We start from the raw sequence: 201,736 nt of genomic DNA, 5'->3' as shown, positions 1-201,736 counted from the left end.
AAGGGCTCACGGTGGGGTCGTTGGCGACCCAGAAGCGCCAGGGGTGGACGCCTCCGTCGCCGGCCACTCCGGTGCGCGGACCGCTGCGTACCTGGTCGGAGTGGATGGGGGTGCCCGTCAGCAGTGTCAGCGCGGAGCCCTCGGGGGCGCAGGCGTCGGTGCCGTCGAGGGCCCTGTCCACGCCGAGTGCCGTGGCCAGGCGCGCGGGCCCTTTGGCCAGTTCCTTGTCATTTCGGGCTGAGAGTCGACGTTTGCGAGCGAGTTCGGCGCCCTCGGTGATCTCTCCGGCACGGAGGAGGACCCCGCTCGGGTTGCCCTCCGGACCACACACCAGGTTCATGCAGAACCACATGCCGTAGGTGAAGTAGACGTATACATGCCCGGGCGGACCGAACATCACGCCGTTGCGGGCCGTACGGCCGCGATAGGCATGGGAGCCGGGGTCGTTCGGGCCGTCGTACGCCTCCACCTCCGTGAGACGCAGCACGATCGGACCGTCCGGTGTCGTGCGGACGAGGGTGCGCCCCAGCAGGTCGGGGGCGACCTCCAGTACGGGGCGGTCGAAGAAGTCCCGGGTGATGGGCGTACGGTCAGGGGCCGCAATCATGGCTTATGAGCGTAGTCCAGTCGCCCGGACGGATGTGGCCGGGTGAGGGACCGTGCGCATGGGCATGCACGCGTGCGTGTCCGCGGGTGGTCAGGGAGCGTCCTCCTTGTAAGGGTGGGGGCGCGGAACCGGCCGCGGCCGAATCGCGTTTGTAGGGATCAAGGATCCAGACGGATGTACGACGGAGCACAGGCGTTGCCTGGGGAGGAAGAAACATGGGGTTCAAGCGGCTGCTTGCGAGCCTGGGAGCCGGTGGGGCTTCGGTCGAGACGGTGCTGACCGAGGTCAACGTCGTCCCGGGCGGTGTCGTGCAGGGTGAGGTGCGGATCCAGGGCGGGTCCGTGAACCAGGCCATCGAGGGGCTGTCGGTCGGGCTCCAGGCCAAGGTCGAGGTCGAGGGGCACGACGACCAGGAGTACAAGCAGGACATCGAGTTCACCAAGCTGCGGCTCGGTGGGGCCTTCGAGCTGCAGGCCGGTTCCGTGCACGCCGTTCCCTTCGGGCTCGAGATTCCGTGGGAGACGCCGATCACCACGATCGACGGGCAGCCGCTGCGGGGCATGCACATCGGTGTGACCACCGAGCTGGCGATCGCGCGTGCCGTGGACTCCGGTGACCTGGACCCGATCAACGTGCACCCGCTGCCGGCGCAGCAGGCGATCCTGAACGCCTTCATCCAGCTGGGCTTCCGCTTCAAGAACGCGGACATGGAGCGCGGTCACATCCGGGGCACCCGGCAGAAGCTGCCGTTCTACCAGGAGATCGAGTTCTTCCCGCCGTCGCAGTACCGCGGGCTGAACCAGGTCGAACTGAGCTTCGTCGCGGACGACCACGAGATGGACGTCATCCTGGAGATGGACAAGAAGCCGGGCCTCTTCAGTGAGGGCAGCGACTCGTACCGCTCCTTCCGGGTGGGGCTGCACGACTACCAGGGCACGGACTGGGCCGCGTACCTGAACCAGTGGCTGTCCGAGGTCGGCAGCAAGCGCAGCTGGTTCTACCTCATGTATTCAGCTATGAAAGTGATCTGACGTCCCGGCAGAAGAAGGGTGCCTCCCACCTGCGATGATCTGACTGCTGAGATCAAGAACGTCGCGGAGAAGAGGCACCCAACAGGTGCAGGTTACCGAATGGGATCACCGGCTTGCCGTGCGGGCCGACGGCAAGAACCTGATCGGCCACGCGGGCGTGGTGCTGCTGCGGAAGGTCGCCGACCGCGTCGGCCTGGCCGCCGCGCTGAGTGCGGCGTTGCCGAAGGGCACCGGGCCGGGCTGGCGGGACCGGGGCATGGCGCTGGTCCAGCTGGCCTGTGCGATCGTGCTCGGCGCGACGAACGTCCTGGAGGCCGAGCAACTCCAGTACCACTGGCGTGCGGTGTTCCCGCGCCCGGTTTCGGACAGCACCCTGCGCCGCGCCCTGGCCGCGATCGACGCCCCGGTCGCGGCCAGGGTGGAACGCGCCCGTGCCGCGATACGCCGCGTGGTGTGGACGCTGCTCGCCCTGCGGCCCGGCGGTTTCCCCTGGATCTCGGTGTGCGGCCGGGAGCTGACCGGCTGGTACGTCCTGGACCTGGATGCGACCATCGTGACCTGCACCAGCCGCAAGGAAGGCGCGGCGGGCACCTTCAAGGGGACCTTCGGTCACATGCCGCTGGGGGCGTGGGTGGCCAACACCCGTGAGTGCGTCGCCATGCTGCTGCGGCCCGGCAACGCGCCACCGAACGATGTCGCCGACCACAAGAGCGTCCTGGCCTCGGCGTTTCGGCAGCTCCCGCTCCCGCTGTGGTCGAAGCTGCTGGTGCGGATCGACGGCGCGGCCTTCAGCCACGAGGTCCTGGACCATCTCCAGAGTCTGACCACCAGCCGGCGCCGGGTGCGCTGGGTGACCGGCTGGGCCATCAACGCCACGGACGAGCGGGCCATCGCGCTGCTGCCCGAGAACGTGTGGACGGCCGCACTGCGGCAGGACGGCCAACTCCACGAGATCAAGGGACCCGATGGGGAATGGGTGTCCTACCAGGTCGCCGAGCTGACCGGGGTCCGTGACCTGACCGGCTGGCCGGCCGGGATGCGGCTGATCGTGCGCCGGGTCAAGCCCTCGCGGCGGGATACGAAGAAGCTGACCGCGTTCGAGAAGCGCACCGGCTGGCGCTACCAGATCGTCGCCACGAACATCCCCGCCCGCCAAGGGCTCTCCGGGGCCCCGGGCTCCGGGCAGGTGTGGTTCGTCGACGCCCTCTACCGTGATCACGCCGAGGTCGAGGACCGTGTCAAAGCGATCAAGCGGGTCGGCCTCGGGCTGCTGCCCTCGAAGTCCTGGCAGCTCAACATGGCCTGGGTGCTGGCCGCCACGCTCGCCGCCGACCTCGACGCCTGGACCCGGCTCCTCCTCCTGCACGACGAGCCCGCACTCGCCGCCGCCGAACCGGAGACGATCCGCAGGAAGCTGTACCACCTGCCCGCCCGGCTCACCTCCCACGCCCGCCGGCGCACCCTGCACCTCGACCGCACCTGGCCCTGGGGGGCAGCGTTCGCCACCGCCTGGCAGCGCGCTCACCAGCTTCCGGCCCTCACCTGACGGCCGGCCACCACCCGACAACAACGAGAGGACCGCACCACCCTCGGGCCCGTGGAACCCGACGCCCCGCAGCGTCACGCGACGGCCAGTCCCGACACGGCACGGGACATATCAGGCAGTCAGCCGCTCACACTGCCGCCGCCAGCCCTCGGAAGAATCGAGGTCTAGGCCCTGTCGTCAAATTCCCGTCTGCCCCGCGGCGCCATGCACGTACTCTCGCCGCACCGGGCACAGACCCGAGTACATCCAGTACGAGGGCCTGCGCCCGGCACACCGAGAGCACGCACCTGACGCCGCAAGGCCCGCCCTTCGGGCGGACGACGGGAATCTGACGACAGGACCTAGGCTCGGGTCGAAAGATTCCGCCGTTCAGGAGGTTCTGACGTGACCGAGCCCAAGAGGCCGCCGCTTCCCCATGACTTCCATCCGCCCGTTCCGGCTTTCACGGTCACCAGTGAGGACGTCGAGTCGGGTGCGGTACTGAAGGACGCTCAGGTCTACGCGGCCGGGAACACCTCGCCGCAGCTGAGCTGGGAGGGGTTCCCGCCGGAGACCAAGAGCTTCGCCGTGACCTGCTTCGACCCGGACGCCCCGACGGGGAGTGGGTTCTGGCACTGGGTGGTGTTCGACATTCCCGCTTCGGTGACGGAATTGCCGACGGGTGCGGGCAGCGGCAAGTTCGAGGGGCTGCCGGAGGGTGCCGTCCAGGTGCGCAACGACTATGGCTCCAAGGACTTCGGTGGCGCCGCGCCGCCGGCCGGGGATCCTGCGCACCGGTATGTGTTCACGGTGTACGCCGTGGATCAGGAGAAGCTCGGTCCCGACGCGGAGGTGTCGCCGGCCGTCGTGGGATTCAATCTGCGGTTCCACACGCTGGCGCGCGCCCAGCTGATGGGGGAGTACGCGTCTCCCGCGTAAAGCGGTGAAGACACACGTTCACTGAACGTTTGCCCGCCTCTGGTCTTGGAAGTGATCAGAGGCGGGCATTTTTATTGCGTTGTCCATCTCGGCGTGCCCGGCCAGAGTTGATCCAAGCCCGCCAGGGGGTGGGCCGGTGCGCACGGGAGGTGGGCTGGATGCGGGACACGCTGGTTCTGAACGCAAGCTTTGAGCCGCTGTCGACGGTGACGTTGAACCGAGCCGTCGTTCTGGTGCTGCAGGACAAGGCTGTCGTCGAGCAGGCCCACCCCGAACTCCGTATGCGCGGCGCCGCGCTGGACATACCCGTGCCCCGAGTCATCAGGCTGTGCAGGTATGTGAGGGTGCCTTTCCGAAGACAAGCGCCGTGGTCGAGGCGCGGTGTGCTCGTACGTGACCGGCACAGGTGCGCGTACTGCGGAAGGCGGGCGACGACGGTCGACCACGTGGTGCCGCGTGCGCAGGGCGGTCAGGACTCCTGGCTGAACACGGTGGCGTCCTGCGCGGAGGACAATCACCGCAAGGCGGCCCGGACTCCGGAGCAGGCGGGTATGCCGCTGCTGCGGCAGCCGTTCGAGCCGACGCCCGCGGACGCGATGCTGCTGGCGCTGGGCCGGGACGACCTCGACGCCCTCCCGGAGTGGCTGGCCCAGCCCGCGGCCTAGGCCCGGCAGTTCCTACGACGATGGGGCCCACCTCCGCCGAAAGGCAGGAAGTGGGCCCCATCGTCGTAGGGACCAGCGCGTCAGTCGGTGACGGACGGCTTCTCGCGGCGCTCGCCGCCTCCGCTCGAACCACCGCCCATGGGGCCGAAGTTGCCCATGGCGCCGCTCAGGCCCTTGAGGGCGTCGCCGATCTCGCTGGGCACGATCCAGAGCTTGTTGGCGTCGCCCTCGGCGATCTTGGGGAGCATCTGGAGGTACTGGTAGGCGAGGAGCTTCTGGTCGGCATCGCCGGCGTGGATGGACTCGAAGACCGTACGGATGGCCTGCGCCTCGCCCTCCGCGCGCAGGGCGGCGGCCTTGGCCTCACCTTCGGCGCGCAGGATCGCGGACTGCTTCTCACCCTCGGCGGTGAGGATCTGCGACTGGCGGATACCTTCGGCGGTGAGGATCGCCGCGCGCTTGTCACGGTCGGCGCGCATCTGCTTCTCCATCGAGTCCTGGATGGAGGTGGGCGGCTCGATCGCCTTGAGCTCGACGCGGTTGACGCGGATGCCCCACTTGCCGGTGGCCTCGTCGAGGACGCCGCGCAGGGCCGCGTTGATCTCCTCGCGGGAGGTGAGGGTCCGCTCCAGGTCCATGCCACCGATGATGTTGCGCAGGGTGGTGACGGTGAGCTGCTCGATCGCCTGGATGTAGCTGGCGACCTCGTAGGTGGCGGCGCGCGCGTCGGTGACCTGGTAGTAGATGACCGTGTCGATGTTGACCACCAGGTTGTCCTGGGTGATCACCGGCTGCGGCGGGAACGGCACGACCTGTTCACGCAGGTCGATGCGGTTGCGGATCGAGTCGATGAACGGGACCACGATGTTCAGGCCCGCGTTCAGGGTCCGCGTGTAGCGGCCGAAACGCTCGACGATGGCCGCGCTGGCCTGTGGGATGACCTGGATGGTCTTGATCAGGGCAATGAAGACCAACACCACCAGAATGATCAGGACGATGATGATTGGTGCCATCGATGCTCCCCGTACCCTTCTCCGCCTCGGTAATTCCGAAAGATCTTATGGTTGTTGAAGATCTTGCTCGACGAGTCTGACAGACCGTCGTCTGCCACGTGGGGCGTTCGGTTCACTTGCGTCGCACGAGGTCACATCACAATCGCCGTGGCTCCTTCGATGTCCACGACGTCCACCTCCTGGCCCACCTCGTAGGCCTGCCCGATGTCGAGGGCGCGCGCCGACCAGATCTCTCCGCCGAGTTTGATCCGACCACCGCCCGAACCGTCCACCCGCTCCAGGACGATGGCCTGTTTTCCCTTCAACGCCTCGACTCCAGTGGCGAGTTGGGGACGCTGGGCGCGGTGTCGGGCCGCGACGGGACGTACGACGGCGATGAGCGCGAACGAGACGACGGCGAAGACGACCACCTGAAGGACGACATCGCCGCCGAGGCCCGCTGTCGCCGCCGCCGCTGCGGCGCCGAGGGCGAGCATGCCCAACTCCGGCATCGCGGTCAGCACGAGCGGAATGCCCAGCGCGGCCGCGCCGACGAGCCACCACTCCCATGCGTTGATGTCGTTCACGTGGTCATGGTAGGTCCGCGGGCCGGGCGCGGACAGGGCGCAGATCGGTTGAGAAGGGGCTCGTACCGGGTGTTTCGTGCCGCATCTCGCGTACGGGGCGCCTTGGTTCGGGGTCGCCGGTGCCGGGTTGTCGGTGCCGGGTGCTCCTGTCGGTCAGGACAGCGGCAGGCCCTGCGCGGTCCAGCGGTCGCCAACCTGCTCGACGACGAGCGGGAGTCCGAAGCAGAGGGAGAGGTTGCGCGAGGTGAGTTCGAGCTCGAGCGGGCCCGCGGCGAGTACCTTGCCCTGACGGATCATCAGGACGTGGGTGAAGCCGGGAGCGATCTCCTCGACATGGTGCGTGACCATGATCATGGAGGGGGCGATCGGGTCGCGGGCGAGGCGGCCGAGACGGCGGACCAGGTCCTCGCGGCCGCCGAGATCGAGGCCCGCGGCGGGCTCGTCGAGCAGGAGCAGCTCGGGGTCGGTCATCAGGGCGCGGGCGATCAGCGTGCGCTTGCGCTCGCCCTCGGAGAGCGTGCCGAACCGGCGGTCCAGGTAGTCGCTCATGCCGAGGCGGTCGAGGAAGGCGCGGGCGCGCTGTTCGTCGATGTCCTCGTAGTCCTCGTGCCAGCCCGCTGTCATGCCGTAGGCGGCCGTCAGCACGGTCTGCAGGACGGTCTGGCGCTTGGGGAGCTTCTCGGCCATGGCGATGCCCGCCACGCCGATGCGCGGGCGCAGCTCGAAGACGTCGACCTTGCCGAGGGTCTCGCCGAGGATGGTGGCGGTGCCCTCGCTGGGGAAGAGATAGCTGGAGGCGAGATTCAGGAGGGTCGTCTTTCCGGCGCCGTTCGGGCCGAGGATGACCCAGCGCTCCCCCTCCTTGACCGACCAGGAGACCTGGTCCACCAGAGCCCGGCCCTCTCGGACCACGGATACGTCCTCCAGCTCCAGTACATCGCTCATGAGCGCGTTGTCTCCCATTGCAGTCTCGGCCGTCGCTTACGTCTGTGGACGCAGCCCCCAGGGAAAACCTACGCCACCGGTCGGTCGCTCCCATCCATCGGTCGGTCCTTAGGGTGGACGCATGCTCTCGGAACCACGCTCAGGACGCTTGGCCGCATGGGGAAATGCCCTTTTGGCCGGATTCGTTTCGCCGGATGACGCGGTGCTCGCCATCGTCGGTGAGGACGCGGTACACCGGGTCGAGGGGCTGCCGGGTGAGTCCGGCCCCGTCGGGCTCACGCTCGCCCTCGGCCGGCTGCGCGCGCTCGGGGTGACCGGGCTGCGGGTCGCGCTGCCCGCGCCGGGGCATCCGCTCGGGCTGAGCGGCCCGCCGGACTTCAATGCGCGGGCCCTCGAGGCGGAGGAGGCGGTGGTCTGCCACGGGGCGGCGCTCGGGCTCGTCCCCGAGGTGTACGAGGCCGGTCCCGACGGTGATGTCCATGTCGAGGTGGTGTGGCACTGCCTCACCGTGCGGGAGGCATCGCCCGCGGATGTGCCCTCGCTCGGGGAGGCCGAGCGGGAGCTCGCGGAGGCACTGCGGGAGGCCACGGAGGTGTTGTCGCGACTCGACGTGGCGGGGTCGGGGCCGGTTGCCGAGGCGGCGGTCGATGCGTATCGGGCTCGGGCCGAGCGGGGGCGGGAGGTGTTGGCGCCCGGGTATCCGCCGCGTGCGGTGCGGGTGCTGGAGCTGGCCCAGCGGGTGGGGTTGCTGATCTCCGTCGCGTACGAGAACGGGCATGGCGGGGCAGTGAGTGCGTCGGAGATGTCCGCGCGGGCGGTGGCGCTGCGGCCGGTCGAGCGGACGGCTCGGCGGGCGCAGGTCGCGGCGTACAACGCGTTCGTGGAGGAGCGGGAGCGGGGGGTGCGCTGAGGGTTGTTTCCGCCCCCGCCGCCCTTACCCGACCCATCCCGAACCTGAGGGCTCCGCCCCCAGACCACCGGGTGGGTTCGTTGACCGCGGGTGGGTGGGGGCTGGGCGCGCAGTTCCCCGCGCCCCTGGGGGGCGGGGCTGGGCACCAGCCCCCCCCTGCCCCCGGAGGGACACGGCAGTCGGCCTCCCAGGAGAATCCTGGGAGGCCGGTGGGGGTGGTGGGGTGTGGGGCTCAGTGGTTGAGACCCAGGTTGCCGAAGGCCGGGTTCAGGACACCGATGACGTTCACGCTGTTGCCGACCGCGTTCACGGGGATGTGGATAGGGGCCTGGATGACGTTGCCCGAGACGACGCCCGGGGAGCCCTGGGCGCTGCCGCCCGCCCACGAGCCGTCCGTCGCGGAGGCCATACCGGCACCGGCGGCGACCAGCCCGCCGGCCACCATCGCGACAGCCGTGGCCTTCTTCAGGTTCTTCACTTCTGAGCCCTCCCTAGCGATCACCGCGGCAGTCGCCGCGGCACGCACTGGAGAACGGCCGAGATCCCCGGAGGATGCGCCAACCGGGTGACATACACACGACGGTATGAATCTCAGCCCGGAGCGGAACCCTCCGAGTTGCCGCCGACACGCGGCTGATCAGCCCGCCGCCCCATGGCGTACCGCCCAGAGCGCGGCCTGCGTGCGGTCGGCGAGGTCGAGCTTCATCAGGATGTTCGAGACATGCGTCTTGACGGTCTTCTCGGAGAGGACGAGCGCGCGTGCGATTTCCCGGTTGGAGCGGCCGTCCGCGATCAGGCCGAGCACTTCGCGCTCCCGTTCGGTGAGTGAACCGCCTCTCCCCTGGCCAGAGTTGGCCTCCTCCTGGGACAGCAGTGCACCCGCCACCTCGGGCTGCAGCAGGATGTGCCCGGCGTGCACGGAGCGGATGGCCCCGGCGAGGGCGTCGGGGTCCACGTCCTTGTAGACATAGCCGGCGGCGCCCGCGCGCAGGGCCGGGACGACCGTGCGCTGTTCGGTGAAGCTGGTGACGATCAGCACGCGCGCGGGGTTGGCGAGCTCGCGGAGCTTGCGCAGCGCGTCGATGCCGTCCATTCCCGGCATCTTGACATCCATGAGGACGACGTCGGGCTTCAGCTCCTCGGCGCGGGCGACCCCTTCGGCGCCGTCGGACGCCTCACCCACGACCTCGATGTCGTCCTGCACTTCGAGGAAGGTGCGCAGGCCCCGGCGGACCACTTGGTGGTCGTCGACGAGCAGCACCTTGATTGCCTCAGCCACCAGGAACCTCCATCTCGATCGTGGTGCCCTTTCCGGGCGCCGATTCCACACTGAGGGTGCCGCCGACCCCGCTCGACCGGTCGCGCATGGAGACCAGGCCCAGGTGGCGTCCCGCGGTGCGTGTCGCCGTGGGCTCGAAGCCGCTGCCGTCGTCACTGACGCGCAGGACGGTGCTGGGGCCGCGCTTCTCCAGGGTGACGTCGACCCGGCCGGCTCCAGAATGCCGCAGTGCGTTGTGCAGGGCCTCCTGGGCGACGCGCAGCACCGCCTCCTCCTGGGCCGCGGGCAGCGCCCGCACCCCATGGCCGGCGAAGGTCACGCGCGCGGAGTGGGCGCGGTCGAGGACCTGTATCTGGGTGCGCAGGGTGGCGACCAGGCCGTCCTCGTCGAGGGCGGCGGGGCGCAGCTCGATGACGGCGGCGCGCAGTTCCTCCGTGGCCTCCGCGGCGAGCATGGCCACCTGGTGCAGTTCGCCCTTGGCGCGGGCGGGGTCGCGGTCCACGAGGGCGGCCGCGGCCTGCGCGGTCAGGCGCAGGGAGAAGAGCTTCTGGCTGACGGCGTCATGGAGCTCATGGGCGAGCCGGGAGCGCTCCTCGGCGATGGTGAGCTCGCGGCTGCGCTCGTAGAGGCGGGCGTTGGTCAGGGCGATCGCCGCGTGCTGGGCGAGGATCGTCAGGAGTTCCTGGTCGTCCCCGGTGAAGCCGCAGCCGCCGGCCGGCGAGGAGCAGTCCTTCTTGTTCTTGTTCGCCAGGAACAGGGCGCCGATGACCTCGTCGCCGTCGCGGATCGGCAGGCCCAGGAAGTCGGACATGTCAGGGTGGGCGGCGGGCCAGCCCTCGAAGCGGGGGTCCGCGCGCACGTCGGCGAGGCGCTCGGGGCGGGCCTCGTGCAGCATCGCGGCGAGGATGCCGTGCTGGCGCGGAAGCGGGCCGATGGCCTTCCACTGGGCGTCACTGACGCCGTCGACCACGAACTGGGCGAAGCCTCCGTGGTCGTCGGGTACACCGAGCGCCGCGTACTGCGCGTCGAGCAGTTCGCGGGCCGAGGCGACGATCGTCTTGAGGACGTCGCGCACCTCGAGGTGCCTGCTCATGGCCAGCAGAGCGGTGCTCACCGCGTACAGACCGGACCGGGGGCCTTGGCTCATGTCCCCAAAGTACCGGCGGGGTGTGACAGTGCGTATCCGACCTGTGGTGGCGGCTGCCTAGGCCGCTGGGCCTAGGGCGAAGGGCCCCAGGTCATTGGGGCCCGCGCACGAGGCGGCGGGGGCGGCCCGGCTCCTACGTTGAGGGCGTCCGCCGGGAGCGGCGGCGCTGGGACGAGGGGACGGACGTCATGCCGGTAGCGATCATCACGGGGGCTTCGAAGGGGCTGGGGCGGGCGCTCGCCGCGGCCCTGGCGGAGCGCGGCTGGGACCTGGTGCTCGACGCCAGGACCGCGGGGGTGCTGGAGGAGACAGCGGAGGCGCTGTCCGTGTACGGGACCCGGGTGGAGGCGCTGCCCGGGGATGTGGGGGACGCCGGGCACCGCGCCGAGCTGGTGGCGGCGGCCCGCGGGCTGGGCGGCGTGGACCTGCTGGTGAACAACGCGAGCGCACTGGGCGCCGAGCCGCTGGTGCGCCTGGAGGACCTGCCCCTGGACGGGCTGCGCCACGCCCTGGAGGTCAACGTGGTCGCGGCGCTGGGCCTGGTCCAGGAGGCGCTGCCGCTGCTGCGGGCCGCGGAGACGGGTGCGGTCGTCGCCGTCAGCTCGGACGCGGCCACGGAGGCGTACGAGACATGGGGCGGGTACGGGGCGTCCAAGGCCGCTCTGGACCATCTGGCGGCCGTGCTCGGCGAGGAGGAGCCCGGGCTGCGGGTGTGGGCCGTGGATCCCGGGGACATGGGCACGGACCTGTACGCGGCGGCCGTACCGGACGACGACGGTCCGCGGCCGACGCCGGACAGCGTGGTTCCGGCCTTTCTGCGGCTGCTGGACGAGCGCCCCGCCAGTGGCCGGTACGGCGCTCCGGCGCTGCTGGAGGTGCGATGACGACGACCGTGCGGGTTCCGGAGGAGCGGTCGGCGCGGGTGCCGGCCGAGCAGCGCGGGCCCGGGCGGGACCGGGACTCCGTACGCCTGCTCGTGTCGTGCGGTACGGAGGTGTCGCATCACGCGTTCGTGGAGCTGCCGCGGCGGCTGAGGGCGGGCGATCTGCTGATCGTCAACACGTCCCCCACGCTGGCCGCCGCCGTGGACGGGCGGATCGGGCACGCGCGTGTGGTGGTGCATTTCTCCACGCGGGGCGATGACGGACGGTGGGCCGTCGAGCTGAGGGATCCCGATGGAAAGGGCACCACACGTGCGCGCGCGGGCGGACCCGTGGATACGGAGGTGCGCCTCGCCGGGGACGTACGCCTCGTACTGGAGGAGCCGCTGACGCCGTGCGGCTCGCGGTTGTGGTGGGGGCGGGTGTCGGATCCGGACGTGCTCGGGCTGCTGCGGCGGCACGGGCGGCCCATTCGCTACTCCTATACGTGGCGGGACCAGCCGCTGTCCGTCTATCAGACGGTGTTCGCGCTGCCGTCGGCCGACGGCAGCGGCAGTGCGGAGATGCCGAGCGCGGCGCGGCCCTTCACCGCGCGCCTGGTGGCGGAGCTGGTGAGCCGGGGCGTGCAGTTCGCGCCGATCACGCTGCACACCGGTGTCGCGTCGGCGGAGGCGCACGAGCCCCCGTATCCGGAGCGGTACGAGGTGCCCGAGGCGTCGGCCCGGCTGATCAACGCCGCGCGAGCGGGAGGGGGGCGGATCCTCGCGGTCGGTACGACGGCCGTACGCGCCGTCGAGTCGGCCGTCGACGACGACGGGGTGGTCCGGGCCCGGAAGGGCTGGACGGACCTCGTGGTGACCCCGGAGCGGGGGGTGCGGGTGGTGGACGGGTTGCTGACCGGACTGCATGAGCCGGAGGCCTCGCATCTGCTGATGCTGGAGGCGATCGCGGGACGGGCGGCGATCGAGCGCGGCTACGCCGCGGCGTTGAGCGGGCTCTACCTCTGGCACGAGTTCGGGGACGTGCACCTCGTCCTTCCGGAGGAAGGCCCCTCACGCTGAGCGTTGCTCCAGCAACTGCCGGTGACAATTCCGCAGGGTCGATGTGACCCCGCACATAGGGCGCGCATCACGTACGAAGGTGCATAGGAGGTGAAGCCGCCCATAGTGAGCGGGGAAGACGTGACAGTCTGCCCCGATTTGCCCTTACTGCCCCTACTACCTGCCGTCGTACGTCACACCTTTGCCACAGTATTTTGCGGCCGCTAAGAATTGCCTCCGTCGCTCAGCACCGTGGGTTTCACCCCTCGGCGCCAGTTCCGGAAACACTCTGTCCCCCACCGGACCGGGAGCGACCTCCGCGCTATTCGAAGAGGTCCATCAGCCATGACCAAGAACACCCGCACTCCTGGCCATAGTCCGAAGCTGACCAAGGTCCGCAAGTTCTCGTTCGCCGGCGTAGGCGCGCTCGGCGCCGCGGCCCTCGCGTTCTCGCTGGCGCCGAGCCACACGCAAACCACCACGGACGACGCCGCCATCTCCACGGCCCCGGTCGCCTTCAGCCAGCACCCGATCAAGAACGTGCAGGCGCGCCTCACGGACCAGCTGGCCGGCGTGAGCCTGAAGACCCAGGCCATCGCGGCGAAGAAGAAGGCGGCCGCCGACGCCGTCAAGCAGAAGGCCGCGGAGGCCGCAGCGAAGAAGGCCGCCGACGAGGCCGCGGCCAAGAAGGCCGTGGCCAGGAAGGTCGCCCAGAACGTGCGCACGGTGCAGGCCGCGAGCCGCTCGGTGCAGCGCCCCGCGATCGAGACGGTCGCCCTGAAGACGGTCGCCACGAAGTCGTACGCCAACAACCTCGACGGCTGGATCCGCCAGTCGCTCGACATCATGAAGCGCAAGGGCATCCCGGGTTCGTACCACGGGCTGTACCGCAACATCATGCGCGAGTCCTCGGGCAACCCGATGGCGATCAACGACTGGGACATCAACGCCATCAACGGCATCCCGTCGAAGGGCCTGCTCCAGGTGATCCCGCCGACGTTCAAGGCCTACCACGTGCCCGGCACCTCGTGGAACATCTACGACCCGGTCGCCAACATCACGGCCGCCGCCAACTACGCGGCCGACAAGTACGGCTCGATGGACAACGTCAACAGCGCGTACTGAGGCCTGCGCGGACCTCTGACACGTATGCCGAAGGGCGGCACCCCGGTGGGGGTGCCGCCCTTCGGCATACGTCCGCGCGGGACTACTTGCGCATGACCTCGGGCTCGTGGCGGCGCAGGAAGCGGGCCACGAAGAAGCCGCAGACGGCGGCGAGGACGAGCAGCGCGACGATGTCCATGCCGTAGGCCGACGCCGTGTGGTTCCACAGCGGGTCCGTGCTGGACGGGTCGTCCGTGTTCGGATTGATGTTGTTGAAGTCCAGCGTGGCGCCGGCGGCGCCGACCGCCCACCGCGACGGCATCAGGTACGAGAACTCGTTGACGCCGATCTTGCCGTTCAGGATGAACAGGCAGCCCGTGAACACGACCTGGATGATCGCGAACATGACCAGCAGCGGCATGGTCTTCTCGGACGTCTTCACCAGTGAGGAGATCACCAGGCCGAACATCATCGAGGTGAAGCCCAGCGCCATGATCGGAATGGAGAGTTCCAGCAGCACCGAGTTGCCGAAGACCAGGCCCTCGGTGGGCTTGGTGCGGCTGGTGAACCCGATGGCGCCGACCATGGCGCCCTGCAGCACGGTGATCACACCGAGCACGACCACCTTGGACATCAGGTACGCCGAGCGGGACAGGCCGGTGGCGCGCTCCCGCTCGTAGATCACCCGTTCCTTGATCAGCTCGCGGACGGAGTTCGCCGCGCCCGCGAAGCAGGCGCCGACCGCGAGGATCAGCAGCACGGTGGTGGCCGTGCCGTTCGGCACGTGCACGCCGGTCTTCGGGTTCACCTGCGCGTTCACCAGCAGGGTCTTGTCCGGGTCGATGAGCAGGCTCACCGCGCCGAGCACGGCCGGCAGGATCACTGTCAGCGCCAGGAAGCCCCTGTCGGACACGATCACCGACACATAGCGCCGTACCAGCGTGCTGAGCTGGGAGAACCAGCCCTGCGGCTTCGGCGGCTTCATCGCCTGCGGCGGCGTCACGTTGGCCGACTGCGGGGCGACGGCGTCGATGTCCGCGGCATACATCTGGTAGTGCTGCGAGCCCTTCCAGCGGCCCGCCCAGTCGTAGTCGCGGTAGTTCTCGAAGGCGGAGAAGACGTCGGCCCAGGTCTCGTAGCCGAAGAAGTTGAGCGCCTCCTCCGGCGGACCGAAGTACGCGACCGATCCGCCCGGCGCCATCACCAGCAGCTTGTCGCAGATCGCGAGCTCCGCCACGGAGTGCGTGACGACGAGGACCGTACGGCCGTCGTCGGCGAGGCCGCGCAGCAGCTGCATGACGTCGCGGTCCATGCCCGGGTCGAGACCGGAGGTCGGCTCGTCCAGGAAGATCAGCGACGGCTTGGTCAGCAGCTCCAGGGCCACCGAGACGCGCTTGCGCTGGCCGCCGGAGAGGGAGGTGACCTTCTTCTCCTTGTGGATGTCCAGCTTCAGCTCGCGCAGCACCTCGTCTATGCGCGCCTCGCGCTCCTCGCCCGTGGTGTCGGCGGGGAAGCGCAGCTTGGCCGCGTACTTGAGGGCCTTCTTGACGGTGAGTTCCTTGTGCAGGATGTCGTCCTGCGGGACCAGACCGATGCGCTGGCGCAGCTCGGCGAACTGCTTGTACAGGTTCCGGTTGTCGTAGAGGACGTCGCCCTGGTTGGCGGGGCGGTAGCCCGTGAGCGCCTTCAGGAGCGTCGACTTGCCGGAGCCCGAGGGGCCGATGACCGCGATGAGCGACTTCTCGGGGACGCCGAAGGAGACGTCCTTGAGGATCTGCTTGCCGCCGTCGACCGTCACCGTCAGATGGCGGGCCGAGAAGGAGACCTCACCGGTGTCGACGAACTCCTCGAGGTGGTCGCCGACCAGGCGGAACGTCGAGTGTCCGACGCCGACGATGTCATTCGGGCCGAGCAGCGCGGAGCCGCCCTTGGCGATCGGCATACCGTTGACGTACGTGCCGTTGTGCGAGCCGAGGTCGCGGATCTCGAAGCGGCCGTCGGGCGTCGCGTGGAACTCCGCGTGGTGGCGCGAGACCTGGAGGTCGGAGACGACCAGCTCGTTCTCCAGCGCACGACCGATGCGCATCACCCGGCCGAGGTCCAGCTGGTAGAAGGTGGTCGGGCTGCGGTCGCCGTAGACCGGCGGCGCCCCCGCGCCACCACCGGGTCCCTGCTGCTGCGGCACTCGCGCCGCGGGCTGCTGCGGCTGCTGGTGACTCTTCTCCGGCGTCTGCTGCTGTGGCGCCGGCTGGGCCCAGCCGGGGCTCGCGCCCTGCGCGGCGTAGGGCTGCTGCTGAGGCTGTGCGACAGCGGCCGCGGCGCCGGAGAGGTTCAGGCGCGGCCCGTCGGTCGCGTTGCCGAGGTGCAGGGCCGAACCGGGGCCGATCTCCGTCCGGTGGACCCGCTGCCCCTGTACAAAGGTGCCGTTGGTGCTGCCGTGGTCCTCGACGACCCAACTCCGGCCGTCCCAGCTGATCGTGGCGTGACGCCAGGAGACTCTGGCGTCCTCGAGCACGATGTCCCCCTGCGGATCACGTCCGAGGGTGTATGGCCTGGACGCATCGAGCGTCCAGGTCCGTCCATTCAATTCCAGTACGAGTTCCGGCACTCCATGCCCCACTGAGTTGTCCCCCGAAGTTCCCCCATCACAGGGAGTCTAGGGATGTCGAACATCGGGGGGAACTATTTCAGGAGCAGCCCCTGACCGAAAGTCGGGCCATGTGACGAGCGCGTACCGGCGGGTTGCCCGTTTCCGTTGACGGGGTTGAAACCGGACCGGAGAGTGGTAATCCCACGCGAGGGGCACATCCGCGGTGATGACGCCGCGGCGCGGATCGGGGGGTCTGACGATGAGCATCGACACCGTGGGACACGGCAGGCGACTGCCGTGGGGGGATGTGCTGTTGTCCGCGATCGCCTCGGTGAGCTGGGCGTTGATCGGGATGGCGGGCACGGCCGCGCTCGGTCTGCATCTGGTCGGAGCGGACGCGGCGGGCTCGCTCGGGCCGATGACCGCGGCGGTGGTGGCCCTTGGGGCCAATGGTGCGGTCAAACCGTCCGGCGATGTGTCGGCCTTCGGTCTGAAGGGGGCGCAGGCGCACACGGCCATACAGATCACGCCACTGGGCGTGGGACTGGTGGGCGCGCTCCTGCTCTCCTTCTTCTTCCTTCGCTCCCTGCGCGGGGCGGGAGTTGTGATCGCGCCGTCCGAACTCCTCGCGCGCGCGGGCTCGGTGGTCGTGCTGTTCGTGGCGACGCTGGGCGGGCTCGCCTGGGCCGGGCACGACGTCATCACGATCGACGGGAGCAAGCTCGGCCTCGACCGGGTGACGGGCGGCGGCGGCCTCGGGAACATCACCGACAAGCTCCCCGGCGGGCTCGGAGACCTCGGCGGACTGCTGCCCGGCAAGATCAGCGACCTGGTGAAGGCGCAGGCGGCCGTGGGCTTCACGGTCGACACGGTGCCCACGCTGCTCGGCGGTGCGGCCTGGGCGGCCGGAATCCTGGTGATCGCCCTGCTCGCCTCCCGGCGCACCCCGCTGCCGCGCGGCTGGGAGGGCGTGCACCGGGTGGTGCGCCCGGCCGCGTCCGCGCTGGTCACGGTGGTCCTGGTGGCGGTCCTGGCGGGGCTCGCGGCCGCGGCGTACGCAGCGATCGGCGATCCCCATCCCAAGCTGATCGCGGGCGCCGCGCTGCTCGGCGCGCCCAACGGGGTGTGGCTCGGCATCCCGATCGGCCTCTTCGTGCCCTGGGACGGCAAGGCCACCGGCGAACTCGCCAAGCTGCTCCCCCACCCCCTGGACCGGTTGCTGAGCGTCGACTCCGATCAGCCCGTCACCCTGGGCCGGCTCGCCGAACTCGACGGACGGGTGGGGCTGTTGGGGGTCGCGGCCGCGGTGATGATGCTGTTCGCGGGCGTCCTCGCCGCCTCGCGTACGCCTTTTGTACGGGGGCGGGGTGCGGCTTCGGTGGGAACACCGGCTGCTCCCGATGTACGAGGACGGGGTGCCCTCGGTTTCGCCGGGCGCTGCGCTCTTCGGCTCGGCATCGTGACGGCGCTGGCACTGCCGCTGCTGGCGTGGCTGACGGACGTGTCCGTGGACGCCTCGCTGTCGGTGTTCGGCATCGATGCGTTCGGCGCCGGAATCCGACTGCACGGGCAGCTGGGCATGGCGCTGCTGCTCGGCTCCGCGTGGGGTGCGGGCGCGGGGGCGGCGGGGGCGCTGCTGGCGTACGCGAGCGGGGCCGCGGGACGGCGCGCGGCGCCGCTGGCACTGGGTGAGGCCGGTCCTCCGGTCGCCGCACCCGCCCCCGACCTCCCCGACCGCCCGGGCCGCCCGGGCCGTACGACCCGAGCGCGCCGTACCGGCCGGCGAACCCCGACACCAATCCGTATCTGCGGCTGCCCGACGAGCTGCGGGAACCCGCCGACGGCCGGCCGGCCGAGCGGCCGCGCCCGCCCGCCGACGTGTACGGCGCGCCGACGGTCGTCCGGCCGATGGCGCCGCCGCCCGGTCCGCAGAAGCGGCGGCCACGGGGGCGCGATGTGCCGCCTCCGCCGCAGCCGCCGCCCGACCAGGGGCCTCCCGGGCCGCCCGGGCCCGGGCGGCAGGACTGACCGTCACTGACCGTCGTTGCCAGGCAACGTGCTCGACACCGCTGCGACACCCAGTGTTCCCCGTCCGCTGGACGGACCTCAGGGGCGGAAGGCACTGGGTGCCGGATACGGTGGAGTCACCATGAGCCCTTCGCAGACCCCCGAGGTCCCCACTCTCCTCGTCAAGATCTTCGGCAAGGACCGGCCGGGTATCACGGCCGGACTCTTCGACACCCTCGCCGCCTACTCCGTCGAGGTGGTCGACATCGAGCAGGTCGTCACCCGTGGCCGGATCGTGCTGTGCGCGCTCGTGACCGAGCCGTCGGTCGGCCTGGAGGGCGATCTGCGGGCCACCGTCCACAGCTGGGCGGAGTCGATGAAGATGCAGGCGGAGATCATCTCCGGCCTCGGCGACAACCGGCCGCGCGGTCTGGGGCGGTCCCTCGTCACCGTTCTCGGGCATCCGCTCACGGCGGAGTCGACGGCCGCGATCGCCGCCCGGATCACCAAGACCGGCGGCAACATCGACCGTATCTTCCGGCTCGCCAAGTACCCGGTGACGGCGGTCGAGTTCGCCGTGTCCGGTACGGGGACCGAGGCGCTGCGCACCGCGCTGGTGACCGAGGCCGCGGCGCTCGGAGTGGACATCGCGGTGGTGGCGGCGGGGCTGCACCGCAGGGCGCAGCGCCTGGTCGTCATGGATGTGGACTCGACGCTCATCCAGGACGAGGTGATCGAGCTCTTCGCCGCGCACGCCGGGTGCGAGGACCAGGTCGCCGAGGTGACGGCGGCCGCGATGCGCGGGGAGCTGGACTTCGAGCAGTCGCTGCACGCGCGTGTGGCGCTGCTCAAGGGGCTGGACGCGTCGGTGGTGGCCAAGGTGCGCGAGGAGGTACGGCTGACGCCGGGCGCGCGCACCCTGATCCGTACGCTGAAGCGGCTCGGCTTCCAAGTTGGTGTCGTCTCGGGCGGATTCACGCAGGTCACGGACGATCTGAAGGAGCGACTCGGGCTCGACTTCGCGCAGGCCAACACGCTGGAGATCGTCGACGGGAAGCTGACGGGCAAGGTCACCGGGGAGATCGTGGACCGCGCGGGCAAGGCGCGGCTGCTGCGCCGGTTCGCCGCCGAGGCGGGGGTGCCGCTCGCCCAGACCGTGGCGATCGGCGACGGGGCCAATGACCTCGACATGCTGAACGCGGCCGGTCTCGGCGTCGCCTTCAACGCCAAGCCCGTCGTCCGCCAGGCCGCGCACACCGCGGTGAACTTCCCCTTCCTGGACACCGTGCTGTATCTGCTGGGTGTCACCCGCGAAGAGGTCGAGGCGGCGGACATGCACCTCGGCGACCACTAGGGCCTGTCCGGCGGATCAGGCCGGAGGGAAGCGACGGTGCCTTATCGACGCTGGTGAGCGGGGCTTGGTGCGTGCAGCTGCAAGGCGGAGGAGGGCGTCGACGCGATGGGGGTCCCCCCCCCGCTCGAGCGAAGCCGAGAGTGGGGGAGTCGGCAACCGACGACAACGCCGCTGGGGGTACCCCCTCTGGGGGAGGGCGTGCCAAGCCCCGCGTCTCCGGCATGATCCGCCGGACAGGCCCTGAGGCCCGGACATACGTCGACGGGGGGCCCGGCACCGTACTGGATGCTGTTGGTTAATTCGGGCCTGTGCGTGACGTCGGCCGTCAAGACCCGGTTGTGGTCTTGACGGCCGACGTTGTCGTATGGGGTGGGTGCGGATGTCGATGCAGCCGAGCGGGTCCGGCGAGGTTCCGGCGGAGACGGTGCGGGTGGCGCGGGCCGCCTTCCCGAGGGGGAGCCTGGCGATCCGGGTCCGGGACGAGCTGGGGCCGATGTTCAGCGACAGGCAGTTCACTGGCCTGTTCCCGGCGCGGGGGAAGCCTGCCTGGTCACCGGGGCGGCTGGCGATGGTGCTGGTGCTGCAGTTCGTGGAGGCGCTGACCGACCGGCAGGCGGCGGAGGCGGTGCGGGCTCGTATCGACTGGAAATACGCACTCGGGCTGGAGCTGGCCGATGCCGGCTTCGACTTCTCAGTGCTGTCGGAGTTCCGCGACCGGCTCGTGACAGCCGACGGCGGCCGGGAGGTCCTGGACACGGTCCTGACGGCCGCCCGGCGGCAGGGACTGGTCACCGCCCGGGGCCGGGCACGGACCGACTCCACCCACGTGCTGTCGGCGGTGCGCGAGCTGAACCAGCTGGAACTGGTCGCGGAAACCCTGCGCTCGGCGCTGAACGCCGTGGCTCTGGCCGAGCCGGGCTGGCTGAGCGAGCGGGCCCGGCCGGAGTGGTTCAAGCACTATGCCACCCGGGCCGAGGACTCCCGCTTCCCCAAGGAGCGGTCTCGCCGGGACCAGACGTATCGGCGGGTTGGCGACGACGGCATGTATCTGCTGCGGAACATCTGGGCCCAGGACGCGCCGCCAGGCTTGCGAGGTCTGTCGGAAGTCGAAGTGCTGCGGCGGGTGTGGGTTCAGTACTTCCACCTGGTCGAAGGTGAGGTGGCCCGCCGGGACCCAAAAGACCGGCCACCGGGCCTGATGCGCCTGGTGACCCCCTATGACCTGGAAGTTCGCACCGGTGGAAAGCGCGACATCAACTGGGACGGATACAAGGTCCACGTCACTGAGACGTGTGAGGACGACACCCCGCATCTGGTCACGAGCGTGGTGACCACCCTGGGCAGCGTCTCCGATGACCGGATGGCCGCCCCGGTCCACGCCGAACTCTCCCGGCGGGATCTGCTGCCGGGCGAGCACTGGGTGGATACCGGCTATGCGAACGGTGGCGCCCTGGTCGCGGCCGGCCGTGACCACAGGGTCGACCTGCACGGACCGCTGAAAGCGGTGACTGTTCCGCACGCCCGCGGCGATGGCGCCTTCGGCCAGGACGCGTTCACCATCGATTGGGACAACCAGCACGTGACCTGCCCGAACGGTGTTGTCAGCACGCAATGGGCCGAGCGCCGCTCGGAGGAGGGCCTGCCGACCATTCGGGTCCGGTTCTCTCCGGCCGACTGCGGCGCTTGCCCCCAGCTGCGGGAATGCGTCAACTCCCCCAAGCCCCGGCGCCGGGAGATCAACCTCAGGCCCCGCGACGAATACGAAGTACTTCAGCAGGCACGAAAGCTCCAGGCAACCGACGAGTGGAAGGACCGCTACAAGATCCGTGCCGGTGTCGAGGGCACCATCTCCCAAGCGGTCCACGTCTGCGGCCTGCGCAGATCCCGCTACCGCGGCCTGACCAAGACCAGCCTCCAACACCAACTCACCGGCGCCGCCGTCAACCTCATCCGCATCGACGCCTGGCTCACCCACACACCCCGAGCCCGCACACGCACCAGCCCCCTGACAGCACTTCGCCCCACCGCATAGCGGTGGGGCGAAGCAACCAGGCCCGAATTAACCAACAGCATCCGTACTGGTGCCGGGCCCCCGTCCCTGTCGGGGTGGGTTACTCGGTCGGCGCCCAGTAGTCGGTCAGCGTGCACACGCCGGGCTCCAGGGATTTCCAGGAGCTCTCGAAGGACAGCACGGCGAAGGCGCCGGTGTGGAAGCCGTGGGCGGCCATGCGGGCGCGGGTGTCGCCCTCGGCCTGTCCGGCCAGAATGTCGGCGAGGCCCTGGATGCCGGGGTTGTGGCCGATCAGGACCACGCTGTGCGCGTCGTCCGGGGTCTCGTTGAGTACGGCGATCAGCTCGCCGGGCGAGGCCTCGTAGAGCCGCTCCTCATAGACGGTTTTCGGCCGGTGCGGGAGCTCGTGGACGGCGAGCTTCCAGGTGTCCCGGGTGCGGGTCGCCGTGGAGCACAGGGCCATGTCGAACGGGATGCCGGTGTCGGCCAGCTTGCGTCCGGCGACGGCTGCGTCCTTACGGCCCCGGTCAGCGAGCGGCCGCTCGTGGTCGGACACCTGTGGCCAGTCGGCTTTCGCATGCCGGAAGAGGACAATCCTGCGGGATTCTGCGACGCTCATGGGTCCCAGCTTCGCATGAAACACGCCATGCGGCGCCGAGAGTTGACCTGCTCCCCCAGGGGGTGCTCAGGGGGTCTGGTGCAGCACCGTCTGCTGGACGCGCTCGAAGATGTGAGTGATCGCGGGGTCGCCGCCCGCGGCGTGCGCGTCCGCCGGGTTCAGTATCAGGAGCAGGAGGGCGACGAAGGCGAGGGCGGGCAGGGCGAGGGCCCACCAGGGCAGCCGGATGTCCACGCTGCCCGGGGTCGCCGGGTGGGGCCGGGTGTGCGTACGGGCCGACATGCCGCCTCCGTGGGTCTTCGGGTGCTCCGTGATCCGCGTCGTCGCGGCCACAACTCGAAGTTACGGATTCCCGGGCCGTCAACCCATCCGGTGATCCACCCACTTGACCCTGACACTCACCCCCTAGGGGACAGGGGGGCTAGCACCACCATCGGCGTTCCCGGGGGTGCGGGCGGCGGTGGTCACGGCGAGGCGATCGACGCGATGATGCCGATGATCACGGTGATGGCCAGCATCGCGCCGAGCACGATCAGCAGCTTCTTCTGGCCGTTCTGGGGGTTCGGGTCGAGCGCCATACGGGCCAGTCTCGCACCCTTCGTCCGCACCTCCGCCGTCGGGGGCCTCAGGAGCGCGTCCCGCGCGCCGCCTCGTCCTCCACCATACGGTCGCGGCCGGCCACGACGCCCACCGCGATCTGCGGCACCATCAGGGCGGCCATGAGCGCGATCGGCAGCCCCCAGCCGCCGCTGTGCTGGTAGAGCACGCCCACGAGCAGGGGTCCCGGGATCGAGATCAGATACCCGGTGCTCTGCGCGAACGCCGAGAGCTGGGCGACGCCCGCGCCGGTCCTGGCCCGCATGCCGACCATGGTGAGGGCCAGGGGGAAGGCGCAGTTGGAGACGCCGAGCAGCAGGGCCCAGGCCCAGGCTCCGCCCGCCGGGGCGACGTAGAGGCCCGCGTATCCCGCGAGGCCGCAGGCGCCGAGCGCGACCACGATCGGCCCCTGGTGGGGTATGCGGGTGGCGAGGCGCGGGATGACGAAGGCCAGGGGCACGCCCATCGCCATGGTGACGGCGAGGAGCAGCCCCGCGGTGCCCGCGGAGACGCCCGCGTCGCGGAAGTTCTGCGGCATCCAGCCCATCGTGATGTACGCGGCGGTGGCCTGGAGTCCGAAGAAGACGGCGAGCGCCCAGGCGGTTCGGCTGCGGGTGATGCGCGGTCCGCCAGGTTCCCGCGCGGCAGGGGGTGTCGTATGCGGCCGCTCGCCGTCGCGGGAATCGGCGCCCCGCGCGCGTACCAGCGCGATCCACGGCAGTACGGCGGCCGCGGCCAGGCCGGCCCACACCGCGAGGCCCGACTGCCAACTGCCGCCCAGGGCGTTGGTCATGGGCACGGTCACCGCCGCCGCGGCCGAGGTGCCCAGGGCGAGCGCCATCGAGTAGAGGCCGGTCATGGAGCCGACCCGGTCCGGGAACCAGCTCTTGACGATCACCGGCATCAGGACGTTGCTGACGGCGATGCCCATCAGGGCGAGGGCGCTGGCGGCCAGGAAGCCGACCGCGCTCCCGGTGTAGGGCCGGATCGCGAGCCCCGCCGTGATGGCGGCCATTCCGGCGCAGACGACCGCTCCGGGCCCGAAGCGGCGGGCGAGGCGTGGCGCCATGACACCGAAGACGGCGAAGCACAGCGGCGGTACGGAGGTGAGCAGTCCGGCGACGCTGCCGCTCATGCCGAGCCCGTCGCGCACCTCTTCGAGGAGAGCGCCGAAGCTGGTGATCGCGGGGCGCAGGTTGAGGGCCGTGAGGACGATGCCGACCGTCACGAGCCGCGTCGTCCACGCACGCGTGGCATGCGGTTGGGGCTCCCTGCTCTCGTCCGGACTACGTATGGGCGTGGACGTCATCGTCCGGGTCTCCTCGCTCACCATGACGCCCATCATAGAATCATGGGATGATTGGCTGTCCAATCCCCTTGCGTTAATCTCCGGATTCTCCCGCCCCGCGCGAACGACCACACCGGGCCCGTACGAAGGACCGTCATGCCGCTGAGCCACCCTCGCCGTTCGGCGCTGTCCGAGCAGGTCATCGCCGAGCTGCGGAACCAGATCACCTCGGGCGAGTGGCCGGTCGGCTCCCGCATCCCCACCGAGCCGGAGCTGGTCGAGCAGCTGGGCGTCGCCCGTAACACCGTCCGCGAGGCAGTCCGCGCGCTGGCCCACAACGGTCTGCTCGACATCCGCCAGGGCTCGGGCACCTATGTCGTGGCGACCAGCGAGCTCGCGGGCGTGATGCACCGGCGCTTCGCCGACGCCGAGCCGCGGCACATCGCCGAGCTGCGCGCCACGCTGGAGTCGAGCGCGGCGAAGCTGGCCGCCGAGCGGCGCACCGAGCGCGATCTGAAGCAGCTCGACGCGCTGCTCGTACGGCGTGAGGAGGCCTGGGAGTCGGGTGACGCGGAGGCCTTCGTGGCCGCCGACGCGACCTTCCACCTGGCGGTGGTGGCCGCCTCCCACAACGACGTCATGACGGCGATGTACGCGGACCTGGGCGAGGTGCTGAGGGACTGGCTGCGCGAGGACGTCGGGGGGAAGCTGACGCCGGAGACGTACATGGACCACACGCGGCTCGTCGACGCGATCCGCGCGGGGGACACGGAGGCGGCGGGCGCGGAGGCCGGGGGCTATCCGTTCCAGTGCCGTCCGGGACGGCTCACGCCTCAGGCCTGAGACGGCTGACGAACGCCGTCACTTCTGGTGGCTGACCCACGCCGACCGGACCTCCTCCCAGCATCGGCCGGTCAGCCGGACCGTCATCGCGGGGCCCGCGTCGACCGGGTCGGTGTCGGTGTCGATGTCCCACCAGCGGTCGCACTCGATGTGCAGGGCGACCTGGTCGGTCTCCGGGTAGGGGTTGTGGCAGTACGCGGTCACGTGCGACCCCTGGACCGTGGTGCGGCAATCGGCGCCGAACGGCTGGGGGACAGGGGGTTTTCCGTGCGCCACGCGCGTGTGGGGCACGGCGTCGTACGGCAGAACCATCATGAACGCGAGAGCGGCGAACGCCGGGGCAAAACGGCGGGACAGGCGCACAAGGGGACCTCCTCGGCCGGACGGCTGCGGGGCGGTGCGTGGTTCCAGCGTGCGCGGTACGGTGCCCGGGGCGCCCGGCCGACTAGGCCGAACGGGCGACGCCCCGCTGCCCGCACGCTGCGGGAAACGGGGCGTCGGCCGGATGGGGGAATTCAGGCACCGATGGCGTGCAGACCGCCGTCCACGTGGATGATCTCGCCGGTGGTCTTCGGGAACCAGTCGCTCAGCAGGGCGACGACGCCCTTGCCGGCCGGCTCGGGGTCCTTGAGGTCCCACTCCAGGGGAGAGCGGTTGTCCCACACGGAGGCCAGCTCGCCGAAGCCCGGGATGGACTTGGCGGCCATCGAGCCGAGCGGGCCCGCGGAGATGAGGTTGCAGCGGATGTTCTGCTTGCCCAGGTCGCGGGCGAGGTAGCGGCTGGTGGCCTCCAGGGCGGCCTTGGCCGGGCCCATCCAGTCGTACTGCGGCCAGGCGAAGGACGCGTCGAAGGTGAGGCCGACGACCGAGCCGCCGTTCTGCATCAGCGGCAGACAGGCCATGGTCAGCGACTTCAGGGAGAACGCCGAGACGTGCATCGCGGTGGCGACGGACTCGAACGGCGTGTTGAGGAAGTTGCCGCCCAGCGCGTCCTGCGGCGCGAAGCCGATGGAGTGGACGACGCCGTCCAGGCCGCCCAGCTCCTCACCGACGACGTCGGCGACACGCGCCAGGTGCTCGTCGTTGGTCACGTCGAGCTCGATGACCTTGGTGGGCTTGGGAAGCTTCTTGGCGATGCGCTCGGTCAGCGTGGGCCGCGGGAACGCGGTCAGGATGATCTCCGCGCCCTGCTCCTGGGCCTGCTTGGCGGCGTGGAAGGCGATGGAGGACTCCATCAGCACACCGGAGATCAGGACGCGCTTGCCCTCGAGGATTCCGCTCATGGTGATCAGTGACCCATTCCCAGTCCGCCGTCAACCGGAATGACGGCTCCAGTGATGTACGAGGCGTCGTCCGAGGCGAGGAACCGCACCGTCGCGGCGATCTCCTCGGGCTGCGCGTACCGGCCGAGCGGCACCTGGGCGACGATGCCCGCACGCTGCTCGTCGGTGAGCACCTTGGTCATGTCGGTGTCGACGAAACCGGGCGCGACGACGTTGAAGGTGATGTTGCGCGAGCCGAGTTCGCGGGCGAGCGAGCGCGCGAAGCCGACCAGGGCGGCCTTGGAGGCGGCGTAGTTCGACTGTCCCGCGGAGCCGAGCAGCCCCACGACCGACGAAACGAGGACGACCCGCCCCTTCTTGGCACGGAGCATGCCGCGGTTGGCACGCTTGACGACCCGGAAGGTGCCGGTGAGGTTGGTGTCGAGGACGGAGGTGAAGTCCTCCTCGGACATCCGCATCAGAAGCTGGTCCTTGGTGACACCCGCGTTGGCGACCAGGATCTCGACGGGGCCGTGCTCGGCCTCGATCTCCTTGTAGGCCTGCTCCACCTGCTCGGTGTCGGTGATGTCGCACTTGACGGCGAGGCAGCCCAATGCGATGAGGGCAGCCGGCGGCTCACCCGAACGGTATGTGATCGCGACTTTGTCGCCGGCATCGGCGAACGCGCGGGCGATGGCGAGGCCGATGCCCCGGTTGCCTCCGGTGACAAGAACCGAGCGGCTCAACGGATCACCCTTTCGATAGCTGTCTGAAACCCCTGCAAGACAGGCGCCTTCCCTGGAAACCTATCGGTCCCCCACGCCTCCCGGAGAATCGGGCACCGACAGTGGCGCGGGGTGCTCACTGTCGGATCCCTACAGAAAGCCTCGCCGAGCGAACGGAAAGATGTGGCCGCCGGACCCGCCCGCGCGACATGATCGGACCCGACAGGCCACGACAGCAGGGAGACCTCCGTGCCTCATTCCATCGACGAAGCCTTCACGGCACTGCCACTGCGGGCCCTGGCCGACGCCGCGCTCGCGCGGGCGCGCGCGCTGGGGGCCGAGCACGCGGACTTCCGGTTCGAGCGGGTGCGCAGCGCGTCCTGGCGGCTGCGGGACGCGAAGCCGGCCGGATCGTCGGACACCACGGACCTGGGGTACGCGGTGCGGGTGGTGCACGGCGGGACCTGGGGGTTCGCGTCGGGTGTGGATCTGACGATGGACGCGGCCGCGAAGGTCGCGTCGCAGGCCGTGGCGATGGCGAAGCTCTCGGCACAGGTGATCAGGGCGGCCGGTTCCGACGAGCGGGTGGAGCTGGCGGACGAGCCGGTGCACGCGGATAAGACATGGATCTCGTCGTACGACATCGACCCCTTCTCCGTGCCGGACGAGGAGAAGGCCGGACTGCTCGCCGACTGGAGCGCGCGGCTGCTCGCCGCCGACGGCGTCAACCACGTCGACGCCTCGCTGATGACGGTCCACGAGAACAAGTTCTACGCCGACACCGCCGGGACCGTGACCACCCAGCAGCGCGTACGGCTGCACCCGCAGCTCACCGCCGTCGCCGTCGACGAGTCCAGCGGCGAGTTCGACTCCATGCGCACCATCGCGCCGCCGGTCGGACGCGGCTGGGAGTACCTGACGGGCACCGGCTGGGACTGGGAGTCCGAGCTCGCGCGGATCCCGGAGCTGCTCGCCGAGAAGATGCGGGCGCCGAGCGTCGAGGCGGGGCTGTACGACCTCGTCGTCGACCCCTCCAACCTGTGGCTGACGATCCACGAGTCCATCGGACACGCCACCGAGCTGGACCGCGCCCTGGGCTACGAGGCGGCGTACGCCGGCACCTCCTTCGCCACCTTCGACCAGCTCGGCAAGCTGAGGTACGGCTCCGAGCGGATGAACGTCACCGGTGACCGCACCGCCGAGCACGGCCTCGCGACCATCGGCTACGACGACGAGGGCGTCGAGGGGCAGTCCTGGGACCTCGTGAAGGACGGCACCCTCGTCGGCTACCAGCTGGACCGGCGCATCGCGAGACTGACCGGCTTCGACCGGTCCAACGGGTGCGCGTACGCCGACTCCCCCGGGCACGTGCCCGTACAGCGCATGGCCAACGTCTCACTCCAGCCGGACCCCGCGGGACACTCGACCGAGGACCTGATCGGGGGTGTGGATCGGGGGATCTACGTCGTCGGTGACCGATCCTGGTCCATCGACATGCAGAGGTACAACTTCCAGTTCACCGGTCAGCGGTTCTTCAAGATCGAGAACGGTCGGATCACCGGACAGCTGCGGGATGTCGCCTACCAGGCCACCACCACCGACTTCTGGGGTTCGATGGCCGCGGTGGGTGGTCCGGGAACGTATGTCCTGGGCGGTGCCTTCAACTGCGGCAAGGCCCAGCCGGGCCAGGTCGCGGCGGTCTCGCACGGCTGCCCGTCGGCTCTCTTCCAGGGGGTCAACATCCTCAACACGACGCAGGAGGCCGGTCGATGAGCGCCCGTACGAACAAGCCGCACGAGGTCGTCGAGCGCGCCCTCGAACTCTCCCGCGCCGACGGCTGCGTCGTGATCGCCGACGAGCACTCGACCGCCAACCTGCGCTGGGCCGGCAACGCGCTGACCACGAACGGGGTCACACGCGGGCGCACCCTGACCGTCATCGCGACCGTCGACGGCCGAGAGGGCACGTCCTCCGGAGTCGTCTCACGCGCGGCCGTGACCGCGGACGAGCTGGAGCCCCTGGTGCGGGCCGCGGAGGCGGCCGCACGCGGCGCGGGGGCCGCCGAGGACGCCCAGCCGCTGGTCACCGGCGTGCCGGAGTCCCCCGACTTCACCGACGCGCCCTCCGAGACCTCCTCCGCCGTCTTCGCCGACTTCGCCCCGGCGCTCGGCGAGTCCTTCGCCCGCGCGCGTGCGGGCGGACGCGAGCTGTACGGCTTCGCCAACCATGAGCTCGTCTCCAGCTATCTCGGTACGTCGACGGGGCTGCGCCTGCGTCACGACCAGCCCAACGGGACGCTGGAACTCAACGCCAAATCGCCCGACCGGACGCGCTCGGCGTGGGCGGGGCGGTCCACGCGGGACTTCAAGGACGTCGACCCGGCCGCCCTGGACGCCGAGCTGGCGACCCGGCTCGGATGGGCCGAGCGGCGCATCGACCTGCCCGCCGGCCGCTACGAGACGCTGCTGCCGCCGACCGCCGTCGCGGACCTGCTGATCTACCAGATGTGGTCGGCGGCGGCCCGGGACGCGGCCGAGGGCCGGACCGTGTTCAGCAAGCCCGGCGGCGGCACCCGTGTCGGCGAGAAGCTCACCGAGCTGCCGCTGACCCTGCGCAGCGACCCGAACGAGCCGGGACTGGAGTCCGCGCCCTTCGTGCTCACGCACTCCTCCGGCGACGACGCGTCCGTGTTCGACAACGGGCTGCCGCTGTCCGCGACGGACTGGGTGCGCGAGGGCACGCTGAACCGTCTGTCCACCACCCGGCACAGCGCGGGCCTCACCGGGCTGCCCGTCGCCCCGGCCATCGGCAACCTGATCCTGGACGGCGGCGAGGACCGCTCCCTGGAGGAGATGGTCGCCGCCACCGAGCGCGGTCTGCTGCTGACCTGCCTCTGGTACATCCGCGAGGTCGACCCGGCGACGCTGCTACTCACGGGACTGACCCGGGACGGCGTCTACCTCGTCGAGAACGGCCAGGTCGTCGGCGAGGTCAACAACTTCCGGTTCAACGAGTCGCCGGTGGACCTGCTGTCGCGGGCCACGGAGGCGGGGCGCACGGAAAAGACATTGCCGCGCGAATGGAGCGATTGGTTCACTCGTGCTGCGATGCCCGCGCTGAGGGTGCCCGACTTCAATATGAGCTCTGTCAGCCAGGGCGTATAACCTCGTACCTGATTCACGAGACCACCCAAGGAGATACGAGAACCGTGACGGACATCGTCGACGAGCTGAAGTGGCGGGGGCTGTTCGCCCTGTCCACTGACGAAGATGCTTTGCGCAAGGCGCTCGCGGACGGTCCCGTCACGTTCTATTGCGGCTTCGACCCGACCGCGGCCAGCCTGCACGTGGGGCACCTGGTGCAGGTCCTCACCATGCGTCGCCTCCAGCACGCGGGCCTGCGCCCGCTGGCCCTGGTCGGCGGCGCGACGGGCCAGATCGGCGACCCGCGCCCGACCGCCGAGCGCACGCTGAACGACCCGGAGACGGTCGCGAACTGGGTGACGCGCCTGCGCTCGCAGATCGAGCCGTTCCTGTCCTTCGAGGGCGAGAACGCCGCGGTCATGGTGAACAACCTCGACTGGACGGCCGGCCTGTCGGCCATCGAGTTCCTGCGGGACATCGGCAAGCACTTCCGCGTCAACAAGATGCTGACGAAGGACTCGGTGGCCCGGCGCCTGGAGTCCGAGGAAGGCATCAGCTACACGGAGTTCAGTTACCAGCTGCTGCAGGGCATGGACTTCCTGGAGCTGTACCGACGCTACGGCTGCACATTGCAGCAGGGCGGCAGCGACCAGTGGGGCAACCTCACCGCGGGTCTCGATCTGATCCATCGCCTGGAGCCGCACGCCAGCGTGCACGCGCTGGCCACGCCGCTGATGGTCAAGGCGGACGGCACCAAGTTCGGCAAGACCGAGGGCGGCGCCGTATGGCTCGACCCGGAGATGACGACGCCGTACGCGTTCTACCAGTTCTGGCTGAACGTGGACGACCGGGACATCTCGACGTACATGCGCATCCTGTCCTTCAGGTCCCGCGAGGAACTCGAAGAGCTGGAGAAGCAGACCGAAGAGCGCCCCCAGGCCCGCGCCGCCCAGCGCGCGCTCGCCGAGGAACTGACGACGCTGGTGCACGGCGCCGACCAGACGGCCGCGGTGATCGCCGCGTCCAAGGCCCTCTTCGGCCAGGGCGAACTGACCGGGCTCGACGAGCGGACGCTGGCCGCGGCGCTCTCCGAGGTGCCGCACATCCAGGTCGCCGAGCTCGGCCCGGTGGTCGACCTCTTCGCGGAGGTCGGCTTGGTGGCCAGCAAGTCGGCCGCGCGTCGCACGGTCAAGGAGGGCGGTGCCTACGTGAACAACGTCAAGGTCACCGCCGAGGACGCGGTCCCCGCCAAGGAGGATCTGCTGCACGGGCGCTGGCTGGTGCTGCGCCGGGGCAAGAAGAACCTGGCGGCGGTGGAGGTCACAGGGGCCTAGATACAAGGAAGGGGCGGTCTCCCGTTCGGGAGGCCGCCCCTTTCGTCGTACCCGCGCATCAGGCTTTCTGCTTGTTGCCCCGCAGCGCCATGTACGCCATGTCGCCGAGGAACACGATGATGATCGCGGCCACGAGCTGGAAGGCGTGGCGGCTCCAGTCGATGCCCCGCGTCTCGGCGACGCCGAGAGCCCGGGCGATCGCGTTGCCGACGATGGCTCCGAGGATGCCGAAGATGGTGGTCAGCCAGAGTGGGCTGTGCTGCTTGCCCGGAAGGATCGCCTTGGCCAGCAGGCCCAGCACGAAGCCCACGATGATCGCCCACAACCAGCCCATCTCTGCCTCCTAGTACGGCTCTACGTGAGCATTTCGCCCAGTCTCGACGTGTGCGCCATACGGCGCATGTCGGGCGCGGCCATACGCGGTACGGCGCATCATGTCCCCCCCAAGCCGGACCCGCCCCGGTCTCGAAGGCGGCGGAGCCGCGGCGTAACGTGAGAGGTGTTCGGGCCTGTTTCCCAGACCGGGTTCGGACGGGGTACGGGCCAGGGAGCGTCCGACACAGGGCAGGTGGTGGAACGTGATGCGGAAGCAGAGCAACGGCCAGGTCTTCCGGATCACCGGGGCCAGGCAGGGGCTCGACGAGGACGTGCGCGGCAGACAGCGCCGCTATGTCATCTCGATGTCTGTCCGCACGGTCTCCGTGATCCTCGGCGCGACCCTCTGGAACGTGGAGCGGCACGTCGCAATCGTCGCACTGGTGCTCGGGATAGTCCTCCCTTACGTCGCCGTCGTGATCGCCAACGCCGGACGGGAGAACGCGCCGTCGCTGCCGTCGACATTCGTCACCGTGCCCGGCCCTGCGATGATCGCGCCGCCACGCCCGAGCGCCTCCGCGGAATCCGTCCCGGAGGACGTCGTGACCAACCCCGGGACGCGTTCGGGAGGCGAGCCGCACGAGCGGGCCGAGCCCGACTCGACCCTCACCTGACCACGGAGGATCCGCCGGAAACGGAATCCAATCGCGCACCAAGCTCAAGAAAAGCTCAGATCAATCATGTTGTTCCGGTGCCGGGCGGACGGTCACCCGTGACATACTTCGTACGCGCTCCGCATCCCCCGTCGGAGCGACAGACCGACGCCGGGCAGCTCCCCCCGTGGCTGCTCGGCGTCGCCTTTTCGGGGCCGTCTAGGGTTGAGGCGTGACTTTCCCGCTCCCCGACATGTCCCCGCCCCCCGGCACTCCTCAATGCTCCGCCAAGGGCTGCCGCACCGATGCCGTGTGGGTGCTCGCCTGGAACAACCCGAAGCTGCACACGCCCGAGCGGCGCAAGACGTGGCTCGCGTGCGAGGAGCACCGCGAGCACCTGTCCAAGTTCCTGGGCGTGCGCGGGTTCTTGAAGGACGTGGTGCGGCTGGAGGACTGGGAGGAGCCGGAGGGCTGAGCGGTTCTGGAAGTGCGGGTCGTCTGTGGCTGGTCGCGCCCACGCGGCGAAGCCGCATGTGTCACAGCCCCGCGCCCCTGAAGGGGCGCTCTCAGCCGCCGATCGCGGACATCGGCCTGGCCGGCTGGAGGAACGACGGGTCGTCCAGGCCCGACCCCGCCTTCTTGCCCCACATCGCGAGGCGCCAGACACGGGCGATCTCCTCGTCGGGGGCGTCCGAGCGGAGGGCGGTGCGCAGGTCGGTCTCCTCGGTGGCGAACAGGCAGTTGCGTATCTGGCCGTCGGCCGTGAGGCGCGTACGGTCGCAGGCCGCGCAGAAGGGGCGGGTGACCGAGGCGATCACACCGACGCGGTGCGGGCCGCCGTCCACGAGCCAGCGCTCAGCAGGGGCGGAACCCCGGTCCTCGGTGCCCTCCTCGGTGAGCACGAAGCGCGTGCGCAGCGAGGCGAGAATGTCGCCCGCGGTGACCATGCCCTCGCGCTTCCAGCCGTGCTGGGCGTCGAGGGGCATCTGCTCGATGAAGCGCAGCTCGTAGTCGTGCTCCACCGCCCAGGCCAGGAGGTCGGGGGCCTCGTCGTCATTGAGGCCCGGCATCAGGACGCAGTTGACCTTGACGGGGGTCAGGCCGGCGTCGCGGGCGGCTTCGAGGCCCGCGATGACGTCCTGGTGGCGGTCGCGGCGGGTGAGCCTCTTGAAGACGTCGGGGCGCAGGGTGTCCAGCGAGACGTTCACCCGGTCGAGGCCGGCGGTCTTCAGGGCGGTGGCGGTGCGCTTGAGGCCGATGCCGTTGGTCGTCAGGGACATCTGGGGGCGGGGCTCGATCGCGGCGACCCGCTCCACGATGCCCACCAGGCCGGGGCGCAGCAGAGGCTCGCCGCCGGTGAAGCGGACCTCGGTGATGCCGAGGCGGGTGACCGCTATCTCGATGAGACGGACGATCTCGTCGTCCGTGAGCCGGTCGGGCTTGGCCAGCCACTGCAGGCCCTCTTCGGGCATGCAGTACGTGCACCGGAGATTGCACCTGTCCGTCAGTGAGACGCGCAGGTCGGTGGCTACTCGGCCATAGGTGTCGATGAGCACGTGGGCCCCCTCCCTCGTTGCGGATCACTTCCACTCGACACGACGAGCCTACGTGACACGACTGACATCAGCCCCGGCCGGATCCCACGAGACGCGGCGCGGCCGCGTCGTAGAGATCTACGACGCGGCCGTCGGCGCGGGGGATCAGTGTGCTCCGGTGCCCGTCAGGGACCGCACCTCCAACTCGGCGTACTTGCCGGCGTCCGGCTCCTCCTTGGACAGGAGCGTGCCGAGCCAGCCCAGCAGGAAGCCGACCGGGATCGAGATGAGGCCGGGGTTCTCCAGCGGGAACCAGTGGAAGTCGACGTCGGGGAACATCGAGGTGGGCTTGCCCGAGACCACCGGCGAGAACAGCACCAGGCCGACCGCCGTGATCAGACCGCCGTAGATCGACCACAGCGCGCCCTGGGTGGTGAACCGCTTCCAGAAGAGGCTGTAGAGGATCGTCGGCAGGTTGGCGGAGGCGGCGACCGCGAAGGCGAGCGCGACCAGACCGGCGACGTTCAGGTCGCGGGCGAGGGCGCCCAGCAGGATGGAGACGGCACCGATGCCCACCGTCGCGTAGCGGGCGGCGGTCATCTCCTGCTTCTCCGTGGCCTGCCCCCTCTTGATGACGTTCGCGTAGATGTCGTGCGCGAAGGAGGAGGACGAGGCCAGGGTCAGGCCGGCGACGACCGCGAGGATGGTGGCGAAGGCGACGGCGGAGATGGAGGCGAGCAGGATGGCGCCCCAGTTGGAGTCGACGCCTCCCAGGTGCAGTGCCAGGAGGGGCGCGGCGGTGTTGCCCGCCTTGTTGGAGGCGATGATCTCGTCGGGTTTGATCAGCGCGGCGGCGCCGAAGCCGAGGGCGAGGGTCATCAGGTAGAAGGCGCCGATGAGGCCGATCGCCCAGTTCACCGACTTCCGTGCGGTCTTCGCCGTGGGCACCGTGTAGAAGCGGATCAGGATGTGCGGCAGGCCCGCGGTGCCCAGGACCAGTGCCATGCCCAGGGAGATGAAGTCCAGCTTGGTGGTGGACGTGGCGCCGTACTTGAGGCCGGGTTCCAGGAAGGGCGCGCCCTTGCCGCTGTTGTCGGCCGCCTTGCCGAGCAGGTCGGAGATGTTGAAGTTGAACTTCAGCAGCACCAGGAAGGTGAGCAGCAGGGCGCCGATGATCAGCAGGACGGCCTTGACCATCTGGACCCAGGTGGTGCCCTTCATGCCGCCGATGGTGACGTACACGATCATCAGGACGCCGACGAGGGCGACGATGCCGATCTTGCCGCCGTCGCTGGTGATGCCGAGGAGCAGCGAGACGAGGACGCCCGCGCCGGCCATCTGCGCCAGCAGGTAGAAGATCGACACGACGATGGTGGAGGTGCCCGCGGCGGTACGGACCGGGCGCTGGCGCATGCGGTACGCCAGTACGTCGCCCATGGTGTAGCGGCCGGAGTTGCGCAGTGGCTCGGCGACCAGGAGGAGGGCCACCAGCCAGGCGACCAGGAAGCCGATGGAGTAGAGGAAACCGTCGTACCCGAAGAGGGCGATCGCGCCCGCGATGCCGAGGAACGAGGCCGCGGACATGTAGTCGCCTGAGACGGCCAGGCCGTTCTGGAAGGCGGTGAACTGTCGTCCGCCCGCGTAGAAGTCGGCGGCGTCCTTGGTCTGGCGGCCCGCCCAGACGGTGATGACGAGGGTCGCGGCGACGAACACCGCGAAGAGGGTGATGATCAGCGGCCGGTGCTGACTGGCCTCACCGGCGGCGAGCACGGTCGTCTGTACGGGGCTCATGCGTCGCCCTCCAGCCGGGACTTGATCGCTTCGCCCTTGGGGTCGAGCTTCGCGGCGGCGTACCGCGAGTACCACCAGGCGATGAGGAACGTGGTGAGGAACTGGGCGAGCCCGAGGACCAGGGCGACGTTGATGTTGCCGACCACCTGGGTGCCCATGAAGTCGCCCGCGTAGTTCGAGAGCAGGACGTACAGCAGGTACCAGGCGATGAAGGCGACGGTCAGCGGGAAGGCGAAGGAGCGGTGCGCGCGCCGCAGTTCGGCGAACTCGGCGCTCTCCTGCACCTCGACGAACTGCTCGGTCGAGGGCAGCCGGGGATCGGCCTTCGAAGGGGGCGGTGCGTCGGTAGCCACGAAGTCTCCTCGCGTTGCGGGTGCGGTTACGACGATGGACGGGGGCGAGTCGGGGCTCGCGGACGGGGACGGCTGGGGTGCGGACATGTGGTGCGACCTCACAGTGACCTGGATCACGTGACCGGGAGCGACGGTATTGCTTCCTTGCGTGATCCAACGGGGGGCTCGATCGTCCTCGGGCTCCCTGCTCAAGGTCACGGCGCCACGCGTGGACCGGTTCAACTCCCCCGACTTCTTTCGGAAGTCATCTCCGGAAGTCATTGCTGGCCAGTTGGGACGGGAGATAGCTTCGGCCTGCAGCACTCGTCATGCACCTGCCGAAGCGCCACCCGCACCAGCCTCAGCACCCTCACGCACCTGCCCGAGCACCACCTGTGTTCGGGCGGCTTTCGTTTCCGGATGATGTGGAGATCCCATGGCTCATCTGCGTTCCAGACGTCGCCTCGCCCTCGCGGTGCCGGTCGTCCTGTCGCTCACCGCCTCGCTCGGCTTCCTGCCGGGCGCCGCGTCGGCGGCCCCGCTGACCGCGTCCGCCACGCCGAGCGCGGACGGCCCCAACCTCGCGTACGTGGTGAACACCAGGACGGACCATCGCACGATCGCGTCGGTGGAGAAGGCGATCACCGCGGCGGGCGGCACCGTCGTCATCGCCTACGAGAAGATCGGTGTGATCGTCGTCCATTCGGCCAACCCCGACTTCGGCAAGCGGATCCGCGCCGTGCGCGGGGTGCAGTCGGCGGGCGCGACCCGGACCGCGCCGCTGACGGCCGCGGGGACGACGGACGAGGGCGCGGCGCAGATGCTGTCCGCCGCCGAGGCCGCCAAGGTCTCCAGGACCGCCGCCGCGGGCGAGGAGCCCCTGGAAGCCGACCAGTGGGACCTGCGCGCGATCGACGCCGACAAGGCCGCGAAGATCAACCCGGGCAGCAAGAGCGTGACGGTCGCCGTGATCGACGTCGGCGTCGACGACACCCACCCGGACATCGCCCCGAACTTCTCCCCCTCCCAGTCCGCGAACTGTGTGGGCGGCAAGCCGGACACCACGTACGGCTCGTGGCGCCCCGTGGACGCCGACCATTACCACGGCACCCATGTCGCGGGGGAGATCGCCGCGGCCCGCAACGGCATCGGCGTCGCGGGCGTCGCGCCCGGCGTGAAGGTCTCGGGCATCACCGTGGCCGAGCCGGACGCGAGCCAGCTCTTCTACCCGGAGAGTGTCGTCTGCGCCTTCGTCTTCGCCGCCGACCACGGCGTGGAGATCACCAACAACAGCTACTACGTGGACCCGTGGCTCTACAACTGCCTCGACGACCCCGACCAGAGGGCGATCGTCGACGCCGTCAACCGGGCCCAGCTGTACGCCCAGAAGAAGGGCACCCTCAACGTCGCCGCGGCGGGCAACTCCAACGACGACCTCGACTCGAACGCCCTTGAGGACGCCTCCAGCCCCGACGACTCGACCGCCGTGCCCCGTACGGTCGACCCGCACAAGTGCTTCGACGTACCGACCCAGCTGCCCGGCGTCGTCACGGTCGCCTCGACCGGCGTCACCGGCGCCAAGTCGTACTTCTCCAGTTACGGCAAGGGCGTCATCGACGTCGCCGCGCCGGGCGGCGACAAGTACCAGAGCCCGGACACGCCGTCGAAGAACGGCCGCATTCTGTCGACGATGCCGAACAACCAGTACGGCTTCCTGCAGGGCACGTCGATGGCGACGCCGCATGTCGCGGGCGTGGCCGCGCTGCTGAAGTCCAAGTACCCCTGGGCCTCGCCGGCCCAGCTCCAGGCGCTCCTCAAGGCCGAGGCGGACAACCCGGGTTGCCCGACCGCCCCGTACGACGGTGACGGCGACGGCGTCGTGGACGCCACCTGCGTGGGCGGCAAGCACGTGAACGGCTTCTACGGAGCCGGGATCGTCAACGCGCTGCGGGCGGTCAAGTAGGTCCGGCCGTACGCCACATGAGCTTCCGCACGGCTCGTACCGCTCGTACCGCGATTGAACTGGAGACTCCATGACCGCGCCTCGCAAGCGCTCCCGCCGCGCCATAGCCCTCCCGCTCGGGATGGCCACGGCGACGGCCCTCGCCTTCCTGCCGAACGTCAGCGCCTCGGCGGCCGACATCGACAGCGCCGCCGCTCAGACCGCCACGGCCCCGACGGCGGACGCGACCGCCCTCAGCTATGTCGTCAACGTCCGCCCCGGGCACGGCGCTTCCGCCTCCGTGAAGAAGGCCATCGCCAAGGCCGGCGGCACGATCGTGACGTCGTACGACCAGATCGGCGTGATCGTCGTGCACTCCTCGAACGCCGACTTCGCCAAGACGATCCGCGGCGTACGCGGCGTGCAGTCGGCCGGCAACACGCGCAACGCGCCACTGCCCACGCAGTCGACCACCGACATGGGCGCGCCCCAGGTGCTCACCGCCGCGCAGGAGCGGGCCGCGAGCGCCGAGGCCGCCGCCGGGCAGGACCCGCTCGAGTCCCTCCAGTGGGACCTGCCCGCGATCAAGGCGGACAAGGCGCACGAGAAGACCCTCGGTAGCAGCAAGGTGACCGTCGCCGTGATCGACACCGGTGTCGACGACACGCACCCCGACATCGCGCCGAACTTCAACCGCGACGCCTCGGTCAACTGTGTGACGGGCAAGCCGGACACCACCGACGGGGCGTGGCGGCCGACCGCCGCGGAGAGCCCGCACGGCACGCATGTCGCGGGCGAGATCGCGGGCGCCAAGAACGGCGTCGGCATCACCGGCGTCGCGCCCGGCGTGAAGGTCGCCGGCATCAAGGTGGCCACGACGGCCGGCTACTTCTACACCGAGGCCGTCGTCTGCGGTTTCGTGTGGGCCGCCGAGCACCACGTCGACGTGACCAACAACAGCTATTACACCGACCCCTGGTACTTCAACTGCAAGGACGACCCGGACCAGAAGGCCCTGGTCGACGCGATCACCCGCGCCTCGCGATACGCGGAGCGCAAGGGCACCGTCAACGTCGCCGCGGCGGGCAACGAGAACTACGACCTGGCCGCCGACTCGATCACCGACCCGGTCTCCCCGAACGACGGCACACCCTCGGACCGGGTGATCGACCCCTCCAAGTGCTACGACATCCCCACCCAGCTGCCGGGTGTGGTCACCGTGGCCGCGACGGGCGCCAAGGGCATCAAGTCGTCCTTCTCCAACCACGGCCTGGGCGTCATCGACGTCGCCGCGCCCGGCGGCGACTCGACGCGCTACCAGACCCCCGCCCCGCCCGCCACCAGCGGCCTGATCCTCGGCCCGCTGCCCGGCGGCACATGGGGCTACATGGCCGGTACGTCGATGGCGTCCCCGCACGTCGCCGGTGTCGCCGCCCTCATCAAGTCGACCCACCCGCACGCCTCCGCCGCCCTGGTGAAGGCGCTGCTGTACGCGGAGGCCGACGCCACACCGTGCACCGACCCGTACGACATCGACGGCGACGGCAAGGTCGACGCGGTGTGCGAGGGCACGAAGAACCACAACGGGTTCTACGGCTGGGGCACCGTGAACGCGTTGAAGGCGGTCACGAAGTGACCGTGTGAGCGAGGGGGGCCGGGCTGTTGCCCCGGCGGGCAGTGGCCCCGGCCCCCTTTCCCATGTTGATTCGGTACACCCGGCATAGTGCCGCCATGACTCCTACAGACTTCGCGTGGGCCGCGCTGGGCGGCGACCCCGCACTCGTCCCACAGATCTCGGCCGTCGCACGGGAGGGGGTGCTGCCCGCACGGCTGCCGGTACGGGCGATGGCCCGGGCGTGTGTCGCGGTCTGCGCCCTCGCGGGAGCCGAGCTGACCGCCGCCCGCACCGGAGGGAAGGTGCCCGAAGCGCGGGTCGACGACGGCGCTGTCGCCACCGCCTTCCACAGTGAACGGCACCTGCGCGTCGACGGCCGTGAGCCGGTCAACTTCGCCCCGCTGTCTCGGTTCTGGCGGACGGCGGACGGCTGGGTCCGCACCCACGCGAACTATCCGCACCACCGGGAGCGGCTGCTGGGCGCGCTGGGTGTGCCGGAGGGCCGGGACACCCCCGCCGAGGTGCTCGCCGAAGTGCTGGCCGAGCGATCGGCCGTCGAGGTGGAGGAGACCGTGTACGCGGCCGGCGGTCTCGCGATCGCCCTGCGCACGCCCGGCCAGTGGGCCACGCATCCACAGGGGCGGGCGATCGCCGCACACCCGCTGGTGACCCGCGAGCGACTGGACACGGCACCCGTGCGACCGCTCGTCCCGCTCGCCGGGGATCCGCTGCTGCCCGCCGCGGGCCTGCGCGTGCTGGACCTCACCCGGGTCATCGCGGGCCCGGTGGCCACCCGCACGCTCGCCCTCCTCGGCGCGGACGTCCTGCGGATCGACAGCCCGCGCCTGCCCGAGATCGACGACCAGCACGCCGACATGGACTTCGGAAAGTGTTCCACCACGCTCGACCTGTCGGCACGAGGGGATCGCTCGGCCTTCGAGGAACTGCTCGCCGAGGCCGATGTCGTCGTCACCGGGTACCGGCCCGGCGCACTGGACCGGTTCGGGCTCTGCCCGCGGGCGCTGGCCGAGCGGCGGCCCGGTCTGGTGGTGGCGCAGTTGTCGGCGTGGGGCGACTACGGGCCGTGGTCCGGGCGTCGGGGCTTCGACAGTCTGGTGCAGGTCGCCACCGGCATCGCGGAGATCGAGGGGTCCGCCGAGCGGCCGGGTGCGCTGCCCGCGCAGGCCCTGGATCACGGCACGGGGTATCTGCTGGCGGCCGCCGTACTGCGGGCCCTGACGGAACAACTGGACGACGGCGGCAGCCGGTTCGTACGGCTGGCGCTGGCGCGAACGGCCGAGTGGCTCGTGAACGGGCTCGCGTGGCAGGACGAGGAGCCCGCCGACGCCTCGTACGAACCGGCCCGTTGGCTCGCCGGGACCGACAGCGACCTGGGCCGGCTCAGGTACGCCCGGTCACCCGTCTCCTTCGCCGGCGGCCCGGCCGACTGGGCACGTCCGCCGGGCCGCCTGGGGTCGGACCCGGCCCGGTGGCCCTGAGTCGGCGGGTCACTTCGGGAGACGGCCGCGCCCGTCGGGCGTGAGCGAGGGGTCGGCCGGAAACGTATCTATGGGCGGAATGCCGAACCACCGCTTGTTTCCCTGCACTTGCCCGGTTCTGTGCCGACTGGTGAAGATCCTGGGGTGACCTTGATACGACCGACAGCCGAGACAGCGGGCGCGAGCGGTCCGGCGCGGCGCCCCGCCGCCGGACGCGCCGTCGCCCTGCTCGTCCTGGTGGCCGTCGCCGCCCTGATCCCGCTGCTCGGCCCGCGCCCCGCGCTGGACGGCACCGGCGAGGCGGCCGCCCCCGGCGTCGGCGGCATCGCCCTGCTGCGCGCGGCCTTGTTCGCGGCGCTGTGCGTCCCGGCGGGCGAACTGTTCGCGGCCCGGCTGGCCCGCCGGGTGCCGGGCGCGCCGTTGGAGCACGCGCCCCGCAGCTGGGCTCCCCACGCCGCGGCGGCCGGGTTCGTCGCCGCACTGGGGCTCGCCTCGGTGGTGGCCACCGGCAATCTGCTGCCGCACCACCTCTCCGACATGGACGTCGGCGGGCTCTACCAGACCCGGGACGGCAAGCTCGCGCTCCTGGAGGTCAACGCGTTCCTGGCCGCCGGGCTCTGCGCCCGCTCGCGCCGGCCGGCCGCCCAGGCGTGGCCGCTGGCCGCGGTGGCCCTCGCGGAGGCGCTGCGCGCCCACCCGGCGCCGGAGCACGGCCCGCTCGTCGGCTCCGGTCTGACTCTCGTGCACGTGATCTGCGCGGCGCTGTGGACGGGCGGCCTGCTGCACGTCCTGCGGATGCTGCGCGCCTGGCGCACCTCTTCGAAGGCGGCGGAGGCGGCGGATGCGGCCGGTGCGGCGCTTCTGGGCCTCTACGCGCGTGTGGCGGCCGTCCTGTTCGCGGCACTCACCGCGACGGGCGTGTGGAGCGCGCTGCGCCGGATGCCGCCGGGCACGGTCCTGCACCAGCTGACGGCGACGTCGTACGGACGCACTCTGCTCGCCAAGCTGGCGCTGGTGGCCGCCGTCGCCGTACTGGCGCTGCTCGCGCGGCTGCGGCTGCGCCGGGCCGCCGACCGGCTCGGTGCCTGTGTCCCCGCGCGCGGGGAGGTGGTGGCACTGGGCCTGGTCGTGGCGGTGTCGGGACTTCTGACGGCGCTGCCGCTGCCGATCAGGTGGTCATGAGCCGTTGGTGACGAGCACCTTGAGGGCGGTGCGCTCGTCCATCGCCTTGTAGCCCTCGGGCACGCCCTCCAGACCGACGGTCATGTCGAACACGGGCGACGGGTCGATGGTGCCGTCCAGGACGTCGGGCAGCAGCTCCGGGATGTACGCCCGCACGGGCGCCACACCGCCGCGCAGCGCGATGTTCCGGTCGAACATCACGCTCAGGTCGAGGCCGGTGCCGCTGCCGTGCGGCACCCCGACGAAGCCGATGGCGCCGCCGTCGCGGGTGATGTTCACGGCCGTCCGCATGGACTGCTCGGTGCCGACCGCCTCCACGACGGCGTGCGCGCCCTGGCCGCGGGTCAGCTCGCGGACGGCCTCGACGGCCTCCTCGCCGCGTGCGGCGACGACGTCCGTGGCGCCGAAGGCGCGCGCGATGTCCGTACGTGCCTGGTGGCGTCCGAGCGCGATGATCCGCTCGGCGCCGAGCCGCTTGGCGGCCAGCACGGCGCACAGCCCGACGGCGCCGTCCCCGACCACGGCGACGGTGGCGCCCTTGCGGGCCCCCGCGCCGAGGGCCGCGTGGTGACCGGTGCCCATGACGTCGGAGAGCGTCAGCAGGGCCGACAGCAGGTGGTCGTCGGAGGCCGCCTCCTTGGGCAGCTGTACGAGGGTGCCGTCGGCGAAGGGGACGCGCACGGCCTCGCCCTGACCGCCGTCGTAGCCGACCGCGCCCCAGAAGCCGCCGTGCTCGCAGGAGGTGGTGAGGCCCTCGCGGCAGTAGTCGCAGACACCGTCGGACCACATGAAGGGCGCGACGACCAGGTCACCGCGGCGGACGCCGGTCACCTCGGAGCCGGTCTCCTCGACGATGCCGAGGAACTCGTGCCCGATGCGCTGCCCCGGCTGACGCGCCGCCTCGCCCCGGTACGCCCACAGGTCGCTGCCGCAGATGCAGGACCGCAGGACTCGCACGACCGCGTCGGTGGGCAGTTGCACCAGGGGCTCGGGGACGTCCTCCACCCGCATGTCGAACGGGGCGTGGATGGTGGTCGCGCGCATGACGAGGATCCTTCTCGGCTGATCGGCTGGGTGAGATGCGCTCAGAGGGTGGTTGAGCGCATCTCACCGTACGCCGCCCTCGCCGCGCTCCGCGCACCGAGGGTGCCCAGCACGCCGCTGACCAGCAAGAACTGGGCGGCGGCGTACGTCAGCATGATCCAGAAGTCCGGCCTCGGGAGCTGCGGCCAGTCGGCGACGCCGGTGGCGATGAGGGTGTCGGACGCGGGAAGAGCGCCCCGCCCGCGACGGGCCCGAGCTGGATGCTTCGGGCCCACCATCGATCGCGGTCAGCAGCAGGCTTTGACGCCCTCCCCTGCCCGAGAGCAGGAGATTCCGGTCCGTACCGCTACGCGGCACCACCACGGGTTCCTGTTTCACGGGCCCTTGCCGACCGGTGAAGGTCGGTCTTACAAGGCCTCCGCAGGCCTGACTTCCCGCCCGTCCGGCGGTAGGTCCGAAAGCTCCGCTGTCGGACAACGCGATGCTAGCCCAGGCGCTGAGCCCCTCCGGACAGGATGCCCTGCACCTCCACCCCGAAGGGTGGACCCCTGGGCAAGCGTTCGGTAGCTCGCGACGGGGATCCGAAGGGCGGCGAGCAGGGGCATGAGAAGCGGCTTGGCGACCAGGTGCCCCGGGGTGAACCCGGCGGCCAGGGAGACGAGGTCCACGGCAGCGGCGACGCCGAAGGAGACGAGCAGCACGCGCGCGTGCCGTGGGCTCACGTGACGGGCTCCGTGACCGGCTCGCGCCCCGCGGACTTCGGCGTCGGCTGCCAGCCGGGCCCGCGAAAGACTCGTCCCGCCCGCTCGCGCCAGCCGGCCGCCGCCTTCAGGTCGCTGGCGATGGCGGCGTACTCGTGGATGGCCACGCGCAGGGGGTTGTACGTGGCGATGTTCTTGGTGAGCCCGTAGACGGGCCGCTCGGTCTCGAGGACGAAGGACCCGAAGAGCCGGTCCCAGACGATGAGGATCCCGCCGAAGTTGCGGTCCAGGTAGCCGCCCTGGGAGGCGTGGTGGACCCGGTGGTGGGAGGGCGTGTTGAACACGAACTCGAACCAGCGGGGCATCTTGTCGATCCGCTCCGTGTGGATCCAGAACTGGTAGACGAGGTTCGCGGACGAGCAGAACGCCAGCGCCGCGGGGTGCACGCCGAGGGCGATCAGCGGCACGTAGAAGGGCCAGACCGTCCAGGTGGTCCAGGGCTGGCGCAGCGCGGTGGTGAGGTTGAACTTCCGGCTGGAGTGGTGGACCACGTGGCAGGCCCACAGGACGCGGACGACGTGGTGTCCGCGGTGCGACCAGTAGTAGAAGAAGTCCTGCCCCAGCAGCATCAGCGGAACGGTCCACCACAGGACGGGCACCCGAAGCGGAGTCACTTCATGGATCGCCGCATAGATCGCGACGATCGGGATCTTCCACAGGAAGTCGAAGACGAGACTCCCGAGCCCCATGCCGACGCTCGTCGCGGCGTCCTTCGTCTCGTAGCCCGCGGCATCGTCGTCCGGATGGATCCTGACGCTCACCACCTCGATCACGGTGAGCAGCACAAAGGCGGGTATCGACAACAGCACGACATCGGGCAGGTTCGGCATGGGTGCACCGTAGAACCGCAGCTCGGCCACGGCTAGACGTTGTTACCCACAAGTATTACCGGGGGTACGCGCTTGCTTCTTGGTGATCTCCGCCAAGGACGCCGACAGGTCCGGACCGATGCCCGTCAGGTGTTCACTCGGTGCTCGTCACGCCCCGGCCGCCCCCAACAACGCCCCCGCCGCGTAAGTGACCCCCATCGCCAGCGCGCCCCCGCCCACGTTCCGCAGTACCGCGCGGCCCTGGTCCGCCGAGCCCAGGCGGGCGCTCAGCCAGCCCGTGAGGACGAGCGCGGCGAGGACCGAGACCACGGTGACGCCCAGCCGCCAGCCTGCCGGTGGCAGGACGATGGCGAGGAGGGGGAGGAGGGCGCCCACGGTGAAGGAGAGGAAGCTCGCCCAGGCGGCGTGCCAGGGGTTGGTGAGGTCGTCGGGGTCGATGCCGAGTTCCACGCGTGCGTGGGCCCTCAGGGCGTCGCGTTCGGTGAGCTGCTGCGCCGCCTCGTGGGCCACCTCGTGGGTCAGGCCGCGCTGCTCCAGGAGTTCGGTCAGCTCCTCGAGTTCGGCATCCGGCTGTTCGCGCAGTTCACGTCGCTCCAGCGCCAGGGCGGCCTTCTCGGAGTCCAGTTGGGTGGAGACCGAGACGTACTCGCCCGCCGCCATCGACATGGACCCGGCCAGCAGCCCCGCGAGGCCCGCCGTGAGCAGCGCGGAGCGGTCGTCGGTGGCGCCGGCCACGCCGACGACGAGGCCCGCGGTGGAGACGATGCCGTCGTTGGCGCCCAGCACCGCGGCCCGCAACCAGTTCAGGCGGGAGCCGAGGGTGCCCGCGTGGGCCTCGTCGTGCGTGGGTTGCGTCACACGGGGAGGATCGCACCCCGGGCGTCACCAGACCCGTACCGACGCTCCCCGCGCGAACACGGGGCTCGTCGCGTCCGCCGGGGGCCGCGTGAGCGGTTCGGCCAGCTCCGCCACGGTCGGTCCCACCTTCGCCGCGAGGGGATCCAGGGCGTCGAGGTCGAAGCCGTACACCCGGGCGGCGTTCCCGCCGACCATCGCGGCGACCTCCTCGCGCGGCACACCGGCGTACGCGCAGCGCAGGCCCTCCCGGGAGTAGGGGTAGGTGCCCTCGTCGTGCGGGTAGTCGCTGCCCCACATGATCTTGTCGACGCCGATCCGCGCGCGCAGCGGCACCTCGTGCGGGCGCATGAAGCTCGCGCCGACGAAGCAGTTGTCCCGCCAGACGTCCGAAGGGCCCTTGCCCATCGCCTCGGCGAGACCCGCGCCGAACTTGGACTCCGCCGTCGACCTCTTCGTCGCCGCCGCCGACAGCCTCCCGTGGTAGTAGTCCAGCATGTCGAGCACCCCGGGGATCCAGCCCGAGCCCTGCTCGGTCAGCACCAGTCTCAGGCCCGGGTGGCGGCGGAAGGCCCCGCCGAAGATGAGGTGCCAGAGCGCGCGGTGGGAGAACCAGGTCGTCTCGACCATGAAGACCGCACGGGCCGCCGGTTCGTCGCCGAGGGGAGGGGACGCCGAGCCCGCGTGGTGGTTCACGGGGACGCCCAGTTCCTCGCAGACCGCCCAGATGGGGTCGTACGTCGACGAGTACAGCTCGGGCAGTCCCGAGCCCGGTGGGGTGCCCGGGAGCAGCAGGCCGCCCGCGAGGCCCGCCCGGGAGGCCCACCTGATCTCCTTCACCGCCTCCTCCACGTCGTTCAGGAGGATCTGGAAGACGCCCGCGCGGCGGCCCGGCGCGGCCGCGCAGAAGTCCGCGAGCCAGCGGTTGTGGGCGCGCAGGCCCGCCCAGCGCCGTGCGAACTCCTCGGCGGTGGGGGCCGGCGCCATCAGGGCGGCCGAGGGGAAGAAGGGCGGGATGGTGTTGGGGAACACCACCTCCGCGACGATGCCGTCCTCCTCCAGCTCCGCCAGGCGCCGTGCGGAGTTCCAGTTCTTGTCGGCGGTGTCGGCGAGCAGGTCCTCGTACGGGTTGACGTAGCCGGCCGCCCACGCGTCGAACGCCTCGTGGTGTTCCTTCGCCAAGTAGGGCCGGTAGTCCAGCAGGTCGGCTCCGGCGTGGCAGTCCGCCGAGATCACGGTGTACCGGTCGGTCACGGGGTCGTTCGTGGGGGCGCTCACGGTGTCGTCCCCAGGACCGGGAAGTCGTGGTCGGTCAGCCAGTGGCGGCCCACCTCGCGTGAGCGTGCCCAGGACGCCTCCACGGCCCTCTGGTCGTCGCTCTGGCCGAGGTCGGCCGGGGTCGGGCCGATGCGCCGGGCGAGCGGGGTCAGCCGCTCGACGTCGAAGCCGAAGACCTCGGCGGCCGCGAGGCCGAGCATGCGGCGGGTCTCGGCAACCGGGATGTCGTGGAAGGTGCGCCGCAGCCACGCGCGTGTGTCGGGCCAGGTTCCCTCGGGGTGCGGGAAGTCGCTGCCCCAGAGGATGTTGTCGACGCCGATCTCGTAGCGCTGGGCGAGTTCGCGGCGCTTGGTGTTCGTCGCGCAGATGAAGAGCTGCCGGTCGAGGTACTCGTGCGGGGGCCGCTTCAGCTCCGCGAAGGGCGACAGCTTCTTGCCGCCGTGCGCGCCCAGGTAGAGGCGGTCCATGAACCAGAGGAGGTTCGGCAGCCACCAGCAGCCCGACTCGGCCACCCCGAACCTCAGCCCCGGGTGGCGTTCGAAGACGCCCGACCAGAGCAGGAACCACAAGGGGCGCGCGGGCCACCAGGTGACTTCGGAGACGTAGATCCCCAGGTGGTCGCCGTACTCGTGGCGCGGTGCGGCGCCCGAGTGCGTGACCACCGGCATCGCGCACTCGGCGGCGGCCGCCCACACGGGGTCGTAACGGCGGTCGTGGTACGGCTCCTTGTCGACCCACATGGCGGGGATCATCAGGGCGCCGAGTCCCGACTCCTTGGCCCGGTACACCTCGGCGACGACCGCGTCGGGGGACGCGGTGATGGGCAACAGGGCGACCCCGCAGTGCCGTTCGGGGTTCTCCCCGACGAACTCCGCCAGCCAGCGGTTGTGCGCCTGCGCGCCCGCCATGCCGAGCCGCGGGTCGTGGTCGCCGGAGAGGCCGAGGCCCACGCCGAAGGGGGCGGCCGTGCGGCTGTCCACGGCGTCGGCGTCCGGGAAGACCACCTCCCCGGCCACACCGTCGCCGTCCAGCTCCTTGAGGCGCTGCGCGGCGTCCCAGCCGCCGCGCAGCCCCTCCTCGTTGTCCTGGAACCACCGGTCCGCGAACGCCTCGTTGCGGATGCCGAGCCGGGTCATCTCCTCGCGGCGCCGGCCCTGGCCCGCGAGGAACTCGTCGAAGTCCCGGTGGAAACGGGAGTCCAGGTAGGGCCGGTACTCCTCGGTGGGGAGCCCGGCGTGGCAGTCGGAGGAGATGATCAGATAGGGGTCCCGGTCGGTCATCGCCCGCCTCCTCAGTCCAGAATGAAGTGCTCTAGGTACGACGGGTCGGCCCGGTCGAGCATCGACCGCGACCTCGCCCGGATCTGCCGGTCGCTGTGCTCGCTGGCGGGCAGCAGCCAGAAGCGGTCCTCCCTGATGCCGTCCGCCACCAGGTCGGCGACCTCCTCCACCGGCGTGAACCGCACCTCCTGCCCCGCCTCCTTCATCGCGGCCTCCCACTGGTCGAGGCTCACCAATCGAATTAGCCAACCGTAGTTACGTTGTGGCAGAGTGTGACGTGCACGCCCGGCGCCCAGGCGACGTCGGGCACCCTCCCCGGTCAGGGCCGTACGTGCCTGACCGGCCAGCGTCCGGAGGGACGTGCCACGCGGGCTGACAGCTTTGGCCGTTGGCACCAGGGCACGAAGACGATTGGCTTCACGGGGGTTTCCCCCACATCCCGATCCTGTGCAACCCAAGGGATCGCTGAGCCAATCAGAGACGCTGCGGTACGGGGTCTTCCTCGGCTTCTGCTTCGCCGGGGGAGACCACGGACGCCATGGGCAGCGGGGCGTTCTCGCCGTCGCGTACGCACACATACGGCCCTCGGCGCCGGAGCCGACCCCGGCGTTGTTGCACAGGACGTGTACGGCGCCGTACTTCTCGTACGTCTCGGCGGCGAGCGCGTCGAGCTGTTCGCGCTCCGAGACGTCCACCACACGCGCGTACACCTCTGCCCCGTCCTCCCGCAGCGCGGAGGCGGCCTTCTCCAAGGCGCCCTCCTCGACGTCCGCGAGGACCACCTTCAGACCGTCCGCCGCGAACCGGCGCGCCATCGCGAGCCCGATGCCACTCGCCGCGCCGGTGACCACGGCGACCTGCCCCGCTCCGAGCTCCATCAGGCGCTCCCTTCCGGCGGCCCGTCGAGGATCTGCCGCGGATCGTCGTAGCGCTGATGGATGTACGGCAACAGGGCCTGGGCGCTGACCCGTTCGGCGACCCTGCCCGTCTGGTCGGTGGTCTTCTCGCCGAGGGTGATCTCGACCAGCTCCCGTACGGGGAGGTCGGCGACCGGGTCGTACATCGACTCGCGCAGTACGACGTCCCCGGTGACACGCTCCAGCCTGCGCACCTTCTCGTTGCGCACGCAGTGCACGAGCACGGGGTCGGCGTCGAAGCCCGAACCGTCCACCGCGGGAAGGAACTTGAAGTAGAAGTCGGTCTTCTGGGCGGGCTCGGGCAGCGGCAGGTCACCGCTCACCGCGCCGCGCACCTCGACGAAGGCGATGCCGTGCCGGGCGAGTGCGGCCCGTACGACGAGGCCGTCGCGTTCCACGGTCACCTCGCCGAGCTTCTTGGGCTCCCCGAAGACCTCGCGGCCGCCGACGAGCGCCCGCTCGTGGGTCATCGGCATGACCAGCGGGTACCAGCCCTCGACGCCGTCGTGCGCCGCGGCGACGGCGAACGAACCCGCGCCGAGCGGATAGCCCGGCAGGTCGACCTTGCTGATGTTCACCCGGACCAGGGGCCGCCCGGTGGGTTTGAGCGGGGGCGGCAGGACCGCCGCGACCGCGTCCGGATCGCTCTCCCAGACGGCCACCACACCGGTGGACCAGATGTCGGGGAGCTTGGCGTTCGCGGTGCGCGCGGCGGCGATCTCCGCCTCGGTCCGTGCGCCGTACCTCACTCGTGCCATGTCCGTACCGCCCTTCGTAGGCGCTACCTGATGGGGCGCGGAGCACGCTTGCACCGTGCCGGTGAAAGGTCCATAGCCATGCGCCGGGGGGCTTGCGCCGGGCCGAACCAACCGGTGACCCGCGCCACAGAAAGCACCCGTGCCCCCGCCGGCCGCGTCAACTCCGGGCCCGCCGTGCCGCATTACTGTGGCCACGTGCGCGTGGCCACCGTGGGGGCGGTCAGGGGCGCTGGTTCCGGGAAGGCGGGGGCCGGACTGTCAGTCAGGGCCCGTATCCTCAATGACCATGCTCGAAGACCTGACGACCGCAGCGTCCCCAGCCCCCTGGCCGGCCGCGTATCCGCAGGGGTACGCGGTCGTCGACGTGGAGACCACCGGCCTTGCCCGCGACGACCGGATAATCTCGGCCGCCGTCTACCGGCTGGACGCACGCGGCGAGGTCGAGGACCACTGGTACACGATGGTCAACCCGGAGCGGGACCCGGGCCCGGTCTGGATCCACGGTCTGACGACCGAGCTGCTCGAAGGCGCCCCGCTCTTCCGGGACATCGCCGAGGAGTTCGCCGACCGGCTCGCCGAACGGGTACTCGTCGCGCACAACGCGGTCTTCGACTGGTCGATGATCGCGCGGGAGTACGCGCGCGCGGAGCGTGAGGCGCCGGTGCGTCAGCGGCTGTGCACCATCGCGCTCTCCAAGGAGCTGGGGCTGCCGCTGCCCAACCACAAGCTGGAGTCGCTGGCCGCGCACTTCGGCGTCGTACAGCAGCGGGCACACCACGCGCTGGACGACGCGCGCGTGCTGGCCGAGGCGTTCCGGCCGAGCCTGCGGGCCGCCGCGCGGGACGGGATCCGGCTGCCGCTGCTTGAGTGCCGGCCGCTCAAGGAGTGGTCCGAGAGCCCCGCGGCGCCGCGGAGCGGACGGCAGTCCGGTGGTTATGCGTCGGGCGGCCAGTCATCCGGTGGCTACCCGTCCGGGAGTTGGCGGCCTTCGCGCAAACGCCCTGCATGCCCTTATCCCAACCCAGGACGCTACGAAGCGGGTAAACCGCTCAAGCAGGGTATGCGGGTCGCGTTCTCCGGGGACACGTCCGTCGACCGCGAGCTGCTGGAGGACCGTGCCGTCGAGGCCGGCCTGCATGTCGCGACGAGCCTGTCCCGGCTGACCAGCCTGCTCGTCACCAACGATCCGGACTCCCATACGTCCAAGGCGGTCAAGGCCAAGCAGTTCGGGACACCGGTGATCGACGAGGCGGCGTTCGGCCAGCTGCTGCGGGATGTGACCCCGGCCTCGGAGAAGTGACCGGGGGCCGCAGAGGGGACGGGGTCGCTGACGGACGTACGGGTGATTGCCGGGCGACTCGCCCGGCGCCCGCTCGCCCGCGCCGCGTCGGCACCCCACCCGGTGGCGCATGGCGAGATGCGAAGTGTGAGGCAACGACTACGGCATGACCTTCGAGGTGCACGCGCAGGGCGCGGTGCGCCGGGAGGGGTGCCCCGGTCTCGCCGTCGGTCAGACTTCGGCGGATGAGCAGTCCGTTCCCGAACGCCGCGTTCTCACCGGGCAGGTCGGCCAGTGGGGGTTTTCGTCGTTCTCATCGGTGTGGGCACTTTTCTCGGTGTGGCTCAGTCGAAACACACTCGGATTCGGCAGCCAGGGGACACGTCGGCACCATCAACACTGAACGGGAAAGTCGCATGTGGCGATATTTCACATGTCCCATTTCCGGTCTCTTCCTAGTTTTCAGTGCGGGGATCACACCTGCTCAAGCATCTTCAATAGCATGTTCCTCCGATGCAAACTGCGCACACTTCAGATACGAAACTCGCAGCGCGGCAGAACAAGGCAGCCGCTACATGGGACGGCAAGCGGTTCGTGACACATGGCGCTTCGTGACACATGGTGCCGAGCCAGAGATAGAGACACCCGATCGAAATCGACCTACCGGAATAGAGCTACATAAACGCCCCCTTGAGGGCCCGGGAGGGACCTTCGAGGCGAAGGGAAAGCCTCTGGGAAGTTCGCAATATCATGAAATGTCCCGATACTGTGACAAGTCCCGCCGGCCGTTGACGCCATCGTGGCCGACCTCCCACGCTGGTGGGTAAGCAGCCGATCCACCCCAAGGAGATGATCATGGGGACAAGCCCCTGGTGGCGCCTCCGACACCTCGTCGGCGCGTCCTGCGCCGCTGCGCTGCTCGCCGGAACCGTGGGCGTGGCGAGCGCCGAGGCAGTGCCTCAGACAACGAAGGCCACGGCGGAGTCGTTGAGCGCGGCGCCATACGAGACCTGCACGGATTACCACTACGACGAGAGCGGCACGCTCATCTGGGACCCGCCGGGTTGCACCCCTCCGTGAGGTGAGGCAATCACCACTGCCCTCGCGTGTTCACCAGACCTGATGTTGTGACCGACCAGTAGCGTCACGCTTTCCCGAAGTGTGCTGTCCAAGGCTTGATCGCAAACCCGAGACACGCTTCTGACGCGTAAATAGATCCTGGTCAGGGTGGGTGTGGATAGGTGTCCTTGGCTCTACCGCGCCGAACGCGACGATGCCGAGCGGGCGGCAATGACGCTGGTCAGCCGAATCGGCCGGGCACAGTCCTGAGTTTCAGACGTCCTCTAGAATGTGATCACCGACAGCGAATCCGAGCTCCCGTTGGCCACGTAGACCCGGTCCTCCCGGGACACCGCCACCCCCTGCGGGCCGCGGCCGACGTCGATGGTGCGGTCCACCTCGTTCGTCGCGGTGTCGATCACCGACACCGAACCCGAATTCCCGTTGGTCACGTAGACCCGGTCCTCCTGGGACACCGCCACCCCCTGCAGGCCGCGGCCGACGGGGATGGGGTTGCCCATCGTGCGGTTCGTCGCAGTGTCGATCATCGACACCGAACCCGAGCTCCCGTTGGCCACGTAGACCCGGTCCCCAAACGTAGACACCGCCACCCCTGCCGGGCCGCGGCCGACGGGGATGGTGCGGTCCACCTTGTTCGTCGCGGTGTCGATCACCGACACCGAACCCGAGACGAAGTTGGCCACGTAGACCCGGTCCCCGTTCGGGGACGCCGCTATCCCCTGCGGGCCGCGGCCGACGGGGATGGGGTTACCCACCGTGCGATTCGTCGCGGTGTCGATCACTGATACCGAACCTGAGCCGAAGTTGGTCACGTAGACCCGGTTCTCGATCGGGGACACCGCCACCCCCTGCGGGCCGCGGCCGACGCGGATGGTGCGGTCCACCTTGTTCGTCGCGGTGTCGATCACCGACACCGAACCCGAGCCCAAGCTGGTCACGTAGACCCGGTCCCCATTCGGGGACGCCGCTATCCCCTTCGGGGAGCGGTCGACGGGGATGGGGTTGCCCACCGTGCGGTTCGTCGCGGTGTCGATCACCGACACCGAACTCGAGCTCTTGTTGGCCACGTAGGCCCGGTCCCCCTTCTGGGACACCGTCACCCCCTCCGGGGAGTCGCCGACCCGGATCAAGGCCAGTTCAGGACCCGAGGGGCCGGACTGCGCCAGGTAGATGCCGCCGCCCACCGCGGCCAGCGTCACCGCCACCACCCCTGCAATGAGCTTGGCCCGTCGGTGTCTGGGCCGCGGCGGGCGCGGCCGCGGCCGGGCCTCGTCACCTTTGTGCGGCGGCGGTTCCAGGGGCGGGCCGGTCGGCTCCTCCGGCTCGGCCGACAGTCCCGGGGGCGGGCGGGTCGGTTCCTCCGGCCTGGCCGACGGCAGGAGCTCGGTCGGCGGGGACGGCTCCCGGGAGCGCGGCGGCTTCGGACCGGTCGGTTCCTCCGGCTCGGCCGGCGTTATGACCGGGGGGTGCGATGGGGAAGGGCGGGGCTGGGCGATGGACGCGAGCCGCCGGGTGGCCTCGTCGCCGTCCATCCGCTGCGCGGGATCCTTGGCCAGCAGCCCGAGCAGGACCGGGGTCAGCGCCGTTGCCCGGCGCGGCAGGGTGGGAAACTCGAACAGCACGGCGCTCAGTGTGGTGACAGCTGAGTCGCGGTCGAAGGGTCCGGCCCCCTCGAGCGCGAAATACAGGGTGGCGCCGAGTGAGAACAGGTCGCAGGCCGGGGTGGGCACCTCGCAGTAAGCCCGTTCCGGAGCCATGAAGCCCGGGGTCCCGAGGAAATCCGCGGTGGCGGTCAGGCGGGCCTCTCCGGAGCTCGGCTCCAGCGAGATGCCGTAGTCGATCAGCAGTACCTGACCGCCCTCCGTGGAGTGAGAGGGCTGCGGACCGGGGTCGGTCAGCAGGACGTTGGCCGGTTTGACGTCCCGGTGCAGGATGCCGAGCCGGTGCCCCTCCTGCAAGGCGTCGAGGACCGCCAGCCCGATCCGGGCGACGTCGGCGGGTGGCAGCGGCCCCCGCTCGCGCACCACCGCGTCCAGGTCCATGGCACCGGGGACGAATTCCATGACGATCCACGGCAGGCCGTCGGCCTCCAGGATGTCGTACACAGTGACCACATGGGGGTGGTTGCGCAGCCGGGCAGCGTGCTGCGCTTCACCACGGGCCCTCGTGATCCGGGCGCTCACCTCTTGTTCCGGGATGTCCAGCGGCAGGACGATCTCCTTGAGCGCGACCTCGCACGCCAGGTTCTGGTCATACGCCTGCCACACCCGTCCCCTGCCGCCAGCGCCGAGCCGACGAAGGAGCCGGTAGCGCCCGGCGATCACACGCTCGGCGGCCTCGTGCACTCCCGTCATGGCGTTCCCTCTTCCAGGGCGGCCCAGCAGGGTCCCCGGCGAGCGTTACAGCCCTTCTTCAGGTATTTCATATCGCCTGAAGATCGGCAAGTTACCCAGAACGGGTGTAGCCCACGTATGTTCCGTGCGACGGTGTCCGAATCAGGAGAGGGCGCAAGCTGGATGGTTGGCCTGATGGCCCGGTGGACCCGTGGCTCCAGGTGCTCAGAGCCGGCAATAGGTCACGATGCTCGGTGACCTCAACGCCCGCAAGAACGAGCTGTTGGTGGACAGGGCAGACCACACGGTCCCGACCGGCACTCGTGCCGTCACGGAAGAGCTGTTGTCGAACGGCTGGGGGAACCTGTCGATCGAGCGTCAGCGGATCATCGCCAGGAAAGTGCTCAGAACGGTGGTCATCCAGCCGGCCCAAATCCGAAGCGGCCGGTTCGACGCTGTACGAGCAGAGCCGGTGTTCTACGCCGCCTGACAACGAATCAAAAGGGCCCCTCCCCGTGTGGGAGGGGCCCTTTTGTCATCAGTCGGAGCGGTGCGCACTTCCCACCTTGTCCACGATGCCCACCCTTCCCTCTGCGCGGGCGCAGTGCGCGCCGCAGTACCAGTGACCCTCGGCCTCGACTCCCTGGCCGATGATCTGGACCCGGCAGTGCTCACAGATGGGTGCCATGCGGTGGATCGCGCAGGCGAACGAATCGAATACGTGACGGGAACCGTCCTGGGTCTCCACGGTGAAGGCCAGGTCATAGTCATTGCCGCACACTTCGCAACGTGTCATACGCGGCATGGTCAAGGGCAGGGAAGGGGGTGGCAAGCTGACGGCGCTCTGCCGGCCGGAGGTTCTACCTGGTCGGCGTAGCGGCTCATCCTCTCTGCACTTCTGTCACTTCAGCTCCATCAGTTCCAGGATCTCGTCTGCCCGCTCCTCGGTCAGGACCGGCGCTTCAGACAGCCATTTCTCAAGCCACTCTTCACGCGTCAAAGAATCGCCCTGATCCGGGACGGCCGACTCTGCAAAGGCGCCCCACCCCGGCCCACTGGTCAGGTTCTGCATCGCAATCGAGGCAACGAGCTTGTCCCCTCTCGGCAGACTGCGGACATGTCCATCGACGTGAGCGGAACAAAGCCGGGAACGGCTGTCGTCGCCATGTGCCGCCGTGCGCCGACCGGACCGGGTCGACGGTCGGCGCGAGCGGGCGGGCGGCTCACAGGAACTGATGCGCATCGTGCGTCCGGCCGAGGACGGGCATGCCGCGCGGACCAGCTACGTGTGCCTCAACAACGCCTCCCCGAACGTGATCCGGCAGACCACCGAGATCCTCGCCACCGCCACCCTCAGTCGGTGATGCGAAGCGCAGGTACGGCGCACTGCGCCCGCGCGGAGGGCAGGGTGGGCATCATCGACAAGGTCTGAGAACACATCGGGACACGCCGAGAGCACACGCCGCCGTCAGGGCGACGCGCACCCCCGTGAACACGCCCCACGACCGAGTTGTACGGTCGTGGGGTGTACCGCTTCCTGTTGTCCCGGCAGTGGGTGATTCTCACCCTCGTGGCCCTCCTGCTCATCCCCACGATGATCAAGCTGGGCTTCTGGCAGCTGCACCGCCATGAGCACAAGGTGGCGCTGAACAAGGTGATCTCGCAGTCGCTGACGGCCAGGCCGGTGCCCGCCGAGTCGGTCACCGCGCCGGGGCAGCACATCAAGCACGCGGACCTGTACCGCCGGGTGGCCGCGAAGGGCACCTTCGACACCGCGCACGAGGTCGTCGTGCGGCGCCGCACCAACGCCGACGGCGAGGTCGGCTACCACGTCCTGACCCCCTTCGACCTGGACGACGGCCGGGTGCTGATCGTCAACCGGGGCTGGATCGACTCGGGCGGCTCGCAGACCGCGTTCCCGAAGATCCCGGCACCCGCGAAGGGCGAGATCACTGTCACCGGGCGGCTGATGCCCGACGAGACGACCGGAGACAGCGGCATCAAGAACGTCCAGGGCCTGCCCGACCGCCAGGTCATGCTGATCAACAGCGAGCAGCAGGCGAAGAGCCTCGGCAAGCAGGTCCTCGGCGGGTACATCGAGCAGACCGCGCCCGAGCCCAGGGGCGACTCCCCCGAGCTGATCCCCGACCCCGAGCACAACGACATCGGGCCGCACATGGCGTACGCGATCCAGTGGTGGCTCTTCTCCGCGGGTGTGCCGGTGGGCTGGGTGATCCTGGTCCGCCGTGAGCGCCGCGACCGGGCCGCGGCCGCCGCCTCCGCGACCACACCGGAAGCGGCCCCGGTGGCCGCCTGATCCCTGGCACGCCGCGCGGCGCGCCCGTATCTCCTCGACAAGTGTCACCCGGTCGGCCCTCGACCCGATTGGCCCCGGCCTCCGCCGGGAACTCGCCCCACGTGCACCCACGTATCGAGGACTACGCGCTCATCGGGGACGAACAGACCGCCGCGCTGGTGGGCCGGGACGGGTCCGTCGACTGGCTCTGTCTGCCACGGTTCGACTCGGCCGCCTGCTTCGCCGCGATCCTCGGCGACGAGAACCACGGCCGCTGGCGGATCTCACCCAAGGGGGCGGGCCCCTGCGCCCGGCGGGCCTACCGGCGGGACACGCTGGTGCTCGACTCCGAATGGGAGATGGAGGAGGGCGCGGTCCGCGTGACCGACTTCATGCCGCAGCGCGAGCACGCCCCCGATCTCATCCGCGTCGTCGAAGGCCTCAGCGGCCGGGTGACGGTGCACAGCACACTGCAACTGCGCTTCGACTACGGCTCCGTCGTACCGTGGGTGCGCAGGGCCGACGGCCAGCGGGTGGCGGTCGCGGGCCCGGACTCGGTGTGGCTGCGCAGCGAACCCGAGGTGCGCACCTGGGGCAAGGACTTCCGCACACACTCGGAGTTCACCGTGGAGGCGGGCGAGAAGGTCGCCTTCGTCCTGACCTGGCACCCCTCGCACCAGTCACGCCCGCCGCTCGTCGATCCGTACGAGGCGCTGCGCTCCAGCGTCGAGGACTGGCAGGCGTGGGCGGCACGCTGCCGTTACGACGGTGCGCACCGGGACGCCGTCATGCGCTCCCTGATCACGCTCAAAGCCCTCACCTTCGCCCCGACCGGCGGCATCGTCGCCGCCCCCACCACCTCGCTCCCGGAGGAACTCGGCGGCGTCCGCAACTGGGACTACCGCTACTGCTGGCTGCGCGACTCGACCCTCACCCTGGGCGCGCTCCTGTCGGCCGGGTACCACGAGGAGGCCGAGGCCTGGCGCGACTGGCTGCTGCGCGCGGTCGCGGGCGACCCCGCGGATCTGCAGATCATGTACGGCCTCTCCGGTGAACGGCGGCTGCCCGAGTTCGAGCTGGAGTGGCTGCCCGGCTTCGCGGGCTCGTACCCGGTCCGGATCGGCAACGAGGCCGTGAAGCAGCTGCAACTCGACGTGTACGGCGAGGTCATCGACTCGCTCACGCTGGCCCAGCGCTCGGGCCTGCCGTCCAAACCGCACATGTGGCGCCTGCAGTGCGCCCTGATGGAGTTCCTGCGGACCTCCTGGCGGCAACCGGACGAGGGGATCTGGGAGGTGCGCGGCCCGCGCCGGCACTTCGTGTACTCGAAGGTGATGGCGTGGGTGGCGGCCGACCGCGCCGTCCGGGCACTGGAGAGCGACCCGGCGCTCGTCGGCGACCTGGAGGGCTGGCGCACGATGCGCGATGAGGTGCACCAGGACGTGTGCGAACACGGCTTCGACATCGAACGGAACACCTTCACGCAGTCCTACGGGTCACGCGCGCTGGACGCCTCCCTGCTGCTCATCCCCCGCGTCGGTTTCCTGCCGCCCGACGATCCCAGGGTCGTCGGCACCATCGACGCGGTGCGCGCCGAACTCGAACGCGACGGCTTCCTGCTGCGCCGCTACAGCGACGAGGGCGCCGACGTCGACGGGCTGCCGGGCGGCGAGGGCACCTTCCTCGTCTGCTCGTTCTGGCTCGCGGACGCGCTGCACATGACGGGCCGCACGAAGGAGGCCCGCGAGCTGTTCGAACGGCTGATCGGCCTCGCCAACGACGTGGGGCTGCTCGCCGAGGAGTACGACCCCGTCGCGCGCCGCCAGCTCGGCAACTTCCCGCAGGCGTTCAGCCACCTCGGCCTGGTGGGGACCGCCTTCAACCTGTTCGGTGACGCGCATCCGGGAGGAAACGAGAAATCCCGATAGGGGAGGATGGGGCCATGGATCTTGGACTGAAGGACCGTGTGTACGTCGTCACGGGAGCCACCCGTGGCCTGGGCAACGCCGCCGCGCGCGAGCTCACCGCCGACGGTGCGAAGGTGATCGTCACGGGGCGCGATGAGAAGACCGCCGGCGACGCGGCGTCCGCGCTCGGCCCGAACGCGGTCGGGGTGGCCGCCGACAACTCCGCCCCGGGGACCCCGGAGCGACTGATCGCGGCGGCCCGCGAGCACTTCGGCGCTTTCGACGGCATCCTGATCAGCGTCGGCGGCCCGCCGCCCGGGTTCGTCGCGGACAACACGGACCAGCAGTGGACGGCCGCCTTCGAGTCCGTCTTCCTGGGCGCGGTCCGGCTGGCCCGCGCGGCCGCCGCGGAGCTCGGCGAGGGCGGCGTCATCGGCTTCGTGCTCTCCGGCTCGGTGCACGAGCCGATCCCGGGCCTGACCATCTCCAACGGTCTGCGCCCCGGCCTCGCGGGCTTCGCCAAGTCCCTCGCCGACGAGCTGGGCCCGCGCGGCATCCGTGTCCTGGGCCTGCTCCCGGCCCGCATCGACACGGACCGCGTGCGCGAGCTCGACGGCCTCTCCGCCGACCCGGAGGCCACCCGCGCGGCCAACGAGTCGCGGATCCCGCTGCGCCGCTACGGCGCCCCGGAGGAGTTCGGCCGCACGGCGGCGTTCCTGCTCTCACCCGCCGCGTCGTATCTGACGGGCATCATGGTGCCGGTGGACGGCGGCATGCGAAGCGGGTTCTGAGTCCGCTGCCCCCTGGGGGACTAACTCACCCTTTCGGCCCGGTGCTTGACCCCGTGGAGGCGGACCTCCGCGGGGAGCGCGGCCAGGCTCGCGGAGTCCCGGGCGTGCGCCAGCGCCTCCGTGGTCAGCAGATGCAGCGCGGCTCCGGGGTCCACATGGGGTTCCAGCAGGAGCTGGACCCGGGTCCCGGGAGCGTCCCGCCGCCCGGTCAGCTGGACCTGGGCCCGTTCGACACCGTCCAACCGCCCCGCCTCGTCGGCCAGTACGCCCTCCAGGGCCCGCCCGCGCAGCAGCGCCCCCTCGCCGTCGCCGGTGTCGACGAGCACCTCCGCGAGCCGGCGCCGTCGCAGTACGGCCGACAGCCACCACAGGCTGAGCAGGACGACGACCGTGAGAGTGGCGATGACGGTCGGCCACCACCAGCCCTGGTCCCGCCACCGGGTCCGTTCGGCGGCGCTCAGCAGCACGTCGTGCCGCCCGTCGTGGATCCACCAGGAGGGCGGCCGCGCGCCCAGTCCGACAGCGAGCACGGAGCCGCCCAGGAGCAGCAGCGCGAGCCCGACGATTCCCAGCAGGACACGGTTGACGATCCTGAGCACCGCCCTCACCCCTTCCGTCCGGGCCGCACCACATGCACCGACAGGGCCGGCGGCCGGACGAGCCCGAGCCCCCGGATACCGTCGGCGAGCGTGACGTTCAGGTCGGCCCGTACGTCGTCGAGTTCGCGGAAGTGCGAGACCACCCGCACATCGACCTTCCTGCGCCCCATCCGTACCCGGACCGACCGGACCCCGGAGACCTCCATGGCCCGGTCGCGCAGCGCCGTCGCGGCGGCGTCCCGGTGCAGCCCGGCCCGTACGTCGGGATGGGTGCGCCGCATCGGCAGGACGTCGCGCAGCCCCGGCGTCACCGCGAGGACGATCAGCCAGAGTCCGAGGGCCGCGGCGAGGCCGGCACCGACGAGCACCCAGGTGTCATCGAGGGGCCGCTCGGCGAGCTGCCGGGCGAGGGACCTGCGCCAGTGCAGGGCGGGCCGGTGGGCGCGTACGGCCGCGACGTCGTACAGCAGGACGCCCGCAGCCACCAGGACCAGCAGCGTGACGATCCCCGCGGGGACGCGGCGCGCCGACCAGAACCGCCCCCGCCCCCCGTTCGCGTCGTCGACGGCGGGCGGCGGGTCGTGGTCGGCCGTGGAGGCGGACCGGTCGAATTCACCCTCGGCCAGGGCGCCCGCGGTCGTCTTCTCCAGGACGGGCATGCGTCGGGTGGTGCTCTCGGAACCCTGGGGCTCGCTCATCGCGTCCTCCCCTGTGCCACGGCGGCTGCCGGTACCAGGTGCAGCCGCTCGACCTGGACCGCCACCTCCGGCACTTCCATCCCCGTCAACGCCTCTACCCGCTCGGCGACGTGACGACGCACCGCGTTGCAGCGGCCGCCGATGTCGGAGGGGTAGTCGAGTTCGAGGTGGACGTGGACGCGGGCGCTGTCGTGGTGCACGACGACCGTCGCGTGCGGGGATACGGCGTCCGGGGGCAGCGGGCCCAGGGCCTCGCGGACCGCCTGCGCGGCGATCTTCGCCACGACCCGGTCGGCGATCCGGGTCGCGCCGCGCTCGGCCGCCGCGACGGCCGTCAGGGGCCGTCGGGTGTCACCGAGCGGGCCGGTCACTTCCGTCACCGCCGCCGGTCGTCACGGGGACGGAAGAAGTCACCGAGGTCCAGGTCCCCTTCGAGGAACCGTCCGACGACGAACCCGACGGCACCCAGGGCGGCCACGAGCAGGAAGGCCCCGAAGCCCCCGAAGTACCCGGCGAAGCCCAGCGCCATTCCGGCGATCATGCCGATCACGGCCAAGCTCATGGTGCGCTCCTCAGCGGTTCGACGGCCGGAGTGTCGCCGGCGGTTCGGTGGCCGGGATGTCGTGGGCCGTTCGGCGGCCGGGCCGGTCACTGGAGCCGCGACTCCGGCTCCTCATCTTCTTCCTCGGGAAGCTTCACATCACTCACCGCGATGTTGACCTCGACGACCTCGAGTCCCGTCATGCGCTCCACGGCCGCGACGACGTTCTCGCGCACCGCGCGGGCGACGTCCGCGATCGACACGCCGTACTCGACGACGATCTCCAGGTCGAGCGCGGTCTGCACCTCCCCGACCTCGGCCTTGACGCCTCGCGAGACGGATTTCGACCCACCCGGCACGCGGTCGCGCACGGCCCCGAAGGTCCGGCTCAGCCCACTGCCCATCGCATGGACACCGAGTACGTCCCGGGCGGCGAGCCCGGCGATCTTCTCCACAACACCGTCGGCGATCGTGGTCCGCCCCCGGGTGGCGGGATCACCGCCGCCGCGCTTGGTGACCCCGGGCTTGCGGCTCTGGGGGGCTTCCCTCTCGCTCCCGAGGCTGTCCGCCCGGTTCTGCTCCGTCATGTCGGTCATCGCCGTACGCCCTTTCGGTCGTCCTCTTCGCCCACAGTAGGTGCGCTCGCGGGCTCGCGCGCCGGGGATGCGGCAGGCTGGAGCAATGAGCGCGGATCGATGGACGCAGGCAGTACAGCGGCAGCTCGGGCTCGGGCGCCTCCTCCCGCTCGGACATCCGCGCGACGGCGCCTGGATCGCCGAGGAGGCGGCCGACGCGTTCCTGCGGCGCGCGGCGGCCGGCGTGCCCGGTATCCGCCTCGGCGCGCTCCGGATCGCCCTCGCGGACCCGGATCTGGTGGACGACCCCGTCGTACCGCCGCCGCCCAGCGCGCTGCCGCCCGGTCCGCTGCGTGTCGTCGCGGAGTTCACGGCCGAGGCGGACCCGACGGCCCCGGGCGTCGAGCCGCTCCCCACGACCGCGGCCCGCCTGCGCGCGACCCTGGCCGAGGCGGCCGAGCCCCTCGGCCTGACGGTGACTGAGGTCGACCTGAAGGTGACGGGACTGGGGGACGTCTCCGCGCCGCCGAGCGCCGTACGTCACGTCGCCCCGCGTCCGGCGGCCGTACCGACGGCCCCCGACGAGGCCCGGGCGGCCACCGCCGCGCTGTCCGTGCCGGGGGTACTTCATCTGACGGACGTCCTGGGGCGTCCGGTGCACATCGAGCACGTCCCGGGCGAGGACCCCGCCCTCGCCCGCCGCCACGTCCGCGTCGAACTGGCGGTCGCGGCGACGGAGCGAACGGTGGACGTGGCAAGAGCCGTCAGAACAGCGGTCGCGGACGCCCTGCCGGACACCCCGTCAGTGGCAGCACTGGTGACGGCCGTCGAGTAGCCGAAGGGACGGCCTCACTCACCCAGACCGGCAAGGTCCCTCAGCCGCCGGGCCTGAGCCGCCCGCTCGGCGACCCGCTGCTCCTCGTACGTCCGCTCCTGAGCGCCCCGCAGCAACGCCTTGGTCTCGATGAGCGCGTCCCGAGGCGCGGCCAACACCGCACCGGCGAGATCCCGCACGGCGCCGTCGAGTTGGTCGGCAGGCACCGCGAGATTGGCGAGCCCCGTGCGCTCGGCCTCCTCGGCCGAGACGAAGCGACCCGTGGCGCAGATTTCCAGCGCACGGGCGTATCCCACCAGGCTCACCAGTGGATGCGTTCCCGTCAGATCGGGTACGAGCCCGAGGCTGGTCTCGCGCATGGCGAACTGCACGTCGTCCGCGACGACGCGCAGGTCACAGGCGAGCGCCAGCTGGAAACCCGCACCGATGGCGTGTCCCTGCACAGCGGCGATGGACACGACGTCGCTGCGCCGCCACCAGGTGAACGCCTCCTGGTACTCGGCGATGGTCGCGTCGAGCTCGGCGTCGGCTCCACGCGCGAGGTCGATGAACGACGGCTCGCCGTCGAACCCCTCGGGCGTGAACGCCTGCCGGTCGAGCCCGGCCGAGAACGACTGGCCCTCGGCACGCAACACCACGACACGGACAGTGCCCGGCAGCGACCGTCCGGCCTCCGTCAACGCCCGCCACAGAGCAGGACTTTGGGCGTTGCGCTTGGCTGGATTGGTCAGCGTCACCGTGGCGATCGCGTCGTCGACGGTGAGCCGTACGCCGTCCTTGTCGAGTACGGGGTCTAGATCCTTGTCGAGCGAAGCCATGGGCTGCCTCCGATGGGTGCGGTCGGATCAGACGCGTACCTCGCGAAGGACACGAGGAACACACCTAAGTGACTGCACAGTAACCACCCGGTCGATCACCCGACCGACCGGGTGGCCACCACCGAAGCCGATGGGGACGCCCGGCCTCAGGCCGAGGCGGCCTTCTTGCCCCTCGTCGCTCCGCCACGCCCTCGCAGCGTGACGCCCGACTCGCTGAGCATCCGGTGCACGAAGCCATACGAGCGACCGGTTTCTTCGGCCAGCGCTCGGATGCTCGCACCGGAGTCGTACTTCTTCTTCAGGTCTGCCGCGAGCTTGTCGCGCGCGGCGCCGGTTACCCGGCTGCCCTTCTTCAGAGTCTCGGCCACCCGTGCCTCCTCATGGGAAGTGCGCTCTGGACTTCTCATGATCACCCCTCAAGGGCTTCATGGCCACCCATTCGGCAAGGTCCGTAAGACACGGTTTTGACGACAGGAGCCCGTCCTCACAAGTGGAATCACAGAGTCCGCACTGCTCCGTCCGTACGGCCGAACGGATTCTTCCGTGAAGTGCCAGGTCAGCGACGCAAGACGGCCGAGCCCTTGAGAACAAAGGGCTCGGCCGCGAAATCGATGTAGGACACACCTCGGTACGAGGAGATCTCACACAGATGGTGGATCACGGATCGGCCGAATGATCCATACGCAGTGGATCAGTCATTCGATCACGGCGCGCTGACGGCGGCCCCGGAGCTGTCCGGGAGGCCGTACGAGGGCTCAGGCGAGGGCGACGAGGTCCGCGTAGTCGGAGCCCCACAGGTCCTCGACACCGTCCGGCAGCAGAATGATCCGCTCGGGCTGGAGCGCCTCGACGGCGCCCTCGTCGTGGGTGACGAGGACGACGGCGCCCTTGTAGGTGCGCAGCGCGCCGAGGATCTCCTCGCGGCTGGCCGGGTCGAGGTTGTTCGTCGGCTCGTCGAGGAGGAGGACGTTCGCCGAGGAGACCACGAGGGTCGCGAGCGCGAGCCGGGTCTTCTCGCCACCGGAGAGAACACCGGCCGGCTTGTCGACGTCGTCGCCGGAGAAGAGGAACGAGCCGAGCGTCTTGCGGACCTCGACCAGGTCGAGGTCGGGCGCGGCGGAACGCATGTTCTCCAGGACCGTGCGCTCGGGGTCGAGGGTCTCGTGCTCCTGCGCGTAGTACCCGAGCTTGAGGCCGTGGCCCTCGATGACCTCGCCGGTGTCGGGCTGCTCGGCGCCGCCGAGCAGCTTCAGCAGGGTCGTCTTGCCGGCGCCGTTGAGGCCCAGGATGACCACGCGTGAGCCCTTGTCGATGGCCAGGTCGACATCGGTGAAGATCTCCAGCGAGCCGTACGACTTCGACAGGCCCTCGGCCATCAGCGGGGTCTTGCCGCAGGGCGCGGGCTCCGGGAAGCGCAGCTTGGCGACCTTGTCGGAGACGCGGACCGCCTCGAGGCCGGCCAGCAGCTTGTCGGCGCGCTTGGCCATGTTCTGCGCGGCCACCGTCTTGGTGGCCTTGGCGCGCATCTTGTCCGCCTGCGAGTTCAGCGCGGCGGCCTTCTTCTCGGCGTTCTGACGCTCGCGCTTGCGGCGCTTCTCGTCGGCCTCGCGCTGCTGCTGGTAGAGCTTCCAGCCCATGTTGTAGACGTCGATCTGGGCGCGGTTGGCGTCCAGGTAGAAGACCTTGTTGACGACCGTCTCGACGAGGTCGACGTCGTGGGAGATCACGATGAAGCCGCCGCGGTAGGTCTTCAGGTAGTCGCGCAGCCAGACGATCGAGTCGGCGTCGAGGTGGTTGGTCGGCTCGTCGAGCAGGAGCGTGTCGGCGTCCGAGAACAGGATGCGGGCCAGCTCGACACGGCGGCGCTGACCGCCGGAGAGCGTGTGCAGGGGCTGGCCGAGCACGCGGTCGGGCAGGTTGAGCGCGGCGGCGATGGTGGCGGCCTCGGCCTCGGCGGAGTACCCGCCCTTGGTGAGGAACTCGGTCTCCTGGCGCTCGTACTGCCGCATGGCCTTCTCGCGGGTGGCGCCCGAGCCGTTGGCGATGCGCTGTTCGTTCTCCCGCATCTTGCGGATCAGGGTGTCCAGGCCGCGCGCGGAGAGGATGCGGTCGGTGGCGAGGACGTCGAGGTCACCGGTGCGGGGGTCCTGGGGCAGATAGCCGACCTCGCCGGAGCGGGCGACGGTGCCGGAGGCCGGGATGCCCTCGCCGGCCAGGACCTTCGTCAGGGTCGTCTTGCCCGCGCCGTTGCGGCCGACCAGGCCGATACGGTCGCCCTTGGTGATGCGGAAGGTGGCGGACTCGATGAGGATGCGGGCGCCGGCGCGCAGCTCGATACCGGAGGCGGAGATCACGGACAGACTCCAGGGCAGGGTGGTTGGCGGGGTGGACGGCTGAGGACGTTCCCGCCGTCTAATGCGCGAGGAGAATGGCCATGCGCCCAAGTCTAACGGGGCCGTGCAACCACTTTCCCTGGATGAGTGTGTCCGGCACTGTGACGCTCGCCCTGCCCCACGTTGCCCAGCGGTGTGCGGTGCGGGGTGATGCTGCCCAGGTCGTCGACGGCGACGAGCTCGGTGGTCCAGCTGTCGCCGGGGGCGCAGGGCTGCGCGATCAGGAGCGCCTCGCCGTGACGCAACGCACGTTCGGGGACGAAACGTAGGCCTCGACGGCCGCCTTCGTGGCGCGTGGCGGGGCTGCCGTGTCCCGTGCCCGTGCGCCACGCGCGTGTGGGCGATGAGGCGGTCTCCGTAGGGAGCGGGGCGCGCTTCGTGGGCGGCGGTGAGCAGCAGGGCGACGGCGACGGGGAGCAGGGCGCGGGCGGCGGGGGCCGGTCGCCCGTTCGGCCCTTCGTCCGGCGCCGGACCCCCGAAGGCGTACGAGGATGGCGCCACGGAGCGACGTACGCCGAGGTGCGAAGCCGTACGCAGAGGGTGGTGTGCCGATGCAGTTCGACGACGACGCGGACCTGGACACCTCCGACGTGCAGGATGTGCGCGGCAGCAGGATCCCCGGCGGCAGGGCGACCGTCGGCGGCGGCATCGCGGGGCTGATCGCCCTGATCCTCGGGCTGCTCTTCGGGGTCGGGCCCGATCAGCTCGGGCTGTCCTCCGGGAACGACCAACCCGCGGTGACCACGTCCTCGCTCGACCAGGTCAAGCAGACCTGCCGGAAGGGGCGGGACGCGAACGCCAAGGAGGACTGCCGGATGGTGGCGGTGGTCAACAGCGTGCAGGACTTCTGGGCGCAGGAGTTCGCACGGCGCGGCGGTAGGTACACACGCTCGCCGACGGTCTTCTTCACCGGGCGGGTGAACACCGCGTGCGGCACCGCGACCTCCGCGGTCGGGCCCTTCTACTGCCCCGGTGACCGCAAGGTCTATCTGGACCTGGGCTTCTTCGACGACCTCCGGACCAAGTTCGGCTCCAGCGGCGGGCCGTTCGCACAGGCGTACGTGGTGGCGCACGAGTACGGACATCACGTGCAGGACCTGATGGGGACGCTGGGCAAAGCCCAGAGCGGTGTCACGGGGGCGAACAGCAACTCGGTGAAGGTCGAGCTGCAGGCGGACTGCTACGCCGGGGTGTGGGCGCACCACGCGACGACGACGAAGGACCCGTCGACGGGCCGGCCGCTGATCACGAACCTCACCGCGGCCGACATCCGGGACGGACTGGACGCGGCGGCCGCCGTCGGCGATGACCGGATCCAGCAGGAGTTCCAGGGGCGGGTGACCCCGGAGACGTGGACGCACGGCTCGTCCGCGCAGCGGCAGCAGTGGTTCTACCAGGGCTATCGCACCGGCGACATGGCTCAGTGCAACACCTTCCGCTGATACCGCGGACGCGAGGCACGGCGGGCGGTTTCCGCGCGCCGCGGCGTTGTCAGTGCCCGGTGCAAGACTGGGCAGCGGGTGACATTCCGGCCCGGCAGGACGAGTTCCGGTGGGAGTGATCGGCATGGCAGGTACGGACGGCGGGCGCCCGAGCATCTGCCCGACGCTGCTGTACGCGGACGCGAAGGCGGCGATCAGGCAGCTGACGGAGGCCTTCGGCTTCTCGGAGGCCTCGGTGTACGAGAGCGAGGACGGCACGGTGATGCACGCCGAGCTGGTCCAGGGCAACGGCGCGGTGATGCTCGGCTCCAAGGGCCGCGGTGGTGTCTTCGACGGCGCGATGAAGGACGCCGGCCCCGCGGGGGTGTACGTGGTCGTGGACGACGTCGACGCACACCATCAGCACGCCGTGGACCACGGCGCGGAGATCCTCATGCCCCCGACCGACCAGGACTACGGCTCACGGGACTACCTGGCCCGGGACGCCGAGGGCAACATCTGGAGCTTCGGCACCTACGCCCCGGAGATACGGGGCTGACCCGCGGCCCGGGCCTGATCCAGAAGACGGGTCCTGACTTCCTCCAGTGTGGACGGGTCCTAGCTTCCTCCGGTGTGGACCTGGAAGGCGGCGCGGCGTACGGCCTTGGCGAGGGCGGGGTCCGGGTGGGCGGCGGCGAGCGCGACCAGGACCTGGACGGTGCGGGGGTGGCCGACGGCGCGCACCTCGTCGAGGAGCGCGGGCACGGTGGGCTGCACCGCGGACTCCAGATGCCGTACGAGGAGCGGCGCCTCACCGTGGTCGGCGACGGCGGCGGCGGTGTCGACCCAGAGCCAGGTGGACTCTTCGCGGGTGAGCACCTCGTGGGCGTCCTCCGGGTCGTGGCCGTCGTGCTCGGCGAGCCACAGCAGGGCGTAGGGGCGCAGCCAGGACTCCTCGGCCACGGCGCGTACGTCGGGCTCGGCGGGGGCGCCGACCACGCGCAGCGCCTCAAAGGCGAGGCCGCGGGTGAGGGCGTCCTCGCCGCGGGCGGCTTCGAGGAGTTCGGTGACGGCGCTGCCGACGGGGCGGGCGGCGAGCCAGGCGCGGTACTCGGCGCGGGCCGCGTTCGGGCGCAGCTGGGCGCAGCCGCGGAGCATGTCCGAGGCAGGCTGCTCGATGTTCCCGGCGGGGCTCTGCGCGGCGACGCAGATCTGCTCCAGCTTGACCCAGACCGCCCAGCTGCCGAGCGGGGTGAGCGTGGCCTGCCCTTCGGCGCAGGTGAGCGCGCCGACGGAGGCGAGCGCGTGCAGGGCCCAGTCGAGCAGGGGCGCGAGGGGGGCGTCCGCGATCTCGGTGGCCTCCGGGGCGGGCTCCGGCTGGGGGCCGTAGGGGATCTCGCAGCGCTCGGTGCGCAGTTCGATGACGCGCTGCTCGAGGAGGTCGAGGAGCTGCTCCATGGGGACGGGCCCGGCGGAGAGCTGGAGGAAGGAGAGCACCTGGGGCATCGCGGAGACGACCTCGGCGACGGCGGACGCCTCGCGGTCGGCCGGTTCCGGGTGGGCGAGCGACCAGGCGTCGAAGAGGGCGACCCAGCCGCGCAGAACCGCACTGTCGTCGCGGTTCCAGGCGCGCAGTCGCCAGCCGGGGCGGGCGATGTCGCCGTGCACCTCGACGAGGCCGGCGAGGCGTGCGGTGTCCCAGTCCGCGCGGACCTGAGCCGGGGTCAGGCCCAACTCCTCGGCAGCCCGTTCGGCGGTCGCGTCGGCGAGGGTGCCCTGGCCGTCGGGTGTCGCGCCGTCGCTCCCCGGGCCGAGCGAGGCGTCGGCCCAGCGGGCGACGCGGGCCGCGGCGGCGAGGCCTGTGCGGGCCATGCGGGCCAGTTCCGCGGGCGGCGGAGTGCCTTCGGGGGGCCGCGGTGCGGGTCGGCGCGAGCTGCGCTGGGTCACCGCTCGGGGGGCGGAAGCCAGGGTGCGCGAGCGGACGAGTCGGAGCCTGGAGTCGCGCGGGTTACGGGACGTCACGGGTGCAGTCTTCCGGTTGACGGTCCGAAAACCCAAACGGAATGTCACAGCAGGCGACAGGGGTGGCCAATGGACGGGGTTCCGAGGGGGCTCGACACGTGTGAGCGAGGCCTCACACGAGTTGACCGGATCCCAACCGGAAGCCTTGGGGGCGGCTCCGCCGAGGGGGGTTCGGGGCGGCTCCACCGGGGGTGCGGGGAATGGTCACGCGGGCGTGCGCGGGGCCTTCGCGGGGTCTGTGCCCGGAGGTCGTCGTGGAGCGGGGTGGCTACATCAGCGGGGTGAGGAAGCGGCGTAGGGCCTCTTCGTAGTTCGGGGCGGCGTTCCACATGGCGCCGTGGGAGGCGTGCGGGACCGTGTGCAGGGTGACCAGGTCCGGACGGCGCTCGGCGAGGCGGCGCGAGGGGCCCCAGGGGGCGATGGTGTCGTCCGGGCCGTGCACGATCAGGGTCGGGATCTTGAGCTGGCCGGGGTCGGCGGCCTCCCGGATCCGGTCGCCGTGCAGACCGGTGCGGCCCTGGGCGGCGCGGACCGCGAGGGGCAGCAGGACGCTGGGGGTGCGGCGGGCCGAGGCGAGGGCGCGCAGCGTGGCTCCCCAGTCGAGGACGGGCGAGTCCAGGATCAGCCCGGAGATCCGGTCACGCAGGGCGGAGTGCGCGGCGGTGCGCAGGGCCATGGTGGCGCCGATGGACCAGCCGTACAGGACGACCTCTTCGGCGCCGTAGCGCACGGCGTAGCGCACGGCGGCGTCCAGGTCGCGCCACTCGGTCTCGCCGAGGTGGCTGAGGCCGTCCGGGGAGCGTGGTGCGCCGAGATCGCCGCGGTAGGCGAGGTCGAGCACGGGGAGCCGGTTGCGGTGCAGGAGCTCCATCACGTTCATGGGGTGCTCGCGGGTGGTGCCGAGCCCGTGCACCGTGATCACCCAGGTGGTGCGGGTACCGGGCACGAACCAGGCGGGCAGCGGACCGAGCTCGCCGGGGATGTCCACGTCGGCGTGGTCGAGGCCGAGGGCGCTGCCGGGGTTGCCGATGTGCAGGTTCGGGGTGAGCCACGCCTTGTCACCGGCCTCCAGGGTGCCGTGGGTGACGCGTTCGAGGCGGCGTACGACCGTGTCGGCGGTGTGGGGTGCGGCGTCCAGGACGGGGCCGACGACCGCGTGCGAACCGTCGCCCGTGAGGCCGTACCTTCCCGGGCGCAGGGAGGCCAGGTCGCGGGTGAGCGTGATCCGGCCCGCGGCCGTGGAGTGCACGGTGAGCCGGGGCTCGGTGGGCAGCGGCCTGCCGGGCGGCGCCTTCAGCGCGGCGTCGCTGGCGAACCGGCCCGCCGCCACGGAGGCCGCGCCCGCGGCCAGGGCTACGGAGACGGCCGCGGCCGTCGCTTTGACAGTACGCACGGGTTCAGTCTCCCGGCGCGGCGCCGGGTCGGCCAGCGGGAGCGGGTGATGGACTCCCGCCACCGGGTCGCCGCACCGCGCCGGATCAGCGGGGACCGGCCCCGCCGCCCTGTCCGTAGCGCCGCAGCCGCTCCCCCGCCTCGCCCACCTGTTCCGGCGAGAGCAGCGTCGGGGAGAGGCCGGGCACGGAGGACGCCAGGAGCCAGACGCGGGACATCCATTCCAGTTGGGCGGTGCGGTCGAACGCCTGGGCCAGTGAGGCTCCGTAGGCGATGGTGCCGTGGTTCTGGAGGAGGCAGGCCGTGCGGCCGGTGAGGGCCTGGAGCATGTTCTCGGCCAACTCCGCGGTCCCGTAGGTCGCATAGGGGGCAACTCGGACCGGTCCGCCGAGCGCACCCGTCATGTAGTGGATGAGGGGGAGCTCGGTGACGAGGGTCGAGACGGCCGTCGCGTGCGCGGCGTGGGTGTGGACGACGGCCCGCGCGTCGGTGGCGCGGTGGATCGCGAGGTGCATCGGCAGTTCGCTCGTCGCGGCGAGCGAACCGAGGACCTGCCGGCCCTCGAGGTCCACGCCGACGGCGTCTTCGGGTCTCAGCCGGTCGTACGGCACTCCCGTCGGCGTGACCAGGACCATGTCGCCGACGCGGACGGAGACGTTGCCCGACGTACCGACGACCAGTCCGTCGGCCACCGTCCGGAGGGCCGTCGCGACGAGCTCGTCCCACGCGGCCGCCACCTCCCGCTGGTGCGCGCCCTGCGCGCTCTGCCCCGCGTCCCGCACTTCCCGTGCGTCCCGCCGCTGCTCAGCCATGCGGCGATCCTGCCAGGCGCGGGCGTCAACCGGCTGTCGGCGAGGGCACTTTAGGGCGGAAGCCAAACGTCCGTAAGGGCACATAGCGGGACATAGCGCCCTCCCGGGGTGATTGGCTGACGATCGATGGACTTTCAACGATCTTCCAATAACCTCTGGGGGATTTGTCACACACGTCGCCATTCCGGGGGGAAATATGGCCCGTGATCACAAACCACTCCTTCGTCGTGCCCGCGTCCTCGCGGCCGCGGCAGCCGTCGCGGCACTCACCGTCGCGGGGACCGCTCTCACCGGGGCCCCGGTCGCGGCGGCGGCCAAACCCAAGGGCCACGACGTCTCCTCGCACCAGAAGAACATCGACTGGCGGGGCGCGAAGGCGAAGGGCGCCCGGTTCGTCTATGTGAAGGCGACCGAGTCCCACACGTACCGCAATCCGTACTTCGGCCAGCAGTACAACGGGGCGCGCGACGCGGGGATCCTCCGCGGCGCCTATCACTTCGCGGTACCGGACAAGTCGTCCGGCGCCAACCAGGCCGCGTACTTCGTGCGCAACGGCGGCGCCTGGCGCGCGGACGGCTGGACGCTGCCGCCCGCGCTCGACATCGAGTACAACCCGTACGACAAGAAGCACAAGTGCTACGGCCTCAGCAAGACCGGGATCGTGAGCTGGATCCAGGCGTTCAGCGACGAACTCGAACGGGAGACCGGCCGCCGTCCGGTCATCTACACGACCACCCACTGGTGGAACACCTGCACCGGCGGCAGCAGTGCCTTCGCCGCGAACCATGCCCTGTGGCTCGCCCGCTACGACTCCGCGGACACGGGCGCGTTGCCGGCCGGCTGGTCGATGTGGACGTTCTGGCAGTACGACAACAGCGGCACGCTCCCGGGTGACCAGAATCTCTTCAACGGATCCCTGACCCAGCTCAAGCGGTTCGCCAAGGGCTAGGGACCCTCGAAGACCCCTTGACGGAACCCGAAATTCCGCCTCCGTTCGAACATCTGGTAAACCATCGGGCCGCCTCTCCCGCACACTGACCCTTACAAGCGGAGGGGCGGTCCACCGTTTGATACACCCCAACGCCCGCCCCAGTTCATCTTCCGTTCACTCAGGTTGCCTACGGTCCACCTGCCACTGACGCCAAACAGAAGCCTGGGTAAATGGAACACATCACGCTCCTCCTCGGAATCGTGATCGTCACCGCTCTCGTGTTCGATTTCACGAACGGTTTCCACGACACTGCCAACGCGATGGCGACGACCATCTCGACCGGCGCTCTGAAGCCCAAGACGGCGGTGGCCATGTCCGCCGTGCTGAACCTCGTCGGCGCGTTCCTCTCCGTGGAGGTCGCCAAAACGATTTCCGGCGGGATCATCAACGAAGAGGGCATTCGCGTCCAGGTGATCTTCGCGGCGCTCGTCGGCGCCATCCTCTGGAATCTGCTGACCTGGCTTCTGGGTCTGCCCTCCAGCTCCTCCCACGCACTGTTCGGCGGCCTGATCGGCGCCGCGGTCATGTCGGCCGGCTGGTCGTCGGTGAACGGCTCGACCGTCGTCACCAAGGTGCTGATCCCCGCGGTCGCCGCGCCCATCGTGGCCGGACTCGCCGCGATGCTGGCCACCCGGCTGACGTACCGGATCGGCAACCGCGCCGACGAGAAGGCGACCGCCAAGGGCTACCGCGCCGGCCAGATCGCCTCCGCCGGTCTGGTCTCCCTGGCACACGGCACGAACGACGCCCAGAAGACGATGGGCATCATCACCCTCGCGCTGGTCACCGGCGGCGTCATAGCCCCGGGCTCGAACCCCCCGCTGTGGGTCATCGTCTCGGCCGGTACGGCCATCGCGCTCGGTACCTACCTGGGCGGCTGGCGCATCATCCGCACCATGGGCAAGGGCCTCACGGACCTCGCGCCGCCGCAGGGCTTCGCCGCCCAGACCAGCGCCGCGACGGCCATCCTGGCCTCCTCGCACATCGGCTTCTCCCTCTCCACCACCCAGGTCTGCTCCGGTGCCGTGATGGGCTCGGGCATCGGCCGCAAGGGCGGTGTGGTCCGCTGGTCGACCGCGACCCGGATGTTCGTCGCCTGGGGCCTGACCCTGCCGGCCGCCGGCCTGGCCGGTGCCTCCGCCGAGTTCCTGACCAAGCAGGGCACGTGGGGCATCGTCCTCACCGGGGCACTGCTCGTCGCCGGCGCCGGCACCATCTGGAAGCTCTCCCGCCGCCAGCCGGTCACCGTCGACAACGTCAACGACATCGCCGCCGAGCCCGCGGGCGTCGTCACCACCGCGATCGCCGCCGTCACCCCGCCGCCCGCGGGCCCCGTCACCGGCGACCTGAAGACCACCATCCCGTCCCCGGACGCGGAGCCCACCCGCCCGGCCACGGTGTAAGGACAGAACAGCATGCACATCGACTGGGCAGCCCTCGGCTCCGTCTTCGGAGTCAGCCTCGTGACCACCGTCGGCCTCGTCGGCCTCTTCACCCTCGGCATCGTCGGCCTCTCCAAGCGCGAGTCCGCGTCCGCCCAGGGCGGCTCCGCGACCCTCGCGGTCACCGGCGCGTACGTCTGCTTCGCGGCGTGCGCCGCGGCGGTGGCGTACGGCATCTTCCTGATCGTCGGCAAGTAACCCAAAACGGGCACCACTTCGAGTGGGGTGCGGGACGGATCACCGTCCCGCACCCCACCTGTATGTGGGCCTTCGCACACTCTCCCCGCGCAGGTCAACAGCAAGTTGACGGGTCTTCCAACCCGTGGTGGACTGCCGGAGCCAAGTACGGCGACAGAAGAGGAAGCCGGTGTGAATCCGGCGCGGTCCCGCCACTGTGACCGGGGAAGTAACTCCCCGGGAGCCAGGAACTCTCCCCGCCGGTCTCGTCGAACCAGGGCGTGGACACCCTGAGTGAGGACATAACGCCATGCGCGGCTGCCCAAGTGCCCTGCGAGCGACGGTTCCACCCGACCTGACGGTCGGCTGACCCCGTGCGTGCCGATCGCGTCTTCGCGTACGGCGCCGCCGCCGGCCTTCTCGGCGATCTGCTGCTCGGCGATCCCCGCCGGGGGCATCCGGTCGCCGTGTTCGGGCGGACCGCGGGAGCCGTGGAGCGGGTGCTGTGGCGGGACCACCGTGGGTGGGGCGCCCTGCACACCGCCGTATGTGTGGGCGGTGCCGCCGGACTCGCCGCCGTCGCGTCCCGTGCCGTACGCCCCTCACGTGCCGCGTCCGTCGCGCTGACGGCCGCTGCCACCTGGGCCGTCGTCGGGGGCACCACGCTCGGGCGGGAGGCCCGGGCCATCGGTGACGCCCTCGCGGACGGGGAGATCGAGACGGCCCGGGAGCGGCTGCCGCATCTGTGCGGGCGGGATCCCCAGGCCCTGGACGCCGACGGCATCGCACGCGCCGTCGTCGAGTCCGTCGCCGAGAACACCTCCGACGCCGTCGTGGGCGCCCTGGTGTGGGGGGCCGTGGGCGGAGTCCCCGGGCTCGTGGGCTTTCGGGCCGTCAACACCCTTGACGCCATGGTCGGTCACAAGTCCCCCAGGTACCGGCGGTACGGGTGGGCCTCCGCGCGGCTCGACGATGTCGCCGGATGGCCGGGGGCACGTCTCACCGCCGTGCTCGCCGCCCTCGCGGGTGACAGCCCACGCGGGGCCGCGAGGGCCTGGCGCGTCGATGCCGTCAAGCATCCGAGCCCCAACGCCGGGCCCGTGGAGGCCTCGTTCGCGGGGGCGCTCGGGGTGCGTCTGGGCGGCACCCTCTCCTACGGCGGGCGCGTCGAGCACCGGCCCGAACTCAACGGCGCCGGGCGCGCCGTGCACGTCGACGACATCGAACGGGCCGTACGGCTGTCACGCCGCGTCGGCTGGCTCGCCCTCGGCGTGAGTGCCGGCGGGCGGCTGCTCGTACAGAGGCTTCTCAGGAAGGGACGTACGTCATGAGCGGCGGGCTGCTCGTCGCCGGAACCACCTCCGACGCCGGCAAGAGCGTCGTGACCGCCGGGATCTGCCGGTGGCTGGTGCGGCAGGGCGTCAAGGTCGCGCCCTTCAAGGCACAGAACATGTCCTTGAACTCGTTCGTGACGCGCGAGGGCGCCGAGATCGGGCGGGCGCAGGCCATGCAGGCGCAGGCCGCCCGCGTGGAGCCGACCGCGCTCATGAACCCCGTGCTGCTCAAGCCGGGAAGCGACCGGAGCAGTCAGGTCGTCCTCATGGGCAGGCCCGTGGGCGAAATGACCGCGCGTGGCTACCACGGCGGGCGGCAGGAAGCTCTTCTCACCACCGTGCTGGACTGCCTCGCCGAGTTGCGGGGCACGTATGACGCGGTGATCTGTGAGGGGGCCGGCAGTCCTGCCGAGATCAATCTTCGGCGCACCGACATCGTGAACATGGGGATCGCCCGCAACGCGCGGCTCCCCGTGCTCGTCGTCGGCGACATCGACCGCGGGGGCGTGTTCGCCTCGTTCTTCGGAACGGTCGCCCTGCTGTCGCGCGAGGACCAGGAGTTCGTCGCCGGGTTCCTCGTCAACAAGTTCAGAGGGGACGTCTCCCTGCTGGAGCCGGGGCTCGACATGCTCCACGGCCTCACCGGGCGGCGTACGTACGGCGTCCTGCCCTTCCGGCACGACCTCGGCATCGACGAGGAGGACGGGCTGCGGGTGTCGTTGCGGGGAGCGGTCCGGGAGTCCCGAGTGACCTCCCCCGTCGGCGAGGACGTGCTGCGCGTCGCCGTCTGCGCGATCCCGCTCATGTCCAACTTCACGGACGTGGACGCGTTGGCCGCCGAGCCGGGTGTCGTCGTGCGGTTCGTGGACCGGGCCGAGGAGCTGGCCGACGCCGACCTCGTCGTCGTCCCCGGAACCCGGGGGACGGTGAAGGCGCTGGAGTGGCTGCGCGAGCGCGGACTCGCGGACGCCATCGTGCGCGGAGCCGCGGAAGGCCGGCCCGTACTGGGCATCTGCGGTGGCTTTCAGATCCTCGGCGAGCACATCGAGGACGAGGTCGAATCACGCGCCGGTCATGTCGACGGGCTCGGACTCCTCCCCGTCCGCGTGCGGTTCGCACGCGAGAAGACCCTGACCCGGCCCGTCGGGAAGGCCCTCGGCGAGCACGTCGAGGGGTACGAGATCCATCACGGTGTCGCCGAAGTCATGGGCGGTGACGCGTTCATCTCCGATGACGATGGACACAGTCTGGACGGGTGTCGGGTCGGCGCCGTCTGGGGCACGCACTGGCACGGGGCGCTGGAGTCGGACGGCTTCCGGCGTGCCTTCCTGCGCGAGGTGGCGGCCGCCGCGGGCCGCCGATTCGTGCCGGCCGCCGACACGTCGTTCGCCGCGCTGCGCGAGGAGCAGCTGGACCGGCTCGGCGATCTGATCGAGGAACACGCGGACACGGACGCGCTGTGGCGGCTCATCGAGTCGGGCGCGCCGCAAGGACTGCCTTTCATTCCACCGGGAGCGCCCGCATGAGCACAGTGTTGTTGTTGTCGACCGCCGACACCGATCTGCTGGCGGCACGTGCCTCCGGCGCCCCGTACCGCATCGGCAACCCGACCCGGGTGGACGTCGAGGGCGAACTCCCCTCTCTCGTCGAAGGCGCGGACATCGCCGTCGTACGACTCCTCGGCGGCAAGCGCGCCTGGGAGGAGGGGCTGCGGAAGCTGAAGGCCTCGGGCATCCCCACCGTGCTGCTGGGCGGGGAGTCCGTGCCCGACGCCGAACTGATGGCCGAGTCGTCGGTGCCCGCCGGTGTCGTCGCCGAGGCGCTGCGCTACCTGGTCGAGGGCGGCCCGGACAACCTCACCGAACTGGCCCGGTTCCTCTCCGACACCGTGCTGCTCACGGGTGAGGGCTTCGAGGAGCCCCGGAAGATGCCGGAGTACGGCGTCCACGGTGAGCGCGCGTTCGTCGAGGGCCGCCCGACCGTCGGCGTGCTCTTCTACCGGGCCCACCAACTGTCCGGCAACACCGCGTTCGTGGACACGCTGTGCGACGCGATCGAGGGACGCGGCGCCAACGCGCTGGCCGTGTACTGCGGTTCGCTGCGCGGCGCCGACGCGGGCCTGTACGAGATCCTCGGCAAGGCCGACACGCTGGTCGCCACCGTGCTCGCGGCGGGCGGCACGCACGCCTCGGAGGCGTCCGCGGGCGGCGACGAGGAGGCCTGGGACATCGGCGCGCTCGCCGACCTGAACGTCCCCGTGCTGCAAGGACTCTGTCTGACCTCGTCCAGGAGTGCCTGGGACGCCTCGGACGCCGCCCTCTCCCCCATGGACGCGGCGATGCAGGTCGCGATCCCCGAGTTCGACGGCCGCCTGATCACCGTCCCCTTCTCCTTCAAGGAGCAGGGTCCCGACGACGTCCCGGTCTACGTCGCCGACCCCGAGCGGGCCGCGCGGGTCGCCGGAATCGCCGTACGGCACGCCCGGCTGAAGCACAAGCCGAACGCGGACAAGAAGCTCGCGCTCGTCTTCACCGCCTACCCGACCAAGCACTCCAGGGTCGGCAACGCGGTGGGCCTGGACACACCCGCCTCGGCGGTACGGGTGCTCGACGCGCTGCGGGACGCCGGGTACGTCGTCGAAGGGCACCCCGACAACGGCGACGAGTTGATCCACCGGCTCATCAACGCCGGTGGCCACGACGTCGAATGGCTCACCGAGGAGCAGCTCGCCGCCGCCCCCGCGCGTGTGCCGCTCGCCGACTACCGGGCGTGGTTCGACAAGCTCGACCCGGACCTGCGGGGCGGGATGCTGGAGGCGTGGGGCGAGCCGCCGGGCAGCCTGTACGTGGACGGCGACGACATCGTCCTGGCGTCCCTCCAGTTCGGGAACGTCGTCGTCATGATCCAGCCGCCGCGCGGCTTCGGCGAGAACCCGATCGCGATCTACCACGACCCGGACATGCCGCCGTCGCACCACTACATGGCCGCGTACCGCTGGCTCGAGAACAGCTTCGGCGCCGACGCCGTCGTGCACATGGGCAAGCACGGCACGATGGAGTGGCTGCCGGGCAAGGGCCTCGGGCTCAGCGGCGGCTGCGCGCCGGACGCCGTCCTCGGCGAGCTCCCGCTCATCTACCCCTTCATCGTCAACGACCCCGGCGAGGGCACCCAGGCCAAGCGCCGCGGCCACGCCACGGTCGTCGACCACCTCGTACCGCCGATGGCCCGCGCGGACACCTACGGCGACCTCGCGAAGCTGGAGCAGCTGCTCGACGAGTACGCGCTGGTGTCCGACCTGGACCCGACGAAGGCGCCGGCGGTCCGCGCGCAGATCTGGACGCTGGTCAAGGCGGCGGAGCTGCACCACGACCTGCATGTCGACGAGCAGCCGGACGACGGCGACTTCGACGAGTTCGTGATGCACATCGACGGCTATCTGTGCGAGATCAAGGACGTGCAGATCCGCGACGGTCTGCACATCCTCGGCGGCGGCCCGGAGGCCGAGCCGCGCGTCAACCTCGTCCTGGCCGTGCTGCGCGCCTCCCAGGTGTGGGGCGGCAACGCGAACGCGCTGCCGGGGCTGCGGGCCTGCCTCGCCGAATACTTCGGGCTGGTCGAGAAGGAGCTGCTCGCCGAGCCGGGCGCGCCGGTGAAGGTGCCGGTGGAGCTGACGGACCTCGTCGAGGGCCCGGCGCGGACCGGGGCCGACGCGATCGACCTGCTGGAGCAGCTGTGCCGCCGGATGGCGGAGGGCATGGAGGAGCGCGGCTGGGCGACGTCCGAGAGCATCGCTCTCGTGCGGGAGGTCCTGGGAGTGGAACTCCCCGACGCCGTCGCGGTGCTGGAGTTCGCCTGCCGTGAGGTCGTGCCGCGCCTGGCCCGGACGACGGACGAGATCACCCACATCCTGCGCGCCCTGGACGGCGGTTACGTCCCCGCGGGCCCGTCGGGCTCACCGACCCGCGGGCTGGTGAACGTCCTGCCGACCGGCCGCAACTTCTACTCGGTCGACCCCAAGGCCATCCCGTCCCGGCTGAGTTGGGAGGTCGGGCAGGCGCTCGCCGACTCCCTGGTGCAGCGGTATCTGCAGGACACGGGCGAGTACCCGAAGTCCGTCGGTCTGACGGTCTGGGGCACGTCCGCGATGCGTACCCAGGGCGACGACATCGCCGAGATCCTCGCGCTGCTCGGCTGCCGCCCGGTCTGGGACGACGCCTCGCGCCGCGTGACCGGTTTCGAGGTGGTGGGTCTGGAGGAGCTGGGCCGGCCGCGCATCGACGTCACGGTCCGTATCTCCGGCTTCTTCCGGGACGCGTTCCCGCACGTCGTGGGCCTGATCGACGACGCGGTGCGCGCGGTGGCCGAGCTGAACGAGCCCGCCGACCGCAACTACGTCCGCGCGCATGCCGACGAGGACACCGCCGAGCACGGCGACCGGCGCCGCGCCACCTCCCGCATCTTCGGCTCCAAGCCGGGCGCGTACGGCGCCGGTCTCCTCCCCCTGATCGACGCCCGCAACTGGCGCTCCGACGCCGACCTCGCCGAGGTGTACGCGGTGTGGGGCGGCTACGCCTACGGGCGCGGGCTCGACGGGCGGGCGGCGCGCGGGGACATGGAGATCGCGTTCCGCCGGATCGCCGTCGCCGCGAAGAACGTCGACACCCGTGAGCACGACCTCGTCGACGCCGACGACTACTTCCAGTACCACGGCGGCATGGTCGCGATGGTGCGGCACCTGACGGGCGCGAGCCCGGAGGCGTACGTCGGCGACTCGGCCGTACCGGACCAGGTGAAGACCCGCACGCTGGGCGAGGAGACGCACCGTGTCTTCCGCGCCCGGGTCGTCAACCCGCGCTGGATGGCCGCCATGCGACGACACGGCTACAAGGGCGCCTTCGAGATGGCGGCGACCGTCGACTACCTCTTCGGGTACGACGCCACGGCCGGGGTCGTGGACGACTGGATGTACGAGAAGCTCAGCGCGGAGTACGTCTTCGACGCGGAGAACCGGGACTTCATGAAGAAGTCCAACCCGTGGGCGCTGCGCGGGATTACCGAGCGGTTGCTGGAGGCCGCGGACCGGGGGCTGTGGGCCGAGCCCGACGCGGACACCCTGGAGCGGCTGCGCGCCACCTATCTGGAGCTCGAAGGCGACTTGGAGGGCGACGACCAGTGAGTACCCCGTTCCCGTTCACGGCCGTGGTCGGCCAGGACGACCTGCGGCTCGCGCTGCTGCTGAACGCCGTGTCGCCCGCCGTGGGCGGTGTGCTCGTCCGCGGTGAGAAGGGCACGGCCAAGTCCACGGCCGTACGCGCCCTCTCGGCGCTCATGCCGGGGGTGGACGTCGTCGCCGGGTGCCGGTTCTCGTGCGATCCGGCCGGGCCCGACCCGGCCTGTCCCGACGGGCCGCACGAGCCGGGCGCCTTCGAGACCCGGCCGGCCCGCATGGTCGAGCTGCCCGTCGGCGCGTCCGAGGACCGGCTCGTGGGCGCGCTCGACATCGAGCGGGCGCTCGCGGAGGGCGTGAAGGCCTTCGAGCCGGGACTGCTGGCCGACGCACACCGCGGAATCCTGTACGTCGACGAGGTCAACCTCCTCCACGACCACCTGGTCGACCTGCTGCTGGACGCCGCCGCCATGGGTGCCTCGTACGTCGAGCGCGAAGGCGTCTCCGTACGCCACGCGGCCCGTTTCCTGCTCGTCGGGACCATGAACCCCGAGGAGGGCGAGCTGCGGCCGCAGCTGCTCGACCGGTTCGGTCTGACCGTCGAGGTGGCCGCCTCGCGGGAGCCCGATCAGCGGGTGGAGGTCGTGCGGCGCAGGCTCGCCTACGACGACGACCCGACGGGCTTCGCGGCGCGCTGGGCCGACGAGGAGTCCGCCGTACGGGCCCGGATCGTGGCGGCACGGGAGCTGTTGCCGTCCGTGCGGCTCGGGGACCCGGCGCTGCGGCAGATCGCGGCGACCTGCGCCGCCTTCGAGGTGGACGGCATGCGGGCCGACATCGTCATGGCACGGACCGCGACCGCGCTCGCCGCGTGGGCGGGGCGCACCGAGGTGCTGGCGGAGGACGTACGGCAGGCGGCGCTGCTCGCGCTGCCGCACCGGCGGCGACGCAATCCCTTCGACGCACCGGGGCTCGACGAGGACAAGCTCGACGAGACGCTGGAGGAGTTCGGGGAGCAGGACGGCGGCGGCGACGACGATCCTGATCCGGACGGGCCCGGTGGGGGCGGGCAGCCACCTCAGGACGGGCCGGAGGGCGACTCCCCCGCCGGTGACGTCCCGGCGCAGGGCGAGCCCTCGGACGACGGGCGGGCGCCGGCCGCACAGGGCGCCGGCGAGCAGTCCCCCGTACGGGCCGCCGAACCCTTTCGTACCAAGGTGCTGAGCGTGCCGGGGCTCGGCGAGGGCGCGGCCGGGCGGCGTTCGCGGGCGCGCACCGAGCACGGGCGGACCACCGGGTCGCGACGGCCCCGGGGGGCGCTCACCAAGCTGCACCTGGCAGCGACCGTGCAGGCGGCGGCGCCGCATCAGCGGGCGCGGGGGCGGTCGGGGCGCGGTCTCGTCGTACGGCGGGACGATCTGCGCCAGGCCACCCGGGAGGGGCGTGAGGGCAACCTCGTGCTGTTCGTGGTGGACGCCTCCGGGTCGATGGCGGCGCGGCAGCGGATGAGCGCCGTCAAGGGCGCGGTGCTGTCGCTGCTGCTCGACGCGTACCAGCGGCGCGACAAGGTGGGGCTGGTGACCTTCCGGGGATCCTCGGCCGACGTGGCGCTGCCGCCCACCTCCTCCGTGGACGCGGCTGCCGCCCGTCTCGAGTCGCTGCCCACGGGCGGGCGGACGCCGCTCGCGGCGGGGCTGCTGCGCGCGCACGACGTGCTGCGGGTCGAACGGCTGCGCGACGCGGCGCGACGGCCGTTGGTCGTCGTGGTGACGGATGGCCGAGCCACCGGCGGCCTTGAACCCGTCGCGCTCGCCGAGCGAGCGGCGCGGCTGTTCGCGGCCGACCAGGTCGCCTCTGTGGTCGTCGACTGCGAGGCGGGGCCCGTGCGGCTCGGGCTCGCGGGGCGGCTCGCGGGTGAACTGGGCGGCACGGCGGTGACGTTGGACGAGTTGCGGGCCGACGCGATCGCCGGGCTCGTGCGCGATGTGCAGGGGACTTCGAGGAGGGCCGCGTAATGCCGCAGGGGCAGCCGAGTGTCGTACCGGAGGACGGGCTGACGACACGTCAGCGTCGCAACCGGCCGCTGGTCGTGGTGCACACGGGGATCGGGAAGGGCAAGTCCACCGCCGCCTTCGGGCTGGCGCTGCGCGCATGGAACCAGGGGTGGCCCATCGGGGTGTTCCAGTTCGTCAAGTCGGCGAAGTGGAAGGTCGGGGAGGAGAACGCGCTGCGGGTGCTGGGGGCCAGCGGCGAGGGCGGGTCCGTCGACTGGCACAAGATGGGCGAGGGATGGTCCTGGGTTCAGCGCGATGAGCAGCTGGACAACGAGGAGAAGGCCCGCGAGGGCTGGGAGCAAGTCAAGCGGGACCTCGCCGCCGAGACGTACAAGCTGTATGTGCTGGACGAGTTCGCCTACCCCATGCACTGGGGATGGGTGGACGTCGACGAGGTCGTCGCCGTGCTGCGGGACCGGCCCGGGACCCAGCATGTCGTGATCACCGGGCGCAACGCTCCCGAGAAGCTCGTCGAGTTCGCGGATCTCGTGACGGACATGTCCAAGGTCAAGCATCCGATGGACGCCGGCCAGAAGGGCCAGAGGGGCATCGAGTGGTGATTTCCGTCCCTCGGCTGGTCATCGCCGCGCCCTCGTCGGGGAGCGGCAAGACCACCGTTGCCACGGGGTTGATGGCGGCCTTCGCCTCATGGGGGCTCGCCGTGTCCCCGCACAAGGTGGGGCCCGACTACATCGACCCCGGGTATCACACGCTCGCCACCGGGCGCGTGGGGCGGAATCTCGACGCGTATCTGTGCGGTACTGAGTTGATCGCGCCGTTGTTCGCGCACGGGGCGCGCGGGTGCGATCTCGCGGTCGTCGAGGGTGTGATGGGGCTGTACGACGGGGCCGCCGGGGAGGGTGAACTCGCGTCCACGGCGCAGGTGGCGAAGCTGCTGCGGGCGCCGGTGGTGCTGGTCGTCGACGCTTCCTCGCAGTCTCGGTCCGTGGCCGCGCTGGTGCACGGGTTCGCTTCCTGGGATCCCGAGGTGCGGGTTTCCGGGGTGATTCTCAACAAGGTGGGGTCGTCGCGGCATGAAGAGATGCTGCGGGAGGCTCTGGACGCATCCGGGGTGCCGGTGCTCGGGGTGCTGCGGCGCGCCGCGCAGGTGGGGACGCCGTCGCGGCATCTTGGGCTGGTGCCCGTTGCCGAGCGGCACGCGGCAGCGGTCGAGTCGGTTGCCGCCATGGCCTCGCAGGTGTCGCAGGGGTGCGATCTCGACGGACTGCTCGCGTTGGCGCGGAGCGCGCCCGCGTTGGCGGGTGCGGCCTGGGATGCGGCTGCGGCTGTCGTTTCTTCGCCCCCGCCGCCCCTTCCCGTCCCAACCCTGGGGGCTGCGCCCCCAGACCCCCGCCATCGGCCTGAACGGCCTCGTCCTCAAACGTCGGACGGGCTGAAAGATCGCGGGACCGGGCTGCGTGCGGCACCCCGAATCGCTGTCGCCGGAGGGGCCGCCTTCACCTTCTCCTATGCCGAGCATGCCGAGCTGCTGACCGCCGCGGGAGCCGAAGTCGTCACCTTCGACCCTCTGCGGGACGAACAACTGCCGGACGGTACCGACGGGTTGGTCATCGGCGGGGGCTTCCCCGAGGTATACGCGCCCGAGCTGTCCGCCAACGAGCCGCTGCGCAAGGCCGTGGCCGAGTTGGCGTTCGGCGGGGCGCCCGTCGCCGCCGAGTGTGCCGGGCTGCTGTATCTCTCGCGTGAGCTCGACGGGCAGCCCATGTGCGGGGTGCTCGACGTCTCAGCCCGGATGAGCGAGCGGCTCACCCTGGGCTATCGGGACGCCGTGGCCGTGAGCGACAGCGTGCTCGCCGCCGCCGGGACCCGGATGCGTGGGCACGAGTTCCACCGGACCGTCGTGGAGCCGGGCGCCGGGGCGGCTCCCGCCTGGGGGGTGCGCGCCCCTCAGCGGCGCGTCGAAGGTTTCGTACAACAAGGTGTGCACGCGAGTTATCTGCACACGCACTGGGCGTCACAGCCCGGTGTGGCCCGTCGGTTCGTGGAGAGGTGCCGGACGTCATGAGCAGCAAGCTGATCGGAATCGGGGTCGGACCCGGTGACCCGGAGCTGGTGACCGTCAAGGGCGTCAACGCGCTGCGTGCCGCCGAGGTCGTGGTCGTACCGGTGATGGACACGGGAGAGCGTGGACGGGCGGAGGCCACTGTCCTGCACTACGTGCCCGAGGAGAAGGTCGTCCGCGTCGTGTTCGCGCTCAACGAGCGGACCGACCGGGGGCGGCGCGAGGCCGCCTGGGACGCCGCCGGCGCACGGGTCGCGGAGCTGCTCCGGCGGCACACGGCCGTCGCCTTCGCGACCATCGGCGATCCGAACGTGTACTCGACCTTCACCTATCTCGCGCAGACCATCGGGGAGCTGGTGCCCGGCACGGTCGTCGAGACCGTGCCCGGGATCACCGCCATGCAGGATCTGGCGGCGCGGTCCGGGGCCGTGCTCACGGAAGGGACCGAGCCGCTCACCCTCGTGCCGGTGACCGCCGGGGCCGCCGTGCTCAAGGACGCCCTGAACGGGCCCGGGACCGTCGTCGCGTACAAGTTCGGGCGGCAGGCGCACGAGGTCGCGGAGGCGCTGCGGGTGACAGGCCGGCTCGAGGACGCCGTGTGGGGGTCCGCACTCGGGCTGGAGGGTGAGTCCATCCGGCCCGCGGCCGACCTCGGCGGCGAGCCGCTGCCGTATCTCTCCACCCTCATCGCGCCCGCCCCGCGCGACGGCAAACGCGGCGGGAAGCTGTGAGCCCCGGAACATCACCCGCTTCCGGCCAGACCCACCACCAGCCAGATGAACCCCGCTCCCGCGATCGTGCACAGCAGGGTCGAGCGGGCCGGGTGCTCGTGGTGCGCCTCGGGGAGGATCTCGGCGGCGGCCAGGTACAGGAGTACGCCGCCGAAGAGGCCGAGATAGCAGCCGAGCACCTGCTCCGGGATGGTGAGGAACAGGGTCGAGGCGGCGCCGATCACCGGGGCCGCCGCGTCCGCGAACAGCATCGTGATCGCCTTGCGGCGCGCGTTCCCGTACAGGCTCGTGATCGTGTACGTGTTGAAGCCGTCCGCGAAGTCATGGGCGATCACCGCGAGCGCGACCGCCAGGCCCATGCCGCCGCCGACCTGGAAGGCGGCGCCGATCGCCACACCGTCCATGGCGCTGTGGCCGACCATCGCCGCGGCGGCCGTCAGGCCCACCTCGGGCGCTCGTCCGTCGTGCTCCTCGCCGCCGTGCGCGGCCTGCCGGGCGGCCAGCAGCCGTTCCACCAAATGGGCCAACAGGAACCCGGCGACGAACAGGAGCAGGGCGGCCGGTACGCCGAACACCTCTTCGCCCGCCGCCTTCAGCGCCTCCGGGAGCAGATCCAGGCCGACCACGCCGAGCATCAGCCCGCCCGCCAGGCCCAACACCAGGTGGCGGCGGTCGGTGACCCGCTGTGCCGTCCAGCCGCCGGCCAGCGTCATCAGGAACGCGCCGAGCGCGACGAAGACCGCCATGAGCCCTTCGTATCCGATCGCACCCCGTTCGCGCACATCCGGCGACGACCTCGCGCCCACTGACGCGCCCACCGACTTCTCGCAGCACCCGATTCATCCGTAGGAGAGGACCGATTCCCATGGCCGATGCCCCCACCGGCAAGGTGACCATCGTCGGGGCAGGGCCCGGCGCCGCCGACCTCCTGACCTTCCGCGCCGCGCGCGCCATCGCCGAGGCCGACGTCGTGATCTGGGCGGCCAGCCTGGTGCAGGCCGAGGTCCTCGAGCACGCCCGCGAGGGGGCGGAGATCCTGGACTCGGCGACGATGTCCCTGGAGGACGTCGTGGCCGTGTACGAGCGGGCGGCGGCCGACGGGCTGAAGGTGGCCCGCATCCACTCCGGCGACCCGGCCCTGTGGGGCGGTACGCAGGAGCAGCTCGACCGGTGCGCCGGCATCGGCGTCGAGACCGAGATCATTCCCGGCGTCTCCTCCTTCTCCGCCGTGGCCGCGCTCGCCCAGCGCGAACTGACGATCCCCGAGGTCGCCCAGTCCGTGATCCTCACCCGGCTCGGCGGCGGCAAGACGCCCATGCCGCCCGGCGAGGAGGTGCGGGAGTTCGCACGGCACGGGACCACCATGGCACTGTTCCTGTCGGCCGCCCGCAGCGGCCAGCTCGTACGGGAGCTGCTGGAGGGCGGTTATCCGACGTCCACGCCGGTCGTGGTCGCCTACCAGGCGACCTGGCCGGAGGAGCTGATCGTGAAGTGCACGATCGAGACGCTGGAGGAGACCGTCAAGGAGCACAAGCTCTGGAAGCACACCCTCTTCCTGGTCGGCCCCGCCCTCGACGCCACCGGCACCCGCTCGCACCTCTACCACCCCGGTCACTTCCACGGCTTCCGCAGGGCCGATCCGCAGGCGCGCGCGGCGCTGCGCGCGGCACGCAAGGGCAGTCCTTCGTGATCACCGTCTTCGGTACGGGGACGGGGGCACCGCTCTCCCAGGACGCCTCGGACGCGCTGGCCGAGGCGGGGCTCGTGGTGGGCGCCCGACGGCATCTCGCGGCCGCGCGGCTGCCCGACGCGGTGGAGCGGATCGTCCTCGGGCCGCTCGCGCCCGCGCTGGACGCGATCGAGGGATGCCTGGAAAAGGAGCGGCCCGTCGTCGTGCTCGCCTCCGGTGACCCCGGGTTCTTCGGGATCGTGCGGGCGCTGGCGGAGCGGTTCGGGGCCGAGCGGCTGGACGTGCGCCCCGGTGTCTCGTCCGTGGCGACCGCCTTCGCACGGCTCGGGCTGCCCTGGGACGACGCGGTGGTGGTGAGCGCCCACGGGCGCGCGCTGCGCACGGCCGTCCAGGTCTGCCGCTCCCACCCGAAGGTGGCGGTGCTGACGGGACCCGGTTCGGGGCCCGCCGAGCTGGGCGCCGCCCTCGCCCACCGCTCCGCCGGGCGCGTCCTCGTCGTGGCGAGCGCCCTCGGTGACCCCGCGCACGAGCGGGTCGAGCGGGTCACCCCGGCTGAGGCCGCGGCCCGCGACTGGGGTACGGCGGTGAGTGTCGTCCTGTGCCTGGACGAGTCGCGCGCCCTCGCCCCCGTGCGGACGGTCGCCGGACCGTCGGCCGGACCCGACCGGTGGGCTCTGGACGAGCGTGAGTTCACCCATCGCGACTCGATGATCAGCAAGTTCGAGGTGCGGGCGCTGGCGCTGGCCCGGCTCGGGCCGCGCCTGGGCGAACTGGTCTGGGACGTCGGCGCCGGCTCCGGATCCGTCGCCGTGGAGTGCGCGCGGTTCGGGGCCGCCGTCACCGCGATCGAGAAGACGCGGGACGGCTGCGACCGGATCCTCGCCAACGCCGAGGCGCACGGCGTCGACGTCCGCGTGGTGCACGGGGCCGCGCCCACCGTCCTCTCCGACCTGGACGATCCGGATGCCGTCTTCATCGGCGGCGGGGGCCGCGAGCTGCCCGCCATCGTGACCATCTGCGCACGGCGGGCCCGGCGGGCCGTCGTCGTCGCCATGGCCGCGCTCGACCGGGTGCCGGCGGCCCGGGAGGCGCTCACCGCCGCCGGCTTCGACTGCGACGGCGTACTGCTGCAGTCCTCCCGGCTCGCGCCGCTGCCGGGGAACGTCACCCGGCTCGCGGCCACCAACCCCGTTTTTCTGCTGTGGGGCGTCCGGCCTCCGGCGCGTACTACCGAAGGAGTGCTCCAGTGATCGGCCTGATTTCCGCCACGGCGGCGGGCGCGGCGGCCCGTGACCGGCTGGCCGCGGCCTGGCCCACCCGTACCCGGGTGTACGACGGGTCCGCCGGGTCCGCCGAGTCCGTCGGGGACGCCGTGCGGCGGGCCTTCGCGGAGTGCGACCAGCTGGTGTGCTTCCTCGCCACTGGCGCGGTGGTGCGGCTGATCGCGCCACTGCTGGGCGACAAGACGTCCGACCCGGGGGTCGTGTGCGTCGACGAGGCCGGGCGGTTCGCCGTGTCGCTCGTCGGCGGACATGGCGGCGGGGCCAATGAACTCGCCCGCGAGGTGGGCGAGTCGCTCGGCGCCGAGCCGGTGGTGACGACGGCGACGGACGCGGTCGGGGTGCCGGGGCTCGACAGGCTCGGCTTCCCCGTGGAGGGGGAGGTCGCGGCGGTCACCCGGGCGCTGCTGGACGGCGAACCCGTCGCCCTGCGGGCCGAGTTGGCGTGGCCGCTGCCACCTCTGCCGGTCGCGGAGGAGGGCGCGTACGGCATTCGTGTCACCGACCGGGCCGTGGCGCCCGGCGAGCGCGAAGTGCTGCTGCGGCCGCCCTCCCTCGTGGTGGGGGTCGGTGCGTCGAAGGGCGCTCCGGTGGCGGAGGTCCTCGGTCTCGTCGAGGACGTACTGCGTGATGCCGGTCTGTCCCCGAAGTCCGTCGCGGAGCTGGCCACCGTCGACGCCAAGGCCGAGGAGCCCGGCATCGTCGAGGCCGCCGCACGGCTCGGGGTGCCCGTGGTGACGTACACCGCCGAGGAGTTGGCGACGGTGGACGTGCCGAACCCCTCGGACGCGCCGCTCAGCGCCGTCGGCACACCGTCCGTGGCGGAGGCCGCCGCCCTCGTACGCGGGGGTGAACTGCTCGTCCCCAAGCGGAAGTCGACGCGTGCGGACGGGCAGCCGGCGATGGCCACCTGCGCCGTCGTGCGCCGCGTGGCGCGCGGGCGGCTCGCGGTGGTCGGGCTCGGGCCCGGCGCCCGTGACCTGCTCACCCCGCGGGCGAAGCAGGAGCTGCGGCGGGCGTCCGTGCTCGTCGGGCTCGACCAGTACGTCGACCAGATCCGCGATCTGCTGCGGCCCGGCACCCGGATCCTGGAGTCCGGGCTCGGCGCCGAGGAGGAGCGGGCGCGCACGGCGGTCGCCGAGGCCCGGCGCGGGCAGGCCGTCGCACTGATCGGCAGCGGCGACGCGGGCGTGTACGCGATGGCGTCACCGGCGTTGGCCGAGGCGTCCGACGACATCGACGTGGTCGGGGTGCCGGGCGTGACCGCCGCGCTCGCGGCCGGGGCGATCCTGGGCGCGCCGCTGGGCCACGACCACGTGTCGATCAGCCTCTCCGACCTGCACACACCGTGGGAGGTCATCGAGCGCCGGGTACGGGCCGCCGCGGAGGCGGACATCGTCGTGACCTTCTACAACCCGCGCAGCCGGGGCCGCGACTGGCAGCTCCCGAAGGCGCTCGCGATCCTCGCCGAGCACCGGGAGCCGACGACGCCGGTCGGGGTCGTCCGCAACGCCTCCCGGCCGGACGAGTCGAGCCGGGTGACGTCGCTGGGGTCCCTGGATCCGGCGATCGTCGACATGATGACCGTCGTGACCGTGGGCAACACGGCGACGCGTGAGATCGCCGGGCGCATGGTGACACCGCGCGGCTACCGCTGGCAGGAGGAGCCCAATTGAACCCTCCTCCTCGCGAACGAGGAGGATTCCTGGCTCACGCTGCTCGGTCGCTCAGCGAACGATCGAGTCTTCCGCGATCAACACCAGCCGGGTTGGAACCAGCCCGTTTTCCCCAAGGATTGGAGGCTGCTGTGCTGGCTTGGTTCTCACTCAGCACGCGGCGACGCTACCACCAGGAGGCCCGGTGAACCGCGTGATTCACCCGATCGAGCAGGAGTCCTTCCGGCGGCTGCGTGCCCGTCTGGACACCTCGCACTTCCCGCCGCTGACGCGGGCGGTCGTGGAGCGGGTCATCCACTCCGCGGCCGACCTCGACTACGCGGACGACCTCGTCACCGACGAGAGCGCCCTGGAGAGGGCGCACGCGGCGCTGCACGCCGGGGCGCCGGTCGTGGTCGACGTGGAGATGGTCGCGGCGGGCATCACGCGCCGCGACACCGTCTGCCGCCTCAAGGACGCCAACTCGGGCCGAGGCCTGACGCGTTCGGCGCACGCCGTCCGGCTCGCGTACGAGGACGTCGGTCCCGGCGCCCTCTGGGTGATCGGCTGCGCGCCGACCGCGCTTGAGGAGTTGCTGACCCTCGACGCCGACCCGGCGCTCGTCATCGGGCTGCCCGTCGGCTTCGTCGGCGCGGCCGAGTCCAAGGCCGCGCTGCGCGAGAGCGGGCTGCCCGCCGTCAGCAACGTGTCCGAGAAGGGCGGTTCGGCGGTCGCCGCGGCCGCGCTCAACGCCCTGCTGTACCACCCCGTGACCAAGGAGTTTTCGTGACCACCCCGCCCCCCGCCCTGCTCATCGCCGGACACGGCACCCGGGACGAGGCCGGAGCCGAGGCCTTCCGCGACTTCGTACGGGAGCTCGGCCGCCGTCACCCCGAACTGCCCGTCGCCGGAGGGTTCATCGAACTGTCGCCGCCGCCGCTGGGCGACGCCGTGACCGAACTGGTCGAGCAGGGGGTACGCCGGTTCGCCGCCGTCCCGCTGATGCTGGTGTCCGCCGGGCACGCCAAGGGGGACATCCCTGCGGCGCTGGCCCGTGAGAAGGAGCGGCACCCCGGCATCTCGTACACGTACGGACGCCCGCTGGGCCCGCACCCCTCGCTGCTGGCGGTACTCGAACGGCGACTGGATGACGCACTCGGCTCCTCGGTCCGTACGCCCGCGGACCGTGCCGACGTCACCGTGCTGCTCGTCGGGCGCGGCTCCACCGACCCGGACGCCAACGCGGAGGTGCACAAGGCGGCGCGGCTGTTGTGGGAGGGGCGCGGGTACGCGGGCGTCGAGACGGCGTTCGTGTCGCTGGCGGCGCCGGACGTCCCGTCGGGCCTGGACCGCTGTGTGAAGCTGGGCGCGCGCAGGATCGTGGTCCTTCCCTACTTCCTCTTCACGGGCATCCTCCCCGACCGGGTGCGGCAGCAGACCGAGGGCTGGGCAGCCGCGCACCCCGATGTCGAGGTACGGTCCGCCGACGTCATCGGCCCCGAACCGGAGCTGCTCGACCTGGTCATGGAGCGGTACCAGGAAGCCGTCAAGGGCGACCTGCGGATGAACTGCGACTCCTGCGTCTACCGCATCGCGCTGCCCGGCTTCGAGGACAAGGTGGGCCTCCCCCAGCAGCCGCACTTCCACCCCGACGACGACGGGCACCACCACGACGGACACCACCATGGGCACCACCACGGCGGCCACGCACATGCGCACTGAGGGCGCGCACGGGGGCGACCCGCACGAGGGCGACCCGCACGATCTGCGGCACCACGGGGACGCCGAGGTGCGGGACGACGGTTCGGCACTCACCGATCTCGCCGTGAACGTACGTGCGGACACGCCTCCGGCGTGGTTGCGCGAGCAGATCGCCGCGTCGCTGGACGGACTCGCGGCCTACCCGGACGGGCGGGCCGCGCGGGCCGCGGTGGCGGCGCGGCACGGGGTGCCGCTGGAGCGGGTGCTCCTGACGGCGGGCGCGGCCGAGGCGTTCGTACTCCTCGCGCGGGCCCTGAAGGTCCGTCAACCGGTCGTGATCCACCCGCAGTTCACCGAGCCGGAAGCGGCGCTGCGGGACGCGGGCCACACGGTCGACCGGGTGCTGCTGCGTGAGTCGGACGGCTTCCGGCTGGACCCCGCGGCCGTTCCCGAGGACGCGGACCTCGTCGTGATCGGCAACCCGACCAACCCGACGTCCGTGCTGCACCCGGCCGGCGCGATCGCCGCGCTCGCCCGGCCGGGGCGGACGCTGGTGGTCGACGAGGCGTTCATGGACGCGGTGCCGGGTGAGCGGGAGGCGTTGGCGGGGCGGACGGACGTCCCCGGGCTTGTCGTGCTGCGCAGCCTCACGAAGACGTGGGGGCTGGCGGGGCTGCGGATCGGATACGTCCTCGCCGCACCCGACACGATCCACGAGTTGTCCCGTGCGCAGCCGCTCTGGCCCGTCTCCACGCCCGCCCTCGCCGCGGCGGAGGCGTGTGTGTCGCCCCGGGCGCTCGCGGAGGCCGCCCACGCGGCTCGGCGGGTCGCCTCCGACCGGGCCCATCTCGTTGCCGGGCTAAGGGAGTTCGAGCCTGACGGGTTGCGGGTCGTGGAGCCCGCGGACGGGCCGTTCGTGCTGGTCCGGCTTCCTCGGGCGGCGGTCGTACGGCGTCAGTTGCGGGGGCTCGGGTTCGCGGTGCGGCGTGGGGACACGTTTCCGGGGCTGGGGGACGACTGGCTCCGCCTGGCCGTGCGTGACCGGGCCACCGTCAATGGGTTCCTGCAGGCATTGGATCGGGCGGTGGTGGTGGCTGGGCGATGACGGACGGGGGCGGCAAGTCTTCCTCGCCCCCGCCGCCCCTACCCGTCCCATCCCGTTCCTGGGGGCTCCGCCCCCAGCCCCCCGGGCTCGGGACCCGCAAGAATTACGCACCGAGATTGACTGCTCCCCGCCCTGAAGGGAGGGAATTCCTGGCTCAGGCCGCCCCCTGGAGCGGCGCTCCAGGAGTTCTTACGCCCTCCACACCAGCCGGGGCCAGACCAGCCCGGACGAGCATCACACGCGCGGAGTTCTTGTCCCTGGGTGACACCGCTTTCCCGCACACCCGCACCCCGCTTCCGTCGCAACCACCCCAACCAGCGAACGAGGGCACACGCATTCGCTATGACCCGGCTGCGTCGGCGGACCGTACCGGCGCTCCGCCCCGGGGACCCGGATACGGCGACACTCCGCGTCGCCGTCACAGGATGCGATTCCTCCCCCGGCGTGAACGCCGGGGCCTCCTTGCAAGAGACCAGGTGAACAGTCAGCAACCTGGCGTGACTTCACTCCAACGTGGGGTTTCCGGGATTCCATTCGAATGTCGTGGCATCCCATGGCACGAATGTTCCCCGCCACCACCTGGTCGACCGCCCTTACGCGAAACCGCCGGTTGACACTCCGGCGCACGGAGAATGGTGCTTAACGAGGCGGTCGGCCGACGCGTAACGCTCCGTCAACCAGGCGCGCGGACGCCCGACGATCTCTCCGCCCCTAGCCGACGACCCGCCCGTTCAGCACCACCCGGCGTGGAGCGGCCAGCACCCGTACGTCCGCGCGCGGATCCCCCTCGTACACCACGAGGTCGGCGGGCGCGCCCTCGTCGAGCCCCGGGCGCCCGAGCCACCGCCGGGCACCCCAGGTCGTCGCGGACAGCGCCTCGACCGGCGGGATGCCCGCGGTGACGAGTTCGGCGACCTCGCCCGCGACCAGACCGTGGGCCAGCGAACCGCCCGCGTCGGTGCCGACGTAGACCGGGACTCCGGCGTCGTAGGCGGCGCGCACCGTGTCGTAGCGGCGTTCGTGCAGCGCCCGCATGTGCTCCGACCAGCGCGGGAACTTCGCCTCTCCCCCGGCGGCGAGCTGCGGGAAGGTGGCGATGTTGACGAGCGTGGGGACGATCGCTACCCCTCGGGAGGCGAAGAGCGGGATCGTCTCCTCGGTCAGACCGGTCGCGTGCTCGACGCAGTCGATGCCCGCCTCGACCAGGTCCCTGAGCGAGTCCTCCGCGAAGCAGTGCGCGGTCACCCGTGCGCCGAGGCGGTGCGCCTCGGCGATCGCCGCCGTGACCGCCTCGCGCGGCCAGCAGGCGCCGAGGTCGCCCGTCTCGCGGTCGATCCAGTCGCCGACCAGTTTCACCCAGCCGTCGCCGCGCCGGGCCTCCTGGGCGACGTACGCGACCAGGTCCTCCGGCTCGATCTCGTGCGCGTAGTTGCGGATGTAGCGGCGGGTGCGGGCGATGTGCCGCCCCGCTCGGATGATCTTCGGGAGGTCGGCGCGGTCGTCGATCCAACGGGTGTCGGAGGGCGATCCCGCGTCCCGGATGAGGAGGGTGCCGGCCTCGCGGTCGGTGAGGGCCTGCTTCTCGGAGACGTCGTCGGGGACGGGCCCGTGCGCGTCGAGGCCGACGTGGCAGTGCGCGTCGACGAGACCGGGGAGGGCCCAGCCCTCGACGGTGCGGACATCACGGGCGCCGGCGGGACGCTCGTAGGAGATCCTCCCGCCGACGACCCACAGTTCGTCCCGGACGTCGTCGGGCCCGACGAGCACCCGCCCCTTCACGTGCAGCACCGCGCGATCGCTCATGCACCGCACCTTAATTCGTGCCGAACGGCCAGGGCCTACGGGCCCTTTTCGCCGTCTTCCTCCACGTCCGCCATCGCCGGGTCCAGCAGCCGGGACAGGAAGTGGCGGGTGCGCTCGTGGCTCGGGTCGCCGATGACCTGGGCGGGGGCGCCCTCCTCGACGATCACGCCACCGTCCATGAAGACGACCCGGTCGGCGACCTCGCGCGCGAAGCTCATCTCGTGGGTGACGACCATCATCGTCATGCCCTCCTGGGCGAGCCTGCGCATGACGGCGAGTACGTCGCCGACGAGCTCCGGGTCGAGCGCCGAGGTCGGCTCGTCGAAGAGCATCACCTCGGGGCCCATGGCGAGCGCGCGGGCGATCGCGACGCGCTGCTGCTGGCCGCCGGAGAGGGAGGAGGGGTAGGCGTCGGCCTTCTCGGACAGACCGACCCGTGCCAGGTTCTCGGCGGCGACCGCGGCCGCGGCCTCCTTGTCCCGCTTCAGCACCCGGCGCTGCGGGAGCGTGAGGTTCTCGGTCACCGACAGGTGCGGGAAGAGGTTGAACTGCTGGAAGACCATGCCGATCCGGCGGCGTACGGCGTCGATGTCGACGTCGGGGTGCGTGACCTCGGTACCGCCGACGAAGACCTGGCCCTTGGTGGGTTCCTCCAGGAGGTTCACACAGCGGAGCAGGGTGGACTTGCCGGAGCCGGAGGGTCCGATGACACAGACGACCTCGCCCTGTCCGATCTCCAGGTCGATACCGCGCAGGACGTCGTTGTCGCCGAAGGACTTGTGCAGGTCCCGGACCTGGATCTCCGGAGTACCGGTGCCGGTACTGGTGCTGGTGCTGGTCACTTGGTGGCCTCCCCGGCCTTGGCCTCCAGGCGGCGTACGACGAATCCGAGCGGCACGGTGACGAGCAGATAGCACAGGCCCGCGACCAGGATCGGTGTGGAGTTGGCGGTCTGGCTCGCCAGGTCGCGCCCGAACTTGGTGAGCTCGCGTTCCTCAAGGGTGACCCCGAGGAACAGCACCAGCGAGGAGTCCTTGAAGAGAAGGACGAGCTCGTTGGTGAGCGGCGGGATCACGATGCGGAACGCCTGCGGGATGACGATCGAGACCATGGCCCGGGCGTGCGAGAAGCCCAGCGAGCGGGCCGCCTCCATCTGTCCCTTGGGCACCGCCTGGATGCCCGCGCGGATCGTCTCGGCCATGTACGCGGCCGAGACCAGACCCAGCGCGAGCGCCACCTTGCCGTAGGTGCCGCCGGGGATCTGCGTGCCCGGGAAGGCCAGCGGTACGGCGACGCCCACGAAGACGAAGATCAGCAGGGCGGGCAGGCCCCGGAAGATCTCGATGTAGATACCGGCGAGCCAGCGGTAGGGGCCCACCGGAGACAGTCGCATCAGGGCGATGACCATGCCGAGCACGAGGCCGAACACGAAGCCGGACATCGTGTAGAGCACGGTGTTCTTCAGCGCCAGCGTGATGACGTCCGGGAACATCTGCTTGACCAGGTCCCACTGCGCGAACTGGTTCTTCAGACGCCCCCAGTCCGCCGTGACCGCGAAGGCGATCACGACGGCGACGAAGACGACGTACTGCGCGCCGCGCGAGAGGGCGCGCTTCTGGCGCCGGGTCAGGCCGGACTTGCGAGGCTGGAGCTGTGCGTCGGCACGGCTCATGAGGCGGACGGCGAGGCGGCGGCCGCGGAGTACGGGCCGATCCACTTCTCGTAGAGCTTCTTGTACGTGCCGTCGGCCTTCGCTTCCTTGATCGCCTTGTTGATGGCGGCGAGGAGCTTGGTGTTGCCCTTCTTCACCGTGAATCCGTACTGCTCACCGGTGTTGAGGTTGTCGACCACCTTGAAGGCGTCGGCGTTCGCCTTGTCCTTCAGCCAGCCCTGGACGACCGGGTAGTCGATGACGACGGCCTGGACCTGCCCGGTGCGCAGGCCGTTGAGGACCGCGTCGGAGGACTCGAAGGAGATCGGGTCGAAGCCCTGCTTCGTCGCGTACTCCTCGCCCGTGGTCTGCGCCTGGGCGCCGAGCTTCTTGCCCTTGGACTTCACGTCGGCGAGGGAGTTGATGCCGCTCTTCTTGTCGACCAGGACGGCCTGGGTCGCGTCGAAGTACGGGTCGGAGAAGTCGACGTTCTTCTTGCGCTCCTCGGTGATCGTCATGCCGGCCGCGGCGAGGTCGCACTGGCCGGAGTTGAGGAACGCGCCCGTCTTGAAGTTCTCGAAGGGCGTGTCGACGATGGTCTGCTTGACACCGAGGTCCCCCGCGACCAGGTCGATGAGCGAGACGTCGAAGCCCTGCACCTTGCCGTCGATCTCCGACTGGAACGGCGGGTACGGGAGATGGGTGCAGGTGGTGAGCTGGCCCGCCTTGACCAGGGGAACCCCCTTGGCACTGCTCTTGCCCCCTCCGTTGCCTGAGGAGCAGCCGGCCACGAGCAGCAGCCCGACCGCGGCGGTGGTGGCGGCCAGAATGCGCGTCCGGCGTCCGGGGACCGAGTTCACGAAGACCTCCTGTGGGGGGAATGGAGGATTCCGATTATAAGGAAAGGTTTGACTCACTCAAACCAATCCGATGGCTGTTGCACCCGTTCAGCCTCGGAAGTCATGCCTCGCTGGGCCATCTGGCCGTAAGAACTAGGGGTGTCCGCCCGTACGACCGAGGATCGCCGCGGCGCCACAAGGCCGCCGGATACGCTCGGGGCTGCGCATTGGAACCCGTGAGCGAAGAGAGCACCGCCGTGACCCACCCCTTCCTGGACCTCGCCCCGCTGAGCGCCGCACACTTCGCGGCGATCGAGGACCGCGTGGCGCGGCTGCTCTCCACCGAGCAGGACGTCGTGATCATGCAGGGTGAGGCGCTGCTGCCCCTGGAAGGCGCCATTCGCGCCACGGCCGGCCCCGGCACCACCGCGCTCAACGTGATCACCGGGCCGTACGGGCAGACCTTCGGGGACTGGTTGCGGGACTGCGGTGCGAGGGTGATCGACCTCACGGTGCCGTTCCACACGGCGGTCACGGCCGCGCAGGTGCGTGACGCCTTCGCCGAGCATCCGTCGATCGACTTCGTCTCGCTGGTGCACGCGGAGGCGGCGACGGGGAACACGAACCCCGTCGCGGAGATCGGCGAGGTCGTGCGTGCGCACGGCGCGCTGTTCTACCTGGACGCCGTCGCCTCGATCGGCGCGGAGCCGGTGCTGCCGGACGCGTGGGGGGTCGACCTGTGCGTGATCGGGGCACAGAAGGCGATGGGCGGGCCCGCCGGGGTGTCGGCCGTGTCCGTGAGCGAGCGGGCGTGGGCGCGGATGGCCGCCAATCCCGGGGCGCCGCGTCGGTCCTACCTCTCCCTGCTGGACTGGAAGGAGCGGTGGGTCGACGGCGGCCGCAAGGCGCTGCTGCACGCGCCGGCGCAGTTGGAGATGCTGGCGCTGGAGGCGTGTGTCGAGCGGATCGAGTCGGAGGGGCTCGACGCGGTGATGCGCCGACACGCCCTGGCGGCGGCGGCCACGCGGGCGGGGGCGGGCGCGCTCGGTGGCGGGCTGGAGCCGTATGTGTACGAGGCGGGGGACGCGGCGCCGGTCGCCACGACGCTGCGGGCGCCGGCCGGGGTCGATGCGGGGGTGTTGGTCGCGAAGGCGTTGACCGCGGATCCGGTGTTGCCGTTGGTCACGGGTGGGGGTGCGCTGGCGAAGGAGATGATCCGGGTGAACCACTACGGCCCCGACGCGACGCCGGGGGTCGTACGCTCCTGCCTCGCGGCGCTGGGGGCGGCGATGGCCGAGTCCGGCCTCACGGTGGACCTGCAAGCGGCACACCGCGCCGCGACGGAGGCGTGGGCCTAGCCCCCCAGACCCCCGGGTGGGTGTGTCGGCTGCGGGTGGGTGGGACTGGTCGCGCGGTTCCCCGCGCCCCTGAACTCACCCACCGCATCAATTCACGGGACCCTCTCCACGCTTATCCTTATATTAATTCGCAGGGTAGCTTTCCGTATTCTTCTGCCCGCTTTCTCCGCCCCTAAACGCAAAGATTTCGCGAACGCCAACCAACATAATCCGCGCACATCTCGTGGCGATTGTGTGGCTGTGACGCACTCCACAATGCGTCCATTTCCTCCGCTATTTTCCGGTCGAAAGCGGTCATTTACCGCTCATGGCGCTAGGTACTCACGGGCGCGTGATAACACAACGGCACGTCGCACGTAACCCCGGCCGACGATGCAATTTAAGATTTCCATCGGTAAATTCAATCCGCATGACCGCCGCACAAGCAGACCTGCAAGCGGAATTCCTGGAAATGCCGGAGGGCCTTCGGATCGACCGTCCGAAGGTGGCGGACGGAGCCGCACTCTGGCATATCGCCAAGGACTCCGGAACCCTCGACCTGAACTCCTCGTACAGCTATCTGCTGTGGTGCCGTGACTTCGCCGGCACATCAGCGGTGGCGCGTGACACGGACGGAGCGCCCGTCGGCTTCGTCACCGGGTACGTCCGGCCCGAGCACCCGGGCACCCTTCTCGTGTGGCAGGTGGCCGTCGACGCCGCCCACCGCGGACGCGGACTGGCCGCGGCCCTGCTCGACGGGCTGACCGCGCGGGTCGCGCGGCAACGGACGATCACCGACGTCGAGACCACGATCACGCCCGGCAACACCGCCTCCGAGCGCCTGTTCACCTCGTACGCGCGACGCCACGGCGCGACCGTCGAGCGCGAGGTGCTGTTCCAGGCGGGGCAGTTCCCCGACGGACCGCACGACCCCGAAGTGCTCTACCGGATCGGTCCGCTCCCCCGCTGACCCCGGGCCGCTGATCCCGCGCCCGTGCCCGGCCCCGGGCTGACCCGGACGTCCCCCCTGATATCCCCCTCCCTCCCCCACGCACCGAGGAGCGATTCGCCGTGACCATCATCCAGCCCGACCTGAGCGTCTTCGAGACCCTGGAGTCGGAGGTGCGCAGCTACTGCCGCAACTGGCCCACCGTCTTCGACCGGGCGCGCGGCAGCCGGATGTTCGACGAGGACGGGCACGAGTACCTCGACTTCTTCGCCGGTGCGGGGTCCCTGAACTACGGGCACAACAACCCCGTACTCAAACGGGCCCTCATCGACTACCTGGAGCGCGACGGCGTCACCCACGGTCTCGACATGTCGACGACCGCCAAGCGCGCCTTCCTCGAGGCCTTCCAGAACCTCGTCCTACGGCCGCGCGACCTGCCGTACAAAGTCATGTTCCCGGGGCCGACGGGCACCAACGCCGTCGAGTCCGCGCTGAAGCTGGCCCGGAAGGTGAAGGGGCGGGAGGCGATCGTGTCCTTCACCAACGCCTTCCACGGGATGTCCCTGGGCTCGCTCGCCGTGACCGGGAACGCCTTCAAGCGGGCCGGTGCCGGCATTCCGCTGGTCCACGGGACACCGATGCCGTTCGACAACTACTTCGACGGCCAGGTGCCGGACTTCCTCTGGTTCGAGCGGCTGCTCGAGGACCAGGGGTCGGGGCTCAACCAGCCCGCCGCGGTCATCGTCGAGACCGTGCAGGGCGAGGGCGGTATCAACGTCGCCCGGCCCGAGTGGCTGCGCGCCCTCGCCGACCTGTGTGCGCGGCGCGACATGCTGCTCATCGTCGACGACATCCAGATGGGCTGCGGGCGGACGGGGGCGTTCTTCTCCTTCGAGGAGGCGGGGATCGTGCCCGACATCGTGACCGTGTCCAAGTCCATCAGCGGGTACGGGCTGCCCATGTCGCTGTGCCTGTTCAAGCCCGAGCTGGACATCTGGGAGCCGGGCGAGCACAACGGCACCTTCCGCGGCAACAACCCCGCGTTCGTCACCGCCGCCGCGGCCCTGGAGACGTACTGGTCCGACGGGTCCGCCATGGAGAAGCAGACCCGTGCCCGCGGTGAGCAGATCGAGCAGGCGCTGATCTCCGTCACCGAGGAGAACCTCGCCGATGTGAAGGAGTACCGGGGGCGCGGGCTCGTCTGGGGCCTCGTGTTCCACGAGAAGGAGCGGGCGGGGCGCGTCGCGCGGCGCGCCTTCGAACTCGGGCTGCTCATCGAGACCTCAGGGCCGGAGAGCGAGGTCGTGAAACTCCTCCCCGCGCTCACCATCACCCCCGACGAGCTCGACGAGGGCCTGCGCACCCTCGCCCGCGCCGTACGCGAAACCGTCTGACAGACGTACGGCAGACATCTGACAGATCTGACAGAAAGGCACGGCAGCACCGTGATAGTCCGTTCGTTCAAGGACATCGAAGGCACCGACCGGCATGTGAAGGCCGCGACGGGCACCTGGGAGAGCAAGCGCATCGTCCTCGCCAAGGAGAAGGTGGGCTTCTCCCTCCACGAGACGGTCCTGTACGCGGGTACGGAGACGTCGATGTGGTATGCGAACCACATCGAGGCCGTGCTCTGCGTGGAGGGCGAGGCCGAACTGACCGACGACGAGACCGGTGAGACGCACTGGATCACGCCGGGCACGATGTACCTGCTCGACGGCCACGAGCGCCACACCATGCGCCCCAAGACCGACTTCCGGTGCGTCTGCGTCTTCAACCCTCCCGTCACCGGACGGGAGGACCACGACGAGAACGGCGTCTACCCGCTGCTGACCGAACCCGAGGAGGTCTGAAGCCCCATGACCACGACCACCACGACCAAGACGACCGGCACGACCACCGTCACCGACCTCTACCCCAGCCGCGGCGCCGGCGAGGTGTCCGTGCCCCGCCAGGACCCGGTCGTCTGGGGCGCGCCCGGCACGCCGGGGCCGTTCTCCGTGCCCGACCTCCAGGCGTACGAGCGTGACGGCTTCCTCGCGGTCGAGGAGCTGATCGGCGAGGACGACGTCGCCCTCTACCGGGCCGAGTTGGAGCGGCTGGTCACCGATCCGGCGATCCGCGCCGACGAGCGCTCGATCGTCGAACCCGCCACGCGGGAGATCCGGTCCGTCTTCGAGGTGCACCGGATCAGCGAGGTCTTCGCCGCGCTCGTACGCGACGAACGGGTCGTCGGGCGGGCCCGGCAGATCCTCGGCTCGGACGTCTACGTCCACCAGTCGCGGATCAACGTCAAGCCGGGCTTCGGGGCCAGCGGATTCTACTGGCACTCGGACTTCGAGACCTGGCACGCCGAGGACGGGCTGGCGAACATGCGGACCGTGTCCGTGTCGATCGCGCTGACCGAGAACCACGACACCAACGGCGGCCTCATGATCATGCCGGGGTCGCACAAGACGTTCCTCGGCTGTGCGGGGGCCACCCCGCGGGACAACTACAAGAAGTCGCTCCAGATGCAGGACGCGGGCACCCCGTCCGACGAGGCGCTCACCCGCTTCGCCGGCCGGCACGGCATCAAGCTGTTCACGGGCCGGGCCGGCTCGGCGACCTGGTTCGACTGCAACTGCATGCACGGCTCCGGGGACAACATCACCCCGTTCCCGCGCAGCAACGTCTTCATCGTGTTCAACAGCGTGGAGAACGCGGCGGTGGAGCCGTTCGCGGCGCCGGTGCGCAGGCCCGAGTTCATCGGTGCCCGTGATTTCACGCCCGTGAAGTAGCCGCGGGCAAGGCGTAGCCGCGAGCGTGAAGGAGCCCCCGCCGGGGTCAGCCGGACAGGACGTCCAGCAGGCGGTCGACGTCGGCGGGGGTGTTGTACAGGTGGAAGGCCGCGCGCAGGTTGCCCGCGCGGTCGGAGACCTCCACCCCGGCCTCGCTCAGCTCCGGCTGCCGCCGGCCGAGTCCGGGCACGGACACGATCGGCGAGGCGGGGGCGGGGACCGGTGCGTGGCCGAGCCGTTGGAGCCCGGCGCGGAAACGGTCGGCGAGGGCGAGGTCATGGGCGCGTACGTTCGCCACGCCCAGCTCCTCGACGAGTTCCAGCGAGTGCCGGGCGCCCGCGTACGAGAAGAGGCTGGGGCTCTCGTCGAACCGCCGCGCCGAGTGCGCGAGTTCCTCCACGGGGCCGTAGCAGCTGTCCCAGGGCGCCTCACCCGCGACCCAGCCGGCGAACACCGGAGTGAGCCCGCCGAGGTCCTCCGGGACGACCAGGAAGCCCACGCCCCGCGGGCAGACGAGCCACTTGAAGGCGACCGAGGAGACGAAGTCGTACGCGTCGGCCTCCACCGGCAGCCAGCCGGCCGCCTGGGACGCGTCGATGTAGGTACGCGCCCCGTGCTCGCGCGCGGCCCGGGCGATGCCCGCCAGATCGGCGACCCGCCCGTCCGCCGACTGCGCGGCGCTGACCGCGACGAGCGCGGTGCCCGGCCGTACGGACTCGGCGATCCGTTCCAGCGGGACGGCGCGCGTCTTGAGGTCGCCGCGGACGTGGAAGGGGTTCACGACGGAGCTGAAGTCGTCCTCCGCGGTGAGGACTTCGGCGCCCGGCGGCAGTGAGGCGGCGATCAGTCCGCTGTAGACGGCGACCGAGGCCCCGGCCGCCACCCGGCCCGCGGGGACCCCGGTCAGCCGGGCGAAGGCGGCGCGGGCGGCCTCCACGTCGTCGAACATGTCGGACGGCCGTCCGTCGGCGACGGACTCGACGGCGGCGCGCATGGCCTCGACCGTGCGCGCCGGCAGGAGTCCGCAGCTCGCGGTGTTCAGATAGGTGTTCTTCGGGGCGAACTCGGCTCGTACGAGGCTCTCGAAGGTCTCCATGGCACCACTCTGCGGCCCCGAGCACCTCTCGTCCATTACGGACTTCTACGCGGTTCCGCCAAGGACTGCTTATACGTCCGCCCCGACCTGCGCTTTCACCACCGTGCCGGACGGGCTCACGGCTGCGGTACGGCGCATCCGTCCGGGCCGCAGACCTCCGCGTCGGCGGCACCGCTCTGGATCAGCTTCACCGGCGGGCGCTCGCCCCACGCCTGGGTCAGTGCCTGCGCGAAGACCTCGGCGGGCTGGGCGCCGGAGACCCCGTACTTGCGGTCCAGGACGAAGAACGGCACGCCGTTCGCACCGAGCTCGGCGGCCTCGCGCTCGTCGGCGCGCACCTCGTCGGCGTACGCCTTCGGGTCGGCCAGCACCTCGCGGGCCGCGTCGGCGTCGAGCCCGGCGGCGACGGCCAGCTCGACGAGCCGCTCGTCGTCGTTGAAGACCGTCCGCTCCTCGGCGAAGTTCGCCTTGTACAGCAGGCCGATCAGCTCGTCCTGACGTCCCCGCTCCTTGGCGAAGTGGAGGAGGCGGTGCATGTCGAAGGTGTTGCCGTGGTCGCGGTCCCGGGTGCGGTAGTCCAGGCCTTCGGCGGCGGCCTGCGTGCCCAGGTTCTCCTCGCCGGCCTGCGCCTGCGCCTCGCTCATGCCGTACTTCTTGGTCAGCATCTTGATCACGGGCTGGATGTCGCCCTTGGCGCGACCGGGGTCCAGCTCGAAGGAGCGGTGCACGACCTCGACCTCGTCACGGTGCGGGAAGGCGTCCAGCGCCTTCTCGAAGCGGGCCTTTCCGACGTAACACCAGGGACAAGCGATATCCGACCAGATCTCGACGCGCATGTCTTCGGCTCTCTCCAGGTCGTACGGATACGGGCCCCTCCGAGGGGGCAGGAGTATGTGAACGTTCAAGCGGCCGTTTTCATTCCCCGGCGACGGCGTACCGCAGGGAGAGGTGGTGATCGCCCTCGGCGGGCGGGTTCTCCGAGTCCGGGACCCAGCCCTGACGGGCGTAGAAGGCCTGGGCGCGGGCGTTGTCGACGTGCACGTCGAGGGTGGCCGTGCGCTTGCCGTCGGCCCGCCACTGTTCGAGGCAGGCCGCGTGCAGTTCCCGGCCGATGCCCTGGCGCCATCGGTCGGGATCGACGTGGAACTGGAAGAGCCTCACGGTGTCGGTGGGCGCGTCGTCGTCCGTCCGGAAGGAGGCGATGCCCACCAGGTGTCCGTCACGTACCGCGCACAGGACGTGGGCCTCGGGACGCTCGATGCTGCCCCGCCATGCCGCGACCCAGTCGACGTCACCGAAGGGCAGACCGTCCGGGTAGTACGTGGAACGGGCGCGGACGTGCAGGTCGGTGATGGTGGCGGCCTCGCTGGGCAGCGCGCTTCTGATGACGAGGGGGCCCGCGGTGTGGGGAGTGCTGATCATGCAGCGGAAGACGTGGTGGTGGGGGCCACGGTTCCCGCCGCGCGGCCGGCCCCCCCCACCCGCGGTCAGCTGCCGTCTCTCAGGTCCTGGGGCCAGTTCGGGCGGAACTCGATGCCGTCGTACGTCACCACGCACCCCTCCCCCATCGGCGACTGTGTCATGAAACCGACGAGCGCGTCGGAGGTCTCCTTCTCGTCACCCAGGGTGAAGAGGCGGATGAAGGTCCAGCGCTTGCCGTCGCGGGAGGCGTGGAAGGCGAACGCCCGCCCCGTGCGGCTGATCCGCAGCCAGACGGAACTGCCGTCCACGGTGAAGGAGTTGGCGTCGTCGGAGTGCCCCCGGGTGACCACCGTGCAGACGGTGGGCACGTCCGGGGAGTACTCCAGGCAGAGCTTCGCCCAGGCCCGTTCCCCCACATGGACGTAGAGGACCCCCGCGTCGAAGGCCGCGCCGAAGCCGACCGTGACGCGGGCGATCAGCTGGAAGTCCCCCTCCGGCGCCCCCAGGAGGCGGGGCGCGTCGGAGGCGGGGTCCAGTGCCTCGTCGGTGGGCGGTACGAAACGGTCCTGGCGGGGGCCGGCCCAGCCGGTGAGGATCCCGTCCTCGTGCGACCAGTGCCCGTCAGGCCCGTAGGTGCGGAGGGGAAAGGGAAGTTCGGGGAGTTCGACGTCCATTCACCAATCCTCTCAGGCCCGGTCCCGCGCCCCGAAGGGGCGCGAGGCTGTGACATATGCGGCTCCGCCGCGTGGGCGCGACCAGCCACAACGGCCCGGCAGCCGGCGAACAACCACAACCCCAACGGCGCTACCCGCGGAGCGCTACCGCTCCAGACGGCCGTCGTACCGTCGCGGCAACCCCAGCGGGTTGTCGTCCCGCAGCTCCGGCGGCAGGAGCGCCTCCGGCGTGTTCTGGTACGCCACCGGCCGCAGCCAGCGCTCGATCGCCGTACCACCGACCGACGTGGAGGTCGAGGTCGTCGCGGGGTAGGGACCGCCGTGGTGCTGGGCGGGAGCGACGGCGACACCGGTGGGCCAGCCGTTGACCAGGACGCGCCCGGCGAGGGGCGTCAGCTCGGCGAGGATCTCCGCGCCGCGGCCTTCGCCCGCCGCCTCCTCCGTCGACAACTGCACGGTCGCGGTGAGGTTGCCGGGGAGACGGGAGAGGACCGCGCTGGCCTCGGACTCGTCCTCGTAGCGGGCGACGACCGTGAGCGGGCCGAAGCACTCCTCCAGGAGCAGGTCGTGCTCGCCCTCGGTGGCGAGCTTGTGCGCGGGCACGGTCAGGAAGCCGGGGCTCACCGTGTGCTCGCCGCCCGCACCGGGGGTCACCGGCGACTCCACGTCGGGGAGTTCGGCCCGCTCGGCGACACCCGCGATGAAGTTGTCGCGCATGCGGTGGTCCAGCAGGACGCCCGCGTCGGTGTCGCTGACGGCGTCGGTCAGGGACTTCAACAGGCGGTCGCCCGCCGCGCCCGCGGGGGCCAGGACCAGGCCCGGCTTCACGCAGAACTGGCCGACGCCCAGCGTCATCGAGCCCGCGAGCCCGGCGCCGATCGCCTCGCCGCGCTCGGCCGCCGCGGCCTCGGTGATCACGACGGGGTTGAGGGAGCCCAGCTCGCCGTGGAAGGGGATCGGCACGGGGCGCGCGGCCGCCGCGTCGAACAGGGCACGGCCGCCGCGGACGGAACCGGTGAACCCGGCCGCCGCGATCAGCGGGTGCTTGACCAGCTCGACGCCCGCCTCGAAGCCGTGCACGAGGCCGACGACACCGGCCGGGATGTCGTGCCGGGCGGCGGCGCGCCGCAGTACGGCCGCGACCAGCTCGGAGAGCGCCGGGTGGTCGGGGTGCGCCTTGACCACGACCGGGCAGCCGGCCGCCAGCGCGCTCGCGGTGTCGCCGCCGGCGACGGAGAACGCGAAGGGGAAGTTCGAGGCGGAGTAGACGGCGACGACGCCCAGCGGCACCTTGTAGCGGCGCAGGTCCGGGATCGGCGGGGCCGCCGTGTCGTCGGGGTGGTTGATGACGACGTCGAGGAACGCGCCCTCGTCGACGATGCCGCCGAAGGCCCGCAGCTGGTAGCAGGTGCGGGCGAGTTCGCCGGTGAGCCGGACCGGGCCGAGCGCGGTCTCCGCGTCGGCGGCCTCGACGAGCTGTTCCTTGGCCGCTTCGAGCAGGTCCGCGGCGGTCCTCAGGAAGGCGGCGCGCACGGTGCGGTCGGCGAGGGATCCCCGGGCGGCGTGCGCGGCACGGACAGCCTCGTCGACCTCCTGGGCTGTAGCCTCCACCGCAACCTGCTCGCGCTGCTTCCCGGTACGGGGGTCGACACTCCAGACTGGTGCTGCTGCCACCGCGGGTTCCTCCAGATGTAATGCCGTAGTTCTCGTGTCACTCACCAGCGGTGTTCGATATACTGAACGCTGTCTCTGATGGTGAATATGATGCGGAGACTATTTCCAGTCGAACAAGGGGGTCAAGGGCGATGTCGGCAGGCGAGACAGGCGGCGGAGCGCAGGTCAAGTCCGCGGTACGGACCGTGGAATTGCTCGAGTACTTCGCGGGCCGGCCCGGTATGCACTCCCTGGCGGCGGTCCAGGAGGCCGTCGGTTATCCGAAATCCAGCCTCTACATGCTGCTGCGCACCCTTGTGGAGCTCGGCTGGGTCGAGACGGACGCGACGGGCACGCGGTACGGCATCGGCGTACGGGCCCTGCTGGTCGGCACCTCGTACATCGACGGCGACGAGGTGGTCGCCGCGGCCCGCCCGACCCTGGACCGGCTCTCCGACGACACCACGGAGACCATCCACCTGGCGCGTCTGGACGGTACGAACGTCGTGTACCTGGCCACCCGCCAGTCGCAGCACTACCTGCGCCCCTTCACCCGGGTGGGCCGTCGGCTCCCCGCGCACTCGACCTCGCTCGGCAAGGCGCTGCTCGCCACCCACACCGACGAGCAGGTCCGCAAGATGCTGCCCGAGACGCTCCCCGCCCTGACCGAGCACACGATCACCGACCGGGAGAAGCTCATCGAGGAGCTGCACCAGGTCCGGGAACAGGGCTTCGCCGTGGACCGCGAGGAGAACACGCTGGGGCTGCGCTGCTTCGGCGTCGCGATCCCCTACCGCACCCCCGCCCGGGACGCGATCAGCTGCTCGGTCCCGGTGGCCCGGCTCACCCCCGCGCACGAGCAGATGGTCAAGGACGCCCTCTTCGACGCCCGCGACCGGCTGACGCTCGCCACCCGGAGGCTCTGAACCATGGAGATCGCGCTCCGCCCGGTCCACGACAGCGACCTGCCGGTCTTCTACCGGCAGATGAACGACCCCGAGTCCCTCCGGATGGCCGCGTTCACCCCCGAGGACCCGGCCGACCGGGACGCCTTCGACGCCCACTGGAAGCGTGTGCGCGCCTCGTCCGCCGTCCTGCGCACGATCCTCGCGGACGGCGATGTCGTGGGCAGCGCCGCGGTGTACGGGGAGCCCGGCGAGCGCGAGGTCACCTACTGGATCGACCGGGCGTACTGGGGCCGGGGCATCGCGACGGCCGCGCTGCGGGACCTGCTGGCCGTGGTGCCCGAGCGCCCCCTGTACGCACGGGCGGCGAGCGACAACGCGGGGTCGCGGCGGGTCCTGGAGAAGTGCGGGTTCCGGGTGACCGCGAACGACCGGGGGTACGCGCACGCCCGCGGCGAGGAGACGGACGAGGTCGTCCTCACCCTGGAAGGCTGAGCCGGGCTTCATGAAGGGCGTATGAGAAATACGGGCGGAAGGGAACGTTTCACTCCCGCCCGCCGTCCTTCTGGGCGGGATGAACAAGACGATCAGGCGTGCCGCCGTCTTCACTCTGCTGCTCGTGCTCTCCCTGCTGATCAGGGCGACCTGGGTGCAGTTCTACGACGGCCAGGCACTCGCGGACGACAAGCACAACCGACGGAACGCGATCGAGCAGTACGCGAACCCGCTCGGGAACATCATCGTGGCCGGCCGGGCGATCACCGGCTCCGCGCAGACGAAGGGCAGCGACCTCAAGTACAAGCGGACGTACACCGACGGCAGTCTGTACGCGGCGGTCACGGGCTACAGCTCCCAGGTGTTCGGGGCCACCCAGCTGGAGGGCGTCTACAAGAATCTGCTCGACGGTACGGACACCCAGCTGAAGAACCCCCTGGACACGATCACCGACAAGCGCGCCAGTCCTGGTGACGTGGTCACGACCATCGACCCGGACGTGCAGAAGGCGGCGTACGCGGCGCTCGGCAGCAAGAAGGGCGGGGCCGTCGCGATCGACCCGACGAACGGCAAGATCCTCGCGGTCGTCTCCACTCCGTCGTACGACCCCTCGCAGCTGAGCGCCGGTGACTCCGCCGCCTGGACGAAGCTGACGAAGGACGCGGACAAGCCGATGACCAACCGGGCGCTGCGCCAGCCGCTGCCCCCGGGGTCGACGTTCAAGCTGGTGGTCGCCGCGGCGGCGCTGGAGGACGGGCTGTACAAGGACGTGGACACCGGCACGGACAGCCCGAACCCGTACACACTGCCGAACACGAGGACCGACCTTTCGAACGAGAGCGCCTCCGCGCCCTGCAAGAACGCCTCGATCCGGGTGGCGCTGCAGTACTCGTGCAACAACGTCTTCGCGAAGATGGCCGTCGACCTCGGGCAGGACAAGGTCAAGGCGATGGCGGAGAAGTTCGGCTTCAACGACACCTCGCAGGACGTGCCGGTACGGGCGTACCCGAGCGTCTACCCCTCGGACATGGACGAGTCGTCCACGGCGCTGACCGGCATCGGCCAGTACGACGTCACGGCGACCCCGCTGCAGATGGCCATGGTGTCTGCCGCCATCTCCAACGGCGGCAAGCTGGTCTCGCCGCACATGGTGTCGCAGACCAGTGACGCGAGCGGCGATGTCGTGAAGAACTACGACGACAGCGCCCAGACCAAGGAGATCGTCAGCTCGACGACCGCCGAGCAGCTCCAGTCCGCGATGCAGACGGTCGTCACCGAGGGCACGGGCACGAACGCGAAGATCTCCGGCGCGACGGTGGGCGGCAAGACGGGTACGGCCCAGCACGGCGAGAAGAACAGCAAGACGCCGTACGCCTGGTTCACGTCGTACGCGAAGTCCGACTCGAACGGCAAGGAGGTCGCCGTGGCGGTCATCGTCGAGCAGTCCGACGCGGCGAGGTCCGAGGTCAGCGGCAACGGCCTGGCGGCGCCGGTGGCCAAGGCCATGATGCGGGCGGCGCTGAAGAACTGAGGCACCGCGCACGACGAAGGGCCGCCCCGCACCCCTGGGGGCGGCCCTTCCTTCGTAGGGTCACTTCACGGCCGTACGGTCACTTCACGCCGAACAGCTGCCTCACGGGATCGATCGCGAAGTACACCAGGAACAGCGCCGACACGGCCCACAGCAGCCAGTGGACCTCGCGGATCTTGCCGAGCACCGCCTTGATCACGACGTAGGCGACGAAGCCGGCCCCGATGCCGTTGGTGATCGAGTACGTGAACGGCATCGCCGCGATGGTCAGGAACGCGGGGATCGCGATCTCGTAGCTGTCCCATTCGATGTGCTTGACCTGCGTCATCATCAGGAAGCCGACCGCGACCAGGGCGGGGGCGGCCGCCTGGAGCGGAACGATGGTGAGCAGCGGGGTCAGGAACAGGGCGAGGGCGAACATGCCGCCGGTGATCAGGTTCGAGAAGCCGGTGCGCGAACCCTCGCCGACGCCGGCGGCGGACTCGATGTAAGCGGTGTTGGACGAGGCGGAGGCCGCGCCGCCCGCGACCGCCGCGGCGCCGTCGATGAACAGCACCCGGCCGATGCCGGGCACCTTGCCCTCCTCGTCGAGCAGTCCGGCCTCGGCGCTGATGCCGACGATCGTGCCCATGGCGTCGAAGAAGTCCGACAGGATCAGGGTGAAGATCAGCAGGACGACGGTCAGGGCGCCGGTCTCGCCGAAGCCGCCGAACAGACTGAAGTGACCGACGAGACCGAAGTCCGGGGTGGCCACCACGTCGGAGGGGATCTTCGGTGTGGTCAGGCCCCAACTCTTGATGTCCGCGGCCGAGTTGATGATCACGGCGACCACGGTCATCGTCACGATGCTGATCAGGATGGCGCCCTTGACCTTGCGTGCCATCAATCCGATGGTGAGCAGCACGCCGAGACAGAAGACCAGCACGGGCCAGCCGATCAGCGAACCGGTCGCGCCCAACTGCACCGGCACGGTGGTGTTCGCGACGTCCGGGATGCGGCTGACGAAACCGGCGTCCACGAAGCCGATGAAGGCGATGAAGAGTCCGATGCCCACACCGATGGCGTGCTTCAGCGGTTGCGGGATGGCGTTCATGACGGCTTCGCGCAGTCCGGTGAGCACCAGTACGCAGATGATCACGCCTTCGATGACCACCAGGCCCATCGCGTCGGGCCAGCTCATCAGCGGGGCGATCTGGAAGGCGACGACGGCGTTCAGGCCGAGGCCCGCCGCGATCGCGAGGGGAAGATTGCCGCCCACGCCCATGATGACGGTCATCACCGCGGCCACCAGGGCGGTGGCCGTGACGAGTTGGGCGCTGTCGAGCTGGTGGCCGAACTTGTCCTTGGCGCTCCCGAGGATGATCGGGTTCAGGACAAGGATGTAGGCCATGGTGAAGAACGTGGCGAATCCGCCACGTATCTCCCGGCCGAAGGTGGAGCCCCGTTCGGAGATTCTGAAGAACCGGTCGACGCTGTTCGCCGCTGGTGGCACGGCACTTGGCCGGTCGGCCACCTTCTGCGATTCGGACATGGCTGATACTCCTTGTGACCTGCGTGCTGGGTGTGCGGATGCTGGCTGGATTGTTCCCGCGTTGAACCGCTTTCAGGTTTTCACCGTGTTACGGAATCAAGTTCGGCCCGCCATACGCTGTTCGAAGCCCTGTACGGATCGCTGGTACGCTCACGCATCTCGCCCCACAGGGGCACCATTTCTTCACGGGTGGCGCACGGGGCCGTATACGCACGCACCCGCACGGGTCGCTCAAAAGCCGCAGCAAGGAGAGGTATCCCGTGGGCACTGTCGTCGACGACGCAGCCTCCGTGGAGTTCCACGCCTTCTTCGAGCGGCACCACGCCGAACTCGCCCGCTTCGCCCATCTGTTGACCGGCGAGGCGGACGCCGCCGACGATCTGGCGGCCGACGCGCTGCTCGCGCTGTGGCACCGCTGGGACCGGGTGCGCGCGGCCGACCACCCGGTGGCGTACGCCCGCGGTGTCGTCGCGAACCTGGCCCGCACCCGGATCCGCAGCGCGGTGCGCGAGCGCAGACGGATCACACTGTTCTGGTCGCAGCGCGAGGACAAGACCGAGAACCCCGACATAGCGGGGACGATCGATGTCCAGGAGGCGCTGCGCCGGCTGCCGTTCCGCAAGCGCGCGTGTGTCGTGCTTCGGCACGCCTTCGACCTCTCGGAGAAGGACACGGCGCTCGCCCTCGGTGTTTCCGTGGGTACGGTTAAGTCCCAGACGTCGAAGGGCATGGCCGAACTGAAGCGGCTCCTCGGCACCGACGAGGCGCCGATGCGGGTGCACGCCGGTGTGCTGCCCACGGGTGGAGCCGGAGGAAGGGACCGATGAGGAAGGCGCAGGACGTGCCCGACGAGCTGCGCGCCAGGCTGCACGAGGCGGCCGAGGCGCACGAGCCCGACCGCGCGCGCATCCTGGCCCGGGTCGAGCGCGGGATGTCCGGCGCCTCCGAGCGTCGTCCCCGGCGCGCGGCGCGTGGGCCGGTGCTCGGCTGGGCGCGGGTCGCGGGCGCCACGGCCGCGGTCGCGGGCGTCCTCGCGGTCGGCGGCTACTGGGTGGCCGCGGCGGTGCAGGAGAACAGCCCGCCGCAGCAGACGGTCGCGGTCTCGCCGACCCCGGTCGTCTCCCCGGACGCGACGAGCCGCGCGCCCGTCGTGCCGCACCCCTCGCACACCTCGGGCGCCTCGAAGCCGTCCGGCAAGGCAAGCGCCTCCCCCTCGGACACACCCTCGGCCGCGAAGTCCTCGCCCGCCGCGCCCAAGGCGCCCGCCTCGGGCGACCAGGACGGCTCGCTGTGGTCCGACGGCTCGGTCGATCCGCACAGCAACGACTTCTGGGCGCAGAGCGACGTGACCCTGAAGAACGCCGGCAAACTCACCTCGCTCACCGTCGAGTTGAAGATCAAGCAGACCGGCGGGGTCAGCGACGCGGGCTCCTGGCGCTCGGCACCCGAGAGCGACTTCACGACGACGGTCGCCGAGAAGGACGGCTTCCTCGTCTACACCTGGGTGCTCAAGGACGGTCACACCCTCGCGGCCGGCCAGTGGGTCTTCGCGGGCCAGTACAACCACACCCGCGGCGGCCGGGACGCCAAGGACGACCGCTACTCGGCGGACGCGAGGACCACCGACAGCACACTGTCGGTGGCGGGCGACTTCGCCGCCACGAGCGGCACCGACGGCGACTCGTAGAAAATCCCCTCGAAAAAACCTGCGGACGGCGGCAACCCTTTCCTCACCCGCGGCGACCAGGAGACGAACACGTCCCCTTCCCGCAAGGAATTCCGCTTCATGACTGCACGAGTTGAACAGCGCGTCCGGCACCGTCGTCGCCTCACCGGGCGGCGGACCGTGATCGGTGGCGTCACCGCCCTCGGCATCACCGGGGCCGCGCTCGTCACGACGTCGCTGCTGAGCACGGCGGGCGCGAGTTCCGTCTGGCCGACGGCCAACGGCAGCAAGGCGGTCTCGAAGACGATCTCGGTCTCGGGCACGTACGACGGCAAGCTGACGAAGTTCTTCGGCAGCGGCTCTCTCGGCACCTCCGACCAGTCGGAGAACCAGGGCCCGGTCTTCGAGCTGAAGGACGGCGCGGTCCTCAAGAACGTCATCATCGGCACCCCGGCCGCCGACGGCGTCCACTGTCTGGGCAGCTGCACGCTGCAGAACGTGTGGTGGCTGGACGTCGGCGAGGACGCGGCCACCTTCAAGGGCAAGTCGTCGTCCGCTCAGTACACCGTCATCGGCGGTGGCGCGCAGAAGGCCTCCGACAAGGTGTTCCAGTTCAACGGCGCCGGCAAGCTCAGCATCAGCGGCTTCCACGTGGAGAACTTCGGCAAGCTGGCGCGCTCCTGCGGCAACTGCAAGACGCAGTACAAGCGCACGATCGTGCTCAGCGACATCGACGCGACCGCCCCGGGCAAGGCGCTGGTCGGCATCAACTCCAACTTCGGCGACACGGCGACGCTGTCGAAGATCCGTGTCACCGGCGACACGAAGAAGAAGCTCAAGACCTGCGTGCGCTTCAAGGGCAACAGCACCGGTAAGGAGCCCACCGAGCTCGGCACCGGCGCGGACGGAACCTTCTGCAGGTTCACGTCATCTGACGTCACGTACAAGTAAGGGATCTGCTGGCCTGAGCCCCCCTCGGAGCCAGACAGAGGAACGCCCCCGCCGGTGACGACCGGCGGGGGCGTCTTCTTTCCTCGTGCCTCAGTTCATGGTCGAGCCGATGGTCGTCGAGCCCGTCGTCAGGAACGTTGTCGCGGGCAGCGAACCGCTCGACGAGCGGGCGCCGTACGCCGTGGTCGCGTCCGTCGACCTGAAGGACGGCGTCGAGGTGCCGCTGTCCCAGTTGTTGGCCGCGGAGACCGTGGCGGAGCCGAGCTTGTCCAGGCCGCCCTTGTTGCTCACCGCGAGGTTCCTGGCCAGGCGCGCCTTGCCCGTCGCGAAGAAGAAGCCCGCCTCGGTGTTGGCGTAGGCGGTGTTGCGGTTGAGGACGATGGCACCGGTGTTGGAGTTCTCGGTGAAGCCGTTGCCCGCGTTGTCCCAGGCCGCGTCGTTGTTCACGACGTGAGCGACCGAGGCCCCGCCGCCGCCGAGCTTGAAGCCGTTGCCGTTGCCCTCGAAGGCGGAGTCGTTCCAGCGGTTCTTGCCGTTGCCGTACGACCACGAGTGCTCGATGGTGATCGGCGAGGAGAACTGCCAGAGGTCGAGGCCGTCGTCCGCGTTGTTGTAGAGGCGCGCGCCGGTGACCTTGTTGCCGGTGCCGGAGCCGAACTTGATGGCGATGCCGTCGGCGTTCTGCCCGTGGTTCGCGGCGTCGTAGTTGCCGTAACTGTCCAGGTTCTGCACGAGGTTGTCGGTCGTTCCGTCGCCGCGCAGCGTGAAGCCCGAGTCGCCGTTGTTCGCGGTGACGAGGTTCTTGAAGACGCCGCCGACGGAGGAGGTGGCGACGAAGCCCTGGGCGGGCGAGTTCTGCCAGGTGAGGTTCTGGACGGTCCAGTAGTCGCCGTAGATCCCGGCCAGCCAGGAACCGGCGGCCGGCTTGGAACCGTCGATCTTCACCTTCTCGCTGCCGTACGCGGTGAGCGTGATCCGCGTGGAACCGGTGCCGTTCGCGGTCGACTTCAGCGTGGCCGTCGGGTAGTACGTGCCGCCGCGCACCTGGATGGTCGTACCCGCGGCGGCGTCGGCGACGGCCGTCTGGAGCTGCGCGGTGGTGGAGACGGTGACCGTGGTGGCGGCGGCCTGCGCCGAGCCGTTGTTCGCGAGGCCGAGGTAGACGCCACCCGCCCCCGCGGCGACGGCCACCGCGGCGGCGATCGAGAGCGTACGAGTCCTGCGGTGGCGTCCGGTGCTCACAAGCACGGGGGCGTTCCTTTCCTAGGGGGACGGGAGACGAAGCGGGCCGGAGGGGCCGCCCCGGCCCGCTTCTACTGCCTGGTCGCCGCCGTGGCGGGAAAAGTTGCCGAGGGCTCACGAAAGAGGTCGAAACTTTCGCTGGCCGTCGTGCCGCCTTCATCAATTGACGCGCTGTCCCCCACTGGCAACACTCCGAGAGCGCTTCCCCCACAGAATCCACCAGACTCCGACAGGATGTGTCATGCGACGCCGCACCGCCCGCGCGCTCCTGATCCCCGTCCTCGCGCTCCTCCTGGGCCTGCCGGCCGCCCCACCGAGCCCCGCGTCACCGTCACCTTCGGGAGCACCGCACGTGAACGAACCCAAGTACGCCGGCTATCTCTTCGCCTACTTCACCGGCGAGGGCACCGCCGACGGCGAGCAGATCCGCTACGCCCTCAGCCGCGGCAACGACCCGTTGCACTGGCGGGAGTTGAACGCGGGCCGGCCCGTCCTGACCTCCACCATCGGTGAGAAGGGTCTGCGCGACCCGTTCGTGATCCGCTCCCCCAAGGGCGACAAGTTCTTCCTCATCGCCACCGACCTGAAGATGTACCAGAACTCCAGCGGCACCTGGGACTACGTGCAGCGGCACGGCAGCAGATCCATCATGATCTGGGAGTCCACCGACCTGGTGCACTGGACCGACCAGCGCCTGGTGAAGGTCGCCCCCGACAACGCGGGCAACACCTGGGCGCCGGAGGCCTACTGGGACGACTCACTCGGTGAGTACGTCGTCTTCTGGGCGTCCAAGCTGTACGCCGACGACGACCCGGACCACACCGGATCGACGTACAACAAGATGCTGTACGCCACCACGAAGGACTTCCGCACCTTCAGCGAACCGAAGGTCTGGGACGACCCGGGCTACTCAGTGATCGACTCGACGGTCATCAAGAACAAGGGCAGTTACTACCGCTACACCAAGGACGAGCGCGATCCCAGCTCCTCCAGCCCCTGCTCGAAGTTCATCACCGGCGAGAAGTCGACCTCGCTGACCAGCACCACGTACGACTTCGTCTCGGACTGCATCGGCAGCGGCTCGATCGACCGCGGCGAGGGCCCGACGGTCTTCAAGTCCAACACCGAGAACAAGTGGTACCTGTTCATCGACGAGTACGGCAGCCGCGGTTACGTCCCCTTCGAGACGACCGACCTCGACTCGGGCAAGTGGACCATGTCGACGAACTACCAGCTGCCCGCGAGCCCCCGGCACGGCACGGTGATGCCCGTGACCCAGGCGGAGTACGACCGCCTGCTGGCCGCCTACCCGGTGACCGGCACGTCGGTCGTGGACGCGACCGCGAAGGGCCAGAACGGGTACGCGATCGTCACCGAGTCGGCCTCGAAGGTCGTCCTGCCGATGAAGCCGGACGCGGACCTCAGGCACCTGGCCCCCGCCCTCGCGGTCGGCGCGGGCGCGAAGATCAGCCCGGCCTCGGGCACACACCGGGACTTCCGCACCCCGCGCACGTACACCGTGACGGCCCCGGACGGGACGAGCCGGACCTGGACGGTGGAGGCGGTACCCACCCGCAGCCCGGTCCTGCCCGGCCTCAACGCCGACCCGGACGTCCACTACCTGGACGGCCAGTACTGGATCTATCCGACGACGGACGGCTACGCGGGCTGGAGCGGGACGAGCTTCAAGGCGTACTCGTCGAAGGACCTGGTCCACTGGAAGGACCACGGTGTGATCCTGGACCTGGGACCCGATGTGTCCTGGGCGGACAAGAACGCCTGGGCCCCGGCGATCGCCGAACGCGACGGCAAGTACTACTTCTACTTCTGTGCCGAGCAGCAGATCGGCGTGGCGGTGGCCGACTCCCCGGCCGGTCCCTTCAAGGACGCCCTGGGCAAACCCCTGGTCGCCAAGGGCCGGTTGACCGGCCAGATGATCGACCCGGCGGTGTTCACGGACGACGACGGTCAGTCGTACCTCTACTGGGGCAACGGCCACGGGTACGTGGTGCCGCTGAACGCCGACATGGTGTCGTTCGACGCCTCGAAGGTGCGGGACACCACGCAGCCCGACTTCCGTGAGGGATCCTTCGTCGTCAAGCGGCAGGGCACGTACTACTTCATGTGGTCCGAGGACGACACCCGCAGCGAGGACTACCACGTCGCCTACGCGACCGGACCGTCCCCGCTCGGTCCGTGGACCAAGCGGGGCACGATCCTGTCCAAGCGCCCGGAGTACGGCATCAAGGGCACCGGACACCACTCCGTGGTGAACGTCCCCGGCACCGACGACTGGTACATCGTCTACCACCGGTTCGCCCTGAACGGCCCCGGGAAGGCGGGCGGGGACGGCACGCACCGGGAGACCACCATCGACCGCATGGAGTTCGCGGCCGACGGATCGATCGAACCGGTAGTGCCGACCCTGGGGTCGATCCGCCCCGTGCGGACCGAGTACTGAGTACTAGCTGACGAAGTACGTCGGGTTCGGGACCTTGAACGTCTTGTCGGCGTAGCCGCCGTCGAGGTCGGAGTACTGGTCGCCGACGTTGGCGACGATGTCGTACCCGAGGGACTCGATGTGCTTACGGGTGCCGGACTTGTACTGCACGGTGGTGCAGTTCCAGGCGGCGGCCGTGGCGCAGGCGCTCAGGTAGGCCGGCGGGTTGGCCGCGTCCTTGAGGAACATGTGGGCGGCGTCGAGGTTGATGTCGGCGCCGACCTTCTTCAGGTTCGCGACCGCGTCGACGCGCTGCGACTCCTTCAGGCCCGAGTTGTAGAAGACCTCGACGCCCTTGGACTTGGCGTACGCGACGAGTTCCGGGGTGCCGAAGACGGCCGGACGGTCGGCCTGCGCCACGTACGCCGCCCAGGAGGCCGAGTTGTACGTGTAGTTGGTCTTCTTCTCGTAGTCGAGGGACAGCAGCAGCGTGTCGTCGATGTCGAAGACGACGGCGGGCTTCTGACCCCGGTGCTTCGCCTTGTGCGCCGCCTTGTCGATGTAACGCTTGGCGTCCGACTCCAGGCGCGACAGGTCCTTGGCGTACTGGCTGTCCTTGGACGCCTGGTACACGCCGTTGCTGTCGAGCGTGGTGCCGTAGTAAGTGTCGATGTCCTTGACCAGGAGCCCGATGTTGTAGGGCTCGTGAGTCGAGTTGGCCGTCGACTGGCCGGCCGTGGCGACGCCCGTGCCGTAGAGGGCGCCACCGGCGACGGCACAAGCGGCAGCGATGGCTGCCGCTCTGAGGGATTTCCGCATGGATTCTCCGGATCTGAGTGATGGGTGACCAGGTCATTCCGGACCAGGTCAGGAACTGTCTACGCGCATCACGCATGCCATGCGAGAGGCTTTATCCGATCGAGACCTCACTCACGGACGACCTCTCCCCGGATTCATTGCCCGCAGGTGGCGCCGACTTGACCTTCTCTTGAACCGGCTCTCCCAGGGTCGGAACGCACATGCGAACGATGCGTCGGACGGGGAGAGCCGCTGCGAATGGGCCGCCCTCGCCCGGGTTTTCATACCGCGGTTCGTGGAGATCGAGAGCTGCGTGCTCTGGGACCGTGTCTACGATCCGGCGAACTTCCGCATCTGGCAGGACCAGTTGCAGGGTGACGCCACATCGATCGAGGCCACGTTGAACGAATTCCGGCTGTGGGAGTACATCGACATTCCGGAAGACAGCGAGTCCGAGGCCGGCGGCCTCGCCCTGGCGGAGGAGATCGCGGTTTCCTGGCGCCGGTGCCTGAGCGAGACGTTCCCCGACCGTGCCTTCGCCGTCGTGGCCTCCGCGACGGAGGACGGCCCCGTCGTGGGTTTCGTGACGATCCGGTGAACCCGCACGGCCCCTCGCCGGTCCTCCTCGCCGTGTTCCTGCTGGGCGGCCTGGTCGCCCTCTGGTGCGGGGTGAGCTGGGCGTTCGACGTGCGGGGGATCACCACCCGGCGCTCCGAGCGGATTCGCCGTAAGAACGAGGAGAGCTGGGCGGCGATGGGGCGCCTGGGTGGGTCGCCCACGCTTTTCGCGACCCCTGGCTATCTCCGGCTCCTGGGTGCGCTGATGGCGTTCGCCGGTGGGATCCTGTGCGTGGTGGCGTACGCCCTGTGGCACTTGGGCTGAGAACGCGTCGGCGTAGGTGCGGGAAGCGGTCGGTCCTGCCGCTTCCCGCACGGAACGGTTGCCGAGAGCTAGTTCATCGTGGCGCCGATCGTCGTGCTGCCCGTCGTCAGGAACGTCGTCGCGGGCAGTGAGCCGTCGGACTTGCGGGAGTTGTACGTCGTCGACGCGTCCGTGGAGACGAAGGACGGGGTGGAGATGCCCGAGTCCCAGTTGTTGCCGGAGGACGTGACCGAGGAGCCCTTGGAGATGGCCGCGCTACCGTTGCCGACGGCCAGGTTCTTGCCGAGCTTCGCGGAGCTGGTGGCGAAGTAGTAGCCGTACTTGCCGTTGGCGTACGCGGTGGTGCGGTTGATCACGATCGAGCCGGTGTTGGAGTTCTCGGTGAAGCCGTTGCCCGCGTCGTCCCAGGCGGCGGAGTTGTTGACGACGTGCGCGACGACCTCGCCGTCGCCGCCCAGTTTGTAGCCGTTGCCGTCGCCCGCGAAGGCCGAGTCGCCCCAGCGGTTCTTCCCGTTGCCGAAGGACCAGGTGTGCTCGACGGTGACGGGCGACGAGAAGGACCAGAAGTCGATGCCGTCGTCCGAGTTGTTGTACAGGCGGGCGCCGGTGATCAGGTTGCCGGTGCCCGAGCCGAACTTCACCGCGACGCCGTCCGCGTTCTCGCCATGGGTGGCGGCGTCGTAGTTGCCGTACGAGTCGAGGTTCTTGACCGTGTTGTTGACGGTGCCGTCACCCGTGAGCGTGAAGCCGGAGTCGCCGCCGTTGATGGTCTTGATGTTGTTCCAGTTCGTGCCGGTGCAGGACTGGCAGACGACCGCGCTGTCCGGGGAGTTCTGGAAGGTGAGGTTGGAGACGTTCCAGTAGTCGGCGGTCAGCTTGAAGATCCAGTCCCCGGCGGGCAGCGACGAGCCGTCGATCTTCACCGTCTCCGAGCCGTACGCCTGGAGGGTGACGGGGCTCGACGAGGTGCCGTTGGCGGTCGACTGGAGGGTGGCCGTCGGGTGGTACGTGCCGGCGCGCACCTGGATGACGGTGCCGGCGGTGGCGTTCTTGATGGCGCTGGTGAGGTCGGCCGTGGTGCTGACGACGACGGTCGCCGCCTGGGCCTGGGTGGGCAGAACGGCTAGTCCGGCGCCGAGCGCCAGGGTGGCGCCCAGAGCGAGAGCGGTTCGACGAGACATGGAGTGCGGTCCTTTCGTCGATGCGGGTGGGTGGAGCTACCGCGGTGGTCGGTGCGGGGACATCACGGGCGCCAGTCGCCGAGATACACCGCACGCGTGTGCGACGCGGCTTCCGTGTCCGTGAGCTGGGGACGGTTCTCCGGGACGGTGATCTCCGCGCCGGGACCGGTGTCGCGGTACTCGCGAAAGCGCATGGACTGCCAGGGGTAGGCCGCGCGCATGTCGACGTAGGGCGCCACCGCGTCGATGCCGGGGCCGAGTTCCGTCTCCCGTACGACCAGGGACGGCCAGGCCGTCGTCTCGTACGACGGCACCCACGGCCGCGCGATCTTGTACGCCCCGTCCTCCGCGCCGGAGGTGACCCGGCTGCGGACCGCCAGGAAGCCGTGCGGGTTGGCGCGGGCCGTGGAGGGCGCGAAGACCATCCCCTCGGGCTTGAAAGCGACGTCCCGGTCGAGGGTGTGGAAGTGGCAGCGCTCGAAGACGGCGGTGGCCCGCCCGAAGACGAAGTCGACGTCGCCCTCGATGTAGCAGTCGCGGTAGTACTGGCGGTCGAAGGCGGTCAGGGCCGTCGTGTCCGCGAACAGGGTGTCCTGGTGTGCCACCAGACGGACGCGGGTGAAGGACGAGCGGTCCCCGGTGACGTACGCCGCCACCGCCTGCGTCCCGGTGATGTCCGGGTGGTCCGCGCGCAGCCAGTCGTTGGCGAGCGTCAGCCCGTGCACCGTGAGCCCCCGCGCCGCCGAGGTGAAGGTGGCGGAGCCCGCGGTGCCGTACGTCCCCGAGCCGTCCGGCTTCCGGGTCCCGTTGGCGCGGTCGAAGACGATGACGGCGTCGCGCGGGTCGCGGGTGGCGCCACGCAGTGTCAGGCCGACCTTGTCGGCGGGGATGTTCACGACCTCGCGGTACGTGCCCGGGTGCACGACGATCGTCCAGCCGGCGCCGGTCACCGCGTCGACGGCGGCCTGGACCGAGTCACCGGGGCAGACGTGCAGCACCCGGCGTCCGCCCGCGAAGGCGGGAGTCGCACCGAGGACCGTGAGAGCACCGGCCGTGGCGAGGAAGGCGCGTCGGCGCATCTTCAGCACCCCTTCCACGGCGTCCAGTCGCCGAGGTACGCCTCGCGGGTCGCCGACTCGGCCTCGTCGGGGCTCAGTTGGGGACGGTTCTCGGGGATCGTGATCGCGGCCCCCGGACCCGTGTTCCGGTACTCGGCGAAGCGCTGGCTCTGCCAGGGGTAGGTGTCCGCCATGTCGGTGTAGGGCGCGACCGCGTCGATCCCCGCGGCGAGGCGGGTGTCGCGGACGGTCAGCATCGGCCGGGCGGTGGTGTCCGAGCCGGGCACCCAGGGGCGGGCGAGCTTGTAGTACGCGTCGGGGGCCGCGCTGCTGACACGGCTGTCGGTGACCAGGTATCCGCGCGGGTTGGCGAGGGCGGTGGAGGGGGCGAAGACGAAGCCGTACGGGGCGGATGCCAGGTCGGTGCGGTCCAGGGTGCGGAAGTGGCAGCACTCGAAGACGGCGGTCGCCCGGCCGAAGACGAAGTCCACGTCACCCTCGACGTAACAGTCGCGGTAGTACTGGCGGGCGAAGGTGCCGAGCGCCGTCGAGTCGGCGTACAGCGTGTCCTGGTGGCCCAGGAACCGGCACCCCACGAAGGCCGAGCGGTCGCCCTGGACCTTGATGGCGACGGCCTGGGTGCCGGTGATCTCGGGGTGGTCGGCGCGCAGGAAGTCGTTGGCGAAGGTGATCGAGCGGGCGGTGAACCCGTCGGCCTGCACGGTGGTGGTGGCCGACCCGGTGGTCCCGTAGGTGCCGCCGCCGGGTTTCGGGGTGCCGTTGGCGTTGTCGTACACGACGACGACGTCACGCGGGTCCCCGGAGGCGCCGATCCAGGTCATCTCCGTACGGGCGACGCTGACGGCGACCGTCTCGCGGTACGTTCCCGGCGCGATGACCAGGTTGTATCCCGCCCCGCTCGCGGCGCTGACGGCGGCCTGGACGGTGGTGTGGTCGCCGAGGCCGCCGGGGTGGACGTACAGGGTCCGCTCGGTGAGCCGGGCGGACGGCGAACCGTGACGCCCGAAGGGGGAACTCCGCTGGGGCCGGGTCTGGGCCCGCGCGGGGGTGGCGAGGCCGAGCGCGAGAGCGGCTCCGGCGCTGGTGACAAGGAAGGTTCTACGGCTGGGGATGGCAGGACTGGAGGTGGTGGTGCCGGGGGTGTCGGTGCGGGGGGTGTCGGTGCCGGGCGTGTTGGTGCGGGAGAGCATGGCGATGCTCCTTCGCTGTGCCGCGAGGCTCAGCGGCCTCGCGGGCTCTGCGGGAGGGACGAGGGGCCGGAGCGGCGCGCCCTGGGTGACGGGCGGTGCGGAGCCGCTCCGGCCTGACCGGGAGGGCTGGAGCGGAGCCGGGCCGACCGGGTCAGCCGGTCGACCCGGTCAGCTGGTCAGCTGGTCAGCAGATCTTTCCGGCGCCCGCCCCGTGATCCACGATCCGCGGCACCGCCCTCGGAGAGTCGACCTTCGTCCGCAGGGTCGGCGTCCATCCGGCCCCGGACTGCAGTGTCTCCGCGGGGATCTCCGCGTTGTGCACGGCGATCAGGTCGGTGGCCACCCCGTTGACGTAGTTGTCCGCGGCGGTGAGCGGCGCCTCCTTCCACTTCTTCAGGACGGTCGCCGCGCTGACCCCGGCGGGCAGCGTGAACGCGTTGTGCTCGGCGACGAGTTGGGACTCCATGCCGATGCCGTAGCTGTAGGAGAAGCCGTCGTCCGCGACGAAGTGGTTGTTGTACGAGTCGACCTGGCCGAAGCGCACGCGGGGCGCGCGCTCGACGAGGTTCGAGAACAGGTTGTGGTGGAAGGTGACCTTGAGGTGGCCCCGGTCGACCGCCGCGGTGGACGCGCTGTCGCTGTTGCCGATGAGGATCGTCTTGTCGTGGTCGGTGAAGACGTTCCAGGAGGCGGTCACGTAGTCCGCGCCCTTGACGATGTCCAGCTCGCCGTCGTGCTGCTCGAAGATCCGGCCGAAGTACGTGGGCAGCGTGCTGTCGGGGTGGTCTCCGTCGGTGAAGGTGTTGTGGTCCAGCCAGATGTGCGTGGAGCCGTAGACCACCGCGCTGTCGTACTCGGAGTTCCAGTTGCCGACGGAGGTGTCGGTCGGGTCCCACTGCGGGAAGCAGTCGAGCGGGCTCTCGAAGGTGAGGTTGCGGACGATGACGTTGTCCACGGCCTTGATCTGAAGGCTGGCGCCCTTGAACCCCGCGTTCTTGCCGAGGCCGACGAGGGTGGTGTTGGCGGGGATCTCCGCCTTGATGGCGGTGTCCTGGTTGGCGGCGGAGGCGCGGCGCAGGCCTTCGGGGCTGTCGTCGGGCTCCGCGTCCAGATTGGTGCCGTATCCCCAGTTCTCCGGCGAGTACTTCCGCAGGTAGGCGTCGAAGTCGTAGCCCGGCGCGGCGAAGGAGTCGCAGCCCTCGGCGTTGGCGTCGATCGTACCCTTCACCCGGATGATCTTCGGAGCGGTACCGCCGTCCTTGAGCGCGGCCTTGAACTCGGCCCAGGTGGTGACGGTGTACACGTGAGCGGCGTCGGCCGCCGCACCGCCGGAGGTTCCCGTGCCGTCCGAGGCCCAGCCGTCACCGGCGGCAAGGGTTCCCCGCCCGAGGTCGCCCGACCGGGCCTGGGCCTGGGCGGTGGTGCCGGTGACGGCGAGGGCCAGAGCGGTGCAACCGACCAGCAGGGCCGTCGCCGCCGGCCCCGGTGTGGCATGCGCATGCCATCTTTGTGTCTTCACCGGATCCCTCCGAGGGTGCCCCGGCCTTCAGGCCGGGGAGGTATCGAACACCTGTACAGCAGGGCAGGAACAGCCGGTTCGCCTCCAGGGCGGACCGGCGTGCTGCTAGCGTGATTCGCAGACGATGCGTCGCGAGAGCCAAGCACGCGGAGTCTCCTTCAAGTTGTGTGACCTTGCAGCAAATGAGCTGCCCGGGCTGGTTTCAACCCGGCTGGTGTTGATCGTGGAAGACCTGACGGACCGCCGGTCCGAGAGGCTGCGTGAGCCAGGAATCCCCCCGCTTCAGCTGGGGGAGGATTCAAGGAGGTGAGGATTCAATGCGCGGCTCTCCTTCTGGCTGAGGGTTCTGTGGAAGGGGGTTACGCGGTGGCGTCGGGCCAGGTGATCCAGGACTCGGGGACTTCCTCGTCCAGCCGGCGCACGTCCCGGTGTGCCAGCACCCGGCGGTGCAGCAGCTCGGCCGCGACGAGCCGGGCCACGGCGATCGCACCCGGCGGGTTGAAGTGGGTGTTGTCCTGCTCGGTCGCGGTCCAGTTGAAGTACTTCTTGGTCTCCTCGACGCCGAGCCCCTGCCACAGGGCGATCGACAGGGCCTGGATGTCGAGCAGCGCCACGCACTCCTCCTCGGCGAGGGCGCGCACCGCCGCCGGGTAGTCGCCGTGGGTCGGCACGGCGTTGCCGTCCACGTCGAACTTTCTGCGCTCCACGGAGGTGGCGAGCACCGGCCGCGCGCCACGGGCCCGCGCCCCGTCGACGTACTGCCGCAGGTAGTCCTGGTACGTCGTCCAGGGTTCGGTGTAGCGCGTCGGGTCGGCGCTCTTCTCGTCGTTGTGCCCGAACTGGATGAGCAGGAAGTCGCCGGGGCGGATCGCCCCGAGGATGACGTCGAGGCGCCCCTCGTCGACGAAACTCTTCGAACTCCGCCCGTTCACTGCGTGGTTGGCGACGCCCAGGTGCTCCCGCAGGAAGAACGGAAGCGCCATACCCCACCCGGTCTCGGGCGCGGCGTCCGCGTACTTATGGGCGGCGGTGGAGTCGCCGGCGATGTAGAGGGTGCGGCGACGCTGGGCGGCCTGTGCGGTGCCGGTTGCCGCAAGGCCGACGGGAACGGCGGCAAGAGCCGCCGAGGTGACCTGTCTACGCGTAAGGGACACGAACGTGCGCCTTTCAAGCAGAGGGGGACCCGCACCCCGTCTTTTAGGGGCGCGGGGCTGCATCAATGTGCGGCTCCGCCGCGTGGGCGCGACCAGCCACACCCGGCCCGCGGTCGCCACGCAACCTCAAAGACCACGAACCGACCGCACCCGGCCCAACCAGCGGAGCTAGTGGTTCGCCTTCCAGTCCGCCTGCGCCTTGTTCAACTGGTCGGCCACCGTGTCCAGGAACTGCTTCGCGCTCATCTTCCCGAGCAGCAGCTTCTGGAAGTTCGGCTCGTTGTCGGACTTGGAGATCGTGTTCCAGTCCGGCAGGTAATACGGCAGCTGCACGATCTTGGTACCGGCCCCGTTCAGCGCCTCCGCGGCCAGCTTCGTGGGCTCGGCCTGCTGGATCCACGCGTCCTTCGCGGCGTCGGTGTTCGCCGGGACCTGCCCCGCCGACTCGTTGAACTTGGAGTTCTCCGCCGCCGAGACGGCGAACTCGATGAACTTCCAGGCGGCCGCCTTGTTCTTGCTGGACTTGAACAGGCTCATCCCGTCGACCGGGTTGGACACCTGCACGCGCGCGCCGCTGTCCAGCGTCGGGTTCGGGATACCGCGGAACTTCTCCGCGCCCAGCGCCTTCACGTGGTCCTGGTAGGAGCCGAGGTTGTGGCTGAGCATGCCGATGGTGCCGCTGTCCCACTGGGCGACCATCTTGGTGAAGTCGTTGTTGACGTCGGCGGACGGGGTGTCCTTCTTGTACAGGGCGATGTACTTCTCGAGGGCGGCGACGTTCTTCGGGTCGTTGACGGTGGTCTTGTCGCCGTTCCAGAACGAGGTGATACCGGTCTGGCCGTACACCGCGTCGAGGGCCGGCGCGATGGCCCCCTCGCCGCCCCGGATGGTGAAGCCGAACTTGTTCTTGCCCTTGTCGGTGAGCTTGTCGGCGGCGTCGTAGAACTTCGACCAGGTGGTCGGGGCGTCCAGGCCCGCCGCCTTGAACAGATCCGTCCGGTACCACAGCGTGCCGTTGTTGGCGGAGGTCGGCACCTGGTAGAGGGTGTCACCGCCGCCCGCGGACCGGCTGACGTCGAGCAGGTTCTGGCTCAGCTTGCCGTTCAGCGAGCTCCCCTTGAGCCGGCTGTCCAGCGGCTCCAGCGCTCCCTGGACGGCGGCCTCGGCGAGCATCGCGGTACCCACGCCGCCGACGTCCGGCAGGCCGCCGCCCTGGATGGCGGTGTCGTACTTCGACTGGGCGCTCGCCGCCGGGATGCCGACGTACTTGACCTTGATGTCCGGGTACTTCTTCTCGAAGTCCGCGATGATCTGCTTCCAGATGTCGGTGCGGACGCCGCCGTTGTTGTCCCAGAAGGTGATCTCGCCCTTGCCGGAGCCCTCGGTGCCCTTGTCGCCCGCCGCGCCGCTGCCGTTGTCGCCGCAGGCGGTGGCGGTGAGCGCGAGTACGGAGCCCAGGGCGACGACCGTCGCGGCACGCCCGGTTCTGTGAATGTTGATCTTCATTGATCGGCTCTCTTCTTCTGGCTTACGGGTGAGCTGGCTTCAGGAACTGGTGATGCGGAACTGCGTGAACGAGGCCGCGCCGGCGTGTCCCCCGCCGACGGGCGCGAGCGCGAAAAGTCCGAGCAGCGCGCCGACCCAGCGCCAGGGGGTGGCGGCGAAGACCTGGCCGGAGGGCTGCCGGCCGCCCCCGACGTCGTACGAGAACCGGCAGCGCGCTCCCGCCCCGCTCTCGATCCACAGCCGGACCCGTCCCTCGGGCGCCTCCCGTGGATGTGCGGCGTCGCGTTCGTGGTCGGCCACCGACTCGGCGAACCGGTGTACGAGCCGCACCGATCCGTCCGGCTCCCGCTGGAGCCCGATCCAGCTGAACGCGTCCCCGAGCACCGCGAGCCCCGCCCGCGCCCCCGGCTCCTCGCTGTCGAGCCGCAGCTCCACCTCGACGGTGGCGGGGCTGCCGGGCAGCCGCTGGGTGAGGACGTTGGGCAGTTTGCGCAGGTCGTGCGCGTCCACCGTCCGTACGCAGCTCAGCCGCAGCCCGTCCCCGGAGTGCTGGGTGGCCCAGCCGTCCTGCGGGTTGGCGGTCCACTGCCACTGCCGTCCGAACCGGCCGCCGGGGAAGTCGTCGTCGGTGGCGGGCGCGGACGGCGGCTGCGGCGGCAGTCGCGGCTTCCTGTGTACGGCGACGGGGGCGCCCTCGTCGCCGAGCACCGGCCAGCTGTCGGCGCCCCAGCGCATCGGCTGGAGGTGGACGACACGCCCGTAGGGCCCGCGCTCCTGGAAGTGCGCGAACCAGTCCTCGCCGGCCCTCGTGCGCACCCAGCCGCCCTGGTGGGGGCCGTTGACCTCGGTGTCCCCCTGCTCCAGCACCACCCGCTCCTCGTACGGGCCGAAGAAACCGCGCGAGCGGAAGGCGCCCTGCCAGCCGGTCTCCACTCCCCCGGCGGGTGCGAAGATCCAGAACCAGCCGTCGTGCCGATAGGCCTTGGGCCCTTCGAGGGTGAACCAGCCCGGGATCCGGTCCGCGTCGATGATCACCTTGCCCTCGTCGAGCAGCCCGGTGCCGTCGGGGCGCATACGGTGGCCGGTGAGCCGGTTCTTCACGCCCGCGCGGGACTTGGCCCAGGCGTGCACGAGATACGCCTCGCCGGTCTCCTCGTCCCACAGCGGGCAGGGGTCGATGAGGCCCTTGCCCTCCTTGACCAGGTGCGGCCGGGTCCAGGGGCCGCGGATCTCCGGGGCGTTGACCTGGAAGACGCCGTGGTCGGGGTCGCCCCAGAAGATCCAGAAGCGGTCGTCGTGGTGCCGCAAGGACGGGGCCCACACCCCGCAGTCGTGCCGGGGCTTCCTGAATTCCCTCGCGGGTTCCAGGAGCCCGAGCGCGTGTCCGACGAGCGTCCAGTTGACCAGGTCGCGGGAGTGGAGGAGCGGCAGGCCGGGTACGCGGCCGAAGCTGGACGCGGTGAGGTAGAAGTCGTCCCCCACGCACAGGAGGTCGGGGTCGGACCAGTCGGCGTCGAGGACGGGGTTGCGGTAGGTGCCGTCGCCGAGGTCCGCGGAGGCCGGCGCCATCAGGGGCTCACCGCCTTCCGCACCAGCGCCGCGGCCTCGCTGCCGCCGAGGACGCCGTCCGCGACGACGGTGACGACCCGGCGTACGACCGTCTCCCCGGCCGGGACCGACAGCCGTTCGGTGTGCGCGAGGCAGGATCCGACGCCCGGGTACTCGGCGGTGCGCACGAACCACGGGTCGCGGCGGGTCGCCGCGGTGGCCCCGGCGAAGACGAGGGTCCAGCCCGCGCCCACGAGGGCGAGCCAGTCGGCGCGGGCCCCGTGGACCGCCTCCTCGCCCTCGGTGTCGGCGGTGAAGACATGGGGCGCCCGCGCTTCCTTGCGGGCCCGCCAGAAGAAGCCGCCGTAGGCCGCGCCAGGCCGTCCGTTGGTGGCCGGGCTGCCGATCGAGAGGGGGCGCGTGGTCGTGTTGGTGAGCGAGAAGGTGAAGTCCAATGCCCAGGCGGAGTCGGTGAGTTCGGTGACGGCGACCGTACGGCGCTCGCGCAGCAGCTCGCCGCCCGCGGCCACCCAGCGCAGTTCCTCCACGAAGCCGTCCGGGTCACGCAGCTGGAAACCTGAGTGCCGCTGGGCGCCGTGGTTGGCCAGCTCGGTGGGGCCCTGGTCGCGGACGTAGGTGCGCCCGCCCCAGAAGTTGTGCCCCTCGACGTCGGGAACGGCGACACCGACGCCGAGGTGGTGGGTGTGGTCGGCGGGGCTGAGTTCGGTGACGGCCGTGCCAGCCAGGGTGGTCACCGGGTGGAGGTAGGGGCGCGGCGAGAACCGGGGCGCGAGTTCGGGCCGGGTGACGTACCGGCCGACCGGGCGGCCCGCGACGCGCAGGACGAGCGAGTCGGTGCTCTGTGCGTGGTTCATGGGGTGCTCACCTCGTTCGGGACCTGGTTCACGGCCGTGTTCGGGAGCTGGTTCGGAGCCTGGCTCGGGACCTGGTTCGGCCTGGCCCAGGAGGCGCCGAGCTCGGAGTAGAGGGCGAGGGTGTCGGCGGCGGCCGCCACGAGCCCGTCGATGCCGTGCACGACCCTGCGGTTCTCCTCGGGGAGCGGCTCCCAGGCGTCGGCGGGCAGCGCGAGCGGGTCGGGCGCCCGCCGGATCGCTTCCACCACTTTCATGAAGGCACCCGTCGCATCCGGCGCGACCAGCGGTTCGGCGCCCTCCGTCAGATGCGCGACCAGGTTCTCCAGCAGGTCCGTACGGCCGTACTCGATCTCCTCCGGGCCGTGCCCGGACCGCTGCACCAGCACGCGGTCCTGCTTGTACCAGAAGGTGATCCGGCCGCTGCTGCCGTGCACCACGACGTACGGTTCGCCGGGCCGCTCGGCGCAGAGCGTGGCGGCGACGGTGACCCGGCCCCGCACGGTGGTGATCCGCACGCAGGAGGTGTCGTCGGACTCGATGTCGTTGACGCGCAGCAGCTCGGTCTCGATCCCGGTGACGTCCTCGGCGCGTGTGGACCCGTTCAGCGCGAGGGCGGTGGCGACGGCGTGCGCGAGGGGGTTGGTGAGCGCCCCGTCGATCACGTCCACGCCATTGAGACGGCGTTTGCCCGCCCAGGGCGCCCGCCGGTAGTACGCCTCGTCGCGCGCCCAGGCGCCCGCCCCGCCGACCCCGGTCACCTGGCCGATCACACCCTGCGCGATCAGCTTCCGGATCGCGGGCACGGCGTGCGAGCCGAGCGACTGGAAGCCGATCTGGCAGACGACCCCGGCCGCGGCGACCCCGTCGGCCATCCGGCGGAACTCGGCGTACGACGGCGCGGGCGGCTTCTCCAGCAGCAGGTGTACGCCCTTGCCCGCGGCGATCAGCGCCAGGTCGGTGTGGGTGGGGATGGGCGTGCAGATCACGGCGATCGCGGCGCCGGTGGAGTCGAGGAGGGCGCCGAAGTCGGCCGACTGCTCGACCTCTTGCCCGTTCAGTTCCTCTTCGCTGAGCGGGGTCAGCTCGCAGATGCCCGCCAGTCGTACGAGCCCCTTGTCCTGGAGCCGACGGATGTTCTCCAGGTGCCAGCGGCCGTGACCGCGCGCACCCGCGAGCACGACGGGCAGCGGCAGTTGTCCGGTGGTCGTGCTCGACGGGAATTCCTCGGCGGGCCTCATCCCTTCACCGCCCCCGCGCTGAACCCGGTGATCAACCACTTCTGGATGAAGGCGAAGACGATGACGACGGGGACGGCGGCGATGATGCCGCCCGCGGCAAGCGCGCCCAGGTCGACGCTGTCGGAGCTCATCAGCGTGTTGAGGCCGACGGGGATGGTCTGCTTGCTCTGGTCGCTGAGGAACATCAGGGCGAACAGGAAGTGGTTCCAGGCGTGTACGAAGGCGAAGGAGCCGACGGCGATCAGCCCGGGCCGCAGCAGGGGCAGGACGACGATCCGGAAGGCGGTGAAGCGGTCGCAGCCGTCGACCCAGGCGGCCTCTTCGAGCGAGTACGGGACGTTCCTGATGAACCCGCTGATGAGGATCATCGACAGCGGCAGCTGGAAGACCGTCTCGGCGATGATGACGCTGCCCAGCGAGTTGATCATCTGGAGCTTGGCGAAGATCTGGAAGAGCGGGACCAGGAGCAGCGCGCCCGGCACGAACTGGGAGCAGAGCAGCGCGAGCATGAAGCCGCGCTTGATCCTGAAGTCGAAGCGGGCCAGGGCGTACCCGCCGGCGAGGGCGACGAGGGTCGTCATCACCAGGGTGGCGACGGCGATGAGCACGCTGTTCTGGAAGTAGGTCCCGAAGCTGCGGTCGTTCCACACCTTGTCGAAGTGGTCGAAGGTCATGGGCCACGGCACGAGCGAGGTCGAGCCGGCCGGGCGGAGCGCGAAGAGCAGGATCCAGTAGAAGGGGATCAGGGTGAAGAGGAGGTAGAGGGAGAGCGGGAGGTAGATGTGCCAGCGCGGGACCTCGTCCCAGGCACGGCGCTTCCTCCCCGGGCGCTGCCGGGGCTCCTCGGCGAGCGGGGCGGGCGCCGCGGGGGCGCTGATCGTGGCGTCCTCGGTGATCACTTGTCCCCGCCTCCGAACTTGCTCAGCCGCAGATAGACGACCGAACAGAAGAGCAGAATCACGAACGCGACCGTGGTGAGGGCGGACGCGTAGCCGAAGTTGTGGGCGTCGACGCTGGTGTTGGCGATGTAGAGCGGGAGGGTCGTCGTCTCGCCCGCGGGACCACCGCCCGTCAGCGTGTAGAGCAGGTCGACGTTGTTGAACTCCCACACCGCGCGCAGCAGCGTGGACAGGATGATGGCGTCCTTCAGGTGCGGCAGTGTGATGTGCAGGAACTGCCGGAAGCGGCTGGCGCCGTCGACCTCGGCGGCCTCGTACAGGTCCTTGGAGACGGACTGGAGATCGGCGAGGATCAGGATCGCGAAGAAGGGGACACCGCGCCACAGGTCGGCGACGACGGCCGCCGGGAAGACGGTGGAGGTGTCCGACAGCCAGCTGGTGCCGTACTGGCCGATGCCCGCGTCGGCCAGGTAACGGGTGATGCCGGTCTGGGAGTTGTAGAGCAGCACCCAGATCGCGGAGGTCAGCACACCGGAGACGGCCCAGGGCGAGAAGACCAGCGCGCGGCCGACGGCCCGTCCCACGAAGGTCTGGTTGACGATCAGCGCGAGCGCGAGCCCGAAGAGCAGTTGCAGGCCGACCTCGACGAAGACCCACTTGGCGCTGAAGGTCAGCGTGTCCCAGAACTGGGGGTCGCTGGTGAAGGCGTGGGTAAAGTTGTCGAAGCCCGCGAAGCCGTTGCGCCACGGTTTGGTGGGGTTGTAGTTCTGCAGGCTGTAGTAGAAGACGCTGATGACCGGGTAGGCGATGAAGCCCAGCATCAGCAGGCCCGCCGGGGCGATCAGCAGATACGGGAGCTTGCGAGGCGTCGCCGAGCCACGGCGCCGCCGGGGTGGCGCGGGCTGTTTCGCCACGACTGCGGCTTGGGCCATGACTGTTCTCCGTTCTGGCGGGTGCCGTGGAACGCTTGCCGTGCCGACAGGAAGCGCTTGCTACGTACACATGGGTGAAGCGCTTGCTGTTTGCCGATCACTGCTTGCTGTTCGAGATGTCGATCAGGTGAGACTCAAAGAGGGGCTGCCCCCGCGGGCGCCCTCATCCCGCGTACGGGTCCGGCACCTTCCCCGGCCGGGCCAGGAACGCGAAGTCGCATCCGGTGTCCGCCTGGGTGATCTGCTCGTTGAAGAGCGCCCCGTACCCGCGCTCGTATCGCTCGGGCGGCGCCGTCCACTGCGCCCTGCGCCGCTCCAACTCCTCGTCGTCCACGTTGAGTCGGAGCGACCGTGCCTCGACGTCGAGGGTGATCGTGTCCCCGGTGCGCACCAGGGCGAGCGGTCCGCCGATGTGCGACTCGGGCGCCACGTGCAGCACACAGGCGCCGTAACTCGTGCCGCTCATCCGGGCGTCGGAGATCCGCACCATGTCCCGTACACCCTGCTTCAGCAGATGGTCGGGGATGGGCAGCATCCCGTACTCCGGCATGCCGGGACCGCCCTTGGGCCCGGAGCCCCGCAGCACCAGCACACTGTCCGCCGTGATGCCGAGCGACGGGTCGTTGATGGTCCGCTGCATGGTCCTGTAGTCGTCGAAGACGACCGCGGGACCGGTGTGCTGGAGCAGGTGCGGCTCGGCGGCGATGTGCTTGATGACGGCGCCGTCGGGGCAGAGGTTGCCGCGCAGTACGGCGACTCCGCCCTCGGCCGCGACCGGGTTGTGCCGGGTGCGGATGACGTCGTCGTCGTGCACCTGGGCGCCGGCCAACTGCTCGCGCATGCTGTCGTACGACACCGTCGGCCGGTCCAGGTGCAGCAGGTCGGTGATCCGCGACAGGAACCCGGGCAGACCGCCGGCGAAGTGGAAGTCCTCCATGAGGTACTTCTGGCCGCCGGGCCGGACGTTGGCGAGCACCGGCACGGTCCGCGCGATCCGGTCGAAGTCGTCGAGCGTGAGGGTGACGCCCGCTCGTCCCGCCATGGCGATCAGATGGATCACGGCGTTGGTGGAGCCGCCGAGTCCGAGGACGGTCGTCACCGCGTCCTCGAACGCGTCCGCGGTGAGGATGTCGGACAGCTTCCGGTCCTGGCGGACGAGTTCGACGATCCTGAGGCCTGCCGCGGCCGCCATCCGGTCGTGCCCGGAGTCGACGGCGGGGATGCTGGACGCGCCGGGCACGGTCACCCCGAGCGCCTCGGCGGCGGCCGTCAGCGTGGACGCCGTACCCATGGTCATGCAGTGCCCGGGAGAGCGCGCGAGCCCGCTCTCCAGCTCGGTCATCTCGCAGTCGCCGATGAGTCCGGCGCGCTTGTCGTCCCAGTACTTCCACATGTCGGTGCCGGAGCCGAGGACCTCGCCTCGCCAGTGACCGGGCAGCATGGGCCCGGCGGGCACGAAGACGGCCGGCAGGTCGACGGACGCGGCGCCCATGAGCAGGGCGGGCGTGGACTTGTCGCAGCCGCCCATCAGCACCGCGCCGTCGACGGGATACGACCGCAGCAGTTCCTCGGTCTCCATCGCCAGCAGGTTGCGGTAGAGCATCGGGGTCGGCTTCTGGAAGGTCTCGCTGAGGGTGGAGACCGGGAACTCGAGCGGGAAGCCCCCGGCCTGCCACACCCCCCGCTTCACGGCCTGCGCACGGTCGCGCAGATGGACGTGACAGGGGTTGATGTCGGACCAGGTGTTCAGGATCGCGATGACCGGCTTGCCGAGGTGCTCCTCGGGAAGGTAGCCGAGCTGGCGGGTGCGGGCCCGGTGGCTGAAGGAGCGCAGCCCGTCGGTGCCGTACCACTGATGGCTCCGGAGCTCCTCGGGGCGCTTCGGCTCCCTTCTTCCCTGGCTCATATGGACCACCCCGCGGCGATGGCCGCGACTTCCGCCCGCTCGGACTCGGGCAGTTCCCTGCTCGGCGGGCGCACCTCGCGGCGGCACAGGCCGAGCGAGGCGAGGGCCTCCTTGACGACGGTGACGTTGTTGGCGGAGGTGTTCGCCGCGCGCAGCTCCTCGAAGCGGCGGATCTGCTCCCAGACCTTCATGGCGGCCGGGTAGTCGCCGGCTCGAAGGGCTTCGATCATGTTCAGGGAGACGGCCGGGGCGACGTTCACGAGACCCGAGGTGAAGCCCGTGGCACCGGCCGAGAAGTAGGACGGGGCGTACGGTTCGGCGAGGCCCGCGACCCACACGAACCGGTCGAGCCCCGCGTCCCGGGCGAAGGCGGCGAAGCGGGCCGCGTCCGGGACGGCGTACTTCACCCCGATGACGTTCGGGCAGATGTCGGCGAGGTCGGCGAGCCGGGCGCCGGGCAGCACCGGGCTGCGGATGTAGGGCACGACGCCCAGCTCCGGCACGGCCTCGGCGATGGCCCGGTGGTAGTCGACCCAGCCGCCCTCCGAGACGTAGGGATGCACGGGCTGATGGACCATCACCATCTGTGCTCCGAGCTCCCGGGCGTGCCGGGCGGAGGCGACGGCGGTCGGCACGTCGTGCCCGACCCCGACCAGGATCGTGGCGCGGTCGCCCGTCTCGTCGATCGTCAGCTCGGTGACGAGCCGCCGTTCCGCGGGGGTCAGGGCGTAGAACTCGCCGGTGTTGCCATTGGGGGTGAGGGTACGGACGCCGCCGTCGAGCAGCCGACGCAGCAGGGCCCGGTGGGTGTCGCGGTCGATCGTGCCGTCCTTGGCGAAGGGCGTCACGGGGATCGCCACGACCTCGGCGAGCGCCGCCCGCTGGGTCTCGTACGTCGCTGTCATTCCTGTCCGACCTCTTCCTGGGCCGAGGGGAAGGCCCGTCGCACGAACGACTCGATGTGGGCGTGCAGCGCGCGGGCCGCGCCGTCGGCGTCACCTTCGAGGGCGAGGCGCAGGATCTCCCGGTGCTCGCCGGCCTCGCGCTCCCAGGACGGGTCGGCGGCCCAGGCGACCGCCGACACGAGAGCGGCCTGGTCACGCACTTCGTCGAGCATCCGGCCGAGCAGCGGGTTGCCGCAGGACACATACAGGGCGCGGTGGAACTCCCGGTTGGCGAGCGAGCGTTCGGCGGTGTCGGAGGCGTCGTCGGCGCGGGTCAGCGCGTCGCGTGCGGCATCGAGCGACGCCGCGCGCCGTACGGTGCGGCGCAGCGCCTCCGGCTCCAGCAGCAGCCGCACGTCGTACACCTCGCGCGCCATGTCCGCGTCCACCATGCGCACCGTGACGCCCTTGTACTGGCTCATCACGACGAGACCGGTGCCGGCCAGGGTCTTGAGCGCCTCGCGCACGGGCGTCTTCGACACCCCGAACTGCGTGGCGAGCTCGGTCTCGACCAGAGCCTGCCCCGGGGTCAACTGCCCGGTGAGGATGCGGTGTTTGATCCCCTCCAGCACGAACTGGGTGCGGGACGGAATCGGAATGGGCACAGAGGTCATGCGCGCCTCTCGGATCTGTATCTGATCTCGTGTATCGCGTCTCATATATGACGTATGAAGTACGACGCGTTGAAGGTAGGAGCGCGGCCGTGTTTCGTCAACGCTTCCGACAAAAGAAGTTCGAGTCGATGTGCCTCCGAGGCGCCAGCCCGCCCAGATGCCCGAGCATGTTGTGCACCGCGAACCCGGGGCAGGGCGTGTGGCGGTCGAGCTGCTCGCGCGCCGTCCCCGCCGCGAGGCGGGCCACGATCAGGGCCTGCGGCCCGAGGTCGAAGGTGTCGAAAGTCCGGTCGTCCGTCATCCGCTGCTCCCCAGCTCTTCGGCTCTTCGGCTCTTCAGCTCTTCTGTGGCTTCGCTCCTGGGGTGGACCGAGACCGCGCCCGGAACTCATCGCTCCCGGGCGAGGAGATACGGCACATGCCCGATCCTCGACCGCCCCCCTTAGCACCACGATCACCTGCCATGACATGGACGGTGACGCGGGTCCTGGGTGACCGCAACGCGGGGTTGTACCTGGCCGCAGCAGTGGTCTCCGGCTTCGGCTCGTCGGCGATGTGGCTGGTGTCGGGCGTCTGGGTCAAGGACCTGACCGGCTCGAACGGTCTGGCGGCCCTGTGCGTGTTCGCCCTCTGGGCCCCGACGCTCGTCGGCCCCGCCCTGGGCGTCCTCGCGGACCGCACCCGCCGCCGGCCGCTCCTGATCGCCACGAACCTGGCCCTGGCGGCGCTCCTGCCGACGCTCTTCGCCGTGAACGCCCGGGACCGCCTGTGGATCCTCTTCACCGTGCTCCTGATCTACGGGGCGGCAGGCGTCGTCCATGAGGCGGCGGAGTCGGCGCTCGTGGCCACGGCTGTCGACAGGCACCTCCTCGGGGACTTCAACGGCCTGCGCATGACGGCGGGCGAGGGCATGAAGCTCCTGGCTCCGCTGACGGGGGCGGGCCTGTACGCGGCGTACGGCGGCGCGCGGGTGGCCGTCCTGGACGCCGTCACGTTCGCCCTCGCGGCCGGGCTGTACGCCCTGCTGCGCGTCCGCGAGACCCCGCCCGTCCCGGACCGGTCGGACCGAAGGGCCCGCACCGCCGCGGGCCTCCGCCACATCCGGCAGCACCCGGAACTGCGGGCACTGATCCTGGCTGCCGCCACGACCATGCTCTTCGCCGGCATCAACGGCGCCACGATCTACGCCGTCGCCGAGGGGCTGGGCCACTCCCCCGCGTACGTCGGCCTGCTCTACGTCGCTCAAGGCTTCGGCTCGGTGCTGATCGGCCTGGTCTCGGGGCCCCTGCTCCGCCTGCTGGGCGAGCGCCGCTTCGCCGCGTACGGCATCGCCCTCATGGCGGTCGCGGTCGCGCTCCGCGCGGTACCGTCCGACGCGGTGGCCCTGGTCTGCAGCACGGTGATCGGCCTCGGTCTTCCCTGCGTCCTGATCGCCGCGTACACCGCCGTCCAGCGCGAGACTCCGGCCCCGCTCCTCGGCCGCGCCTCCGCCACCGCGAACACCCTGATGTACGCCCCGAACGCGCTCGGGCTGGCCGTCGGCGCGGGCCTGATCGAGCTGGTCGACTACCGGCCCCTGCTCCTGACCCTCGGGCTGACCCGCCTCCTGACCCTGCTCCCACTCACCCGCACCTAGTGCCGCGGGGATCTGGGCTCAGGTCGCCCCCGTCAACACCGCCCGCACAGCGTCCAGATCCCCGTCCGAAGCCAACCCCGCGTGGTACAGCCGCAGTTCGGTCGCGCCCGCCGAAGCCGCCCGAGCCGCATCCTGCGCCAACGTGCCCGGACCACCCCCCATCCCCGCCACGACCGTGAAGTTCGCGGCCAGTACAGCCCCGTCCCGGCCCTGTTCCGCGAACGGTGCCAGCAACCCCACCCCGCCCGTGCACGGCACGACCACTCCGTCCGCCACGGACAGGATGTGCCCGGGATCGACCCCGGCGTTCGCCCCGCAGTGGTAGGAAACGGGATCGGCGTGCAGCAACACCTGGAAGTCGGCCGGCGCGGCCGCCCGCACCGCCGCGACCACCGTCTCCTGGAGCGAACGGGCCACGCCGTCACGCCACGCGCGCGTGGCGGCCGCCGTCTCCTCCCCGAGCAGCTTCTCGATCGCCGGCCGGCCGCCGTCCGACGGCACGTCCCCTCGCCACACCGGCTCCAGCGCCTCCCGGACTGCCGCCGCCAGGTCATCCGCGTCGAGCCCGTGCCCGGCGTACCCGTCCCGGCAGGCCGCGCAGAAGCAGAGCGACATCAGGTACTGCCCGGCGTCCCCGAGCCCCACCCCGCCGATCTTGTCGTGCGCGTGCAGATGAGCGAGCCCGTACCAGCCGAGCGACTCCAGCTCCGTACCCAGCGCCCCGGGCCGCACCGCCGCCTCCACCGCGAGGTCGACGAGATACGCCCGCGTGTCGGCCTGCGCGATGCACGGCGCCCACGCGTACCGGTCCCCGTAGGCGTTGACGACGGAGGTGGACGGATGTTCGGCGCCCATCCGGGAGTTGTGTGCGAGGACCACCCACGTGTGGACGTCAAGACCGGCCTCCGCGAGCGCGCCGGCGGCCTCCCCGTACACGTCCCCGGGCGCCCACTCCCCGGCGGCGTACGGCCGCAGCGCACGCCCCTCCCACCGTGCGTCGTCGACCGGGTACAGGACGGCGGCGTGCGAGGCCGTGACGATCCGGTGTCGAGGGTGGCGAGGGGTCAGCGCGCGTGTGGAATGGTACGCGGAGGCGAGCGTCACCTGTCGTACGCCGAGCCCGGCGATCCACTCGGCCGCCCCCGGATCCCCGACGACGTCCCACGGATAGACGAAAGCGGACGCCTTCACCGGCCCTCCCCCGCGGCGCCGGCCGGCTCCAGCAGCGCGTAGCCCCGCTCGATCAGCTGCGCGAGCTGCTTCACATGGTCCTCGGTCGGCTCGTGCAGCGGCGGCCGCACCTCGCCCACGTCCAGCCCCCGCAGCCGTACCCCCGCCTTGACCAGGGAGACCGCGTATCCGCGGCCCTGGGCCCGCAGGTCGACGAAGGGACGGTAGAAGCCGTCCAGCAAGCGGTTGACCACCTCGTCGTCACCGGCGCGCAGCGCCGCGTGGAACGCCAGCGCGATCTCCGGCACGAAGCAGAAGACCGCCGACGAGTACAGCGTGATCCCGATGCCCCGGTACGCGAGGCAGGTCAGTTCGGCGGTCGGCAGCCCGTTGAAGTAGAGGAAGTCACCGGGAACCTCGCTGCGCACCGCGCTCACGATCCGCTGCATCAGGTCGAGATCGCCCACCCCGTCCTTGAAGCCGATGATCCCCTCGGTGCGGGCCAGTTCGACCACGGTCTCGGGCGTGAACACGGCGTTGTCGCGCTGGTAGACCACGATGTCCAGCGAGGTGGCGGCGGCGAGTTCCCGGTAGTGCCGCAGGAGTCCCTCCTGGCTCGCCAGCACCAGGTACGGCGGCATCGCGAGCAGTCCGTCGGCCCCGGCCTCCTCGGCGAGGCGAGCGAACCGTACGGCGAGCGCGGTCCCGTACCCGGCGCCCGCGACGACCGGAACGCGCCCGGCGGTCGCCTCCACGGCCGCCCGCACACACTCCTGGAACTCCTCGGGCGCGAGCGCGTGGAACTCCCCGGTGCCGCAGCACGCGAAGACGGCCGCGGCACCGTTCTCGACGCCGCGTCGCACATGGGCACGGTAGGTGTCGAGGTCGAGGGCGCCGTCGGGGCCGTACGCCGTGACGGGGAAGAACAGCGGTCCGCTGGGGACGCTGAGCCGAGCAACAAGGGGGGCTGGCGTCACGGACTCTCCCTGGGGCAGGTGCTCACGCACACAACAGCGGGTACACGTTTCTGATCCATGTCTATATTTCTGAACGCGACCACGCTAAAGCGCGACCTCGGGGCCGGTCAAGCGCACAAACCCCAATACAGCAGCGAATTCCCCGCCTTCGCGTGACACTTGACGGAGAGGGTCGGCGCTCTTTAGCGTGTCCACGGATGTGAATGCTGTGCACACATACGGCCGCCTGCGTGGCCATGAGGAGACACCCGCATGCCCGCTCCCCGCACCGTTCTGCTCACCGGCGCCGCCGGCGGACTCGGCACCCTGATGCGAGGACTGCTGCCGGACTACGGCTATGAGCTGCGCCTCCTCGACCTGCTGCCCGTCGAGGGCGAGCCGGACGCGCTCACCGCGGACCTCGCGGACAAGGCCGCCCTGCGCGAGGCCGTACGGGGCGTCGACGCGATCATCCACCTCGCGGGCATCTCCCTGGAAGCCTCCTTCGACAAGATCCTCAAGGCGAACATCGAGGGTACGTACAACCTGTACGAGGCGGCGCGCGAGGAAGGCGTACGACGCATCGTCTTCGCCTCCTCCAACCACGCCGTCGGCTTCACCCCGCGCCCCCGGGGTGAGGCCCCCTTCGACGACAGCGCCCTGATCCCGATCGACACCCCGCGCCGCCCCGACACCTTCTACGGCCTCTCCAAGTCCTTCGGCGAGGACCTGGCGCAGTTCTACTGGGACAAGCACGGCCTGGAGACGGTCTCGGTCCGTATCGGTTCCTGCTTCGCGGAGCCCACCAGCGTGCGCATGCTCTCCGTCTGGATGAGCCCCGAGGACGGCGCCCGTCTCTTCCACGCGGCACTGACGGCCGAGGACGTGCGGCACACGGTCGTCTACGGCTCCTCCGCCAACACCCGGCTGTGGTGGGACCTCTCGACGGCCCGGGCGCTGGGCTACGAGCCGCGTGACGACTCCGAGCCGTACGCCGAGAAGCTCATCGCCGAGCAGGGCGAGCTCGACCCGGCCAACCCGGACCACGCCTGCCTCGGCGGCCCCTTCACGACGCACCCGCCGATCTGGCCGTACTGACGACCGAACGGCCAAAAGACGACCGCGGGGCAAGAGCGCAAAAGAGCGGGCGGGCACCGAACGGGCCCGCCCGCCGCCGTGTTCGGGCACGAACCCTGCCCGATCCCACCCCGTCCACCGCTCCGCCCCAGGTCCGACGCGGTCACCCGCCGCGCCAAACGGTCACAGCCGGGCACCATCGGTCACGCAACAGGCCTGGTCAGTGCCGCGCACCCGCTGTAGAACTTCCCCCAAGGCCCACACCGGGCCCGAACGGGCAGTACGCACGGAACGCAGGGAGCAGGTGTCGGCCATGACCGCGGAAGAACGTCAGCGGGAGATCGTCAGGGCCGCCCGCCGTACCGGCGCGGTCGACGTCACCGCGCTCGCCGCCGAGCTGGGCGTCGCCAAGGAGACCGTACGACGCGACCTGCGCGCCCTGGAGGACCACGGCCTGGTCCGCCGCACCCACGGCGGCGCCTACCCCGTGGAGAGCGCCGGGTTCGAGACGACGCTCGCCTTTCGCGCCACCAGCCATGTGCCCGAGAAGCGCCGGATCGCGAGCGCCGCGGCCGAACTGCTCGGGGACGCCGAGACCGTCTTCATCGACGAGGGCTTCACCCCGCAGCTCATCGCCGAGGCACTCCCCAAGGACCGGCCACTGACCGTGGTCACCGCCTCCCTGGCCACGGCGGGCGCGCTCGCCGAGGCCGACCACACCAGCGTCCTGCTGCTCGGTGGCCGGGTCCGCCCCGGCACACTCGCGACCGTGGACCACTGGACGACGAAGATGCTCGCCGGCTTCGTCATCGACCTGGCGTACATCGGCGCCAACGGCATCTCCCGAGAACACGGCCTCACCACCCCCGACCCGGCAGTCAGCGAGGTCAAGGCCCAGGCGATCAGGGCCTCCCGGCGCACGGTCTTCGCGGGCGTGCACACCAAGTTCGGGGCGGTCAGCTTCTGCCGCTTCGCGGAGATCACCGCCCTGGAAACGATCGTCACGAGCACGCTGCTTCCGGCATCGGAGGCGCACCGGTACTCCTTGCAAGGCCCCCAGGTCATCCGAGTCTGAAAACCCAACTCACTCACTCACTACAAGGGCACGCTTATACCCGAAGGCGCCCTTTATCTCCCTATACGTCCAGGAGCGATCCATGCGAACCCAGAGCCGACGGAGGTCGCGCGCACTCGCCGCGGCCGCCGCAGGGACGCTGCTCGCCCCGCTGCTCTCCGGCTGTTGGGTCGGAGCGGGCGGGTCAGGGTCAGGCGGCGACTCCATCAACGTCCTGATGGTCAACAACCCGCAGATGGTGGAGCTGCAGAAACTCACCAAGGCGCACTTCACCAAGGAGACCGGCATCAAGGTGAACTTCACCGTGCTGCCGGAGAACGACGTCCGCGACAAGATCAGCCAGGACTTCGCCAACCAGGCCGGCCAGTACGACGTCGCCACGCTCTCCAACTACGAGATTCCGATCTACGCCCGCAACGGCTGGCTGCACGAGATGGACTCCTACGTACGTCAGGACAGCGGCTACGACGAGCAGGACATCCTCGCCCCCATGCGGCAGTCCCTGACGGCCGACGACGGCAAGCTCTACGGGCAGCCGTTCTACGGCGAGTCGTCCTTCCTGATGTACCGCAAGGACGTCTTCGCCGAGAAGGGCCTGACGATGCCCGACCACCCCACCTGGGATCAGGTGGGACAGCTGGCCGCCGAGGCCGACGGCGTCCAGTCCGGCATGAAGGGCATCTGTCTGCGCGGCCTGCCCGGCTGGGGCGAGCTCATGGCACCCCTCACCACCGTCGTGAACACCTTCGGCGGCACCTGGTTCGACAAGAACTGGAAGGCCCGCCTCGACTCCCCCGAGTTCGAGAAGGCGACGAAGTTCTACGTGAACCTCGTACGCGAGCACGGCGAGTCCGGCGCGGCCCAGTCGGGCTTCGCCGAGTGCCTCAACAACATGACCCAGGGCAAGACGGCCATGTGGTACGACGCCACCTCCGCGGCGGGCTCCCTGGAGGCGTCCGACTCCCCGGTCAAGGGCAAGATCGGCTACGTACCCGCGCCCGTCGAGAAGACCAAGTCCTCCGGCTGGCTCTACACCTGGGCCTGGGGCCTGCAGAAGGCCTCCCACAACTCCGACAAGGCCTGGAAGTTCATCTCCTGGGCCTCCAGCAAGCAGTACGAGCAACTGGTCGGGAACACGATCGGCTGGTCCAACGTGCCGGCCGGCAAGCGCGCCTCCACGTACACGAACGCCGCGTACACCAAGGAGGCCGCCGCCTTCCAGGAGATGACCCGCGCGGCCATCGAGGGCGCCCGGCCGCGTGACCCGGGAGTGCAGCCGCGCCCCGCGCCCGGCATCCAGTTCGTCGGCATCCCCGAGTTCACCGACCTCGGCACCAAGGTCTCGCAGGAGATCAGCGCGGCCATCGCCGGACGCCAGTCCGTCGACTCGGCCCTGAAGAAGTCCCAGAAACTCGCCGAGAAGATCTCCAAGGAGTACGAGGGACGATGACCGCCACGACAACGGCCCCCGTGGCCGCCACTCCCGTACGCACCCTGAAAAAGCCGTCCAACCGGCTGCGCGCCTGGGCCACCCGCGCCCCGCTGCTCCCCGCCCTGATCTTCATGATCGCCGTGACCCAGCTCCCCTTCGTGGCCACGCTGGTGATCTCCTTCTTCGACTGGAACGCGCTCTACCCCAAGGCCCGCCACTTCACCGGCCTCTCCAACTACTCGGACGTCCTCACCGACCCCGACCTGCGCCACTCGGTGTGGACGACGATCCTCCTGACGGCGGCCGTGGTCATCGCCAGCCTGGTCATCGGCCTGGGCCTGGCCCTGCTCCTGGACCGCAAATTCCGCGGCCGGGGCATCGTCAGGACCCTCCTCATCGCCCCCTTCCTGGTGGTCCCGGTGGCCGCGGCCCTGCTCTGGAAGCACGTGCTCTACAACCCGGAGTACGGCCTGCTCAACGGACTGCTGCACTACGTGGGCGGCCCCCAGCCCGACTGGATCTCGGGCACCCCGCTGCTGGCGGTCGAGGCCTCCCTGGTCTGGCAGTGGACGCCCTTCATGATGCTGATCCTTCTGGCCGGCCTGCAGAGCCGCGACCACCAGCAGATCGAGGCCGCACGGGTGGACGGCGCGAGCGACTGGCAGGTCTTCCGCCACCTCACCCTCCCCCACCTGCGCCGCTACCTCGAACTGGGCGCCCTGCTGGGCTCGATCTACATCGTCCAGAACTTCGACGCGGTCTTCACCCTCACGTCCGGCGGCCTGGGAACGGCCAACCTCCCCTACACCGTCTACCAGAGCTTCTACCAGGCCCACGAGAACGGCCTCGCCTCCGCCGCGGGCGTCCTGGTCGTCATCGGTTCGATCATCATCGCGACCTTCGCGCTGCGCGTGGTCTCGTCCCTGTTCCGCGAGGAGGTGTCCCGCGCATGAGCGCCACCACGATCCGCGTACGACCCCGGCGTGCCCGGGGAACGGGCCTGGGCCTGCTGGCCTGGCTGCTCGGTGTGCTGTTCTTCCTGCCCATCGCGTGGATGGCCCTGACGTCGTTCCACTCCGAGTCGGACGCGGCGACCAACCCACCGTCCTTCGGCGCCGCCCTCACCCTCGACGGCTACCGCGACTTCTTCGGCACGGGCGGCGGCGCGAGCCCCTGGCCCGCGCTGATCAACTCGACCGTGGCCTCGGTGGTCTCCACCCTCTGCGTCCTCCTGCTGGCCCTCCCCGCGGCGTACGCACTGTCCATCCGCCCCGTGCGCAAGTGGACGGACGTCCTGTTCTTCTTCCTGTCGACGAAGATGCTGCCGGTCGTGGCCGGACTTCTCCCGATCTACCTCTTCGCGAAGAACACCGGAATGCTGGACAACATCTGGCTCCTGGTCATCCTCTACACCTCCATGAACCTGCCGATCGCGGTGTGGATGATGCAGTCGTTCCTCGCCGAGGTACCGGTGGCGGTGATCGAGGCGGCCCAGATCGACGGCGCGAGACTGCCCACCATCCTGGCCCGCGTCGTCGCCCCCATAGCCCTTCCCGGCATCGCGGCCACGGCCCTGATCTGCTTCATCTTCAGCTGGAACGAACTGCTGTTCGCCCGCGTACTGACCGGTGTGGTCGCCGAGACGGCCCCCGTCTTCCTGACCGGCTTCATCACCAGCCAGGGCCTGTTCCTGGCCAAGGTGTGCGCCGCGTCGCTCGTCGTCTCCCTGCCGGTGCTCGCCGCGGGGTTCGCCGCCCAGGACAAACTGGTCCAGGGCCTGTCCTTGGGAGCCGTCAAATGAAGGCCGCCGTCATCGAGTCCGTGGGCCGCGCCGTCGTCACCGAGGTCCCGGACCCGACGCCAGGCCCCCGTGAGGTCGTCGTCGAGGTCGCCGCCTGCGGCCTGTGCGGCACGGACCTGCACATCCTCCAGGGCGAGTTCGCGCCCAAGCTGCCGATCGTGCCGGGCCACGAGTTCGCCGGGGAGGTGGTCGGGGTCGGCTCCCAGGTCACCGAGCTCGCGGTCGGCGACCAGGTGGCGGTGGACCCGTCCCTGTACTGCTACGAGTGCCGACAGTGCCGTTCGGGCCACAACAACCTCTGCGAACGCTGGGCCGCGATCGGCGTCACCACGGCGGGCGGGGCCGCGCAGTACGCGGTGGCCCCGGTGGCGAACTGCGTCAAGCTGCCCGAGCACGTACGCACCCAGGACGCCGCACTCGTGGAGCCGCTGTCCTGCGCGGTGCGCGGCTACGACGTCCTGCGGTCCCGTCTCGGCGCCCATGTCCTGATCTACGGCTCCGGGACGATGGGCCTGATGATGCTGGAGCTGGCCAAGCGCACCGGCGCGGCGAGCGTGGACATCGTGGACCTGAACCCGGCCCGCCTGGAGACGGCCCGCACGCTCGGCGTCTCCGGGTCGGCGGCGAACGCGGACGAGCTGGACCGGCCGCAGGGCTGGGACCTCGTCGTCGACGCCACCGGCAACGCGGCGGCGATCCAGGACGGCCTGGACCGGGTGGCGAAGGCGGGCACGTTCCTCCAGTTCGGGGTCGCCGACTACGCGACCCGCGTGACGATCGACCCGTACCGCATCTACAACCAGGAGATCACCATCACCGGTTCGATGGCGGTGCTGCACAGCTTCGAGCGGGCGGCGGAACTGTTCGCGAACGGCGTGCTCGACCCGGAGATCTTCATCAGCGACCGGATCGCGCTGGAGCGGTATCCGCAGGCGTTGGAGCAGTTCGCGGCGGGCATCGGCAGGAAGATCGTGGTGGTTCCGTAGAAAATCAGAGGGATTCGGGCCGGGGTTTCGGGGTTCCACCAATTGGCCGCTTGGTAAGGGAACGGCAAAATAGTCTCGCTCGTTCACCCGACATGACAGCTATGACCCCCGGCTCGAACATCCCTCTCTCCGCCGCGCGCGTGACGGTGGACGTCGCCGCCCCGGTGCGGCTCGACGTATCGGGCCTGCTGCTCACCGCCGACGGCAAGGTGCGCTCCGACGACGACTTCATCTTCTACAACCAACCAACCGGCCCCGGCGTGACATACCGCTCGGGCGGCGGTGCGGCACCCGACGCGATCACCGTCGACACCGGCGCCATCCCCCCGGGCATCGAGAAGATCGTGGTCACCGCGAGCCCGGATGCCGCGGGCCAGACCTTCCAGGGCATCGAACCGACAGCCACGATCCGCAACGCGGACGACAACAGCGTCCTGGGCACGTTCACGCCCCCGCAACTGGGCACCGAGACGGCACTGGTGGTCGTGGAGGTCTACCTCCGCAACGGCGCGTGGAAGGCCCGCGCGGTGGGCCAGGGATACGCGAACGGCCTGGCGGGCATCGCCACGGACTTCGGCGTCTCGGTGGAGGAACCCGCACCCGCCCCGGCGGCCCAGCCCGTAACCGCACCCGCGACCCCGCCCGCACCCCCCATGCAAACCCCCGTGACCCCTCCGGCCCCTCCCACCCCGCCCGCCGCACCGCCGATCGGCGCCGGAAAGATCAACCTCGACAAGGGCCGCGTCAGCCTCCAGAAGAACCAGACGGTCTCCCTGGTCAAGGGCGGCCGCCCGCTGCTCTCCCAGGTCAAGATGGGCCTCGGCTGGGAGCCCGCGTTCCGCGGCAAGGACATCGACCTGGACGCCTCGGTCATCGCCTACGGCCCGCAGCGCAACCACATCGACAGCTGCTACTTCGGCAAGCTGTCCATCCTGAACGGCGCGATCAAGCACTCCGGCGACAACCTCACGGGCGAGGGCGGCGGTGACGACGAGGTGATCGTGGTCGACCTCGGCCGCATCCCCCCGGAGGCGACCGGCCTGGTCTTCACGGTCAACTCCTTCTCCGGCCAGAAGTTCACCGAGGTCGCCAAGGCCTACTGCCGCCTGCTGGACGCCGCCACCGGCGAGGAGCTGGTCCGCTTCGACCTCACCGGCGCCGAGGCCCAGACCGGCGTGATGATGGCCAAGATGATCAAGCAATTCTCCGGCGAGTGGGAGATGACGGCCATGGGCGACTTCGTGAAGTCGCGTACGGTCCGCGGCATGGTGAAGCCCGCGGCCCAGGCCCTCTGACCCGCGGCCGCCCACCCTCCGAAGGGGCCGTGGCGGTGCGTCGCAAGCCCGTCGCTTACGTTCGGATCGAGCAGCGGCTCCCTTGCCTGGCCCACGTCTGATCCAGCGGCCACGGGCTCGACGCACCGCTACGGCCCCGACCCACCCACCGGAGGTAGGCGCACCACCGGACAACGCACCGCCGGAGAACCCTCCGTCGCTACGCCCGCAGCCCCTCCGTCAGCAGGGACAGATACCGGCGGATCTGCTCGCCCTGCCCGTTCGCCAGCTCCGAGGCCGTGGAAATCCCGTGGGCCAGCCGCAGGATCTCGATCGGCTCGATGTCCTGACGCAGGGTTCCCTCCCGCTGCGCCGCCTCGACCAGCCGCGCCGCCGCCCCCTTCATGGACGTGGCGCAGGCCGTGACCGCGGCATTGCTGCCGTCCGTGACGGCCGAGCCCAGCAGGGCCTTCATGCCGCGCACCTGGATCGTGCCGACACACAGCTCGTAGAGCCACTGCGCCAGCGCCTCGCCCGGGGGCAGTTCCTTCGCGATCTCGTCGGCCCGCGCCCCGAGCGCCTCGATCCGGTCGACGTAGGCAGCCTCCAACAGCGCCTGCCGCGTCGGGAAGTGCCGGTACAGCGTGCCCGACCCGACGCCCGCCCGCTTGGCGATGTCATCGAGCGACGCGCCTTCCCCATGTTCGGCGAACGCCTCGGCCGCCACCTTCAGCAACCGCTCATAGTTGCGCCGAGCGTCCGCGCGCATGGGCTTGACCTGCGTCATTCAGATACTCCTTGCGAACCGGGGACCCCCTCCGTATCTTAGCGAGGGTTAAACGGAGACAGTCCCCGCTTATCTCGCGGGCAGTCCGTGCTGCCCGTGTGCACCTTCATCCGGGGACGCCAGACCGGGAGAACACCGTGTCCACCTCGTCCGCACCGTCCACCACCGCCGACGCTCTCTCCCCACCACCCCAACGCGCCAGGCTCGGCGCCGTCCTGTTCGTCATCGTCACCGCCTACCTGATGGTCGGCGTGGACTCCACCGTCGTCAACGTCGCGTTACCCGACATCCAGAAGGACCTGGACTTCAGCAGGACCGGCCTCTCCTGGGTCCTCAACGCCTACACGCTCACCTTCGGCGGCCTGCTCCTCCTCGGCGGCCGGGTCGGCGACATCGCCGGCCGCCGCCGCACCCTGACCATCGGCGTCCTGCTCTTCGCCGGATCCTCCCTGCTCGGCGGTCTCGCCACCGAAAGCGCCTGGCTGCTTACCGCCCGCGCCCTCCAGGGCGTCGGCGCCGCCCTCACCGCCCCCAGCACCCTCGCCCTGATCACCACGAACTTCCCCGACGGCCCGCGCCGCCACCACGCCCTGGGCGTCTACGCGTCGATGGCGGGCATCGGCGCCTCCATCGGCCTGGTCCTCGGCGGCATGCTCACCTCCTGGGCGTCCTGGCGCTGGGCCCTGCTGATCAACGTACCGATCGGCGTCGCGGTCGCCGTCGCCCTGCCCCGCTTCGTCACCGAGACCCCGCGCCACGCGGGCCGGTTCGACGCGGCGGGGGCGCTCGCCGGCACGGCCGGGATGACATCGCTGGTGTACGCGTTCATCCGGGTCTCGGAGGCGGGCTGGACCGACACCCAGGCGCTGCTGGGCTTCAGCTCGGCGGCGGCCCTGCTGGTGGGCTTCACCCTGATCGAGTCCCGCGCGGACCAGCCGATCATGCCGCTGCGCCTGCTCGCGAACCGCAACCGCGCGGGCGGCTACGCGGGCGTACTGCTGCTGCCCGCGGGCATGTTCGGCGCGTTCTACTTCCTCACCCTGATCTGCCAGCAGGTCCTGGGCTACAGCCCGCTCCGCGCGGGATTCGCCTTCCTGCCCATGACCCTGGCGATGTTCACGGTCGTACGCTTCGTGCCCCGGCTGCTCGCCCGGCTCGGCGCCAAGCCGGTACTGCTCACCGGGATGGCCCTGCTCGTCGTCGCGACCGCGTGGCTGTGGCGGCTGCGGCCCGACGACGGCTACCTCACCGGCCTGTTCGGCCCGCTGGTGCTGATGGGTGTGGGAGTCGGCCTGAGTTTCATGCCGCTCAACGCGACGATTCTCGCGGGTGTCGAGCCACGGGAGGCGGGCGCCGCCTCCGGCCTGCTGCAGACCCTGCAGTGGCTCGGCGGCACCCTCGGTCTCTCCATCCTGGTCACGGTCTTCGGCACGGCGACCCGGCACGCGCACGGCTCACCGTCCGACATCCTCACCGAGGGGGCGGCCCGCGCGTTCGGCATCGGCTCACTGGTCGCGCTGACCGCCCTGCTGGTGTCGGCGTTCGTGATCACAGGCACCAGGCCGAAGCCCACGGCCTGAAGAAACCCACCACCTGAAGAAGCCCACCGCTTAGAACAACGCGCTGTACGCGTTCAACGCGGGCTGCCCGCCCAGGTGGGCGTAGAGCACGGTGGACTCCCGCCCGATCTCCCCCCGCGCCACCAGATCCACCATCCCGGCCATCGACTTGCCCTCGTACACGGGGTCGGTGACCATCCCCTCGGTGCGCGCCGCGAGCCGCATCGCCTCCAGCGTGGCCTCGTCCGGAATCCCGTACGTGCCCGCGTGGTACCGCTCGTCCAGCTCGACGTCCGCCTCCGTCAACTCCTTCTGTACGCCGATGAGCCGCCCGGTGCCGTGCGCGATCCGCGCGATCTGCTCACGGGTGCGGGCGGGCGCCGCCGACGCGTCGATCCCCAGGACGCGCCGCGGCCGCCCGCCCGCCTCCTCCAGGGCCGCGAACCCGGCGACCATGCCCGCCTGGGTCGACCCGGTCACGGAGCACACCACGACGGTGTCGAAAAAAACCCCCAACTCCCGCTCCTGCTCGGCCACTTCATAAGCCCACCCGGCGAACCCGAGACCGCCCAGCGGATGGTCCGACGCCCCGGCCGGAATGGCGTACGGCTTGCCGCCGCCCTCCTCGACCTCCCGCAGCGCCTGCTCCCAGCTCTCCTTGAAGCCGATCCCGAACCCGGCCCGCACCAGCCGTACGTCGGCCCCGGCGAGGCGGCTGATGAGGATGTTGCCGACCTTGTCGTACACGGAGTCGGGCCACTCCACCCAACTCTCCTGCACCAGCACGCACTTGAGCCCGGCAAGGGCGGCGACGGCCGCGACCTGGCGGGTGTGGTTGGACTGCACTCCACCGATCGAGACGAGGGTGTCGCAGCCCTGGGCGAGCGCGTCGGCGACGAGGTACTCCAGCTTGCGGGTCTTGTTCCCGCCGTACGCGATTCCGGAGTTGCAGTCCTCCCGCTTGGCCCACAGGGAGGCACCGCCGAGGTGCTCGGTCAGGCGCTCCAGCGGATGCACGGGCGAGGGCCCGAAGAGCAGGGGGTAACGCTCGTACGAGGAAAGGGACATGGGTCCTCCCGCATCAGGGTTCGACATCGGCCAGGTCTTCGAGCGCGCCCCAGATCTCCGCGGTGACGCGGACGGCGGCGGCCACGTCCCCTTCGGCACAGGCGTCGATCAGCTCGTCGTGCAGGCCCGCCGAACGGCAGTTGCCGCCCTCACCGAAGCGGCGCCGTTCCAGACGGCGGATCAGTGGGGTGTAGCGGGCGACGGTGGCGGCGGCGGCACGATTGCCGCTCACCCGTATCAGTACGTCGTGCAACTCGTCGTCGGCCATCAGGGCGGCGTCCACGTCACCGGCGCGCACAGCGTCCGCGAAGCGCACGTTGGCCTCGCGCATCACCTCGATGTGCGGCGCTTCCAGCCGGGGGACCGCCGTGCGCGCGGCCAGCTCGTGCATGGCGCCGACCACGGCCGCCGCGTCCCGTACGTCGGCGGTCACCAGGGGGGTCACCCGCGTGTAGCTCTGCGGCTTGGACTCCAGCAGCCCCTCGTCGACCAGCCGGGAGAAGGCCTCGCGCACCGGCGCCCGCGACAGCCCGAGCAGCTCGGCGAGCTCGGCGTCGCGCACCACCGCGCCCGGTGCGAGCTCACCGGCCACGATGGCGTCCCGTATCGCTTCGTACGCGCGTTCCCTCAGCAGGGTCCGGCGCACGGGTCGTATCGCCTCCATGAACTGAAATGTTAAATATCAGTTCCCGTTCCGCACAAGAGTGCGGCCCGCACCGAGGTACGGGCCGCACACATGCACGATCGGCTATCCGGTCCACGGCCAGTCGGCGTCCCGCGCCGACTCCAGCAAGGGCACCATCCGGAAGGCCGCGTCCGAGAGGCCGCCGAAGGTGTGCCTGTTGGCCCTCCCGGAGGGGCCGTGGCCCGCCCGGTAGCCGGCCAGGTTCCAGGTGTAGACCGGCACGTGCGCCGGGACCTGCTCGGTCGGGTCGCCGTAGTGGCTGTAGGTGGCCTGCTCGTCGGTGACGATGAGCACCCGGTCGTGCTTCTTGTAGTGCGCGCGCACCGCCTCGCTCGTGTTGGTGCCGCCGAGGTCGCCGAAGCGCTCCAGCACCTTCAGCACCGACTCGCCCCTCTTGAACTTCACGCGCTTGCTGCTGGTGCCGAACTCGACGAGATCCGCGTCCGCCGCCCGCAGCGCGAGCGCCGTTCCGAAGATCGCCGCCGCGTCGGCCCGGTTGAGCTCCGAGCGCTCCGACAGCCGCGAGTAGAACATCGACCCGGACCGGTCGACGAGCACGAGGGTGCGTCCGGGCAGCGCCGGCACGTTGGCCAGCGAGTGGCCGAGCGCCTGCTCCAGCGGGTACGACCAGCGCAGCGAGGGCGCGTGCTGGTACGCGGCGAGGTAGCGGAAGGGAAACTGCCGCGAGCGCGCCACCTCCGCCGGGTCGCTGATCCTGGCGGCGACCTGAGCCGCCACCTCGTCGCTGACCCCCGCCTCGTCGAAGTTCCGCAGGTTCCGCACGAGCGCCATCGCGCCCATGGACGGAATGACGGCCTCCCAGGCCGCCTTGTCCATCGGACCCTGCAGCCAGCCGGCCAGCGCCTCCCAGGTCATCCCCGCATCCGCGAGGCGCCGTGCGCCGTGCGCACCGGTGACGACCTTGCGCCGCTTGGCGGGCCGCAGCGCCATCAGGTCACGGTGGGCCACCACGACGGGCAGCGACTTGGGCACCACCGCGGTGTCCGGGTGGTGGCGCCGGTCGAGGGCGTATTGGAACAGGTCGCCCTGCCACGGTTTCGCCGGGTCGGGCGCCGCGTGCACCAGGTTGAGGATGTCGCCGAAACGGTAGCCCTTGGCCGCGGTGTCGTACTTCAGCAGCGACTTCTCACCATAGAGACGGCGTACGGCGTCGGCGATGCCCCGCTTGACGGGCTTGGGCACGTTGCGGCCGTATCGGGAGGTCCAGTAGGCGAGCAGCTCGCCGGGCTCGTCGGGGCGGCGCAGCACGGAGGCGATGACCTGGCGGTTGGCCGGGCCGTCGGTGGCGCCCGCGTCGAGGCGTGCCTTCACGTACTCGGCGGCGCCCACGAGCGAGGCCGTCCGCAGGTTGCCCTCGCCGCGCAGCCAGCCCAGCAGGGCGGCCGTCCACGTGGGGTCGGCGACGGCGAGCTCGCGCACGAGGGCGGCGAACCGGTCGTCGCGGTCGGCACGGGTCTCGTAGAACGTGTCCGCGAGGAAGTGCGCTACCGCCAGCAGGAAGAGCTCGGAGCGCGCGTCGCGCTCCTGGCCTCGGCCGCCCTGGTGCGTGCGCAGCACGCGGCCGGTGGACGTCACGCGAGAGGTCGGCTGTGCCTTCGCCGCACGGGTGTTGAAGCGTGCCATGGTGAATTCCCCCGAATTCATGAGTATTTCGGAGGGAGGCACAGCAAATGGAGGGCGCCCGAGATCAGGAGTCGGCGACGGTTCCTATTCACCCGGCGCGTCTACCAGTTCCGCCACATCGACCCGGAGTCGATGACGGGATTCGAACCCGCAACATACCGTGTCCCGAAGTATCCGCTGCCTGCGCACCGGGCACCCACCATGAGCTGCGCCTCCCGAGATCAAGTCGGCGCGGCGTGGATTCTTTGAAAGAGAAGTAGCCGCAGCCCGCGCACCGGGAGGTGCATGAAGTTGTGATGTCCAGAGTTCAAGGCCGGCGGAACCGACGTAGGTGCTCTAACCCCTGAGCTACACCGGCGCGTTGTACCGGTGGCGGGACTCGAACCCGCGGCCGCCCCATTATCAGTGGAAGTAGGTCCTGCCTTCGCACCTGGACGTGCACCACTTTAGGAGGGCGGCCGCGGTTCGAGCCATTGAATTAACTACCCGCGCTTCTGGCGCTTCCAGGGGCCGGTGATGGCGAGCATGATGCCCGGCTCCTGGATGTTGGCGAAGAGGGTCCTGCCGTCGGGCGAGAAGGTGACGCCGGTGAACTCGCTGTAGGCCGGCTCGGCTTCGGTGCCGATGTTGAGTTCGTTGCGGGCGATCGGGTACGTACGGCCGCTGTCGGTGGCGCCGAAGAGGTGCTGGACGCCCTCGCCGTCCTCGGCGATGACGAGGCCGCCGTAGGGGGAGACGGTGATGTTGTCGGGGCCGTCGAAGGCACCGTCGACGGCCGGGGCGGGATTGACGCCGATGAGGACCTTCAGGGTCAGGGTGCGGCGCTTGGGGTCGTAGAACCAGACCTGGCCGTCGTGCTGGACGGGGCTCTCCTCGCGGGCGTACGAGGAGACGATGTACGTGCCGCCGTCGCCCCACCACATGCCTTCGAGCTTGCGGGCGCGGGTGACCTGGCCGTCGGTGAACTGCTTGCGCACGGAGGTGGTCTTGGCGTCACGGTCGGGGACGTCGACCCAGTCCACGCCGTACACCGTGCCGATCTTCGTGGCGCGGGAGAGGTCGTCGATGAACCGGCCGCCGGAGTCGAAGCACTTGAAGGCCTGGAGGGCGCCGGCGTCGTCGGCGAGGGTGGCGAGTTGTCCGTGGCCGTGCTCGAAGCCCTGCGGGGGCGTCCAGCGATAGAGGAGACCGTTGGGGCCCGAGGCGTCCTCGGTGAGGTAGAGGCGGTCGCGCTTGGGGTCGACGACGACGGCCTCGTGGGCGTATCGGCCGAGTGCCTTGATCGGCTTGGGGTTCCGGTTGCGGCGGCGGTCGAGGGGGTCGACCTCGAAGACGTAGCCGTGGTCCTTGGTCATGCCGTTCTGGCCGGCCTTGTCCTCGGTCTCCTCGCAGGTGAGCCAGGTGCCCCAAGGGGTGTTGCCGCCCGCGCAGTTGGTGGAGGTGCCGGCGACACCGACCCACTCGGCGACCTTGTCGTGGCGCACCTCGACGACCGTGCAGCCGCCGGACGCGGCCGGGTCGTAGACCAGGCCCTCGGTGAGCGGCACGGGGTACTTCCAACTGGCGCGGGGGCCCTTGAGCTCGTGGTTGTTGACGAGGAGGGTGGCGCCGCGCGGCCCGTCGAAGGTGGAGGTGCCGTCGTGGTTGGACGGCGTGAACTCACCCGAGTCCAGCTTGGTGCGGCCGCTGTAGGTGATGACGCGGTAGGAGAATCCGGCGGGCAGCGCGAGCAGGCCCTTCGGGTCCGGGACCAGCGATCCGTAGCCGACTCCGCCGTGCCGGTCCGCCGACTCGCCGTCCTCCCCCACGCTCTCGGTGTCGGTGGACGCGAGGGCGTTCGGGGCGGTGGCGAGGGCGCCGACACTGCCGGCCAGGGCGATACCGGCGCCGGTCAGCGCGGATCGGCTCGCGAAGTCCCTGCGGGTGAGCGACATGGGTGTCTCCCGTGACGGTGGAGGATGACCGTGGAGGGTGGCCGGGGCATTGCGGCCATACCGTCCCGCCCACGCCTGAACGGCGGTTGAACACGGGGCGACTTGACCGCACTCGCTTCCATGAATCCGTAAGGACTCGGCCACAGGGACCAAAAGTCCTCCGGACAGGGGAACGGGGGAACGGGGGAAGCCCTCCGGGACCGGGAACGAGCGCCCCTCCCGAGGCCGGAAGCCGAGGGAAGCCCCCCCAGGACCGGGAACGGGCGCCCCTCCCGGGGCTGGGACGAGCGCCCGCTCGGGGCTGGGGATCGGGCGCCCCCGAGGCCGAGGAACGGGCGAAGCCCCAACGGGGCCGGGGAAGCGCCCCTCCCGGGGCTGGAGTACGGGTGATCCCACCGGGGCCGAGGAATGCGCGAAGCCCTCCCGGGGCCGAGGAACGAGCGCCCCCCTCGGAGCCGGGGCAAGGGAAGCCCCCCGCGACCGGCCCCGGCCCGCTCAACCCCCTTGCTGCGAGCGCGCCTTGAACGCGGCCTTGCGGGCCTCCTTGGCGACCTTCTTGTCGGGGTGGAGGCGGCCCATCGCCTCCAGGACGTCCGGGGTGGCCGGGTGGTCGACGCGCCAGGCCGCGGCGAAGAAGCCGCCGTGCTGCTGGGCCAGGCCCTCGACCAGGCCCTGCAGCTCGGCGGAGTTGCCCTCGGCGGCGAGCTGCGCGGCGATCGTGTCGATGGTGAGCCAGAAGATCATCGCCTCGGACGGCGGGGGCACGTCGGCGGCGCCGTGTTCGGAGAGCCAGACCCGGGCGAGTCCGCCGAGTTCGGCGTCGTCGAGGACCTCGCGCAGCGCGGGCTCGGCCTCCAGCCCGACGAGCGAGAGCGCCTGCTGGCAGTGCAGCCGGCGCAGCGGCGCCCCGGCATCGCCCCCGCGCGCCGCGGCAAGCAGCTCCCGGGCCGCGGCGAGGGGTTCACGCCGGGCGAGCCACTGCTCGGTCTCGGCCTGGGCGGCGGTCGGCGGGAAGGTGGCGGTGCCGTCCAGCAGCGCGTCCGCGCCCTTGTCCGCCAGGTCGCCCACCGCGGGGACGGTGAGGCCGGACTCCAGCAGCCGCGCCCGCAACCCGTACAGGCCGAGGGGTGTCAGCCTCACCATCCCGTACCGCGTCACGTCGGTGTCGTCGGCGGCGGTCGAGGGCTCCTCGTCGGTGTCCGCCATCAGCGTCTCGTCGACCGGCTGGAAGTCGACGAGGCCTACGGGTTCGAGCAGCCGGAACTGGTCATCGAGCCGCATCATCGCGTCCGACACCTGCTCCAGTACGTCGTTGGTGGGCTCCCCCATGTCGTCGGGCACGATCATCGACGCGGCGAGGGCCGGCAGCGGTACGGGGCCTTGGCCCGCCCCGCCCTCGCTCACGGTCAGCAGGTACAGATTGCCGAGCACGCCGTCCAGGAAATCGGCCTCGGCCTCGGGGTCCCAGTCCAGCGAGGAGAGGTCGGCCTCCCCGTCGCCGTCCACCGCGTCGACGAGGCCGTCGAGGTCGGGCACGCTCGCGTCGGCCAGTACGGTCTCCAGGGCGGCAAGCCACACCCCGAGGACGTCCTGCGGCGCTCCGGAGGTGAGCAGCGCGAGGTCCGCGCCCGCGGCGACCGTGCCCTCCTCCTCATCCACGATCTCGAGGAGCCCGGTGTCCACGGCCACCCGCCAGGCCTCGCCGGCGAGGGCCGCCGCGTCGTCGCCGGTGAGGCCGAGTACGTCGGCCGCCCCGGGAAGCTGTTCCTCGACGAGTTCGCCCCCGGCGCCGACCCGCGTGTCCGGGCCGGCCCAGCGGGCCAGCCCTGCGGCGCGGGAGAGCAGCGGCGTGGCGAGCGCGTCCCGCGCCAGCTCCGCTTCGGAAGTCAGCCGCACCGGCGGCAAGGGGGAGCTCTCTGACATCGGCTGGGTTCTCCTCCGAACAATCAGGACCCGGAGAGCGGGATCGAACGGCCCGAACCAGCGGAACCGGGCGACCCGACCAGCGGGACCGACCAAGCATGACAAGCGGGAAATGCAGAACAAGCAGAACAAGCATGACGAGCGGAACAAGCGTGACGCCCACCGGGGTCCGGCAAGGCACCCACCGGGCTCCGGCGGCACACCCCCGGCTCCGGCAGGGCACCCACCCGAGTCCGGGCACGACACCCCTGGCTCCGGCGGAACGCCCACCCGGGTCCGGCGGAGCATCGCCCCGACCCGGCGGAACGCCCCCCGGGGTCCGGCAGCGCATCCACCTGCCCCGGCAGTACGTCCACCGAGCCCGGCGGCGCGTCCACCCGACCCGGCGGGACACTCACCGAGTCCGTGAGGACATCGTCCCGCGGGACATCCGGCGCGCCCCGCGGACCGGCCCGGACCCGAGGGTCCGGACGCCGCACCGGAAACCCGTGTGGACGGCTCAGCCTAGACGGATTTCCACCCATGCCGCCCGGTTCATGTCCCTGTCAGGAGTTGTACATCACTCCGTCCTTGACAACTCCCCTTCCCACACACGAGATTGACGCGCGTAGAAACTCAAAGGGCCACCCGTCCCACCAGCTTCTACGCGCGTCACCGGCCCGCACACAGGTCGCGCTACCCCCACACGCTCCACCCTCGTCCCGGCGCTCATGTATGTCCCCGGAGGGATTCCCTTGCCGAGCAAGAGAACCGCGCGCATCGGCGCGCTGACCGTAGCCGCGGTCTGTTCCACCGTCTCCGCCGTGGTGCTGACCGCACCCGCCCACGCGGACACCGTCCACATCCACGACATCCAGGGCACCACCCGGACGTCCCCCTACGCGGGCCAGAAGGTCACGGACGTGGCGGGCATCGTCACGGCCCTGCGGACCTACGGCTCGTCCCGGGGTTTCTGGATCCAGGACCCGAACCCGGACGACAACCCCGCCACCAGTGAGGGCGTCTTCGTCTTCACCAGCTCCACCCCGAAGGTCGCCGTCGGTGACTCGGTCACCGTCACCGGCACCGTCTCGGAGTACGTGCCGGGCGGCGCCTCGACCGGCAACCAGTCGCTGACGGAGATCACCAAGCCGACGATCACGGTGCTGTCGTCCGGCAACGCGGTCCCCGCGGCCACGGTCGTCAACAGCCGTTCCGTCCCGGCCGCCTACACCCCCGCCGGTGACACGGCCGCGAGCGGCTCGATCAACGCCCTCACGCTGCAGCCGAAGAAGTACGCCCTGGACTACTACGAGTCCCTCGAGGGCATGAACGTCCAGGTCGCCGACGCCCGCGTGGTCACCGCCACCGACCCGTACAGCGAGCTGTGGGTCACGGTGAAGCCGCACGAGAACACCACCCGCCGCGGCGGCACGATCTACGGCGCGTACACCTCGCAGAACACCGGCCGCCTGCAGATCCAGTCCCTCGGCTCGACCGCCGACTTCCCCGTCGCGAACGTCGGCGACCAGCTCGCCGGCACCACCGCGGGCCCGCTCGACTACAACCAGTTCGGCGGCTACACGCTCGTCGCGAGCCAGTTGGGCACCCTGGAGAAGGACGGCCTGCAGCGCGAGACGACGAAGAAGCAGTCGCGCGGCGAGCTTGCCGTGGCGACGTACAACGTCGAGAACCTGGACCCGGGCGACGGCACGTTCGCCGCCCACGCGGCCGCGATCGTGAACAACCTGCAGTCGCCCGACATCGTGTCCCTGGAGGAGATCCAGGACAACAACGGCGCGACGGACGACGGCACGGTCGCCGCCGACCAGACGGTGAACAAGCTGATCGACGCGATCGTCGCGGCGGGCGGCCCGAAGTACGACTGGCGTTCCATCGACCCGGTCAACGACAAGGACGGTGGCGAGCCCGGCGGCAACATCCGCCAGGTCTTCCTCTTCAACCCGGAGCGGGTCTCCTTCACGGACCGGGCGGGCGGCGACTCGACGACCGCCGTCGGTGTCACCAAGGTCCACGGCAAGGCCCAGCTGACGGCCTCCCCCGGCCGGATAGACCCGGCCAACACGGCCTGGACGTCCAGCCGCAAGCCGCTGGCCGGCGAGTTCGTCTTCCGTGGCAAGACGGTCTTCGTGATCGCCAACCACCTCAACTCCAAGGGCGGTGACCAGGGACTGACCGCGCAGTACCAGCCCCCGGCCCGCAGCTCGGAGACCCAGCGTCATCTGCAGGCGACGGCGGTGAACTCCTTCGTCAACGAGATCCTCAAGACGCAGAAGAACGCCGACGTGCTCGCCCTCGGTGACATGAACGACTTCGAGTTCTCGGACACCACCAAGATCCTCGAGGGTGACGGCGAGCTCTGGTCGGCGATCAAGTCGCTGCCGAAGAGCGAGCGTTACACGTACGACTACCAGGGCAACCAGCAGGTCCTCGACCAGATCCTGGTCAGCCCGTCGATTCGCCAGGGCTGCGACTTCGACTACGACAGCGTGCACATCAACTCGGAGTTCTCCGACCAGATCAGCGACCACGACCCGCAGGTGCTGCGGTTCCGGCCGTAGGCCTGCAGGGGCCGCGGTTGAGGCCGCGGCCCTGAAAAGGGGGAAGGGCCGCGGCCCCGTCGTCCGGGGGCCGTGCCCTTCCCTTGCTCAGTTGCTCGGTGTCGGCTGTCCGGGCCGGTTGCCCGGCGTCAGTTGCTCGGCCTCAGGCCGCGAACACCTCGTTCAGCCAGCCCCGCCAGGCGGTCTCGTTGTGCTTGGCGTCGGCGTCGGACGCGAAGTCGTGGACGCTCATACCGACCGGGGCGCCCCAGTGGTTGCGCCCGAAGAAGCGGATGAGGGCGTTGTCGGTGCGCAGTCCGACGAAGTACGGGTTGCGGTAGTCGACCACGGCGTCGAGGAGCCGCCCCTCGGGCCCCCGGGCCTGGACCCGCGCCCCCTCGGCCGTGTCGTCCCCGAGGCCGAGCGCACGCCCGACAGCGGCGAAGGCGTCGGACGCCGTGGACGCGCCGGGCCCGTCGAAGGTGGCGAAGGCGACCGGGCGGCCCGCGAAGTGCGTCACGTACTCGCGCAGGGTGTGCAGATAGAAGTCCGTGTGCTTGCTCGCGCCGTCGTACTGGTTGTCCCAGTCGTCGACGAAGATGCCGCTGTGCACGTACCGCACCCACGACCGGCGGCCGTCGTCACGCGGCTCGATGGTCTCGTCGATCTGGTTGAGGGTCTGCTGGGAGATGCCCTCGACGTCCTCGACCAGGCTGGTGAGGCGATGCGGCGGGTCCCAGTTGGTCAGCGTGGAGCCGAAGGGCCCACTCCCGCCCTGGCGCGGCTCGAACTCCATCGGCCACAGCCAGCCGCCGGTTCCGGTGGTGATCGCCTCCCACATCTGCTCCGGGGTGGCGTCGACCTCGAACTCGCGGGCGATCTCGAATTCCTTGGACATGGTGGTGGTTCTCCTGGGGTTCAGTCCTGGGCAGGCGGGGTCGGGGCCGCCGCGAGGACGGTCTCCGGCGTTGCGGCGGTCTCCGGCGCTGCGATCGCCGCCGGCTCGACGGTGGCTTCCGGCTCGACGGTGCCTTCCGGTTTGACGGTGCCTTCCGGTTTGACGGTGGCTTCCGGCTTGAGCGTCGGGTGGACGGCGACGACGATCCGGTGGTCGCGCCCGCCCTCCGCGTTCCCGTCGTGGTACTTGCGGATGAGCGCGCCGACCCCTTGCGTCAGCTCCTCGATGAACGCGGCGCGGTCGGCGGCGGAGGCGAAGGTCACCTCACCGTCGAGCGCGTAGGTGGCGAGCCGCTTGCGGGCCTTCGCAGCGCCGGTGATCAGCGCCCCCACGTCCCGAACCAGCCGGGCACCGACGGCGAGCAGCCACCGCGCCGAGAGCTGGTCCCGGAAGCGGTCCGGGTCGGGCTGCACGGCGGCGAGGGCGAGCGGCGAGATGACGTACGACGCCGCCGTCGCGCGCATCAGCCGCTCGGTGACATTCCCCTTGCGGCGCTCGCCCGCGAGCTCGACCAGGCCGTGCCGCTCCAGCGCCTTCAGGTGGTAGTTCACCTTCTGCCGCGGCAGCCCGACCTTTCCGGCCAGCATGGCGGCCGACGCGGGGCCGGCGGCCAGCTCGGCCAGCAGCCGGGCCCGTATGGGGTCCAGCGAGACGGCGGCCGCCTCGGCGTCCTCGATCACGGTCACATCCAACATGACCCCACCGTCTCACCGAACACTTTTTTTGTCCAGACGGATCGAGTTGTCGGCAAGGGAGCATGGACGCCCCTTGACTGCCGTGAGGACTCATCGACTGCCGCGCGTCAGCCCTGCGGACCACGCTCGTCGAGACGTGCCAGCTGGGTCTGGAACCAGTCCAGCCGGGCCTGCAACAGTGCCGCCTCGGCGACGAGTTCGGACACCCCGAGCCCGGCGGGCAGATCCCCGGCCACGACCCCGCCCCCGGCGCGGACCCGCAGCCCGTCACCGGCCAGTCGCGCGAATCCCGCCAACGACAGGGCCGTACGACCGCGTACGCAGCCCGCACAGGTCGCCGCGAGACCGCGCCAGCCGGGTCGCCCCCAGCCCGCGTCCGCGAGCGCGGCGGCCACCGCTCCGCACGCACAGGGACCGACCGTCGCGGTCCGCACCCGCTGCCGGGCGTACCGGAAGCCCTGCTCGAAGCGGATGTAGGCGCCGAGGACGGAGACCTCCAGGAGGACGGCCGCCCGGTGCTCGGCGGTGCACAGCATGGCCTCGGCCGTGGCCGGGTCGTGCACGCAGTGGAAGCCGCAGTCGCAGCGGCGGTGCGGCGCCCGGTGCCGCAGCCCGTAGACGCAACGCGCCTCGTCCAGCACTCCGTACGGCAGCGCGCCGCCAAGTGAGACACCGGTGAACCCGGCCCGGGTGCCGTCCTGGGACAGCACCGGGCGGGCGATCTTGTATCCGGTCGGCGGCTCCGTCGGGCGTTCCTCGGGGAGCCGCAGCCTCATCGGGCGACCGGGACCTCTTCAGGCACGGACGCCTCCAACTCCTCGGCCTCCTCGGGAAGTTGGAGATTGTCTTCGTCCGCGCGCGTCCGCTCTTCCGCGACTCCGGTGGCGAGTGCCTTGCCCAGCCTCATGACGCCTCCCGCGATCTGCCGTCGACTTCCGTCCTCGCCATGGTGACCCATGAGGGGCCGGGTTGGCATCAGGGCCTCGGGAAAGCGGTCACCTGGTAGTAATGCTTCGCTTTATCTCGTAGAAGAATTAAGTGGAGCTTCACAGTGCGGGTGTCGAGACTACTCGCATGAAGACCTCAGCCGCCTCCGCCTCTCTCCCCACCCCTCCCCCCGCTCCGCCCTTCGGTCGCGCGCTCTGTGCGATGGTCACGCCCTTCACCGAGGCAGGCGCGCTCGACCTCGACGGGGCGGGGCTGCTCGCCGACCGGCTGGTCCGCGCGGGCTGCGACGGTCTGGTCCTGTCCGGCACCACGGGCGAGTCCCCGACCACGACGGACGCCGAGAAGTCCGCGCTCGTACGCGCCGTGCGCGAGGCGGTCGGCGACCGGGCCGCGATCGTCGCGGGCGTCGGCACCGCCGACACACGCCACACCGTCGAACTGTCCCTGGCGGCCGAAAAGGCGGGCGCGGACGGTCTGTTGGTCGTGACGCCGTACTACAGCAGGCCTCCGCAGGACGCCGTCGAGGCCCACTTCCGGGAGATCGCCGACGCCACCGGACTGCCGCTCACGCTGTACGACATTCCCGGCCGCACCGGCACCCGCATCGAACCCGACACCCTGATCCGGCTCGCCGAGCACCCCCGGATCGTGGCCGTCAAGGACTGCGCGTACGACCTCCTCGGCACCCAGAAGGTGCTGGCCCGCACGGAGTTGGCGTACTACGCGGGCTGCGACGAGCAGGTGCTCGCGCTGCGGGCCGTCGGGGGGACCGGCTACATCAGCACGGTGGCGAACGCGGCCCCGGGCCCCTTCCGCGCGATCCTCTACGCGTTCGAGGCGGGGGACACGGCGGAGGCGGCCCGCCGGCAGCAACGCACCATCCCGCTCGTCGAGTCCATGATGTCGTCGGGACTGCCCGGCACAGTCACCGCGAAGGCCCTGCTCGGCCGGCTCGGTCTGCCCGCGGGCCCGGTCCGCGCGCCGCTGCGGCCCGCCGGCCGGGAGGTGACCGACGGACTCCTGGCGGCGTACGAGGAGTTGGCGGCCGCCTGATCAGCGCCCCGCGAAGACCGGTGCCCAGCGCCCGGAGGCGCCGTCCTTGCCGCCGCGGAAACCGCTCAGCGGCACCTCGCGAGGTTGTCCGTCCAGAGCGGACGGAAAAAGGCGAAGGCAAGGAGGTTACCTACTCCTTGCCACTCTCAACTTATAGCGCACCGGGGGGCTTGCGGCAAGGCCCCGGTCATGCCGCAGAATCTCCGGCCGAGGCCGGAATCCGCGGAAATCGGGAGTCGCTGGTGCGTGTGTTGTTGTCGACGTATGGGTCGCGCGGGGACGTCGAACCGCTGGCGGGACTCGCGGTGCGGTTGCGGGAACTCGGCGCGGAGGTGCGGGTGTGCGCGCCGCCGGACGAGGACTTCGCGCGGCGGCTGGCCGGTGTCGGCGTGCCGTTGGTGCCGATCGGCCGGTCGGCGCGCGCGCTGACGACCGCGGCGCCGTCGCCGGCCGACCTGCCCCGGCGTGCGGCCGAGTTGATCGCCGACCAGGTCGACGTGGTCACCGCGGCGGCCGAGGGATGCGATGTGCTGGTGGCGACCGGCGTGATGCCGGCCGCGGCCGGCGCGCGGTCGGTGGCCGAGAAGCTGGGCATCCGCTCCGTGTCCGTGACCTTCCAGCAGCTCACCCTGCCGTCGCCGCACCACCCGCCGCTGGCGTATCCGGGCCGGCCGTTCCCGCCGGAGGTGACCGACCCCAGGATGCTGTGGGACCTGGACGCCCGGAGCGTCGACGCGCTGTTCGGCGCGGCGCTCAACACGAGCCGCGCGTCCATCGGCCTACCACCGGTGGACAACGTCCGCGACTACGTCATCGGCGACCGACCGTGGCTGGCGACGGACCCGGTCCTGGACCCGTGGCGGGAGCCTGCGGACCTCGACGTCGTGCAGACCGGCGCGTGGATCCTGCCGGACGAACGCCCCCTCCCGGACGAGCTTGTGGCGTATCTGGAGGCCGACGCACCACCGGTGTACGTGGGCTTCGGCAGCATGCCCATGCACACCTCGACGGACGTCGCCCGGGTGGCGATCGGGGCGATCCGCGCGCAGGGCCGCCGCGCGGTCGTGGCCCGCGGCTGGGCCGACCTGGCCCTGATCGACGACCGGGACGACTGCTTCGTCGTCGGCGAGGTCAATCAGCAGGCACTGTTCGGCCGGGTGGCCGCCGTCGTGCACCACGGCGGCGCGGGCACCACGACGACGGCCGCCCGGGCCGGCGCGCCCCAGGTGGTGGTACCCCAGGCGACGGACCAGCCGTACTGGGCCGGCCGGGTGGCCGACCTGGGCGTCGGCGCGGCACACGACGGTCCGACTCCGACCTTCGAGTCCCTGTCGGCCGCGCTCAGGACGGCCCTGGCCCCCGAGACCCGCGCACGAGCGACCGACGTGGCCGCCACGGTCCGCGCCGACGGTACGACGGTGGCCGCCAAGCTGCTGCTCGACGCGGTCAGCGGGGAAAGGCCGCCCGCGTCCACGTGAACCACACGGGGCGTACGTCGCCTGTTGCGGCGCCGGCCAGGACCCCGACCACGAGAACCCGCACACGCCGGTCCGGACGCCTTGCCGCGCGCAAGGGTCACGAGCGACCTCACCTTCGGAAACATGCGGAGCCAACGACGTGAACCCCCTGACCACCAGCGCGTTCGACCTTCCCGACCGTCTCTCCCCCAAGGCCGACCCGGCGCTGATCGCCGGCGACGAGCAGCACTTCGCGGCCGTCGCGGAGTGCCTGGAGCAGTCGATCGCCGAGCTGACCGACCGCCTCGACGCCGCGCGCAGGGCGCCCGGCGGCCTCGGCCAACAAGCGATGGACCGGGACATCGAGATCCACCGGCTGACCGCTCGCCTACGCGCGCTGCGTCGCTTCGGCCTGGACCTGTGCCTGGGACGCATGGTCGGCGCGGACGGCGCGGAGCCCGTGTACGTCGGGCGACTCGGCCTCACGGACAGCACGGGACGTCGGCTGCTGCTCGACTGGCGCTCCCCCGCGGCCGAGCCGTTCTTCGGAGCCACCCACACCAACCCGATGGGGCTGGCGAGCCGCCGCAGGTATCGCTGGACCCACGGCCGGATCGGCGACTACTGGGACGAGGTGTTCACCCCGGACGGATTCGCCGGGCACGCCGCGCTCGACGACCAGTCCGCCTTCGTCGCCAGTCTGGGCAGCAACCGTTCGGGCCGGATGCGCGACGTGCTCGGCACCATCCAGGCCGACCAGGACGCCATCATCCGCGCGGGATCCCGTGGCGCGCTCGTCGTCGACGGCGGTCCGGGCACGGGCAAGACCGTCGTCGCCCTGCACCGCTCCGCCTACCTCCTCCACTCCGACCCCCGCCTCGGTCACCGTCGGGGCGGCGTGCTGTTCGTCGGTCCGCACCGGCCCTACCTGGCCTACGTCGCCGATGTCCTCCCCAGCCTCGGGGAGGAGGGCGTGCAGACCTGCACCCTGCGGGACCTCGTCGCCGAGGGAGCCGCGGCGGCGGTCGAGGCCGACCCGGAGGTGGCCCTGCTGAAGTCATCCGCGGACCTGGTGAAGGCGATCGAGTCGGCCGTCAGGTTCTACGAGGAACCGCCCAGGAAGGCGATGACGGTCACGACCCACTGGTCCGACATCCGGCTGAGCGCCGACGACTGGGCCGTGGCGTTCGAAGCGGCGGAACCCGGTATTCCGCACAACGAGGCGCGCGACCAGGTCTGGGAGGAGCTGCTCACGATCCTGATGGACAAGCACGACGGCGACGCCTCGGCCCAGGACGGCGACGTCTCGCCCGAGCTGCTTCGCAGGTCACTGCTGCAGAACAGGGAGCTGCTCACGGCCTTCAACCGCGCGTGGCCGCTGCTCGAAGCGGCCGACCTCGTCTCGGACCTCTGGTCGGTACCCGCCTACCTGCGGATGTGCGCTCCCTGGCTCGGCCCCGACGACGTGTCGCGGCTGCAGCGCGAGGACCCCCAGGCCTGGACGGTGTCCGACCTGCCGCTCCTGGACGCGGCACGGCAGCGGCTCGGCGACCCGGAGGCGGCGCGGCGCGAGCGTCGGAACAAAGCCGCCGTCGCCGTCGAACGCGCACGCAGGGCCGACGTCATCGACGGCCTGCTGCAGAACGTCGTGATCGACGAGAGCGAGGGCGCGTTGGGGATGTTGCACGGACAGGATCTGCGGGACACCCTGGTCGACGAGAGCGCGCTGTCCGGCCCCGAACCCGACCTGCTCGCCGGTCCGTTCGCGCATGTCGTCGTGGACGAGGCCCAGGAACTGACCGACGCGGAGTGGCAGATGCTGCTGCTCCGGTGTCCGTCCCGGAGCTTCACCATCGTCGGGGACCGCGCCCAGGCCAGACACGGGTTCACGGAGTCGTGGCGGGAACGGCTGGAGCGGGTCGGGCTCGACCGGATCGACCTGGCTTCCCTGAGCGTCAACTACCGCACGCCGGAGGAAGTCATGGCGGAAGCCGAGCCGGTCATCCGGGCCGTGCTCCCGGACGCCAATGTGCCGACGTCCATCCGCAGCGGCGGCGTCCCCGTCGTACACGGATCTGTCGCGGACCTGAGCTCGGTCCTCGACACCTGGCTCGCCGCGCATGCCGACGGGATCGCCTGCGTCATCGGTGATCCCACATTCCGGACGACGTCCCGCGTGCGGTCGCTAACGCCGGAACTGTCGAAGGGGCTCGAGTTCGACCTGGTCGTCCTCATCGACCCGGAGGCGTTCGGCAGCGGCGTCGAAGGAGCGGTCGACCGCTATGTCGCGATGACCCGGGCGACCCAGCGACTCGTCATCCTGACGAGCTCCTGACACCACCCCGCGCCCCTCAGAGGCGTGGGGTGGTGCGCGACCAGCCACGTGCGGCCCGCGGCCTCGACCGGCCTCGGACGAACTCCTCAGTTGTGAGCGTGCAGAACCTCGTTCAGGCCGCCCCATACCGCGTTGTTCGGCCGCGCCTCGACCGTGCCGGTGATCGAGTTGCGCCGGAAGAGGATGTTCGACGCCCCGGACAGCTCACGGGCCTTGACGATCTGCCCGTCGGGCATGGTGACGCGGGTGCCCGCGGTGACGTACAGGCCCGCCTCGACCACGCACTCGTCGCCGAGGGCGATACCTACGCCCGCCTCGGCGCCGATCAGGCAGCGCTCGCCGATGGTGATGCGGACGTTGCCGCCGCCGGACAGGGTGCCCATGGTGGAGGCGCCGCCGCCGATGTCGGAGCCGTCGCCGACCACGACGCCGGCCGAGATGCGGCCCTCGACCATCGACGTACCGAGCGTGCCCGCGTTGAAGTTCACGAAGCCCTCATGCATGACGGTGGTGCCCTCGGCGAGGTGCGCGCCGAGGCGGACGCGGTCGGCGTCGGCGATCCGGACGCCCTTGGGGGCGACGTAGTCCGTCATGCGCGGGAACTTGTCGATGGACGTCACCTGGAGGTGCAGGCCCTCGGCGCGGGCGTTGAGGCGCGCCTTCTCGACGTCGTCCACGGCGACCGGGCCGAGTGAGGTCCAGGCGACGTTGGCGAGGTGACCGAAGATGCCGTCCAGGCTCTGGCCGTGCGGCTTCACCAGGCGGTGCGAGAGCAGGTGCAGGCGCAGGTAGGTGTCGTACGCGTCGATCGGCTTGTCGTCCAGCGAGGCGATGACCGTACGGACCGCGACCACTTCGACGCCCCGGCGGGCGTCGGGCCCGATGGCTTTGGCGGCGCCGGCACCGAGCAGCTCCACGGCACGCTCGGCGGACAGCCGCTCGGTGCCGGCCGGGCCGAGGCCCTCGGCCTGCGTGGCGGACAGTTCGGGCGCGGGGAACCAGGTGTCGAGGACGGTGCCGTCGGCCGTGAGGGTGGCGAGGCCGGCGGCGACGGCGCCGGTGGTGCGAGTAGCAGTCGTGTCGGTCATGGGTGAAACCTAACGCGGCCCGGGGCGCACGAGCGAACCGGTACACGCGCCGTCTCACGTGCCGGGCGCCCCGCACGCCCCCCTGCGAGCCGCCTGGCAGGAGGCCGCCCTCCCGCCCCGCACACCCTGCTCACCGGGCACCTGCCACGGCTGCTCCTCAGCCGATCATCCGGCCCAACACCTCCCGCGCATACCCCTCGTCGTACGTCGCCCCCGTCAGCAGCACCTGCAGACAGATCCCGTCCACCAGTGCGACCAGTGCCCTCGCGGTGACGGGGTCGGTGCGGCGGGCCAGGGGCTCGGTGAGGTTCTGGACCCATTCGGCGGCGACGGGGCGCAGGACGGGGCGGCGCAGCGCCGCGAGGTAGAGCTCGTACGCCAGCTCCACCCCCGTACGGTCGCCCGCGAGCCACTCGCCCATCAGCCCGGCGAGTTCGCCGGCGAGGTCGACCCGGGGGTCCTCCAGGGCGCCGCGCGCGGCGACCACCTTGGCGAACCCCTCGTTCGCCTGGCGCAGCGCGGCGACCATGAGTTCGTCGAGGGTCTTGAAGTGGTACGTGGTGGAGCCGAGCGGCACATCGGCCTCGGCGGCGACGGTGCGATGGCTCAACCCGGCGAGTCCCCTTGCGCCCACGACCCGGATCGCCGCGTCGATGATCCGCTGTCGCCGCTCGGGGTCGTAGCGGCGCGCCGCCATCAGTGGGCCCCGCCGAGGTTCAGCACCACGACCCCGCCGATGATCAGCAGTATCCCGGCGACCTTGGTGAGGCTGAGCGCCTCGCCGAGGAACACCATGCCGATCGCGGCGATGACGGCGGTCCCGGCGCCGGCCCAGATCGCGTAGGCGGTGCCGACCTGAACCGTCTTCAGGCACTGGGCGAGCAGCACGAAGGCGATGACGTATCCCAGAACGGTCACCAGCGAGGGCCAGGGCCTGCTGAAGCCCTCGCTGTACTTCATGGCGGTCGTGGCGGCCACCTCGGAGGCGATGGCTCCGGCGAGCAGTGCGTACCCCATGTGTACGAGTGTACGCATCGATGCGTACACTCGTACACAAGGAGCCCCGCCCTACCCCGGCGACTCCGCCGCCCCGCCCCCTTCTCCTCACTCACTTCACGGCTCACCCCGCGACCGGCCGGCAGGCCAACGGTCCGGGTTCACGCACCCGCGCCAGGCGGTCGAGCATCCGCCGCTTGGTGTGGGCGGCCCGGCGCAGCATCTCCACCCGCCGGTAGCGCAACAGCTCTGCGGGGTCGGGCCGGACCGCTCCGGCGAGGTCGTAGCCGTACGAGATCAGTCGCTCTCCCAACGCGGCCTCGCGCAGGCGTATCTGATCGGTCGTCAGTCCGGCGCTCCAGGCGCCTGCCCGGGAGGTGTCCAGCGCGCCGTGGGTGCGCCGGTGCCAGGTCTTGCGGGCGGGGTACGGCCATCCCGGCGACGCGGTACGGCTCGGTCATCCCGGGGGCGTACTCCTCGCCCAGGAACCCGCACACGCGGCGGAGTTGACCCTCGGGATCAGCCAAGAGGTCCTCGAAGCGCAGTTGGTACCAGCTGTCCGGTCCCAGCTCGCGCGCGTACTTGCGGGTGGCGTCCATGACCTGGGCCCAGGTGGCCACGGCCTCGTGGAACCCGCGGTGCCACCAGGGCATCCCGAGCAGCGAGGCGACGCAGTCCCGGCCGTCCCGTACGAGGTGGACGAACTGCGCGTCGGGGAACAGCCGCAGGATCTCCGCCACGCGCAGGGCGTACGCGGGTCGCTTGTCGCCCCAGCGCGCCTTGCCGTGCTCCTCGGCGTAGGCACGGAGCGCGATGCCGAGAGCCTAGGGCCTGTCCGGCGGATCGTGCCGGAGACGCGGGGCTTGGCACGCCCACTTGTGCTTATAAGGCACCGTCGCTTCCCTCCGACTTGATCCGCCGGACAGGCCCGAGCCGAGGGTGGGCGGCCCGTCGGTGATCCGCTCGGCCACGCGCCCGGCGTCCAGCCCGAGTTCATGGAAGCGGGTCTCCTTGCGGCCGGTGATCCAGCGCGCGAGCCCGGCCCGGTTGCCGCGCTCCGCCAGATCACCGAAGGCCAACCGGCCTTCGTAGGCGGGGAGCACGATGGGGGTCCCCCATGCCCTTAAGGCTATGGGGGAGGGTTTCGGGCGGCAGGGCGATCCGTGGATGCGCGTGCAGCATCAACTGCAGCAGCGGGGCAGCTGAGGACGAACACCGGTCGTGTGGAGGCGAGTTGTACAGAAACAGACACGACCTCACGCTGTCGCACCCCGATGAGCCCGGACTTGGATCACACTGAGAATGCAATGTGAAGCCACCACGCCCATGAATTCGCATGAACCCCCATGAATCCCCGTGGGGCCAAGGGATCAGTGGGGGAAACGGCTGCTCAGAACTCACCAAGTCCACTACTGTTTCACAAGTCGCGCACCCGGTCTCCACGGCTACCGCCGTTCCGTGTGTCCGCGCTCCCCCCTTCTTGTGCTGAGACCAGTAAACGAATCCGCGTGCGCCTTGGGCGACGCTGGAGGAACGCGCATGCCAGAAACAACGCCAGAGCCCGAACCCGAGCCCGGGCCCGACCAGCCCGCGCCCACTTCGGAGGAACCCGCCTGGCGCCCCACCCCCCAAGGCACTCCCTATCCGATGGAACTGCCCCCCTTCACCGAACCGCCGGCCCCCTGGGAGTCCGGGGAGTTCCCGGACGAGGGCCGGTTGCCCGGAACCCGACGGCTGTGGATGGCCGGCGGACTCGCGATCGCGGTGCTCATCGCCACGGCGACCGCGATCGCCGTACTCGACAGCAACAGCGACGCCGCGTCGAAGGACCGGGCGAACCACACCACCTCCGACACGGACGTCCCGTTCATGCCCGGCCTCTCCGCCTCGGGCAGCACCACGGCCCCGGCCGGCAAGAACGCCCTGTCCTCCCCGCGGCACGCCGGCTCCACCACCACCTCCACCGCGTCGGACTCGGCCTCGCCAAAACCCTCGGAACAGGGGTCCGACGACAAGCCCGTCCCCGACCCCACCGGACCGTCGAAGACCGCCTCGGCCAGCAAGCCGCCCGAGTCCAAGCCGGTCTCCTCACGGAAGTCGCTCCAGTCGGTCAACTACCCGGACCGCTACTGGCATCTGAGCAACGGCTTCGTACGACTCGACCCGGTGGATTCGGGCAGCTCGGGCTCGACCAAGCGGGACGCCAGCTTCAAGATGGTGGAGGGGCTCGGCAACGCCGACTGCTACTCCTTCACCACCCCCGACGGCGCCTATCTGCGTCACCGCAACTTCATGCTGCGCGCCGACCGCAACGACGGCTCCGACCTCTTCCGGAAGGACGCCACCTTCTGCCCCCGGACGTCGCCGTACACGGGCGCCGTCATGCTGGAGTCGATCAACTACCCGGGCCGCTATCTGCGCCACCGCAACTTCCAGCTCCGCCTGGACAGAGACGACAACAGCCAGCTCTTCCGCGCGGACTCGGCGTTCCGCGTGGTGAACGGCTGGTCCTGACCTCAGGAACAACTGTGGCCCCCGGCGAGCTGCCGGGGGCCACAGACGTGTGCGGAGCTGTGCGCGGACTCAGACGTTGAAGCCGAGCGCCCGAAGCTGCTCACGTCCGTCGTCCGTGATCTTGTCCGGGCCCCACGGCGGCATCCAGACCCAGTTGATGCGCAGTTCGTTGACGAGGCCGTCCGTGGCGGACTTGGCCTGGTCCTCGATGACGTCGGTGAGCGGGCAGGCCGCGGACGTCAGGGTCATGTCGATCGTCGCGATGTTCGCGTCGTCGACGTGAATGCCGTAGATCAGGCCGAGGTTGACGACGTCGATGCCGAGCTCCGGGTCGACGACGTCGTACAGCGCCTCACGGAGTTCTTCCTCCGAGGCCGGCTTCGTCGTCAGGCCCTCTTCCGATGTCACAGTGTTCTCGCTCATGCCGTCTTCCTCTCGGCGCTCTCGCCCAGAGCCTGGGCCGTCGCGTCCTTCCACGCCATCCAGCTCAGGAGGGCGCACTTGACCCGGGCCGGGTACTTGGAGACACCGGCGAACGCGACCGCGTCCTCCAGCACCTCCTCCATCGCGTCGTCGGGCTCGATCCTGCCCTTGGACTGCATCAGCTCCAGGAAGGTCTCCTGGATCTTCTGCGCCTCGGACACGCCCTTGCCGACCAGGAGCTCGTTCAGCACGGACGCCGAGGCCTGGCTGATGGAGCAGCCCTGCCCCTCGTACGAGATATCCGCGATCTGCTCGCCGTCGTACTTCACGCGCAGCGTGATCTCGTCGCCGCACGTCGGGTTGACGTGGTGCACCTCGGCATCGCCATCCCGCAAGCCCCGCCCATGGGGGTGCTTGTAGTGGTCCAGGATGACTTCCTGGTACATCGAATCAAGCTTCACGTCTCAGCCAGCCCCTCAGCCGAAGAAGTTCCGGACGTGCTCCAGGCCGTCCACCAGTGCGTCGATCTCGGCCGGCGTGGAGTACAGATAGAACGACGCTCGCGTGGTCGCAGGAATTCCGTACCGCAGGCAGACCGGGCGTGCGCAGTGGTGACCGACCCGGACCGCGATGCCCTGCTCGTCCAGGACCTGGCCCACGTCGTGCGGGTGGATGTCACCGAGCGTGAACGAGATCGCGGCGCCGCGGTCCTCGGCCGTGGTCGGGCCGATGATCCGCAGGTCGGGGACCTCGCCGAGCCGCTTCACCGCGTACTCGGTGAGCGCGTGCTCATGGGCGAGGATCTTGTCCATGCCGATCGCGTTCAGGTAGTCGATCGCCGCGCCGAGGCCGACCGCCTGCGCGATCGGCGGGGTGCCCGCCTCGAACTTGTGCGGCGCCGGGGCGTACGTCGACGAGTGCATCGACACCGTCTCGATCATCTCGCCGCCGCCGAGGAACGGAGGCAGGTCCTCCAGCAGCTCCTGGCGGCCCCAGAGGACGCCGATGCCGGTCGGACCGCACATCTTGTGGCCGGTGAAGGCCACGAAGTCGGCCTGGAGGGCCTGAACGTCCAGGGGCATGTGCGGGGCGGCCTGCGAGGCGTCGATGCAGACCAGCGCGCCGACCTCCTGGGCGCGGCGCACTATCGCCTCGACCGGGTTGACGGTGCCCAGGATGTTCGACACCAGCACGAAGGAGACGATCTTCGTCTTCTCGGTGATGATCTCGTTGATGTTCGACAGGTCGAGACGGCCGTCGTCGGTCAGGCCGAACCACTTCAGCTTCGCGCCCGTGCGCTGCGCCAGCAGCTGCCACGGCACGATGTTGGAGTGGTGCTCCATCTCGGTGATGACGATCTCGGTCTCGTGGTCGACCCGGTACGGCTCGTCGGCCCAGCCGAGCATGTTGGCCACGAGGTTGAGCGACTCGGAGGCGTTCTTGGTGAAGATCACCTCGTCGCGGCTCGGCGCGTTGATGAACGCGGCGACCTTGTCGCGCGCGCCCTCGTACAGCGCCGTGGCCTCCTCGGCGAGCACATGGACACCGCGGTGGACGTTGGCGTTGTAGCGCTCGTAGTACTCGTTCAGGGCGTCGAGCACCTGGCGCGGCTTCTGCGAAGTCGCCGCGTTGTCCAGGTAGACGAGCTTCCTGCCGTCGTGGACCTGACGGTCCAGGATGGGAAAGTCCTTGCGGATCGCCTCGGTGTCGAGGAGGCCCGGCAGCTGTGTCACGCGGATACGCCACCCTTCGTGGTGTAGGCCTCGTAGCCCTCGTTCTCCAGCTTGTCGGCGAGCTCGGCGCCGCCGGACTCGACGATCTTGCCGCCGGAGAAGACGTGGACGAAGTCGGGCTTGATGTAGCGCAGGATGCGCGTGTAGTGCGTGATCAGCAGGGTGCCGACCTCGCCGGTCTCGCGGACACGGTTGACGCCCTCGGAGACGATGCGCAGGGCGTCGACGTCCAGGCCGGAGTCGGTCTCGTCGAGGATCGCGATCTTCGGCTTGAGCAGTTCCAGCTGAAGGATCTCGTGGCGCTTCTTCTCACCGCCGGAGAAGCCCTCGTTGACGTTGCGCTCGGCGAAGGACGGGTCCATGGAGAGGCGCTCCATGGTCTCCTTGACCTCCTTCACCCAGGTGCGCAGCTTGGGGGCCTCGCCGCGGACAGCCGTGGCGGAGGTGCGCAGGAAGTTGGAGACCGACACACCGGGGACCTCGACCGGGTACTGCATCGCCAGGAACAGGCCCGCGCGGGCGCGCTCGTCGACGGACATCTCCAGGACGTCCTCGCCGTCGAGGGTGACGGTGCCGCCGGTGATCGTGTACTTCGGGTGGCCCGCGAGGGAGTAGGCGAGGGTCGACTTGCCGGAGCCGTTGGGGCCCATGATGGCGTGCGTCTCGCCCTGCTTCACGGTCAGGTCGACGCCCTTGAGGATCTCCTTCGTGGCGTTGTCGGCCTCGACGGTGACGTGCAGGTCGTGGATTTCAAGCGTTGCCATGGGTTCCTCAGGACTCCTGGGTGAGGGAGACGAGCACGTCGTCCCCTTCGATCTTTACGGGGTATACGGGGACGGGGCGCGTCGCGGGAAGGCCGGACGGCTTGCCGGTGCGGAGGTCGAACGCGGAGCCGTGCAGCCAGCACTCGATCTGGCAGTCCTCCACCTCGCCCTCGGAGAGCGAGACGTTCGCGTGCGAGCAGATGTCGTTGATCGCGAACACCTCCCCCTCGGTCTTCACGACCGAGACCGGCGTGCCGTCGAGTTCCACCCGCTTCGGGGTGTCCTCCTCCAGCTCGCTCAGCCCGCAGGCGCGTACGAACGTCGACGAGGCAGTCATCAGACCGACGCCTCCAGCTCCTCGTCGATTTTCACGAGGAGCCGCTCTTCGATGTCGTCGACACCGATCTGCTGGACCAGCTCGGCGAAGAACCCGCGGACCACCAGTCGGCGGGCCTCCTCGGCGGGGATGCCGCGGGCCATCAGGTAGAAGAGCTGCTCGTCGTCGAAACGGCCGGTCGCGGAGGCGTGGCCGGCGCCGACGATCTCGCCGGTCTCGATCTCCAGGTTCGGCACGGAGTCGACGCGGGCACCGTCGGTCAGAACCAGGTTGCGGTTCATCTCGTACGTGTCCGTACCCTCGGCCTTGGCCTCGATGAGGACGTCACCGATCCACACCGCGTGCGCGCCGTCGCCCTGGAGCGCGCCCTTGTAGGCGACGTTCGACTTGCAGTGCGGGGTGTTGTGGTCGACCAGCAGACGGTGCTCCTGGTGCTGGCCCGCGTCCGTGAAGTACAGACCGAACAGCTCGGCCTCACCGCCGGTGCCGGCGTAGGCCACACGCGGGTGCAGGCGCACGAGGTCGCCGCCGAAGGTGACCACGAAGGACTTGAACGTGGCGTCCCGGCCGATCAGCGCGTTGTGCTGGCCCACGTGCACGGCCTTGTCGTCCCAGTCCTGGACGGAGACGACGGTGAGCTTGGCGCCGTCGCCCAGGATGTAGTCGACGTTGGCGGCCAGCACGGCGTCACCGGTGTGGTCGATGACGACGACGGCCTCGGCGAAGGCTCCGAGCTCCACGACCTGGTGGCCGTAGGCGACCCCGCCCTCGCCGTGCACCGCGATCCGGATGGGCTCGGTGAGCACCGCCTCCTTGGGGACGGTGATCACGCCGGCCTTCTCGAACGCGGAGTACGCCTGGGCGGCCACGCGGTCCACCGGGGTGCCCGCCCGGCCGAGGCGCGCGTCGTCACGGCCGACGGTCTCCACGACGACGCCCGCAGGCGCCTCCACGTCGACCTTCAGGCCGTCGCCGGTCGCGACCGCGGTCCCGTCGTGCAGCCCGCGCAGGCGCTCCAGCGGGGTGAACCGCCACTCCTCCTCGCGGCCGTGGGGGACCGGGAAGTCCGCCACGTCGAAGGACGGGGGCGCGCTCATGCGCGTGGCGACGGTCGACTCGGCGGCCACCGCGATCTGTCCGGCGGTGGTGGAACCCACCGGGATGTTCTGAGCCTCAGCCATGGCTGTCGGTCTGCTCTCTTTCCTGCGTCGGTTGAGATCATCGGGCCCGCCGGAAGGGGCGGGCCACCAGCTGTTTTCCGGGCGGCGGGTCTTAGCCGACGGCGCCTTCCATCTGCAGCTCGATCAGCCGGTTGAGTTCAAGCGCGTACTCCATGGGCAGTTCCTTGGCGATCGGCTCGACGAAGCCGCGCACGATCATCGCCATCGCCTCGAACTCCGTCAGACCGCGGCTCATCAGGTAGAAGAGCTGGTCCTCGGAGACCTTGGAGACGGTCGCCTCGTGGCCCATGGACACGTCGTCCTCACGGACGTCGACGTACGGGTACGTGTCGGAGCGGGAGATGGTGTCGACGAGCAGCGCGTCGCACAGCACGTTCGACTTCGAGCCGTGGGCGCCCTCGCCGATCTCGACCAGACCGCGGTAGGACGTACGACCGCCACCACGCGCCACGGACTTCGACACGATGTTCGACGACGTGTTGGGCGCCATGTGGACCATCTTGGAGCCGGCGTCCTGGTGCTGGCCCTCGCCCGCGAAGGCGATGGAGAGGGTCTCGCCCTTGGCGTGCTCGCCCATCAGGTAGACGGCCGGGTACTTCATGGTGACCTTGGAGCCGATGTTGCCGTCGATCCACTCCATGGTCGCGCCCTCGTACGCCACGGCGCGCTTGGTGACCAGGTTGTAGACGTTGTTCGACCAGTTCTGGATGGTCGTGTAGCGGCAGCGGGCGCCCTTCTTCACGATGATCTCGACCACCGCGGAGTGCAGGGAGTCCGACTTGTAGATCGGCGCCGTACAACCCTCGACGTAGTGGACGTAGGCGTCCTCGTCGACGATGATCAGCGTCCGCTCGAACTGGCCCATGTTCTCCGTGTTGATACGGAAGTAGGCCTGGAGCGGGATCTCGACGTGCACGCCCTTCGGCACGTAGATGAAGGAGCCACCGGACCACACGGCCGTGTTCAGCGACGCGAACTTGTTGTCGCCGACCGGGATGACGGTGCCGAAGTACTCCTTGAAGAGCTCCGGGTGCTCCTTGAGGGCGGTGTCGGTGTCGAGGAAGATGACGCCCTGCTCCTCCAGGTCCTCGCGGATCTGGTGGTAGACGACCTCGGACTCGTACTGGGCCGCGACACCGGCGACGAGGCGCTGCTTCTCCGCCTCCGGGATGCCGAGCTTGTCGTACGTGTTCTTGATGTCCTCGGGCAGGTCCTCCCAGGACTCCGCCTGCTTCTCCGTGGAGCGCACGAAGTACTTGATGTTGTCGAAGTCGATCCCGGACAGGTCCGAGCCCCAGTTGGGCATGGGCTTCTTCTCGAAGAGGCGCAGGCCCTTGAGGCGGAGCTTGGTCATCCACTCCGGCTCGTTCTTCTTCGCGGAGATGTCGCGGACGACGTCCTCGTTGATACCGCGCTTGGCAGAGGCACCGGCCACGTCGGAGTCGGCCCAGCCGTATTCGTACGTACCCAGACCCTCGAGCTCAGGGTGGGCAGTCTCCTCGATGGGGAGCGTCATGCGGGGTTCCTCCCGGCGGTACTTGCAGATGCGTTATGGGTGGATTCGGACATCTTGGAAATCTTGGGAATGAACGTGGTGCACACACCGTCGCCGTGGGCGATGGTGGCCAGCCGCTGCACATGGGTGCCGAGCAGCTGGGAGAAGAACTCGGTCTCCGCCTCGCACAGCTGCGGGAACTGCTCGGCGACATGAGCGACCGGGCAGTGGTGCTGGCAGAGCTGCTCGCCGACCGGTGCGCTACGCGCTGTAGCAGCGTACCCGTCCACACTCAAGGCCTTGGCCAGGGCTTCGGCGCGCTCCTCCGGCTCGGCGGCCTCGACGGCCCGACGATAGGCCTCGGCCTGCGCGGCCATCCGGGCGCGCGCGAAGGCGACGACGGCCTCGTCCCCGCCCTCACGCGCCGCGATCCAGCGCATCGCGTCCGCGGCGAGCTTGTCGTAGGACTGGTCGAAGGCGTCCCGGCCGCAGTCGGTCAGGGCGAACACCTTGGCGGGCCGGCCGCGCGTACGCGCTCCGTAGACCCGCTGTTCCCGTGCTTCCACCACGTCGTCGGCGACCAGCGCGTCGAGATGACGGCGTACGGCGGCCTGGGTCAGGCCCAGACGCCCCGCGAGATCCGCGACGGTCGACGGGCCGTGGTCCAGGATGGACCGCGCGACACGGTTGCGCGTCGAACGCTCACCGGTCGCGAGTTCCTCCTGAGGAGCCCCCGTGGGGGTCTCCCGAGCCTCGCCAACGTTTTTCACAACGCCATTGTTGCGTAATTCCTCAGAGCCTGACAAGCCGCACCCCGGAGGGTGGACGGTGCCGTGCATCACTTAGGTATACCTAAGATGACCTGCGGAAACGATCTTTGATCGATCAATTCACTGGCCTCGGGACCGGGTCTCCGCAAGACTCGGGAACCATGTCGACACCCCCTCCGACCGGCCCACTCGTCACACGGGACACCCTCGCCGCCCAGCTTCTGGAGCTGGGCGTCCAACCCGGAGAAACGCTTCTCGCGCACTCCTCCCTGAGTTCCCTCGGCTGGGTCAACGGCGGCCCGGTCGCCGTCGTCCAGGGACTGCTCGGCGCACTCGGCCCCGACGGCACCCTGGTGGTCCCCACCCAGTCCGGGGACCTGTCCGACCCGGCGCTGTGGAGCAATCCGCCCGTACCCGAGGAGTGGTGGTCCCCCATTCGGGCGACAATGCCCGCGTACGACCCCCTCGTGACGCCCAGCCGCGGGGTGGGCGTGATCCCGGAGACCGTCCGCACCTGGCCCGGCGCCCTGCGCAGCGCCCATCCGCAGACCTCCTTCGCCGCCCTCGGCCCCCGCGCGGCGGAGATCGTCGAGGGGCACGCCCCCGACTGTCGGCTCGGCGAGCGCAGCCCGCTGGCACGCCTGGAGGCCCTCGGCGCCCGGGTGCTCATGCTCGGCGCGGGCTACGACACATGTACCAGCTTCCACCTGGCCGAATACCGCATACCGTCCCCGCGCGTCGAGGTGGGACGCCCGGCGCGCACCCCGCGGGGGACGACCCGCTGGGAGGTCGTCACGGAGGTCTCCGTCGACTCCGACCGCTTCGACGAGCTGGGCTCCGACTTCGAGCGGGACCGCCCCGTCGTGCGGGGCCGGGTGGGCGCTGCCGACGTACGCCTCTTCCCGGTGGCCGACGCGGTGGCGTACGCGGAGCGCTGGCTGGAGCTGCACCGACCCCGAGAGGAATGGGTCATCCCCACGACAGGCTCCTGAACCCCGCCCACCCGATCACCCGACCGGCTCCCTAGACTTGCGCCTCATGCGAAGCGAGCCCGTGGTCCAGGTCCAGGCCCTGGTGAAGCGGTACGGCACAAAGACCGCGGTGGACGGCCTCGACCTGGTGGCCGAGGCGGGCATCACCGCCGTACTGGGCCCCAACGGGGCGGGCAAGACGACCACGGTCGAGACCTGCGAGGGGTACCGGAAGCCGGATTCCGGCACGGTACGCGTCCTCGGCCTCGACCCGGTGAGACAGTCCGGGCCACTGCACTCCCGCATCGGCGTGATGCTCCAGTCCGGCGGGGTCTACTCCGGCGCCCGCGCCGACGAGATGCTCCGCCATGTGGCGAAGCTCCACGCCCGCCCCCTGGACGTGGACGCGCTCATCGAACGACTCGGCCTCGACAGCTGCGGCCGCACGACCTACCGGCGGCTCTCGGGCGGCCAACAGCAGCGCCTCGCGCTCGCGATGGCCGTGGTCGGCCGCCCCCAACTGGTCTTCCTCGACGAGCCGACCGCGGGCCTCGACCCGCAGGCCCGCCGCGCCACCTGGGACCTGGTCCGCGATCTGCGCGCCGACGGCGTCTCGGTCATCCTCACCACGCACTACATGGACGAGGCCGAACAGCTCGCCGACGACGTCGCGATCATCGACGCGGGCAAGGTCATCGCACAGGGCTCCCCCGAGCAGTTGTGCCGCGGCGGCGCCGAGAACACCCTGCGCTTCACCGGCCGTCCGGGGCTCGACGTCGGCTCCCTGCTCAAGGCCCTCCCCGCCGACTGCACGGCCGCCGAGCTGACGCCCGGCTCGTACCGGGTGGGCGGCAAGGTCGATCCGCAACTGCTGGCGACGGTCACCTCCTGGTGCGCGCAGCACGGCGTGATGCCGGAGAAGATCTCCGTCGAACGCCACACCCTGGAAGACGTGTTTTTGGAACTCACCGGCAAGGAGCTGCGTTCATGACCACCGCCGGTACCTACACCCCGAAGCCGGGGGCGGCCCCGCTGCCCCGGATGATCGGCGCGCAGGCCGCGCTCGAGACGAAGATGCTGCTCCGCAACGGCGAGCAGCTCCTCCTCACGGTGATCATCCCGACGCTTCTGCTGGTCCTGTTCAGCTCGGTCGACATCATCGACACCGGCAGGGGCGAGGCGGTCGACTTCCTGGCCCCCGGCATCCTGGCGCTCGCCGTGATGTCGACGGCGTTCACCGGGCAGGCCATCGCCACCGGCTTCGAGCGGCGCTACGGGGTCCTGAAGCGGCTCGCCGCCTCCCCCCTGCCCCGCTGGGGCCTGATGACCGCGAAGACGGCGTCCGTGCTGGTCACGGAGGTCCTCCAGGTCGTCCTGCTGACAGTGATCGCTTTCTCGCTGGGCTGGTCGCCGCACGGCAACCCGTTCGCCGTCGTGCTCCTGCTGATCCTGGGCACGGCCGCCTTCTCGGGCCTGGGCCTGCTGATGGCCGGCACGCTGAAGGCGGAGGCGACGCTCGCCGCCGCGAACCTGGTCTTCCTGCTGCTCCTCGTGGGCGGCGGCGTGATCGTCCCGATGGACAAGTTCCCGGCGGGCACCCAGGACGTGCTCGGTCTGCTGCCCATCTCGGCGCTCTCGGACGGGCTGCGGGACGTGCTCCAGCACGGGGCGGGCATGCCGTGGGGCGACCTCGGGATCCTGGCCGTGTGGGCGGTCGTGGGCCTGGGGGCGGCGGCCAAGTTCTTCCGCTGGGAGTGACCCCCGGGAATACGCCGCCCGAGGCGTGCCGAGGTGGCGATTTGCGTAGGTGCGGGGGCCTCGTGAAGCGGTGCACAAGCGGCGGCCTACGATGGGGCCCGTGCCCAACGTGACCCGAGCCGACGCCGTAGCCTTCGCGCGCAACCCGCTCGCCCTCATCGCCGAACGCTGGACCCCGACCTCCCGGACGGTGCGACGAGCGGCCCTCGCCGCGCTCGTCATGTCGGTGGTCATCGTGGTCACCGGCGGCGCCGTACGGCTGACCGGCTCGGGCCTCGGCTGCCCGACCTGGCCCAAGTGCACCGACGACTCGCTCACGACGACGAGCGCGATGGGCTTCCACGGAGTCATCGAGTTCACCAACCGCATGCTGACCTATGTGCTGTGCGCGGCGGTCGGCTGGGCGATCATCGCCGCGCGCTCCCAGAAGCCGTGGCGGCGCGACCTCACCCGGCTCGGCTGGGCGCAGTTCTGGATCGTCATGAGCAACGCGATCCTCGGCGGCATCGTCGTCCTGGTCGGCCTCAACCCGTACACGGTCGCCGCGCACTTCCTGCTCTCCACAGCGCTCATCACGGTGGCCACGGTCATGTGGCAGCGCACCCGCGAGGGCTCCGCCGAGCCGCGCCCGCTGGTCGGCAAGGCGGTGCAGCAGCTCGTGTGGTGTTTGGTCGCCGCCTCCGTCGTGCTGATCGCGGTGGGCACGGTGGTCACCGGCGCGGGTCCGCACGCGGGCGACTCCAGCGAGGTCGAACGCATGGCCGTCAACTGGGAGACCGTCACCAAGCTGCACGCCGTGCTGGCCTGGATCGTGGTCACGTTGACCTTCGCCCTGTGGTTCGTCCTCAAGGCCGTCGACGCCCCCAAGGGCCCGCTCGACCGCACCCGCGACCTGTTCCTGATCCTGCTCGGCCAGGGTGTCATCGGCTACGTCCAGTACTTCACGGACCTCCCCGAGGCCCTGGTCGGCCTCCACATGTTCGGCGCCTGCCTGGTCTGGATCGGCGTCCTGCGGGTCCTGCTGTCGCTGCGTGAACGCCCTCAGGCCGCGTCGGAACTGCCGGGGACGGCCGCGGAATCGGCGCTCACGCGCGCGTAGTCCGTTCGTAGGGGATCCGGCACCGGCTCACTCCACCCCGTACACCCGCCGCGCGTTCCCCGCCGCGATCAGTCCCGCCACCCGCTGCGCGTCCGCCAGCGACCAGGCTCCCTCGGCGACCCAGGCACCCAGCACCCGGGCGAGCGCCTCGCGGAACAGACGTGCGCCGACGACGTGCAGCTCGGGCAGGCCGTGTGCCCCGCTGGAGAACAGGAGCTTGCCGAAGGGGGCCAGCTCCAGGATCTCGGAGAGGACGGCCGCCGCCCGGGCTCCCGTACGCACCAGCGCGGCACCCAGGTCGGCGTAGACGTGCGGGAAGACCCCGGCGAGGTGCGCCGCGTGCCGGTGGTACGGGTAGCCGTGCAGAAGGACGAGGTCCGTGCCGAGCCCGGCCGTGGCACGGGCGAAGTCGGTGAGCAGCACGGGGTCGGTGCGGTCGATGCGCAGACCGGGTTCGCCCAGACCGGCGTGGAGCTGGAGGGGCAGGCCCGAGGCGACCGCGATCCACAGCAAGTGGCGCAGCAGGACCGGGTCGCTCAGCGCCCCGCCCACCCGGCGGTCCGCGAGCCAGCGCCCGGCCGCGCCCCGTACCTCTCCCGGTCCGGGCGGCTCGGGCGCGAGCGCCAGACCGTGCCGTCCACCCGCGACCGACGTGAACGCGACGGCGTTCGCGGCGGCTCCGTGGACGGACTCGGCGAGGTTGGCGAGGAAGGACTCGACCGTGCCGGAGGTGTCCGCGACCTGCTCCGCCAGCAGCTCCAGGCGGACGATCTCATGGGCGTGGGCCGCGCCGGTCGAGGCCATCTCACCCGGTCCCGTCAGATCCCCGGGCAGCCCCGTGTCGACGAGATACGTCGTGATGCCGCTGCCGCGCAGGAGTCTGCGGCCCGACTCCAGGACGCCGAGTTCACGGCGCCGGGCCAGATAGCGGGCGGGCGGACAGTGCGGTTCCAGACCGAGCAGGGGCGGGCACCAGCGGCGTACCGCGAAGCCGGTCTGGGTGTCGAAGAAGGTGGTGCCGGGGGCCGGGGGGCCCTCGGTTCTGGCGAGGTGGGCCTCGAAGGTGCCGAGGCCCAGCTCCGTCCTCAGTACGCCGTGGCAGTACTGGTCCACCAGGGATGGTGTTTCGATCATCCGGACTCCCCGCGACTGGACCGTTGCGTTCTTCAGGTCCTAACGGGTGAGGCGGGCGTCAGGTGTTGGTGAAGCGCAAGCCGTACCAACAGCTGACGAATGACAGCCGACAGATGACAGCTGACGAATGACAGCCGACGGATGTCGGATGACAAATGACAGATGGCAGATGACGGATATCAACTGTCAGGCGACAGATAACAGATATTGTCAGCCGTTACTCGGCGCCCCCAGCTGGATCCCCGCCATCCTCTTCCACTCGTACGGCCCCGTCTTGACCTTCGCCGCGAACTCACCGTCGAACGTCTCGTGAACAGTGATGCCGGCCTTCTTCACGGCCTCTTCGGCGATCGCATAGGTGGGCGCCACCAGGTCGCCCCACCCACCGTCCGCGCCGACAAGGACGATCCGGGCGCCGCGCTGCCCGATGTACTCGACGTGCCCCTCGGTCCCGCCGTGCTCCTTGGCGAAGGCGTTGATCCGCTGGGCGAGCTTGGCCGCCTTGCGCTCGGCCTTGACGTCCTGGGCGGCGCCGGTGGTCTCGTCAACCTGCTGCGTGTCTGCCATGGCCAAAATGCTACCGACGGGTAGATCAAACGGCGACGGGCGGGGTACGTGGCTTAGCCCACGTACCCCGCCCGTCAAGGATCAGGGAGCCGTACTAGCGCAGGAAGGGGTCCACCGCGACCGCCACGAACAGGAGCGACACATAGGTGATCGACCAGTGGAACAGCCGCATCTCCTTGAGCTTCCCGCCGGTCACCTCGGCCTTGGCGCGGCTTTGCAGACCGTGCGCCTCCCACAGCCAGAACCCGCCCGCGCCGAGCGCGACCAGGGTGTAGAACCAGCCCGTGTAGCCGAGCGGGGTGAGCAGCAGCGAGACCGCGACCATCACCCAGCTGTAGATGACGATCTGGCGGGCGACCACCTTGTTGGAGGCGACGACCGGGAGCATCGGCACGCCCACTCGCGCGTAGTCGTCCCTCACCTTCATGGACAGCGGCCAGTAGTGCGGCGGCGTCCAGAAGAACATGACGAGGAAGAGGATGACCGGCGCCCACGACATGGAGTTGGTGACGGACGACCAGCCGATGAGCACCGGGAGGCAGCCGGCGATACCGCCCCAGACGATGTTCTGGGAGGTGCGCCGCTTGAGGATCATCGTGTAAACGACGACGTAGAAAAGGAGCGCTCCGAGTGACAGCCAGGCGGACAGCCAGTTGACGGTCAGCCCGAACAGCAGGGTCGAGACGACCGCCAGCGTGATCCCGAAGGCCAGGCACTCACGTGGGCTGACCATGCCGGTGACCAGCGGGCGCTGCGAGGTGCGCTCCATCAGGGCGTCGATGTCGCGGTCGATGTACATGTTCAGCGCGTTGGCGCCGCCCGCCGACAGAAAACCGCCGAGGCAGGTGAGCAGGACCAGTTTGAGGTCGGGTACACCCTGCTGAGCCAGGAACATCACCGGAACGGTGGTGATCAGCAACAGTTCGATGATTCGCGGCTTGGTCAGCGCCACGAACGCCTTGACACGGGCCCCGAACGGCCGGTGGCTTGGGCTGCTGCTCGTCCCGAGCACCCCCGCTGGACGGGATTCGACGGCCGTCACGCACACCCCTGACAGAGACATCCCAGCAAGCCCCGGGGTGTGAACTCCCCGTAAAGGCTCGCGCGTACCACGCCACTGTAGACGTTGCCTATACCTCGGCCTTCGCGGGGGTGGGGTCGTGTTGGGAGCGGCCGCACCGGGGAGCGAACGGGGCGTGCGAAACGGGCGTGACGAAGCTCGATTGAGCACTCTTACGAGCGGCTCCGTATTCAGTTGCCGAACATGGAACGGACCAGTCGGGAGGCGGATCCCGGAGAGTCCCGGCAGTCTGGAATGACTCGAAAAAACGCACGTACCTACGGGGGTAGGCTCGACAACGGCCGGTGGGCGCCCAGTGCACCGGCAACGACATGCGTGACATGTGGAGAGGAGCCCTGACCCAGGGTGAGCACCAAGCCGACCACCACAGACCTCGAGTGGACCGAGTTGGACCAGCGGGCCGTCGACACCGCCCGCGTCCTGGCCGCCGATGCCGTACAGAAGGTCGGAAACGGCCATCCCGGTACGGCCATGAGTCTGGCGCCTGCCGCGTACACCCTCTTCCAGAAGGTGATGCGGCATGACCCGGCGGATCCCGACTGGACCGGACGTGACCGCTTCGTGCTGTCCGCGGGCCACTCGTCCCTGACCCTCTACACACAGCTCTACCTGGCCGGGTTCGGCCTGGAGCTGGACGATCTGGAGTCCTTCCGGACGTGGGGCTCCCGCACCCCGGGCCACCCCGAGTACGGACACACCCCCGGCGTGGAGACCACGACCGGCCCGCTCGGGCAGGGTGTCGCGAACGCGGTGGGCATGGCGATGGCCGCCCGCTACGAGCGCGGTCTGTTCGACCCGGACACGGCACAGGGCGAGTCCCCCTTCGACCACTTCATCTACGCGATCGCCGGTGACGGCTGCCTCCAGGAGGGCATCTCCCACGAGGCGTCCTCCCTCGCCGGTCACCAGAAGCTCGGCAACCTCATCCTGCTGTGGGACGACAACCACATCTCGATCGAGGGCGACACCGAGACGGCGGTCTCCGAGGACACCGTCGAGCGGTACGAGGCGTACGGCTGGCACGTGCAGCGCGTCGCCCCGAAGCCGGACGGCGACATCGACCCGCACGCCATCTACAACGCGATCGAGGCCGCGAAGAAGGTGACGGACAAGCCGTCGTTCATCGCGATGCGCTCGATCATCGCCTGGCCCGCCCCGCACGCGCAGAACACCGAGGCCGCGCACGGCTCCGCGCTCGGCGAGGACGAGGTCGCGGCCACCAAGCGCGTCCTCGGCTTCGACCCCGAGAAGTCCTTCGACGTCGCCGCCGAGGTCCTCGCGCACACCCGCAAGGCTCTCGACCGCGGCCGTGAGGCGAAGGCCGAGTGGGAGAAGGGCTTCCAGGAGTGGCGCACCGCTCAGCCCGAGCGCGCCGCCGAGTTCGACCGGATCGCCGCGGGCAAGCTGCCGGCCGGCTGGGAGGAGAAGCTCCCGGCGTTCGAGGCGGGCAAGGGTGTCGCCACCCGTGCCGCGTCCGGCAAGGTGCTGCAAGCTCTCGGTGCGGTCATCCCCGAGCTGTGGGGCGGCTCCGCCGACCTCGCGGGCTCGAACAACACGACGATCGACCCGAACTCCTCGTTCCTGCCGGCCGACAACCCGCTGCCGGGCGCGAACCCGTTCGGCCGCACGATCCACTTCGGCATCCGCGAGCACTCCATGGCCGCGGAGATGAACGGCATCACCCTGCACGGCAACACCCGTGTCTACGGGGGCACCTTCCTGGTGTTCTCCGACTACATGCGCAACGCCGTGCGTCTGTCCGCTCTGATGCACCTGCCGGTGACGTACGTGTGGACGCACGACTCCATCGGTCTCGGTGAGGACGGCCCGACCCACCAGCCGGTCGAGCACCTGGCCTCGCTGCGCGCCATTCCCGGCCTCAACGTCGTCCGTCCCGCGGACGCCAACGAGACCGCGATCGTCTGGCGCGAGATCCTGGGGCGCTACACGAAGGTCTTCGGCAAGGGCGCCCCGCACGGCCTCGCGCTGACCCGTCAGGGCGTGCCGACGTACGAGGCCGACGAGAACACGGTCAAGGGCGGTTACGTCCGCTTCGAGGCCGAGGGGGGCGAGCCGGAGGTCATCCTCATCGCCACCGGTTCCGAAGTGCATGTCGCCGTCGAGGCGCGCGAGCAGCTCCAGGCCGCGGGCGTCCCGACGCGGGTCGTGTCCATGCCCTGCGTGGAGTGGTTCGAGGAGCAGGACCAGGCGTATCGGGACAGCGTCCTGCCGCCGTCGGTGAAGGCGCGCGTCTCGGTCGAGGCCGGTATCGGTCTGACCTGGCACCGGTTCGTCGGGGACGCGGGACGCATTGTTTCGCTGGAGCACTTCGGTGCTTCGGCCGACGGCAAGGTCCTCTTCCGTGAATTCGGCTTCACTGCCGAGAACGTCGCCAATGCCGCCCGGGAATCGATCGCCGCAGCCCAGCGCTGACGCTGAAATACGACATGTAGGAGATGCAATTTCCATGACAGACGCACTCAAGCGCCTCTCCGAGGAAGGCGTCGCGATCTGGCTGGACGACCTGTCGCGCAAGCGGATCACGTCCGGCAACCTCGCCGAACTGATCGACCAGCAGCACGTCGTGGGCGTCACCACCAACCCGTCGATCTTCCAGAAGGCGATCAGCAGCGGCGACGGCTACGAGCAGCAGCTCGCCGATCTCGCCGCCCGCAAGGTCACCGTCGACGAGGCCATCCGCATGATCACGACGGCGGACGTCCGTGACGCCGCCGACATCCTGCGTCCGGTCTTCGACGCGACGCAGGGCCAGGACGGCCGGGTCTCCATCGAGGTCGACCCGCGCCTGGCCCACAACACCACCGCGACCATCGCGGAGGCCAAGCAGCTGGCCTGGCTGGTGGACCGCCCGAACACGCTCATCAAGATCCCGGCGACCAAGGCGGGCCTGCCCGCGATCACCGAGGTCATCGGCAGGGGCATCAGCGTCAACGTCACGCTGATCTTCTCGCTGGAGCGCTACCGCGAGGTCATGGACGCCTACCTGGCGGGCCTGGAGAAGGCGAAGGCCGCGGGCCTGGACCTCTCCAAGATCCACTCGGTGGCGTCCTTCTTCGTGTCCCGCGTGGACACCGAGATCGACAAGCGGCTCGACGCCCTGGGCACCCCCGAGGCCAAGGCCGCCCGCGGCAAGGCGGCTCTCGCCAACGCCCGGCTCGCCTACCAGGCGTACGAGGAGGTCTTCTCCTCCGACCGCTGGGCCGCCCTCGACAAGGCGCAGGCCAACAAGCAGCGCCCGCTGTGGGCCTCGACCGGCGTCAAGGACCCGGCGTACAAGGACACCCTGTACGTCGACGATCTGGTGGCGCCGAACACGGTGAACACCATGCCCGAGGCCACCCTGCAGGCCGCCGAGGACCACGGCGAGATCACCGGCAACACCATCGCCGGTACGTACGAGCAGTCCCGCGCCGAGCTCGACGCGGTCGAGAAGCTCGGGATCTCGTACGACGACGTGGTCCAGCTCCTGGAGGACGAGGGCGTCGAGAAGTTCGCGGCGTCCTGGAACGACCTGCTCAAGTCCACAGAGGCGGAACTCAAGCGCCTCGCCCCTTCGGAGGGCTGAAACCTTGTCAAGCAGCAACCCGCTGCGTGACCCCGCAGACCGACGGCTCCCGCGTATCGCGGGGCCGTCGGGCCTGGTCATCTTCGGCGTCACGGGCGATTTGTCTCGTAAAAAGCTGATGCCCGCCGTGTACGACCTCGCCAACCGCGGGCTGCTGCCGCCGGGCTTCTCGCTCGTCGGCTTCGCCCGCCGCGAGTGGAAGAACGAGGACTTCGCCCAGGAGGTCCACGACGCCGTCAAGGAACACGCCCGTACGGAGTTCCGCGAAGAGGTCTGGCAGCAGCTCATCCAGGGGATGCGCTTCGTCCAGGGCACCTTCGACGACGACGACGCGTTCGAGCGGCTGCGCGCCACGATCGACGAGCTGGACAAGGCACAGGGGACGGGCGGCAACTTCGCCTTCTACCTCTCCGTGCCGCCGTCCGCCTTCCCGGTGGTCATCCAGCAGCTGAAGAAGCACCACCTGGCCGACCAGTCGAACGGCTCCTGGCGGCGCGCGGTCATCGAGAAGCCCTTCGGCCACGACCTGAAGTCGGCCGAGGAACTCAACGCGATCGTGCACGAGGTCTTCGCCTCGGACCAGGTCTTCCGCATCGACCACTACCTCGGCAAGGAGACCGTCCAGAACATCCTGGCGCTCCGCTTCGCCAACACGATGTTCGAGCCGATCTGGAACCGGTCCTTCGTCGACCACGTGCAGATCACCATGGCCGAGGACATCGGCATCGGCGGCCGCGCCGGCTACTACGACGGCATCGGCGCCGCCCGGGACGTCATCCAGAACCACCTCCTGCAGCTGATGGCCCTGACCGCGATGGAGGAGCCCGCCTCCTTCGACGCGGACGCCCTCGCCGCCGAGAAGACCAAGGTCCTCGGCGCGGTCCGGATCCCCAAGGACCTGGGCCGCGACACCGTGCGCGGGCAGTACGCGGCCGGCTGGCAGGGCGGCGAGAAGGCCGTCGGCTACCTCCAGGAAGACGGCATCGACCCCAAGTCGAAGACCGACACGTACGCGGCCATCAAGGTCGAGGTGGACAACCGCCGCTGGGCGGGCGTCCCCTTCTATCTGCGCACCGGCAAGCGTCTGGGCCGCCGCGTCACCGAGATCGCGGTCGTCTTCCAGCGCGCCCCGCACTCCCCCTTCGACCACACGGCGACGGAGGAACTGGGCCAGAACGCGATCGTCATCCGCGTCCAGCCCGACGAGGGCATCACGGTCCGCTTCGGCTCCAAGGTGCCCGGCACCTCGATGGAGATCCGGGACGTCTCCATGGACTTCGCCTACGGCGAGTCGTTCACGGAGTCGAGCCCGGAGGCGTACGAGCGCCTGATCCTGGACGTCCTGCTGGGCGACTCGAACCTCTTCCCGCGCACCGAGGAGGTCGAGCTGTCCTGGAAGATCCTCGACCCGATCGAGCAGTACTGGGACAAGCACGGCAAGCCCGCGCAGTACCCCTCGGGCACGTGGGGCCCGGTCGAGGCCGACGAAATGCTCGAGCGAGACGGACGGAGCTGGCGTCGCCCATGAAGATAGACCTCACGGACACCACGGCCAGCAAGATCAACAAAGCGCTGGTGCAGGGGCGTCGCGCCATCGGCACCCCCGCCGTCGGCATGGTGCTCACCCTCGTCATCGTCACCGACGAGGAGAACGCCTACGACGCCCTGAAGGCCGCCAACGAGGCCTCCCGCGAGCACCCCTCGCGCACCCTCGTGGTCATCAAGCGCGTCTCCCGCTCGCCCCGCGACCGCACGAAGTCGCGCCTCGACGCCGAGGTGCGGGTCGGCGCGGACGCGGGCACCGGCGAGACGGTCGTACTGCGGCTGTACGGCGAGGTCGCCGACCACGCCGACTCGGTCGTCCTGCCGCTGCTGCTGCCGGACGCGCCGGTCGTCGTCTGGTGGCCGGTGAGCGCGCCGCTCGACCCGGCCAACGACCCGCTCGGAAAGCTGGCCCAGCGCCGCGTCACCGACACCTACGCCGCCGAGGCGCCGGTACGCGAGCTCAACGCGCGTGCCGACGCCTACACCCCCGGGGACACCGACCTCTCCTGGACCCGCATCACGCCCTGGCGCTCGATGCTGGCCGCCGCCCTCGACCAGGTCATCTGTGACGTCAGCGCGGTCGAGGTGGAGGGCGAGGAGTTCAACCCGAGCGTGGAGCTGCTCGCCATGTGGCTCGCGGACCGGCTCGACGTCCCCGTCAAGCGGTCCAAGTCCGCCGGCCCCGGTCTCACGGCCGTCCGCATGGACACGAGCTGCGGCCCGATCGCGCTGGACCGCGCCGACGGCACCCTGGCGACCCTCTCCATCGAGGGCCAGCCCGACCGCGCGGTGGCGCTCAAGCGCCGCGACACCTCGGAGCTGATCGCCGAGGAGCTGCGCCGGCTCGATCCGGACGACACCTACGCGTCGGCGCTGCGGTACGGGGTGGACCGGCTGAACGGGTCGGCGGCCGAGGTCGTCGAGGAGGAGCCGGCCACGGCAAACGCGGCCACCAGGACCGCCGCCGCCAAGGCACCCGCGAAGAAGACGCCCGTGAAGAAGACGCCCGTGAAGAAGGCGGCCGCCAAGTGAACACTCCGCAGCTCGTCGTGCACCGCGACAAGGAGCTGATGGCCCAGGCCACCGCTGCCCGGCTGATCACCAAGGTCGTGGACGCGCAGGCCTCGCGCGGCTACGCCTCGGTGGTCCTCACCGGCGGGCGCAACGGCAACGGGCTCCTCGCGGCGCTCGCGGCCGCGCCCGCCCGGGACGCCGTCGACTGGGGCCGTATCGACCTGTGGTGGGGCGACGAGCGGTTCCTGCCCGAGGGCGACCCGGACCGCAACGACACCCAGGCTCGTGCGGCGCTGCTGGACTCGGTGCCGGTGGACCCCGCGCGGGTCCACTCGATGCCCGCGTCCGACGGTCCGTACGGCACCGACGTGGACGCGGCGGCGGAGGCGTACGCGGCCGAGCTCGCGAAGGCCGCGGGGCCCGAGAACCACGGTTTTGTGCCCACGTTCGACGTCCTGATGCTGGGCGTCGGACCGGACACCCACGTGGCCTCGCTCTTCCCGGAGCTGCCCGCGGTCCGTGAGACGGAGCGGACGGTGGTGGGCGTGCACGGCGCGCCCAAGCCCCCGCCGACCCGGGTCACGCTCACCCTGCCCGCGATCCGCTCCGCCCGCGAGGTCTGGCTGCTGGCGGCGGGCGAGGACAAGGCACAGGCCGCGGCGATCGCCCTCTCGGGCGCGGGCGAGGTACAGGCCCCGGCAGCCGGCGCCTACGGCCGCTCCCGCACCCTGTGGCTCCTGGACGCGGCGGCGGCCTCCCAACTCCCCCGCTCGCTGTATCCCCCGGCTTCGGCCTGAGCCGTGGTTCGCGCGGTTCTCCGCGCCCCTGAAAAGGGGCGCGGAGAACCGCGCGGTCTTTTTTGGCGGGCGCGGCCCCCGGGAACGGGACGGGTAGGGGCGGCGGGGGCGACAAAGCCCCTCACTTCACCGACCCGGCCATCACCCCCTGTACGAAGTGCCGCTGGAAGGCGAAGAACACCGCCACCGGAACGATCAGCGACAGAAACGCCCCTGGTGCCAGCACATCGATGTTGCTGCCGAACTGCCGTATCTGGGACTGGAGTTCGACCGTCAACGGCTGCGAGGAACTGTCGGCGAACAGCAGGGCGACCAGCATGTCGTTCCACACCCACAGGAACTGGAAGATGGCCAGGCTCGCGATGGCCGGACGTCCGACCGGCAGCACCAGCCGGGTGAAGATGCGCCACTCGCTGCCTCCGTCCATCCGGGCGGCCTCCAGCATCTCTTTCGGCATCTCCGCGAAGTAGTTGCGCAGCAGGAAGATGGCGAACGGCAGCCCGTAGGAGACGTGGAAGAGCACCACACCGGGAATCGTGCCGAACAGCCCCAGCGCACCGAAGAGTTTGGCGACCGGCAGCAGCCCGATCTGGACCGGCACCACCAACAACGCCACCACGACAAGGAAGATCGTGTCCCGGAAGGGGAACTCCAGCCAGGCGAAGGCGTATCCGGCGAGGGCCGCGATCACCACGACGAGGACGGTGGCCGGAACGGAGATCAGCACGGTGTTCCAGAACGCCCGCGTCATCCCCGCATTGCCCAGGAGCGCGGAGTAGTTGTCGAAGGAGAGCTGACCGGGGCTGGTCAGCACCGTCCACCAGCCTCCCTCGGCGGTGTCCCGCGCCGAGCGCATCGAGGAGAGGAAGAGCCCTGCGAGCGGGGTGACCCAGACCAGGCCGACGACCACCAGGAACGCCTGCACCAGGCCGTTGCCGAGCCCCCGCCTGAGCGCGTTCATCGTTGACTCCTTCGGAAACGGCGGACGTTGAAGACCATGGCGGGGACGACCAGGAGCAGGAGGAGCACACCGAGTGCGCTGCCCAGGCCCTGGTTGTTGCCTCCGCCGAAGGACACCAGCCACATCTGGGTGGCCAGCACGGTGGCGTCCTCCTGCACGGGGCCGGGCGCGATGATGTAGACGAGGTCGAAGACCTTCATCACGTTGATCACGAGCGTGACGAAGACCACGGTGAGCACGGGTGCCAGCAGCGGCACGGTGATCCGGCGGAAGATCTGCCACTCGTTCGCGCCGTCCATCCGGGCCGCCTCCAGCGCGTCGCGCGGCAGGGCGGCGAGTCCGGCGCCGATCAGCACCATGGCGAAGCCGGTCCAGATCCACAGGTACGCGCCGATGATGGCGGGGGTGACCAGCGCAGGACCGAGCCAGGACACACCCTCGTACGGCGGGCTGAAGTTCGACGCGGGCAGCCGCACGGTGTACGAGCCGGAGTCCAGCCCGGGGAAGCGGAAGGAGCCGTCGGCCGCGGTGGTCGTGCTCGCGACCGTCTTCCCGTCGCGCGCCGCCTCGACCTTCATCTCGGGCAGTCCGCTCTCCCCGCGGTCGACCTGGCCCTGTTTCCCTCCCCCGCCGGGTGTGAAGTCCAGGTAGACGACACCGCGCAACTCGTCCCGGGCCGCCTTCTGCCCTGCGGCCGCGTAGGCGGGCTTCGCGTCCTTCGGCAGGTCCTTGGGGAGGACTCCGACAAGCCCGAGGCCGACCGTGTGGCCGGGCGAGGCGCTCGTACGATACGAGCCGTCGGCGCCCTTGGTGAGGCCTCGGCCGTCGCGGGCGCGGGCGGTCGGATAGGACGAGGTTCCCTCGAACGCGTCGTGGACGCCGACCACGGCGGCGTTCAGGACACCCTTGTCGGGGTCCTCGTCGTACGCGAGCCGGAAGATGATGCCGGCGGCCAGGAAGGAGACCGCCATGGGCATGAAAAGCAGCAGCTTGAACGCGGTGGCCCAGCGGATCTTCTCGACCAGGACGGCGAGCACCAGGCCGAGCCCGGTGAGCAGCGTCGGCGCGACGACGACCCAGATCGCGCTGTTGCGTACGGCCTTGAGCGTGGCCGGGTCGCGGAACATCTCCGTGTAGTTGTCGCCGCCCACGAACCGGCTGCCGGAGGCGTCGAAGAAGCTGCGCCCCACGGAGAAGACCACGGGGTAGACGACGAGCGCGCCGAGCAGCAGCAGGGCGGGGAGGACGAAGACGAGGGCGACGATCCGGCCGCGGCGTCTGGCGCGCCGTCTGTGGTCGGCCGTGCCGACGGCCGGAGGGCTCGCCTCTTTCACGAGGGTGGCGGTCATGGCGATCAGCCCTGGTACGCCTTGGCCGCGGCCTTCTCCAGTTCGGCCGCGGTCGCCTTCGGGTCCGAGGGGTCACGGAGGAAGTCCTGGAGGATCTTCCACTCGCCGGCGCCCTTGGTGCCGCCGAACGCGGCGGGGGCCTGGTCGGACATGTCGAAGCGGACCGAATCCCCGGCGGCGACCAGGGACTTTGCGGTCTCGCGGGCGATGTCGTCGCGGTAGGAGGCGAGGTCGAGCTTCTTGTTCGGGGAGAGGAAGCCGCCCGCCCCGGCCCAGACGGCGGCCGCTTCGGGGGTCGCCAGGTATTCCAGGAACGTCATGGCGGCCTTCTGGTTCTTGCCGTCCTTGAGGACCACGGCCGCGTCGCCGCCGCTGACCACCGGCGCCTTGCCGCCGTCGACCGCGGGGAAGGGGAAGAAGTTCGCGTCCTGGCCGATCTTCTTGCCGAACTGGTCCTTGGCGACCCCGGCGACGAAGTCGCCCTCGTAGACCATGCCCGCCTCGGGCTTGGGTCCGAAGACCTTCTCGACGGAGCCGGGGAAGTCCGTGTTCAGGGCCCCCTTCTGGCCGCCGGCCATCAGTTGCTTGTCCTTGAAGAGCTTGCCGAGGGTGGTGAGCGCCTTGACCACGGTCGGATCGGTCCACTTCAGCCGCTGGGCGGCCAGGGCGTCGTACTTCTCGGGGCCGGCCTGGGAGAGGTAGATGTTCTCGAACCAGTCGGTGAGCGTCCAGCCGTCCTGTCCGGCGACGGAGAAGGCGGCGAGGCCCGAGTCGGAGACGGTGTGTCCGGCCTTCAGCATGGCGTCGTACGTGGTCGGCGGCTTGACACCCGCCTGGTCGAGCGCGTCGGGGCTGTACCAGACGGTCGACTTGTGGGCGGCCTTGAAGTACAGGCCGTACAGGGTGTCGCCGACGCTGCCGTACTTCTTCCAGACGCGCGCGTAGTTGGTGTCGACGGACTGCTCGGTGGCCTTGGAGAGCGGCTTGAGCCAGCCCTCCTTCGCGAACTGCTGGAGGACGCCGACCTGCGGGACCATCACCACGTCGGGGGCGTTGCCGCCCTCGATCTTGCTGCCGACGACCGTGGAGACGTTGTCGCCGGTGGAGACGAACTGGGTCTTGGCGCCCGTCTTCGCGGTGAAGGCGTCCAGGACCTTCTGGAAGTTCTTCTGCTCGCTGCCGGACCAGACACCGGCCACGGTGATCGTCTGGCCGCTGAGCGACTTACCGCCGCCTCCGGCGGCTACGGGCCCGCCTCCGCAGGCGGTGGCGCCGAGGGCCAGGGCGAGGGCGGTGCAGCTCGCGAGCAGGGTCGTACGTCGTCGCATCATCGTTGATGTCCCTTTCAGGGCAGGGGAATTGACGGAAACCAGGGGAACGGAAAGCAGAGGAGGGGACGGTCAGGGATTCGTGCAGTCGCTGATCCACCAGGCGGCCGTCGAGCCGGGCAGGACGCCGGCCGGACAGGGGCCGCTGGACAGCAAGGGGGTGCCGGAGACCGGTGCGGGCGTCGGGGCCGCGTCGAAGTTGACCGCGCACACCAGGCCGTCGCCGCGGACGAAGGCGAGGACGCCGGGCGGCGCCTGGAGCCAGCGCAGCGTGCCCTCGCCCAACTGCGGTAGTCCGGCGCGCAGCTGGAGCCCGTCGCGGTAGAGGTGCCAGAAGGAGCGGGTGTCGGCGAGCGCGCGGTCGGTGGCGTACTCGGCGAAGTAGGCGGGCTGCGGCAGCCACGGCTTGGCGCTCTCCGCGCCCGGGGTGAAGCCGAACGGCGAGGTGTGCCCGGACCAGGGCAGCGGCACCCGGCAGCCGTCGCGAATACGGGCGCGGCTTCCCGTACGGCGGAAGATCGGGTCCGTCAGCACGTCGTCGGGCAGGTCGACGACCTCGGGCAGCCCGAGCTCCTCGCCCTGGTAGATGTACGCGGCTCCGGGCAGCGCCAGCATCAGCAGTGCGGCGGCGCGGGCACGGGCCGTGCCGAGGCCACTGCCCTCGGTGCCGAGCTCGCCGTAGCGGGTGACGGTGCGGACCTGATCGTGGTTGTTGAGGACCCAGGTGACCGTCGATCCGGTGCCGGCTATGTCCTGCATGGCCTCGGAAATGACCTTGCGGAAGGCGTCGGCGTTCCAGGGCGCGCTGAGCAGGTCGAAGAAGAAGGCCTGGTGGAGCTCGTCCGGGCGTACGTACTGGGCGTGTTCGCGGGCCGTCGGTACCGAGACCTCGCCGACCAGCAGCCGGTCGCGGCCGTCGCGCCCGGTGTACTCCTCGCAGACGGACCGCCAGTGGCGCCACACGTCGTGCACCTCGGGCCGGTTCCAGGCGAGCGGGTTGACCGAGTCTCGGGTGCGGGCGTCGGCCTCCGGGTCGGGCGAGTCCGGCAGGCCGGGGTGCTTGAAGAGACCGGCGGCGACGTCGATGCGGAAGCCGTCGACGCCCCGGTCGAGCCAGAACCGCAGCACGTGGTCGAAGTGCGCGCCGACCTCGGGGTTGCGCCAGTTCAGGTCGGGCTGCTCGGACGTGAACATGTGCAGGTACCACTGGCCGGGGTTGCCGTCCGCCTCGGTGACACGGGACCAGGCGGGTCCGCCGAACATGGCGTGCCAGTTGTTGGGCGGCTCGGCGCCCTCCGGGCCGCGTCCGTCGGCGAAGTGGAAGCGGGCGCGGGCCGTGCTGCCCGGCTCCGCGGCGAGCGCGTCCCGGAACCACGGGTGCTCACTGGAGCAGTGGTTGGGGACGATGTCCAGGAGCACCTTGACGCCGAGGCGGCGGGCGTCGGTCATCAGCAGGTCGAACTCGGCGAGGTCGCCGAAGAGCGGGTCGACGTCGCAGTAGTCGGCGACGTCGTAGCCGTGGTCGTGCTGCGGCGAGGGGTAGAAGGGGCTCAGCCAGATGCCGTCGACACCGAGCTTCTTGAGGTACGGCATGCCCGCGCGAACCCCGGCGAGATCGCCGATGCCGTCACCGGTGCTGTCCAGGAAGCTGCGGACGTACACCTGGTAGATCACTGCGTCGCGCCACCAGCGGTGCGTGTTGAGGGTCACCCGTTGGACCTGTCTGTGCGTGCCTGTGGTTATGCATGCATGTTAGGTAGACGTGTCGCGCGAGTGTCAACGAGTAGGCAGCACGAACCGGGAAGTTGGGAAGTTATATGGAGACTTTTCGGGCACAGAACTCGGAGATGGGATGCTCCCGTTACCTAACAAGTAACTACCAGGGGGCCAACAGGGCACCGCCGGGGTGCTACCGGCGTGCTACCGGTGTGAGATGGCCGCCAGTTCGCGCGCCAGCCGGCGTACCGCCGCGGAAGGCGTCTCGTGCCCCGTCATCGCGTCGTGGACCACGGCCTGCACGACCAGGCTGACCTGGTCGTAACGCGGGCTCTTGGGGCGTGGGGCGGCCGCGAGGACGCTGGCGCGCAGCGTGGGCAGATAGGGGAACTCCCGGATCAGCTCCGGGTCCTGGTACAGCGCCGCCCGTACGGGTGGCAGCGCACCCTTGGTGAGGACCTGGCGCTGCGCCCGCTCGGTCGTGAGGTACGCGATCAGGCGCGCGGCCGAATCGGGGTGCCGCGCATGCGTGTTGACGGCCAGGTTGGAGCCGCCCAGCACGCTCGTGCCCGGTCCGTCGGGTCCGGGCAGGGGGACCGCGCCGACCTTCCCGGCCACCGCCGATCCCTTCCCTGAAGCACCGACGTAGGCGTAGGGCCAGTTGCGCAGGAAGAGGAGGTGGCCGTCCTGGAAGGCCTGTTTCGACTCCTCTTCCTTGTACGTCAGCGCCTTCTTCGGAATCCAGCCGTCACGCACGCCGTCGGCGAGGAACCCGATGCCCTCGCGGGCCGCCTCGGAGTTCACGGTGACGCGCTCGCCCTCGTCGCCGAGGATCGTGCCGCCCGCCGAGTAGACCGCCTCCGCCGCGTTCACGGTGAGACCCTCGTAGGGCAGGAACTGGCCGGCGTAACCGTCGAGTCCGTACTTCGGGGCGATGGTCCTCGCCTGTCGCTCCAGCTCGGCCCAGGTCCGCGGCGGCGCGACGCCCTCCTTGGCGAGGACGTCCTCGCGGTACAGGAGGAGTCCCGCGTTGGTGACATACGGGACCGCGTACAGCCTTCCGTCGTACGTCGCCGTGTCCACGACCGGCGGCAGGAAACTGTGGAGCGGGAAGCGGCCGGGGTCCAGCGGAGAGATCCAGCCCGCGGCGGCGAACTCCGAGGTCCAGGCGACGTCGATGTTGAGGACGTCGAAGCGGCTTCTGCCACCGCCGCGCAGGTCGGTCGTCATCTGCGCGTGCGTCTCGTCGGCGGAGTCCGGGAGTTCGACGAGGGTCACCTTCTCGCCGGGGTGGGTACGGTTCCACCCTTCGAGCAGTGGCCCCAGATAGCCGGTGAGATCGCCCGCGGTCGCCAGGGTGAGCGGGCCGCGATCGGCGCCGTGCGCCCCGTCGGCGGGGGTGCCGGAGGCGACGTAACCGGTCAGGACCACCGCTGTGACCAGGAGGCCCCTACCGGCGGCACGTATCCACCGCATAGGTTCCTCCCTGTACACCGGCGTCGGGCACCCTCGCCCGGCGTCAGTGGCCATGTATACCTGTTAGGTATGGGCGATACTAGGGCCTGCGACACATTGGTCTCCGGCCGCATCGACCGGGCGACGACCTGACATCGGTTCGCGGCACATGACAAGGATGCGGGGAGGAGAGCACGGGTGCGGCTGCCCCTCCTGGCCCTGCTGGCGCGCGGCCCGGCCCACGGGTACGAGCTCAAGCAGGACCTTGAGCAACTGCTGGGCTCCGCGTACCCTCAGCCCAACGTCGGCCAGATCTACGTCACGCTCGGCCGCCTCGAGAAGGCGGGACTGATCGAGGGCGAGGAAGTCGAACAGTCGAGCCGACCCAACAAGAAGATCTACCACCTCACCGACGCCGGGCGCGAGGCACTGCAGGCCTGGTACCAGGAGACGGCGGACGAGCCCCGGGTACGGGACGAGTTCTTCATGAAACTCGCGCTCGCCCCGACGACCGACCAGATCGCCCTGATCAACAGGCAGCGGCGGCAGTATCTGAACACCATGCGCAACCTGTCGAAGCTCGCCGCGGCCGAGGACCGGGACAACCGCATCTCCCTGTTGCTGATCGAGGGCGCCATGCTGCACCTGCAGGCCGATCTTGACTGGCTGGAGCGCTGCCAGGAGGAACTGGAGGAGCTGGAATGAGCCACACCGGTCCTTTGCTGCGCGCCGAGGGCCTGGTCAAGACCCACTACGGCGAGGGCGCCCCGGCGTATGCCGTACGCGGAGTGGATCTTGCCGTGCGCCAGGGCGAGTTCGTGGCCGTCACCGGCCCGTCCGGCGCCGGCAAGTCGACGCTGCTGCACCTCCTCGGCGGCCTCCAGCGGCCCGACTCCGGCAGCGTCTGGCTGGACGCCGAATGCACGGACGCGTACAGCGAGGCGCGCTGGGCGGTGGAACGGCGACGGCGCATCGGCATCGTCTTCCAGTTCTTCAACCTGGTCTCCAATCTGTCGGTCGCCGACAACGTGGAGCTGCCCGCCCTGCTTGCCGGGGTCTCCCCCCGGCAGGCGCGCGCCGAGCGCGAGCGGCTGCTGTCCGAGCTGGGCCTGGAGGGCAAGGGACGGAGCATGCCGGGTGAGCTGTCCGGCGGCGAGCAGCAGCGCGTCGCCCTGGCTCGGGCGCTGGTCAACCATCCGCCCCTGCTGCTGGCCGACGAACCCGCGGGCAGCCTGGACAGCAAGGGCACCCGCGAGGTGATGCGGCTGCTGTCCCGCTTCCACCAGCGCGGTCAGACCATCGTGCTCGTCACCCACGACGCCCGGCTCGCCAGCGCCGCGGACCGCGTGATCAGCTTCTTCGACGGCCGCATCGCCGACGACGCGGAACTCGACGGCACGCCGTCGCGCGGCGCCGGGATATCCGGTGTGCTGGAACTGAGGGACTGAGCGGCGTGCGGGCCACTCTGCGCTGGGCGCATGCCGATCTGCGCACGCATCGGGGCGAGGCGCTGTTCATCGTGCTCGCCACCGCCGGAATCGTCGCCTCGCTGCTGCTCGCCGCGGCGCTCTTCGGATACGCGACGAACCCCTGGCAGCGCGTCTTCGCTCAGTCGCACGGCGCCCATGTGTGGATCCACACCGGCGCGTCCGCCGACGCCGGGCAGCTCGCGCGGCTGGACGGCGTCGAGTCCGTGGCGGGTCCGTACCGCACCGCGTCCGCCACCGTCGAGTCACGCGGCACCCGTGCCTATGTCGAGCTGCGCGGCGCCGTCGAACCGCCCGCCACCGGTCGGCCGCTGCTCGTCTCCGGTCACTGGCTCGACCAGGACCGGCCCGACGGAGTCGTCCTGGAGGACAGCCTCGCCCGTGCGCTGTGGGCCGAGCCCGGGGACACACTCACCGTGCCCGGCACCGCACGCGCCCTGACCGTCCTGGGCGTGGCCGACAGCGCCGAGCCCCGCTACCGCCCCGGCGAGCGGTCGGGGGTCGTCTGGGCACTGCCCTCCGCGGTGCGGGGCGCGGACGGACGTACGGGCCAGGTCATCGGTCTGCGTCTGACCGATCCCGGCGACACGGACTACGCCGTGCAACGCGCGGTGACGGCGCTCGGCTCCGGCGCGGTCACCCAGGTGTCGAACTGGCAGCAGGCCCGCGCCGAGGCCCAGGGCGACAACCGGCTGCTGGGACAGGTGCTTGGCCTGTTCGGCCTCGGCGCGCTCCTCGCCGCCGCGCTCGCCGTGTACGGCGCGATCGCCACCCGTATCCGCGGCCATCTGCGGGACATCTCGGTACTGAAGGCGATCGGGTTCACGCCCGCCCAGGTGGTACGCATCTTCCTGATCCAGCACGTGGTGTACGCGTCGCTGGGCGCCCTGGTCGCCGCCACGCTCACCCAGGCGCTGGGGAGCCGGATCCCCGGCCGCCTGGGCGACGCCTTGGGCGTCTGGCAGGGACTGCCCGGGCACACCGCGGCACTGTTGGCGGTACCGGTGGCCGCGGTGCTCTTCATCGGCGCGACGACCGGGATCGCGGCGTGGCGGGCGGGCCGGGTGCCCCCCGTGCCGGTGCTGCGGGCCGCGGCACCGCCGGCCGGCCGCCTGTCGGGCGTGGCCCGCCGGGCGCTCGGACTGCGGCTGCCCCCCGCGCTCGTGCTGGGCTGGCACCAGGCGTTCCCGCGGCGGCCGCGCTCTCTGGCCACG

The 201,736-nt window shown here is 70.5% G+C and carries 187 protein-coding genes, 5 pseudogenes and 1 riboswitch (2 of these 193 only partly in view); of the genes and pseudogenes, 88 read left to right on the top strand and 104 right to left on the bottom strand.

Features of this window, described 5'->3' with window-relative positions:
- Positions 1-607, bottom strand: the 5' portion of a protein-coding gene (locus tag OG819_RS25485) for a DNA-3-methyladenine glycosylase (RefSeq protein WP_266623621.1). The gene continues 35 nt to the left of window position 1, outside the view; 607 of the gene's 642 nt are visible here — the first part of the coding sequence; it begins with the start codon at positions 605-607; its stop codon lies off the left edge, out of view.
- A gap of 215 nt (positions 608-822) precedes the next feature.
- Here OG819_RS25485 and OG819_RS25480 point away from each other — a divergent pair, with 215 nt between their 5' ends.
- From OG819_RS25480 to OG819_RS25465, 4 genes are all read left to right on the top strand, one after another.
- Positions 823-1,638, top strand: a complete 816-nt coding sequence (locus OG819_RS25480; protein ID WP_266651243.1) for a sporulation protein — start codon at positions 823-825, stop codon at positions 1,636-1,638.
- Between the two features lie 85 nt (positions 1,639-1,723).
- Complete coding sequence (locus tag OG819_RS25475) at positions 1,724-3,184, top strand: IS1380 family transposase (RefSeq protein WP_266648810.1); 1,461 nt, start codon at positions 1,724-1,726, stop codon at positions 3,182-3,184.
- Positions 3,185-3,568: 384 nt separating this feature from the next.
- Entirely contained in the window at positions 3,569-4,102 is a 534-nt protein-coding gene (locus OG819_RS25470) for a YbhB/YbcL family Raf kinase inhibitor-like protein (protein WP_266623623.1), read from the top strand.
- Positions 4,103-4,260: 158 nt separating this feature from the next.
- Positions 4,261-4,767: an HNH endonuclease gene (locus OG819_RS25465; protein WP_067364630.1), complete on the top strand. Its 507-nt coding sequence runs from the start codon at positions 4,261-4,263 to the stop codon at positions 4,765-4,767.
- Between the two features lie 80 nt (positions 4,768-4,847).
- Here the strand turns inward: OG819_RS25465 and OG819_RS25460 are convergent, their stop codons facing one another.
- The 3 genes from OG819_RS25460 to OG819_RS25450 form a co-directional block, all read right to left on the bottom strand.
- Positions 4,848-5,780, bottom strand: coding sequence for an SPFH domain-containing protein (locus tag OG819_RS25460; protein WP_266623625.1), 933 nt, complete (start codon positions 5,778-5,780; stop codon positions 4,848-4,850).
- 131 nt (positions 5,781-5,911) lie between these two features.
- Positions 5,912-6,346: an NfeD family protein gene (locus OG819_RS25455; protein ID WP_266415580.1), complete on the bottom strand. Its 435-nt coding sequence runs from the start codon at positions 6,344-6,346 to the stop codon at positions 5,912-5,914.
- A 153-nt stretch (positions 6,347-6,499) separates the two neighbouring features.
- Positions 6,500-7,291, bottom strand: a complete 792-nt coding sequence (locus tag OG819_RS25450) for an ABC transporter ATP-binding protein (RefSeq protein ID WP_266415579.1) — start codon at positions 7,289-7,291, stop codon at positions 6,500-6,502.
- A 121-nt stretch (positions 7,292-7,412) separates the two neighbouring features.
- Between OG819_RS25450 and OG819_RS25445 the strand changes: the two genes are divergently transcribed.
- Complete coding sequence (locus OG819_RS25445; protein WP_266651242.1) at positions 7,413-8,201, top strand: hypothetical protein; 789 nt, start codon at positions 7,413-7,415, stop codon at positions 8,199-8,201.
- 232 nt (positions 8,202-8,433) lie between these two features.
- On the opposite strand, the gene OG819_RS25440 is transcribed toward OG819_RS25445, so the two are convergent.
- The 3 genes from OG819_RS25440 to OG819_RS25430 form a co-directional block, all read right to left on the bottom strand.
- The gene (locus OG819_RS25440; protein WP_266415575.1) at positions 8,434-8,679 is read right to left on the bottom strand and encodes a chaplin; all 246 of its coding nucleotides are present in this window, start codon (positions 8,677-8,679) and stop codon (positions 8,434-8,436) included.
- 159 nt (positions 8,680-8,838) lie between these two features.
- Positions 8,839-9,480, bottom strand: a complete 642-nt coding sequence (locus OG819_RS25435) for a response regulator transcription factor (protein WP_266415573.1) — start codon at positions 9,478-9,480, stop codon at positions 8,839-8,841.
- Positions 9,473-10,627: a GAF domain-containing sensor histidine kinase gene (locus OG819_RS25430; protein ID WP_266651241.1), complete on the bottom strand. Its 1,155-nt coding sequence runs from the start codon at positions 10,625-10,627 to the stop codon at positions 9,473-9,475. The genes OG819_RS25435 and OG819_RS25430 overlap by 8 nt, the downstream gene beginning before the upstream one ends.
- A gap of 188 nt (positions 10,628-10,815) precedes the next feature.
- Between OG819_RS25430 and OG819_RS25425 the strand changes: the two genes are divergently transcribed.
- The 3 genes and pseudogenes from OG819_RS25425 (at position 10,816) to OG819_RS25415 (ending at position 13,673) form a co-directional block, all read left to right on the top strand.
- Entirely contained in the window at positions 10,816-11,511 is a 696-nt protein-coding gene (locus tag OG819_RS25425) for an SDR family oxidoreductase (RefSeq protein ID WP_266623629.1), read from the top strand.
- Positions 11,508-12,594, top strand: a pseudogene (locus OG819_RS25420) (S-adenosylmethionine:tRNA ribosyltransferase-isomerase). Before OG819_RS25425 ends, OG819_RS25420 begins: the two are co-directional and overlap by 4 nt.
- A gap of 299 nt (positions 12,595-12,893) precedes the next feature.
- Positions 12,894-13,673, top strand: a complete 780-nt coding sequence (locus tag OG819_RS25415; protein ID WP_266651240.1) for a transglycosylase SLT domain-containing protein — start codon at positions 12,894-12,896, stop codon at positions 13,671-13,673.
- A gap of 82 nt (positions 13,674-13,755) precedes the next feature.
- Here OG819_RS25415 and OG819_RS25410 read toward each other — a convergent pair whose 3' ends face one another.
- The gene (locus tag OG819_RS25410; protein ID WP_266651239.1) at positions 13,756-16,260 is read right to left on the bottom strand and encodes an FHA domain-containing protein; all 2,505 of its coding nucleotides are present in this window, start codon (positions 16,258-16,260) and stop codon (positions 13,756-13,758) included.
- Positions 16,261-16,434: 174 nt separating this feature from the next.
- Between OG819_RS25410 and OG819_RS25405 the strand changes: the two are divergent.
- From OG819_RS25405 to OG819_RS25395, 3 genes and pseudogenes are all read left to right on the top strand, one after another.
- Positions 16,435-18,270 (top strand): annotated as a pseudogene (locus OG819_RS25405) (streptophobe family protein).
- Between the two features lie 121 nt (positions 18,271-18,391).
- Positions 18,392-19,603, top strand: coding sequence for a phosphoserine phosphatase SerB (gene serB / locus OG819_RS25400; RefSeq protein WP_266623633.1), 1,212 nt, complete (start codon positions 18,392-18,394; stop codon positions 19,601-19,603).
- A gap of 379 nt (positions 19,604-19,982) precedes the next feature.
- Positions 19,983-21,635: an IS1182 family transposase gene (locus OG819_RS25395; RefSeq protein ID WP_266651238.1), complete on the top strand. Its 1,653-nt coding sequence runs from the start codon at positions 19,983-19,985 to the stop codon at positions 21,633-21,635.
- Positions 21,636-21,714: 79 nt separating this feature from the next.
- Here the strand turns inward: OG819_RS25395 and OG819_RS25390 are convergent, their stop codons facing one another.
- From OG819_RS25390 to OG819_RS25375, 4 genes are all read right to left on the bottom strand, one after another.
- The gene (locus OG819_RS25390) at positions 21,715-22,233 is read right to left on the bottom strand and encodes a histidine phosphatase family protein (RefSeq protein WP_266623634.1); all 519 of its coding nucleotides are present in this window, start codon (positions 22,231-22,233) and stop codon (positions 21,715-21,717) included.
- Between the two features lie 66 nt (positions 22,234-22,299).
- A complete protein-coding gene (locus OG819_RS25385; protein ID WP_266634210.1) occupies positions 22,300-22,515 on the bottom strand; it encodes a hypothetical protein in 216 nt (71 codons plus the stop codon).
- A gap of 182 nt (positions 22,516-22,697) precedes the next feature.
- Positions 22,698-22,811, bottom strand: coding sequence for an SGM_5486 family transporter-associated protein (locus OG819_RS25380; protein WP_266415559.1), 114 nt, complete (start codon positions 22,809-22,811; stop codon positions 22,698-22,700).
- 47 nt (positions 22,812-22,858) lie between these two features.
- Positions 22,859-24,175 (bottom strand): CynX/NimT family MFS transporter, encoded by a 1,317-nt coding sequence (locus OG819_RS25375; protein ID WP_266651237.1) that lies wholly within the window; start codon positions 24,173-24,175, stop codon positions 22,859-22,861.
- A 99-nt stretch (positions 24,176-24,274) separates the two neighbouring features.
- Here OG819_RS25375 and OG819_RS25370 point away from each other — a divergent pair, with 99 nt between their 5' ends.
- A complete protein-coding gene (locus OG819_RS25370; RefSeq protein WP_266623636.1) occupies positions 24,275-24,961 on the top strand; it encodes a FadR/GntR family transcriptional regulator in 687 nt (228 codons plus the stop codon).
- Between the two features lie 18 nt (positions 24,962-24,979).
- Here the strand turns inward: OG819_RS25370 and OG819_RS25365 are convergent, their stop codons facing one another.
- The 3 genes from OG819_RS25365 to fabG form a co-directional block, all read right to left on the bottom strand.
- The gene (locus OG819_RS25365; RefSeq protein WP_266651236.1) at positions 24,980-25,324 is read right to left on the bottom strand and encodes a hypothetical protein; all 345 of its coding nucleotides are present in this window, start codon (positions 25,322-25,324) and stop codon (positions 24,980-24,982) included.
- Positions 25,325-25,476: 152 nt separating this feature from the next.
- Positions 25,477-26,244, bottom strand: coding sequence for an enoyl-ACP reductase FabI (fabI, locus tag OG819_RS25360; RefSeq protein ID WP_266623638.1), 768 nt, complete (start codon positions 26,242-26,244; stop codon positions 25,477-25,479).
- 5 nt (positions 26,245-26,249) lie between these two features.
- Complete coding sequence (gene fabG / locus OG819_RS25355) at positions 26,250-26,969, bottom strand: 3-oxoacyl-[acyl-carrier-protein] reductase (RefSeq protein WP_266623639.1); 720 nt, start codon at positions 26,967-26,969, stop codon at positions 26,250-26,252.
- Between the two features lie 228 nt (positions 26,970-27,197).
- On the opposite strand from fabG, the gene OG819_RS25350 reads away from it, so the two are divergent.
- Genes OG819_RS25350 through tyrS form a run of 3 tightly spaced genes read left to right on the top strand, consistent with a single transcriptional unit; the run spans position 27,198 to position 31,425 of the window.
- The gene (locus OG819_RS25350) at positions 27,198-28,721 is read left to right on the top strand and encodes a TldD/PmbA family protein (RefSeq protein ID WP_266651235.1); all 1,524 of its coding nucleotides are present in this window, start codon (positions 27,198-27,200) and stop codon (positions 28,719-28,721) included.
- A complete protein-coding gene (locus OG819_RS25345; protein WP_266623641.1) occupies positions 28,718-30,112 on the top strand; it encodes a metallopeptidase TldD-related protein in 1,395 nt (464 codons plus the stop codon). The genes OG819_RS25350 and OG819_RS25345 overlap by 4 nt, the downstream gene beginning before the upstream one ends.
- A 44-nt stretch (positions 30,113-30,156) precedes the next feature.
- A complete protein-coding gene (tyrS, locus tag OG819_RS25340) occupies positions 30,157-31,425 on the top strand; it encodes a tyrosine--tRNA ligase (protein ID WP_266623642.1) in 1,269 nt (422 codons plus the stop codon).
- A 58-nt stretch (positions 31,426-31,483) separates the two neighbouring features.
- Here tyrS and OG819_RS25335 read toward each other — a convergent pair whose 3' ends face one another.
- Entirely contained in the window at positions 31,484-31,759 is a 276-nt protein-coding gene (locus OG819_RS25335; protein WP_054232233.1) for a GlsB/YeaQ/YmgE family stress response membrane protein, read from the bottom strand.
- Positions 31,760-32,006: 247 nt separating this feature from the next.
- On the opposite strand from OG819_RS25335, the gene OG819_RS25330 reads away from it, so the two are divergent.
- The gene (locus tag OG819_RS25330; protein ID WP_266651234.1) at positions 32,007-32,414 is read left to right on the top strand and encodes a DUF3099 domain-containing protein; all 408 of its coding nucleotides are present in this window, start codon (positions 32,007-32,009) and stop codon (positions 32,412-32,414) included.
- 232 nt (positions 32,415-32,646) lie between these two features.
- Entirely contained in the window at positions 32,647-32,868 is a 222-nt protein-coding gene (locus OG819_RS25325; protein WP_266591014.1) for a hypothetical protein, read from the top strand.
- A gap of 91 nt (positions 32,869-32,959) precedes the next feature.
- Here the strand turns inward: OG819_RS25325 and moaA are convergent, their stop codons facing one another.
- The 3 genes from moaA to OG819_RS25310 all read right to left on the bottom strand — a co-directional run bounded on the left by moaA (position 32,960) and on the right by OG819_RS25310 (position 36,072).
- Complete coding sequence (gene moaA / locus OG819_RS25320) at positions 32,960-33,949, bottom strand: GTP 3',8-cyclase MoaA (RefSeq protein WP_266651233.1); 990 nt, start codon at positions 33,947-33,949, stop codon at positions 32,960-32,962.
- Between the two features lie 144 nt (positions 33,950-34,093).
- On the bottom strand, positions 34,094-35,719 hold the full coding sequence (locus tag OG819_RS25315; protein WP_168507847.1) for a cation acetate symporter: 1,626 nt from the start codon (positions 35,717-35,719) through the stop codon (positions 34,094-34,096).
- Positions 35,716-36,072: a DUF485 domain-containing protein gene (locus OG819_RS25310; RefSeq protein WP_067364553.1), complete on the bottom strand. Its 357-nt coding sequence runs from the start codon at positions 36,070-36,072 to the stop codon at positions 35,716-35,718. The genes OG819_RS25315 and OG819_RS25310 overlap by 4 nt, the downstream gene beginning before the upstream one ends.
- 415 nt (positions 36,073-36,487) lie before the next feature.
- Here OG819_RS25310 and OG819_RS25305 point away from each other — a divergent pair, with 415 nt between their 5' ends.
- The 4 genes from OG819_RS25305 to OG819_RS25290 all read left to right on the top strand — a co-directional run bounded on the left by OG819_RS25305 (position 36,488) and on the right by OG819_RS25290 (position 42,289).
- The gene (locus OG819_RS25305) at positions 36,488-38,014 is read left to right on the top strand and encodes a S8 family serine peptidase (RefSeq protein WP_266651232.1); all 1,527 of its coding nucleotides are present in this window, start codon (positions 36,488-36,490) and stop codon (positions 38,012-38,014) included.
- Between the two features lie 70 nt (positions 38,015-38,084).
- Entirely contained in the window at positions 38,085-39,629 is a 1,545-nt protein-coding gene (locus OG819_RS25300; RefSeq protein ID WP_266651231.1) for a S8 family serine peptidase, read from the top strand.
- Positions 39,630-39,724: 95 nt separating this feature from the next.
- Positions 39,725-41,107 carry a CoA transferase gene (locus tag OG819_RS25295; RefSeq protein WP_266651230.1) on the top strand — a complete coding sequence of 461 codons (1,383 nt, stop codon included), beginning with the start codon at positions 39,725-39,727 and terminating at the stop codon, positions 41,105-41,107.
- A gap of 144 nt (positions 41,108-41,251) precedes the next feature.
- A complete protein-coding gene (locus OG819_RS25290; RefSeq protein WP_266623648.1) occupies positions 41,252-42,289 on the top strand; it encodes a CopD family protein in 1,038 nt (345 codons plus the stop codon).
- Here OG819_RS25290 and OG819_RS25285 read toward each other — a convergent pair.
- The 9 genes and pseudogenes from OG819_RS25285 to OG819_RS25245 all read right to left on the bottom strand — a co-directional run bounded on the left by OG819_RS25285 (position 42,284) and on the right by OG819_RS25245 (position 50,012).
- Entirely contained in the window at positions 42,284-43,333 is a 1,050-nt protein-coding gene (locus OG819_RS25285; RefSeq protein ID WP_266623649.1) for a zinc-dependent alcohol dehydrogenase family protein, read from the bottom strand. The genes OG819_RS25290 and OG819_RS25285 overlap by 6 nt on opposite strands.
- Positions 43,334-43,374: 41 nt before the next feature.
- A pseudogene (locus OG819_RS25280) lies at positions 43,375-43,601 on the bottom strand (lysoplasmalogenase family protein); the annotation flags it as partial.
- Positions 43,602-43,920: 319 nt separating this feature from the next.
- Positions 43,921-44,055, bottom strand: a pseudogene (locus OG819_RS25275) (lysoplasmalogenase); the annotation flags it as partial.
- Complete coding sequence (locus tag OG819_RS25270) at positions 44,052-44,924, bottom strand: sterol desaturase family protein (RefSeq protein ID WP_266651229.1); 873 nt, start codon at positions 44,922-44,924, stop codon at positions 44,052-44,054. The gene OG819_RS25270 and the pseudogene OG819_RS25275, both read right to left, overlap by 4 nt.
- Positions 44,925-45,071: 147 nt before the next feature.
- Entirely contained in the window at positions 45,072-45,782 is a 711-nt protein-coding gene (locus OG819_RS25265) for a VIT family protein (RefSeq protein WP_266623652.1), read from the bottom strand.
- Positions 45,783-45,806: 24 nt separating this feature from the next.
- Complete coding sequence (locus tag OG819_RS25260) at positions 45,807-47,033, bottom strand: amidohydrolase family protein (protein WP_266634212.1); 1,227 nt, start codon at positions 47,031-47,033, stop codon at positions 45,807-45,809.
- 20 nt (positions 47,034-47,053) lie between these two features.
- The gene (locus tag OG819_RS25255) at positions 47,054-48,337 is read right to left on the bottom strand and encodes an amidohydrolase family protein (protein ID WP_266651228.1); all 1,284 of its coding nucleotides are present in this window, start codon (positions 48,335-48,337) and stop codon (positions 47,054-47,056) included.
- 11 nt (positions 48,338-48,348) lie between these two features.
- A complete protein-coding gene (locus OG819_RS25250; RefSeq protein WP_266651227.1) occupies positions 48,349-49,215 on the bottom strand; it encodes an SDR family NAD(P)-dependent oxidoreductase in 867 nt (288 codons plus the stop codon).
- Positions 49,215-50,012, bottom strand: coding sequence for an acetoacetate decarboxylase family protein (locus OG819_RS25245; RefSeq protein ID WP_266415511.1), 798 nt, complete (start codon positions 50,010-50,012; stop codon positions 49,215-49,217). Before OG819_RS25245 ends, OG819_RS25250 begins: the two co-directional genes overlap by 1 nt.
- A gap of 286 nt (positions 50,013-50,298) precedes the next feature.
- Here OG819_RS25245 and OG819_RS25240 point away from each other — a divergent pair, with 286 nt between their 5' ends.
- Together OG819_RS25240 and OG819_RS25235 are read left to right on the top strand one after the other, a co-directional pair.
- Positions 50,299-51,312: a DEDDh family exonuclease gene (locus OG819_RS25240; protein WP_266651226.1), complete on the top strand. Its 1,014-nt coding sequence runs from the start codon at positions 50,299-50,301 to the stop codon at positions 51,310-51,312.
- An 834-nt stretch (positions 51,313-52,146) separates the two neighbouring features.
- Entirely contained in the window at positions 52,147-52,371 is a 225-nt protein-coding gene (locus OG819_RS25235) for a hypothetical protein (RefSeq protein ID WP_266623659.1), read from the top strand.
- Positions 52,372-52,634: 263 nt separating this feature from the next.
- On the opposite strand, the gene OG819_RS25230 is transcribed toward OG819_RS25235, so the two are convergent.
- Complete coding sequence (locus OG819_RS25230) at positions 52,635-54,725, bottom strand: serine/threonine-protein kinase (RefSeq protein WP_266651225.1); 2,091 nt, start codon at positions 54,723-54,725, stop codon at positions 52,635-52,637.
- A 226-nt stretch (positions 54,726-54,951) separates the two neighbouring features.
- Here OG819_RS25230 and OG819_RS25225 point away from each other — a divergent pair, with 226 nt between their 5' ends.
- Positions 54,952-55,194 (top strand): hypothetical protein, encoded by a 243-nt coding sequence (locus OG819_RS25225; RefSeq protein WP_266651224.1) that lies wholly within the window; start codon positions 54,952-54,954, stop codon positions 55,192-55,194.
- Between the two features lie 48 nt (positions 55,195-55,242).
- Here the strand turns inward: OG819_RS25225 and OG819_RS25220 are convergent, their stop codons facing one another.
- Together OG819_RS25220 and OG819_RS25215 are read right to left on the bottom strand one after the other, a co-directional pair.
- Complete coding sequence (locus OG819_RS25220) at positions 55,243-55,500, bottom strand: hypothetical protein (protein WP_266623664.1); 258 nt, start codon at positions 55,498-55,500, stop codon at positions 55,243-55,245.
- Between the two features lie 105 nt (positions 55,501-55,605).
- Positions 55,606-55,776, bottom strand: coding sequence for a hypothetical protein (locus tag OG819_RS25215; RefSeq protein ID WP_266651223.1), 171 nt, complete (start codon positions 55,774-55,776; stop codon positions 55,606-55,608).
- A gap of 103 nt (positions 55,777-55,879) precedes the next feature.
- Between OG819_RS25215 and OG819_RS25210 the strand changes: the two genes are divergently transcribed.
- The 4 genes from OG819_RS25210 to OG819_RS25195 all read left to right on the top strand — a co-directional run bounded on the left by OG819_RS25210 (position 55,880) and on the right by OG819_RS25195 (position 59,698).
- Positions 55,880-56,068 carry a hypothetical protein gene (locus OG819_RS25210; protein WP_266651222.1) on the top strand — a complete coding sequence of 63 codons (189 nt, stop codon included), beginning with the start codon at positions 55,880-55,882 and terminating at the stop codon, positions 56,066-56,068.
- Between the two features lie 161 nt (positions 56,069-56,229).
- Positions 56,230-57,021 carry an SURF1 family protein gene (locus OG819_RS25205; RefSeq protein WP_266651221.1) on the top strand — a complete coding sequence of 264 codons (792 nt, stop codon included), beginning with the start codon at positions 56,230-56,232 and terminating at the stop codon, positions 57,019-57,021.
- A 101-nt stretch (positions 57,022-57,122) separates the two neighbouring features.
- Positions 57,123-58,928, top strand: coding sequence for a glycoside hydrolase family 15 protein (locus OG819_RS25200; RefSeq protein WP_266651220.1), 1,806 nt, complete (start codon positions 57,123-57,125; stop codon positions 58,926-58,928).
- A gap of 14 nt (positions 58,929-58,942) precedes the next feature.
- Positions 58,943-59,698 carry an SDR family oxidoreductase gene (locus OG819_RS25195; RefSeq protein ID WP_266651219.1) on the top strand — a complete coding sequence of 252 codons (756 nt, stop codon included), beginning with the start codon at positions 58,943-58,945 and terminating at the stop codon, positions 59,696-59,698.
- Between the two features lie 20 nt (positions 59,699-59,718).
- On the opposite strand, the gene amaP is transcribed toward OG819_RS25195, so the two are convergent.
- The 5 genes from amaP to OG819_RS25170 all read right to left on the bottom strand — a co-directional run bounded on the left by amaP (position 59,719) and on the right by OG819_RS25170 (position 62,132).
- Complete coding sequence (gene amaP / locus OG819_RS25190; RefSeq protein WP_266415499.1) at positions 59,719-60,306, bottom strand: alkaline shock response membrane anchor protein AmaP; 588 nt, start codon at positions 60,304-60,306, stop codon at positions 59,719-59,721.
- Positions 60,303-60,995, bottom strand: coding sequence for a DUF6286 domain-containing protein (locus OG819_RS25185; protein ID WP_266651218.1), 693 nt, complete (start codon positions 60,993-60,995; stop codon positions 60,303-60,305). Before OG819_RS25185 ends, amaP begins: the two co-directional genes overlap by 4 nt.
- On the bottom strand, positions 60,992-61,366 hold the full coding sequence (locus OG819_RS25180) for an Asp23/Gls24 family envelope stress response protein (RefSeq protein WP_266652841.1): 375 nt from the start codon (positions 61,364-61,366) through the stop codon (positions 60,992-60,994). The genes OG819_RS25185 and OG819_RS25180 overlap by 4 nt, the downstream gene beginning before the upstream one ends.
- Before the next feature lie 5 nt (positions 61,367-61,371).
- Positions 61,372-61,557, bottom strand: a complete 186-nt coding sequence (locus OG819_RS25175; protein ID WP_054232254.1) for a hypothetical protein — start codon at positions 61,555-61,557, stop codon at positions 61,372-61,374.
- A gap of 86 nt (positions 61,558-61,643) precedes the next feature.
- A complete protein-coding gene (locus tag OG819_RS25170; protein ID WP_266623676.1) occupies positions 61,644-62,132 on the bottom strand; it encodes an Asp23/Gls24 family envelope stress response protein in 489 nt (162 codons plus the stop codon).
- An 85-nt stretch (positions 62,133-62,217) separates the two neighbouring features.
- On the opposite strand from OG819_RS25170, the gene OG819_RS25165 reads away from it, so the two are divergent.
- Positions 62,218-62,946, top strand: coding sequence for a nucleopolyhedrovirus P10 family protein (locus OG819_RS25165; protein WP_266651217.1), 729 nt, complete (start codon positions 62,218-62,220; stop codon positions 62,944-62,946).
- A gap of 14 nt (positions 62,947-62,960) precedes the next feature.
- Here OG819_RS25165 and OG819_RS25160 read toward each other — a convergent pair whose 3' ends face one another.
- From OG819_RS25160 to OG819_RS25150, 3 genes are all read right to left on the bottom strand, one after another.
- Positions 62,961-63,764: an enoyl-CoA hydratase/isomerase family protein gene (locus OG819_RS25160; protein ID WP_266651216.1), complete on the bottom strand. Its 804-nt coding sequence runs from the start codon at positions 63,762-63,764 to the stop codon at positions 62,961-62,963.
- Positions 63,765-63,910: 146 nt separating this feature from the next.
- Positions 63,911-64,132, bottom strand: a complete 222-nt coding sequence (locus OG819_RS25155; protein ID WP_006123601.1) for a helix-turn-helix domain-containing protein — start codon at positions 64,130-64,132, stop codon at positions 63,911-63,913.
- Between the two features lie 387 nt (positions 64,133-64,519).
- Positions 64,520-66,118, bottom strand: coding sequence for an ABC-F family ATP-binding cassette domain-containing protein (locus OG819_RS25150; protein WP_067364496.1), 1,599 nt, complete (start codon positions 66,116-66,118; stop codon positions 64,520-64,522).
- A gap of 122 nt (positions 66,119-66,240) precedes the next feature.
- Between OG819_RS25150 and OG819_RS25145 the strand changes: the two genes are divergently transcribed.
- From OG819_RS25145 to OG819_RS25135, 3 genes are all read left to right on the top strand, one after another.
- Positions 66,241-66,426 carry a hypothetical protein gene (locus tag OG819_RS25145; protein ID WP_266651215.1) on the top strand — a complete coding sequence of 62 codons (186 nt, stop codon included), beginning with the start codon at positions 66,241-66,243 and terminating at the stop codon, positions 66,424-66,426.
- Positions 66,427-66,708: 282 nt separating this feature from the next.
- Entirely contained in the window at positions 66,709-67,599 is an 891-nt protein-coding gene (locus OG819_RS25140; protein WP_266623683.1) for a neutral zinc metallopeptidase, read from the top strand.
- Positions 67,600-67,723: 124 nt separating this feature from the next.
- Positions 67,724-68,137, top strand: a complete 414-nt coding sequence (locus OG819_RS25135; RefSeq protein ID WP_266623685.1) for a VOC family protein — start codon at positions 67,724-67,726, stop codon at positions 68,135-68,137.
- A gap of 59 nt (positions 68,138-68,196) precedes the next feature.
- Here the strand turns inward: OG819_RS25135 and OG819_RS25130 are convergent, their stop codons facing one another.
- The 3 genes from OG819_RS25130 to OG819_RS25120 all read right to left on the bottom strand — a co-directional run bounded on the left by OG819_RS25130 (position 68,197) and on the right by OG819_RS25120 (position 71,804).
- Positions 68,197-69,600 (bottom strand): hypothetical protein, encoded by a 1,404-nt coding sequence (locus OG819_RS25130; protein WP_266651214.1) that lies wholly within the window; start codon positions 69,598-69,600, stop codon positions 68,197-68,199.
- 268 nt (positions 69,601-69,868) lie between these two features.
- A complete protein-coding gene (locus OG819_RS25125) occupies positions 69,869-70,993 on the bottom strand; it encodes a S9 family peptidase (RefSeq protein ID WP_266623689.1) in 1,125 nt (374 codons plus the stop codon).
- An 85-nt stretch (positions 70,994-71,078) separates the two neighbouring features.
- A complete protein-coding gene (locus OG819_RS25120) occupies positions 71,079-71,804 on the bottom strand; it encodes a class II aldolase/adducin family protein (protein WP_266623691.1) in 726 nt (241 codons plus the stop codon).
- 196 nt (positions 71,805-72,000) lie between these two features.
- Between OG819_RS25120 and OG819_RS25115 the strand changes: the two genes are divergently transcribed.
- The 10 genes from OG819_RS25115 to cobI all read left to right on the top strand — a co-directional run bounded on the left by OG819_RS25115 (position 72,001) and on the right by cobI (position 85,723).
- Entirely contained in the window at positions 72,001-72,753 is a 753-nt protein-coding gene (locus OG819_RS25115) for a lysozyme (protein ID WP_266651213.1), read from the top strand.
- A 212-nt stretch (positions 72,754-72,965) separates the two neighbouring features.
- Positions 72,966-74,198: an inorganic phosphate transporter gene (locus OG819_RS25110; RefSeq protein ID WP_266623694.1), complete on the top strand. Its 1,233-nt coding sequence runs from the start codon at positions 72,966-72,968 to the stop codon at positions 74,196-74,198.
- Positions 74,199-74,210: 12 nt separating this feature from the next.
- Positions 74,211-74,435 carry a hypothetical protein gene (locus OG819_RS25105; RefSeq protein ID WP_054232266.1) on the top strand — a complete coding sequence of 75 codons (225 nt, stop codon included), beginning with the start codon at positions 74,211-74,213 and terminating at the stop codon, positions 74,433-74,435.
- Positions 74,436-74,546: 111 nt separating this feature from the next.
- Positions 74,547-74,689: riboswitch (cobalamin riboswitch) on the top strand.
- A gap of 99 nt (positions 74,690-74,788) precedes the next feature.
- Positions 74,789-75,745 carry a cobalamin biosynthesis protein gene (locus tag OG819_RS25100; protein WP_266623696.1) on the top strand — a complete coding sequence of 319 codons (957 nt, stop codon included), beginning with the start codon at positions 74,789-74,791 and terminating at the stop codon, positions 75,743-75,745.
- On the top strand, positions 75,742-77,274 hold the full coding sequence (locus tag OG819_RS25095; protein WP_266651212.1) for a cobyric acid synthase: 1,533 nt from the start codon (positions 75,742-75,744) through the stop codon (positions 77,272-77,274). The genes OG819_RS25100 and OG819_RS25095 overlap by 4 nt, the downstream gene beginning before the upstream one ends.
- Positions 77,271-80,924, top strand: a complete 3,654-nt coding sequence (cobN, locus tag OG819_RS25090) for a cobaltochelatase subunit CobN (protein WP_266651211.1) — start codon at positions 77,271-77,273, stop codon at positions 80,922-80,924. Before OG819_RS25095 ends, cobN begins: the two co-directional genes overlap by 4 nt.
- Positions 80,921-82,930, top strand: coding sequence for a putative cobaltochelatase (locus tag OG819_RS25085; protein ID WP_266651210.1), 2,010 nt, complete (start codon positions 80,921-80,923; stop codon positions 82,928-82,930). Before cobN ends, OG819_RS25085 begins: the two co-directional genes overlap by 4 nt.
- The gene (gene cobO / locus OG819_RS25080; RefSeq protein ID WP_266415468.1) at positions 82,930-83,529 is read left to right on the top strand and encodes a cob(I)yrinic acid a,c-diamide adenosyltransferase; all 600 of its coding nucleotides are present in this window, start codon (positions 82,930-82,932) and stop codon (positions 83,527-83,529) included. Before OG819_RS25085 ends, cobO begins: the two co-directional genes overlap by 1 nt.
- Entirely contained in the window at positions 83,523-84,995 is a 1,473-nt protein-coding gene (locus OG819_RS25075) for a cobyrinate a,c-diamide synthase (RefSeq protein WP_266651209.1), read from the top strand. The genes cobO and OG819_RS25075 overlap by 7 nt, the downstream gene beginning before the upstream one ends.
- Complete coding sequence (gene cobI, locus OG819_RS25070) at positions 84,992-85,723, top strand: precorrin-2 C(20)-methyltransferase (RefSeq protein WP_266415466.1); 732 nt, start codon at positions 84,992-84,994, stop codon at positions 85,721-85,723. Before OG819_RS25075 ends, cobI begins: the two co-directional genes overlap by 4 nt.
- 11 nt (positions 85,724-85,734) lie before the next feature.
- Here the strand turns inward: cobI and OG819_RS25065 are convergent, their stop codons facing one another.
- Positions 85,735-86,469: a ZIP family metal transporter gene (locus OG819_RS25065; protein WP_266623704.1), complete on the bottom strand. Its 735-nt coding sequence runs from the start codon at positions 86,467-86,469 to the stop codon at positions 85,735-85,737.
- Positions 86,470-86,588: 119 nt separating this feature from the next.
- Between OG819_RS25065 and cobM the strand changes: the two genes are divergently transcribed.
- From cobM to cobC, 6 genes are all read left to right on the top strand, one after another.
- Positions 86,589-87,413, top strand: coding sequence for a precorrin-4 C(11)-methyltransferase (gene cobM, locus OG819_RS25060; protein WP_266623706.1), 825 nt, complete (start codon positions 86,589-86,591; stop codon positions 87,411-87,413).
- A complete protein-coding gene (cbiE, locus tag OG819_RS25055) occupies positions 87,410-88,663 on the top strand; it encodes a precorrin-6y C5,15-methyltransferase (decarboxylating) subunit CbiE (RefSeq protein WP_266623708.1) in 1,254 nt (417 codons plus the stop codon). The genes cobM and cbiE overlap by 4 nt, the downstream gene beginning before the upstream one ends.
- Positions 88,660-90,369 (top strand): precorrin-3B C(17)-methyltransferase, encoded by a 1,710-nt coding sequence (gene cobJ / locus OG819_RS25050; RefSeq protein WP_266651208.1) that lies wholly within the window; start codon positions 88,660-88,662, stop codon positions 90,367-90,369. The genes cbiE and cobJ overlap by 4 nt, the downstream gene beginning before the upstream one ends.
- A gap of 184 nt (positions 90,370-90,553) precedes the next feature.
- On the top strand, positions 90,554-91,138 hold the full coding sequence (locus OG819_RS25045; protein WP_266651207.1) for a precorrin-8X methylmutase: 585 nt from the start codon (positions 90,554-90,556) through the stop codon (positions 91,136-91,138).
- Entirely contained in the window at positions 91,135-92,070 is a 936-nt protein-coding gene (locus tag OG819_RS25040) for a sirohydrochlorin chelatase (RefSeq protein WP_266623712.1), read from the top strand. Before OG819_RS25045 ends, OG819_RS25040 begins: the two co-directional genes overlap by 4 nt.
- Positions 92,060-93,154 carry an Rv2231c family pyridoxal phosphate-dependent protein CobC gene (cobC, locus tag OG819_RS25035; protein WP_266634218.1) on the top strand — a complete coding sequence of 365 codons (1,095 nt, stop codon included), beginning with the start codon at positions 92,060-92,062 and terminating at the stop codon, positions 93,152-93,154. The genes OG819_RS25040 and cobC overlap by 11 nt, the downstream gene beginning before the upstream one ends.
- A gap of 711 nt (positions 93,155-93,865) precedes the next feature.
- On the opposite strand, the gene OG819_RS25030 is transcribed toward cobC, so the two are convergent.
- From OG819_RS25030 to OG819_RS25015, 4 genes are read right to left on the bottom strand one after another with little or no spacing between them, the layout of a single operon-like run.
- Positions 93,866-94,957: an amidohydrolase family protein gene (locus tag OG819_RS25030; protein ID WP_266623713.1), complete on the bottom strand. Its 1,092-nt coding sequence runs from the start codon at positions 94,955-94,957 to the stop codon at positions 93,866-93,868.
- Positions 94,958-94,992: 35 nt separating this feature from the next.
- A complete protein-coding gene (locus OG819_RS25025; RefSeq protein ID WP_323139361.1) occupies positions 94,993-95,799 on the bottom strand; it encodes an amino acid ABC transporter ATP-binding protein in 807 nt (268 codons plus the stop codon).
- Positions 95,796-96,629 (bottom strand): amino acid ABC transporter permease, encoded by an 834-nt coding sequence (locus OG819_RS25020; protein WP_266623714.1) that lies wholly within the window; start codon positions 96,627-96,629, stop codon positions 95,796-95,798. The genes OG819_RS25025 and OG819_RS25020 overlap by 4 nt, the downstream gene beginning before the upstream one ends.
- Positions 96,626-97,468, bottom strand: coding sequence for a transporter substrate-binding domain-containing protein (locus OG819_RS25015; protein WP_266623715.1), 843 nt, complete (start codon positions 97,466-97,468; stop codon positions 96,626-96,628). The genes OG819_RS25020 and OG819_RS25015 overlap by 4 nt, the downstream gene beginning before the upstream one ends.
- A 236-nt stretch (positions 97,469-97,704) precedes the next feature.
- Between OG819_RS25015 and OG819_RS25010 the strand changes: the two genes are divergently transcribed.
- The 5 genes from OG819_RS25010 (at position 97,705) to thpD (ending at position 102,510) form a co-directional block, all read left to right on the top strand.
- Entirely contained in the window at positions 97,705-98,805 is a 1,101-nt protein-coding gene (locus tag OG819_RS25010) for an alanine--glyoxylate aminotransferase family protein (protein ID WP_266634226.1), read from the top strand.
- Positions 98,806-99,214: 409 nt separating this feature from the next.
- Positions 99,215-99,754, top strand: a complete 540-nt coding sequence (ectA, locus tag OG819_RS25005; RefSeq protein ID WP_266623717.1) for a diaminobutyrate acetyltransferase — start codon at positions 99,215-99,217, stop codon at positions 99,752-99,754.
- Between the two features lie 101 nt (positions 99,755-99,855).
- A complete protein-coding gene (gene ectB, locus OG819_RS25000; RefSeq protein WP_266623718.1) occupies positions 99,856-101,127 on the top strand; it encodes a diaminobutyrate--2-oxoglutarate transaminase in 1,272 nt (423 codons plus the stop codon).
- Between the two features lie 51 nt (positions 101,128-101,178).
- Positions 101,179-101,583 (top strand): ectoine synthase, encoded by a 405-nt coding sequence (locus OG819_RS24995; RefSeq protein ID WP_266623720.1) that lies wholly within the window; start codon positions 101,179-101,181, stop codon positions 101,581-101,583.
- A gap of 6 nt (positions 101,584-101,589) precedes the next feature.
- Entirely contained in the window at positions 101,590-102,510 is a 921-nt protein-coding gene (thpD, locus tag OG819_RS24990) for an ectoine hydroxylase (RefSeq protein WP_266415444.1), read from the top strand.
- Between the two features lie 46 nt (positions 102,511-102,556).
- On the opposite strand, the gene OG819_RS24985 is transcribed toward thpD, so the two are convergent.
- The 5 genes from OG819_RS24985 to OG819_RS24965 form a co-directional block, all read right to left on the bottom strand.
- The gene (locus tag OG819_RS24985; protein ID WP_266651206.1) at positions 102,557-103,606 is read right to left on the bottom strand and encodes an aminotransferase class V-fold PLP-dependent enzyme; all 1,050 of its coding nucleotides are present in this window, start codon (positions 103,604-103,606) and stop codon (positions 102,557-102,559) included.
- A 116-nt stretch (positions 103,607-103,722) separates the two neighbouring features.
- Positions 103,723-104,442 (bottom strand): DsbA family oxidoreductase, encoded by a 720-nt coding sequence (locus OG819_RS24980; protein WP_266581653.1) that lies wholly within the window; start codon positions 104,440-104,442, stop codon positions 103,723-103,725.
- A 79-nt stretch (positions 104,443-104,521) separates the two neighbouring features.
- The gene (locus OG819_RS24975) at positions 104,522-105,028 is read right to left on the bottom strand and encodes a GNAT family N-acetyltransferase (protein WP_266651205.1); all 507 of its coding nucleotides are present in this window, start codon (positions 105,026-105,028) and stop codon (positions 104,522-104,524) included.
- Positions 105,029-105,093: 65 nt separating this feature from the next.
- Positions 105,094-105,702, bottom strand: coding sequence for a DUF1349 domain-containing protein (locus OG819_RS24970; protein WP_266415434.1), 609 nt, complete (start codon positions 105,700-105,702; stop codon positions 105,094-105,096).
- A 144-nt stretch (positions 105,703-105,846) separates the two neighbouring features.
- Positions 105,847-107,376: an aldehyde dehydrogenase (NADP(+)) gene (locus OG819_RS24965; protein ID WP_266651204.1), complete on the bottom strand. Its 1,530-nt coding sequence runs from the start codon at positions 107,374-107,376 to the stop codon at positions 105,847-105,849.
- 131 nt (positions 107,377-107,507) lie between these two features.
- Between OG819_RS24965 and OG819_RS24960 the strand changes: the two genes are divergently transcribed.
- From OG819_RS24960 to OG819_RS24950, 3 genes are all read left to right on the top strand, one after another.
- Entirely contained in the window at positions 107,508-108,281 is a 774-nt protein-coding gene (locus OG819_RS24960) for an IclR family transcriptional regulator (protein WP_028803360.1), read from the top strand.
- Between the two features lie 3 nt (positions 108,282-108,284).
- Complete coding sequence (locus tag OG819_RS24955; RefSeq protein ID WP_266651203.1) at positions 108,285-108,755, top strand: GNAT family N-acetyltransferase; 471 nt, start codon at positions 108,285-108,287, stop codon at positions 108,753-108,755.
- 79 nt (positions 108,756-108,834) lie between these two features.
- Positions 108,835-110,286: a penicillin-binding protein 2 gene (locus OG819_RS24950; protein ID WP_266623733.1), complete on the top strand. Its 1,452-nt coding sequence runs from the start codon at positions 108,835-108,837 to the stop codon at positions 110,284-110,286.
- Positions 110,287-110,365: 79 nt separating this feature from the next.
- Here OG819_RS24950 and OG819_RS24945 read toward each other — a convergent pair whose 3' ends face one another.
- The gene (locus OG819_RS24945) at positions 110,366-111,817 is read right to left on the bottom strand and encodes an NCS2 family permease (protein ID WP_266651202.1); all 1,452 of its coding nucleotides are present in this window, start codon (positions 111,815-111,817) and stop codon (positions 110,366-110,368) included.
- 260 nt (positions 111,818-112,077) lie between these two features.
- On the opposite strand from OG819_RS24945, the gene OG819_RS24940 reads away from it, so the two are divergent.
- The 3 genes from OG819_RS24940 (at position 112,078) to OG819_RS24930 (ending at position 114,434) form a co-directional block, all read left to right on the top strand.
- Complete coding sequence (locus OG819_RS24940; RefSeq protein WP_266651201.1) at positions 112,078-112,644, top strand: SigE family RNA polymerase sigma factor; 567 nt, start codon at positions 112,078-112,080, stop codon at positions 112,642-112,644.
- Positions 112,641-113,504, top strand: a complete 864-nt coding sequence (locus OG819_RS24935; protein ID WP_266651200.1) for a hypothetical protein — start codon at positions 112,641-112,643, stop codon at positions 113,502-113,504. The genes OG819_RS24940 and OG819_RS24935 overlap by 4 nt, the downstream gene beginning before the upstream one ends.
- 99 nt (positions 113,505-113,603) lie before the next feature.
- Positions 113,604-114,434: a pectate lyase gene (locus OG819_RS24930; protein WP_266651199.1), complete on the top strand. Its 831-nt coding sequence runs from the start codon at positions 113,604-113,606 to the stop codon at positions 114,432-114,434.
- A gap of 90 nt (positions 114,435-114,524) precedes the next feature.
- Here OG819_RS24930 and OG819_RS24925 read toward each other — a convergent pair whose 3' ends face one another.
- Complete coding sequence (locus OG819_RS24925) at positions 114,525-115,682, bottom strand: right-handed parallel beta-helix repeat-containing protein (protein ID WP_266651198.1); 1,158 nt, start codon at positions 115,680-115,682, stop codon at positions 114,525-114,527.
- Between the two features lie 235 nt (positions 115,683-115,917).
- Here OG819_RS24925 and OG819_RS24920 point away from each other — a divergent pair, with 235 nt between their 5' ends.
- Positions 115,918-118,137: a family 43 glycosylhydrolase gene (locus OG819_RS24920; RefSeq protein WP_266651197.1), complete on the top strand. Its 2,220-nt coding sequence runs from the start codon at positions 115,918-115,920 to the stop codon at positions 118,135-118,137.
- A 3-nt stretch (positions 118,138-118,140) separates the two neighbouring features.
- On the opposite strand, the gene OG819_RS24915 is transcribed toward OG819_RS24920, so the two are convergent.
- Positions 118,141-118,935 (bottom strand): HAD family acid phosphatase, encoded by a 795-nt coding sequence (locus tag OG819_RS24915; protein ID WP_266651196.1) that lies wholly within the window; start codon positions 118,933-118,935, stop codon positions 118,141-118,143.
- A 274-nt stretch (positions 118,936-119,209) separates the two neighbouring features.
- On the opposite strand from OG819_RS24915, the gene OG819_RS24910 reads away from it, so the two are divergent.
- The gene (locus OG819_RS24910; RefSeq protein WP_266651195.1) at positions 119,210-119,512 is read left to right on the top strand and encodes a hypothetical protein; all 303 of its coding nucleotides are present in this window, start codon (positions 119,210-119,212) and stop codon (positions 119,510-119,512) included.
- Positions 119,509-119,796 carry a hypothetical protein gene (locus OG819_RS24905; protein ID WP_266651194.1) on the top strand — a complete coding sequence of 96 codons (288 nt, stop codon included), beginning with the start codon at positions 119,509-119,511 and terminating at the stop codon, positions 119,794-119,796. The genes OG819_RS24910 and OG819_RS24905 overlap by 4 nt, the downstream gene beginning before the upstream one ends.
- Positions 119,797-119,864: 68 nt before the next feature.
- Here OG819_RS24905 and OG819_RS24900 read toward each other — a convergent pair whose 3' ends face one another.
- From OG819_RS24900 to OG819_RS24830, 15 genes are all read right to left on the bottom strand, one after another.
- Entirely contained in the window at positions 119,865-120,977 is a 1,113-nt protein-coding gene (locus OG819_RS24900; RefSeq protein WP_266651193.1) for a chondroitinase-B domain-containing protein, read from the bottom strand.
- A 62-nt stretch (positions 120,978-121,039) separates the two neighbouring features.
- A complete protein-coding gene (locus OG819_RS24895; protein ID WP_266651192.1) occupies positions 121,040-122,056 on the bottom strand; it encodes a pectinesterase family protein in 1,017 nt (338 codons plus the stop codon).
- Between the two features lie 2 nt (positions 122,057-122,058).
- On the bottom strand, positions 122,059-123,246 hold the full coding sequence (locus tag OG819_RS24890) for a pectinesterase family protein (RefSeq protein WP_266651191.1): 1,188 nt from the start codon (positions 123,244-123,246) through the stop codon (positions 122,059-122,061).
- A gap of 184 nt (positions 123,247-123,430) precedes the next feature.
- Positions 123,431-124,765: a pectate lyase gene (locus OG819_RS24885; RefSeq protein ID WP_266651190.1), complete on the bottom strand. Its 1,335-nt coding sequence runs from the start codon at positions 124,763-124,765 to the stop codon at positions 123,431-123,433.
- A gap of 359 nt (positions 124,766-125,124) precedes the next feature.
- Positions 125,125-125,919, bottom strand: a complete 795-nt coding sequence (locus tag OG819_RS24880; RefSeq protein WP_266651189.1) for a rhamnogalacturonan acetylesterase — start codon at positions 125,917-125,919, stop codon at positions 125,125-125,127.
- A 168-nt stretch (positions 125,920-126,087) separates the two neighbouring features.
- Positions 126,088-127,425, bottom strand: coding sequence for a sugar ABC transporter substrate-binding protein (locus tag OG819_RS24875; RefSeq protein WP_266651188.1), 1,338 nt, complete (start codon positions 127,423-127,425; stop codon positions 126,088-126,090).
- Between the two features lie 39 nt (positions 127,426-127,464).
- The gene (locus OG819_RS24870; protein WP_266651187.1) at positions 127,465-128,994 is read right to left on the bottom strand and encodes a glycoside hydrolase 43 family protein; all 1,530 of its coding nucleotides are present in this window, start codon (positions 128,992-128,994) and stop codon (positions 127,465-127,467) included.
- Positions 128,994-129,848 (bottom strand): PmoA family protein, encoded by an 855-nt coding sequence (locus OG819_RS24865; RefSeq protein WP_266623760.1) that lies wholly within the window; start codon positions 129,846-129,848, stop codon positions 128,994-128,996. Before OG819_RS24865 ends, OG819_RS24870 begins: the two co-directional genes overlap by 1 nt.
- Positions 129,845-131,086 carry a Gfo/Idh/MocA family protein gene (locus OG819_RS24860; RefSeq protein ID WP_266651186.1) on the bottom strand — a complete coding sequence of 414 codons (1,242 nt, stop codon included), beginning with the start codon at positions 131,084-131,086 and terminating at the stop codon, positions 129,845-129,847. The genes OG819_RS24865 and OG819_RS24860 overlap by 4 nt, the downstream gene beginning before the upstream one ends.
- Positions 131,083-131,985: a carbohydrate ABC transporter permease gene (locus OG819_RS24855; RefSeq protein WP_266623763.1), complete on the bottom strand. Its 903-nt coding sequence runs from the start codon at positions 131,983-131,985 to the stop codon at positions 131,083-131,085. The genes OG819_RS24860 and OG819_RS24855 overlap by 4 nt, the downstream gene beginning before the upstream one ends.
- Entirely contained in the window at positions 131,982-132,917 is a 936-nt protein-coding gene (locus OG819_RS24850) for a carbohydrate ABC transporter permease (RefSeq protein WP_266581686.1), read from the bottom strand. Before OG819_RS24850 ends, OG819_RS24855 begins: the two co-directional genes overlap by 4 nt.
- 163 nt (positions 132,918-133,080) lie before the next feature.
- Positions 133,081-134,823: an L-arabinonate dehydratase gene (gene araD, locus OG819_RS24845; protein WP_266651185.1), complete on the bottom strand. Its 1,743-nt coding sequence runs from the start codon at positions 134,821-134,823 to the stop codon at positions 133,081-133,083.
- Positions 134,820-135,728 (bottom strand): dihydrodipicolinate synthase family protein, encoded by a 909-nt coding sequence (locus OG819_RS24840; protein ID WP_266623773.1) that lies wholly within the window; start codon positions 135,726-135,728, stop codon positions 134,820-134,822. Before OG819_RS24840 ends, araD begins: the two co-directional genes overlap by 4 nt.
- Positions 135,725-136,381 carry a GntR family transcriptional regulator gene (locus OG819_RS24835; RefSeq protein WP_266623775.1) on the bottom strand — a complete coding sequence of 219 codons (657 nt, stop codon included), beginning with the start codon at positions 136,379-136,381 and terminating at the stop codon, positions 135,725-135,727. Before OG819_RS24835 ends, OG819_RS24840 begins: the two co-directional genes overlap by 4 nt.
- A gap of 97 nt (positions 136,382-136,478) precedes the next feature.
- A complete protein-coding gene (locus tag OG819_RS24830; protein WP_266623777.1) occupies positions 136,479-136,682 on the bottom strand; it encodes a maleylpyruvate isomerase N-terminal domain-containing protein in 204 nt (67 codons plus the stop codon).
- Between the two features lie 161 nt (positions 136,683-136,843).
- On the opposite strand from OG819_RS24830, the gene OG819_RS24825 reads away from it, so the two are divergent.
- Entirely contained in the window at positions 136,844-138,016 is a 1,173-nt protein-coding gene (locus OG819_RS24825) for an MFS transporter (RefSeq protein WP_323139360.1), read from the top strand.
- An 18-nt stretch (positions 138,017-138,034) separates the two neighbouring features.
- Here the strand turns inward: OG819_RS24825 and OG819_RS24820 are convergent, their stop codons facing one another.
- Positions 138,035-139,207, bottom strand: a complete 1,173-nt coding sequence (locus OG819_RS24820; protein WP_266651184.1) for a hypothetical protein — start codon at positions 139,205-139,207, stop codon at positions 138,035-138,037.
- Entirely contained in the window at positions 139,204-140,163 is a 960-nt protein-coding gene (locus OG819_RS24815) for a 5-dehydro-4-deoxyglucarate dehydratase (protein WP_266415374.1), read from the bottom strand. Before OG819_RS24815 ends, OG819_RS24820 begins: the two co-directional genes overlap by 4 nt.
- A gap of 252 nt (positions 140,164-140,415) precedes the next feature.
- Between OG819_RS24815 and OG819_RS24810 the strand changes: the two genes are divergently transcribed.
- From OG819_RS24810 to OG819_RS24780, 7 genes are all read left to right on the top strand, one after another.
- Positions 140,416-141,240, top strand: a complete 825-nt coding sequence (locus OG819_RS24810; protein ID WP_266623783.1) for an NAD(P)-dependent oxidoreductase — start codon at positions 140,416-140,418, stop codon at positions 141,238-141,240.
- Between the two features lie 292 nt (positions 141,241-141,532).
- Entirely contained in the window at positions 141,533-142,294 is a 762-nt protein-coding gene (locus OG819_RS24805) for a DeoR/GlpR family DNA-binding transcription regulator (RefSeq protein ID WP_266623785.1), read from the top strand.
- An 82-nt stretch (positions 142,295-142,376) separates the two neighbouring features.
- Positions 142,377-143,744: a sugar ABC transporter substrate-binding protein gene (locus tag OG819_RS24800; protein WP_266651183.1), complete on the top strand. Its 1,368-nt coding sequence runs from the start codon at positions 142,377-142,379 to the stop codon at positions 143,742-143,744.
- Positions 143,741-144,679 carry a carbohydrate ABC transporter permease gene (locus tag OG819_RS24795; protein WP_266415365.1) on the top strand — a complete coding sequence of 313 codons (939 nt, stop codon included), beginning with the start codon at positions 143,741-143,743 and terminating at the stop codon, positions 144,677-144,679. The genes OG819_RS24800 and OG819_RS24795 overlap by 4 nt, the downstream gene beginning before the upstream one ends.
- Positions 144,676-145,527: a carbohydrate ABC transporter permease gene (locus OG819_RS24790; RefSeq protein ID WP_266415363.1), complete on the top strand. Its 852-nt coding sequence runs from the start codon at positions 144,676-144,678 to the stop codon at positions 145,525-145,527. Before OG819_RS24795 ends, OG819_RS24790 begins: the two co-directional genes overlap by 4 nt.
- Complete coding sequence (locus tag OG819_RS24785) at positions 145,524-146,513, top strand: zinc-dependent alcohol dehydrogenase family protein (RefSeq protein ID WP_266623789.1); 990 nt, start codon at positions 145,524-145,526, stop codon at positions 146,511-146,513. The genes OG819_RS24790 and OG819_RS24785 overlap by 4 nt, the downstream gene beginning before the upstream one ends.
- Before the next feature lie 101 nt (positions 146,514-146,614).
- Entirely contained in the window at positions 146,615-147,808 is a 1,194-nt protein-coding gene (locus OG819_RS24780; protein WP_266634228.1) for a TerD family protein, read from the top strand.
- A gap of 199 nt (positions 147,809-148,007) precedes the next feature.
- Here OG819_RS24780 and OG819_RS24775 read toward each other — a convergent pair whose 3' ends face one another.
- A complete protein-coding gene (locus OG819_RS24775) occupies positions 148,008-148,574 on the bottom strand; it encodes a TetR/AcrR family transcriptional regulator (protein ID WP_266623791.1) in 567 nt (188 codons plus the stop codon).
- A gap of 137 nt (positions 148,575-148,711) precedes the next feature.
- Between OG819_RS24775 and OG819_RS24770 the strand changes: the two genes are divergently transcribed.
- Positions 148,712-150,154, top strand: a complete 1,443-nt coding sequence (locus OG819_RS24770; RefSeq protein ID WP_266651182.1) for an MFS transporter — start codon at positions 148,712-148,714, stop codon at positions 150,152-150,154.
- 30 nt (positions 150,155-150,184) lie between these two features.
- Here the strand turns inward: OG819_RS24770 and OG819_RS24765 are convergent, their stop codons facing one another.
- The 5 genes from OG819_RS24765 to OG819_RS24745 all read right to left on the bottom strand — a co-directional run bounded on the left by OG819_RS24765 (position 150,185) and on the right by OG819_RS24745 (position 157,387).
- Positions 150,185-151,201 carry a 1-aminocyclopropane-1-carboxylate deaminase gene (locus OG819_RS24765; protein WP_266623793.1) on the bottom strand — a complete coding sequence of 339 codons (1,017 nt, stop codon included), beginning with the start codon at positions 151,199-151,201 and terminating at the stop codon, positions 150,185-150,187.
- A 13-nt stretch (positions 151,202-151,214) separates the two neighbouring features.
- Entirely contained in the window at positions 151,215-151,865 is a 651-nt protein-coding gene (locus OG819_RS24760; protein ID WP_266623795.1) for a GntR family transcriptional regulator, read from the bottom strand.
- Between the two features lie 84 nt (positions 151,866-151,949).
- Positions 151,950-153,530: a TROVE domain-containing protein gene (locus OG819_RS24755; RefSeq protein WP_266651181.1), complete on the bottom strand. Its 1,581-nt coding sequence runs from the start codon at positions 153,528-153,530 to the stop codon at positions 151,950-151,952.
- A gap of 482 nt (positions 153,531-154,012) precedes the next feature.
- Positions 154,013-155,464, bottom strand: a complete 1,452-nt coding sequence (locus tag OG819_RS24750; protein ID WP_266651180.1) for an alkaline phosphatase PhoX — start codon at positions 155,462-155,464, stop codon at positions 154,013-154,015.
- Positions 155,465-155,959: 495 nt separating this feature from the next.
- The gene (locus OG819_RS24745; RefSeq protein WP_266623800.1) at positions 155,960-157,387 is read right to left on the bottom strand and encodes a hypothetical protein; all 1,428 of its coding nucleotides are present in this window, start codon (positions 157,385-157,387) and stop codon (positions 155,960-155,962) included.
- A gap of 734 nt (positions 157,388-158,121) precedes the next feature.
- Between OG819_RS24745 and OG819_RS24740 the strand changes: the two genes are divergently transcribed.
- Positions 158,122-159,948 (top strand): endonuclease/exonuclease/phosphatase family protein, encoded by a 1,827-nt coding sequence (locus OG819_RS24740; protein ID WP_266651179.1) that lies wholly within the window; start codon positions 158,122-158,124, stop codon positions 159,946-159,948.
- 142 nt (positions 159,949-160,090) lie between these two features.
- Here the strand turns inward: OG819_RS24740 and OG819_RS24735 are convergent, their stop codons facing one another.
- The 4 genes from OG819_RS24735 to OG819_RS24720 all read right to left on the bottom strand — a co-directional run bounded on the left by OG819_RS24735 (position 160,091) and on the right by OG819_RS24720 (position 162,487).
- Positions 160,091-160,825 (bottom strand): SRPBCC domain-containing protein, encoded by a 735-nt coding sequence (locus tag OG819_RS24735; protein WP_266415346.1) that lies wholly within the window; start codon positions 160,823-160,825, stop codon positions 160,091-160,093.
- A gap of 20 nt (positions 160,826-160,845) precedes the next feature.
- Positions 160,846-161,580, bottom strand: a complete 735-nt coding sequence (locus OG819_RS24730; RefSeq protein WP_266651178.1) for a winged helix-turn-helix domain-containing protein — start codon at positions 161,578-161,580, stop codon at positions 160,846-160,848.
- A 107-nt stretch (positions 161,581-161,687) separates the two neighbouring features.
- Positions 161,688-162,356, bottom strand: coding sequence for a hypothetical protein (locus OG819_RS24725; protein ID WP_266651177.1), 669 nt, complete (start codon positions 162,354-162,356; stop codon positions 161,688-161,690).
- Positions 162,353-162,487, bottom strand: coding sequence for a hypothetical protein (locus OG819_RS24720; RefSeq protein ID WP_266415340.1), 135 nt, complete (start codon positions 162,485-162,487; stop codon positions 162,353-162,355). The genes OG819_RS24725 and OG819_RS24720 overlap by 4 nt, the downstream gene beginning before the upstream one ends.
- 167 nt (positions 162,488-162,654) lie before the next feature.
- Between OG819_RS24720 and dapA the strand changes: the two genes are divergently transcribed.
- The 3 genes from dapA (at position 162,655) to helR (ending at position 167,373) form a co-directional block, all read left to right on the top strand.
- Positions 162,655-163,581, top strand: coding sequence for a 4-hydroxy-tetrahydrodipicolinate synthase (gene dapA, locus OG819_RS24715; protein ID WP_266651176.1), 927 nt, complete (start codon positions 162,655-162,657; stop codon positions 163,579-163,581).
- A gap of 242 nt (positions 163,582-163,823) precedes the next feature.
- On the top strand, positions 163,824-165,059 hold the full coding sequence (locus tag OG819_RS24710) for a glycosyltransferase (RefSeq protein ID WP_266651175.1): 1,236 nt from the start codon (positions 163,824-163,826) through the stop codon (positions 165,057-165,059).
- 139 nt (positions 165,060-165,198) lie between these two features.
- Positions 165,199-167,373, top strand: a complete 2,175-nt coding sequence (gene helR, locus OG819_RS24705; protein WP_266651174.1) for an RNA polymerase recycling motor ATPase HelR — start codon at positions 165,199-165,201, stop codon at positions 167,371-167,373.
- An 86-nt stretch (positions 167,374-167,459) separates the two neighbouring features.
- Here the strand turns inward: helR and dapD are convergent, their stop codons facing one another.
- The 6 genes and pseudogenes from dapD to OG819_RS24680 all read right to left on the bottom strand — a co-directional run bounded on the left by dapD (position 167,460) and on the right by OG819_RS24680 (position 170,560).
- Positions 167,460-168,461 (bottom strand): 2,3,4,5-tetrahydropyridine-2,6-dicarboxylate N-succinyltransferase, encoded by a 1,002-nt coding sequence (gene dapD, locus OG819_RS24700; protein ID WP_266623810.1) that lies wholly within the window; start codon positions 168,459-168,461, stop codon positions 167,460-167,462.
- Positions 168,462-168,618: 157 nt separating this feature from the next.
- Complete coding sequence (locus tag OG819_RS24695) at positions 168,619-169,158, bottom strand: TetR/AcrR family transcriptional regulator (protein ID WP_266623811.1); 540 nt, start codon at positions 169,156-169,158, stop codon at positions 168,619-168,621.
- Positions 169,158-169,478 carry a multidrug efflux SMR transporter gene (locus OG819_RS24690; RefSeq protein ID WP_266651173.1) on the bottom strand — a complete coding sequence of 107 codons (321 nt, stop codon included), beginning with the start codon at positions 169,476-169,478 and terminating at the stop codon, positions 169,158-169,160. Before OG819_RS24690 ends, OG819_RS24695 begins: the two co-directional genes overlap by 1 nt.
- Before the next feature lie 103 nt (positions 169,479-169,581).
- Positions 169,582-169,770, bottom strand: coding sequence for a hypothetical protein (locus OG819_RS24685; RefSeq protein ID WP_266623814.1), 189 nt, complete (start codon positions 169,768-169,770; stop codon positions 169,582-169,584).
- Between the two features lie 214 nt (positions 169,771-169,984).
- Positions 169,985-170,272 (bottom strand): annotated as a pseudogene (locus OG819_RS59125) (sulfotransferase); the annotation flags it as partial.
- Between the two features lie 9 nt (positions 170,273-170,281).
- Complete coding sequence (locus tag OG819_RS24680; RefSeq protein ID WP_266623815.1) at positions 170,282-170,560, bottom strand: hypothetical protein; 279 nt, start codon at positions 170,558-170,560, stop codon at positions 170,282-170,284.
- A gap of 436 nt (positions 170,561-170,996) precedes the next feature.
- On the opposite strand from OG819_RS24680, the gene OG819_RS24675 reads away from it, so the two are divergent.
- Positions 170,997-171,971 carry an AbfB domain-containing protein gene (locus tag OG819_RS24675; RefSeq protein ID WP_266651172.1) on the top strand — a complete coding sequence of 325 codons (975 nt, stop codon included), beginning with the start codon at positions 170,997-170,999 and terminating at the stop codon, positions 171,969-171,971.
- 69 nt (positions 171,972-172,040) lie between these two features.
- On the opposite strand, the gene OG819_RS24670 is transcribed toward OG819_RS24675, so the two are convergent.
- The 8 genes from OG819_RS24670 to OG819_RS24635 all read right to left on the bottom strand — a co-directional run bounded on the left by OG819_RS24670 (position 172,041) and on the right by OG819_RS24635 (position 178,674).
- A complete protein-coding gene (locus OG819_RS24670) occupies positions 172,041-172,394 on the bottom strand; it encodes a metal-sulfur cluster assembly factor (protein WP_266581750.1) in 354 nt (117 codons plus the stop codon).
- Positions 172,391-172,855, bottom strand: coding sequence for a Fe-S cluster assembly sulfur transfer protein SufU (gene sufU, locus OG819_RS24665; RefSeq protein ID WP_266623819.1), 465 nt, complete (start codon positions 172,853-172,855; stop codon positions 172,391-172,393). Before sufU ends, OG819_RS24670 begins: the two co-directional genes overlap by 4 nt.
- 15 nt (positions 172,856-172,870) lie before the next feature.
- On the bottom strand, positions 172,871-174,127 hold the full coding sequence (locus OG819_RS24660; protein WP_266415307.1) for a cysteine desulfurase: 1,257 nt from the start codon (positions 174,125-174,127) through the stop codon (positions 172,871-172,873).
- Positions 174,124-174,891, bottom strand: coding sequence for a Fe-S cluster assembly ATPase SufC (gene sufC / locus OG819_RS24655; protein ID WP_266623821.1), 768 nt, complete (start codon positions 174,889-174,891; stop codon positions 174,124-174,126). Before sufC ends, OG819_RS24660 begins: the two co-directional genes overlap by 4 nt.
- 7 nt (positions 174,892-174,898) lie before the next feature.
- A complete protein-coding gene (locus tag OG819_RS24650; protein ID WP_054235896.1) occupies positions 174,899-175,228 on the bottom strand; it encodes a bifunctional 3-phenylpropionate/cinnamic acid dioxygenase ferredoxin subunit in 330 nt (109 codons plus the stop codon).
- On the bottom strand, positions 175,228-176,409 hold the full coding sequence (gene sufD, locus OG819_RS24645) for a Fe-S cluster assembly protein SufD (protein ID WP_266623825.1): 1,182 nt from the start codon (positions 176,407-176,409) through the stop codon (positions 175,228-175,230). The genes OG819_RS24650 and sufD overlap by 1 nt, the downstream gene beginning before the upstream one ends.
- Positions 176,410-176,500: 91 nt before the next feature.
- Positions 176,501-177,925: a Fe-S cluster assembly protein SufB gene (gene sufB / locus OG819_RS24640; RefSeq protein ID WP_101405820.1), complete on the bottom strand. Its 1,425-nt coding sequence runs from the start codon at positions 177,923-177,925 to the stop codon at positions 176,501-176,503.
- Positions 177,922-178,674, bottom strand: coding sequence for a metalloregulator ArsR/SmtB family transcription factor (locus tag OG819_RS24635; RefSeq protein WP_266623828.1), 753 nt, complete (start codon positions 178,672-178,674; stop codon positions 177,922-177,924). Before OG819_RS24635 ends, sufB begins: the two co-directional genes overlap by 4 nt.
- Before the next feature lie 161 nt (positions 178,675-178,835).
- Between OG819_RS24635 and OG819_RS24630 the strand changes: the two genes are divergently transcribed.
- The 4 genes from OG819_RS24630 (at position 178,836) to OG819_RS24615 (ending at position 182,502) form a co-directional block, all read left to right on the top strand.
- Positions 178,836-179,666 (top strand): aminoglycoside N(3)-acetyltransferase, encoded by an 831-nt coding sequence (locus tag OG819_RS24630; RefSeq protein ID WP_266623830.1) that lies wholly within the window; start codon positions 178,836-178,838, stop codon positions 179,664-179,666.
- Between the two features lie 46 nt (positions 179,667-179,712).
- Positions 179,713-180,636 (top strand): ABC transporter ATP-binding protein, encoded by a 924-nt coding sequence (locus tag OG819_RS24625; protein WP_266623831.1) that lies wholly within the window; start codon positions 179,713-179,715, stop codon positions 180,634-180,636.
- Positions 180,633-181,403, top strand: a complete 771-nt coding sequence (locus tag OG819_RS24620) for an ABC transporter permease (protein ID WP_266651171.1) — start codon at positions 180,633-180,635, stop codon at positions 181,401-181,403. Before OG819_RS24625 ends, OG819_RS24620 begins: the two co-directional genes overlap by 4 nt.
- A 91-nt stretch (positions 181,404-181,494) precedes the next feature.
- The gene (locus OG819_RS24615) at positions 181,495-182,502 is read left to right on the top strand and encodes a heme A synthase (RefSeq protein WP_266623834.1); all 1,008 of its coding nucleotides are present in this window, start codon (positions 181,495-181,497) and stop codon (positions 182,500-182,502) included.
- Between the two features lie 27 nt (positions 182,503-182,529).
- On the opposite strand, the gene OG819_RS24610 is transcribed toward OG819_RS24615, so the two are convergent.
- From OG819_RS24610 to OG819_RS24600, 3 genes are all read right to left on the bottom strand, one after another.
- Positions 182,530-183,636, bottom strand: a complete 1,107-nt coding sequence (locus OG819_RS24610) for an amidohydrolase family protein (RefSeq protein ID WP_266415287.1) — start codon at positions 183,634-183,636, stop codon at positions 182,530-182,532.
- 210 nt (positions 183,637-183,846) lie between these two features.
- Positions 183,847-184,203 (bottom strand): hypothetical protein, encoded by a 357-nt coding sequence (locus tag OG819_RS24605; protein WP_266623836.1) that lies wholly within the window; start codon positions 184,201-184,203, stop codon positions 183,847-183,849.
- A gap of 94 nt (positions 184,204-184,297) precedes the next feature.
- Entirely contained in the window at positions 184,298-185,251 is a 954-nt protein-coding gene (locus OG819_RS24600; RefSeq protein WP_266652839.1) for a heme o synthase, read from the bottom strand.
- 378 nt (positions 185,252-185,629) lie between these two features.
- Here OG819_RS24600 and tkt point away from each other — a divergent pair, with 378 nt between their 5' ends.
- From tkt to pgl, 5 genes are read left to right on the top strand one after another with little or no spacing between them, the layout of a single operon-like run.
- Positions 185,630-187,717: a transketolase gene (gene tkt, locus OG819_RS24595; protein WP_266623837.1), complete on the top strand. Its 2,088-nt coding sequence runs from the start codon at positions 185,630-185,632 to the stop codon at positions 187,715-187,717.
- Positions 187,718-187,751: 34 nt separating this feature from the next.
- Positions 187,752-188,870 (top strand): transaldolase, encoded by a 1,119-nt coding sequence (gene tal, locus OG819_RS24590; RefSeq protein WP_266623839.1) that lies wholly within the window; start codon positions 187,752-187,754, stop codon positions 188,868-188,870.
- A 4-nt stretch (positions 188,871-188,874) separates the two neighbouring features.
- Entirely contained in the window at positions 188,875-190,398 is a 1,524-nt protein-coding gene (gene zwf / locus OG819_RS24585; RefSeq protein WP_266623840.1) for a glucose-6-phosphate dehydrogenase, read from the top strand.
- Positions 190,395-191,447: a glucose-6-phosphate dehydrogenase assembly protein OpcA gene (gene opcA, locus OG819_RS24580; RefSeq protein WP_266651170.1), complete on the top strand. Its 1,053-nt coding sequence runs from the start codon at positions 190,395-190,397 to the stop codon at positions 191,445-191,447. The genes zwf and opcA overlap by 4 nt, the downstream gene beginning before the upstream one ends.
- A complete protein-coding gene (gene pgl, locus OG819_RS24575; protein WP_266651169.1) occupies positions 191,444-192,226 on the top strand; it encodes a 6-phosphogluconolactonase in 783 nt (260 codons plus the stop codon). Before opcA ends, pgl begins: the two co-directional genes overlap by 4 nt.
- 121 nt (positions 192,227-192,347) lie before the next feature.
- Here the strand turns inward: pgl and OG819_RS24570 are convergent, their stop codons facing one another.
- From OG819_RS24570 to OG819_RS24550, 5 genes are all read right to left on the bottom strand, one after another.
- A complete protein-coding gene (locus OG819_RS24570; RefSeq protein WP_266415271.1) occupies positions 192,348-193,187 on the bottom strand; it encodes a carbohydrate ABC transporter permease in 840 nt (279 codons plus the stop codon).
- Entirely contained in the window at positions 193,184-194,536 is a 1,353-nt protein-coding gene (locus tag OG819_RS24565) for an ABC transporter permease subunit (protein ID WP_266623846.1), read from the bottom strand. The genes OG819_RS24570 and OG819_RS24565 overlap by 4 nt, the downstream gene beginning before the upstream one ends.
- A 5-nt stretch (positions 194,537-194,541) precedes the next feature.
- On the bottom strand, positions 194,542-195,867 hold the full coding sequence (locus OG819_RS24560; RefSeq protein ID WP_266651168.1) for an ABC transporter substrate-binding protein: 1,326 nt from the start codon (positions 195,865-195,867) through the stop codon (positions 194,542-194,544).
- A 69-nt stretch (positions 195,868-195,936) separates the two neighbouring features.
- On the bottom strand, positions 195,937-197,574 hold the full coding sequence (locus OG819_RS24555; protein ID WP_266651167.1) for an alpha-amylase family glycosyl hydrolase: 1,638 nt from the start codon (positions 197,572-197,574) through the stop codon (positions 195,937-195,939).
- A gap of 210 nt (positions 197,575-197,784) precedes the next feature.
- Positions 197,785-199,056, bottom strand: coding sequence for an ABC transporter substrate-binding protein (locus OG819_RS24550; RefSeq protein ID WP_266623851.1), 1,272 nt, complete (start codon positions 199,054-199,056; stop codon positions 197,785-197,787).
- Positions 199,057-199,233: 177 nt separating this feature from the next.
- Here OG819_RS24550 and OG819_RS24545 point away from each other — a divergent pair, with 177 nt between their 5' ends.
- The 3 genes in view from OG819_RS24545 to OG819_RS24535 are tightly spaced (at most 5 nt apart) and all read left to right on the top strand, a layout consistent with a single transcriptional unit that may run on beyond the window.
- Positions 199,234-199,740 (top strand): PadR family transcriptional regulator, encoded by a 507-nt coding sequence (locus OG819_RS24545; RefSeq protein ID WP_266651166.1) that lies wholly within the window; start codon positions 199,234-199,236, stop codon positions 199,738-199,740.
- Entirely contained in the window at positions 199,737-200,483 is a 747-nt protein-coding gene (locus OG819_RS24540) for an ABC transporter ATP-binding protein (RefSeq protein WP_266623854.1), read from the top strand. Before OG819_RS24545 ends, OG819_RS24540 begins: the two co-directional genes overlap by 4 nt.
- Positions 200,484-200,488: 5 nt before the next feature.
- Positions 200,489-201,736, top strand: the 5' portion of a protein-coding gene (locus OG819_RS24535) for an FtsX-like permease family protein (protein WP_266651165.1). Its footprint extends 1,044 nt past the window's final position; 1,248 of the gene's 2,292 nt are visible here — the first part of the coding sequence; it begins with the start codon at positions 200,489-200,491; its stop codon lies off the right edge, out of view.

The organism is Streptomyces sp. NBC_01549, assembly GCF_026339955.1.
Classification (GTDB): Bacteria; Actinomycetota; Actinomycetes; order Streptomycetales; family Streptomycetaceae; genus Streptomyces.
Note: the sequence above shows the minus strand (reverse complement) of the source record. Positions and strands in the feature narration are given on the sequence as shown.

Bases quoted from the DNA above. Each gene is read 5' to 3' on its own strand.
- OG819_RS24830 (WP_266623777.1), bottom strand. From the start codon at position 136,682: ATGACGGACGACCGGACTTTCGACACCTTCGACCTCGGGCCGCAGGCC.
- serB (WP_266623633.1), top strand. From the start codon at position 18,392: ATGAGCCCTTCGCAGACCCCCGAGGTCCCCACTCTCCTCGTCAAGATC.
- OG819_RS24870 (WP_266651187.1), bottom strand. From the start codon at position 128,994: ATGGCGCCGGCCTCCGCGGACCTCGGCGACGGCACCTACCGCAACCCC.
- OG819_RS25315 (WP_168507847.1), bottom strand. From the start codon at position 35,719: ATGAGCCCCGTACAGACGACCGTGCTCGCCGCCGGTGAGGCCAGTCAG.
- OG819_RS25415 (WP_266651240.1), top strand. From the start codon at position 12,894: ATGACCAAGAACACCCGCACTCCTGGCCATAGTCCGAAGCTGACCAAG.
- OG819_RS25230 (WP_266651225.1), bottom strand. From the start codon at position 54,725: ATGACGGGAGTGCACGAGGCCGCCGAGCGTGTGATCGCCGGGCGCTAC.
- OG819_RS25095 (WP_266651212.1), top strand. From the start codon at position 75,742: ATGAGCGGCGGGCTGCTCGTCGCCGGAACCACCTCCGACGCCGGCAAG.
- opcA (WP_266651170.1), top strand. From the start codon at position 190,395: ATGAAGATAGACCTCACGGACACCACGGCCAGCAAGATCAACAAAGCG.
- OG819_RS25325 (WP_266591014.1), top strand. From the start codon at position 32,647: ATGTCCCCGCCCCCCGGCACTCCTCAATGCTCCGCCAAGGGCTGCCGC.
- fabI (WP_266623638.1), bottom strand. From the start codon at position 26,244: ATGAGCGGAATCCTCGAGGGCAAGCGCGTCCTGATCTCCGGTGTGCTG.
- OG819_RS24560 (WP_266651168.1), bottom strand. From the start codon at position 195,867: ATGATGCGACGACGTACGACCCTGCTCGCGAGCTGCACCGCCCTCGCC.
- OG819_RS25245 (WP_266415511.1), bottom strand. From the start codon at position 50,012: ATGGCACGAGTGAGGTACGGCGCACGGACCGAGGCGGAGATCGCCGCC.
- cobI (WP_266415466.1), top strand. From the start codon at position 84,992: ATGAGCAGCAAGCTGATCGGAATCGGGGTCGGACCCGGTGACCCGGAG.
- OG819_RS25225 (WP_266651224.1), top strand. From the start codon at position 54,952: ATGCTCGGTGACCTCAACGCCCGCAAGAACGAGCTGTTGGTGGACAGG.
- OG819_RS25270 (WP_266651229.1), bottom strand. From the start codon at position 44,924: ATGCCGAACCTGCCCGATGTCGTGCTGTTGTCGATACCCGCCTTTGTG.
- sufD (WP_266623825.1), bottom strand. From the start codon at position 176,409: ATGGCTGAGGCTCAGAACATCCCGGTGGGTTCCACCACCGCCGGACAG.
- OG819_RS25330 (WP_266651234.1), top strand. From the start codon at position 32,007: ATGCGGAAGCAGAGCAACGGCCAGGTCTTCCGGATCACCGGGGCCAGG.
- OG819_RS24840 (WP_266623773.1), bottom strand. From the start codon at position 135,728: ATGACAGCGACGTACGAGACCCAGCGGGCGGCGCTCGCCGAGGTCGTG.
- OG819_RS25160 (WP_266651216.1), bottom strand. From the start codon at position 63,764: ATGGCTTCGCTCGACAAGGATCTAGACCCCGTACTCGACAAGGACGGC.
- OG819_RS25145 (WP_266651215.1), top strand. From the start codon at position 66,241: ATGAGTGTGTCCGGCACTGTGACGCTCGCCCTGCCCCACGTTGCCCAG.
- OG819_RS24605 (WP_266623836.1), bottom strand. From the start codon at position 184,203: ATGGCAGACACGCAGCAGGTTGACGAGACCACCGGCGCCGCCCAGGAC.
- OG819_RS25065 (WP_266623704.1), bottom strand. From the start codon at position 86,469: ATGGCGGTCTTCGTCGCGCTCGGCGCGTTCCTGATGACGCTGGCCGGC.
- OG819_RS25255 (WP_266651228.1), bottom strand. From the start codon at position 48,337: ATGACCGACCGGGACCCCTATCTGATCATCTCCTCCGACTGCCACGCC.
- OG819_RS24780 (WP_266634228.1), top strand. From the start codon at position 146,615: ATGACCCCCGGCTCGAACATCCCTCTCTCCGCCGCGCGCGTGACGGTG.
- OG819_RS24915 (WP_266651196.1), bottom strand. From the start codon at position 118,935: ATGCGGAAATCCCTCAGAGCGGCAGCCATCGCTGCCGCTTGTGCCGTC.
- OG819_RS25450 (WP_266415579.1), bottom strand. From the start codon at position 7,291: ATGAGCGATGTACTGGAGCTGGAGGACGTATCCGTGGTCCGAGAGGGC.
- OG819_RS25185 (WP_266651218.1), bottom strand. From the start codon at position 60,995: ATGAGCGAGCCCCAGGGTTCCGAGAGCACCACCCGACGCATGCCCGTC.
- cobO (WP_266415468.1), top strand. From the start codon at position 82,930: ATGCCGCAGGGGCAGCCGAGTGTCGTACCGGAGGACGGGCTGACGACA.
- OG819_RS24750 (WP_266651180.1), bottom strand. From the start codon at position 155,464: ATGTCGCTCACCCGCAGGGACTTCGCGAGCCGATCCGCGCTGACCGGC.
- OG819_RS24650 (WP_054235896.1), bottom strand. From the start codon at position 175,228: ATGACTGCCTCGTCGACGTTCGTACGCGCCTGCGGGCTGAGCGAGCTG.
- OG819_RS24720 (WP_266415340.1), bottom strand. From the start codon at position 162,487: ATGAGGCTGGGCAAGGCACTCGCCACCGGAGTCGCGGAAGAGCGGACG.
- OG819_RS25345 (WP_266623641.1), top strand. From the start codon at position 28,718: ATGAGCGCCCGTACGAACAAGCCGCACGAGGTCGTCGAGCGCGCCCTC.
- OG819_RS24565 (WP_266623846.1), bottom strand. From the start codon at position 194,536: ATGACCGCCACCCTCGTGAAAGAGGCGAGCCCTCCGGCCGTCGGCACG.
- OG819_RS25465 (WP_067364630.1), top strand. From the start codon at position 4,261: ATGCGGGACACGCTGGTTCTGAACGCAAGCTTTGAGCCGCTGTCGACG.
- OG819_RS25430 (WP_266651241.1), bottom strand. From the start codon at position 10,627: ATGAGCCAAGGCCCCCGGTCCGGTCTGTACGCGGTGAGCACCGCTCTG.
- OG819_RS24950 (WP_266623733.1), top strand. From the start codon at position 108,835: ATGAACAAGACGATCAGGCGTGCCGCCGTCTTCACTCTGCTGCTCGTG.
- OG819_RS25220 (WP_266623664.1), bottom strand. From the start codon at position 55,500: ATGACACGTTGCGAAGTGTGCGGCAATGACTATGACCTGGCCTTCACC.
- OG819_RS25370 (WP_266623636.1), top strand. From the start codon at position 24,275: ATGCCGCTGAGCCACCCTCGCCGTTCGGCGCTGTCCGAGCAGGTCATC.
- OG819_RS24675 (WP_266651172.1), top strand. From the start codon at position 170,997: ATGCCAGAAACAACGCCAGAGCCCGAACCCGAGCCCGGGCCCGACCAG.
- OG819_RS25390 (WP_266623634.1), bottom strand. From the start codon at position 22,233: ATGAGCGTCGCAGAATCCCGCAGGATTGTCCTCTTCCGGCATGCGAAA.
- sufB (WP_101405820.1), bottom strand. From the start codon at position 177,925: ATGACGCTCCCCATCGAGGAGACTGCCCACCCTGAGCTCGAGGGTCTG.
- OG819_RS25140 (WP_266623683.1), top strand. From the start codon at position 66,709: ATGCAGTTCGACGACGACGCGGACCTGGACACCTCCGACGTGCAGGAT.
- OG819_RS25135 (WP_266623685.1), top strand. From the start codon at position 67,724: ATGGCAGGTACGGACGGCGGGCGCCCGAGCATCTGCCCGACGCTGCTG.
- sufC (WP_266623821.1), bottom strand. From the start codon at position 174,891: ATGGCAACGCTTGAAATCCACGACCTGCACGTCACCGTCGAGGCCGAC.
- OG819_RS24955 (WP_266651203.1), top strand. From the start codon at position 108,285: ATGGAGATCGCGCTCCGCCCGGTCCACGACAGCGACCTGCCGGTCTTC.
- OG819_RS25460 (WP_266623625.1), bottom strand. From the start codon at position 5,780: ATGGCACCAATCATCATCGTCCTGATCATTCTGGTGGTGTTGGTCTTC.
- OG819_RS24890 (WP_266651191.1), bottom strand. From the start codon at position 123,246: ATGCTCTCCCGCACCAACACGCCCGGCACCGACACCCCCCGCACCGAC.
- OG819_RS24895 (WP_266651192.1), bottom strand. From the start codon at position 122,056: ATGCGCCGACGCGCCTTCCTCGCCACGGCCGGTGCTCTCACGGTCCTC.
- OG819_RS25105 (WP_054232266.1), top strand. From the start codon at position 74,211: ATGCACATCGACTGGGCAGCCCTCGGCTCCGTCTTCGGAGTCAGCCTC.
- OG819_RS24835 (WP_266623775.1), bottom strand. From the start codon at position 136,381: ATGACCTCTGTGCCCATTCCGATTCCGTCCCGCACCCAGTTCGTGCTG.
- OG819_RS24775 (WP_266623791.1), bottom strand. From the start codon at position 148,574: ATGACGCAGGTCAAGCCCATGCGCGCGGACGCTCGGCGCAACTATGAG.
- OG819_RS25170 (WP_266623676.1), bottom strand. From the start codon at position 62,132: ATGACCGACATGACGGAGCAGAACCGGGCGGACAGCCTCGGGAGCGAG.
- OG819_RS24615 (WP_266623834.1), top strand. From the start codon at position 181,495: ATGGGGCCCGTGCCCAACGTGACCCGAGCCGACGCCGTAGCCTTCGCG.
- thpD (WP_266415444.1), top strand. From the start codon at position 101,590: ATGACCACGACCACCACGACCAAGACGACCGGCACGACCACCGTCACC.
- OG819_RS24540 (WP_266623854.1), top strand. From the start codon at position 199,737: ATGAGCCACACCGGTCCTTTGCTGCGCGCCGAGGGCCTGGTCAAGACC.
- OG819_RS25115 (WP_266651213.1), top strand. From the start codon at position 72,001: ATGGCCCGTGATCACAAACCACTCCTTCGTCGTGCCCGCGTCCTCGCG.
- OG819_RS25020 (WP_266623714.1), bottom strand. From the start codon at position 96,629: ATGAGCCGTGCCGACGCACAGCTCCAGCCTCGCAAGTCCGGCCTGACC.
- OG819_RS24975 (WP_266651205.1), bottom strand. From the start codon at position 105,028: ATGATCAGCACTCCCCACACCGCGGGCCCCCTCGTCATCAGAAGCGCG.
- OG819_RS24980 (WP_266581653.1), bottom strand. From the start codon at position 104,442: ATGCGCGTCGAGATCTGGTCGGATATCGCTTGTCCCTGGTGTTACGTC.
- OG819_RS24805 (WP_266623785.1), top strand. From the start codon at position 141,533: ATGACCGCGGAAGAACGTCAGCGGGAGATCGTCAGGGCCGCCCGCCGT.
- OG819_RS25195 (WP_266651219.1), top strand. From the start codon at position 58,943: ATGGATCTTGGACTGAAGGACCGTGTGTACGTCGTCACGGGAGCCACC.
- OG819_RS24795 (WP_266415365.1), top strand. From the start codon at position 143,741: ATGACCGCCACGACAACGGCCCCCGTGGCCGCCACTCCCGTACGCACC.
- OG819_RS24930 (WP_266651199.1), top strand. From the start codon at position 113,604: ATGACTGCACGAGTTGAACAGCGCGTCCGGCACCGTCGTCGCCTCACC.
- OG819_RS24900 (WP_266651193.1), bottom strand. From the start codon at position 120,977: ATGTCTCGTCGAACCGCTCTCGCTCTGGGCGCCACCCTGGCGCTCGGC.
- OG819_RS24690 (WP_266651173.1), bottom strand. From the start codon at position 169,478: ATGGGGTACGCACTGCTCGCCGGAGCCATCGCCTCCGAGGTGGCCGCC.
- OG819_RS24970 (WP_266415434.1), bottom strand. From the start codon at position 105,702: ATGGACGTCGAACTCCCCGAACTTCCCTTTCCCCTCCGCACCTACGGG.
- OG819_RS24935 (WP_266651200.1), top strand. From the start codon at position 112,641: ATGAGGAAGGCGCAGGACGTGCCCGACGAGCTGCGCGCCAGGCTGCAC.
- OG819_RS24730 (WP_266651178.1), bottom strand. From the start codon at position 161,580: ATGTTGGATGTGACCGTGATCGAGGACGCCGAGGCGGCCGCCGTCTCG.
- OG819_RS24800 (WP_266651183.1), top strand. From the start codon at position 142,377: ATGCGAACCCAGAGCCGACGGAGGTCGCGCGCACTCGCCGCGGCCGCC.
- OG819_RS25395 (WP_266651238.1), top strand. From the start codon at position 19,983: ATGTCGATGCAGCCGAGCGGGTCCGGCGAGGTTCCGGCGGAGACGGTG.
- OG819_RS24735 (WP_266415346.1), bottom strand. From the start codon at position 160,825: ATGTCCAAGGAATTCGAGATCGCCCGCGAGTTCGAGGTCGACGCCACC.
- OG819_RS24785 (WP_266623789.1), top strand. From the start codon at position 145,524: ATGAAGGCCGCCGTCATCGAGTCCGTGGGCCGCGCCGTCGTCACCGAG.
- OG819_RS24610 (WP_266415287.1), bottom strand. From the start codon at position 183,636: ATGATCGAAACACCATCCCTGGTGGACCAGTACTGCCACGGCGTACTG.
- OG819_RS25175 (WP_054232254.1), bottom strand. From the start codon at position 61,557: ATGAGCTTGGCCGTGATCGGCATGATCGCCGGAATGGCGCTGGGCTTC.
- OG819_RS24745 (WP_266623800.1), bottom strand. From the start codon at position 157,387: ATGTCAGAGAGCTCCCCCTTGCCGCCGGTGCGGCTGACTTCCGAAGCG.
- OG819_RS25285 (WP_266623649.1), bottom strand. From the start codon at position 43,333: ATGCGCGCGACCACCATCCACGCCCCGTTCGACATGCGGGTGGAGGAC.
- OG819_RS24755 (WP_266651181.1), bottom strand. From the start codon at position 153,530: ATGGCACGCTTCAACACCCGTGCGGCGAAGGCACAGCCGACCTCTCGC.
- OG819_RS24550 (WP_266623851.1), bottom strand. From the start codon at position 199,056: ATGCGGTGGATACGTGCCGCCGGTAGGGGCCTCCTGGTCACAGCGGTG.
- OG819_RS25380 (WP_266415559.1), bottom strand. From the start codon at position 22,811: ATGGCGCTCGACCCGAACCCCCAGAACGGCCAGAAGAAGCTGCTGATC.
- ectA (WP_266623717.1), top strand. From the start codon at position 99,215: ATGACCGCCGCACAAGCAGACCTGCAAGCGGAATTCCTGGAAATGCCG.
- OG819_RS24630 (WP_266623830.1), top strand. From the start codon at position 178,836: ATGTCGACACCCCCTCCGACCGGCCCACTCGTCACACGGGACACCCTC.
- cobM (WP_266623706.1), top strand. From the start codon at position 86,589: ATGGCCGATGCCCCCACCGGCAAGGTGACCATCGTCGGGGCAGGGCCC.
- OG819_RS24960 (WP_028803360.1), top strand. From the start codon at position 107,508: ATGTCGGCAGGCGAGACAGGCGGCGGAGCGCAGGTCAAGTCCGCGGTA.
- OG819_RS25030 (WP_266623713.1), bottom strand. From the start codon at position 94,957: ATGAGCGATCGCGCGGTGCTGCACGTGAAGGGGCGGGTGCTCGTCGGG.
- OG819_RS24850 (WP_266581686.1), bottom strand. From the start codon at position 132,917: ATGGCCCAAGCCGCAGTCGTGGCGAAACAGCCCGCGCCACCCCGGCGG.
- OG819_RS25375 (WP_266651237.1), bottom strand. From the start codon at position 24,175: ATGATGGGCGTCATGGTGAGCGAGGAGACCCGGACGATGACGTCCACG.
- OG819_RS25335 (WP_054232233.1), bottom strand. From the start codon at position 31,759: ATGGGCTGGTTGTGGGCGATCATCGTGGGCTTCGTGCTGGGCCTGCTG.
- OG819_RS24620 (WP_266651171.1), top strand. From the start codon at position 180,633: ATGACCACCGCCGGTACCTACACCCCGAAGCCGGGGGCGGCCCCGCTG.
- OG819_RS24985 (WP_266651206.1), bottom strand. From the start codon at position 103,606: ATGGAGACCTTCGAGAGCCTCGTACGAGCCGAGTTCGCCCCGAAGAAC.
- OG819_RS24725 (WP_266651177.1), bottom strand. From the start codon at position 162,356: ATGAGGCTGCGGCTCCCCGAGGAACGCCCGACGGAGCCGCCGACCGGA.
- OG819_RS25305 (WP_266651232.1), top strand. From the start codon at position 36,488: ATGGCTCATCTGCGTTCCAGACGTCGCCTCGCCCTCGCGGTGCCGGTC.
- OG819_RS24570 (WP_266415271.1), bottom strand. From the start codon at position 193,187: ATGAACGCGCTCAGGCGGGGGCTCGGCAACGGCCTGGTGCAGGCGTTC.
- OG819_RS25165 (WP_266651217.1), top strand. From the start codon at position 62,218: ATGAGCGCGGATCGATGGACGCAGGCAGTACAGCGGCAGCTCGGGCTC.
- OG819_RS25425 (WP_266623629.1), top strand. From the start codon at position 10,816: ATGCCGGTAGCGATCATCACGGGGGCTTCGAAGGGGCTGGGGCGGGCG.
- OG819_RS25120 (WP_266623691.1), bottom strand. From the start codon at position 71,804: ATGGCTGAGCAGCGGCGGGACGCACGGGAAGTGCGGGACGCGGGGCAG.
- OG819_RS24920 (WP_266651197.1), top strand. From the start codon at position 115,918: ATGCGACGCCGCACCGCCCGCGCGCTCCTGATCCCCGTCCTCGCGCTC.
- cobN (WP_266651211.1), top strand. From the start codon at position 77,271: ATGAGCACAGTGTTGTTGTTGTCGACCGCCGACACCGATCTGCTGGCG.
- OG819_RS25445 (WP_266651242.1), top strand. From the start codon at position 7,413: ATGCTCTCGGAACCACGCTCAGGACGCTTGGCCGCATGGGGAAATGCC.
- OG819_RS24760 (WP_266623795.1), bottom strand. From the start codon at position 151,865: ATGGAGGCGATACGACCCGTGCGCCGGACCCTGCTGAGGGAACGCGCG.
- OG819_RS25215 (WP_266651223.1), bottom strand. From the start codon at position 55,776: ATGCAGAACCTGACCAGTGGGCCGGGGTGGGGCGCCTTTGCAGAGTCG.
- OG819_RS25295 (WP_266651230.1), top strand. From the start codon at position 39,725: ATGACTCCTACAGACTTCGCGTGGGCCGCGCTGGGCGGCGACCCCGCA.
- OG819_RS24695 (WP_266623811.1), bottom strand. From the start codon at position 169,158: ATGGCGGCGCGCCGCTACGACCCCGAGCGGCGACAGCGGATCATCGAC.
- OG819_RS24790 (WP_266415363.1), top strand. From the start codon at position 144,676: ATGAGCGCCACCACGATCCGCGTACGACCCCGGCGTGCCCGGGGAACG.
- OG819_RS25300 (WP_266651231.1), top strand. From the start codon at position 38,085: ATGACCGCGCCTCGCAAGCGCTCCCGCCGCGCCATAGCCCTCCCGCTC.
- araD (WP_266651185.1), bottom strand. From the start codon at position 134,823: ATGAGCCAGGGAAGAAGGGAGCCGAAGCGCCCCGAGGAGCTCCGGAGC.
- OG819_RS24765 (WP_266623793.1), bottom strand. From the start codon at position 151,201: ATGTCCCTTTCCTCGTACGAGCGTTACCCCCTGCTCTTCGGGCCCTCG.
- OG819_RS25480 (WP_266651243.1), top strand. From the start codon at position 823: ATGGGGTTCAAGCGGCTGCTTGCGAGCCTGGGAGCCGGTGGGGCTTCG.
- OG819_RS24810 (WP_266623783.1), top strand. From the start codon at position 140,416: ATGCCCGCTCCCCGCACCGTTCTGCTCACCGGCGCCGCCGGCGGACTC.
- OG819_RS25385 (WP_266634210.1), bottom strand. From the start codon at position 22,515: ATGTCGGCCCGTACGCACACCCGGCCCCACCCGGCGACCCCGGGCAGC.
- OG819_RS25110 (WP_266623694.1), top strand. From the start codon at position 72,966: ATGGAACACATCACGCTCCTCCTCGGAATCGTGATCGTCACCGCTCTC.
- dapD (WP_266623810.1), bottom strand. From the start codon at position 168,461: ATGACCGACACGACTGCTACTCGCACCACCGGCGCCGTCGCCGCCGGC.
- dapA (WP_266651176.1), top strand. From the start codon at position 162,655: ATGAAGACCTCAGCCGCCTCCGCCTCTCTCCCCACCCCTCCCCCCGCT.
- OG819_RS24865 (WP_266623760.1), bottom strand. From the start codon at position 129,848: ATGAACCACGCACAGAGCACCGACTCGCTCGTCCTGCGCGTCGCGGGC.
- OG819_RS24670 (WP_266581750.1), bottom strand. From the start codon at position 172,394: ATGAGCGAGAACACTGTGACATCGGAAGAGGGCCTGACGACGAAGCCG.
- OG819_RS25240 (WP_266651226.1), top strand. From the start codon at position 50,299: ATGCTCGAAGACCTGACGACCGCAGCGTCCCCAGCCCCCTGGCCGGCC.
- OG819_RS25235 (WP_266623659.1), top strand. From the start codon at position 52,147: ATGGGGACAAGCCCCTGGTGGCGCCTCCGACACCTCGTCGGCGCGTCC.
- OG819_RS24875 (WP_266651188.1), bottom strand. From the start codon at position 127,425: ATGAAGATCAACATTCACAGAACCGGGCGTGCCGCGACGGTCGTCGCC.
- tal (WP_266623839.1), top strand. From the start codon at position 187,752: ATGACAGACGCACTCAAGCGCCTCTCCGAGGAAGGCGTCGCGATCTGG.
- OG819_RS24825 (WP_323139360.1), top strand. From the start codon at position 136,844: ATGACATGGACGGTGACGCGGGTCCTGGGTGACCGCAACGCGGGGTTG.
- OG819_RS24860 (WP_266651186.1), bottom strand. From the start codon at position 131,086: ATGAGGCCCGCCGAGGAATTCCCGTCGAGCACGACCACCGGACAACTG.
- cobC (WP_266634218.1), top strand. From the start codon at position 92,060: ATGCGCACTGAGGGCGCGCACGGGGGCGACCCGCACGAGGGCGACCCG.
- OG819_RS24945 (WP_266651202.1), bottom strand. From the start codon at position 111,817: ATGTCCGAATCGCAGAAGGTGGCCGACCGGCCAAGTGCCGTGCCACCA.
- OG819_RS24625 (WP_266623831.1), top strand. From the start codon at position 179,713: ATGCGAAGCGAGCCCGTGGTCCAGGTCCAGGCCCTGGTGAAGCGGTAC.
- OG819_RS25250 (WP_266651227.1), bottom strand. From the start codon at position 49,215: ATGGAGCTCGGAGCGGGGCAGGTCGCCGTGGTCACCGGCGCGGCGAGT.